This is a genomic window from Janthinobacterium sp. PAMC25594, from assembly GCF_019443505.1.
Taxonomy (GTDB): Bacteria; Pseudomonadota; Gammaproteobacteria; order Burkholderiales; family Burkholderiaceae_D; genus Janthinobacterium.
This window is the reverse complement of record NZ_CP080377.1, coordinates 5,958,139-6,188,824: the sequence shown is the minus strand read 5'-3', so window position 1 is coordinate 6,188,824 and position 230,686 is coordinate 5,958,139. Positions and strand designations below refer to the sequence as shown.

Below are 230,686 nucleotides of genomic sequence, written 5' to 3'. Positions count from 1 at the left end.
CTTGTCCGTGCCGCTCGACGACTGGTTCACGCCCTGCGAAAAGGCCGTGACGACCTTGCGCGTGGCGGCAAACGCCTGGTAAAACGCCAGCAGGGCGTGCGGGTCGACCTTGCAGATGCGCGCCACCTGCAGCGGGTCGCCGCAATCCATATGCGCGGCCGCCAGCGCCGCATCCAGTCCCGAGCTGTGGCGCGTGACGAACGCATCGTCGATCACGCCTTCCTGCGCCAGGTAGCACAGCAAGCCGTTGAACAGCCACACGTCGGTGCCCGGTTTCACGGGCAAATGCAGATCGGCCAGCTCGCAGGTGGCCGTGCGGCGCGGGTCGATCACCACCAGTTTCATCTCCGGCCGGCTTTCGCGGATGCGGGCGATGCGCTGGAACAGGATCGGATGGCACCAGGCCGTGTTCGACCCCACCAGCACCACCATGTCGGCCAGCTCCAGGTCTTCATAGCAGCCCGGCACGATGTCTTCACCGAACGCGCGCTTGTGTCCCGCCACGGCCGACGACATGCACAGGCGCGAATTGGTGTCGATATTCGCGCTGCCCACATAGCCTTTCATGAACTTGTTGGCCACGTAATAATCTTCCGTCAGCAACTGGCCCGACACGTACAGGGCGACGGCGTCGGGCCCGTGTTCATCGATGATGGCGCGCAAGCCGCCGGCCACCCGGTCCAGCGCTGCATCCCAGGAAGCTGGCTGCAAGACGCCGTCGACGCGCACTTGCGGCTGCAGCAAACGGTTCTCCAGGTCCAGCGTGTCGCCCAGGGCCGAGCCTTTCACGCACAGGCGCCCCAGGTTGGCGGGGTGGCTGGCGTCTCCGGCGATGCGGATGGCGCCATCGGGCAGGCGTGTCGCTTCCACGCCGCAGCCGACGCCGCAGTACGGGCAAGTGGTTTTTACGGGCGTGCGGATTGTCATGAGATGTCCTGTCAGGCGGCCTGGCCGCACAGGGCCTGGCCAAACAATAAATGGGAGCGCAGCGCGCTGATGTCGCGGCGCTGCTGGATCAGGTCGAAATACCAGGGACCGTCCTGCACCTCGCCATACAGTACGGCGCCCACCAGGCGGCTGCCCTGCACCACCAGGCGCTTGTAGACACCGCGGCGCGGATCGCGCAGCACCAGGTCTTCGCTGCCCTCGCCGCCGAGGATGTCGCCGGCCGAGTACAGGTCGATGCCCGTCACTTTCAGTTTGGTGGCGCTGGCCTGCTGCACATAGCGCCGGTGGCCGGCGCCGGCCAGGTGGGCGCCGCACACGCGCGCCTGCTCCCAGATGGGCGCCACCAGGCCGAAGGTGGCGCGCCGGTGCTGCACGCATTCGCCCACGGCATACACGCGCGGGTCATAGCTTTGCAGGCAATCGTCGACGACGATGGCCCGTTCACAGTGCAGGCCGGCCGCTTGCGCCAGCGCGATGTTCGGGCGCACGCCGGCCGTCATCACCACCAGGTCGGCCGGGATCGACGTACCATCGGAAAAGCGCACGCCCTGCACCCGGTCGGTGCCGAGGATTTCCGCCGTTTGCGCCTGCATCAAAAACCGCAGGCCGCGCGCTTCCAGCGCCGTTTTCAGCAGCATCGATGCGGGTGCGTCCAGCTGCTGGTTCATCAGGGCGCCGCTCATGTGCACCACCGTCACATCCATGCCCTGGCGCTGCAGGCCGTTGGCCGCTTCCAGCCCGAGCAAGCCGCCGCCGATGACGACCGCGTGGCGGTGCGTGCGCGCCGCCTGCAGCATGGTGTCGACGTCGGCGATATCGCGAAAACCGATCACGCCGGGCAGCGCGTGGCCCGGCACGGGCACGATGAACGGCGTCGAACCCGTTGCCAGCAGCAAGCGGTCATAGCGCACCTCGATGCCGGACCGCGCCACCACCTTTCGCGCCTGGCGGTCGATGCGCACCACGGGGTCGCCCGCGTGCAAGGTGATGCCGTTTTGCGCATACCAGTGGCGCGTGTGCAGCATGATGTCGTCCACCGTCTTTTCGCCGGCCAGCACGGGCGACAGCAAAATGCGGTTGTAATTGCCGTGCGGTTCGGCGCCGAAGACGGTGATGTCGTACAGGTCGGGCGCCAGTTTCAGCAACTCCTCGACCGTGCGCATGCCGGCCATGCCATTGCCGACCACGACTAAAGACGGCCGTGCGGCGGTGTTCATATGGCCACCCAGACCAGGCCGTCAAGCACGCGTGTCGGCCAGGCGGCGACCGAATGCTCGGGCGCCTCGATGCACTCGCCGCTGGCCAGGTCGAAATGCTGCTTGTAAATCGGCGACGCCACCACGACGCGCTCGCCGATGCTGCCCACCAGGCCCCGCGACAGCACGGAAGCACCCGCGTTCGGGTCGACATTGTCGATGGCGTACACGCGCGGCGCGGCATCGCCGACGCGGAACACGGCCACGTGGCGCCCCTGCAGCAGCGCGCACACGCCCGTGTCGGGCACGATGTCGGTCAAGGGGCAGATGGCGACCCAGTTGTCGGCGCTGGTGCCGGACAGTTCATTCATCGCATTCATGGCTCAAGCCTCCACGGCAAGGATGGGGATCACGCTGCTGCGGCGTTCAATCGGCGTGGCGGGCCGGATCTGGCCCCGCTCTTCCACGAACACCACGTTTTCATCGTTCTTCTCGCTGTTGACGAAGTGGCGGAAGCGCTGGCGCACGGCGGGGTTGGAGACGGCTTCCTTCCACTCGCAGGCATAGGTGTCGACCACGTGCTGCATGTCCGCTTCCAGCTCGGCGCCCAGGCCCAGGCTGTCGTCGATGATGACGCGCTTGAGGTAATCGAGGCCCCCTTCCAGGTTGTCGCGCCACACGCTGGTGCGCTGCAGGCGGTCGGCCGTGCGCACATAAAACATCAGGAAGCGGTCGACGTAGCGCACCAGGGTGGCTTCATCAAGGTCCGATGCGATCAGTTCCGCATGGCGCGGCTTCATGCCGCCATTGCCGCACACGTACAAATTCCAGCCCTTTTCCGTGGCGATCAGGCCGATGTCCTTGCCCTGCGCCTCGGCGCATTCGCGCGTGCAGCCGGAGACGCCGAACTTGATCTTGTGCGGCGTGCGCAAGCCCTTGTAGCGGTTTTCCAGTTGAATGGCGAAACCCACGCTGTCAGCCACGCCGTAGCGGCACCAGGTGGAGCCGACGCACGATTTGACCGTGCGCAGCGACTTGCCGTAGGCGTGGCCCGACTCGAAGCCGGCCGCGATCAGCTCTTCCCAGATGGCGGGCAACTGCTCGACGCGGGCGCCGAACAGGTCGACCCGCTGGCCGCCCGTGATCTTCGTATATAGCCCGTATTTTTTCGCCACCGTACCGACGGCGATCAAACCGTCGGCCGTCACTTCGCCGCCCGGCATGCGCGGCACCACCGAGTACGTGCCATCCTTCTGGATATTGCCGAGAAAATAATCGTTACTGTCCTGCAGGCTGGCGTGCACGGGCGACAGCACGAAATCGTTCCAGCACGAGGCGAGGATATTCGCCGCCACGGGCTTGCACACATCACAGCCCAGGCCCTGGCCATGCGCCGCCAGCAGTTCTGCGAAGCTGCGGATTTTACCGACACGTACCAGATGGTGCAGCTCCTGGCGCGAGTACGCAAAGTGCTCGCACACGTGGTTGTTCACCATCAGGCCCTGCTTCTGCATTTCCGCCTTCATGATCTGCGTCACCAGCGACACGCAGCCGCCGCAGGCGGTGCCCGCCTTGGTGCAGCTTTTGAGCGCGCCTATCGTCGTCGCGCCCTCGGCCACGGCGGCGCACAGCGCGCCTTTCGAGACGTCGTTGCACGAGCAGATTTGCGCCGACTCGGGCAAGGCATCGACGCCCAGGCCCACCTTTTGCTGGCCGTCCGCCTGCGGCAGGATCAGGAACTCGGGGGATGCCGGCAGCTCGATTTTATTGAGCATCATCTGCAAGAGCGTGCCGTATTCGCTGGCGTCGCCCACCATCACGCCGCCCAGCAGGTATTTGCCGCAATCGGAGACGACGATCTTCTTGTAGATCTGCTTGCGCTCGTCCATGAACTGATAGGAGCGGCTGCCCGGCGCATTGCCGTGCGGGTCGCCCAGGCTGGCCACATCCACGCCCATCAGTTTGAGCTTGGTGCTCATGTCGGCGCCCTTGAACGAGGCTTCGCCCTCTTCCTGCAACAGGTGGCGGGCCGCGATGCGCGCCATCTCGTAGCCGGGTGCCACCAGGCCGAACACCAGGCCACCCCACAGCGCGCATTCGCCGATGGCATAAATGTCGGGGTCGGAGGTGAGGCAGCGGTCGTCGATGGCGATGCCGCCGCGCGGCCCCACGTCCAGGCCGCAGGCGCGCGCCAGTTCGTCACGGGGGCGGATGCCGGCCGAGAAGACGATCATGTCCGCTTCCAGGTGGCTGCCGTCAGCGAACTGCATGCGGTGCGTGGCCGCTACACCGTCGACGATGGCCAGGGTGTTCTTTTGCGTGTGCACGGTCACGCCCAGTTCCTCGATCTTGCGGCGCAGGACGCGCGCGCCGCCCTCATCGACCTGCACCGCCATCAGGCGCGGCGCGAATTCCACCACGTGGGTGTCGAGCTGCAAATCGCGCAAGGCCTTCGCGCATTCGAGGCCCAGCAGCCCGCCGCCGATCACCACGCCCGTGGTGGACTTGGCGCCCCAGGCCAGCATGGCTTCCAGGTCTTCGATGGTGCGGTAGACGAAGCAGCCATCGCGCTCTTTGCCCGGCAGCGGCGGCACGAACGGCGTCGAGCCGGTGGCGAACACCAGTTTGTCATAGGCCAGCACTTCGCCCGTGCTGGCCGTGACGGTTTTCGCCCCGCGGTCGATGGACACGGCCCGCGCATTCAGTTTCAGGACGACGTTGCCCTTGTCGAAGAAGCCGGGCGCCACCAGGGAGAGATCCTCGGCCGATTTGCCGTTGAAAAATTCGGACAGGTGCACGCGATCGTAGGCGGGGCGCGGTTCTTCGCACAAGACTGTGACGTGCAGGTGCGGCGCGTTTTCCAGGGACAGGCGTTCGAGGAATTTGTGCCCGACCATGCCATGGCCGAGGACGACGATCTTCAAGGGATGGTTCATTCTGCTCTCCTCAGGCCGCGGCCATGTTCGGTTCGGCCGCCAGCCCCGTAAAACGGGCGGCGATGGCGCACAGGGCCGAGATCACCACCAGCGCGCTCAAGATGATCAGGGTCTGGCGGATGTCGCCCGTACCCTTCATCAGGAAGCCGGCCGCCACGGCGCCCACGTTGCCACCCGCGCCGATGATGCCGGCCACGCCACCGAGCGCACGGCTGTCGATGAAAGGCACCAGCGCGTAGGTGGCGCCGCACGCCATGTGGGTGAACAGGCCGAAGACTAGCATGGCGATGACGGCCCAGGTGACGCTGTCGACCTTGGCAAACCACAGCAAGCCCACGCCCTCGCCGATCATCAGCATGAACAGCAGGGTCACGCGGCTGTTCAGGTTGCCGCGCAGGGCCAGTTTGTCGGACAGCCAGCCACCGAGGGCGCGGGCAAACAGGGCCAGCAAGCCGAAGCTGCCGGCGGCCAGGCCAGCCGATTTCAAGGACAGACCGAAATGGTCGACGTAATACACGGCGGCGATGTTGTGGATGAAGATTTCGATGCCGAAGCAGGCGCCGTAGGTGACGAACAGCAGCCACACGCGGTAGTTGGAGCTGGCGGCCTTGAAGCTGTCCCAGCCACCCTTTTTTCCCTCGATAGCAATGCCAGCCTTGCGCAAGTCCGAATAATTTCCTTTCCGGGCAATCCTGCGTATAGCGCCAGTACAGCACGGCCATCACCAGCATCAGCACGCCCGGCACCAGCAGGGCGATGCGCCAGCCCAGCGATTCGGACACGCCCAGCATCAGCACGGCACCGAGCAGCAGCGGCATCAGCGCCTGCGCCGCGCCGCCGCCCGCATTGCCCCAGCCGGCGGCAGCGGCATTCGCCGTGCCCACCACGCGGGGCGCGAACATCACGGAGGTGTGATATTGCGTGATGACAAAGCTGGCACCGACGGCGCCTATGCCCAGGCGGAAGAACAGAAAGCTTTCATAGCTTTGCGAAGCGGCCACGCCCAGCACGGGAATGGCGTCCAGCAGCAGCAAGCCCGTGTAGGTCTTGCGCGGGCCGTAGCGGTCGCACAAGGGCCCCACGATCAGGCGCACGAGGATGGTGATGGCGACGGCGGCGATATTGATATTCGCCACTTGCGCCAGGGAAAGGCCAAACTCGCCCTTGATGACAGGCATCAGCGGCGCGCAGGCGAACCAGGCGAAGAAACATACGAAAAATGCCATCCACGTCAGGTGGAATGCGCGCATGGGCGGCGTGGCGAGGGAGAAGAGCGCGATGCTTGTTGCTTTTTGGCTGGCCATGATGGTTTCCCGAAGTATCCCGAAAATAACAAAAATGCAAACAAAAACGGCGCCCGCCCCCGCCGATGAAAAAAATCAGCCAGAGCGGACGCCGTTGTCCAGGTGGTCCGTCGTTGGACCGTTGTGCGTTTATTCAGGGGATCGCCGTTGATCCGTATCTCTTGTGTAGCAAGCGCCGTGCCAAGCCCGGCAAGGGCAAGCGCCCCTATCCGCACGGACTTTGCGCCAGATCATGGCCAATGGCGGTGCAGGCACGCCTCTTCTTGGTGCGTCGCGGAACTCGAACATGGCAAGGATTGTCTAACTGCCATCAAATTAGGAAAGCGGAGGCCGGCATGCTCGGGCAACTGCGGCAAGTGCCGCCACGCGTGGCGCGGACGCTGGCCTGCGCCTGCGTGGGGGCGCTGTTGATCGGCTGGAGCAATAGTGCTGCAGCGCAAGATGGTTCGCCAGAGCCTCGCGAGCACAGCGAACTGGACGCGACCGTGGTCGCGCCTTTCCACGCGGCGCGCGGCGAGCGGGTCACGCAGGCGCGCAGCTCGCAGTCACGTACATTTATTGTGCGCCTCAGTTATCCGGACGCAGGGCGCCCCCATGCCGTGCGCTGGACACTGACCTTGTCCGGTCCCGGCCCGCAAGGGGCCATGCTGCGGCGCTGGTCGGGCACGGAACAGGTGGGTGCCGGCGGCCGTAACATCACCTTGCCCTGGGATGGCCGCGCCGACGCCGATGCGCGCGAACGGCGCATGCTGGCGCCGGACGGCTTGTACCAGCTGCGCCTGCTGGCCGTGGCGGACCAGGGCACGCCCCGCGAAGCCGCCGTGGAACAAGTGTGGCCCATCGCCGTCAACCGGGCCGGCGCCGCGCTGCCGCAGGTGCCCGCGTTCCATGCAGGCTTGCTCCGCCTGGATGGCGCACCCGACTACCGCATCGTCTACGCCAACCTGCACAGCCAGACGCGCCACAGCGACGGCGGCGCGGCGCTGGACGCCTGCCATGGCGCGCAGGAGCCGCAAACGGCGCCCTTCGGCCCCATCGATGCCTATAAGTATGCGCAAGATCACGGCCTGGACGCCCTGCTGACGTCCGAGCACAACCATATGTATGACGGTTCGGATGGCACCAACACCGCCGCCGTGCCGGCAGAAGCGAAGGCCCTGTACCAGACGGGGCTGGCCGAAGCGGCCGCCTATACGGCTGCCCACCCGGGCTTCCTGGTCCTGTACGGCATGGAGTGGGGCGTCATCAACAAGGGCGGCCACCTGAACATCTTCAATAGCGAGCAGTTGCTGGGCTGGGAAAGGAATGCCCGGGGCGAATTGCTGGCCGACGTGGAAACGCCGAAAAGCGACTACGCCGCCCTGTATGCGCTGATGCGCGAACGGGGCTGGATCGGCCAGTTCAACCATCCTGCTTATGCGGGCCAGTTTCTCGTCAACGGCCAGCCGATGGGCTACACACACGATGGCGACGCGGCCATGGTGCTGTGCGAAGTGATGAACACGTCCGCCTTTTCCACCAACGACAAGGAAACGGAAACGCGGCGCAGCAATTACGAGGCGGCCTGCAACCGGGCCCTGACGGCCGGCTACCACGTGGCCTTCAGCAGCAACCAGGATAACCACTGCGCCAACTGGGGCGCCAGCTACGGCAACCGCACGGCTGTGCTGGTGATCGCCGATGCGAATACGCCGCTATCGCGCGAGCAACTGTTCGACGCGCTGCGCGTGCGCCGCGTGTTTGCCACCATGGACAAGCACGCGCAGCTGCTGTTTACGGCGAATGGCAAGCTGATGGGCGAGCGCTTCGACAACCACGGGTCTTTGCACCTGGCCACCCATTTCAGCAACAGCGCCGGGCGGCAAGCGGCCGCCATCGCCATCTTCCACGGCGTGCCGGGCGGCAACGGCTCCGTCACCCCCATATCGGACCAGGCCGAGACCACCCTCACGCCCGCGCCCGGCCCCCACTTCTATTACGCGCGCCTGACGCAGGACGACGGCAATATCGTCTGGTCGGCGCCCGTGTGGGTCAATCAGCTGCCGTGAACGCCGCGGATCAGGGTACGGCAACGGCACGGACGGGTACACCAGGTGCCGCAGATTCTACGGCCCCGCTCTTTTCCAGCAAACAATATTGGAAAAGTAACTATTTTTTGAAGTAGCCGTCCATAGACACTGGTTCCTCACAGCAATCCATGGCACCATGGCTGCGCCGTTTTGCTTGCAACGCGGCCTCCATCGGACCAACCAGGAACCTTACATGTCGTCATATCGCACTCTCGCCGGCAGCATGCTGCTCGGCCTGGCCGCAGCGGGCATCGCCCACGCGCAAGCCCCCGCCCCTGCCGCCGCCAACACCGATCCCCATTTGTGGCTGGAAGAAGTCCTCGGCGACAAGCCGCTGGCCTGGGTCAAGCAGCACAATGCCGTCACCACCAAAGAGCTGGAAGCCCAGCCTGGCTTCCCGGCCCTGCAGGCGCGCCTGAAAACCATCCTCAATTCGAAGGAACGCATTCCCTACGTCAGCAAGGAAGGCGAGTTTTACTACAATTTCTGGCGCGACGCCCAGCACGTGCGCGGCATCTGGCGCCGCACCACGCTGGCGCAGTACCAGCTGGCCGAACCCGCGTGGGAAACCGTGATCGACCTCGACCAGCTGGCCGCCGGCGAGCATGAAAACTGGGTCTGGGGCGGCGCCTCGTGCCTGTATCCGAAGGGCGAACGCTGCCTCATTTCCCTGTCGCGCGGCGGCGGCGACGCCAAGGTGGTGCGCGAATACGACGTGGCCAAGCGCGCCTTTGTCGAAGGCGGCTTCACCCTGCCCGAAGCGAAGGGCAGCGCCAGCTGGATCGACGCCGATACCCTGTTCGTCTCCACCGATTTCGGCCCCGGCACGATGACCAGCTCGGGCTACCCGCGCATCATCAAAGAGTGGCAGCGCGGCACGCCGCTGGCGCAGGCGCACACGCTGTATGAAGCCAAGGCCGACGACTTGAGCGCCGGCGCCTACAAGGACTTCACGCCCGGCCACGAACACCAGTTCATCGAGCGGCAAATCGATTTCTACAGCGGCGAAATGTTCCTGCGTGACGGCGCCGACTTGAAGAAAGTGCCGAAGCCGGACGACGCCACGGCCTTCACCGTGCGCGATCAATTGATCATCACCCTGCGCTCGGACTGGAAAGTCAACGGCAAGACCTACCTGCAAGGCTCATTGCTGGCGACCGACTTCAAGACCTTCATGGAAGGCAAGCAGGAGCTGGAAGTGCTGTACGCGCCCACGGCCACGTCGTCGCTGGACAATGTCACGCCGACCAGGTCAGCCATCCTCGTCACCACCCTGGACAAGGTCAAGAACCGCCTGACGGAACTGCGCCACGTGAACGGCAAGTGGCAGCGCCGGGCCGTCGATGCGCCGAAACTGGGTACCCTCGCCGTCAGCGCGCTCGATCCGGTCGACTCGGACCAATACTTCCTGACGGTGACGGACTTCCTCAACCCGACCACCCTGTACCTGGCCACGGCGCAAAGTGACAAGCGCACGAAAATCAAGTCGCTGCCCGCCTACTACGACGCGACGCCGTACAAGGTGGAGCAATTCGAATCGACGTCGAAGGATGGCACGAAAGTGCCGTATTTCGCCATCATGAACAAGAAGACGAAGTTCGACGGCAGCAACCCCACCGTGCTGTATGGCTATGGCGGCTTTGAAGTGTCGCTGAAACCAAGCTACAGCGGCACCACGGGCGTGGCGTGGCTGGAAAAGGGCGGCGTGTATGTGCTGGCGAATATCCGCGGCGGCGGCGAATTCGGCCCCCGCTGGCACCAGGCGGCATTGAAGGAAAACCGCCAGCGCGCGTATGACGATTTCATCTCCGTGGCGCAGGATTTGATCAAGCGCAAAGTCACCAGTCCGCGCCACCTGGGCATCATGGGCGGCAGCAATGGCGGCCTGCTGACGGGCGCCGTGCTGGTGCAGCGTCCCGACCTGTTCAATGCCGTCGTCAGCCAGGTGCCGCTGCTCGACATGCGCCGCTATAACAAGCTGCTGGCGGGCGCTTCGTGGATGGGAGAGTACGGCGACCCGGACGTGGCGGAACAATGGGCTTACATCAGCAAGTACTCGCCGTACCAGAACGTCTTCAAGGACAAGAAATATCCACGCGTGCTGTTTACCACTTCGACGCGCGACGACCGGGTCCACCCCGGCCATGCGCGCAAGATGGTGGCGAAGATGGAAGAGCAAGGCCACGACGTGCTGTACTGGGAAAATACGGAAGGCGGCCATGCGGGCGCCGCCAACAACGACCAGCAGGCGCTGATGTGGGCGCTGACCTACACCTTCCTGCACGAGCAGCTGAAGTAATGTGGTGGTGTCGGATTACGCGCTCACGCGCTAATCCGACCTACCCGGCTACCGGGCTGTCGGTCGGCGTAGGTCAGTGGTGTCGGATTACGCGTTCCGCTAATCCGACCTACCGGGCTGTCGTTCGGCGTAGGTCAGCGTAGGTCGGCTTAGCCCAACGGGCGTAAGCCGACAACATAGTTGAAGCGGCCCGCACGCATGGTCTACTTCGCCTGCGCGCTGGGCCGCTCGGCGATGCGGTCGCGGTAAGCCTGCAGGTTCTGTAAGCCTTCCGCGCCTGGACGGTATTTCATCAGGCCGCGCGCAAATTCCAGCGCGCAGAAGGCCGTGATGTCGGCAATCGTAAACCGCTCGCCGGCGATGTAGGGCTGGCCGGCCAGCACCTGGTCCAGCCATTGCGCCGTCTCGCGCAGCTTGCTCGCCTGCGCCGTGGCGAAGTCGGGAAACTGCGGGTTTTCCAGCGCCACCAGGGCCGGATGGCCATGGCGCACCCAGTTGGCGGCGGCGCTGAACAGGTGCAGTTCCACGCGGCGGTCGGCCATTTCAATGAAGGCGCGCTCCTCGAAGCCTTCGCCCATCAGGTTCGGCTGCGGCTGCAAGCCTTCCAGGTAGGTGCAAATGGCGCGCGTCTCGGTCAGCACGCGTCCGTCGTCCAGTTCCAGCACGGGCACGCGGCCCAGCGGGTTTTTCGCCAGGAAGGCGGGATCGCGGTGCTGGCCCGCCATCAGGTCGAGCGCCACTTCCTCGATGCCGGTGATGCCTTTCTCGGCGATGAACATGGTGACGCGGCGCGGATTGGGCGTGCGGGGGCTGATAGTCAGTTTCATGTGCGTGGGTCTCGTCTCGTTATGGTGGCGGCCAATCCGCTGCGGGACTGGCCTGTGGCAGTACGGTCAGGCGTCCATCATACCAGCGCACCGGCATGGTTCGGCGCCCCCGGCGCGTTGACTTTGCCCCCGTTTCGCCTTAGATTGCTGTACGGGAACGCTGGCCACCAGTTCCAGCGATGTCCCCCAACCGTCATCAACGCCCGCAGCCTATCCGGCTGGCGGGCGTTTTATCCATGCACCAAGGGCATACCATGCATCGCACACCGACTTCCCGCTTCCGGCGCAGCCAACTGGCCGCCGCCGTCCTGGCATTGGCTTCCATCACCGCAGCCCATGCGGGCAACGCCGCTCCCGCCGCCCGATACGTCTCGGCCAGCCATGCGCCCGGCACCACCACGCAGTTGCCGCGCGGCGTCACGCCCTTGCACTATATCGTGTCGATCACGCCGGACGCCGCCGCTTCCACCTTCAAGGGCGAAGCCGCCATCAAGGTGGCCGTCGACACGCCGACGGCCAGCATCACCTTCAATGCCTTGAACCTGGCATTTGCCGCCGCCGCCATCGAAGGCAAGGGCGGCAGCAAGCAGGTGACGCGCAAGATCGAGTTCGATGCGGACAAGCAGACGGCCACCGTGCATTTTGCCGAACCCGTGGCCAAGGGCGAGTACCTGTTGCGCATCGATTACACCGGCAAGATCGGCACGCAGGCCACGGGCCTGTTCTCGCTCGACTACGACACGCCGCAAGGCCGCCAGCGCGCGCTGTACACGCAGTTCGAAAATTCCGATGCGCGCAGCATGCTGCCATCGTGGGATGAGCCGGACTACAAGGCCACCTTCGATCTCAGTGTGGTCGTGCCGAGCAGCCAGATGGCCGTCAGCAACATGCCGATTGCCCGCAGCGAGGAGATGGGCTATGGCAAGAAGCACGTGTACTTCGCCACCACGCCGCGCATGTCGACGTATCTGCTGTTCTTCGGCCTGGGCGACTTCGAGCGGGCGACAAAGATGGTCGACGGCACGGAAGTGGGCGTCATCACGAAAAAGGGCGCGCTGGCGCAAAGCCGCTTCGCGCTCGACGAGTCAAGCGCCCTGCTGCGCGAGTACAACGATTACTTCGGCGTGCGCTACCCGCTGCCCAAGCTCGACAACATCGCCGCGCCGGGCCGCAGCCAGTTCTTCGGCGCCATGGAAAACTGGGGCGCCGTCTTCACCTTCGAATACGGCCTGCTGCTCGACCCGGCCATCTCGACCCAGTCGGACAAGGAAAACATCTACACCACGCTGTCGCATGAAATGGCGCACCAGTGGTTCGGCGACCTGGTCACCATGCGCTGGTGGGACGACCTGTGGCTCAACGAAGGTTTTGCGTCGTGGATGGAAAGCCGCACCACGGAGCGTCTGCACCCGGAGTGGAACACGGCCCTGTCCAACGTGGGCGGGCGCGAATCGGCCATGAGCCAGGACGCGCTGAGCACCACGCATCCGGTGGTGCAGCGCATCGCCACCGTGGAGCAAGCCAGCCAGGCCTTTGACGGCATCACCTACCAGAAGGGCGAAGCGGTGATCCGCATGCTCGAAGCGTATGTGGGCGCCGACACCTGGCGCACGGCCGTGCGCAGCTACATGCGCAAGCATGCGTATGGCAATACGGTGTCGGACGACCTGTGGCGCGAAGTCGATGCGGCCGCCGGCAAGCCCGTCAGCGCCATCGCCCATGATTTCACGCTACAGCCGGGCGTGCCGATGATCACGGTGGGCGATGCCGTGTGCAGGAAGGGCAATACGCGCGTGACCCTGACGCAGACGGAATTTTCCAAGGACCAGCCGGACAAAAAGCCGCTGTCGTGGAAAGTGCCGGTGATCGCCTCGACGGTCGGCAGCGGCAAGCTGGCCCGCGTGCTGGTCAGGAACGGCAAGGCGACATTGAACGTGCCCGGCTGCGGCGCCCTGCTGGTGAATGCGGGCCAGAGCGGCTACTACCGCACCCTGTACGCGCCGGCCGGCACGCGCGCGCTGGCGCGCAGCTTCGCGCGTCTGGCGCCGATCGACCAGCTGGGCTTGCTGGCGGACAGCCAGTCGCTGGGCATGGCGGGCTTGCAAGACCCGGCCGGTTTCCTGGAACTGATCAAAGCCACGCCGCTGTCGGCCGACCCGCAGGTGCTGGGCAAGGTAGCCGCCTCGCTCAATAGCCTGTACGAACAATACGCCGGCGACCCCGCGCGCCAGCAGGCCTTCGGCCGCTACGCCATGGCGCGCCTGGCGCCGATGATGGCGCAGACGGGCTGGGAAGCGCGCGCGGGCGAAGCATCGAGCGTGGCGACCCTGCGCGGCCAGCTGATCGCCATCCTCGGCGACATGGGTGAGCCGGGTGTGCTGGCCGAGGCGCGCCGCCGCCATGCGGCCAGCGAGCAAGACCCTGCCGCCATGCCAGCGCCGCTGCGCCGCACCATCCTGGGCGTGGTGGCGCAGCATGCGGACGCCGCCACCTGGGAGCAGCTGCACGCCAGGGCGCAGCAGGAAAAGACGCCGCTGGTGAAGAACCAGCTGTACGACCTGCTGGCATCGAGCGACGATCCCGCCCTGGCGCGGCGCGCATTGGCGCTGGCGCTGACGGAGGAACCGGGCGTGACCAACAGCCCGGCCATGATCTCGCGCGTGTCGCGCACGCATCCCGAACTGGCCTTCGACTTCGCGCTGGCGCACCTGGAGCAAGTCAATGCGCGCATCGACGCCAGTTCGCGCAGCCGCTACTTCCCGCGCCTGGCCGCCGGCTCGGCGCAGCCGCAGATGATCGCCAAGCTGGAAGCGTATGCGCAGGCCAACCTGCCGGCCGGCGCGCGCGGCGATGCCGACAGTTCCGTGGCCGGCATCAGGTACCGCATCAAGGTGCGCGCCGAGCGGCTGCCGGCCGTCGATGCGTGGCTGGCGAAACAGGCGGGCTGATTGGATTTCCCGGCGCCGCGGCGCCGGGAGGTGATGAACACCGATAAAAACGCAGGCAAAAAAAACCGGCTTCGCACAGTGCGGTAGCCGGTTGAAACGCTGTTTCAGAGCGCAGGGATAAACTGGGAAAAACAGGAAAGCGGAAATCGTGCCGGTCATTGAGGTGTCCGGCAACCTTGCGCTCGGGGTTTCCGTGCGCCATGTATCCACTATGCCAGTCCTTCATTGAGTCAGGCTTAGGACTTCATTAAATCCCCGCCCGATCCCTGCATTTCCCCTGCCCCACCCTGCGATCATTGCTGTAAAACAAGTTCACGTGTCTGGTGCCGATGGTTGAGCTCACCGGCTAAGCTGTTGAGTCATGCCTGCATCCTATCGCTCCCGGAACGTAGTGATGTGCGCAATGCATGCTGTGTGCCAACAAAAGCATCATAGCAGCGCCATATGACCGCCTTATGACGTAGCTCTAACATTGCACGCGCGCCGCCGCGCCGATCGCGTACTATTCCCCCATCGCCCCTGCCCTCTTCTCTGCCCATGCCCAGCCAGAACCATCGCCTGTCGTCCGCCGCCCGCACCACGTTTCTGCTCGCCTGCGCCGTGCTGGCGGCCTGCACGCCCTTGCCGCCCGCTCCCGCCCAGGCACCTGCGCCGGCTGTCCCTGCCGCCATATCCGCCATGTCCGCGCCCGCGTGGCAACAGCCAGGCATGCGCGTGCTGCATATCGTCCCGCAGGAATCGCTGCTGACCATCACCGTGCGGCGCGGCGGCGCGCTGGCCCGCCTGGGACATGACCACGTGATCGCCAGCCGCACCGTGCAGGGCGTGGTGGCACCCGCGCCGGGACGCGCGCAATTCCAGTTCCGGCTCGACGAGATGAGTGTGGATGAAGAGGGCTTGCGCCAGGCGGCCGGGCTGACGACGGCGCCGTCGGCCGACGCCATCGCTGGCACGCGCCACAACATGCTGGTGCGCGTGCTGGACGCCGAGCGTTATCCGTGGGTCAGCATCGAGGCGCGCCGCACCGGCGACCAGCAGGTGTTTGATGCCGACATCACCGTGCATGGCGTGATGCGCACAGTGCGGCTGCCCGTGCGCATCGAGCAAGCGGCCGATGGACGACGCCTGCAGGCCAGCGGCAGCCTGCTATTAAAACAGAGCGACTTCGGCATCGTGCCGTTCGCCATCCTGGGCGGCGCCATGGCCGTGCAGGACCAGATGGAACTGGCGTTTCGCATTACCGCCCGGCAAGAACTCAGCGCGCCAGGATCAGGCGCAAGCCCAGGCCGATGAAGATGGTGCCGGCCACGCGATCCAGCCACAGCCCGGCGCGCGGGCGGCGGTTGAGCCACAGGCCGACGGCGCCGGAAAAATAGCCGAGCAGGCCGAACAGCACGCAAGCCTGCGCCGTAAAGACCAGGCCCAGCTGCGCCGTCTGCCAGCTGGCATTGCCCTGGCCCGCGACGATAAACTGCGGCAAGAACGACAGAAAAAACAGCACGACTTTCGGATTGATACTGTTGGCAAACAGTCCTTTGCCGAACAGGCGCAGCAAGGACTCGTCGGGCAAGGCGGCCGCGCCATCGACTCTGGCGCCGCCACGGCTGCGCAAGGCGCCGATGCCCAGCCACACCAGGTACAGGCCGCCAGCCACTTTCAGCGCCGTAAATGCCGTGGGCGAGGCGGCCAGCAGGGCCGACACGCCGATGGTCGCCAGCACCGTGTGCGTGAGGCAGCCAAGGGCGCAGCCCAGGCCGAACACCATGCCCTGGCGGCGCCCGCGCGACATGCCCACGCCCAGCACCATCAGGTTGTCGGGGCCGGGACTGGCGGTGATCAAGACGGCGGCGGCCAGGAAGGCCAGGAACTGGTCGGGACTGAGCATGAATATCTCGCGGGCAAAAGGCGTCATGATACCGGAGCGGGCGCCATGCCGGCAGGACATGAATACCCGTGTGCCACCGAGAGTCGATTAAAATGGGTACTCTACAGCAAACGGCGTTGCCGCCAATTCCCGCGCGACCATCACCCAATCCATCGATGCCAGCCCACCCGCCACCATCCCGCCACCACGCTTCCAGCTCCCGCGTCAGCGCCTGGCTATGCGGCTGGCCGCTTGTGTTCGGCCTGCTGTTCGGTCTGCTGGGCCTGGCGGGCGCGGCGCAGGCGGCCCCCTTGTCCCTGAGTCATCAAGGCATTCCGCACCTGGGCAACGGCGGGCAACTGTTTTTCGCCGGAAATGACACCGCGCCTGCCGATGCGGCCGCCCTGCCCGCCTGGCTGGCGCGCCAGCACCCGGCCGAACGGGTCGACCTGTTCGGCGGCGCCTACTGGCTGCATGCGCAGGTGCGCAACGACAGCAACGTGGCGGCCTGGGTCATCGACCCGAACGACACCCTGATCGACCTGGTCGACCTGCACGTGTATGGCCCCGCACCGCACGCGGCGCCGCGGACCTTGCTGACGGGCTACCAGCGCCCGCATGAGTATTTGCTGCACTACGGCAGGAACGTACAGCTGGCGCCGGGCGCCACGTATGACATCCTGATCCACTTTTCCAGTCCTTATTATGCGCGCGCGCCCCAGTTCGGCGTGAGGACGCAACAGGACTACCGCAAGCTGGTGGCCAAGGAAAACTTCCTGATGGTGGGGTCCATCGGCGCCCTGCTGGCGCTGGGCCTGTTCAATTTCTTCATCTTTTCCATCACCCTGGACAAAGCCTCGGCGTATTACGCGCTGTACGTGCTGACGTATGGCCTGGCCTGGGCCATGACTTTCCACGTCTTTGCCGACCTGTTCGACTGGCACCAGCTGCAGCTGCATTACGTGCCGTTCTTCCTGCTGCCCGTCTTCAGCACCCTGTTCTACATGCATTTCCTGTGCCTGCGCGACTACTCGCCCCTGCTGTACCACCTCAGCAAGGTCAACCTGGTGCTGCCCCTGCTGCTCTTGCCCAGCTGCTTCTTCGCCCTGTCGTATGCGCACACCCTGGCCACCATCGCCATCAGCATCTGGATGCTGCTGGCGCTCATCTGCGGCATCGTCGTCTGGTGCCGCGGCTACCAGCCGGCGCGCTTCTTCGTGCTGGCCTTCGTCGCCCTGATCCTGCCCGGCGTCCTGATCCTGCCGGCCAACCTGGGCCTGATGCCGGCCATGGTGGCCAACGCCCAGCTGGTGACCCTGCTCGGCGGCACCTTAGACGGCTTGCTGCTGGCCTTTGCCCTGGCCGACCAGATCCGCCTGCTGCGCAACAACCTGGAACAGCGCGTGCAGGAGCGCACCCTGGCGCTGACCCTCAGCAACGACGCCCTGCTGAAGGCCAAGGAGCACGCGGAAGTGGTCAGCCGCCACCGCATCGATTTTCTGTCCGCCATGAGCCACGACATCCGCACGCCGCTGGCCGGCGTGATCGGCATGCTGAAGTTCGCCCTGCGCGACCAGTCCGTCAAAGGCCGCACGCAGGAATACCTGCGCATCGGCCTGCACAATGGCGTCTCGCTGCTGACCATTCTCAACGACATCCTCGACTTTTCCAAGATCGACGCGGGCAAGCTGACCCTGGAAACCGTGGACTTCGACCTGCTGGCGCTGATCGGCGACGCGGCCGGCATCGTGCAGGGCCAGGCCGACGCCAAGAGCCTGCTGCTGCGCCGCGAACTGGCGCTGGACCTGCCGCGCTACGTGCGCGCCGATCCCACGCGCCTGCGGCAAATCCTCATCAACCTGCTGGGGAACGCGCTGAAATTCACGGCCAATGGCGAAGTGCTGCTGGAAGTGCGGCGCGCCCGCACGCCGCCGCGCCGCGATGGCCGCAGCGAGATCGAATTCATCATCAGCGACACGGGTCCCGGCATCGACGCGGACACCTTGCCGCGCCTGTTCCAGAAATTCGAGCAAGCCGACCATTCCACCACGCGCCGCTACGGCGGCACGGGACTGGGCCTGGCCATCTGCAAGGAACTGGTCGAACTGATGCAAGGCAGCATCGGCGTGGAAAGCCGGGTCGGCATCGGCTCGCGCTTCCATTTCACCTTGCCGCTGCATGACGGCAGCGCGCCGGCGGCCGACGCGCGCCGGCCCACGCGCCAGGCGCGCCATGCCTGCCGCCTGCGCATCCTGTGCGCCGAAGACGTGCGCACCAACCAGATCATCATCGGCACCCTGCTCGAAGGCATGGGCCATGAGGTGACCATCGTGGAAAATGGCGAACAGGCGCTGCGCGCGCTGGGCACGGGCGCCTACGACTGCGTGCTGATGGATGGCCGCATGCCGCTGATGGATGGCGAACAGGCCGCGCGCCTGATCCGCGACGGCGGCAACGCGCAATTCCCCATTCCCGACGCGCACATCCCCATCCTCGCGCTGACGGCCAACGCCAGCGAACATGACCGGCAACGCTACCTGGCCTGCGGCATGGACGACTTCCTCAGCAAGCCCGTCGACGAAGCGCTGCTGTTCCAGAAAATCGACGCCATCATCGACCTGCTGCTGGCGCGCGGCCACGCCCTGCCGCCGGCCGTGCCCTCGGGGGACGACACCCTGGCGCGCCAGTTCGGCCTGGACGACGCCAGCACCACGGAAACGCCGGCGCCGGCCGATCCCATGACGGCGCCCGTGCACATCCTGCCGCTGGCAGGCCTGTCGCCGCAGCACTTGCAGCGCATCGCGCAAGCGTTCCTGATGGAAGCGCCGCGGCGCCTGGACCTGGCCAGCCACGCCGTGCGCGATGGCAACGCCAGCGCGGCCGCGGCCGCCTTCCACGCCTTGAAAGGCAGCGCCGGCTACCTGAGCCGCCCCACCCTGCACGGCCTGTGCCACCAGATGGAAGCCCTGGCATCGAACGGCCAGCTCGATAACGTGGAGCAATTCCTGCCTCAGCTGCAGGCGGCGCTGGACGTGGCGCGGCGCGACCTGGAAACTCAGCCGGGAGCCTGAGGCAGCCAGCCATGCGATCGCAGCCACGCCAGCAGCAGTTGCGGCCAGGCGGCCGGCTCGCTGCCCGGCTTGCCCAGGCCCCAGCCATGGCCGCCGCTCTGGAACTGGTGCAGCTCCACGGGCACGCCCGCACGGCGCAGGGCGGCGGCCATCCATAGACTGTTCTCGGGCGGTGAAATCGGGTCGTCCAGCGCCTGCGCGATGAACATGGGCGGCGTGCGCGCATCAACGTGCAGTTCCACCGACAGCGCGTCGCGCGCCGCCTGCGTGGGGTGACTTCCCAGCAGCTGCTGCTTCGCATGCGTCGTGTCGAATGGCCGCTGCATGGTCAGCACGGGGTACAGCAGCACGGCAAAGTCGGGCCGCGCCGATACGCCATCGATCGCATCGACGGGCGCATGCAGGGCCGCATCGGGCTGCACGGCCGTCATGCCGGCCAGGTGCGCGCCAGCGGAAAAGCCCAGCATGCCGATGCGCGCCGGGTCGATGCGCCACTCGGCGGCGCGCGCGCGGATCACGCGCATGGCCCGCTGGCCATCCTGGAATGGCGCGGCCACCCCGCCGCCCTCCTGCGGCAGGCGGTACACGAGTTCAAACGCCGTGACGCCCTGCGCCTGCAGCCAGCTGGCGGCCGGGCCGCTTTCTTTGCCCGCCTCGATATGCGCATAACCGCCGCCGCTGACCAGCACGATGGCCGTGCCATTCGGCTGCGCCGGGCGATGCACGATCAGGTAAGGCTGCTCCACCTGCGTGATGGAACCCCTGGCGCTGGCGCGCTGCGGGCCCGGCGCCGCGCCGCCGGGCGGCGCGCCGGGCCATAGCAGCAGCGCGCCGGCCGGCGCGGCAACCGCGTGCGGGTGGACCAGGACAAGACACAACAGCATCAGGCGTCGCATGGCTAGAAGTCCTTTTCGCCCTGGATCACGGCCGGATAGCCCGTCATGGCGCGCGAGGTCTGCATGCCGGCCATCACGGCCGCTTCCACGCAGCCCGCGTTGAGGCCCGTCCTGATCCAGTCGCCCGTGAGGAACAGGTTACTGAAGCCCGATTGGTCGGTGGCCAGCCGGTACTGCGTGCTGCCCACCACCGACATCACGTAGCGCTCGGACGGGTCGACGTTGGCGCGCCAGTACTGGCTGTCGAAGCGCGCCGGCCCCGTGCCGGCTTTCGCATCGACCAGCCATTGCCACGGAAACGCGCCAGGCGCGCCCGCCTCTGGCCACAGCGCGCCGATCTCGCGCTCCAGCTGGCGCAGCGCGCCCTCTTTCGCCCTGGCCGCGCAGCGGGCGGGGAAGTCGATGTCCGTGACGGGCGGGTAGCTGTCGACGGGGAAGGCGCTGCAAAAGTACGAGACGTTTTTCGGTTCCAGCCCCGCCGGCCAGTCTTCGTGCGCCAGCAATTGATCCATCGGCGCCCACGTGTCGTACGGCTCCGTGAAGGCCGACAGCACGGGCTGCTGGCCTTTCGGTTGCGTGATCCAGCCCATCTGCGCCAGGTTTTTGTTCAGCCACACCTGATAGGCCTGCGTGGCCACGGTTTTTACCTTGTCGGCCGCCAGCTGCAGGGCCGGGCTTTGCGCCAGCAGTTGCGGGCACAGGGCGGGCAGCGAGCCGATGGAAATGCCGAACACCACCTTGTCGAAATCGACGGCCTTCTTCAATACCGTGGCGGGCAGCTGCCGGCCGAACGCTTGCTGATACTGCTGCGGCCAGTCGCTCCAGTACGATTCCAGGTTGACTTCCTGCGCCTGCAGCAGCGCCGCCTGGGCCGGTTCGATCTGCGCGTAATCGGGCGCGCTGGGCCAGCAAGCCAGGCCTTTCACATCCACCAGCGGCGCGTAGCCGGCGGCAGGGTCCTTCAATTGCACCTGCTGCGTGATGCGGATGCTGTCGATGTCGCCCGCGCCCGGCACCAGCTCTTCCACGCGCTGGAAGAACTTGAATTCCACGCCGCGCTTGGCGAGCACCTGGTACAGCGGCGTAAAGATCGTGTCGCCCATGCCGGCCTGCATCTTAAACATGATGCCGCCCTTGTAGGCCAGGCCGATGCGCGCCATCGCCCGCAACAGGGTGCCCGCCTCGATGTTCGGTTTCGCGAAATCGCCGCCCTCGTAGGCGAACACCAGGTCGTAAAAACCCCGCACGGGCGCCGAATTGACGCTGAACTGCTCGTCGCCGCCATGTTTTTTCAGCCAGGCGCGGAAATCGATGTCGTTGATGACGTCAAAGCCGTGCTTGAACACCCCATCCTCGAACATGCCCTTCATGACCGTGATGCCCAGGTCGAGGCAGGTGAACAGGCGGCGCAGTTCGTCGTCGCCGTCGATCAGCGCGCGGTAGCGCAGGCGCAGCCAGGCGCGGATGCCGTTCAGGGTGCTGGCCAGCAGCTGGTGGCGCGCCTGGTCGTGGCGCGAGGAGTCCGGCGCCAGGTCGGCCACCAGCGCCGCCAGCGCGCCCACGGACAGGCCCACGTCCAGCCCCAGCTCATCGGCCTGCCCCACCACTTCGTCGGCCAGGCGGCGCAGCCAGCCCGGCCACACGCCTTCGCCCTCGCCGTCACCTGGCCGCGCGCTGGCGCGCACGATGCGCGCGTCGGCGTCCGCCACCTGCCGGATCTGGCGCAGCCACTGCTCGATCCAGCCCACCATGGCGATGGCCATCTGCCACAGGGTGATGTCTTCGCCGCCCTCGCCCGGCTCGCCCGGCAAGGTGGGAAAGACGATCGACCAGTTGCGCCGCTGGCCCTTGACGTCTTCCGACAGGGCCACGTAATCGTGCTGCTTGAACGCGTCGCGCCAGGTGGCCAGCGGCGATCCGGGCGGGCGTTCCAGGCTCGCATACGCTTCCTTGATCATCTTGAAGGCGTTGGCGTAAAAGCCGAACCAGATGTGCAGGCCGTGTTCCTCGATGCGCTGGCCCACTTGCGCATTACGCCCGCTGGCGCCCTTGCCGCCCAAGCGCCAGCCCAGCTGGTAGAGAGTGATGGCGTGCCGGTTTTGCCAGCCCGGCTGGCTCGTCAAGTAAAAGGCCGCCGTCATGGCCGCCACGCCGCCGCCGAGGATGGCGATCTTTTCCGGCGCGATCCGCGAATTGTCGACCAGTTCCTCGCCCGGCATGGCCGTGAAGTCGAAGTTCACATGGAACGGCAGGATGGCCGCTTGCGGTCCCAGCTGCAAGCCCAGGGTCTGGTCCAGCGGGAAGCTGTCGAAGGCGTGCAAGGTACATTCATACTCATAGCCGAGCAGGCGCGCACTGTGCAGGCGGTTGATTTCGGCCGGCGCAGCCACCAGGGCCTGGTACACGGCTTTCACGCCCGCGCTGTCGGGGAATTGCTTGAGGAATATCTGGTCGATGCGGGGGGTGCGCAACAGCGACAGGATGTCGGCCCAGCCGGCCTGGTCCATGTCGAAGAAATCGGGAATGGAGAGGAATATCTGGAAGGCCTGCTCGATAAGTTCCAGGAAACTGTTGACGGGTTTGTGCTGCCCCGTCCGCACGGTGGCGTTGACTTCCAGCAACGGGTGCAGCGCCAGTTTCGTTTCCGGCGAAAAATGCTGGAAACCCTTGGCGGCGACGGCGCAGCGCAGCGGCTCGCTGCCGGCGGCGGGAATGGCGTAGTCGCACAGATATTTCGGATAGCCGAACAGTTCGCGCCCGTTGATCAGGGCCATGGCGTCATCGACGAAAATATGGCACGGGTACCAATAGATATGCGCGAGCTTGCCCGCCGCATCCATTTCGCCCACCATGATCCAGGTGACGATGTCGACTTCCGTGATCCAGCCCTTAGCCTGGTCGACGGGATTGGCCGAGTCCGCATGGTTGACGCGCGTAAACGTCAGCATCACATACGGCGACAGCGCTTTCAGGGTCATCTTGCTGCCCGCCACCTGGTTCAGGGTGGTATTCACGGTCGCTTGCAGTTTCGCCAGGTCGCCCCTGACGAAATAGCCATACATTTCCGACTGTTTCAGGCGCAGCGGCGAGTGCATCATCACCGAACCGCCCTGATAGATATACGAAGGTCTTGCCGAAGGTTGCGCCGTCATTGCCCTGCCCCTGTGAAATTTCAGACAAACAAGATTGCTACAGTGTATTGAGAAAGAACAATGAATGATATGAAATAAATGAAAGGATTTGCCAAGATGCATAGGCTCAGCAGCCCGCCACACGCGCGCCGCGCCGGGGCAAGCCTGGGCCATCGGGTGTACGATGAGCCATCTTGCATATCCGAGCACAGGCAATGATTACCACCGACTATGTTTCCACTTATTCCGGCAACCGTTTTTATCCCTTGCGCCCGCATATCGACAAGGTAGTCATTGAAGACATTGCCCATGGCCTCGCTTATCAGTGCCGCTTCAATGGACAGACGCAAGTGTTTTACTCGGTCGCCCAGCACAGCCTGATCGTCGCCGAACTGGTGCCGCCCCATTTGCGCCTGGCCGCCCTGCTGCACGACGCGGCGGAAGCCTACCTGGGCGACATGGTGAAGCCCTTGAAAGTACTGCTGCCGGAATTTGCCGTGCTGGAAGACAAGGTCAGCGCCATCATCGCCGCCACGTATGGCCTGGATTTTTCCGATTACGCGCCCATCAAGCGGGCCGACCTGATCGCGCTGGCCACGGAAAAGCGCGACCTGATGCCGCATTCGGCCGAGCGCTGGGCCTACCTTGACGGCATCGCCCCCTTGCCCGGTATAATCGAAGCCATGGGTCCGGCCGAAGCCAAGCAGCGCTTCCTGCATGCGTTTGCCCAGCTGAGCGGGCTGGGGCTGGCGGCGTGAATGCTTCCGCCCTGCGCACGAACGGGCGCTAAGCCCCGGTTTTTACACGGCTTTTTCAGATATCCACAGCAACTGTGGATAAAGTTGTTGATAAGCCCCTCTTGACAAGCCGCAACACCAGTACAGATGCGGCTTTCAACAATTTGCTGATTTCACAGGCAATTTTTAACCCCAATGAAATCAATGACTTAGAATCATGATTTTGTGCCAGAGCAAAGTTACTCAGACACCATGAAAATATATTTTGCTGTGCATAAGCAATCTTGCTCCAGGCCGTCTTGCCTGAACCGCATTGTTTTGACAAACCCCGCAGACTGGCATAGTGTGGAGTGAGTGAGCACGATCAACGGTGGATAAATGCATGAATATGGATAGCGACAGTGCCGCCAAGGGAGCGGACGAACCCGACTGGCTGGTCGAGGAGCCACTCGGGCGGGCAGACGCGGCGGCAGAGTCCGCCAACGCGGCGCCATGGCGCGTGCTGATTGTCGATGACGATGTCGATGTGCACGTGGTGACCAAGTTCGCCCTCAGCCAGGCCAGTTTCCAGGGCCGCAGGCTGAGCTTTCTGCACGCGTATTCGGGCGCCGAGGCGCTCGCCTTGCTGCGCAACACACAAGATATCGCCGTGGTGCTGCTCGATGTCATCATGGAAACTCAGGATGCCGGGCTGCAAGTGGCGCGCCAGGTGCGCGAAGACTTGCACAACAGTGCCGTGCGCATCATCCTGCGCACGGGCCAGCCTGGCCAGGCACTGGAACACCGCATCATCATCGACTACGACATCAATGATTTCTGGTGCAAGACCGACCTGACCACGCGCAAGCTGTTTACCACCGTGATCGCCTCGCTGCGCACCTACGCCACCTTGCGCGAAGCGCAGCAACAAGTCGCCGACCTCGCCGCCGCCCTGGCCCACTGCGGCGACGCGCCAGCGCCACCGGCCGGTGGCAAGCCCTGAGCATCGGCCGCTACTTTCAGTCATAAAAACAAAAGCACTGGATAGGCATACAGGCTTGCAACATGCCCCATTCTGGCCCATCTTGCTGGCCGATCGCATGCGCTGACCGGCGCCTATTTCCTAAGTAGCGGATTGTTAAGCGCTTTTTCAGATATCCACACGGACTGTGGATATCTTTGTGGATAAGCGCCTATTGACAGGCTTCAAAGCCACAGCCCGTGCGGCTTTCAATAAACTGCTCAATCAAACAGCAAAAATAAAACCCATTAAAATCAATTACTTAGAAATTCACACATATTCACAAGAAAATTATTTCGCCAATTTCGTTAACCCATCATTTGTGCATAACTGAGCCGTAATGATCAATCCGACAACACCGGACTGGCGCTGCCGGCAACACAATTGCTGTGCGGATACTCAATGCACGGTCTGGCGGCGCTGCTCCGGATGCAGCAGCACGCGTTCGATCAGTTCCGGGGCGACATTGTATGACTTCAGGTATTCCAGCGCACACAAGGTACTGAAGGCGGCCTGCACGGCGATGCCCAGGTTGACGATGTCGCACATCTTTTGATCGACCCGGGCATGCGGCAGCATGGTTTTGACGGGCATATGCAGCGTTTCTGTGGAATGAGGCATGATGAACAACTCCTGCGAAGGGGAACGGAGGGGTGCAGACGGCGTAGCGGTACGAACCGCACCAGCGCTGACAGGAACAGTGGTCGTGTTGCCGATAAAGTATTGCCGATAAACTCTCGAAGTCAATGGCAGGGAAACATGAGCCACGGTTTTTTTCTTGCAGGCACAACTGGAGCCGAAAGCGATGGACAAGCGCAATCGGCCACGGCGATAATCAGCCATGCCCTCATCCCCCCTTTCCACCCTGCCGCCCGCCCCGTCCCGCCCGCAACCGGCCTCGCTGGCCGACCTGTTCTTCTCGTTCACCTGGCTGGCCTTGCAGGGGTTCGGCGGCGTGCTGGCCGTGATCCAGCGTGAAATGGTCGAACGCAAACGCTGGCTGACGCAGGAAGAATTCCTGGAAGACTGGGCCGTGGCGCAAATCATGCCAGGACCGAATGTCGTCAACCTGTCGCTGATGGTGGGCGGGCGCTATTTCGGCTTGCGGGGCGCGCTGGCGGCGCTGGCCGGCATGCTGGCCGTGCCCCTCGTCATCGTGCTGCTGCTGGGCGTGCTGTACACGCGCTTTGGCGACAACCCGCAGATGGCGGGCGCCTTGCGCGGCATGGCCGCCGTCTCGGCCGGCATGATCGCCGCCACAGGCGTGAAACTGGCGACCGCGCTGGTCAAACATCCGCTGCCCCTGTGGCTGACCTTGTCCATCACCGTGCTGGGCGTGCTGATGGTGGCCGTGCTGCGCTGGCCCCTGCTGTACATCCTGCTGGGACTGGGCGGCATCGGCTGCCTGCTCACGTATCGAAAGCTGTCCGCATGAATCCGCCCCTGCAACTGGTGTTGAGCGCGGGCGACTGGCTGAACCTGTTCGGCCACTACCTGATGCTGTCGCTGATGTCGATCGGCGGCGCCATCTCCACCACCTCCGAAATGCACCGCTTCCTCGTCGAGCAGCACGGCTGGCTGACGCAGGCGCAATTCAATGAGTCGATCGCCATCGCCCAGGCCGCGCCCGGCCCGAACGTGCTGTTCGTCGCCCTGATGGACTGGAACGTGGGCATGAACGCGGGCAGCTACACGGCCGCCTACCTCGGCGTGTTCATCACGATGGTGGGCATCATGCTGCCCAGCACCACCCTCACCTATGTGGCGGCCCAGTGGGGCTACCGCAACCGCGACCTGCGCCCCGTGCGCGCCTTCAAGCAAGGCATGGCGCCCATCGTCGTCGCCCTGCTGATTTCCACGGGCATGATACTGGGCGGCGCCAACCATGACCTCCGCACGGACTGGCCCCTGTGGAGCCTGTCCATCGTGGCCGGCCTGATCATCTGGCGCACGAAGATCCATTTATTGTGGCTGCTGGCGGCCGGCGCCGTGCTGGGCTGGCTGCAGTTGGTGTAAGCTACACGGCCAGGTGCCGCTTCACCTCCTCGCCATCCATCTGTTCCGCCGTGCCGCTGGCCACCACGCTGCCGCGCGACAGCACGATGAAGTCGTCGGCCAGTGCGCGGGCGAAATCGAAATACTGTTCGCACAGCACGATGGCCATGTCGCCCCGCTGTTTCAATAAGGCAATGACCCTGCCGATATCCTTGATGACGGAGGGCTGGATACCCTCGGTCGGCTCGTCGAAGATGATCAGTTGCGGCTCGGCCAGCAGCGCGCGGGCGATGGCCAGCTGCTGCTGTTGCCCGCCAGACAGATCGCCGCCGCGCCGCTGCAGCATCTCCTTGAGTACGGGAAACAGCTCATACACGTGGGGATCGATGCGCGAGGCTTGCCTGCCCCGCTTCACCGCCATGCCCATCAGCAAGTTTTCCTCGACCGTCAGGCGCGCAAAGATATCGCGTCCCTGCGGCACATAGGCGATACCCAGCTTTGCCCGCGCATGCGGCGCCAGTTTCGTGATGTCGCGCCCCTGGAACACCACCTTGCCCTGCGCCACGGGCAGCACGCCCATCAGGCATTTCAACAAGGTCGTCTTGCCCACGCCATTGCGACCCAGCAAGGCCAGGCATTCGCCCTTGCGCGCCGACAGATTGATGCCACGCAAGGTATGCGAGGAGCCATAGTATTGATTTAACTGTTGCACTTCGAGCATGGTTACCTTCCCAGATAGACTTCGATGACTCTCTCGTCGGCTTGCACTTCGTCCATGCGGCCCTGCGCCAGCACGGCCCCTTCGTGCAGCACGGTGACGATGCCTTGCTGGGCAATTTCCGTGACGAAACCCATGTCGTACTCAACCACCATGATCGAATGCTTGCCGCGCAATTCATTGAGCAACTCCGCCGTGCGCGCCGTTTCCGCGTCCGACATGCCGGCCACCGGTTCGTCCAGCAGGATCAGCTGCGGCTCCTGCATCAAGAGCATGCCGATTTCCAGCCACTGCTTTTGCCCATGCGACAGCAAGCCCGCCAGCCGCGCCTCGTGGCCGTTCAGGCGTATCAAGCGCAATATCGCTTCGATCCTGCCTGCCTGCTCGGACGTCAAACGGGCAAACAGGGTGGGCGCCACGCGCTTGTCCATCTTCATCGCCAGTTCCAGGTTATCGAACACCGTGTGCTGTTCGAACACGGTGGGGCGCTGGAACTTGCGGCCGATGCCCGCATGGGCGATTTGCGCCTCCGTCATGGTGGCCAGATTCATGGTCTGGCCGAACCAGGCCGTGCCGGACGTGGGCCGCGTCTTGCCCGTGATGACATCCATCATCGTCGTCTTGCCCGCCCCGTTAGGGCCGATGATGCAGCGCAACTCGCCCACGGAAATATCGAGGCTCAGCTTGTTGATGGCCTTGAAGCCATCGAACGACACGCTGATGTCTTCCAGGTACAAAATGGCGCCGTGCGTCGTATCGACGCCCTCGCCTTTCACGCGCGAATACGTGGGACCAGCTTCGGCGCCGGCCATGCCGGGCAACATGCGGATACTCATGCGGCCTCCTCTGCCACGGCGGGCTTGCGTCTGAGCTTGCTCAACACGCCCAGCATGCCTTGCTGCATGAACAGGGTGACGACGATGAACAGCAGGCCCAGCGCGAACAGCCACAGCTCTGGCAAGGCGGCCGTGAACCAGCTTTTCAAGCCGTTCACGGTGAAGGCGCCCAGAATCGGGCCGAGCAAGGTGCCCCGCCCGCCCACGGCCACCCACACGACCATTTCGATGGAGTTGGCCGGCGACATCTCGGACGGGTTGATGATGCCCACCTGCGGCACGTACAGGGCGCCAGCGATGCCGCACAGCACGGCTGATAAAGTCCACACGAACAGCTTGAACCACAGCGGGTTGTAGCCAAGAAACATCAAGCGCGCCTCGCTGTCGCGCACGCCCTGCAGTACGCGGCCCAGTTTCGAGCGGACAATGGCGCGCGCACCGATCAAGGCGGCCAGCAGGAAGGTGAGCGTCAGCAGGAACAGCACGGCCCGGGTGGCGGGTGCCGTGATGCTGTGGCCCAATATCGTCTTGAAATCCGTGAAACCGTTGTTGCCGCCAAAGCCGGTGTCATTACGGAAGAACAAGAGCATGAACGCATACGTCATCGCTTGCGTGATGATGGAAAAATACACGCCCTTGATGCGCGAACGAAACGCAAAGTAACCGAAGACAAAAGCCAGCACGCCTGGCACCAGCACGACGAGGGCCATGCAATACCAGAAGTGTTCCGTGAAGGCCCAGTACCACGGGTAAGTCTTCCAGTCGAGAAACACCATGAAGTCGGGCAAGCTGCTGTGGTACTGGCCCTGGTCGCCGATGGCGCGCATCAGATACATGCCGTGCGCATACGCGCCCAGCGCAAAGAATACGCCGTGGCCCAGCGACAGGATGCCCGTGTAGCCCCAGACGAGGTCCAGCGCCAGCGCGGCCAGCGCATAGCACATGAACTTGCCCACCAGCGCCACTGTGTAGGCGGACACGTGCAGCGCATGCCCTTCGGCAAACGCCAGGTTAAAAATCGGCAACAGCGCTGCCAGCACCGTGCAGGCGGCAATCGCCAGCCAGACGGGCCGCGTGAACAGGCCCTGCTTGATCGGATAGGAGGTAGTCATTCGACGCTGCGTCCCTTCATGGCAAACAGGCCCTGCGGCCGGCGCTGGATGAAAATGATGATGAATACCAGAATGGCGATCTTCGCCAGCACGGCGCCCGCCACCGGTTCGAGGAATTTGTTGACTTCACCCAGGCCCAGCGCGGCGATCACGGTGCCGGCCAGCTGGCCCACGCCGCCGAGCACCACCACCATGAAGGAGTCGACGATGTAGCTTTGGCCCAGGTCCGGCCCCACATTGCCCAGCTGCGACAGGGCCACGCCGCCCAGTCCCGCGATGCCGGAACCGAGGCCGAAGGTCAGCATGTCGACCTTGCCCGTGGCCACGCCCACGCAATCGGCCATGCGGCGGTTTTGCGTGACGGCCCGCACGAACAGGCCCAGCCGTGTCTTGTTCAGGATCAACCACACGGCCGCCACGACGACGATGGCAAAGCCGATGATGGCCAGCCGGTTGTACGGCAGCACGAGGCCGCCCAGCACGCTGACGCCGCCCGACATCCAGGCCGGGTTCGCCACTTCCACATTTTGCGCGCCGAAGATCGTGCGCACCGTTTGCATCAGGATCAGGCTGATGCCCCAGGTGGCCAGCAGGGTTTCCAGCGGCCGCCCGTACAGCCAGCGAATCACCGTGCGCTCCAGCATCACGCCCACCAGGCCGGCAACAAAAAAGGCGGCCGGCAGCGCTGCCAGCAGATACGCCTCCTGCATGCCGGGCAAGTAGCTGCGGAAAAACAGCTGGCACAGATAGGTCGTGTAAGCGCCTATCATCAGCAATTCGCCATGCGCCATGTTGATGATGCCCATCAAGCCAAACGTGATGGCCAGGCCCAGCGCCGCCAGCAGCAGCACGCTGCCCAAAGATATGCCGTAGAACACATTGCCGGCCAATTCCATGCGCGCCACTCTGCCCTTGATCTGGCGCATGGTTTCGATGGCGGCCAGCTGCACGGATTCGTCCGGCTCGCCTTCCTTTTCCAGCATGGCTTGCAGCACGGGCAGCAGACGCGCATCGCTGCTGCCGGCCAGCGCCTGCACGGCGGCCTTGCGCGTGGCGGCGTCCGGCGCATGCAGGTTGGCGCTGGCGATCAGCACCTGCAAGATCTGTTTGATGTCAGCATCGCTTTCCCGCGCCAGCGCGGTGCGGATCAGGGGAAGCTGCGCAGGATCGACGGCCTTCTGCAAGGCTTGCGCGGCGGCCAGCCGTTCGGCGCGCTGCGGTGCCAGCAGCTGCAAGCCCGACAAGGCGCCCGCCACGGCCGCGCGCAAGCGGTTGTTGACCATCACGCCGTCGATGCCGTCCGGCACGGCACCCAGCTGCCCCGTGGCCGGATCGTAGGCTTGGTCGCCATCGACGACATACACCTTGCCATCGGGCGCGGCATACAAGGCGTCGTCCCGCAAGGCGTGCAGCACACGGGCGGCCTCGGGCGTGGCCAGGGCGGCGATCTGCGCCACGGCGGCGACCCTGGCGTCGGGATCGTCGCCGGCCAGCGGCTTGAGCAGGTCGGGAGGGATGGCGGCCTGCGCCAGCGAGGATAGCAACAGGCAGGAGAGGACCAGCAGTTTGAGGAGGAGCTGCATGTGCATGGATTCCATGTAGTAAAGCCGATGTCTTGATAGGTATCCTTCCCCAAAAGACAAGGACAGGGGTCAGACCCGCCGGGTCTGACCCCAGCTCTTTGCCTGGGGTTGCGGCGACGAATCGACGCGCAAGCTTTTTACAGCTTCTGCTTGCCCTCATTGCCCTTGATATACGGGCTCCACGGCTGGGCGCGGATCAGTTCCTTGGTTTTCCACACAACATTGAATTGCCCATCGGCCTTGATCTCGCCGATCATCACGGGCTTGTGCAGGTGGTGATTCGTCGCATCCATGGTCAGGGTGAAGCCCGATGGCGCCTTGACGCTCTGGCCCGCCATGGCGGCGATCACCTTGTCCGTGTCCGTCGATTTCGCCTTTTCCACGGCTTGCGCCCACATGTGGATGCCCACATAGGTCGCTTCCATGGGGTCGTTCGTCACGACGGAACCCGCGTTCGGCAACTTTTGCGCCACCGCATACGCCTTCCACTGCTTGATGAAGGCCGTGTTGACGGGGTTCTTGACGGACTCGAAATAATTCCACGCCGCCAGGTGCCCCAGCAGCGGCTTGGTATCGATGCCGCGCAGCTCTTCCTCGCCCACGGAAAACGCGACGACGGGCACGTCCGTGGCTTTCAAGCCCGCATTGCCCAGCTCCTTGTAGAACGGCACGTTCGAATCGCCATTGATGGTGGAAATGACGGCCGTCTTGCCGCCCGTGGAAAACTTTTTGATGTTGGCGACGATGGTTTGATAGTCGGCATGGCCGAACGGCGTGTAGACCTCGCTGATATCGCTATCCTTGACGCCTTTACTTTTCAGGAAGGCGCGCAAGATCTTGTTGGTGGTGCGCGGATACACATAGTCCGTGCCCAGCAGCACGAAGCGCTTGGCGCCGCCGCCATCTGTGCTCATCAGGTATTCCACCGCCGGGATCACCTGCTGGTTCGGTGCGGCGCCCGTATAAAACACATTCTTTTCCAGCTCCTCGCCTTCGTACTGCACCGGGTAAAACAGCAGGCTGTTGAGTTCCTTGAACACGGGCAACACCGACTTGCGCGACACCGACGTCCAGCAGCCAAATACCACGGCGACTTTATCCTGCGCCACCAGTTGTCTCGCTTTTTCCGCGAACAGCGGCCAGTTCGACGCGGGGTCGACTACGACGGCTTCCAGCTTCTTGCCCAGCACGCCACCCTTGGCATTGATCTCGGCGATCGTCATCAGCGCCACATCCTTGAGCGACGTTTCGGAGATGGCCATGGTGCCCGACAAGGAGTGCAAAATGCCCACCTTGATGGTATCGGCGGCCAGGGCCGCCTGCATGGTGGTGGACATGGCCAGGGCCAGTGCGCCGGCGGCGGCCGCTTTCAGGATGATGCGTCGTGACATGGGGACTCCTGTGATGTATTCATGGGGGACGGACTGGGCATACGATGTTGTTAAAGCAGAATGCATGCCAGCCGCGCCACGTAGCGGCGTCGCGGGAACAAGGACGGTAAGGGCGCTGCGGCGCCCACCGTTTTGGTGCGCCGGCGCCACTTCCTGGGGAGTGCGGGGCTGCGCCCATGCAGAAGAGAAGCGATGCAGCGATAACGGGAAGGAATTATTTAAAAATTAATTGAGCTTTCTTGATAAGCCCACTAAGATGGGAGCCTCTTCTGTCGCATTGCTTGGCGGCATAAGTAAACATGAAATCAGCGTGTAGCTTGCTACTTTTCTTTTACTTTTAACTCACTTAGATAGTTAAATCATGAAAAATATGATCGCGGGCGTGTGCGCCCTGTTGCTGTTGAGCGCGTGCGCCGCACCTGCTGCGCCGGCGAGCGCCACCAGCACGAACCAGGTCAAGATGGACGATGAGGGCAATACGGGCAGCAATATCAAGAAGCGTCCGAAAAAAACGGCCGACGTCGTGTCTGCCATCACGGCAAACCGCAGCGTCTAATCAAGCTACGGCAAGCGTGTGACGCCGTTCCAGGGCCTGCAGCGCGCAGGCCCTGTTCACATTTGCGGTGCGCGCCTAGTGTTTGATGCCGCGCAAACGGCGCCAGCCCTTGCGTCCCAGCGGAAACAGCAGCACGAACGCGAGCAGCCATGGCAGGATATACGCCATGGCCGTGATGGCGTTGGCCACGCCTTCCGACAGGTTTTCCGTGAAATTGCCCAGCGCCCGCTTGACGGGGCGCCAGAACGACTGCCTGCCTTCGGCGCTGATGGCCACGTTCAGCAAGTCCGTGTCGATGCGCTGCATCAACAGCGCATTGGCCGCCGTCGCCTGCTCCAGTTCCACTTGCACGGTGGCCAGTTCCTTGGTCACCTTGATCAAGGCATCGACGTTCGCGCCCGAGCGTTTTTCCAGATCCTGCAACTGCGCCTGGTACTGCTTGAGCATTTCCAGGCGTTTCTTGCTGTCGAGCACGGGACGCCCCAGGTCTTCCACCTTGGTGCCCTGGCTGCTGACGTCGCCTCCGGCCGCGACCAGCGCCACGAGCTTCTTGATGCCGGCCGGCTTGGCGCGCATGCTGATGCGCGCGTGCACGTAACGGCCGCCGTCGATGCTGGAATCGAGCAGCAGGCAGCCATTTTCCGTGTCGGCCTTGCAGGCGGCGACGACTTTTTCATACAGGGGCCGCACTTGCGCCTCGTGCGTATCGACGCTGACATTGTGTTCATAGGCAAGGAACTCGCTGCCTTTTTCCTTGCCATCGAGACGCGCGGCGCTGGACTGGCCCGCGCTCTCGCCCTTGCCGCCGCAACCGGCCAGCAGCAACAGGCCGATCAGGCTGATATACACTTTTTTCATGATTTCTTTCTTTGAATTATTTTTGAACCGGCAACATCTCAACATCGGGCAAATGCGCGGCCACGTCCTGCACCGTGGCATATTGCGTCAGCGCGGCCACCACCTGCGGCAGCGGCTCCGCCCAGATTTCCGGCAAATCGCGCTCGTCGGGCGCCAGCACGGGAAAGGCCAGCTGTTCCTGCGGCGGCGTGAAGGCAGCCACGACGCCAGGCTTGTTGCCGCGCGCATCGATGCGGTACCAGCCAAACGCTTGCAGATACACGGCGTTCAAGCCGTGCAGGCAGAACGGCGGCCCCACTTCGCCCACGGCCAGGCGCTGGTAGCACAGGCCGGCAGGAATGCCGTTGGCGCGCAGCAGCGCGGCCAGCAGATGGCTCTTTGCATAACAGTATCCGGTGCCATGCTGCAAGACATCGGAAGCGCGGCAGGTGACAGGATTGCGCTGGTAATCCCAGCTGTGGGCGATCTCGTCGCGCACGAAGGCAAAGCAGCGGGCCGCGATGGCGGCGTCGCCCACCGCGCCGGCAGCCAGTGCGGCGGCTTTGGCACGCACGGCCGGATGCTCGCTGTCGATATACGTGCTGCTGGCCAGATATATGGAAAAGTCGGTGGACATGGCATCAAGGGCATGCGAAAAGATAATGCGCGATTCTAGTCGACGCCGGCCGAAATCGAGCGTTTCCTTGCGCAGAAACAAAGAAAATCCATGCGTCAGGCTGGCTGCGCCGGGGCCGGCGGCTTTGGCGGCGGCCCGGTAGCTGGTATCATGCGGGCAAACGCAGCCGGCCCTGTCGGCCCGGCACATGCACTACCCTGCGAAGCGGCCCCGCCACCCGGCGCGCCGCCGACGCCACCCTACAGATCAGAGAAACGAGTTCCTATGAGCACACCATCGTCCCACCCATCGTTCTGGCGCCGAGTCCCGCTGGCTTTCGGCGCCTTCTTCAGCACCCTGTCGGACGCCGCCTATGCGGCCCGCGTGGAAAAGCTGTCCTTGCCCGAGGCTGCACCCGTCGCCCCCGTGGCGCCAGCCCCCGTGCCGGTGCCGGCAGCCGCTCCTGTCATATTAAAAGAAGCGACGCCGGACGCCGCGCTGCAACTGCTGGCGCTGCTGCAGCGCGAAGCGCGATTGATCGATTTTACCCAGGAAAACCTGGGCAGCCATGCCGATGCCGACATCGGCGCGGCCGCCCGCGTCGTGCATGAAGGCTGCGCCAAGGTCATGCGCGAATACTTCACCATCGAAGCCGTGCGCCAGGAAGCCGAGGGCAGCCGCATCGTCCTGCAAGAAGGTTTTGACAGCGCCCAGGTACGCCTGACGGGCAACGTCGTCGGTTCGGCGCCATTCACGGGCACCCTGAGCCATCGCGGCTGGCGCGCTTCGAGCGTGCGCCTGCCGAAACTGAGCGGGCAGCACGACGCCGCCATCCTGGCCCCGGCCGAGGTGGAACTGTGAACGATACAACGAACAACAGCCCGCGCTACGCCATCGGCATCGACCTGGGCACCACCCACAGCGCCCTGTCGTATGTGAACCTGGTCGAGAGCGACGGCGAGCAATCCAGCCACGGCGTGCTGAAAGTGCCACAGCTGTCGGCGCCGGGCACCGTCGAAGATCTTGCACTGCTGCCGTCCTTCGTCTACCTGCCGCACGCCGATGAAGTGGCGGCGGGCGACCTGGCCCTGCCCTGGGTCACCGAGGAAGCGGAAGCACCGTTCGTCGTCGGCGAAATGGCCCGCAGCCGCGGCGCCACCACGCCGATTCGTCTGGTATCGAGCGCAAAAAGCTGGCTGTGCCACCCGGGCGTGGACCGCCGCGCGGCGATTTTGCCGAACGACGCGCCGGCCGAAGTGCCGCGCATCTCGCCGATCACGGCCGCCACGCGCTACCTGACGCACTTGCGCCAGGCCTGGGACAACGCCCACCCGCAAGCGCCGTTCGCCGAGCAGGAAATCACGGTGACGATTCCCGCCTCGTTCGACCCGGCCGCGCGCGAGCTGACGATGGAAGCGGCGCAGGCGGCCGGCTACACTTCATTGACCCTGCTGGAAGAGCCGCAGGCGGCCCTGTACAGCTGGATCCAGACCAGCGAAGGACGCTGGCGCAAGGAAGTCAAGCCGGGCGACATCATGTTAGTCGTCGACGTGGGCGGCGGCACCAGCGACTTTTCGCTGATCGCCGTGCTGGAACGCGACGGCGTGCTGGAACCGCACCGCGTGGCAGTCGGCGAGCACATCCTGCTCGGCGGCGACAATATGGACCTGGCGCTGGCCCACCTGGTGGCGCGCAAGCTGGCCGCCAACGGCACCCAGCTGGACGCCTGGCAAATGCGCGCGCTCACTTACGGCTGCCGCAGCGCCAAGGAAAGCCTGCTGGCCGACAGCGGCCTCGATGTGGTACCGATCGTCGTGCCGAGCCGCGGCTCGAAACTGATCGGCGGCTCCATCCGCACGGAACTGACGCGCGCGGAAGTGTCCACCTTCATTCTCGACGGTTTCTTCCCGCAGGTGGAAGCGTCGAGCCGCCCTGCCGTGCGCACGCGCGCCGGCCTGACGCAACTGGGCTTGCCGTATGCGCAGGACGCGGCCATCACGCGCCACCTGGCGGCGTTTTTGGGCCGGCAAGTGGCGGCGACCAGCGAACTGGAAGGTTTTGCGGGCCGCCAGGCCGAAGGCGCCAGCTTTTTGCACCCGACGGCCGTACTGTTCAACGGCGGCGTCTTCAAGTCCGACCTGCTGGTGCAGCGCATCATGGCGACCGTCAACGACTGGCTGTACCTGGAAGGCGCGGAACCGGCGCGCATGCTGGCCGGGGCCGACCTGGACCTGGCCGTGGCGCGCGGCGCGGCCTACTACAGCTACGTGCGGCGCGGCCATGGCGTGCGCATCCGCGGCGGCACGGCCAGTTCCTTTTATGTCGCCATCGAATCGGCCATGCCCGCCATCCCCGGCATGGAACCGCCGATCCAGGCCCTGTGCGTGGCGCCGTTCGGCATGGAAGAAGGCAGCGAACTGGAACTGCCGGGCCAACAATTCGGCCTCGTGGTGGGCGAACCCGTGCACTTCCGCTTCTTCGCCTCGTCCACGCGCCGCAACGACCAGATCGGCGATTTGCTCGACTTCTGGGGACCCGATGAATTGCAGGAGCTGAGCGAAATCCAGGCGACCCTGTCCGCCGAAGGCCGCTCGGCCGGCGACGTCGTGCAAGTCAAATTGCACGCGCGCGTGACGGAAGCGGGCACGCTGGAACTGCTGGCCGTTTCCCCTGACGGCGCCGAGCGCTGGAAGGTGGAATTCGACGTGCGCGGCACGCCGCAATAAGCGCCATGGGCAGCGCTGTGGGCAAGCCGGCCTTCCTGGTCGGCATCGACCTGGGCACCACCAACACGGTGGTGGCGTATGCGGCGGCTGGCGATGCGCAGGCAGGAATAAACCTGTTCGCCATCGAGCAGCTGGTCGCTCCCGGCGAAGTGGGCGCACGCCCCCTGCTGCCCTCCTTGCGCTACCACCCCGCCGCCGGCGAGCTGGCGGCGGGCGACTTGCTGCTGCCGTGGCCGCAGCAGGACGTTGAGCATGCCGTGCTGGGCACCCTGGCGCGCCAGCTCGGCGCGCAAGTGCCAGGCCGGCTCGTTTCCAGCGCGAAGAGCTGGCTGTCGCACGCGAACGTGGACCGCCAGGCGCCGATTTTGCCGTGGGGCGCCGATGCCGACGTGGCCAAGGTGTCGCCCGTGGCGGCCAGCGCCAGCTACCTCGCCTACGTGCGCGCCGCGTGGAATCACCGCTTCCCGCAGGCTCCGCTCGAAGAGCAGGAACTGGTGCTGACCATCCCCGCCTCGTTCGACGAGGGTGCGCGCGCACTCACGCTGGAGGCGGCGCGCCTGGCGGGCTTGCCCACCTTGCGCCTGGTGGAAGAGCCGCAGGCGGCCTTTTATGATTACCTGCACCGGCGGCGCGCCACCTTGCGCGCAGACCTGGCCGACACGCGCCGCATTTTAGTGTGCGACGTGGGCGGCGGCACCACCGATTTCAGCCTGATCGACGTCGCCTTCGACGACGATGGCGCACCGCAGCTCACGCGCAGCAGCGTGGGCAATCACCTGATCCTCGGCGGCGACAATATGGACCTGGCGCTGGCCCACCTGGTGGAAACGCGCATGGCCGCAGGCGTCGTGGGCGGCATGAAGCTGTCCGCCGCGCGCTTGTCGCAGCTGATGGAGCGCTGCCGCGCCGCCAAGGAATTGCTGCTCTCCAGCGACGCGCCCGAGAGCGTCACCGTGACTTTACTGGGCGCGGGATCTCGCCTGATAGGCGCCAGCCGTTCCGCCGACGTCACGCGCGAGGAAGTGGCGGCCTTGGTGGTCGACGGCTTCTTCCCGAAAGTTGAGCAAAACGATACTGCGAAAAAGGGCCGCGCCGGCATCGTCGAATTCGGCCTGCCGTATGCGCAGGACGCGGCCATCACGCGCCACCTGGCCAGTTTCCTGCAGCAGCACCACGGCGAGCTGCCAGATACGCTGCTGCTGAATGGCGGCGTGTTCCGCGCCGATGCGCTGGCACGCCGCCTGGCCGCCACCCTGGAACACTGGAGGGGTCAGCCCCTCACCATCCTGCATAACGACAATCCCGACGTGGCCGTGGCCCGTGGCGCCGTCGCCTACGCGCTGGCGCGGCGTGGCCAGGCGCCGCGCATCGGCGGCGGCTCGCCGCGCAGCTATTTTCTCGTGCTGGGCGAGGCGGGCAAGGACAACCGCGCCATCTGCATCCTGCCCCGTGGCAGCGCCAGCGGCGAAGAAATCCGCCTGACGCAGCGCCTGTTCGCGCTGCGCCTGGGCCGACCCGTGCGCTTCCACCTGGCCACTTCCCTCTTTGAGGCGGGAGCGCCGCCCAGGCTGGGCGAGATCGTCGACCTGGACGCGGGCGAGTATCTGCGCCTGCCGCCGCTGGCCAGCGTGCTGCATGATAAACAGGATGCCGGCGACAAACGCGAAATCACCGTGCAGCTGGCGACAGTCATGACGGAAGTCGGCACGCTGGAAGTACACTGCGTGGCCGAAGCCGATGCCGGCCAGCGCTGGCTGCTGGAATTCCAGTTACGGGGCGAAGAAGAAATGCACGCCGAAACGTCCACCGTCTCACCGCGCGTGAAGGAAGCGGTCGAAAAAATCGAGCGCATCTTCGGCGGCAAGGCGCAAAAGGTCGAAACCAAGGAAGTACGCCAGCTGCGCCAGCACCTGGAACGGGGACTGGGCGGGCGCGAAAGCTGGGAGACGCCGCTGCTGCGCCAGCTGTTCGACGCCTTGCTACAACGCGCGCGTGGCCGGCGCCGCTCCGCCGAACATGAACGTGTCTGGCTGAACCTGGCCGGCTACTGTTTGCGGCCCGGCTATGGCGATGCGCTCGATCCGTGGCGCATCGAACAGCTGTGGGCACTGTTCGACACGGGCATCCAGCATCACAAGGACAACCAGGTGTGCGCCGAATGGTGGACCCTGTGGCGCCGCGTGGCCGGCGGCTTGAGCACGCAGCAGCAACTGCGCCTGCTCGACGACTTCGCCTTCAACCTGCAAGCCGATGCGGTCCAGCGCGGCGGCCGCCCCGTCACCCTGGTGAACGGCAGCGACGACGACATGCTGCGCCTGGGCGCCTCGCTCGAGCGCATCCCCGGCGCCTACAAGGCGGAAGTGGGCGCCTGGCTGATCAAGCGTCTGCAGAAGGCGGATAGCGAAGCGGCGGACACGAACACCCTGTGGGCGCTGGCCAGGGTCGGCGCGCGCCAGCCCTTCCACGGCAGCGCGCACGAAGTGGTCGACAGCGCCACCGTGGCCGAATGGCTCACGATGCTGCTGGCGCTGGACTGGAAAAAAGTTGAACCGGCGGCGTTTGCCGCCGCGCACCTGGCGCGCATGACGGGCGACCGCTCGCGCGACATCGCCGACGACTTGCGCGCCACTGTGCTCGCCCGCCTGAAAGCCGTGGGCGCCCCGCCCCTGTGGCAAACGATGGTCAGCGAAGTGACGCAACTGGACGAAGCTGTTACCCGCCGCATGCTGGGCGAGGCGCTGCCGCCGGGGTTGAAGCTGATCGGCTGAAACCATGGGTCACGCAGGTCGGATTAGCGTAGCGTAATCCGCCAGGCATCGCCAACAATGTTGTCGGATGACGGCCTGTGGCCTGATCCGACCTACCCTTCGCTGCGCGCGCCGCAATACCGCGGCAAACTATCGGCCAGCCATACCCAGGCCATTGCGGCACGCCGCCTTGCGCTAGATCACGGCAATGATCAACAGCACCACCGCCAGCGGCGCCTGCACCAGCACGATGCCGGGATGCGTGCGGCGCAGCTGGGCCCAGACGGACAGGCCCGGCACTTCTTCGTGCGGATGGTGGGCTTCGTCGCGCAGCGACATCGCGTGCAGGAACATGCCGGCGATCAGGGGGCCGGGATTGACCCACCAGCCCTGCTCGAGCAAGCCGCGCGCCAGGTAGATGGCCAGCGCGCCGATGACGAAGGGCGAAGCCCACACCAGCACCAGCATCAGGCGGATGCCATAGAATTCAAACAAAGTACCCACGCGGTGCAAGCGGCTGAAATCGTGGTCTTCCATGCGCTTGTCGATGGCCAGTTCGGCGCGGCCATACAGCGTCCACAAGCCGCCGAACAGGCAGCCCAGCAGCACGCCGATGACGATATCGGCCACGAACACCGCATATTTGTTGACGTCGGCCGTGCCGATGCCCAGCGAGGTGTGGGCGGCCGCGTGCAGGTGCAGGCCCGCCTGTTCGCCTTCTGCCGTCGTATAGCGGTCGCGCACGTCATAGGTGCTGCCGATATACACGACGTTCTTGCGTGGCGCATTCGCCGCCACGCCGGCCTGGCCATCGATCAGTTGGACGCGCGTGCGCGTGGGGTTCACAAATTGCGGCGCCACGGCGGCCGGGTGAAACGGCGCCGTGACGGCGTTCTGCTCGGCCGCATCCTTCGCGTCGCCGTGGATGACGGGTTCGAACGCCCAGCGCGCCAGCTCCTTTTCGCTGCCCGTGCGCCGCGCCAGCTGGCACACGCGTCCGGCCAGCGCCAGCCCTTGCTTTTGCTCGGACAAGGCGGCCGGCATCGGTTGCTGCTGCTCCTGCTCGTCGGCGCCATGCGCCAGCTCGAAGGCCACGGCCGCCAGTACGGGGCTTTTCAGTTCGATGCGCGTGACGGCGCCCATGCGCTCGCGGATCCGCGGGCTGGCGAAGTGGATGCCGGCCGCGCAACGCGCGCGTATCCACGACAGGTTCGCGTTTTGGTCCGATTGTTCGGGCAGGATCAGCACCAGTTGCCGGCCATCGGCGGCCAGCCGGTCGAGCAGGCGGTCCAGCGGCCGCTCGCCCGCCTTGTGCTGCTCATACACGGCCGGCGCCAGGTCCAGGTCGATGGCCAGCACCTTGCTGCCGCGCGCGGCCGCGCTGGCGAGCAATTGTTCCAGGCGCGTGCGCTCCAGCGGTTCGCGTTCGTCGAAGACCTGTTCGAACGCGGGCTGGTCGATTTCGATGATGCCGGGCCGGTAGGCGGCGCCCGGGTCCTTGCCCCGCTCCAGCAGCTGCCCCTGCGCCGCGCTGGCGCGCAGCATGGCCGCATCGAGCCATTCGAGCACGTGAAAACCTTCCAGCACCAGCATCAGCGCGGCGATCAGGCTGGCGCCGATCACGTGGTGCAGCAGATGCGTGCCCGTCAGCTTGAAGGCCGAGCCCAGCTGAGCGACCGGCCATAGCAGGCGCCGCCAGAGCGGCGGGCGCGGTTGATCTGGCTGGCTGGTTTTCACGGTGCTACTCCTTGCGTGCGGCGCTAAATTATCACTCATACAACAAGTAATGACGAAAGGACAGTATATTGCAGTTGCGTCCGTTCCGCCGCACGGCTGGCACAGGCCAGCCTGGCAGCTTACTTCGGCTTGGCCAGCAGCAGCTTGCCCAGCGCTTCGAAGGCCGGCGTGGTGGTCGGATCGTTCGCCGCATTGGCCGCCGTCGGCGTGGAAGCGAAGCGCACGATCACCATTTCCGCCTTCGGATCGACATAGATGCGCTGGCCGTACACGCCGCGCGCCATGTAGGCGCCATGATCGTTATGCGTGACCCACCACATGTCGCGGTAGCTCCAGCCCTTGAGCAAATCGTAGCCGCCCTTGGCGAACAGCTGCTTGTCGCCGCCGCGGCGGATATCGTCGACGGCCGCCTTGGGCAGTATCTGCTGGCCGTTGTAGCGGCCATCGTTGCGCAGCATTTCGCCGAAGCGGGCCAGGTCGCGCAAGCCCGCATTCAGGCCGCCGCCGGCAAACGGCGTACCCGTCGAATCGACCGTCATGTAGGCATCCTGTTCGGCGCCCAGCTTTTGCCAGATATGCTCGGACAGGTAGTCGTTGACGTTCTGCCCCGTGACACGCGCGATGATCCAGCCCAGCACGTCGGAGTTGACGGTGCGGTAGCCGAACGCCTCGCCATGCCGGCCCTCGTGCCGCACCGTTTGCAGGTACTCGAAATAGCTGCGCGGCCCCGTGTAATCCTTCGGCTTGGGCAGCGGGCTGCCGGCCGCCGCGTGCTGCCACACTTCCGCTTTCGGGTCGGCGTAATCTTCGCTGAATTTCAGGCCCGTGGTCATGTCGAGCACCTGGCGCACGGTGGCGTCGCCAAACGCCGACTTGGCCAGTTCCGGCACATACTCGGCCACTTTCTTGTCAGGATCGAGCTTGCCTTCGGCCACCAGGGCCGCGCCGATAGTGCCCATGACCGACTTCGTCACCGACATGGCGCCATGCTGGCCGCCTTCCTTCAGCACGCCAAGGTAACGCTCATACACGATGCGGCCCCGGTGCAGCACCACGATGCCGTCCGTGTAGTTGGCGCCCAGCGACTGCTCCCAGGTCATCGTTTCCGTCGCGCCCAGTGGCGTGAAACGCAGGCTGTCGATATCCTTGCGCAGCGCGCGTTTCAATGGCACGGGCGCTTTCAAGCCGCGCGCCACGTCCACCGTCGGCATCAGCTGGCGGAAGTGCGACACGCTCCAGCGCAGCTGCGGGAAATTGAAATAGCTGCCGTCGTCGAAGCGGATGATTTTATCGGCCGGCGGCGGCGCGCCCACCATCCATTGCAGGCTAGCCGGATCGCTGGCGGCCGCTGACAGCGGCGCCGTCGTCTCTGCCGCGTGGGCACCGGCGGCCAGCGCCAGGCAGGCGGCGGCCAGGGCCAGGCGTTTCATGCTGGGAAAATCGTTCATGCGATGCTCTCCTTGATAAACAGAATACAGAATACTTAATAGACCCACACGACGTTCGCCAGCCAGCCCGTCCACGTTTTGGCCTGCCCATTCACCAGCTGGTTGACGCCCGACTGCGCGAACGAGGCGCTGAAACCCAGGGTCAGATAGGTATTCGGGTTCACCACGCGCACATACTTGACGAAGACATCGTTGGCCAGCATCGGGCGCAGCACGCCGGCGATCACCACGGGCGCGTCGCCCGGCACGTCGAGGCGCGTGGCCTGGCCGAACTGCAGCGGGCTGCCCATCTGGTTGGCTCGCACCTGGGCCAGGTAGGCGGTCACGGTGTCTTTCGGCGTCGGGTGCAGCTCGATGGTGGCCTGCAGCGCATTCACGTTAGCATTCACGAAAACCCAGGTGGCCTTGCTGCCTGAAGCCCAGGCGCCCGGCGTGCCTTCGAAGAACAGCGGGTCGAAGCGCTCGTTGCGCGCCGTGTGCGGATCGTCGCCGGAAAAACTCTGGTAGCCAAGGGTGAACTTCGGGGTCCAGGCCACGTCGGGCAGCGAAAAGCCCCCTTCCGTGCGCCAGCCCCAGCCCCGCATCGGCTCGCGCGTATTCCACTCGCGCGCCGCGTCGACGCCGAACCAGCCTTTCGACAGCACGGTGGGCAGCACGGGGACGCGCGCGTAGCCATACACGAACTGCAGATCCTTGCGGCCATCGGTCACGGCCAGCGGCGCGCCGATGCCGTCTGGCGCCGCCTGCGGATACGCGGCATGCGAACGCGGTACCTTGCCATACGCGATGCCGGCCTTGCGGTCGTTCGCGGGCGCGTAGCTGACATCCACGCCGACGACGCGCGTGCCGCTATCGTTGTCGGGGTTTTCATTCGGGTCGAGGTAAAACGCCTGGGCGCTGAACGCGTCCTGGCTTATCTTGGCCACCACGGAATTCTGGAACGCCTTGCGCGGCCCCAGTTTCAGCGCGCCCCGGTCAAAGCCGTTCGAGCCGCCATTGGCGATCAGCATGCCGGTGCCCAGCGTGAAATTCTGCGCGCCGGCCGACAGGTCGAGCATGGCGCGCGTGCCGCCGAGCGGCATGCGGATGCCGGCGACGAATTCCTCGATCGAGATGCGGCCCGTGTCGCCCGCGCCGAATGGATCGTGGCGCAAGGTGCCCGAGCCGACGGCGGACGCGCGCGCATACAGCTGCGTGCCATCGCCCAGGTTGCGCTTGAAACCGAGCGCCGGCTTGACATAGAACTCGTACCAGTAGGGTTTGAAATCGAAATCGGGATTGCGCGCCGGCGTATTCGACAGCTTCCAGAACAGATTGCTCTCGCCCGCCACCTGCACGCCCGCTTCCAAGGAACGCGTCATGTGCCAGTCGGCGACGATGGCCGGTTCGACGGCGGCGCGCCGGGCCACTTCTTTTTCCATGCTGCTCTGGCCATCGGGATCGAGCTGGCCGGCGGCGCCGCAGGCGGCGCTCCAGCCCAGCAGGGCCAGGACGAGTGCGTGGCGCACCGGGAACATCGCTTGCGTTGCCATAGATATCCCTTGCGCTAACTGACTGTCAATTTGAGCGGATGTTATCAGAGATGCTCTTTTTTATTGTTGTAAAGCATCCTATTGTGCGGGACCAGGGGCTGAGACGATCGTCTCAGGCGCGCGCCATGCTGCAGCGCAGGATGCGCCATCCCCGCCGTCATGCTACAAACAGACAACCATACAAAATATCGAGACACCGGAGAGCGCCATGCCCTACGTCCGCCAGACCAGCCATATCGACCGCGTGCGCGACCTGATCGCCGGCCGTATCGTCAATCCGGGGGCCGATACGGCCAGGCTGGCGTCGTCGTACCGGCGCTCGCTGGACGACTACCGGCTCGACCCCGCCTCCACCACGGGGCCGCGCATCCTGACGGGCGCCGAACTGCGCGCCATCCAGCAGTCCGAGGAAAATTTTCTGCGCTCCACGGGCCAGTGCCTGCCGCGCCTGCACGCCATGGTGCGCGAAGCGGGCTACTGCGTCATCCTCGCCAATGCGCGCGGCGTGACGATCGATTACGTGGTCGACACGCACCAGCGCAAGAATTTCAAGAAGGCGGGCCTGTACCCGGGTTCTTGCTGGTCGGAGGAAGAGGAAGGCACCTGCGGCATCGCCTCCGTGCTGCTCGACCAGGAAGCCATCACCGTGCACAAGAGCGACCATTTCCGCGCCGCCTTCACGGGCCTGACGTGCAGCGCCGCACCGATTTTTTCACCGCACGGCGACTTGATCGGCGTGCTCGATGCGTCGGCATTGAACTCGCCCGACGCGCGCGACAGCCAGCGCCTGGTGAAACAACTGGTGCGCCAGGGCGCCACCCTGATCGAGGACGGCTTTTTTCTCAAGTCCTACAGCCATTGCTGCATCCTGCTGGCGCACCGCAACCGCCACTTCGTGGAAGTGCAGCCGGAGATGCTGCTCGCCATCGATGAACATGGCGACATCGTCGCCGCCAACGGCTGCGCGCGCGACATCATCGGAGGTCTCGACACCCTGCCGCGCCCCGTCACCGAGGTGCTGGAAGTGCGCGCCGAGCGGCTGTTCGATGCGCGCGCGGGACACAGTCTGCTGTCGCTGCGCCTGGCCGGCGGCGGCACCTGGCTGCACGCCCGCGTGCGCGCGCCGCTGCGCCAGGCCAGCGCGCGCCTGCGCGCCACACGCGAGGCGCCGGCGGCCGAAGAAAGCGTGGAATATACGCCGCCGGAGCTGGCCGAGCGCACGCGCATCGTCCACGCCATGAACGCCGCCAAATGGCGCCCGCTGCAGGCGGCCGCCATGCTGGGCGTCTCGCGCGCCACCCTGTACCGGCGCCTCAAGCAGCTGCACATCGTGCCGCCGCACCGCCAGTAAGGCATCCGGCAAGCTGAGATTTCCGTCTCATATTCCGCCATGCTGCGCTGCGAGATGCGGGGCCGGAACGCCAGTGTTACAACATCGTCAGCGGCAACACAGCCGCATCCCATCATAAAGTCAGCAGACTTGGAGGAGACACGATGCAAACCGAAATCAACCCGCACGACCAGGCCGTGGCCGGCATCCTGGAGCAGCTAGAAGGCTGTCTTCGCGCCAGCGACGGCACGGGCGCCGCGCAGCTGTTCGAACAGGACGGCTACTGGCGCGACCTCGTGCTGTTTACCTGGAACCTGAAAACCCTGGAAGGCCGCAGGCAGATCGCCGCCATGCTGGCCGCCCAACTGGGCGCCGTGCAGCCCGTTTCCATCCGCATCGCCGACGGCGAACATGCGGTGGAAGCGGACGGCGTGCTGCAAAGCTGGATCACGGTGGAAACGAAGGTGGCGCGCGGCGTGGGCTTCATCCGCATCCGCGACGGCAAGATCTGGACCCTGCTCACCACCATGAGCGAATTGAAGGGTTTTGAGGAAGCCAAGGGCGGCCGGCGGCCCATGGGCGCGGAACACGGCGCGCGCACGGACCGCAGCAGCTGGCTGGAACACCGCGAACAGGAAGCGGCCGAACTGGGCTACGCGCGCCAGCCCTATTGCGTCATCATCGGCGGCGGCCAGGGCGGCATCGCGCTGGGCGCGCGGCTGCGCCAGCTCAACGTCCCCACCATCATCATCGAGAAAAACGCCCGTCCCGGCGACAGCTGGCGCAAGCGCTACAAGTCCTTGTGCCTGCACGACCCGGTTTGGTACGACCACATGCCGTATATTCCTTTCCCGGACAACTGGCCCGTCTTCACACCGAAGGACAAGGTCGGCGACTGGCTGGAAATGTACACCAAGGTGATGGAGCTCAATTACTGGGGTTCGACGTCATGCGAGTCGGCCAGCTTCGACGAGGCCGCTGGCGAGTGGACGGTGCAGGTGCTGCGCGACGGCCAGCCCGTCACCCTGAAGCCGAAGCAGCTGGTGCTGGCCACGGGCATGTCGGGCAAGGCGAACCTGCCGAAGTTCAAGGGCATGGACGTGTTCCAGGGCGAGCAGCAGCACTCGTCGCAGCATCCGGGGCCGGACGCGTATGCGGGCAAGAAGGTGGTGGTCATCGGCGCGAACAATTCCGCGCACGACATCTGCGCCGCCCTGTGGGAAGCAGGCGTGGACGTGACCATGGTGCAGCGCTCGTCGACGCACATCGTCAAGTCCGATTCCTTGATGGACCTGGCCTTGGGCGACCTGTATTCGGAACGGGCGCTGGCGGCCGGCATGACCACAAACAAGGCCGACCTGACGTTCGCCTCGATCCCGTATAAAATCCTGGCCGACTTCCAGAGGCCCGTCTTCAAGACCATCCGCGAGCGCGATGCGGATTTTTACCAGCGCCTGGAAGAACGGGGCTTCATGCTCGATTTCGGCGACGACGATTCGGGCCTGTTCATGAAATACCTGCGCCGCGGCTCCGGCTACTACATCGACGTGGGCGCCTCCGAGCTGGTCGCCGACGGCAAGATCAAGCTGAAAAGCGGGGTCGGCGTGCAGGAGCTGAAAAGCCATTCCATCGTACTGTCCGACGGCACGGAGCTGCCGGCCGACCTGGTGGTGTACGCCACCGGCTACGGCTCCATGAATGGCTGGGCGGCGGACCTGATCTCGCCCGAGGTGGCGAATAAAGTGGGCAAGGTGTGGGGCCTCGGTTCCGCCACGACGAAGGACCCGGGCCCGTGGGAGGGAGAGCAGCGCAATATGTGGAAACCCACGCAGCAGCAAGCCTTGTGGTTCCACGGCGGTAACCTGCACCAGTCGCGCCACTATTCGCAGTACCTGTCGCTGCAGCTGAAGGCGCGCATGGAAGGGTTGAACACGCCCGTGTATGGGCAGCAGGAGGTGCATCACCTGGCGTAAAGGTGATGCACCCCGCGTAGGTCGGATGAGCGGCATGCCGCGTAATCCGACACATTGTTGGCGGCTCATGTCGGATTACGCGCGGCTTTGCCGCACTAATCCGACCTACCGCCACCCCAAAAAAAATGGCGGCGGACCGAAGTCCGCCGCCATTTTGCATCCTGCAGCCAACAATATTATTGTTTGATGGCTTCGATCGCAAACGTCAACGTCACATCATCGCTGACGGCTGGCGCATATTTGCCGGCGTTGAATTCCGAACGCTTGATCTTGGCCGTGGCGTTGGCGCCGCAAGCGTCTTTCTTCAGCATCGGGTGCGGTGCGCAGGCGAACGAGGTGACGGTCAGGGTGACTGGCTTGGTCACGCCTTTCAGGGTCAGGTTGCCATCCACGGACGCCAGCTTGTCGCCGTCGAAATTGAACCTGGTCGATTTGTAGGTGGCGACCGGGTATTTGGCCGTGTCGAGGAAGTCTTCGCCCTGGATGTGCGAGTTGAACAGGGTCGAACCCGTGTCGACGGACTTGGTGTCGATCAGCACTTCGACGGCGCCCGTCTTCGCGGCGCGGTCCAGCGTGACCTTGCCGGTGGTGTTATTGAAACGGCTTTGCTGCGTCGAGAAACCCATGTGGGTGTACTCGAAACGGGGGAAAGTGTGGCTGCCATCGATGACATAGACTTCAGGCGCGGCAACGGCGGACAGCGAGAAGCCGGCGGCGGCGATAAAAGCGAGCAGTTTTTTCATTGTAGGTTCCTGATAGAAAGTGGAGGATGTCAAAACCGCAAGCAGCTGCAGGCGAACGACGCATGCGGCTGATTGTCTGGCTTCAGTTACAACAGATTATGCATGGCATGAAGATCGATGTAAAACGCAAAATATACCTAGTTAGCATCGATAAAATCGATAATAACAACGATGATGTCCACGACAGCGCCTTCTGCTGCCGATTATTGTCTGCATTGCCAAAAATATCCAGCGTTATCCGGCGCCTCAGCACACATCAAATGAGAATGATTCTTGTTATTATTCTACAGGGTGGTTATTATCACGGCCTTGGCGCGCATGCAGCGTCGCCTTGATTCCTCCATAATAGAGCCAAACCCAGAGCAGAAAAACATGACGGCCACCCGCCACACCCGCCACGATATGCGCACCTTGAACGCCCATCATGCCGCCTCCCCGCTCCGCAGCCAGGGCTTGAGCGCCCGCGCCTTCGCCTGATGCGGGAGCCGCACGCCCGGATGCCGCTGCGCGAAGCGCATGGCCGGCGCCTGCGCCGCTGGGCCTGGACCGCCGCAGGCGCCCTGATGGTGCTGCTGGGGATCATCGGCGCCATGCTGCCCGTCATGCCGACGACGATTTTCCTGATCCTCGCCCTGGCCTGCTTCAGCCGCGCCTCGCCGCGCCTCGAGCACTGGCTGCTGCACCATCCCCGCTTCGGCCCGTCGCTGCGCCAATGGCGCGAACACCGTGCCGTCTCGCGGCGCGGCAAGGCCATGGCTTGCCTGGGCATGGCCATCGGCTTTGTCGCCATGTGCCTGGGCCATCCGCCATGGTGGGTCATCGCCATGGTGGGCGCCATGGAAATCGCCGTCCTCGTCTACCTGTTGCGCCGTCCCGAAGGGCCTGCCGCCAGCGGAGCAGAATCTGCCCGCGAAGAGCCATAAGGCAGGCAGCAAACCGCCGTGCCTGCGTCGAAAAAACGCCAAGTCAGCCGAACTTCACACAAAAACACCATGAGGCGTCCGCAGGGCACGTCGAACTTTTCACCAAGATGCGGCTCTGCCACGCCCATCGACGCGATTAAATTCGGTAAGAACGCCGCTTTTCCGCTTTTTCAACTTGAAAACCGGCGCATAGACATTATTTGCATATTCAAAGCAAGATTCTGTCGTAGGAGTAATAACACGATCGGAGGTATACTACGCAACCGACGTAGCAGGCCGGGCGATTTGGCCCCTGCAAGCAAGCCTGTCACGGTCCAATAAAAAAGGAAACACTGCATGACCACACCACACCGTACGCCGGTGATTCGCATCGATGGCGCCAACAAGACCTTCGCGCTGCCCAAGGGCGAACAATTCCACGCGGTCAAATCGGTCACGCTGGAAGTCTATCCCGGTGATATTTTCGGCCTGATCGGCAAGAGCGGCGCCGGCAAATCCACCTTGCTGCGCCTGATTAACCTGCTCGAGCGTCCCGACAGTGGCACCATTACCGTGGCCGGGCGCGAACTGACCCGCCTGGGCAAGAGCGCATTGCGCGACGCGCGCCAGAACATCGGCATGATTTTCCAGCAATTCAACCTGCTGCAAAACGCCAGCGTCTTCGACAATGTCGCCTTCCCCCTGAAAATCCATGGCACCACCAAGGGCGAGCAGATCGCCGCCCGCGTCGAGGAATGCCTGGCGCTCGTCGGCCTGTCCGACAAGCTGCACAGCTATCCGGCGCAACTGTCGGGCGGGCAGAAACAGCGCGTGGCGATTGCCCGCGCCCTGGCCAGCCACCCCGACGTGCTGCTGTGCGACGAGCCGACGTCCGCGCTGGACGCGGAAACGACGCGCGCCCTGCTCGACACCCTGCGCGACATCAATGCGCGCCTCGGCGTGACCATCGTCATCGTCAGCCATGAGCTGTCGGTGCTGGGCGCCATCTGCAACCGCGTCGCCGTCGTGGAAAACGGCGCCATCGCCGAACAATTCGATTTGAGCGACACGGCCACCCCGCGCAAGACGGCGCTGGGACGCGAACTGGCGTATTACGGCACCGAGGCGTTTGAAGCCACCGCATGGAAGGATGCAACACATGTTTGAAGAATCGATCAATAACGTCGTCAACCTGCTGCCGGAAATCTCGGTGGCGCTGGGCCAGACCATGACGATGCTGGGCATCGGATTGAGCGCCGCCATCCTGATCGGCGGCCCGCTGGGCATTGTGCTGTTCCTCGTCTCGGAAGGCCAGTCGCTGGAAAACCGTCCGCTGTCGATGATCCTCGGCTGGCTGGTGAATACCGTGCGCAGCTTCCCGTTCATTATCTTGCTGGTCGCCCTGACGCCGTTTACACGCATCATCGCGGGCACCTCGATCGGCCCGCTGGCGGCTGCCGTGCCGCTGTCGTTCGCCGCCATTCCCTACCTGGCGCGCCTGGTGGAACAGAACCTGCGCGAAGTGCCGCGCGGCGTGATCGAGGCGGCGCATGCCATGGGCGCGTCGGAAATGCAGATCATCTTCCGCGTGCTGCTGGTGGAAGCGCGCTCCGGCCTGGTGCTGGCCCTGACCGTGCTGTCGATCAGCTTCCTGTCGTATTCGGCCGTGGCCGGCGTGGTGGGCGGCGGCGGCATCGGCGACCTGGCCATCCGCTACGGCTACTACCGCTTCGAGACGGACATCATGGTCGTCACCGTGGCCATCCTGATCGTGCTGGTGCAAACCATCCAGTTCGCCGGCACGCGCATCGCCAAGCGCCTCGACAAACGTTAATTCATATTCAGTATTTCAGTACAAGGAAAAGCATGAACCATCTTCGCCGCAATCTGCTCCTGGCCGCCGCCAGCCTGGCCTTCGCCACCGCCGCCCACGCCAAGGATCCGAAAGAACTCGTCATCGGCACCAGCTCCGGCCCGTATTCGGACCAGCTGAAGCTGGGCATCAAGCCCATCCTGGAAAAACAGGGCTACAAGGTCAGGATCGTGGAATTCAACGACTACGTGCAGCCGAACTACGCGCTGGCCGAAGGCTCGCTCGATGCCAACGTGTTCCAGCACATCGTGTATCTGACCAAGTTCGCCACCGATAACAAGCTGCCATTGAGCTCCCTGATCACGGTGCCGACCATGCCGATCGGCCTGTACGGCGGCAAGCAAAAAACCCTGGCGGAAGTCAAAAACGGCGCCACCATCACCATGCCGAACGACCCGACCAACCAGGCGCGCGCGCTGGTGATGCTGGCCAAGATGGGCTGGATCAAGCTGAAACCGAACGTCGATCCGCTGCGCGCTTCCGAGCGCGACGTGCTGGACAACCCGAAGAAGCTCAAACTGGTGCCGCTGGAAGCGGCGCAGCTGCCACGTTCGCTGGCGGACGCCGACTACGCCTTTGTGAACGGTAACTTCGCCCTGGCCGCCGGCATGAAGCTGACGTCGGCCCTTAGCGTGGAAAAGATCTCGGACAGCTACATCAACCTGGTCGCCATCCGCACGGCCGACAAGGCCAAGCCATGGGTCAAGGACCTGGAAGCGGCCTACCGCTCGCGCGCCTTCCTCGACGCGACGAACAAATACCTGGCCGGCTACGAAAAGACGGACTACCAGCTGGCGCTGGAAAAGACGCTGAAAAAATAAACGGCGTGCACCAAACGTAAAAAGGACGGCGAAGCCGTCCTTTTTTATTGTCCGCGCCGCACGGGCGCTGTCATGCCATGCTTAGAAACGGTAGCCCACGCCGACGCCGATCAGGACAGGATCGATCTTGACTTCGCTGGCCTTGGCCGAACCGACGAAGACGTCGCTGCGGATCTGTACTTTTTTGATGTCGAAGTTCAGCGACCAGTTTTTGTCCAGCTTGTAGTCGACGCCAGCTTGCAGCGCGAAGCCCCAGCTGTCATGCTCCAGGCGGCCAGCGCCATTCAGCAGTTTCACGCTCGAAATATTCGTATAGTTCACGCCTGCACCCACGTATGGGCTGAACTGTTTTTCCGGCATGAAGTGGTATTGCAGCGACAAGGTCGGCGGCAAATGCTTGAACGTGCCGATATTTTGGCCACCCAGGGTGACGTCATGCTTTTGCGGATACGTCAGGATCAGCTCGGCAGCGATATTGGGGGTAAAGAAATACGAAATATCGATTTCAGGAATCGTCTTGCTGCTGACGTGGATCGTGTCCGATGCGCCAGCGCCGAAGAGCGGCGTGGATTTATTGGCCGGATCGATATGCACGGCACGCGCACGCACCAGCCATGGGCTTTCCTGCGCCATTGCATTGCCGGCGAATGCGCCGATGGCGGCCAAAACGATTGCTGCTGCAGTTGCGGACTTCTTCATTCTAGTTCCCTCTTTTTGTCGTTAAGTAACGCTGCGAAGTCTAAGAGTGCAGTGCAACAAAAACTTTGATCCACATCAAATAGTGCTAGATGGCATCACTAGAGGGATTTTTTTCTTTGCCCAGGTCAAGAAAATGCGGCATCGCAAAATTAAACCCCCTCGGCAAACAGGCTGGCGAGCCAGTCGGCAAACACGCGCACGCGCGGCGACAATTGCCGCTGATGGGGATACAGCACGGACACGGGCAGCGGGTCGGGACGCCAGTCCCGCAGCACCTCCACCAGCTCGCCGGTGGCCAGCGCCCGCTCCAGGTGATAGCGCGGCGCCTGGATCAGGCCCAGGCCCGCGCGGCAGCAGGCGTGATACGCGTCGGCATTGTTGACGGACACCGTACCCGGCAAGGCCACGCTGTGGCGCTGTCCCGCCACCTTGAAATCGAAGGGCCAGACCTTGCCCGTCTGGGCGGAAAAGAAATTCACGGCGCGGTGGCCATCGAGCTGCGCCAGGTTCTGCGGCGTGCCGTGCGCGGCCAGGTAGGCGGGGCTGGCGCACGTCAGCTGTTCCAGCAACGCCAGCCGGCGCGCCACCATCGACGAGTCGCTCAGCTCACCCACGCGCAGCACGCAGTCGACGCCTTCGCGCACCAGGTCGACGAGGCGGTCGCCCATGCCGATTTCCAGTTCGATCAAGGGATAGCGGGCGCAGAACCGGTCCAGCACGGGCAGGACGAAATGCATGGCCAGGGTCGCGTGCAGGTCGATGCGCAGCTTGCCGGCCGGCTGCTGCATCGCCGAGGAAAACACGGCTTCCGTTTCTTCCAGGTCCGCCAACAGGCGCACGCAGCGCTGGTAATACGCCTCGCCATCGGGCGTGGGCGTCACTTGCCGCGTGGTCCGCTGCAGCAGCCGCACGCGCAGCCGCGCTTCAAGCTGCTTGATCGCATGCGTGACCGTCGCCTTCGGATAGCCGAGGTCATGCGCCGCCTGCGTGAAACTGCGCAGCTCGACGATGCGCGTAAAGATGCGCATCGCATCGAATCGATCCATGCCCCTGCTCCATTGTTATTCCGTGCTGCACAGTGTAGCGATATCGGCCTTGGTTTTGCAATTCCAGCGCAAGATGCGTGCAACGCAATCGGAGCTTGCGCCGATGTCACTGGATACCCAACTGGCTACACCGCATAATATTTCCAGTTCGCACATGCGAATGGTAATGATTATCATTTGCGATATAATGCAGGTTCACGCTTAAGCGCTCGCTCAGGCGATCATAAAAAGGAATGGGAGACATGGATATATTGAGGGAACTGCGTGAATCGGGCTTGAAAGTGACCATCCCCCGCTTGCGGATTCTGCAGCTGTTTCAAGAAGGCGGCATCAAGCATCTGAGTGCGGACGATGTGTACAAACTCTTGCTGGCTGAAAAGATCGACGTGGGCCTGGCCACCATCTACCGCGTGCTGATGCAGTTTGCCGAAGCGGGCATTTTGTTTCGCCGGCATTTCGAATCGGGCCATGCCGTCTTCGAACTGAATGAAGGCCAGCACCACGACCACCTGGTCTGCACGGGTTGCGGCAAGGTCGATGAATTCGTCGATGAAGGCATCGAACTGCGCCAGAATGAAATCGCCACCGAGCGGGGCTTCGTGCTGCACGAGCACGCGCTGTCGCTATACGGTACCTGCGCCGACTGCACGGCGAAGAAAGTCCCGCCGCGCAAAGCCTCCTGAGGCAGCGCGCAAGGTAGCGCCTGGCAAGCCACCTGCGCTACACTGCGTGCGCCGCAGCTCAACCAGGGACAAGCATGTACATCGGAGAAATCGCCCGCCTGGCGGGCACCTCGCCCAAGGCCTTGCGCCACTATGAAACGCTGGGCTTGCTGGGCGACGTGCGCCGCTCCGGCGCCTACCGCGTCTACACGCAGCAAGATCTGGCGCAAGTCAGACTGATACGCCAGGCGCAGGCGCTGGGCTTCCGCCTGGCCGAACTGCTGCCCATCCTGGCCGGCGACGACACGGACTGGGCCGCCCTGTCGCGGCACATCGCCGCCAAGCGCGCACAGATACAGCAGGATATCGCCCGCCTGCGCCGGCTCGACGCGCAATTGGCCGACATCGACGCGGAAATCGGCGACTGCCTGGCGCGCCAGCACCTAAGTAACCCCCAATAAATTATTGTGATTTCTGACTTCCATAACCGGCCCTCTGCGGCGTTGCCCGCTGCTAGCAGTGCTCGCACTGCGTCGCAGCGGGCGCCTTGCATAGCATCCGGTTCTGTTCGTCATAAATTCACAATAATTTCCTGAGGATTACTTAGCGGCCGCTTGACTCTGCCCCCAGGGGCAGGCTTTAGCATGCAAGCTGTTCTTTAATGGAAAGCCTGCAGCATGAGCAACATTACACCCAAACGCATTCTCATCATCCTCGGCCACCCGTCCAGCGACAGTTTTTGCGCCGCCCTGGCCGAGGCCTATGCCGCCACGGCCCGCAGCGCGGGCCACAGCGTGCGCGAACTGCGCCTGGGCCAGCTGGACTTCGACCAGAACCTGCATGAAGGCTACCGCCAGGTGCAGCCGCTGGAGCCGGACTTGCTGGCCGCACAGGAAGCCATCAGCTGGGCCGAACACCTGGTGTTCGCCTACCCGATCTGGTGGGGCGGCGCGCCGGCCCTGCTGAAAGGTTTTGTCGATCGCATCTTCCTGCCCGGCTTTGCCTTCAAGTATCGTCCGGGCAAGGCTTTCCCGGCGCAGCTGCTGAAGGGCCGCACGGCCCAGCTCCTGGTGGCGATGGATACGCCGCCCTGGTATTTCCGCTGGGTCTACCACATGCCCGGCATCCACCAGCTGCGCAAGACGACGCTGGAATTTTGCGGCGTCAAGCCCGTCAAGGTGGCCAGTTTCGGCCCCATGATCGATTCCACCGCAGCGCAGCGCGCGCGTTGGCTGGAACAGGCGCAGGCGCTGGCCCGGCGCCTGTAAGCCCGGCAACGGATTGCCATGCAGCCATCTTGCATACGGTTTTGACAAGCTGGTAATCAAGCCGTCACATTCCAGGGCTACCATGATGATATTGCCTGTTTGTCAGTCGCCTTGCCGTCGCGACAACAAGGGTCCGCTCGTCATGTAAAGGTAGCCGCTGTGGAGTTCAACGCTTCTCGATTGCATCTTCCCCGTTATCGCACCTCCGTGGCGTTTGATCTGTGCATCCCCACGGAATCGGTGCAGGCCGACGCCAGCAATTTCGCCGTGCTGGAACTGTTCACGGAACGGCGAGACATGATGAGCCTGCCCGTCACGGAGCAGCAGAAACCCATCGGCTTAATCAGCCGCAACATCTTCATGTCGCAGATGTCCAAGCCCTTTTATCACGAGGTGTACGGCAAGAAGAGCTGCATCGCCTTCATGGACAAGGAACCGCTGATCGTCGATGGCGCCATGAGCATCGAAGATCTCACCTTCCGCGCCGTGGAAGCGGGCGAAAAGGCGCTGGCCGACGGCTTCATCATCACGGAAGCTGGTGCGCTGGCCGGCGTGGGCTTCGGCTTGCAGCTGATGAACGTGGTGGCCACCATGCAGGCGGAAAAGAATCGGCAAATCATGCACAGCATCGATTACGCCAGCGTGATCCAGCGCGCCCGGCTGCGCACCTCCGATGCGGAATTGCGCGCCACCCTGCCCGACGCGCACCTGGAATGGCAGCCGCGCGACGTCGTCGGCGGCGATTTTTACTTCTTCGAGCGCCACGCGGGCGGCTGGTTCGCCGCCATCGCCGACTGCACCGGGCACGGCGTGCCGGGCGCCTTCATGACCCTGATCGCCTCGTCGGCCCTGAGCCAGGCCTTGCGCGAACTGGGACCGCGCGATCCGGCCGCCCTGATCGACGCCGTCAGCAGCTCCATCAAGACCTTGCTGGGCCAGGACGGCGCCGGCAGCGACAACGCCGGCCACGCCGGTTCGAACGACGGCATGGATTGCGCCTTCCTGTGTTACGACGACGCCAGCGCCAGCCTGCGTTTCGCGGGGGCGAAACTGGCGCTGTACGTGGTGGCGCCGGGCGAAGAGACCGTGCGCGCCATCGACGGCGCGCGCATGGGCGTCGGCTATGTCGACACGCCCGCCGGCTACTGCTGGCACAACGAGACGCTCGCCATTCCCGCCGGCAGCCTGCTGTTCATCACGACCGACGGCTTGCTCGACCAGATCGGCGGCGCGCGCGACATCGCCTACGGCAAGCGGCGCATGCGCGAGCAGCTGCTGGCGCGACGCGACGCGCCCGCCGGCGACGTGGCGGCGGCGCTGCTGCAGGACAGCGCCGCCTGGCAAGGCAAGCAGCCGCGCCGCGACGACCTGACCTTTTTCTGTTTCCGCCTGTAGTTTTGGCGCCATCGAACCACATTATCAACAAGAAACCGGGTCACCGGCTAGCCAGGAGCACGGACGTGCTGTACGAAGAATTCAACGAGTTTTGGGATGTGGCGCGCAAGCGCAACATCATCTTTTTTTACGTGGGCTATTTCTCGCAGCACGTGGTGAGCGCCATTTCCGAAACCATCAAGGCGCGCCTCGACACGGCCGGCGCGGCCGGACCCACGCGGCGGCGCATCTTTTCCTCGTTCATCGAAATGTCGCAGAACATCATGCACTATTCCGCCGACAGCCTGACGCCCGATGCGCAGCTGGACCAGCAGATGCGGCGCGGCTCGTTTTGCATCGGCACGCGCGGCGACAGCTTTTTTCTGCTGTGCGCCAACCCCGTCTCGACGGACAACGTGGCGCAGATCCGCGCCCGCCTGGAGCCGCTGCACACGATGACGATGGAAGAAATCCGCCTCGCCTACAAGAAGGCCCTGCGCGAGGAAGCGCCGTCCGACAGCAAGGGCGCGGGCCTGGGTTTTCTCACCATGGCGCGCGACGCCAGCGAGCCGCTGGAATTCGAATTCGTCCAGGACCCCCAGGAGCCGGGGCACACCATCTTCTGCATCAAAGCCATCATTTGAAAGAGCCGACTCAGGAAAGCATATGCAATTACCGTCACCACTGTTCATCGCCGCGACCCCGAGTTCGCCCGAAATCGACTTCCGTTTCGAGCAGCACACCCTGTCGATCAAGGGCGAGTCCTATCCGGAAAACGCGGCCGCCTTCTATGGCCCGCTGATCGCCACCGTGCGCGCCTACCTGGACGCCTGCCGCGAGAGCGCCATCACCGTCAACGTCTCGCTGGCCTACTTCAACAGCTCCAGCACGAAGATGCTGTTTACCCTGTTCGACACCCTGAACCAGGCCGCCATCGACGGCAACCAGGTACGCCTGAACTGGTATCACGACGAAGACGACGACACCATCCTGGAGTTCGGCCAGGAGCTGCAGCAGGATTTCACGGCGCTCGATTTCCGCGACCACCCCGTGCGAGGCAGCTAGAGCATGCGCGCCGCCATCTCCGAGTCCGGCCTGGAACCCGACCTGTTCACCGTGGAAGCGGCGGCGCTGGCGGCCGCGCGGCGCATGCACGCCGACATTCACGCCAGCGGCGAGGCGCAGCGCCGCGTGCTCGGTGAACTGATCGTTCACTACGAGCGCCTGATGCGCGAGACGCGCCGGCTGATCGGCCGCAGCGACCGCGCCGAGCGCGACATGCATTTGCTGAACCGGCAATTGCAAACCCTGGCCGGCCAGCTCGAATACCGCGCCACGCACGACCCGCTGACGGGCGCCCTGAATCGCGGCGCCGTGATCGAGCATGCCTCGCGCTGCCTGGCGCAGGGCGACATGGCCCTGATCGTGCTCGACATCGACCTGTTCAAGCAGGTCAACGACGATTTCGGCCACCCGGCCGGCGACGGCGTGATCCAGGCCGTGGTCGACTGCCTGAAGGGATTATTGGGACAGGAGACGGCCATCGGCCGGGTTGGCGGTGAAGAGTTTTCCGTGGTCTGGCCCACCTCTTCGCGCGACGAGGCGGCGCAAATCGCGCAGCGCATCTGCGAAAGCGTCGGCCGCCAGCGCCATGCGGCGCCCATCACGCGCGCCATCACCGTCAGCGTGGGCCTGAGCTGGAACCGCGTCGGCACGCCGTTCGAGACGGCCTACAGCCATGCGGACCAGGCCCTGTACCAGGCCAAGCGCGAAGGACGCAACTGCGTGCGCCAGTGGCTGGAGAGCTGAATCAGCGCAGTGAATCAGCGATGATGCTCGCGCGCCATGCTGCCGTCGCGACGCATGGCGGCAGCGGCGCGCTGCATGGCAGCCACCTGCGCCTCGGGCACCTTGAGGTTACAGGCCAGGTAAGTCTGCACGCGGTTGAAGGTCAGCAGCGGTTCCACCTTGCCCTCCCACTCCTTGCCGGCAAACGGCTTGCTGCCCACCGCCATGCCCACTGCCCACAGGTCGATGCGCCCCAGCAGCAGCTTTTGCGGATTGAGCCACTCCTGCGTCACGGGCGCCACGTTCATGCCGTGCTGGCGCAGGTAGTCGTCGCGCGCGTCACCGAGCACCGTGCCGATCACCAGGCCGCGCGCATCGGCCAGGGTACGCAGCGTCAGATGCCGCTCGGCCAGGCCATACAGTATCCACTCCGCTTCGTTGAGGGGACCGATCCAGCGAAATTGTGCTTCGCGCTCTTGCGTGCGGCTGGTGGAAAAGATGCAGGTGTCGGCTTCGCGCAGCGCCTGCGCATACGCGCGCTTCCACGGCAGCAATTCAATACTGTAGGCGATGCCGGCGCGCGCCATGATGTCGCGCACCTTCGTCGTTTCACGTCCCACGACGACATTGCCTTCCATCATGCTCGATGGCGGCAAGTGCTCGCCGACGATGCGCAGACCAGCCGCCACGGCCAGCGCCGGCATCAGCAGCGCCACTGCCAGCAGCCGTGCCATGCTTGCTTGTTTCATGCTTGCTTTCATCTGCTACAGGGGATTTCCGCCGATGTTACCATCGGCCCGCGCCAGCATCGTCGCATATTATCAATTACACCATTTATTTTCTGCAACGTGACAACAGGTCAACGCCGGGACGATCGCCATGCAGGGAGAAAGGGAAGAATCACTGGCGGAAAACAGTAGGAGTCGAACCTACGGGAGAACGTCTGACGCCCTCCACCGGGTTTGAAGCCCGGCCACATCACCGGATGAGTGTGCTTTCCGCGGTGCCTGAGCTAATACTTAGCTGTTGGGCAAGGCTGCCGTATAGGACCATAGCGCCTGCGGGCGCAATAGATGCCCATTGCCAACACGGCGAGTATAACCGACGCGGTCGAAGAACTCCAGAACCTGGATCGCCCGCTTGCGGCCCAGACCGCTTGCGTCGCGGAACACGGCCGCGCTGACGGCGCCGGAACCGGGCGCAAGGCTTGCTTCCTCTTCGGCTTTTTGCGCCAGATCCCGCACCAGCTGCGCCAGCTCGGCCAGCGCCGCCTGGTGATAGAACAGGTCGTGCACGACCTGGCTGATCTGCCCTGCCTTGGCAAGTTTACGCAACAGCCGGCGCGCGTCATCCTCGGCCAGGCCGAAGTCGCGCGCCAGATCGCGCGTCCACGGCGGCTCGAAGCGCCCCTGCTGCAACGCTGCCAGCAAGGGTTCGGCGACCGCCTGCTCCTGCGGCGTCAATTCCACGCTGTGCGTCGGCAGATGCAGGCTGGCGCCGCGCGCCAGCACCTCGCCGCGCGCCAGCAAGCCTTCAACCAGGTGGCTCCACAAGGCGTCTTCCATCTCCGCATCGACGATGCGCTTCAGGCGCCACAGTTCCGGCCCCGCCTCGTCGGGCGCGCGCGCATGGAACACCGCCAGGGCGGCCAGCACGCGCTGTTCCAGCGCCACCTGCGCCGACGGCGCCAGCAGCAGGGCGTCGCCACCGCGCAGGGCGATGCGCCGCGTGTCGGCCGGCAGCGCGATGGCGTTCGCCGGCAGCAGCGACAGGCGCACCAGCAGCGACTCGCGCAAGCCCAGCGGGCTTTGCGCCAGCAAGGCAGCGATATCGCCGTGCGCCACAAAGGCGGCCAGCGCGTCCAGCCAGGCCAGCCTGGCCGGGCTGCGCCGCTTGCGCGCGGGGCCGAACGGATCGAGCACCATGCCGCCACCCACCGTCTGCGTCGCTTGCGCATTGCGCACCACAAAACGGTCGCCGGGCACGCCGTGCATGGGCGTCTCGAACACCAGCTGTACCCTGCCCGTCTGCCCCGGTGACAGGGTCTCGCCATCGAGCATGACGGCGCGCGCCAGCTGGTGCGCCGCGCCCAGGTGCACGTGCAGCGGCGACCAGGCTTTCAATTGCACGCCGGCGTCGGGCAGCAGGGTCAGTTCCACGTCGAGGCGCTCGGAACACTGCGCCAGCTCGGGCGCGACGATCCAGTTGCCCCGCTCGATGCGTTCGCGCTCGATGCCGGCCAGGTTCAGCGCCAGACGCTGGCCCGCCATGCCCGTCTCGGCCGCGCGGTTCTGCGCATGGATGCTGCGCACGCGCGCTTGCGCGCCGCCAGGCGCCAGTTGCAGCATGTCACCAACCTGCGCGCGTCCCGCCAGCGCCGTGCCGGTGACGATGGTGCCCTGTCCCGACAAGGTGAACACGCGGTCCACGCCCAGGCGGAACAGGCGCCGCTCGTCGCGCTGCGGCAGGCTGCGCGCCACCTGCGTCAGGTGCGCCAGCAAGGCGGCCACGCCGGGATCGTTGTCGCGGCTGGCGGCCGTGGGGAAGATCGGGCTGCCCGCCAGCGGCGTACCGGCCAGCAGCGCCTCGATCTCAAGCTCCACCTGCGCCACGCGGGCGCCATCGGCGCGGTCGATCTTGGTCAGCGCCACGGCGCCGCGCGTCACGCCCAGCAGCCGCAAAATGGCCAGGTGCTCGTGCGTCTGCGGCATGATGCCGTCGTCGGCCGCCACCACCAGCAAGGCGAAGTCGATGCCCGTCACGCCGGACGCCATGGTGCGGATGAATTTTTCATGGCCCGGCACGTCGATCACGCCCAGCACCGTGCCGTCGGCCAGCGGCAGGTAGGCATAACCGAGTTCTATCGAAATGCCGCGCGCCTGTTCTTCCTTCAGGCGGTCCGTGTGCACGCCCGTCAGCGCGCGCGTGAGCGTCGTCTTGCCATGGTCGATATGGCCTGCGGTGCCGACGATCATGCGGACAACTCGGCGAGCTGCGCGATGAAGGCCGTCTCGTGCGCCGCTTCCAGGCAGCGCAGGTCCAGCCACAGGGTGTCCTGGCCGATGCGCCCGATCACGGGACACGGCAAGGCGCGCAGGCGCTGCTCCAGCGTTCCCAGGGGATTGCTCAGGCGCGAAGCGGGCGCGCTGCGGACGGCCAGGCCAAAACTGGGCAGCTGGTCGACGGGCAAGGCGCCACTGCCGATCTGGCTTTTCATCGCTTCGGCCGTCACCACGTAAGCGTTGCCCAGCGCGCCTTGCAGCAGCGGCAGCAGGGTTTGCGCCTGCGCGCGCATGGCGGCCGCGGGGCGCGTCAGCAGGCGCAAGGTGGTCAGGCGTTCGGCCAGCAAGTCCGGCGCGCGGTACAGCTGCAGCACCGGGGCCAATGCGGCCAGGGTCAGCTTGCCGACCCGCAGCGCGCGTTTCAGGGGGTTGCGCTTGATCTTCGCGATCAGGTCGGCGCGCCCGACGATGACGCCGCATTGCGGGCCGCCCAGCAGTTTATCGCCGCTGAAGGTGACCAGGTCGGCGCCCGCCGCGATGGTTTCGCGCACCGTCGTTTCATGCGGCAAGCCATACTGCGCCAGGTCGACCAGGGTACCGCTGCCCAGGTCCACCGCCGTCGGCACGCCGTGTTTTGCCGCCAGCGGCGCGAGTTCATCGAGTTCCACGCTTTTCGTGAAACCGGTAATGGCGTAATTGCTGCAATGGACCTTCATCAAGAGGGCCGTGTCTTCATTCACGCCATTCGCGTAATCGGCCAGGTGGGTGCGGTTGGTGCTGCCCACTTCGCGCAGCACAGCGCCCGCGCGCGTCATCACGTCGGGGATGCGGAAGGCGCCGCCGATTTCCACCAGCTCCCCGCGCGAAACGATCACCTCTTTATTCTGCGCCAGGGTATTCAACATCAGCAGCACGGCGGCCGCGTTGTTGTTGACGATGGTGGCCGCTTCGGCCCCCGTCAGTTCGCGCAGCAGTTCCTCGACCAGGTCGTCGCGGTCGCCGCGCTTGCCCGTTTCCAGGTCAAATTCCAGGTTCATCGGCCACTGCAGCGCTTCCACCACCGCTTGCACGGCGGCGTCGGGCAGCAGCGCGCGGCCCAGGTTCGTGTGCAGCACGGTGCCCGTCAGGTTGAACACGGCGCGCAGCCGCGAGCGCGATTGCGATTGCAGGCGTTCGTCCATTTGCGCGACGATGGCGGCGCTCGATGCGCCCTCTTCGCACACGGCCCCCGCCAGCATGGCGGTACGCAGTTCGGCCAGCACGGCGCGCGCGCAGGCCAGGGTCTGCACGCGGCCGTAGTGTGCTATCAGGGCCAGGCAAGCCGCGTCGCCCAGGATGCGGTCCACCGACGGCAGGCGCACGGTTTGCCCCGTCGTCATGCTGGCTGGCCCTCGCCGCTGTCGTTCTTCCCCAGCCACAGCAGCGGATTGCCGCTGGCGCGCTGGTAGCCCGCTTCGCCCACCAGCAGGTCGAGCATCAGGCTGGCCAGGTCGTCGGCCAGCGGCTCGACGTTGTAATCGTGTTCCTGGTTGAAGACTTTGCGATAGGTATGGCAATCGTCGCAGGTTTCCGCGCGCGCCACTTTTTTAGGATCATTCGCCTTGTTGGGCAATTTGTCGTCCTTGGCCGCCACGGGGTCGAACGGCTTTGCGTCGGCCGCGTCCAGGCCCTGGTAGGCGATCTTGCCATTCTGTTCGCAGGTCGAGCACTTCACGCGCACCATATGCCATTCGCTTTCGCAAATGCCGCAGTGCAGATAGCGGTAGCCCTGCGACTGGCCGCCGATGCGGATCACGCTGGCGACGGGATGCGAACCGCAGACGGGGCACAGGGTGCCCGTTTCCAGGTCCGGCACGCGCGCGGCGCGCAGTTCGCTGGCCGACACCGACCATAAAATCTGCAGCGCGGCGGCGACGAACGGCGCGTGCATGGGATTGAGGTTGTCGCCGTTTTCATCGAGCACGGCATCGGCGCAGGCGTCCAGCGCTGGCGCGTCGAGCGCGCGCAGCTGGGCCAGCACCTGGGTCAGGCCGCCCGATAATGCCGGCTGGCTGGCCGCCGTGGCGGCCAATTCATCGAGCAGGCTGGCAAAGATGTCGCGCCAGACGGGCGGACGGGCGCCATTCACGGGCAACACGGGCATGCGGTGCTGCATCGCGCGGCGCAGCGCGTCGGGGTCGGCGGCGGGCACGGCGCCGGGCGCCAGTTTTCCCACCACGGCGGCCTGCGCGTCGGCCAGCGCGGCCATCAGCACCAGGTAACCCTGCATGCCCGCGTCGACGGGGATGCCCTTGATCTTGCCCTGCGCCAGTTCGCGCAAGCGCAAGGCGCGCGCCTTGAACAGGCTGTCAGGCTGCGGCAGCAGCAGGCGCGGAATCGCGTTGTGGTCCAGGCCTTCGATTTCGCCTGGCTGAAGAATGCGTTGTACCAATGGAGTTTTCCCATCAAAAAAAGCAAGGCAGAGCCAGCGGAGTTGGCTGTGCTGTAAAAGTATTTTAATCGATAAAAAGAAAGGGGCCAGTCCTGGGGGACTGGCCCTGGCTGTCGCTGGCAGAGAAAAACGCCGGCGGCGGAGCATGTCGGCTTACGCGAAGCTAAGCCGACCTACCCTTCTGCTTACTTTTCCGTATGACGGATCACCGCTTCAAACCACTTCGGATGGTGCTTGCGCGCCCAGCCGTAGGTGACGGTGCCGCGCACCATGGCGCCGATCGAGCCCTTGACCCAGATCGCCGCGTAGATGTGCACGATGATGGCGCAGATGATGGCAAACGCACAACCGGCATGCAGCAAGGCGGCAAAGCGCACCACGTCGATCGGGAAATAGAACGCGAAATACGCGCGCCAGATCACGATGCCCGACAGCAGCAAGCCGATCATGCTGGCCAGCAGCGCGAAGAACAGGATCTTCTGGCCGGCATTGTATTTGCCGATCTTCGGCAGCTTGTCTTCGCGGTTGTTGAGCACGTCATCCATCTGTTTCAGCCACTGTTTGTCGCCGTCCTCGAACTTGTTGTGGTGCCAGAAGCGCACCACCAGGATCGCGAACGAGACAAACATCACCAGGCCGGCAAACGGATGCAGGATGCGCGTCCATTGCCCGCCGCCAAACAGGTTCGCCAGCCACGCCATCGAAGGATGGAACATGGCCAGGCCGGACAGCGCCAGCATGACGAAGGTGATGGCGGTCACCCAGTGATTCGTGCGCTCGTTCGGGTTGTAGCGTTCGATCAAGGGATTGCCATCCTTGTCGCGCAGCTTGCCATCGTGAAGGTCACTATGCTTCATGCTGTTCCTCCCGGATGCGCCTGGCCTCTTCCAAGGCTTCGTGCTCTTCGTCCTTGTTCACTTCGTTCGGACCGACACGCGTGTAATGGAAGAAGCCTGCCAGTGCCGTGGCAGCCATGCCGGCCACCGCCAGCGGCTTGGACCAGCCCTTCCAGAAGCCCACCATCGGGCTGATGCGCGGGCGTTCCGGCAAGTTCGAATACAGCTTCGGCTTGTCGGCATGGTGCAGCACGTACATCACGTGCGTGCCGCCCACGCCCAGCGGATCGTACAGGCCCGCGTTCTCGAAACCGCGCGACTTCAGGTCGACGATGCGTTCTTCCGCATGCACCTTCATGTCTTCCTTGGTGCCGAAGAGAATGGCGCCCGTCGGGCAGGTTTTCACGCAGGCCGGTTCCTGGCCCACGGCCACGCGGTCCGAGCACAAGGTGCACTTGTAGGCGCGGTCGTCCTTTTTCGAAATGCGGGGCACGTCGAAAGGACAGCCGGCCACGCAGTAGCCGCAGCCGATGCAGTTTTCCTGGTGGAAATCCACGATGCCATTCGTGTACTGCACGATGGCGCCCGGCGCCGGACAGGCTTTCAAACAGCCCGGGTCCTCGCAGTGCATGCAGCCATCCTTGCGGATCAGCCACTCGAGGTTGCCGTCGTTGTCTTCGTGTTCGGCAAAACGCATCACCGTCCACGATTGCGGCGTCAGGTCCGTCGGATTATCATAGGTGCCATGGTTTTCACCGACTTCGTCGCGCAAGTCGTTCCATTCCATGCACGCCGTCTGGCAAGCCTTGCAGCCGATGCATTTCGACACATCGATCAGCTTGGCCACGGTGCCCGTCACCGGGCTGCGCGCTTGCGGCGGTGTCACCGTGGTCGCCGACAGGCGCCGGATATCTAAGGATTGCAGTGCCATTATTGAGCTCCCATCATGCTTTTTCCACCTTCACGAGGAAGGACTTGAATTCCGGCGTTTGCGAATTCGCATCCCCCACGCCCGGTGTCAGGGTATTGATCAGATACCCCGGCTTGGCCACGCCCGTAAAGCCCCAGTGCAGCGGCAGGCCCACGGTATGCACCTGCTTGCCCTCGATCATCAACGCCTTGATGCGCTTGGTAACCACGGCCTTGGCGATGATGTGCCCCCGTTTGGAACTGACGCGCACTTCACCGCCAGCAACGACGCCGATGCTCTTGGCCAGCTCTTCGCCGATTTCAACGAATTGCTGCGGCTGGATGATGGCATTCAGGCGCGCATGCTTGGTCCAGTAATGGAAATGCTCGGTCAGGCGGTAGCTGGTCGCCACATGCGGATATTCCTCATGCGTGCCGAACATTTTCCGGTCATCGGCGAACACGCGCGCGGCCGGATTGCTGGTCGCCTGCGGGTTTTTCGGATGCATGGGGTTGTAGCCCAGCGGATTTTCGAACGGCTCGTAATGCTCGGGGAACGGTCCTTCGGCCATGGCGCCGCGCGCAAAGAAGCGCGCCACGCCTTCGCCCAGCATGATGAACGGACCCATGCCGTTTTCCGGCGGTTCGTCGACCTTGAAGTCGGGAATATCGGCCCCGCTCCAGTTGGTGCCATTCCATTCGATCAACTTGCGCGTCGGATCGAACGGCTTGCCCTTCAAGTCGCATGAAGCGCGGTTGTACAGCACGCGGCGGTTCGCCGGCCACGCCCAGGCCCAGCCCAGGGTCTGGCCGATGCCGGTCGGGTCGCTATTGTCGCGCCGTCCCATCTGGTTGCCCGCCTGCGTCCAGCTGCCGGCGAAGATCCAGCAACCGCTGGTGGTGGTGCCGTCGTCGCGCAATTGCGCAAACGAGGCCAGCTGCTCGCCCTTTTTCACCAGCAGCTTGGTCGCGTCCTTCGGATCGTACAAGTCGGCCAGCGCCTTGCCGTTGAATTCGCGGGCGATTTCTTCCGGCTGCGGGTTCTCCGGCTGCGCATAATTCCACGTCAGGTTGAGTATAGGATCGGGGAACTTGCCGCCCTCTTTCTTGTACATGCTGCGCATGCGCAAGAACAGGCCCGACATGATTTCCAGGTCGCTGCGCGCCTGGCCCGGCGGTTCGGCCGCCTGCCAGTGCCACTGCAGCACGCGCGAAGAGCTCACCAGCGAACCGCGTTCTTCGGCGAAGCAGCTGGTCGGCAAGCGGAACACTTCCGTCATGATCTTGGTGGGATCGACTTCATGGTATTGCCCGTGCGGCTTCCAGAATTCGCCCGTTTCCACGGCCAGCGGGTCCATGATGACGAGGAACTTCAGCTTCGACAGCGCTTCCGTGACCTTCTGCTTGTTCGGCGCGGACGCCAGCACATTGAAGCCCTGGCAGATATAGCCCGTCATCTTGCCTTGGTGCATGTTCTCGATGGCTTGCATCAAGTCATACGGCTTGTCGAGTTTCGGCAGGTAATCGAAGGCGTAATTGTTCTCGGCCGTGGCGAAATCACCCCACCACGTCTTCATGAAGCTGACGTGGAACTTGCGGTAATTGCTCCAGTAGCTGAGCTGGTTCGGCCGCAGCGGCTTGGTGGCGCGCGCAGCGATATACGCATCGAAATCCTGCTCGCCCTCGTTGGGCAGGGTCATGTAACCCGGCAACAGGTTCGACATCAGGCCCAGGTCGGTCAAGCCCTGGATGTTCGAGTGGCCGCGCAAGGCGTTCATGCCGCCGCCCGCGATACCCATGTTACCCAACAGCAACTGCACCATGGCGCCCGTGCGGATGGTTTGCGCGCCCGTCGAGTGGTGCGTCCAGCCCAGCGCGTACAGGATGGTGCCGGCGCGTCCCGGCACGGCGGTCGAAGCCAGGGCTTCCGCCACCTTGTGGAACTTGTCGGGCGACACGCCGCACGTCCGTTCGACCATTTCGGTCGTGTAACGTGAGTAGTGCTTCTTCATCATCTGGTAGACGCAGCGCGGGTGTTCCAGGGTCGGGTCGACCTTGGCATAGCCGTCGTCGCCGATCTCGTAATCCCAGGTGGCCTTGTCGGTGTACTTGCCTTTTTCCTTGTCGAAACCCGAAAACAGGCCATCTTCGAACGCATAGTCTTCGCGCACGATGAAGGGCATGTCCGTGTAGTTGCGCACGTACTCATGCTGGATCTTGTCGTTCGTCAGCAGATAATTGATGATCGCGCCGAGGAAGACGATGTCCGTGCCGGTACGCGTGGCGCAGTAGTAATCCGCCACGGATGCGGTACGGGTAAAACGCGGATCGACAACGATCAGCTTGGCCTTGTTATGCGCCTTCGCTTCCGTGACCCATTTGAATCCGCAAGGATGTGCTTCTGCTGCATTGCCGCCCATGACCAAAATCACATCGGCATTCTTGATATCGACCCAATGATTCGTCATCGCGCCACGGCCAAACGTCGGGGCAAGACCTGCCACCGTCGGTCCGTGTCATACACGCGCCTGATTATCAAAGGTCAGCATTCCCATGCTGCGCACTGTCTTGTGGGTCAGATACCCGACCTCGTTGCTGCCGGCGGACGCGGCCAGCATGCCGGTGGAGAGCCAGCGGTTGACGGTCTTGCCGTCGGCATTCTTTTCGATCAGGTTGGCGTCGCGGTCATCCTTCATCAGGCGCGCGATCTTGTCGAGCGCCACATCCCAGGAGATCGGTTGCCATTCCGTGCCGCCCGGCGCGCGGTATTCGGGCACTTTCAGGCGGTTCGGGCTGTGGATGAAGTCGACCAGGCTGGCGCCTTTCGGGCACAGGGTGCCGCGGTTCACCGGATGATCGGCATCGCCTTCCACGTGGATGATGCTGGAGACGGCATTTTTCGCACCGTCGCCCAGACCATACAGCAGGACGCCACATCCTACCGAACAGTAAGGACAGGTATTGCGTGTCTCGGTGGTGCGAGACAGCTTGTATTGCCGCACTTCCGCCATCGCCTGGCCCGGTGCGAAACCGAGCAGGGCGAGGCTGGAACCAGCAATGGTCGCGCCAGTTACCCGAAGGAACTGGCGCCTGGACATCTGAACCATATTCAGGCCTCTATGATGTGAGTAAATAAAAAGTCATACGGCGTCGTGGTAGTGTCATATCACCAAGATATAAGCACCATGCCTATGCCGTATGACAGTATTTTACCCCTCAAACCTCATCAAGGCTCAGTCCGCCGGAGAAAATTGCACATAGTCAACATTATTTGAGCGGTACTGAATAGTTCCTCTAAACAATCCCAGCCTGCCCGACGTAGCTCCCGCCATGAAAAACCTGCTCGCAAGCGGGTTTTTCATGGGCGAGACCGAACTTGCAAGCTAATTTACAGGCTGTAGCGCAAGGTCAGCGCCACGTTGCGCGGCGCACCCGGCAAGCTCAGGTTCGGGCTGGAACCGTGGCCCGACACGATGTAGCGCGTGTCGCCGATATTGTTGACGTTCAACTGCACTTCATAGCGGCCCGTGCGGTATGCGGCCATGGCGTCGGCCGTCACGTAGCCGGGCAAGACCACCGTGTTGCCCGGATTGGCGAAACGGCTGCCGACGGCATTCGCGCCGCCGCCCACCGTGAAGCCGTGGCCCAGGTCTTTCGTCAGCCACAGATTGGCCGTGTTGCGCGCGGTCAGGGTGGCGCGCTTGCCTTTGACCGGCACTTCTCTGGCAATGATGCCGCCCGGCACATTGACGCTCTTGTCGACGGCGATGGAGTCGGTGATGGTGGCGTCCAGCCAAGCATAGCCGGCCATCATTTTCCAGCCGTCATGCAAGTCCGCGTTGAAGGTCAGTTCCAGGCCGTCCGTGCGCTGCGTGCCGACGGGCACGATGCGGTTCGTGATGGGGTCGCTGGTCTTGATGTTGTCGCGCTCCAGGCGGAACAGCGACACGGTGGCATTCGCGCGGCCGCCCCACAGCTCGTACTTGGCGCCCACTTCCGTGTTGCGCGTGGTTTCCGGCGCCAGGTCGGCGTTATTCGCGGCCAGGGCGAAATTCTCGCCACTGGGCTGGAACGAGCGGCTCCACGACGCGTAGTACGACTGCGTCGCGCCCGGTTGCCAGACGAGGCCGGCGCGGGGGCTGTAGGCCGCATCCGTGCGTGACAGGTCCGCCGTCGTCACACCAAGCGCATTGGCCAGGCGCGACTGCTGTTTATACCGGTCGTAGCGCAGGCCGGCCAGCGCCTTCCACTCGTCGCTGAACGCAATGGCATCCTGCACGTAGGCGGCGGCCGTGTCGTAGGTACCGAAGGTATCGCTGCGCGCGCCCAGTTTGCTGCGATCGACGACGGGCAGGACAGGATTGAAGATCGACACATTCGTCGCCACCACGGTCGAAGCCCAGCTGTTGGCATCCTTGTTTTGCTTGCCGAACTCGGCGCCGTACAGCACTTCGTGGCGCAGGCTGCCCGTGACCAGTTTTTGCGTCAGTTCCGTCTGGTTGAACCAGCCGCTCTCGTCGCGGTTCAGCTTGGCGTGACCGAGGTTCATCGTGCCTTTGACTTCGTTGACGTTGCCGGAAATATTCGTGTTGTTGCGGTCCAGGTGGTAATCGTAATAGCGGAAGGCATTGCGCAACGACAAGGACTCGCTGAACTTGTGCGTCAGGGTGGCGGCCGTGGAGACCACGCGCGACTGGCTGAAGTCCGCATCGCGGGCGTTGGCGGCGCCATAATAGGTGCCCGCATCGACGGCGACGGGACGGCCATGCCAGGACGGGATGCCGAAGTCCGTCAGGCGGCGGTCTTCCAGATAGTCGCCCTGCAGCAGCAGTTTCGTCGCGCTCGACAGGCGGATGGCCACGGAAGGCGCGATCGCCGTGCGGTTGATGAATTGCTGGTCGCGGTAGCTGTCGGACACTTCGCGCGCGCCCGTGACGCGCCAGTCCACCGTCTCGCCCACTCTGCCCACGTCGACTTCGCCGCGGCGCCCTTTTGTATTCGTCAGGCTCAGGGCCACGTCCGTGATATCGATGCCGGGCTTTTTGGTGATGCGGTTCACCAGGCCGCCCGAGGAGCCGCGGCCGTACAGCACGGCGGCCGGCCCCTTGATCACTTCCAGTCGCTCCACATTCGACAGGTCGCGGAAATACAGGGCGTCATCGCGGAAGCCGTCGACGAACTGGTCGCCGATGGCCGTGAAGCCGCGGATGAACACCTGGTCGCGCTGGCCATCGCCGGTGGACAAGCCCACGCCGGGGATGTTCTTCATGATGTCCTGGATCGACATGGCGTTCTGGTCGCGGATGACGGCGGCCGGCACCACGTTGATCGTCTGCGGCACGTCGCGCAGGGCCATTTCCGTCTTGGTACCGCTGGCGGACGTGGCGGCGACATAGCCATTGTTGTCCTTCGACGCCGTCACGGTGACGGCGGGCAAGCTTTCCTGTGCCCAGGCCGCCAATGGCGTGGCGCCAAAGGTCAAGGCGCCCAGTACGGCGATGGTGATCGGTTTACATCCTGGCTTGCGCTGTTGCTGCATACAATTCCCTGGTCGATTATTTAATACGAATGATTATCATTAGTATTTTATCAGCCGGCGCGGCGAAAAGTAAGGCGAAATGTAAGTGATAGTACTTATGAATCAGGTACTTGATGTAAAAAAGCAACAATGAGTTAATATCAATAAGTAATTAAAATTGCCGTAAAAAACTATTTCCGTGCGTCAATGCTATACTTGCGGTTGCTGGTTAGCGGCATCCCAGGCCGCCACACCCCTTGCTTTACCTCCAACGCCGTGCACAGCGCGGCGCGCCGCAATGCAATCACGCGGCACCCGAAGACCCCGATCCCCTGCGCCTTGCGGCGCCTGTCCGCCCCTGCTGGCGGCGGCGATCATGACTATTAAATTGTTAGGAATTACATGAAAAACCTGAACATCGGCAGCCGCCTTGGCGTCGGCTTTGCTGTCGTATTGCTGTTGCTTGCCGCCTTGACCATCACCGCCCTGGTGCGCATGCAAACGGCCAGCGACCTGACCTACCGCCTCATCAATACCAGCATCAAGAACCAGCGCATGGTGGCCGAATGGTCGAAGATCATTGAATTGAACAGCGTGCGCGGCGTGGCCTCGTTTGAAATCACCGATCCTGTCGTGCGCGCCAAGATCGAGGCAGACTTGAAAGTCGATGCGGACCGCTCCAGCAAGCTGCAGGACGACATCATCGCCTCGCTGCTCAACCCTGCCGTGATCGAGCAGTTCAAGGTCGTGCGCAAGGTGCGCACCGATTATGTGACGACGCGCGCACGCGCCTTCAAGATGAAGGCCGACGGCGACGTGGCGGGTGCCAAGGAAGTGTTCGAGAAGGAAGTCGCGCCGATCACCGTGGCTTACCTGGCCGAAGTAAAACGCTTTGCCGGCATGCAGATCAAGGCGGCCGACGGCGTCGGCAACAGCATCATCGAGGCCTACAGCAGCACCCGCATCTTCCTGATCACCATGGGCGTGCTGGCCGTGCTGATGGGCATCGGTTTCGCCTGGTGGATCACGCGTTCGATCACCGGCCCCATCCGCGCCGCCGTGAAAGTCGCGGAAACCGTGGCAGCGGGCGACCTGAGCAGTGTCATCACGGTGCAGGGCCGCGATGAAACGGGCCAGCTGATGCATGCACTGAAAACCATGAACGACAGCCTGGTCGGCATCGTCGGCCAGGTACGCAGCGGCACCGACACCATCGCCACGGCGTCCGCGGAAATTGCCGCCGGCAACCAGGACCTGTCGTCGCGCACGGAACAGCAAGCCAGCTCGCTGGAAGAAACGGCCTCGTCGATGGAAGAATTGACCTCGACCGTGAAACAGAATGCCGACAACGCGCGCCAGGCCAGTAAACTGGCCGGCGACGCGGCCGGCATCGCCAGCCGCGGCGGCGCCGTGGTGGCCGAAGTGGTCGCCACCATGGGCGAGATCAATACCTCGTCGAAGAAGATCGTCGACATCATTTCCGTCATCGACGGCATCGCCTTCCAGACCAATATCCTGGCCCTGAACGCGGCCGTGGAAGCGGCCCGCGCCGGCGAACAGGGTCGCGGCTTCGCCGTCGTGGCAACCGAGGTGCGCAACCTGGCGCAGCGCTCGGCGGCGGCGGCGAAAGAAATCAAGGGCTTGATCGACGACTCCGTGCAAAAGGTCGACGTGGGCACGGACCTGGTCGACAAGGCCGGCAAGACGATGGAAGAAATCGTGCAAAGCATCGGCTTCGTCACCTCCATCATGAGCGAGATCAGCAACGCCAGCGAAGAGCAGAGCGCCGGCATCGAGCAAGTCAACCAGGCCATTTCCGAGATGGACCAGGTAACCCAGCAAAATGCGGCGCTGGTGGAAGAAGCCTCGGCCGCAGCCGAAGCGATGCAGGAACAGGCGAGCGAACTGGCGCAGGTGGTCAGCGTGTTCCGCCTGGACGCCAACGCGGCGGCGACCGACCGTTTCAGCATGAAAGCGGCGCAGCGCAGCGCGCCGGCCGCGCCAGCAACCCCGGCCGCGCCTGCCCGCAAGGCCTCGGCCCCTGCCCTGCGCCTGCCCGTGACGCGCAAGAGCGGCAAGGCGCCGGCGCCGGCCGAAGGCGAGTGGGAAGAGTTTTAAGTCCGCATCAACCGCAAGAACAGCTATTGCCGGCGTATCTCGGCAATAGCCGCCTCCAGCACCTCGTCGCGCCCGGCCCGTATGCCGGCAAGCGTGGGCCTGACCTCGATATCGGGGATGATGCCCACGCGCTGCGTGGGGCGCCGGTCCGGATAAAACACGCCGGTGCCGCTGATCAGGGTGCTCAAGCCGCCCGGCAGCGCAAACCGCGAGCTATTGCCATCGGCGCCGGCCGTGGTGCTGCCGACCACCTTCGCGCGCGGCGCCACGCGCAAGGCCATGGCCGTGTACTCAGCCCGGCTCTGGCTGACTTCATCGACCAGCAGCATGACCTTGCCCGCATAGTGCGGCGCTTGCGGACGCAAGACCTCGGCCCCGGTCCAGTGGAAGGCGCCGGGGTTGCCAAGGTCGCCCTTGGTAAAGCGGGCAAACTCCGTGGGCCGCTCGACCAGGTAGGCCCCCAGGTCAAAGACGACAAACTCGCGCGGGTAGTTGCGTATATCGATAATCAGGCCGCGGCTGCCCGCCGCCGCTGCCATATGCGCCGCCACGTCGGCCCGCTTGAGGTTCGACAGCTTGAGGTAGGCGATATCGTCGCCCAGGCGCTGGAACGTTTCCCCTTCCCTGTCATGCGTATCCGCACCCGCTTGCCGCCTGGCTGGCACGCGCTGCACCGTCAACTCCACGTCCCCCTGCTCGCGGCGTAGCTGCAGCCGGGTTTCACCGCAAGCGCCAGTCGTCAGCTTGCCCGCCATGTCGCGCAGCCGCGCCGCTTCATTCGATGCCGCATAGTAGGGCCGCCAGGCGGCGACCAGTTGCGCCACCGGCACGCCATCGACGCTGGCGATGACGTCGCCGACCTGCAATCGCGTCGCCGCCCCGGCTTCGGCTTCCCGGTAGCCGACCACCACGGCGCCGTTGTCGATGAAGCGCAGCTTGACTGGCAAGTGGCACTCGCCCACGGGCGGACGCACGTGCAGCGAACTCCACAGATTGCTGTGGGTATCGTGCAGGCGCGCGATCACGGCCATCATTTCCAGCTGATAGCTGGCGCGGTCCCTGGCCAGCGCGATACGCGGCAGCGACTGGCGCAGGACGTCATCCCAGTTTTCGCCTGTCATATCGCGGTAGGGCGACCAGTATTCGATGATATTCCAGAAGCGAAACAAGGCCAGCAACTGAAAGCCGGCATCGGGCAGCGCTATATTCTCGTAGGCGATCTCATGCTCAAAGACGGGATTGCCCAGCTGCTCGTGCAAGCGCAGATAAAACTGGCTGGCCGACGCCGGCCGGCGCAGATAAATGTGCCGCAGATCGGCACGCAGGCCGGCGCCGAGCAAGCTCGCATCGTCCAGCCATTGCAGTGCGGGACGCAGATGCAGCTCGCCCTGCGCCGGGACGGCACAAGGGTCGCAGTCGGCAAGTGTCCCAAGACCGGCGATCCATTCCCGCAGCACGGCGTCGCCCGCCGCCCTGTCGGGCGCGGCCAGCATGCGGGGCATGACACGCAAGAGTTCGTAGTCCCACTGCCGCCCGCCTGCGGTGATCAAGGGGTGATGGTATTTCAGGAACCCCCATACCTTGCCGAGCACGGCGAGATTGTCGACTTGCGCTGGCGTCACGGCATCGAGCGCGATGCGCGAGCCGGCATCGAATGCGTGATCGGTATCAAACGCGGCGTGGCCGCCGTCCTGCGCAAAAGCCAGGGGTGCCGCACCAACGAACAGAATGGCAATGGCTGGCATGCACCAGCGCGCCAGCCGCAAACAGGGTATCCATTTCATCGAGCATCCTTCTCGACAGCAAATCAGCTCAGGCGGGCTTGCGCATCCGCGACCAGGGTAGCCAGCTCGCGCGGCACCGCCTGCGCCAGGAAATCGAGCGCCAATTGTTCCGGATCGATGGCGGCGTCCGGCGACAAGCCATGCTCGAAGCCGCCCACCATGATGCGACAGAAATGCGGTGATTCCACCCGCGTTTCCACATACCAGCAGCCCGCATGGCCTTGCACGAAGTATTCGCCGATAAAGTAGCCGAGCATGGTTTTCACCCATTGCCAGCTCTCGTCGCGGATGACGATGGTGCGCATGGCCGCATCGATGTACGGCAGGTATTCGGCCGCGTTCGTCAACACTTCGTGCGCCGGCTGGATGCCCAGGCGCTCGACAAAGTTCACCAGCGAGGCGCCCAGCGCGTCATAGTAGGCATCGAAACCCGCCTGGCTTTGTTGCAGCAATTGTTCTTGTTCGTTCGACAGCATTCACACTCCACAGACATTCAGCAATCCCCTATTTTACGCCACGCTCACATCCACTCCGGCCCGCTGCAGCAAGGCCTCATTGCGGGCGGACAACTGCGTCACCTGCAGGTACTTGCCCGCCTTGTCGTAGCGCTCATACAGCGCCTCGATGGCGGCGATGGCCGAGTGATCGGCCATGTGCAGATGCCGGCAATCGAGAGTCACGCGCGCCGGGTCGTCCGCCGGCTGGAACAGCTCCTGGAAGTGCGTGGCCGAGGCGAAAAACAGGGTGCCGTGCGGCAAGTAGACGCGCATGCCAGGACTGCTGTCATCGATGTCGGCACGCATGTCGCGTGCATGTTGCCAGGCAAAATTCAAGGCGGCGATGACGATGCCGCACAGCACGGCCATCGCCAGGTCCGTGAACACCGTGATGACCGTCACGGCGACGATCACCAGCGCATCCTGCAACGGTACCTTGCCCAGCACGCGCAAGGAACCCCAGGCAAACGTCTGCTGCGCCACCACGAACATCACGCCCACCAGCGCGGCCAGCGGGATGCGCTCGATCAGCGGCGAGAGGAACAGGATGAACAATAAAATCATCACGCCGGCCGTCACGCCCGACAGGCGCGAGCGCCCGCCCGAGCTCAGGTTGATCATGGTCTGCCCGATCATGGCGCAGCCGCCCATGCCGCCAAACAGTCCCGACACGACATTCGAGGCACCGAGGGCGATGCATTCGCGGTTCGGCTGGCCCCGCGTTTCCGTTATCTCATCGGTGAGATTGAAAGTGAGCAAGGTTTCCAGCAAGCCCACCATGGCCATCAGCGCCGCATACGGGAAAATGATGTGCAGGGTCGCCATGTCCAGCGGCACGCTGGGCCAATGCAGGGCCGGCAAGCCGCCGGCGATATGCGCGAGGTCGCCCAGGGTGCGCGTGGGCAGGTGCAAAAAATGGCTGAGCAGGCCCACGCCCAGGATGGCCACCAGCGCGGGTGGCACGGCCTTTGTGATGCGCGGCAGCACGTAGACGATGGCCATGGTCAGCGCCACCAGCGCGCCCATCACGAGCAAGGGCGTGCCTTGCAGCCAGGTTTCGCCGTGCGGCGTGGCCTGGCGAAAGTGTTCCAGCTGCGCCATGGCGATGACGATGGCCAGGCCATTCACAAAGCCCAGCATCACCGGGTAGGGCACCATGCGGATCAATTTCCCAAGGCGCAAGATGCCGAACAGCGCCATGATGATGCCGCTGAGCACCACGGTGGCCAGCAGGTATTGCACGCCATGTTGCGCTACCAGCGCCACGATGACGACGGCCATGGAACCTGCGGCGCCCGAAATCATGCCGGGGCGCCCGCCAAAGATGGCCGTCAATGCGCAAATGATGAAGGCGCCATACAGGCCCATCAGGGGATTCAACTGCGCCACCAGGGCGAAGGCGATGCATTCGGGCACCAGGGCGAATGAGGTGGTCAGGCCAGCCAGGACGTTTTTTTGTAGATTCGAGAACCACTCTTCCCGAAATGTTGCGTTGATCATTGATTCAAATCCAGGGTCGGAACGGGGAAATACCGGCCTGATGGAAAATAATCGGGCGCAGCCATGCCAGCGGGCGTCACAGAAAAGCTGCGCTGAGCTTGAACGGAACAGAAAAGTCGTCAGTGACTACATCGGTATGGCGGAAAGGGGGAAGTTTCATCAAGGCGCCAGGCGGCGCGGCTGAGCTTGCTGGCATTATACAAGATGCACAGCGGGCAAAAAAATAGCCCACTCGAAAGTGGGCTATTTTTTTTCATCTGGAGGCGAGGACGGGAATCGAACCCGTCTAAACGGCTTTGCAGGCCGCTGCATAACCTCTTTGCTACCTCGCCAGAGGAACTGCTTGGATGCGCCTTGCGGCCCACCTTGAAAACTGGAGCGGGAGAAGAGTCTCGAACTCTCGACCTCAACCTTGGCAAGGTTGCGCTCTACCAACTGAGCTACTCCCGCATTGGAGCTTGTTTACCGCTTAATCACGCCGCATGACTGCTTTGCGGCGGATAAAAAAAGGAAGCCAGCTTAGCTTCCCCTTAGAATTCTGGAGCGGGAGAAGAGGCTCGAACTCTCGACCTCAACCTTGGCAAGGTTGCGCTCTACCAACTGAGCTACTCCCGCATGGAGCTTTCATTTACTGTTATTACGCCAATTACTATACTGCTTCGAGCTTTTACTGGAGCGGGAGAAGAGGCTCGAACTCTCGACCTCAACCTTGGCAAGGTTGCGCTCTACCAACTGAGCTACTCCCGCTTTGCAACATCATTCTACTTCTTTTTACTGCGCCATTACTACCTTCGAGCACTGCTGAACCAGCATACACTGGAGCGGGAGAAGAGGCTCGAACTCTCGACCTCAACCTTGGCAAGGTTGCGCTCTACCAACTGAGCTACTCCCGCAGTGGACCACATTGTATCAGAAGCTCTATCACATCGCCAGTACTACTTTTTGCTGCATCTGCTGTTTTTACCTATGACACGATCCAGAAAACTGGAGCGGGAGAAGAGGCTCGAACTCTCGACCTCAACCTTGGCAAGGTTGCGCTCTACCAACTGAGCTACTCCCGCGTCATCAACAACAGGCCAGCATTGTAAAGGATTTACAGGGGCTGTCAACGGGCAATATCTGGTCTTTTGCAAAATATTTGGGGTCGGACCCTTTGGGTCTGACCCCAGCTCTTGCGTTTGGGCTAAACAATTCAATGCAAGTTGCCGGCCTTTTCCTTGATCAGCGGCCATGCCAGGCGCAAATAATAGAACATCGACCATACCGTCAGCACGCAGGCGATCCACAACAGGCGCTCGCCCCACACGTGCGTGTCGACCGCGCCGAAGATCACTTCGTGGTACAGCAACAAGGGAATGGCCGTCATTTGCGCGGCCGTCTTGATCTTGCCGATCGAGCTGACGGCCACCGATTTCGATGCGCCGATCTGCGCCATCCATTCGCGCAAAGCGGAAATGGTGATTTCGCGGCCGATGATGATGAAGGCCAGCACGGCATTGACACGGTCCAGCTGCACCAGCACCAGCAAGGCGCCCGCCACCATCAGCTTGTCGGCGACCGGGTCGAGGAAGGCGCCAAAGGCCGAGGTCTGGTTCCAGCGTCGCGCGAGAAAACCATCGAACCAGTCGGTCACGGCGGCAACAATGAAAACCAGGGTGGCAACCAGGTTCTGGTCGCCATGCAGCAGCATCGACGGCGGCAGGTAAAACACGCCGACGACGAGCGGGATCAGGGCCACGCGCAGCCAGGTCAAAAGAATGGGAATATTAAAAGGCATAAGGAAGCAATCGGCCGACGGGTAAATTGAACATGAAGAAAGCGTGAAGAAGCGCCACTAGTCTACATGGCCCCACGGTATTAGCCTAGTCCGGTTGCCGCGGCACCGGACCAGGCCTGTCTTGATTAATGCAGCTGCTTGTAAATTTCTTCCGCGAGCTGCGTGGAAATCCCCTCCACCGACATCAGATCCTCGACGCTGGCATCGACCACGCCGCGCAAGCCGCCAAAGCGCGACAGCAGTTTCTGGCGGCGCTTGGCGCCGATGCCTTCGATCTCTTCCAGGCGCGAGGTCTGGCGCGTCTTGGCCCGCTTGGCGCGCATGCCGGTAATGGCGAAGCGGTGCGCCTCGTCGCGGATTTGCGCGATCAGCATCAGCGCCGCCGATTCCTTGCCCAGTTCCTGCGCCGCGCGGCCATCGACGAACAGCAGGGTTTCCAGGCCCACCTTGCGCCCTTCTCCCTTGGCCACGCCGACAATCAAGCTGATATCGAGTCCCAGCTCGGCAAACACCTGACGCGCCATTTCGATCTGTCCCTTGCCGCCATCGATCAGCACCACGTCGGGCATCACGCCGTCGCCATTGGCCACCTTTTCGTAGCGGCGCATCAGGACCTGGCGCATGGCCGCGTAATCGTCGCCGGGCGTGATGTCGTTGATGTTGTAGCGCCGGTATTCGCCATTCTGCATGGCGTGATGGTGGAACACCACGCACGATGCCTGCGTCGCTTCGCCCTGCGTGTGGCTGATGTCGAAACACTCGACGCGCAGGCTGTCGAGGTCTTCCGTTTCCAGGCGCAGCGCCTCGGCCAGCGCGCGCGTGCGCGACTGCTGCGAGCCCTGCTCCGACAACAAGCGCGCCAGCGAAATCTCGGCGCCCTTTTGCGCCATCTCCAGCCACTGGCGGCGCTGTCCCTGCGGCTGGAAGATCAGGTTGATGCGGTGGCCGCACTGCTCCATCAGCGCCACCATCAGGGCCGGCTGGTCGAATTCGATATTCAGGATCAGGGTGCCGGGGATGAATTTTTCCGTGTAATGCTGGGCCAGGAAGGCGGCCAGCACTTCCACCTCGATCGGCTCTTCGGCAATCGCCGCCGCATCGCTGAGCTGGCTGGGGAAGTAGGCGCGGTCGCCCAGGTGGCGCCCGCCGCGCACCATCGCCAGGTTGACGCAGGCGCGTCCGCCCTGCACCAGCACGGCGAGGATATCGACGTCGGCGTCGCCCGTCGTTTCCATGCTTTGCTGGTGCAGCACGCGCGACAGCGAGGCGATCTGGTTGCGCACCACCACGGCCTGCTCGAATTTCAGCTCGGCGGCAAACGCGTGCATCTTCTTTTCCAGGTCCGCCATCACTTCGCTCTGGCGCCCGCGCAGGAAGCGCGCCGCGTTTTCCACGTCGTTTTTATAGTCTTCCTTGCTGATCAGATCCACGCACGGCGCGCTGCAGCGGCCGATCTGGTGCAGCAGGCAGGGACGCGTACGGTTGGCGTAGACGCTGTCCTCGCAGGTGCGGATGAGAAACACCTTTTGCAGGATCTGCATCGATTCCTTGACGGCCCAGGAACTGGGGAACGGCCCGAAATACTGATTTTTCTTGTCCACCGCGCCCCGGTAATACACCATGCGCGGCGCATCCCCGTTCGTGATTTTCAGATACGGATACGATTTATCATCGCGGAACAGGATGTTGTAGCGCGGCTGCAGCGCCTTGATCAGATTGTTTTCCAGGATCAGGGCTTCCGCTTCGCTGTGCGTGACGGTGGTTTCCAGGCGCGCGATGCGCTCGACCATCATGGCGATGCGGGGGCTGGCCAGGTTCTTCTGGAAGTAGCTGGACACGCGCTTTTTCAGGTCACGCGCCTTGCCAACGTACAACACCTTGTCGGCGGCGTCGAAATAGCGGTACACGCCGGGCAAATTCGGCAGCTTGGCGACGGTGGCCAGCACCTGCGCGCGGGGATCGGGTGGCGTTTCCGCCAAGTTCGGTTCTGGGCTTGCTTCGGTCATTGCTGGCTCATTCTTGCGCTGCTTGCTCCACGATCACGAACGCGACCGCATACTCTTCTTCATCGCTGATCGTCACTTGCGCGCTCAGCCGGTTTTTCTCCATGAAGTCCGCCAGCACGCCGCTGCAGACGATCATCGGCTTGCCGCTGGGGTGATTCAGCATCTGCGCGGCGGGCCACGTCATCGGCATGCGCAGGCCCAGGCCGATGGCCTTGGAAAACGCCTCCTTGGCCGCGAAGCGGGTGGCCAGGAAACGCACGCCGCGCACGGCGTTTTTCGCGCTGCGGGCGCGGAATTTCTCCATCTCCTGCGGCCCCAGTATTTTCTGCGCGAAACGCTCGCCATGGCGCGCCAATGCCGCCTCGATGCGGGGAATCTTACAGATGTCGGTGCCGATGCCGTAGATCATGGGCTTGTCCTATGCCTTGTTGCCCAGGCGCGCAGCCACCATGATGGCCTTCATTTCGCGCACGGCGTTTTCCCAGCCGACAAACACGGCATGCGCGACGATGGCGTGGCCGATGTTCAGTTCGGTAATGTCAGGAATGGCGGCAATCGCCTGCACGTTGGTGTAATGCAAGCCGTGGCCCGCATTGACCTTCAAGCCACGCCCCACGCCGAACAGCACGCCCGCCTTGATGCGTTCCAGCTCGGCCAATTGCTCGGCGCCCGCCGTATCGGCGTAGCGGCCCGTGTGCAGCTCGATCACGGGCGCACCGAGTTCGGCGGCGGCGGCGATCTGCTGCTCGTCGGCATCGATGAACAGGCTCACGCGGATGCCCTCGCCCTGCAATTGCTTGACGGCAGCCTGCACTTCCTTGAAGTAGCGCACCACGTCCAGCCCACCTTCGGTGGTCACTTCCGTGCGTTTTTCCGGCACCAGGCACACATCTGCCGGGCGGATGCGGCAGGCGAAATCGATCATTTCCTGCGTCACGGCCGCTTCCAGGTTCATGCGCGTGAGCAACTGCGGCGCGATGGCGATCACGTCCGCATCCTTGATGTGGCGGCGGTCTTCGCGCAAATGCAGGGTGATGGCGTCGGCGCCCGCCTGTTCGGCCAGCAGGGCCGCGCGGATCGGGTCCGGGTAGGCCGTGCCGCGCGCATTGCGCAAGGTGGCCACGTGGTCGATATTGACGCCCAGGTCGATGACGGGGCCGGAAGGCTGCAAAAAGCTCATAGTGATGGTATCCGTAAAGTGCTGTCGCGCAACAATCCAGCGCTACAGCTGCATTAAATCGATCAGTATCTGGCGCGTGTTCAAGGTGGCGCCACCCAGTTGATGGGCCAGCAAAAAGCGCATCAGCAGCTTGCTTTGCGCCTGCGTGGCCACGTCAACATAATCTTCGCGCTCCATGTCGAGCAGGGTCTTGCCCGTGATCTTCGGCCAGGCATCGCTGGCGCGTGCCGGGCGCGGCCCCCGTTCCGGGTCGACCACGTACACCTGCCCCGCCTCGACGGCCTGGCGCGTGCCCGTGCAGCGCGTCAGGTCGGCCGCCACGCCCGTTTCCTTGAGCAAGGCGCGCTCGAACTTGCGCAGCACGATGGGCGGCGGCTCATTGTGCGCCAGTTGATTCAAGGTAGCAACGTAGTGGTCGAACAGGACGGGATGCGGGTCGTCGCGCGCCAGCAGTTTGACCAGCAATTCGTTCAGATAGAAGCCGCACAGCAAGGCGGTCTTTTCCAGCGGCAACATGCCGCCCACCCATTCGGCACCGGTGAGAATGCGCAGCTCGGATTTGCCCGTCCAGCCCGCCTGCAGCGGCTGGAACGTCTGCAGCACGCCGCGCAACTGCGAATGGGGCCGCTTGGCGCCCTTGGCGACGAGCGCGATGCGGCCGTACTCGCGCGTAAACACGTCGACGATGAGGCTGGTTTCTTTATGCGGGTAGCTGTGCAGCACGAAGGCTGGCTGGCCCGTGATGCGGCCGTCGCGCGCGGGCGGACGGCTGCGCCGGGGAGGCGGTGCGGAAGGTGCGGCCGGCGGCGCGGGGACGGCGAGTGAAGCTGGCGCGAAGTCAGGCTGCGCTGGCGTGGTGGTGCTCATGCGTGTAGCGTCGCCCCCGGGTTGCGGATTACTCGTAGCCGTAGGCGCGCAAGCCCGCCTCGTTATCGGCCCAGCCCGACTTGACCTTGATCCAGATTTCCAGGTACACGGGGCCGCCGAACAGCTTTTCCATGTCCAGGCGGGCCTGGGTGGAGACTTCCTTCAGGCGCGCGCCCTTGTTGCCGATGACCATGGATTTATGCGTATCGCGCTCGACCAGGATGGCGGCGAACACGCGGCGCAGATCGCCTTCCTGCTCGAATTTCTCGATCAGCACGGTGCTCGTGTACGGCAGTTCGTCACCCACGAAGCGGAACAGTTTTTCGCGCACGATTTCCGAGGCGAGGAATTTTTCGCTGCGGTCCGTGATGTCGTCCGGGCCAAAGATGGGCTGGTTCTCCGGCAAGAAGCGCTTGATCTCGTTCTGCAAGCCTTCCAGCTGGAAATGCAGCTTGGCGGACACGGGCACGATGGCGGCGAAGTCGCGCATGGCGGCGATCTTTTGCGCGAACGGCAACAATACAGCCTTGTCCTTGACGCGGTCGGATTTGTTGATGACGAGGATGCATGGCACTTCCTTCGGCAGCAGGTCCATCACTTGCTGGTCGGCCGGGCCGAAGGTGCCCGCCTCGATCACGTACAAAATCACGTCCGAGGAAATCAGCGTGTTCGTGACGGTCTTGTTCAGCGTCTTGTTCAGCGCGTTCGAGTGGCGCGTCTGGAAACCGGGCGTGTCGACGTAGATGAACTGCGCGTCCGGCACCGTCTGGATGCCCGTGATGCGGTGGCGCGTGGTTTGCGCCTTGCGCGAAGTGATGCTGACCTTCGCGCCGATCAGCACGTTCATCAGGGTCGATTTGCCCACGTTGGGGCGGCCCACGATGGCGATATAGCCACAGCGGAAGTTGTCGGGCATTTTGGTGGCTATCATGCTAGTGTCGATTCTGTTTAGTGTGAGCGGCGATCGCCGGGGCTGCAGGAGCTTGCGCGTCGTCGCTCTGGATGGTGGCAATGCCGGCCAGTTTGAGCTGGGCGGCGCGCGGTTTCGGCTTGCGGCTGGCGGCAGGCGACTTCAACAGCGCCTGCTCGGCCACGTCCAGCGCCAGTTTGGCGGCGGCTTGCTCACCGGCGCGGCGGCTTCCGCCACGGCCGTAGACCTGGATATTCAATTTCGGCACCAGGCATTCGATCTCGAATTCCTGGCTGTGGGCGGCGCCATGGGTGGCCACCACGTTGTACTGTGGCAGCGAAATTTTCTTGCTTTGCAAAAACTCCTGCAGCAGGGTCTTGGCATCCTTGCCCAGGGTTTGCGGATCGACCGAGTCGAGGATGGGAATGTAGAAGGCGCGGATCACCGTGCTGGCCGCATCGAAGCCCGTATCGAGAAAAATCGCGCCCAGCAAGGCTTCCAGCGTATCGGCGAGGATCGAGGGACGGCGGAAACCGCCCGATTTGAGCTCGCCTTCACCGAGGCGCAGGAATTGCGACAATTCCAGCTTTTGCGCGATTTCATACAGCGACTGCTGCTTCACCAAATTCGCGCGCAAGCGCGACAGGTCGCCCTCGTCGATGGTCTTGAAGCGTTCGTACAGGATGGAAGCGACCACGCAGTTGAGAATGGAGTCGCCGAGGAATTCCAGCCGCTCATTATGCAAACTGCTGTGGCTACGATGCGTCAAGGCTTGCTGCAACAGGCCAGCATCCTGGAACGTATAGCCTAAACGGGTTTGCAATAGCTGAAGATTCATTGTTGTTTCTGTATCATCTGAGTAATTCGGCTGGCCGCCGCGCGGGGAATCGGCGCGGCGGCCATAGGGGCGGCCTAGTGGATGCCGCCCACGCGTTTCGGGTTGCTGAAGTTCATCCACACCAGGAAAGCCTTGCCGACGATGTTCTCGTTCGGCACGAAGCCCCAGTAGCGGCTGTCCGCGCTATTGTCGCGGTTATCGCCCATCATGAAGTAGTTGCCTTGTGGCACCACACACGTAAAACCATCTTCGTTGTAGTTGCACGCATCCTTGTGCGGGAAATCCTTCACTTCGCGCAAGTTCAACGTGGGAGCAGGCTCGTCGTTGAGGATGCGGTGGCTCACGCCCGTCAGATTTTCTTCCAGCTGCTTGTGGTAGACCGTGCTTTCATCGTCGAGGTAGTCGTCCAGCGGGGTGTACTGCACTTCCTTGCCGTTGACCGTCAAGCGCTTGTTTTCATAGGTGATTTTATCACCGGGTACGCCGATCACGCGCTTGATGTAGTCTTGCGACATATCTTTCGGATACTTGAACACCATCACGTCGCCGCGTTGCGGATCATTGACTTCAATGATGCGCTTGTTGACGATCGGCAAACGGATGCCATAGGTGAACTTGTTGACCAGGATCAAATCACCGACCAGCAAGGTCGGCACCATCGAGCTCGACGGGATCTTGAACGGCTCGTACAGGAACGAACGCAGGCAGAACACGAGGGCGATGACGGGGAAGAAGCTGCCCGAATACTCGACCCAGGTCGGCTGGCGCAACAGCGCCGCCTCGATGGTCGCGCGGCTGCCGCCCGCATCGGACTTGATGCCCTCGGCGGCCAGCTTGGACTGGCGCGCATCGAACTCCGCCAGGGCGCGGTCGGCCGCCTTGCGGCGCTGCTTGGACAGATAAAACACATCCAGGCACCAGACCAGGCCCGTCAACACCATCAGCACGAACAGGATTAAAGCAAAATTTCCTAAAATCACTTGCAGGTTCATTGATTAACCATCCACTTGTAAAATTGCCAGGAATGCCTCTTGCGGGATCTCCACGGAACCCACTTGCTTCATGCGTTTCTTACCCGCTTTTTGTTTTTCCAGCAATTTTTTCTTGCGGCTGATGTCGCCGCCATAGCACTTGGCCAAGACGTTCTTGCGCAAGGCTTTCACGTTCTCGCGCGAAATGATGTTGGCGCCGATGGTCGCTTGAATCGCCACGTCGAACATCTGGCGCGGAATCAGTTCGCGCATCTTGGCAGCCACCTGGCGGCCACGGTACTGGCTGTTCGAACGGTGGACGATGATGGCCAGCGCATCGACTTTTTCGCTGTTGATCAGCATGTCGACCTTGACCACGTCGGCGGCGCGGTATTCCTTGAACTCGTAATCCATCGAGGCATAGCCGCGCGATGTCGATTTCAGGCGGTCGAAGAAGTCCAGCACGATCTCGGCCATCGGCATTTCGTAGACCAGCTTGACCTGGCGGCCGTGGTAGCTCATGTCCATCTGGATGCCGCGCTTGCCGATACACAGGGTAATCACGGAGCCCACGTATTCTTGCGGCATGTACAGATTGACGGTGACGATAGGCTCGCGCACTTCCTCGATGCGCGACGGATCGGGCATCTTCGATGGATTGTCGACGTTGATCAAGGTGCCGTCACGCTGGATCACTTCATACACCACGGTGGGCGCCGTGGTGATCAGGTCCATGTCGAACTCGCGCTCGAGGCGTTCCTGCACGATTTCCATGTGCAGCAAGCCCAGGAAGCCGCAGCGGAAGCCGAAGCCCAGCGCCTGCGACACTTCCGGCTCGTACATCAGGGCCGCGTCATTCAGTTTCAGCTTTTCCAGCGAGTCGCGCAGCGCGTCGTACTGGTTCGCTTCCACAGGGAACAGGCCGGCGAACACTTGCGGCTGCACTTCCTTGAAGCCCGGCAATGGCGCGGCGGCAGGACGGCTGACCAGGGTGACGGTATCGCCCACTTTCGCCGCTTTCAATTCCTTGATGCCGGCGATGATGAAGCCCACCTGGCCAGCGGAGAGTTGCGGCAAGGATTGCGAACGGGGCGAGAACACGCCGATGTCTTCCACCAGCTGCACCGAATCGGTGGCCATCAAGCGGATCTTGTCTTTCGGTTTCAGGGTGCCGTTGACCACGCGCACCAGCATCACCACGCCCACATAGGCGTCATACCAGGAATCGACGATCAGCGCCTGCAGCGGCGCATCGGGGTCGCCCTTCGGTGGCGGCACCTTGACGATCAGTTGCTCGAGCACGTCCAGCACGCCGAAGCCCGTCTTGGCCGAGCAATGCACGGCGTCGGCCGCGTCGATGCCGATCACGTCTTCGATCTCGGCAATGGCGTTCGGTGGATCCGCGTTCGGCAAGTCGATCTTGTTCAGGACGGGCACCACTTCCACGCCCAGGTCCAGCGCCGTGTAGCAGTTGGCGACCGTTTGCGCTTCCACGCCTTGCGACGCGTCCACCACCAGCAGTGCGCCTTCGCACGCCGACAGCGAGCGCGACACTTCATAGCTGAAGTCGACGTGGCCCGGCGTATCGATCAGGTTCAGGTTGTAGATCTGGCCATTGCGCGCCTTGTAGTGCAGGGCCGCCGTTTGCGCCTTGATGGTAATGCCGCGCTCGCGCTCCAGATCCATCGAATCGAGCACCTGCGCCTCCATCTCGCGGTCGGACAAGCCGCCGCACAATTGAATGATGCGGTCAGCCAGGGTCGATTTACCGTGGTCAATATGGGCGATGATGGAGAAGTTGCGTATGTTATTCATTAACTAATATATGTGCGAGTGACAACACTGCTTTAACAGGAATCAAGGGGATCATGTCCGGGCCAAAGAGGGCCAAAACCAGGCGCCCCGCTCATGATGAAAAAAGCGCTCCGAGCAGGACATCTGCATGCCCAGGCGAGCGCTTTTGAAGCGACAGAAGCTGCTGCCTCGGACAGTAGCTTTTTCGACCTCCCCATTTTACCGGATTTCAGAGCGGAAAGCCCGTCTTTCAGAGGCCGGCAGCGGGCAAGCCGACATTTTCAGCTGTTTCCGGCAGCGGAATGCTGCAATGCAGTGTCAATATTGGCATTAAAGCTACACCAGGCAGCGCAGCACGGCGGCCTCGTCCAGAAAATAATGGCATAGCTCGGGTTGGGCCAGGTCGCCGAACAGCACCGGCACCAGCTCATCGAAGCGGGCCAGCAAGCTCGCATCGGGCGCCGCATCGATATCGATCACGTCCACCGTAAACGGTTTGTCAGGCGGCTGCAACAGGAGCAGGGCGTCGAGCATGTCCTGGCAAAGGTGACAATAACTGCGGGAATAGAGAGTGAAATGCATGGCGGGCAGGATACCGCATCCCGGCTGTGGCCGGAATGCGGGATGATCACATAGTTACTTCGCCGATGGACGCAGCGAAACGAATTGCGCCACGTCGCCACGACGCACCAGCACGGCCGACGACTTCTTCGGATCGAGCTTGGCCACCAGGGCATTGAACTGCTTGGCATCTTTCACGGCAACGTTGTTCAATTGCAAGATCACGTCGCCAGGCTGCAGGCCGGCCAGGGCCGCCACGCCATCCGCGTCGTCGACCAGCACACCCGCGTCGATCTTCAGTTCCTGCTTCTTCGCGGCCGGCACGTCGCTGACCTTCAGTCCCAGTGCATTGACGGCTTGCGCTTCCGGCTCCCTGGCACCCTTCTTGGCCGTTTTCTCGGCTTCCAGCTCGACGACGGTGACGGGAATATCCTGCTGCGCGCCCTTGCGCCAGACGGTGACAGTGGCCTTGCCGTTGACGGCGGCGGAGCCTACCAGGCGCGGCAGGTCGGATGAACGCTCGATGGGCGCGCCATTGAATTTCAGGATGATGTCGCCCGGCTTGATGCCCGCCTTGTCGGCAGGGCCGCCCTCTTCCACCATCGACACTTGCGCGCCCTTGGCGTTGGGCAAGCCCAGCGATTGCGCCACATCCTTGCTCACTTCGCCGATCTGCACGCCGATACGGCCGCGCACCACTTTACCCGTCTTTTTCAGCTGCTCGCCCACGCGCATGGCTTCATCGATGGGCACGGCAAACGAAATGCCATTGTAGGCGCCGGACAAGGTGGCGATCTGCGAATTGATGCCGATCACTTCGCCGCGCATATTGATCAGGGGACCGCCCGAATTGCCGGGGTTGACGGCCACGTCGCTCTGGATCAGGGGCAGGTAGTCGCCCGTGTCGCGGGATTTGGCGGAAATGATGCCGGCCGTTACCGTGTTTTCCAGGTTGAATGGCGAGCCGATGGCGATCACCCACTCGCCCACGCGGATCTTGTTCGAGTCGCCGATGGTCAGGCGCGGCAGATTGGCGCCCTCGATTTTCAGCAGGGCCACGTCGGTGCGCGCATCGGCGCCGATGACCTTGGCCTTGAATTCGCGCTTGTCCGTCAGGGTCACATAGACTTCATCGGCGCCGTCGACCACGTGGGCATTGCTCAGCACGTAGCCATCAGCCGAAATAATGAAGCCGGAACCGACACCGCGCTGCACTTCCTGCTCCTGCGGCACGGCGCGACGGCCGCCGCGCGGCGCCTGCTGGCGCGGCGTCGGCATGGCGCCGCCAAAGAAGCGGCGCAGGAATTCCTGCATTTCCTGCTCATCCTGGCCGCCCGCGCCGGGCGCCGTCATCTTCAGGCGCTCGGTGGTGCGGATATTCACCACGGCCGGGCCAACGGCGTCGACCAGGTCCGAGAAATCAGGCAGTTTCACGGCCGGCACGGCGGCCTGCGCCTGTGGCACCAGGCCCAGCATGGTCGGGGCAAAAAAAACGCCAGCCGTACCGAACAATAAAGCGGAAAGCGTCTTCACTGAAAACGACTTGCTGGCGGCACATATGTTTTTTTTCATGGAAAGGATCTTTTCGAGTATATAAACGGATCAAAACGCGGATCAGGCGATTACCTGCGTGCATGATTGGCCGTCATGACGGCACCCCGGGGGCAAATACACCTGGTAGCGCGCATGGCAGCAACAATATATCGCAAAAGCAAGATATTGCCTGCACACAGTGTCAATCGTACCGAAGTCCGGTGTCAAGAGGGCCAGGAGCAGCTTAAGAGCCTATCCCAGTAGATGAATACATCCCCTGCTGGCGCCCCTCAGAAGCGGGGACTGCGTTGATCGTCGTCGCGTGGCTCGCCACGCGTCCTCCTCACGCCTTGTCCGCGCTCCTGATGAACTGCCAGCAGAAGACGCTCACTACTGGGATAGGCTCTAAGTATCACCCCTTTAAAGGTGCGTCGCCACAGATGAAATAAAACCTGCACTCTTTGTAGCAAACATCATCTAACTGGGACAGGAGGAAACTGCCATGATGATGAATGCTGTGGTATCGCACTGCGCAAAAATCAGCCCGCTGACTGTAATGGCAAGGCTGGCGCTGCAACGTGCCCTCGATCCTGCTTGGGTCGATGCACTGTTCGAGCGTGAACGTGGCGCCCAATACCAGAGGGAGCTACTGTTCTCGACGACAGTCGAACTGATGTCCGTGGTCGCAGTTGGGCTGCGGCCATCGCTTCACGCTGCAGCGCAGGCTTACCCTGATTTGCCTGTTTCGGTGCAAGCTTTATATGACAAGGTCAAGCATACCGAGCCGAACCTGGTACGGGCTCTGGTCACCGGCAGCGTCGAGCGCCTTGGAGATGTGATCACGCCATTTTTGCAGGGGAATGCACCGCTGGTTCCGGGTTACCGCACCCGAATCGTGGACGGTAACCATTTGCCTGCAAGCGAAAAGCGGTTGAAGCCTTTACGCGCCTTTCGCGGCGCCGCAATGCCTGGCCAGTCCCTTGTGGTGTATGACCCTGATTCGGGCCTGGTCGTCGATATGGAGCCTTGCGAAGATGCACACTCGCAGGAACGCGCCGTAATGCCGCCGTTACTAGAGCGTTCGCATCCGGGCGACCTGTGGATTGCTGATCGCAACTTCAGCACGCGCATGATCCTGTCCGAATGGGATCGCCGTGGGTGTGCCTTCATCGTGCGTGAGCACGGTCGTACGCCCAATCCGGCACCGCTCGACGAGCTGACATATCGAGGGAGAATCGCGACCGGCGCCGTCTTTGAACAGTGCGTTGCCATCCCTGGAGCTACAGGACAGAAGGTAGCATCACGTCGCATTGAACTGCAACTTTACAAGCCCACTAACGATGGCGAAATGATTCTCCGATTACTGACGAATCTACCAAAAGAGCATTTCAGCGCACGCGCCATTGCTCGCCTATACAGCAAGCGCTGGCGGATCGAGACAATGTTCCAGCGGCTCGAATCGGTCTTGCACAGTGAAGTCAAGACTCTCGGACACCCGCGCGCAGCCTTGTTCGCGTTCGGTATCGCGATCCTGGCCTATAACGTGCTGACTGTCTTGCAGCGCGCGGTAAGCACCGCGCACGACTTGGTTGCCAGCGGCATTGAGCTATCGCCGTTTTATGTGGCCGTGGAGGTACGGGCGCACTATGCCGGCATGGTGATGGCTGTGCCAACCAAAGCATGGCGGCGCTACGACGCCATGTGTGCATCAGAGCTGAGCAAATTACTGCTTCAGATTGCCGCTTACGCCAAACCAAAAACGCTGCGCAAACACCCTCGCGGCCCGAAAAAAACAGTAAAAAAAGGCTACGTGGCCGGCGCTGTTGCGCGACGCCACGTATCAACGGCACGGGTATTAAAAGACGGTGCTGTCAATGTACACCTTTAAAGGGGTGGCTCTAAGTATCAAGACCCGCCTGGCATAAGATGCCGCGGATGCCGCGCGCTAGCGTTGCGCCAGCGGCCCCGCCTCCAGCGGCTCGGCGGCGCCCGGCGGCACGATGGGCAGCAATGGCTCCGCCTGGACAACCGGCTCGTCAGGCGCCGGCTCGGCGGCCAGCCGGCTGGCCAGGCACGCGTCGAATTGGGCACTCAGGGCATGGCCGCACTGCTCCGAGCGCAGCACGTCGCCGATCAGGCGATAGGCATCCCAGGCTTGCCGCCCCTCATCCGTGTCGAGGGCGGCAAAAGCCAGTTCGAGTTCGCTCGCCGCCAGCTCGCCATCGGCCAGGGCGGAAATCGTCTCGTGCAATCGTGTATGCGTATCCATGATGGGTCCTGCCATTTCAAGAGGATAGTTGCGGAAACCGGACGCAGCCATGCCAACCTCATACTCCGCAGATTACCAGCGCTTGTCAATCGGCATATCCAACAACGGTTTCAATTTCTCTGCGATCACTTCGCGCGCGCGGAAAATGCGGCTGCGCACGGTGCCGATGGGGCACGCCATGATCTCCGAAATCTCTTCATAGCTGAGGCCCTCGATCTCGCGCAGCACGATGGCCGTGCGCAGCTCGATGGGCAGCACCTCCATGGCCGCGTTGACTGTGGCTGCAATCTGCTTGCTGGCCAGCACCGATTCGGGCGTATTGTTGTCACGCAATTTATTGCCGTCATCGAAGGACTCCGCGTGCTCGGCGTCGGCATCGCTGGACGTGGCGGCGCGCCGCCCCTGCGTGACGAGATAATTCTTGGCCGTATTGATGCCGATGCGATACAACCAGGTATAAAAGGCGGCATCGCCGCGAAAATGGCGCAGCGCCCGATAGGCCTTGATAAAGGTTTCCTGCACCACATCTTCGGCCTCCGCCGGGTCATGCACAAGTCGCGACACCAGGCGCATCAAGCGGCGCTGATATTTCGATACCAGCACATCGAATGCCCGTTTGTCGCCAGCCTGCACCCGCTCGACCAGCAACTGATCATACTCGCGCTCTGTCCTCACGCCCGATGTCCCCGTTCGCATGCAGCGTGGGCGCCTGTATGGATATAGAGTTGGCCCGCTGCAAGAAGTTCAGTGTTCGCCCCATTTTTATTCTTCCCCACTGCGCGCCGCGATGGCCCGGCACGCCACGGCCAGCGGGCGGAAGGCGGTGCAAGCGCTGCCACGCTGCGCCAGCACCTGCGTGCGTCGCCCCGCGGCATCGGCCAGGCACAGCACCAGCAGCGATGGCCACAGGGTCGAGCCCGGCAACAGGCGCAGCACCGGCGGCACCAACGGCGCCGCGCCGGACGGCGCCCCGCCATGCTCCAGATATACCGCCAGCCGCAACTGGCCGACCGGCGAAATATCAAGCACCTGCGGCTTTCTGCGCTGGCGCAGCAAAGCCAGCAAAAACACGCCGCCAGCCGCACTCGATAGTGCACCGGGCCAGCCCAGCGCATAGCCGCCCACCAGCTGACCGGGGCCGGAACCAGAGCCAGACAGGGCCGCAACGTGCCACGCGCCGCTCAGGGGCCAGGCGGCCAGCACCGCGCACAGTCCCAGCACCGCTTGCAGCAGGCGCAAACAGACAGGCGTGCGAATGACAGCCGCTACCGCGATCGACATATTGCCAACTCAAAGGGAAAAACATCAGGCGCGCCGGCACCATGCCGGGCAAATTCAGGCACCAACGAACGTTGGCACCGAATCAGCGCTCACTACGGTTTGACCGTAGTGAGCGCTTGAAAGTTCCTGCTTATTTCGCTTTACCGAAAATCAGCGTGCCATTCGTTCCGCCGAAGCCGAACGAATTCTTCACTGCGTAATCGATCTTCATGTCCCGCGCCGTGTTGGCACAGAAATCGAGATCGCAAGCGGGATCCTGGTTGAAGATGTTGATGGTCGGTGGCGACACCTGATGGTGCAATGCCAGGACCGTAAACACCGCTTCCAGACCGCCCGCGCCGCCCAGCAAATGGCCCGTCATCGACTTCGTCGAGTTGACGACCATATGCTTGGCATGCTCGCCGAAGGTGCGTTTGATGCCCATCACTTCCGCCACGTCGCCTTGCGGGGTCGACGTGCCGTGCGCGTTCAGGTACTGAATCTGATCCGGGTTCAAACCTGCGTTGTTGAGGGCCGCGATCACCGATCTGCTGCCGCCGCTACCATCTTCCAGCGGCGAGGTCATGTGATAAGCATCTGCACTCATCCCGAAACCATGCACTTCGGCATAGATCTTGGCACCACGGGCCACCGCGTGCTCGTACTCTTCCAGCACCATGACGCCAGCACCCTCGCCCAGCACGAAGCCGTCGCGGTCGGTATCCCACGGACGCGATGCCGTTGCCGGATCGTCGTTGCGGGTCGACAAGGCACGTGCCGAGGCGAAACCGCCCAGGCCCAGCGGCGACACGGTCGATTCAGCACCACCGGCAATCATGACGTCGGCATCGCCGTACTCGATCATGCGCGCGGCAGCGCCGATGCTGTGCAAACCGGTGGTACACGCCGTCACGATCGCCAGGTTCGGACCCTTCAGACCATATTTGATCGAAAGATTGCCAGAAATCATGTTAATGATCGAGGCAGGCACGAAAAATGGCGAGATACGGCGCGGACCGCGCTTTTCGTACTCGGATTTGGTTTCCTCGATCAGCGGCAAGCCACCGATACCGGAACCGATGATCACGCCGATGCGCTCGGCGTTTTCCTCGGTCACTTCCAGACCGGAGTCCTGCATCGCCTGGATGCCTGCAGCCATGCCGTAATGGATAAAGGTATCCATGTGGCGGGCTTCCTTACCGGAGATGTACTCTTCGATATTGAAACCTTTGACTTCACCGGCAAAATGCGTGGTGAAGGGCAATGCATCAAACTTGGTAATCGTGGCAATGCCGGATTTACCTTCGGTAATTGCGCTCCACGCCTCGGCAATAGTATTGCCGACAGGTGAAACACAGCCCAGGCCGGTTACAACAACACGACGGTTTTTAGAACGGCTCAAGCGATTCTCCTGAAGTCGGTCAAACAGGCTTAGGCCTTGACGTGTGCGGTGGCGTAGTCGATCGCCTGTTGCACGGTGGTGATTTTTTCAGCTTGTTCGTCAGGGATTTCCATTTCGAATTCGTCTTCCAGGGCCATGACCAGTTCCACGGTGTCCAGGGAATCGGCGCCGAGATCGTCGACGAAAGAGGATTCGATTTTGATGTCTGCTTCTGCAACGCCCAGTTGCTCAGCGACGATTTTCTTAACGCGTTGTTCGATATCCGACATGTTATGGCTCCAAAGTGTGTGTTACGGAAAGTGCGCGCATTTTATCAGGTTTGCGCGTCCGAATACTAATTTCGGTGTCTGCTGCTAATTCGACCGAAGCTGCTGCTAAAAGATGCGATTATAGACAAAAACGGCCGTTGAATCATGCCACAAACGCCCGCCCTGTCTACCTTTCACATCAATTCATGTACATTCCGCCGTTCACGTGCAGGGTCGTGCCGGTGATATACGCCGCTTGCGGCGAGGCCAAAAAGGCCACCGCCGCTGCCACGTCTTCCGGCTTGCCCAGGCGGGACAGGGGAATTTGCGTCAACAGGGCCGCGTGCTGCTCTTCGCTCAGGGCCTTGGTCATGTCGGTATCGATGAAGCCCGGCGCGATGCAGTTCACGGTAATGTTGCGGCTGCCGATTTCGCGCGCCAGGGCACGGCTCATGCCTTCCACGCCGGCCTTGGCCGCCGCGTAATTCATTTGCCCCGGATTGCCCGACGACGCCACCACCGACGTGATATTGATGATACGCCCAGCCTTGGCTTTCATCATGCCGCGCAGTACGGCGCGCGACAGGCGGCCGACGGCCGACAGGTTGGTGGAAATCACGCTGTCCCACTCGTCATCCTTCATGCGCATGGCCAGCTGGTCTTGCGTGATGCCCGCATTGTTGACGAGGATAGACAGGCTGCCGTAGGTTTTCTGCACTTCGTCGACGACTTGCGCGCAGCGCGCCGCATCGGTCACGTTCAGGACCAGGCCCTTGCCCGCCACGCCTTCGGCGGCCAGGTAATCGGTGATCGCTTGCGCGCCGCTTTCCGAGGTGGCGGTGCCAACCACGGTGGCGCCCTGCTTGCCCAGTTCGGTGGCGATGGCGCGGCCGATGCCGCGCGAGGCGCCCGTGACCAGCACGACTTGATTTGCTAAATTCATGAGTATCCTTAAAGATGGCTGACGGCAGCCACAGCTGCACTGCCGTTTGCTGTTTATTTGAGCTGCGTCAAAATACGTTCCAGCGAGGCCTGGTCGACGATGGCGTCGCCCACCAGCACGGGATCGATGCGCTTGGCCAGGCCCATCAGGACCTTGCCCGGACCGCATTCGATCACTTGCGTGATGCCCTCAAGAGCCACTTTCCGCATGGTTTCCACCCAGCGCACGGGGCTCGCCGCCTGGCGCACCAGCGCATCCTTGATGCCGGCGACATCGTTGACGATGGCTACGTCGACGTTGTTGATCAGGGCGATCTGCGGTGCGGCGAACGTCAGGCCGGCCATGTACTCGCGCAAACGGTCCGAAGCCGGCTTCAGCAGCGACGAGTGGAATGGCGCGGAGACGGGCAGCTTCATGGCGCGCTTGGCGCCCTTGGCCTTGGCCAGTTCGCAGGCGCGCTCGACCGCAGCCGTATGGCCGGCGATGACCACTTGCGCCGGCGCATTGAAATTGACGGGCTCGACCACCATGGCCGGGTTTTCCGCCGTCGCTTCCGCACAGGCGGCGCGCACGTCGTCATCCGACAGGCCCAGCACGACAGCCATCGTGCCCTGCCCCACGGGCACGGCTTCCTGCATCGCTTGCGCGCGGAAGCGCACGAGTGGCACGGCATCCTTGAACGAGATGACGCCGGCGGCGACCAGCGCCGAGTATTCACCGAGGCTATGGCCGGCCACGACGTTCGGCACGGGGCCACCCGCCGCCAGCCAGGCGCGATAAAAGGCCACGGCCGCCGTCAGCATCACCGGTTGCGTGTTGGTGGTGAGATCCAGCTCTTCCTTCGGACCTTCGGCGATCAGCTTGCCCAGGTCGAATTGCAGGGCGTCCGACGCTTCGGCCACGGTTTGCGCCACCACGGGGTTGCCGGCGAAGCCGTCGAGCATCGCAATCGCTTGCGAGCCTTGGCCTGGAAAAACAAAAGCAAATTGTGTCATGTCGACTCCGTTTTTTTTACTATTTAGAGAATCAGAGACCCAAAGGCAACTGCTGGGGTACGACCCGACGGGTCGGACCCCGAAGTCAGCCTTCGGCTATCACATCCTTGCCAGCACGGCGCCCCAGGTAAAGCCGCCGCCCACGCCTTCCATCATGACGTTGTCGCCCTTTTTTACTCGGCCGTCGCGCACGGCGATGTCGAGCGCCAGCGGGATCGAGGCGGCAGAGGTGTTGCCATGCTGGTCGACGGTGACGACCATCTTGTTGAGCGGCAAGCCAAGTTTCTTGGCCGTGCTGTTCATGATGCGGATGTTCGCCTGGTGCGGGATCAGCCAGTCGATCTGGTCCGCCGTCATGTTGGCGTGCGCCAATGCTTCATGCGCGACCTTTTCCAGCACGGACACGGCCAGCTTGAACACGGCCGGACCGTCCATGTACAGGAAGGCACTGCCGGCCAGCGCGCCGCCAGCCACGCTGCCCGGCACGCTGAGGATATTCGAGTGGCGCCCGTCCGCGTGCAGCTTGGTGGCCAGGATGCCCGGCTCGGTGGAAGCCGTCATGACGATGGCGCCGGCGCCGTCGCCGAACAGCACGCAGGTGCCGCGGTCGTCGAAATTGAGGATGCGCGAAAACACTTCGGCGCCGATCACCAGCACGTTTTTATGCATGCCCGACTGAATAAAACTATCGGCGGTGGCGACTGCGTAGACAAAACCGCTGCAGACGGCTTGCACGTCGACGGCGGCGCAGTGATTCGTGATGCCCAGCTTGCTCTGCACGATGCAGGCGGTGCTGGGGAAGCTGCCGAAGAAATCGGGGGTCGAGCTGGCGACGATGATCAGGTCCAGGTCGTTGCCGCTCAGGCCCGCCATCTCCAGGGCCTTCTTGGCCGCTTCCACGCCCAGGTCCGAGGAGTTTTGCGACGGTGCCGCGTAATGGCGCGCCGAGATGCCGCTGCGCGAGACGATCCATTCATCCGACGTCTCGATGCCCTTGGCGGCGAGCTGTTCGGTCAAGTCCTGGTTGGTGACGCGCTTCTCCGGCAAGTAGCTGCCGGTGCCGATAATTTTGCTGTAAATTTTGCTAAAAACAGTCATGCAAGTACCCGTCCACTAAATGGTAGAGCTTGTTGAAGTAGGTTCGTCCGGTACTGGCGTGCGCGGCATCAGCTCGGCGATCAGGCTGGCCAGCTGTGCTTGCACGTCATTTTTTGCCGCATCAAAGGCGCGGCGCAAGGCCCATTCAAACGAATAGGCATCGGCGCTGCCATGGCTCTTGAAGACGAGGCCACGCAAGCCCAGCAGGCTGGCGCCGTTGTAACGCGATGGATTCAAACGGTTGCCGATGGCTTTCAGGGCCCCGCGGGCAATCAGCGCGCCCAGCATGGTGATCGGGTTGCGCTTGAATTCGGTAGTGAGCACGTCCTTCATGAGGCGCGCCAGGCCTTCGATGGCTTTCAGGGTGACATTGCCGACAAAACCGTCGCAGACGACGATATCGGTGGTGCCCTTGAAGATATCGTTGCCTTCCACGTTGCCGTAGAAGTTCAGCGCGCCACGTTCGTGGTCGGCCTGCAGCAGCTTCGAAGTGAGCTTCACCACTTCATTGCCCTTGATATCTTCCGTGCCCACGTTCAGCAAGCCGATCGTCGGGCGTGCGATGCCTTCCATGGCGGAAACCAGCACGGAACCCATGATGGCGAACTGGTGCAAGTGATGCGGTTCGCAATCGACATTCGCGCCCAGGTCCAGCATGTAGGTGGGGCCGTTCTTTTGATTCGGCAAGATGCTGCAGATGGCCGGGCGGTCGACGCCGGACATGGTTTTCAAGACATAGCGCGACACGGCCATCAGGGCTGCCGTATTACCGGCGGAAACGGAGGCTTGCGCCGCGCCGCTCTTGACCTGTTCGATGGCCACGCGCATGGAGGAATCCTTCTTGCGGCGCAGGGCCACTTCCAGGGGATCGTCCATGGTAACTTGTTCGGAGGCATGCAATACCGACAGGCGCGGATGCGTGTCGGCTTTATGTTTTTTCAGTTCGGCACGAATCACGTCTTCCAATCCAACAAGGATCAGTTCGGCTTCAGGCTCATGTTTTACGAAGGAAATTGCTGCGGGGATAGTGACTGAGGGACCATGATCTCCGCCCATGCAGTCGATAGAAATTTTGATTGTCATTTGTGTTGATTCAATACCGCTGCGGGCGTGCGGCAAGATGTGAATCGGACTGGAGCATATGCAGGGCGCAGCATGTCATGCACCGCCTGAGCAAGCTTGATTCAAAATGACGGGTGCGCAAGATGAATTGCAGCCGATAAAAAAGAAGAAGCGGCGCCACGCCGAATAACCACGCAACACCGCTTTCATCTTACCCAACAAAAACGTCGATTACTCGTCGTTTTTGGTCTTCAACACTTTACGGCCACGATAGAAGCCGTTAGGGCTGATATGGTGACGCAGGTGTGTTTCGCCGGTAACTGGCTCGACGCTCAATTGCGGCGCGACCAGGAAGTCGTGCGAACGGTGCATGCCGCGCTTGGAAGGGGTTTTCTTGTTCTGTTGAACTGCCATGATGACTCCTAATACATAAGTTCTAAAATTTTAGCACAATCGATTGGCAAATACATGCGAATCGAGTATCCCAGCGGCAAAGACTACCCGAAAATAGCCCGGGCCGACATCGTTTATTACAATTACATTTCACTACACTTGCCATACTCGATTACCACACGCGTTTGACACGTCTTTTACGTACTACAAAATACAAAAAATTATTCTGGCTTCAAGTCTTTCAGTACCGCGAACGGCGACTTCTTTTCAGTCTTGAGAGCATCGAGCTGCGCCGTATCGGGGCAGACGTCGTGTTTGGGTACCTGCGGCAGGGCCAGCAAGGCTTCATCTTCGATCAGGGCCGCGGCATCCATGCTGCGGCTGCCGACGATCACGTCGATCGTTTCATCGTTGATGATTTCTTCGATCTCGTCCGCCTGCTCGTCATCCTTGCCCAGCATCAGAGTGGTCGTCGAATCAATTACGTAAGCATACGGAGTCAGGCAGCGCTGGCAAACCAGCTGAACGGTGCCGTTGACCGACAAGGTCAGTTGTGGGTAGCCCAGCTTGCTGGTGCCGCCGACGACCTTCCAGGCGATATCGCCGGAAGCATCTGCACAATCCTTGGTCAACCGGGTCATTTCAGCGACAGGAGTTACACCCTCGCGGCTCCCGCTGATACGACAAAAATCAAAGGCGTCGATCACAAAAGCATTCATTGGTAGAAAATTTCCCCGGAAAACCTGCGATAATAACAGGGTTTTGAGCACCGAGTCAAAGGCTAAGCATCTTTTTTGACGCAATCATTGCCATAAACATGACAACTTCATCAACACCGTCATGCCGCATGGAGCCTCAGTTAGGGGTTCTGTGCCCTGGAATTTATGTGAAATTCCACTGACACCGACCAGCGCGGCCATGCCGGCCGCCATCCACTACCGAATGATACCAACTTCCGCCCCCTTGCGCTTGATTCTTGCATCGAGTTCGACCTACCGCAAGGAATTGCTGCAACGCCTGCGCCTGCCGTTCGAGGTCGCCGTGCCCGATCTCGACGAAAGCCCCCTGCCCGGCGAAAGCCCCAGCGCCACGGCCCTGCGCCTGGCCCAGGCCAAGGCGCAGGCCGTGCTCGACCGCTACCCTGGCAGCCTCGTCATCGGCTCCGACCAGGTCGCCACTCTGGATGGCGCGCAGATCGGCAAGCCGGGCAACCATGACTACGCCCTGCTGCAGCTGCAAACCATGCGCGGGCGCGAGACCGTGTTCCATACGGCCCTGTGTCTGCTCGACGGCCGCCAGAATCCGCCCGTGGCGCAGGTGGAAGATATCCAGACCCTCGTCACCGTGCGCGATTTGCCCGATGCCGAGCTGGACGCCTACCTGCGCATCGAGCAACCATATGATTGCGCCGGCAGCGCCAAGAACGAGGGCCTGGGCATCGCCCTGCTCGAACGCATCGACAGCGTTGACCCCACCGCCCTCACCGGCTTGCCGCTGATCGCCCTCACCAGCATGCTGCGCAAGGCGGGCGTCACGTTTTTTACCATTTAATTTACCGACAAGAAGAATATGACCGGCACCCTGTACCTGATCCCCAACCACCTCGGCCTGTCCGAAGGCGCCATCGACCCGTTGTCCCGCATCATTCCAGAGCAGGTGCGCCAGATCACCTCGCAACTCGATTATTTCGTCGCGGAAAACGCCAAGACGGCGCGCGCCTTTTTGAAATTGATCGGCAACCAGCATCCGCTGGCCAGGCCGCTGCAAGAAATCACGATTTCCGAACTCAACGTGAATACCCCGGCGCAAGCGCTGGCCGGCTTGCTGGCACCGCTGCTGGCGGGCCGCGATGCGGGCCTCGTCTCGGAAGCGGGCGTGCCGGCCGTGGCCGATCCCGGCGCCGACCTGGTGCGCCTGGCACATCAGCACGGCATCAAAGTGCGCCCGCTGGTGGGCCCGTCGTCGATCCTGCTGGCCGTGATGGCCAGCGGCTTGAACGGCCAGAGCTTCGCCTTCAACGGCTACCTGCCCACCGATGCGGCCTTGCGCGCCAAGCGCATCAAGGAACTGGAAGTGCGTTCGCGCACGGAAAAGCAGACCCAGCTGTTTATCGAAACACCGTACCGCAACGCCGCCATGCTTGAAGCGCTGGTGGCGCAATGCGCGCCGTCGACCCTGATCTGCGTCGCCACCGACCTGAGCCTGGACACGGAAAGCGTGCAGACGTGGAATGGCGCGCAGTGGAAGAAACAATTGGCCGCCGGCAAGGCGCCTGATTTCCACAAGAAACCGACCGTGTTCTTGCTGCTGGGACAGTAAACGACAAACGCCACGGGCAATTACCCGTGGCGTTTGCATTACCCCACTACAACAGACACTACACGCGACGGGTACCGGTGTTTTTCTGTCCGCCCTTGCCCGTTTCCAACACAAACTTGGCGCCATCGTCGCGGCCCAGCACTTTGACCAGATACGGCATGACTTCGCGCAACATCGGCTCCAGGGTGTACGGCGGGTTCAGGATGAACATGCCACTACTGTGCAAACCGAAGCCGTCCGGCGACGGCGTGTTGACCGTCAAGGTCACGTGCAGCCAGTCCGAGCTGGGCAGTTGCTTGAGCTTGTCGGCGAACTGGCGCGATTCCATGCGCTGCAGCACCGGGTACCAGACGGCGTAGATGCCCGACGGGAAGCGCACGAGGGCGTCGGCCAGGGTGTCCTTGACCTTGCGGTAATCCATCTTGTCTTCATATGGCGGGTCGATCAACACCAGCGCGCGGCGCGATGGCGGCGGCAGCAGGGCTTTCAGGCTCTGGAAGCCATCCGCCTTGGTGATGAGCACGCGCTTGCCGCGCACGGTAGGACGCTCGCCTTGGGCCAGCGCATGCGCCTCGACCTTGCGGAAGTTGTCAGCCAGAATTTTTGCATCGGCCGGATGCAGCTCGAACAGGCGCAGACGGTCTTGCTCGCGGCTCACCTTGTCGGCGCAGTACGGCGAACCCGGGTAGTAGCGCATCTTGCCACTCGGATTCATTTCCTTGATCAGCTTCATGTACTCGGCCAGCGAGGCCGGCAAGTCCGTGCGGTCCCACAGGGGCGCGATGCCCGTTTCGTATTCCGCGTTTTTCGCGGCATAACCACCGTCGAGCGCATACACGCCCGCGCCGGAGTGGGTATCGATATAACTATAGGCGGTATCTTTTTGATTCAGATATTGCAACAACTGAATCTGCACATAATGCTTCAACACATCGGCGTGATTACCCGCGTGAAAGGCGTGGCGGTAACTCAACATAAGCTGGCTAATTCCATAATAAAAATAAACAAAGGCGGGAGCGCTGACACCGGGCAGGGCATGAAAACAGACTGGAGGGGGTCAGGCTGCGGGGCCAGGAAACAGCATGGACCAGCGTAATCAGCGCGCAATTATCAGCATTATCCACCAGAAAGGGCGATTGCATCAAAAAACACCGATAAACAAGCCCATGCATTCTCAGGACTGGCGTGGCCGGGCGCGGTAGAATACGCGCATCGGGCGCCCCGCGCCCATCCGCCCTACTATACATACGACCATGCACAGCCTGACCCTCACGACCGATAACCGCGCCGACGTCGCGGCAGCCCTGGCCGGCCCGCGCTGGACGGTGGCCTGCCTGTGCGCGCTGTGGTGCGGCACCTGCGGCAGCTACCGCGCCACGTTCGAGGAACTGGCCGCGCGCCACCCGGACACCGTCTTCGTCTGGATCGACATCGAAGACCAGGCCGACGTGGTGGGCGACCTCGACATCGACAACTTCCCCACGCTGCTGATCCAGCGCGAAGACCATGTCGCCTTTTTCGGCACGGTGCTGCCCGACGGCGGCCTGGCGCACCGCATGGTGCAGGCGCAGCAGGCGCTCAGCGGGGACGAACTGGCGGCGCTGGCCGGCAGCACGCAGGAGCGGCGCGACTGGCAGCGCGATTGCAATCTGCGCAACCTGCTGGCCGCCACCCTGGCGCAGTAAACATCAAGCCAGCCGCAGCGGCAGGCTGCGCAGCCGCTTTCCCGTCAAACTGAATACGGCGTTGGCCACGGCCGGCGCGATCGGCGGCGTACCCGGTTCGCCCACGCCTTCGGGATGTTCCGCGCTGGCGATGATGATGGTTTCCACCTCGGGCGTCTGGCCCATGCGCAACACGGGATAGTCGTGGAAATTGCTCTGCTCGACTTTGCCATCCTTGAAGGTGATCTCGCCGCCCAGCGCCGCCGACAGGCCGAACAACACGGCCGACTCCATCTGCTGGGCGATGATGTTCGGATTGACGGCGATGCCGCAATCGATGGCGCACACCACGCGCTGCACGCGAATCTCGCCGTTTTCCACGGATACCTGCGCCACCTGCGCCACGATGCTGCCGAACGACTGGTGCAAGGCCACGCCGTGCGCATGGCCGGGCGGCGCACTGCCCGCCCTGGCGACTGCCGCATCGAGCACGGCCAGGTGGCGCGGATGTTTCAATAACATGGCGCGGCGGAAAGCGATGCCGTCCTGACCGGCCGCATGCGCCAGCTCATCGATAAAACTTTCCTTGAAGAACGCATTGTGCGAATGCCCCACGGAGCGCCAATAACCGATGGGAACGGCACTGTCGGCGATCACGTGGGCGATGCGCTGGTTGGCGATTTCATACGGCATGTCGAATTCGCCTTCGGCCGTGGTCTTGTCCGGCCCCGCGCCGGGCAAGCCGAAGTTGCGCTGCAAAAACTGGTGCGTGATGGAACCACTGACGGATTTGTTGTCCCAGGAAGCGATGCGGCCGTGCTCGTCCAGGCGTGCCGCAAAGCGGGCCAGCGCGGCGGGACGGTACATATCGTGCTGCGTGTCCTGCTCGCGCGTCCACACCAGCTGCACCGGGGCGCCCGCGCACTGCATGGCGATGGCCACGGCTTGCGCCACCATGTCCACCTCCAGGCGGCGGCCGAAACCGCCACCGAGCAGCAGCACCTCGATGCTGACATCGTTCGCGTCGACGCCGGCCACCTTCGCCGCCACGTCGACGGCGATGCCGGGCGCCTGCGTCGAGACCCACAGCATCACCTTGCCATTTTTCACCTGCGCGGTGCAGTTGACGGGCTCCATGGCGGCGTGCGCGAGGAACGGCGCGCGATACTCGGCCTTGACGCTGCGCAAATCCTGCACGGCCTTGCCCTCGACCACGCCGATGGAATAATAGGTAAAACCCGCGTCGCCATCGAGCAGGCGGGAAAATTCGGCAACGACGCTCTCGCTGGACAGGCCCGCCTGCGGCCCCGCCGTCCACTGCACGGCCAGCGCGGCGGCCGCCGTCTTCGCGCGCCAGTACGTGTCGGCCACCACGGCCACGCAAGATACACCGCGCTTGCCAAGGCTCGGCGTCAGATCCGCCACCTTTTTCACGCCGGGCATGGCCAGGATGGGCGCCGCGTCGAACGCGGCGACGGCATCGCCGAGGCGCGGCGGCAACTGCAGGGCCGCGTACAGCATGCCGGGCGGGCGCGCATCGATGCCGAAGCGCGCGCTGCCATTCACTTTGGACGGCGTGTCGCGGCGCGGCGCGGGCTGGCCGATCAATTTAAAATCCTTGGGCAGTTTCAGCACAGGCGTGCCCGGATCGATGGCGGCGGCGCGCTGCGCCAGGCTGGCGTAGCTGGCGCGCCGGCCATCCGGGTGCAGCACTTCACCATCCTGCGTGCGGCATTGCGCGGCCGGCACCTGCCACTGCGCGGCGGCGGCGGCCACCAGCATGGCGCGCGCGGACGCCCCCGCTTCGCGCATGGGCCCCCAGCCATCCTTCACGCTGGATGAGCCGCCCGTGACGATCACGCCCAGTTCGCGCGCCGCCTTGGCCACCGTCCACTGCGCCAGCGCCTTCAGGCGGCCCTGGTCGTCCGGGTGGAACGGCAGGCTATCCTTGAGCATGGCCACATTGCCGAAGATTTTATCCATGGGCGCCTGGATCAATCTGACGCTGGCCAGGGGGACGTCGAGTTCCTCGGCCACCAGCATCGGCAAGGCCGTATGCACGCCCTGCCCCATCTCGCTGCGCGGCATGGCCAGGGTCACCGTACCGTCCGTGCCGATGGCCAGCCAGCCGTTCAGCGCCACGGCGCCATCCTGCAGCGGCAGCGGCGCGCCGCCATGCAGGCGCTGGCGCGGCGGCAGCACGCCCCAGCCCAGCACCAGGGCGCCCACGCCGGCCACGCCGAGGCCCAGGCCGCCGAGCAGGAAACGGCGACGCGAGGTGTTTTTTTCTCCGGCCATGGGATACCCTTTAATTAGTTAATGGTGGTTGCAGCGGGTCGAGCCAGCGCTCCAGCATATCCTGTGCCAGCACCGGGCGGCTATAAAAATAACCTTGCGCCAGCGTGCAGCCATGGCGCAGCAGGAAAGCGGCCTGCTCTTCCGTCTCCACGCCCTCGGCGATCACCGACAAGTGCATGCTCTTGCCCAGCTGGATGATGGCAATGGCAATCGCTTCATCATTGACGTCCGTCGAGATATCCTTGATGAAGGAGCGGTCGATCTTCAGGGTCTGCACGGGCAACTGCTTCAAATAGGCCAGCGAAGAATACCCGGTGCCGAAGTCGTCGATGGCCAGTCCCACGCCGATGGCGTGCAGATCGTTGATGAAACCGAGCGCGTCGCCCGTGTTCATGATCACCGATTCCGTCACTTCCAGCTGCAGGCGCTGCGGCTCCAGGCCCGTTTCCTTCAATATATCGGCCACCATGCCGGCGATGCTGCCCCGCTCGAACTGTTTCACCGACAGGTTGACGGCCATCTTCGGCACGCGCAAGCCCTGCGCCTGCCAGCGCATCATCTGGCGGCACGCTTCGTCGAGCACCCATTTGCCCAGCTGGTTGATGAAGCCGCTGTCCTCGGCCAGCGGAATGAAGCGCACCGGCGGCACCAGCCCCAGTTCCGGGTGATTCCAGCGCACCAGCGCCTCCACGCCGACCAGGCGGCCCGTGTCGATTTCCACCTGCGGCTGGTAATTCAGGAACATCTCGTTCTTTTCCAGCGAGCGGCGCAGGAAGGTTTCCAGGCGCAGGCGCTCGACGCCCTCGCCCGTCATCGACGGCGCATAGAAGCGGTAGCCGTTGCGCCCGCGCGCCTTGGCCTGGTACATGGCCACGTCGGCATTGCGGATCAGCATGTTCAAGTCCAGCGCGTCATCCGGATACAGGCTGATGCCCACGCTGCACGTGACGAACAATTCATGGTCGGCCACCGTGAACGGCTGCTCGAACATGGTCATCAGCTTTTCCGCCACCTGCGTGGCGCCGTACTCGCCATCGACGCGCTCGAGCAGCACGATGAATTCGTCGCCGCCCAGGCGCGCCAGGGTGTCGCCTTCGCGCAGGCGGGCCGCCAGCTGGCCGGCCACCTTTTGCAGCAACTCGTCGCCCACATGGTGGCCCAGCGTGTCGTTGACGTTCTTGAAGCGGTCCAGGTCGATGAACAGCACGGCCAGCTGCTCCTGGTCGCGCGCGGCGCGCAGCAGCGCGTGCTGCAGGCGGTCGTGGAACAGCAGGCGGTTCGGCAGTGCCGTCAGCGGGTCGTGGTGCGCCATGTGGTCGAGCTTTTCCTGCGACTCCTTGATCAGGGTGATGTCGCTGAACACGCCCACGTAATGGGTGGTGACGGCGCGCGTGTCGCGCACGGCGCTGATGGTCAGCCACTCGAGGTAGACTTCACCGTTCTTGCGCTGGTGCCAGACTTCGCCGCGCCAGAAGCCGCTGGCGATCAGCTCGTCCCACAGGGCCTGGTAGAACGCCGCGTCGTGGCGCGCCGAGCGGTTCAGCGACGAATGCCGGCCCAGCGCCTCCGCTTCGCTGTAGCCGGTGATCTGCGTGAAGGCGGGATTGACGGTGACGATGATTCCGTTCGCGTCGACCACCATCACGCCATCGGCGATATGTTCGAACACGGTGGCCGACAGGCGCAGCTTTTCCTCGGCTTCCTTGCGCGAGGTGATGTCGGCATAGACCCAGATGCTGCCGTCGTTGGGGTGCAGCGGATCGAGCGCGCAACCGCTGACCAGGGCCCAGAACTGGCTGCCGTCCTGGCGCAGGTAGTGGCGCTCCTCGCTGAAGTCGCCGCCGGCCGCCAGGGCCGGATACTGGCGCTCTCCCGCCTCCTCGAAATCGTAGGCGCTGGTAAACACGATGGCGGTGGAATTGCCCGTCATTTCGCTATGCCCGTAGCCGAACAGCTCCTCGCAGCGGCGGTTGACGGAAATGATGCGGCGGTGGCGCACGAACATCACGCCGAACATCACATTGTCGAGGATGGCGCTTTGCTCCGTCAGCAGCGCCTCGATGCGCATCTCGTGGTGCTTGCGCTGGCTGATGTCGGCAATGATGCCGTCAACCCAGACGACGCCCTGTTCACCCGCCTGCGGCTGGCCATTCTCGGCCACCCAGCGCTCGATGCCGAAGGCGTCGATGATGCGGTACTCCAGCGCATACGGTCGCACCTCAAGCACCGCCTGGCGCACGGCGCGGCGGTGCTCGCGGCGGTCTTCCGGGCAGATCAGGTCGGCCCAGGCGTGCGTGCTGCCGCGCATGAACTGGCGCGCCGAATAGCCGGCGATGTCTTCGATGGCATCGCTGACGAAATCGATGGGGCCGTCGGGCCGGTAGCGGAAGACGGCGCCCGGCACTTGCGTGACGATGGTGCGGAAACGCTCTTCGCGCTGGCCCACATCCTCGAACAGCTGGCGAATGGCCGCGCGCATTTGCTCGAGCTGGGCCGTCAGGCGACCCAGCTCGTCATTGCTGTGCGAGGCCAGCGGCGTATCAAAATCGCCGTGCGACAGGCGGTCGGAAAAGCGCGTCAGGCGGCGCAGGGGTTTCAGCAGGCGGCGGTTCAGGAACAGCACGATCAGCGCCATCGACACGGCCAGCTGTGCGCCCAGCACGAAAATATAGGCCATCTGCTTTTCGCGCAGCTCCTGCTGGCTGCGCGCATCGTCCATCTCAACGACGACGTGGCCGATGCGCTCGCCGCGCACGAGGATGTCGCGCTCGGCGCGGTACAGATTGCCCACGGGCCGCTGCGGCGCCTGCAGGCGGATGAATTCCGTGTCGCCCTGTCCCAGCACCTTCACCAGCAGCACGGAACGGTCGCGCATCACCGATTCGACCAGAGAATGGGCCGATTCCGCATTCATGTTCCACAGCGATTCCTGCATGCCCAGCGCCAGGATGTCGGCATTGCGCTGCAAGGCTTCGTTCAGGCTGGTGCGCGCCGACTGGCGTTCATGCACGCCGACCAGCAGATAGCTGCCGAAGATGGCCGGCACGACCAGGCCGCCAAACACCACCAGCAGCAAGGCGCCATAGATCGACGAGCCGTACAGTACACGCAGGCTGGCGCGCAAGCGCTGATAGGGCGAATTAAACATGCGGCAACAGGACAACAGGGATCAGGCAGGCGGTCATGGAACTTTACAGGGGAATACGGGTGATAAGGCGGGAAGAAACTTTTTCAGGAGCAATTATGCATGGAAAAAGCGGGGGAAGTCACCAATAAACACGCGCCAACGACGACCCCATGCCATATACACAGGGCTGAAAAACCACACGCGGGCCGGTACGCCGGGCCAGCGCCAGCAGAAAAACGCGCAGCTTGCTATCATCGCGCCACTTTACCTCGAGGAACCATCATGACCTTCTCCATCTACTCCGCTTCCATCCCCGTCTTCAAACAGATCCTGGGCAGCCTGGCCGCCATCCTGGACAAGGCGGAAACGCACGCGCAAGACAAGAAAATCGACCCGAACGCCCTGCTGCAATTCCGTTTGTTCCCGGACATGCTGCCCTTCGTGCGCCAGATCCAGATCGCCACCGACTTCGCCAAGGGCTGCGGCGCGCGCCTGGCCGGCGTGGCCGTGCCACCGTATGAAGACAGCGAACAAAGCTTTGCGGAACTGAAAGCGCGCATCGTGAAAACCATCGCCTTCCTGGAAAGCCTGCCGCAAGCGGACATCGACGGCAGCGAAACGCGCGCCATCACCACCGGCAGCGGCGAAAAGACCAAGCACTTCACGGGCCAGACCTACCTGTTCCACTACGCGCTGCCGCACTTCTTCTTCCACGCGACGACGGCGTACGACATCCTGCGCCACAATGGTATTGAAGTCGGTAAAAAAGATTTTATCGGCAGCTATTAATCGTTAGCCCTTAAAGTACTGGGGTCGGACCTTGAAGGTCCGACCCCGGCAGTTGCATTGGCTTATTTAAGTATTCCGGCGCGGATACCCTTGCGAAAGAATCCGCACCCACACCACTTCCTTCTCTTCATCCGTCATCGACACCCAGTGGGCCACTTCCACCACGCTGCGGCCGCAGCCGCGGCAGATTTCGTCGAAGGTGGTCGAGCAGACGGCCACGCAGGGCGTATCGGGACGCGGCGGCAATTCCTTGTCAGCCATCAGGATACCTTCGGCAAGCCGAGCTTTTCCCAGCCTTCGACGCCCAGCGCTTCCAAGGTGGCGATATTCTTGTCAAAGATGTCCGACGCTTCCGGGAGCGCCTCGACGGCGCGCGCTATGCTGTCTTCGCGCAGCAGGTGCAATGTCGGATAGGGCGAGCGGTTGGTGTAGTTGCTGATGTCGTCCTCGAACGTCTCGGCAAACTGGTAATTCGGGTGGAAACTGGCCACTTGCAGTTCGCCGGCCAGGTGCATGTCTTCCACGGCCGCGTCGGCCACATCGAGAAACTCGTTGTAGTCGAGGAAATCGTTCAGCGTGTACGGATGAATCAGCAAGGTCGTGTCGATCTGCTCGGGGTCCGTGTCGGCCAGGGTTTGCAGCTCGTCCATCAGCATTGCCAGCAGATCTTCCGGATTGCTCGATTCGCACACCACGTAACGGATCTGATTCTTGACGTGCACGGCCTTGGCGAACGGGCACAGGTTCAGGCCGATCACGGCCTTTTCCAACCAGGCAACGGTATTGGCGATGATGACGGCGTTGTCGTCGTCGTGGCGCGGCGGGGTGTTCATATGCATGACTCTCTATCAATAGGGCGGCCGGCAGCCCAATGGCCGGCCAAAGCCAAATTGTACGCACTCTTTGCGCAGTCTCATACTGGACGACTGCCAGGCTTGCGCCATCGTCCTCGCCATGTATGCTATAACAGCGGCCGAATCACGCATCGGGCAAATTAAATTTGCAATAATGACAGCATTTGCGAATGGAAACTCAGCCGCTTCCCGCTTATTGCCGCTTATTTCCTGTCATCATGCTGACATAATTCTTGACTCCGGCATGTGGATATACGTACACTCGCAGCTTGATCATGGGTCTGTCCGATGTTTCTCCGACGACAACAATGGAACACTATGCACGAAAACTCCTTTAAATCTACCGTCCTGGCGGCGTTGGCCCTGGCGCTCGCGCCCGCCCTCAGCCAGGCGTACGAAGCCGGTGTTGAGAGCGATAACGCGCCAGTCGCCGCCGCCACCGCACCGGCCCTGATCCCGATGACCGCCCAGGTCACAGCAAAACTCCCCACCCTCGATAACCGCCTGCAAAAGACCGACCGTCTGCTGAAAAACCTCAGCGACAATTCCGATCCGCTGCGCGAAGCCGACGTCTGGGGCCGCATCCGCAGCGGCTATGCGATTCCCGACATCAACAACCAACTGGTGGCCAACCACGTCAACTGGTACGCCACCCGCCCCGACTACATCGCCCGCACCACGGCGCGCGCCTCGCGCTACATCTTCCACGTGGTGCAGGAGCTGGAAAAGCGCGGCATGCCGACGGAACTGGCCTTGCTGCCGTTCATCGAGTCCGCCTTCAACCCGCAGGCATTCTCCAGCGCCAATGCGGCCGGCATGTGGCAATTCGTGCCTGCCACGGGACGCGATTTCAACCTCAAGCAAAACATGTTCAAGGACGAACGCCGCGGCGTGCTGGCCTCGACCGACGCGGCCCTGACGTATCTGCAGCGCCTGTATGACATGTTTGGCGACTGGCAACTGGCGCTGGCCGCCTACAACTGGGGCGAAGGCTCGGTGCAGCGCGCCATCAAGAAAAACCAGGCGCTGGGCAAACCGACGGACTTCGAAAGCCTGGCCGACCTGATGCCGGCCGAAACGCGCAATTACGTACCCAAGCTGCAAGCGGTGAAAAACATCATCGCCAATCCGGCCCAGTTCGGCCTGACCCTGCCCGTGGTCGACAACCAGCCGTATTTCACGGCCATCGACAAGACCAGCGACATCGACATCACCGTCGCCGCCCAGCTGGCCGAACTGTCGATGGATGAATTCAAGGCCTTGAATCCGCAATTTAACCGCCCCGTCATCATCGGCGGCGAAAAGACCAAGATTCTGCTGCCGCAGGAAAACGCCGCCAAGTTCACCACCAACCTGGCGCAATGGGGCCATGCCTTGTCGAGCTGGACCACGCACAAGATCACCAATGCGCGCGAGCGCATCGAAACCCTGGCGTCGAAATTCGGCACCACGGCCGACGTGCTGCGCCAGGCCAACAACATTCCCCAGCGCACCAGCCTGCGCGCCGGCTCCACCATCCTCGTGCCGAAGACTTCGGCCACGATGAACATGGACATCACGCAAGAAATCGCCGACAGCGCCACCATGCTGCTGGAAGCGGACCGTCCGGAACGGGCCGCCAAGGCACTGCGCCGCGCCGCCAAGGGCGGCAAGGTGCAAGCCGCGCCAATTTCCCTGGTGAAACCACGCATCCAGCGCGGCGGCGGCAACAGTCGCGCCAAGGCCCGTCACTGATCATCTGATCTGTATAGAGCCACCTCGCCGGCCGCCACAGCATTGCTGTCGCGGCCGGTTGCACATCCGCCCACCCACCCAGACAGGAGTCGTCATGGCTTTCTTGCAAGGCAAAAAAATCCTCATCACGGGCCTGCTGTCGAACCGCTCGATCGCCTACGGCATTGCCAAGGCTTGCCACCGCGAAGGCGCGACCCTCGCCTTCACGTATGTAGGCGAGCGCTTCAAGGAACGCATCACGGAATTTGCGGCCGAATTCGGCAGCGAACTGGTATTCGACTGCGACGTTTCCAGCGATGAACAGATCAGCGCCGTCTTCAGCGACCTGGCGCAGCATTGGGAACACCTCGATGGCCTGGTGCACGCCATCGGTTTCGCGCCGCGCGAGGCGATCGCCGGCGACTTCCTCGACGGCCTGTCGCGCGACAGCTTCCGCATCGCGCACGATATTTCCGCCTATAGTTTTCCTGCCATGGCCAAGGCCGCCCTGCCCCTGCTGCATCCGGGCGCCTCGGTGCTGACCCTGACTTACCTGGGCGCCGTGCGCGCCGTGCCCTACTACAACACCATGGGCCTGGCCAAGGCGTCGCTGGAAGCGTCCGTGCGCTACCTGGCCGAATCGCTGGGCCCGCGCGGCATCCGCGCCAACGGCATCTCCGCCGGCCCCATCAAGACCCTGGCCGCCTCCGGCATCAAGGATTTCAGCAAACTGCTGGGTTTTGTGGCCGAGCACGCCCCGCTGCGCCGCAACGTCACCATCGAAGAGGTCGGCAACACGGCCGCCTTCCTGCTGTCCGACCTCGCGTCCGGCATCACGGGCGAGATTACCTACGTCGATGGCGGCTTTTCGCAAGTGATGGCCGTCAATCCCGAAGTAGAGTAAGGCGGTGATGGCCGATATTCTGCGGTTGTCACTTGACAACCGTGAATTATCGACCTACATTGGAGGCATCGCATGGCGCGCTCCTCGCATCCGAAGAAGGAAATCGAAGCGGCGCTGCGCCACGCGGAAAGCCAGGGCTGGCGCGTGGAAACGGGCGGCAGCCATGCCTGGGGCAAGATATATTGTCCCTACAATGACGGCGGCTGCCGCTGCGGCGAATTCTGCATCGCCTGCATCTGGAGCACGCCGAAAAATCCCGGCAACCACGCGCGGGCGATCCGGCGAGTGGTCGACAATTGCGCTTTCAATAAACTGATGCACGACTGCATGCAACGCAAACCCAGGGGGTAACAATTATGGATTACATCTTTACTCTCAAGTACCGCTTGCCCGACCACGAAACCAATCTCGACGCGCTGGCCGAGCGTCTGGGCAGTGGCGGCTGCGACGACGCCCTGGCCGGCATCGGGCAAGCGGGACGCCTGGCGCTGGAATTCACGCGCGAAGCCAGCAATGCCAACGCAGCGCTGCTCAACGCCCTGGCCGACGTCAAGGCCATCGTGCCCGATGCCGTGCTGGTCGAGGCCGCGCCCGACTTCGTGGGTTTGACGGATGTGGCGCAGGTACTGGGCCTGTCCCGGCAAAACCTGCACAAGCTGATGAACAAGCACCGCCACAGCTTCCCCGTGCCCGTGCATGAGGGCAGCGCCACCATCTGGCACCTGGCCGACGTGCTGGCGTGGCTGCATGCCAAGGGAACGTATCGGCTGGAACGCAGCATGGTCGAACTGGCGCAGGTCACCCGGCAAATCAATCTGGCCAGGGAAACGCAACAGGCGCCGCCGCTGCCCGCCGACATCGCGGCCATGCTCAATTAAGAGTCACCCCTTTAAAGGTGCGTCGCCACAGATGAAATAAAACCTGCACTCTTTGTAGCAAACATCATCTAACTGGGGCAGGAGGAAACTGCCATGATGATGAATGCTGTGGTATCGCACTGCGCAAAAATCAGCCCGCTGACTGTAATGGCAAGGCTGGTGCTGCAACGTGCCCTCGATCCTGCTTGGGTCGATGCACTGTTCGAGCGTGAACGTGGCGCCCAATACCAGAGGGAGCTACTGTTCTCGACGACAGTCGAACTGATGTCCGTGGTCGCAGTTGGGCTGCGGCCATCGCTTCACGCTGCAGCGCAGGCTTACCCTGATTTGCCTGTTTCGGTGCAAGCTTTATATGACAAGGTCAAGCATACCGAGCCGAACCTGGTACGGGCTCTGGTCACCGGCAGCGTCGAGCGCCTTGGAGATGTGATCACGCCATTTTTGCAGGGGAATGCACCGCTGGTTCCGGGTTACCGCACCCGAATCGTGGACGGTAACCATTTGCCTGCAAGCGAAAAGCGGTTGAAGCCTTTACGCGCCTTTCGCGGCGCCGCAATGCCTGGCCAGTCCCTTGTGGTGTATGACCCTGATTCGGGCCTGGTCGTCGATATGGAGCCTTGCGAAGATGCACACTCGCAGGAACGCGCCGTAATGCCGCCGTTACTAGAGCGTTCGCATCCGGGCGACCTGTGGATTGCTGATCGCAACTTCAGCACGCGCATGATCCTGTCCGAATGGGATCGCCGTGGGTGTGCCTTCATCGTGCGTGAGCACGGTCGTACGCCCAATCCGGCACCGCTCGACGAGCTGACATATCGAGGGAGAATCGCGACCGGCGCCGTCTTTGAACAGTGCGTTGCCATCCCTGGAGCTACAGGACAGAAGGTAGCATCACGTCGCATTGAACTGCAACTTTACAAGCCCACTGACGATGGCGAAATGATTCTCCGATTACTGACGAATCTACCAAAAGAGCATTTCAGTGCACGCGCCATTGCTCGCCTATACAGCAAGCGCTGGCGGATCGAGACAATGTTCCAGCGGCTCGAATCGGTCTTGCACAGTGAAGTCAAGACTCTCGGACACCCGCGCGCAGCCTTGTTCGCGTTCGGTATCGCGATCCTGGCCTATAACGTGCTGACTGTCTTGCAGCGCGCGGTAAGCACCGCGCACGACTTGGTTGCCAGCGGCATTGAGCTATCGCCGTTTTATGTGGCCGTGGAGGTACGGGCGCACTATGCCGGCATGGTGATGGCTGTGCCAACCAAAGCATGGCGGCGCTACGACGCCATGTGTGCATCAGAGCTGAGCAAATTACTGCTTCAGATTGCCGCTTACGCCAAACCAAAAACGCTGCGCAAACACCCTCGCGGCCCGAAAAAAACAGTAAAAAAAGGCTACGTGGCCGGCGCTGTTGCGCGACGCCACGTATCAACGGCACGGGTATTAAAAGACGGTGCTGTCAATGTACACCTTTAAAGGGGTGCAATTAAGAGTCTATCCCAATAGATGAATACATCCCCTGCTGGCGCCCCTCAGAAGCGGGGACTGCGTTGATCGTCGTCGCGTGGCTCGCCACGCGTCCTCCTCACGCCTTGTCCGCGCTCCTGATGAACTGCCAGCAGAAGACGCTCCCTACTGGGATAGGCTCTAAATCAACGAAAACTACGTATTCTTACTGATTTCACATAGGAAACATGTTCAAAACGTGGTAGGACTTTCCTTTCCCCCCATTTAGGCCGTGCAAAACGACGGCAAATACGGTATAGTGTCGTTGTGCGCTGCAATATGTTCCCTTGAAGCGATGGCAACACCGCAGTCATGCACTACAAACTTAGCAGCTTCGCAAGCCTTAGCGCATCCACAGGATGCCGCTTATAAAGCCCTCCCGCCTTGTGTGTCGCACCTGACACCGTCCCGGCGCAAAGCTTTTGTGCCGAAATTTCTTTCTAGTTGAGTCATTTCGTTTTGGTTGGCGTTGCTATTTTGCGTTCTGCTTTTTGCAAGAACGCTGATTTTTACGAAAGAAAAGAATGACATTTGAATCCTTAGGCCTGCATCCGTCCATCATCGCCGCTCTGACCGAATCGGGCTACACCGCGCCAACCGCGGTACAGTCGCAAGCGATTCCAGCCGCGATCGAAGGCCGTGACCTGCTGGTCTCGTCGCAGACCGGTTCGGGCAAGACCGCAGCTTTCATGCTGCCGTCGCTGCACAAACTGGCCAGCGCCGAACAAAGCGCCGCCAGCAAGACGCCGAACCAGGAAATGCAAGCATCGCGCGCCCGCGGCGAGCGTCCACGCTTCAAGGCTGCCCAGCCAAAAATGCTGGTGCTGACGCCAACGCGCGAACTGGCCCTGCAAGTGACCACCAACACCGACAAGTACAGCACCGGCATCCGCCGCATCAAGGCTGTGTCGATCCTGGGTGGCATGCCTTACCCTAAACAGATGCAATTGCTGGCCAAGAATCCTGAGATTCTGGTCGCCACTCCTGGCCGTCTGATCGACCACATGGACTCGGGCAAGATCGACTTCTCGCAACTGGAAATCCTGGTGCTGGACGAAGCCGACCGCATGCTGGACATGGGTTTCATCGACGACATCGAAAAAATCGTGGACGCGACGCCAGAAGGCCGTCAAACCATGCTGTTCTCGGCAACGCTGGACGGCGTGGTTGGCAACATGGCCCGCCGCATCACGAAAAACCCGCTGGTCATCCAGATCGCCGGTTCGTCGAACAAGCATGAAAACATCACCCAGCGCGTCCACTTCGTCGACGATCTGTCGCACAAGAATCGCCTGCTGGACCACCTGCTGCGCGACGAAACCTTGGACCAGGCTGTTGTGTTTACCGCCACCAAGCGTGACGCCGACACCATCGCCGACCGTCTGAACATCGCCGGTTTCTCCGCTGCCGCCTTGCACGGCGACATGCATCAGGGCGCGCGTAACCGCACCCTGGACGGCATGCGTCGCGGCCAGGTCAAAGTACTGGTCGCCACCGACGTTGCCGCCCGCGGTATCGACGTACCGACGATCACCCACGTGTTCAACTACGATCTGCCGAAGTTCCCGGAAGACTACGTCCACCGCATCGGTCGTACCGGCCGCGCTGGCCGCAATGGCCTGGCCATCTCGCTGGTGAACCACGCTGAAGGCATGAACGTCAAGCGCATCGAACGCTTCACCAAGCAATTGATCCCGGTCAATGTCATCGAAGGTTTCGAGCCTAAGAAAACGGCGTCGGCACCACGTTCGAGCGCCCGTCCAGGCGGCTGGAAACCAGGCGACAACCGTGGCGGCGCGAAGCCAGCGCAACGCACGTTCAGCAAGCCAGGCGCACCACGCAAAGACGGCGCACCTAGCACCGGCGGCGGCTACAAGGGTTCCAACCCGCGCAGCACCGACGGCGCACGCCGCAGCTACGGCGACCGTTAATCACGGCGCCATGCCGCCAGCAGGCGGCAGGCAATAAAAAAACGGCCACCAGATCGCTCTGGTGGCCGTTTTTTCATGTCCGCTGCATTTATTTCTTCGACACCTTCTGGCGCGACAGCTTGCGCAGCTTGGCTTGCTCGAAGCGCACCTGCTGCTCCGGCGTTTCCAGTACCAGCGGCGGCACGGCCACGGGCTTGCGGTTGGCGTCCACGGCCACCATCGTGAAATAGCAGCTGTTGGCGTGGCGCACCAGGCGCTGCTGGATGTTTTCCGTCACCACGCGGATGCCCACCTCCATCGAGGTCGTGCCCGTGTAATTGATCGAGGCCAGGAAGGTCACCAGCTCACCCACGTGGATAGGCTGCAAGAACATCACCTGGTCCACCGACAAGGTGACCACATAGCTGCCCGAATAGCGGCTGGCGCAGGCGTAGGCGACGCTGTCGAGGTATTTCAGGATGGTGCCGCCGTGCACATTGCCGGAAAAGTTGGCCATATCGGGCGTCATCAGGACCGTCATCGTCAGTTCATGGGCCGACCAGTTCATCGCGCTGTCCAAAGTGTTCTCCAAGGGGGAATAAAAGTGAGGGGGATGTAAAAACCGGCCCCAGGGGCCGGTGTAGAGACCTTAAAGGCCCAGGGTGTCGATGTCGACCAGCGAGTCGCGGCCCTTGTCGGAAATGTCGTGGCCCTCGCCTTCCGCGCGCGCCACGATGTGGGCTTTCTTGCCCAGGAAATAGGCCACGTCCGATTCCAGCTTGGTCAGCGGATCGGCGGCGACGGCGCGCAGCCCCATGATGCAGCGGCGCAGGAACAGCAACTGTTGTGCTTTCTCGGTGATGGACAAACGGCCATCGCGTGCATAGCTGAGCAGCTTCAGGCCGGACAGGCGCTTGGCATTGCGGGCAACGCAAGCACTGGGGCGCTCGGTCTTGATGCCGCGTGCAACTTGCTCCAGCGCGTCATATTCATCGGTTGTTAATTTCTCGTTCTTCATTACTTTTCCATAAAAGGCCAGGTGTTCGGCCCCCATGGTACGCGCCCCGCTGCGCATCGGCAACAGGCAACGTGATTCAGTCGCCGCCCACCCTGCGGATGGCGTACCGAAAATGCGCGTGAAGCGCGCTTATTTGTAGCTGCGCAGCAGCAGCCACGCCAGGCCGCAACCAGCCACGGCGCCCGCCAGCGCCAGCGCTGCGAGGTTTTTGCTGGTGATCACAGGGCGCCGGCCCAGGTAGATTTTGTTATGCAAGGAATTGCCCATGATGGCCTCCTGTACAAGAATTTTTATGATGTCTCATTATAAGAACAGAATCGTGACGGCCACATGACACACAGCAGTTAGCGCTTGATTTGTATCCACTCGGCAACGTTTATTGGCATTTTTGTTGTTTAATTGGCGTGGCAATCCGGCCGCCCGCGCAATCCATTTCCGACCAGAAATAAACAGCGCGCGGCAGTGGCCTCGCCGCTCAGGTCCACTCAGGTGCGCGACGACTTGCTCAGCCCATCTTGACGGGCGGCTGCGGCGGCGTCGGTTCCTCGACGGGCACGGGATCCGTGTGCGGCGGCTTTTCTGGCGGCGGCATCAGCGGATCGCCTTCGGGCGGCGGCGGAATATCCGGTTCAGGCGTGCTGTGCGCACGCAGCGGGGCATGACGGGATGGTAGTTGCATGGTGACCTCCTTTGCCCCACTGTAGCCGATGACAGGAAAGACTGGCGCCCGCGAGCCGCGCCATAGGCCGGGTAAAACGTCGATTTTTTTTACACACGCGCGAAAAATGGCACCCCTGTTTTTATAAGCTGTTGAATTCAAATGCAAATATTAGATGGTACGAATTCTGCTTCAAGGGCGTATGAGGTTATCTGAGGCAGCCGCCACAGTGACCTGGTCCGATCACCCCTCACGCTGAAGGAAATGCCATGAAAACGCTGTCCTCATTCCTGCGTCTCGCTCTCTCCGCGGCCACCATCGGCGCCGCGCTGATCAGTGCTCCCGCATTCGCTGGTCCTTTATTTACCGTCAACGAAGGTTCCGTCCCCGGTACCGCAGCCAATCTGGTTGTGGCCGACCGCATCAGCTTTGAATATCACGCGCGCGTCGAACAAACCATCGTTGGCGGTTTGGGCGGTGGCAACGATCCCTTCGTTGAAACAGGCTTTCTGACCAAGGCCGCTTTCGGCAGCCCCACTGGCGGCAGCGTGCCATCGCAACTGAACGCCCTCAATGGCTATGGCATGTATGGCCTGTTCACCATCACCGGCCAATCCGATACGCTGGCTGGCGGGATCCACGCCAACTTTCAAACCCTGAGCATGACCTTGTACATCGACCCCAACCAGGACACGTCACTGTCGGTCAGTAACGTGGCAGGCTCGCCGGTGAATGTTGGAGCCTCCGGGGATGACTATGCGATCGTGACCTACACGCTCGATCTGGGCGAAGCACACATTTTCGCCGGCCTGGCCCAAGGCGACTTCAAGGCCTTGCTTAACGCCACGCTGACGCCGCAAGGACAGTTGTTCTTCGTCAATCCTAACCCATTCTTCCCGCTGGAGTCCCTCAGCGGGAATACGAACAGCTTCATCGGCGGCAGCTTGACCAACAGTTTTGTCGCGATGGCCGACGGTGGCGGCCTGGAATTATTCCAGGCCGCTGTACCTGAACTAGGCACCATCGCCCTGCTCGGTATCGGCCTGTTTGGCCTGGGCATGACTGCGCGCCGCCAGCAAGGCGGGCAACGCCAGGCTTGACATGCGATCATCGCGCCTGAAAGCCGCTGAGGTCCTCAGCGGCTTTTTTCGCTGTGGCAAGCGGCAAACCCATGCCGTTCATGCAAGCGTCCTCCCGTTGACCGGCGCCACCAGCAAGTCGTGCAGCGGCCGGCGCAAGGAGCGCGCCTGGGCCGCCGGGCCGGCGCCGATGCGACCAAGGAACACGGCCCGATCAAACGCCACCGCACCCAGCACGGCCTGGCATTGCAGCGCCAGTTCCTGCGCCAGTTCCAGCATGCCGTCGGTGCGCGAAAAAGCCCGCCGTTCGCGCACATAACGGGCGAAGATCAGCGGCGTCAGTTCCGGCTGTAATTGCAGGCCCAGCTGCGTGGCCGTCAGCCAGAAGCGCTGCATGGCCCTGCCCGCCGCCACGTAATCGTCGATGTGACGCGGCGGCGCCTCGGCCAGCAGCACGAAATGCGCGGCGCAATACAGGCCCGGCAGCAAGTCCATCTGCAGACGCGGGGCAATGGTGCCTCCCAGCCAGGTATTGAAAAAATCCACGCGGCGCCAGCTGTGCATGACCCAGCGCATCAGCCGCGCCGTCATCGGGTCCACGCCCAGCGCCTGTTCCGGGATGCGGTCGCTGCTGAAGCGCGCCCCCCACTCGATGACGTCGCGGTGTACCTTGTGCGCTTCGGGCATGGTCAGGCGCAGCTTCGCATTGTCGAACATCAGGCGCGCGCAGGCCAGGCGCATGCGCCAGCCTTCAAACCACTGCACGCTGTAGCCGGGCGGCAAGCTGGCCGCCAAGGCCGCCTTTTCGCTGGCGCGCAGGCGGCGCGTGCTGAGCCGTCGCCGCTGCACGCTGCGCTGCGGCAGGAAGGCCGCCAGCGGGTCGGGCAGCATGCCGGGGCTGTCGACAAAGCGCACGTCAAACGTGGGCAAGGTGTCGGGCAAGCCGCCGCGCCGGCGCGCTTCCATGCGCAAGCCATGGCTGCTGGCCGCCAGCGCCATACTTTCAAGCAAGGCGCCCAGCGACAGCTGGCTGGGATGGCCGTCAAGGTCGTACACGCAGTGGCTGCGCGTATCGAAGCCATGCACGACGACATGGCGCGGGTCCACGACTTCAAAGCGCCACGGCTGCGTGTTGTCGCCGCTGGGTGCCCAGCGCGCCTGGTCGAGAATGTTTTCCAGTACGGGATCGATCATCAGCGGTGCCTGTGCCATTTATGCCCCCTGCGCCGCGCGGCGCCGCTTGATGATGGCCATCGTCAGGCGTTGCAGCGGATGACGGTTGCCGCCGGGACGCCAGGTACGCACGAGCTTGTTGCGGTAGGCGTCGAAATGCATGCCGTGCGGCGCCGCCATCACCTTGCCGCGTTTTAACAGGATCTTCAAGGCTTCCGTGGCGGCCGCGCCCGCGCACAACTGGCAACCCATGATGGTCGACGGTCCACGCCGCTCCTTCAGGTTGATGGCCGACGGGTCGACCAGGTAGGGGCCGTGCAAGCCGGCCGGCGCCAGCCCGACGAGAAAGCGCAGGGCTTTTTCTTCCTCGGGCAAGTCGCCCCAGCCAAAATACTCTTCGAACGTCATGCCGCCCGGCATGAAGCTGAGCACGGCCGTGCCCATGCCCAGCGGCGCGGCCGTGATGGCGGGGATACCCAGGCGCGCGCAGGTGGCGAAGGTGGCCTGGCGCGCGGGGAAGGCAAAGAAATCCAGGCCGTCCACATACAGGTCGACACCGGCAAAAAACTCCGCCAGGTTGCTGTCGTGTATGCCGTCAGGAAATTGTTTAATCTCCAGTTCTGGATTGATGTCCGTCGCCATCTGCGCCAGCACGGCCACCTTGGGCTGGCCCAGGGTGGACATCATGGCGCCGGCCTGGCGATTGAAGTTGGCGATATCGAAAGTGTCGAAATCGGCGATGTGAAAAGCGCCGATACCCAGCCGCGCCAGGGTCAGCAAATGCACGCCGCCCACGCCGCCCATGCCGGCAATGGCCACGCGCTTGCCGCGCAAACTGTCCTGCTCCGCCTGCGTGACCCAGCCCAGGTTGCGGGCAAATGCCGCGTGATACGAAAAACCGTCTGTCATGCTCACCTCTTCTGTGCGTCCCTTGCGGACGAAAAAGTTTGGACAGGTGAGCCGGGGATAAGTTCCCCGCACGACAGAAAAAACCGCTTAGCGCGTCAGGCGCCGCGTCGCAGGCACGCTGCGCTGTCGCGCTGCCGCTGCCGGCGCCACCGCACCGACCTTGAACACGCTGACGATCTGCGCCAGCCCGGCCGCCTGCTCGTTCATGGCCTGCGCCGCCGCCGACGCCTGCTCGACCAGGGCCGAGTTTTGCTGCGTCATGTTATCCATCTCGACGATGGCCTGATTGATCTGCTCGATGCCGGCGCTCTGCTCCGCGCTGGCCGAGGAAATCTCGGCCACGATATCGGTCACATGCTGCACGCTGGAAACGACCTTTTCCATCGTCTCGCCCGCCAGCGCCACGAGTTTTTCACCGGCGCCGACTTGCTCGGCGGAACTGTCGATCAATTGCTTGATTTCCTTGGCGGCCGCAGCCGAACGCTGCGCCAGATTGCGCACCTCGCTGGCCACGACGGCAAAGCCACGCCCCTGCTCGCCCGCGCGCGCCGCTTCCACGGCCGCGTTCAGGGCCAGGATATTCGTCTGGAAGGCGATGCCGTCGATGACGGCGATGATGTCGCCGATCTTTTTCGACGAGGCATTGATGGCGCCCATGGTCTCGACCACCTGCCCCACCACGCCGCCCGCCTGGGTCGCCACTTGCGAGGCGGAAATGGCCAGCTGGTTGGCCTGGCGCGCATTGTCCGCATTCTGCCGCACGGTCGAGGTCATCTCTTCCATGGTCGATGCCGTTTCTTCCAGCGATCCCGCCTGCTGTTCCGTGCGCGCCGACAGGTCGTGGTTGCCGGAAGCGATCTCGCCCGACGCCGTGGAAATGGATTCCGCATCGTTGCGCACCTGGCTCACCAGGTGCGCCAGGTTGTCGCGCATGGCCTTGATCGCCATCAACAGGCTGTCCGTGTCGCCGGGGCGCGTGTCGATGTGCGTGGTGAGGTCGCCCTTGGCGATCTGCGCCACGATGGCGGCTGCATAGTCGGGTTCGCCACCGAGCTGGGCCAGGATACGGCGCAGCATCAGGGCCGCCAGGCCACCCACCACCAGCATCAGCGCGCCGCCGATGGCCAGCAGCACACCGGCCTGGGCCCAGAATTTGTGGTTGATGTCATCGATGTAGGTGCCCGTGCCGATCAGCCAGTCCCACGGCGCAAATTTCACCACCGCATACATCTTCGCCACCGGGTCGGGCACGCCGGGACGCGTGCCGTCCGCCTGCACCAGGCCGATGCGGCTGTTGGCCAGCGCGGCCCGGTAGCGGTCGCCCGCCTGCTGCATGTTCTTTTGCGGCGTACCGATGCGCGCGGGATTCGGATGCACGTACAGCAAGTCGGTACTGAAGTCGCGCACAAAGTAATACATCTCGTCCTTGACGAAACTGCCGATGGCCAGCTTGGCCTGCTGCTGGGCCTGTTCACGCGTGAGCTTGCCCGACTGTTCCAGCGCATACGCCTTTTCCACCGAGGCATTGGCCAATTCCACCAGCACCGTCAATTGCTCGACCCTTTCGGCCATCATGGTCTGGCGCAAGGAATACAGGGAGAATGAAGCGATGAGGACGATGCCGAGCAAGGTGCTGAAACACAATAGAAGAATGCGCGAACGGAGTGTCATGGGAGCCTGGGTAGAAAATAAAGCATGGAATTATAAACAATTTCCTGATGGAAATCTTTTTGCAAACGCAAAGCGGGCGGCGCTACCAGGCTGATGCCCGGCAGGCACCGCCCGCTTCGTTACTGCTCGCTTGTTACTGACGCATCACGCCAGCGCTTCCTTGGCCGCCTCTTCCGGCGTCAAGCCGTCGTAGAACTGGTCGGTAAACCACTCGACCTGCTCTTCGATGTGGTCTTGCGCCTGTGCCACGGTGGCGCCGCCGGCCACGAGGAAGCCTTCAACCTCGATACACCAGTTGATCAATTCCAGGGTTTCCGGATCGAGTTCTTCTTTCTTAGCCATCGTATGTCCTTGCTTGTCAAATTGCGATCACATCACCAAGCAGCAGTTTAACAGCTTCGCCGCCCTGCCGCCCCTGCGGTTCAACAATGAAGATTACTTGACTGCAACGTTTTTACGTTCCGGATACAGCACCACCTGCACGTAATTGTGCATGTCCAGGTAGCGCTGCGCCGCCTGTTTGACGGCTTGCGGCGTGATGGCGCGCACGCGCTGCTCGTAGCGCAGGATCTGCGCGGGATCGCGCCCCTGCGTCACCGAACCCATCAGTTGGTTCATCCAGTAATTATTTTCCCGCAAGGATTTTTGCTGGCGTGTGATCCAGTTCAGCTTGACCTTTCCCAGGTCGGCCACGGACGGTCCCTCGGCCTTCATCTTGTTGATTTCGGCAAACGCGGCGGCGATCACCTTGTCCACGTTTTCCGGCCCCGTCGGCAAGTTCAGCGCCACCGAATAATGGCCATACGGATGCTGGCCCATGGAAGTTTCGAAGCCGCCGCCATAGATCATGCTCATCTTTTCGCGCAGCACTTCGATGACTTTCAGGTTCAACACCTCGCCCAGCGCCTGCAAGGTCAGCTTTTGCTCGTCCGAATACGCCGCGTCGCCATTGAAGGTGATGGAAATCGTGCTTTTGGGCTCGCTGCCCATGTAGATATCCTTCTTGACGATCCCTGCCACCGGGCGCATGCCCACGTCGCGGTAGGCGTGCGGCACCTCCGCCACGGGCAAGGTGCCCAGGTAGCTGGCGATCAGGGGCTTGATCTTGTCGAGCTCAAAGCTGCCCGCAAAGATGAAGGTCATGTCGCGCGCGCTGGAAAAGCGCTGGCGGAAGATGTCCAGCGAGCGGTCCAGGCCCACCTTGTCGAAATCGGCCGCGCGCGGCACACCATCGACACGCGGGTTGTCGCCAAACATGGCGTGCTGGATGGCATCGTAAAACACGGCTTCCGGCTGCGCCATGCTGTTTTTCGCCAGGTCCTGCTGCTTGCCGATGAAGGATTGGTACAGGCCCGCATCCTTGCGCACGTCATGGAAATACAGGCTCACCAGTTGCAGCATGGTTTCCACGTCGGCGCTGCTGGCCGAGCCGCCAAAGCCTTCGCTCAGTTCGCCCAGCGAGGCGCCCACATTGACCGTCTTGCCGGCCAACACTTTTTGCAAGTCCAGCGGCGCCAGGTCTTTCAGACCCATGCTGCCGACCACGGCGCTGGCATAGCGGGCGCTGTAGATATCGGCGTCGCCAAACAGCGACTGGCCGCCGAAGCGGGTCGAGCCCATCAGCACCTGGTCATTCTTGAAATCCGTCGGTTTGAGCAGCACGCGCACGCCATTGCCCAGGGTTAGCTCCGTCACGCCGATGGCGCTGTTGAGCTTTTCAGCGACGATGCTGCCGCCGGCCGGCGGGCCATCCATCAGCGTGCTGGCCAGCACTTTTTCCGTGCGCGGCTCGACCTTTTGCCGTTCCGCTTGCGCCACGGCGTCGAGCAATTGCTGCTGCGTCGGTACAGCCGAGGCGGTATCGCCCGCTGTCGGCTCGGCGCCCATGAAGACGACGAGTTTCTTTTGCTGGTCGGGAATCACCTTGGCCACCGTCTCATTGATTTCCTGCAAGGTCACCTGCGGCAAGAGTTCCTGCGCGTACAGCAATTCATTGGCGATGCCGGGAATGGCTTCCTGCTCCAGGAAGTGGCGCGAATACTCGGCCACGAAACCGGAGGAATCGGACTTGTCGCGTTCGCTGTGCGCGCGCTCGTAATTGCGCAGCATGTTCTTGCGCGCGCGGTCCAGCTCATCCTGGCTGAAACCGAAGCGGCGCGCCCGCTCATCTTCCTGCACCAGCGCGTCGACGGCCGGCTGCACGCCGCCCTTGCCCAGCAAGGCATACGCGCTGAACGATTCGTAGCCACGCACCAGCTTGCCCATGCTGCTGCCGCCCTGGATGAACGGGGGATTCGCCTGCTGCGTCAATTCCTGCATGCGCGCGCTGAGCATCTGGCCATACAGGTTTTCGATCATCTGGCGGCGGTAATCGGCAATCGTGACGGGCTCCTGCGCGGCGCGGATCGGATAGCGGATGAAGACGCTGTCGTCGGGCGCTTCCTTGTCCGTGATCACCAGCGCTTCCGTCTGCGAGCGCTGCGGCACTTCCGCATACAGGCGCGGGCGTGGTTGCGCGGGGTTTTTCAGCTTGCCGAAATGCTGCTGGATCAGTTTTTCAGCCTGTTTCGGCTCCACGTCACCGACCACCATCACGGCCATCAGGTCGGGCCGGTACCAATCCTTGTAGAAACGCTTGATGGCTTCCGGCTTGAACGTTTTCAAGACGGATTCCTTGCCGATCGGCATGCGCTGCGCATAGCGCGAACCGTTCAGCAGCTTCGGATACAGCACCTTGTTCATGCGGTCGCTGGCGCCCTTGCCCAGGCGCGCCTCTTCCAGCACGATGCCGCGCTCGCTGTTGATGTCGGCCGGATTGAATTTCAAGCCATGCGCCCAGTCTTCCAGCACAAGAAATCCCTTTTCCAGGTTTTCCTTCTTGTTCGTCGGAATCGGCAGCACGTACACGGTTTCATCAAAGCTCGTGTAGGCGTTCAGGTCGGCACCGAACTTCACGCCGATCGATTGCAAATAGGAAATGAGTTCATTGCGCTTGAAATGCGTGGAGCCATTGAAGGCCATGTGTTCCGTGAAATGCGCCAGGCCTTGCTGGTCGTCATCTTCCAGGATGGAGCCGGCTTTCACCACCAGGCGCAATTCCACTTTCTGCGCGGGACGGGCATTTTTCTTGATGTAGTAGGTCAAGCCATTCGGCAATTTTCCTACAGTAACTTCTGGTGCCAGCGGCAGGGGATCGCTCAAACGGATTTCCGCCTGGGCCATGCAGGCGCAGGCCAGCAAGACGGCGCCCGAGATCAGGCGTAATTTACTCAGCTTCATGTATTCTCGACGGTAAGATTCAGTAGACATACCTTACACTGAAATCGTCTTTCTGCCATTAAAAACAGCTTAGGAAAAACGGCTTTGCCCAGGCAACTTTGCCGAATGACAAACTCAACAGTGACCTGCCCCTTTTTTTCATCTGTGCTAAAGTATTGCCGCCGGTCATGTGGATCGGCACAACAATACGTCTTCGGGGCGGGGTGCGATTCCCCACCGGCGGTAAGACCGGCAACGGTCAAGCCCGCGAGCGCTTGTCAGGTTTCGCCTGATGAGGTCAGCAGATCTGGTGTGACTCCAGAGCCGACGGTATAGTCCGGATGAAAGAAGATGTGCAGTAAACGCGATTGTCCCATCGACCTGTCGATGCGGCTGTCTGCGTCTATTCGCTTGCCCTGCAGCGTTTTTCGCCTATGCGAGGAGCGTTTCACCATGTTAGTCAACAGCTATACCCTGCTTTCCAACGACCTGGAAGGTCGCATCCAATCCGCCCTGGCCGCCATGCGCGCCGGCATTCCCGTCATCCTGCTCGACGATTTCGACCGCGAAAACGAAGCCGACCTGATCCTGTCGGCCGAGAAACTCACGCACGAAACCATGGCTTTGCTGATCCGCGAATGCAGCGGCATCGTCTGCCTGTGCCTGCCCACGGACGTCGTCAGCGCGCTGGAATTGCCCCCCATGTCGCCCGACAACGGCAGCCGCTACGGCACGCCGTTCACCGTCTCCATCGAGGCGCGCGACGGCGTCACGACGGGCGTGTCGGCCGCCGACCGCGTGACCACCATCCGCGCCGCCATCGCCAAGGATGCCAAGCCGGCCGACCTGGTGCGCCCCGGCCACGTCTTCCCCCTGCGCGCCGCGCCCGGTGGCGTGCTGGAACGCCGTGGCCACACGGAAGGCTCCGTCGACCTGTCGCGCATGGCGGGCCTGAACCCGGCCGCCGTGCTGTGCGAGCTGATGAACCCGGATGGCAGCATGATGCGCGGCGACGATATTGAGCGCTTCGCCGAATTGCACGGCATGCCGATCCTGACCATCGAGGAACTGGTGGAATGGCGCAGCACGCGCGAACAGTAAAGCATCAGGCGGCCACGGCCTTCGGCAGATGCACGTGCCGGTACACGAGGCCCGCCGCCAGGCCATACGCGGCGGCAATCGTCGCGTAGGCCAGCGGCAAGCGCAGCGACCAGTCGGGCAGCATGTGCAGGATGCTGCCGATCAGGGCCACACCCACCAGCGCGCCGATTTGCCGGTTCGCATTCAGGGCCGCCGCCGCGCTGTTCGCATGCCGCTTGCCGGCCACCCGCATCACGGTGGCCGTCATGGCGGGAATGGCGATGCCGATGGCCACGTTCATGACGGCCGTGCCCAGCGCCAGCCAGCCATACGGCGTGCCCGGACGCAAGCCCATCAGCAGCAAGGCCATCACGGCGCCCACCAGTAAGCCCGCCAGCATGGGCAGGCCCGTGCCATGACGCGCCGCGATACCGCCTGCCATGAAATTCCCCACCGTATAGGCCGCCATCATGGGCAGCAAGCGCAAGCCCGACTGCAGGGCATCGGCGCCGCCCGACTGCTGCAGGAACAGACTCAATAAGAACAGCTGGCCGAATACGCAGAAATTGATCAAAAAACCCACGCCATTGGCCGCGCCAAAGCTGCTGCTGTGAAACAGTTCACGCGGCAACAGCGGATGGCTGCCGCTGCGCTCGCGCCGCAGCAGTTGCCCGGCCGACAGCACCGTCAAGGCGCCCGCCGCCAGCACGCCCGGCGACAGCCAGCCCAGCATGGGGCCTTCGATCAAGGTAAAACTGAGGCCCGCCAGCGCCGCCACACCGAGTGCATGGCTGAACAGCGATAAATCGCGCGGCTGGCGCGCCGGCGCGGCCAGCAGCAGCTGCGCCATGACGATGGCCAGCACGCCCAGCGGCACGTTGACCCAGAACACGCTGCGCCAGCCGAACTGGTGCACGAGGATGCCGCCGATCAACGGGCCGGACGCGCCGGCCACGCCCACCAGCGCCGACCAGGCGCCCAGCATGCGCGTGCGTTCGCGCTCGTCGTCGAAGCTGTGCGTCAGCAGGCTGAGCGAACTGGGCATGAACAGGGCCGCGCCCGCGCCCTGCAACAGGCGCGCGGCCGTCAAAAAATGCCCGTCGGGCGCCGCGCCGCACAACACCGAGCCGAGGATGAAGATACCGAGGCCGCCCTGGTACACGGCTTTCGGCCCGTAGCGGTCGGCCAGCGCGCCGCCGGCCAGCAGCAGCGCGGCAAACGTCAAGGTGTAGCCGTCGACCACCCACACCAGGCCCGTCAGCGGGATACGCAAGTCCAGGGCGATATCGGACAGCGCCACGTTGACGGCCGTGACGTCGAGCATGGCCATGACGAAGCCGAAGGCCAAGGTGAGCAGGATCAAGCCGCTGGCGCGGCCCTGGGGAGTGACAGACATGATATTTCCTTGCAGGGACAGCGGGGCAGCCATTATGCGAGCGTTGCCTGATGCGGTAAACAGGCATAAAATCGGCACCTTGATGCAAAAATGCATCACCAAAGAGGACTGCAACATGGACTGGGACAACGCGCGCATCTTTCTGGCCATCGGCCGGGCCGGCACCCTGCGCGGCGCGGCGGCCCTGCTGCGCATCGACCAGGCCACCTGCGGGCGCCGCCTGGCCGCGCTGGAAAGCTCGCTGGGCGCCACCCTGTTCCTGCGCACGCCGTCGGGCTATGTGCCCACGCCGGCCGGCGAACTGGCGCTGACGGCCGCCGAAGCGATGGAACGGGCGGCCGACAAGCTGCAGCGCGAGATGCAGGGCGTCGACAAGCGCCTGTCCGGCCTGGTGCGCGTGGCCACCACCGACACCATGGCCAGCCATTTCGTCATCCGCGCCATGCAGCGGCTGCACGCGGCCCACCCCGACATCCGCATCGTGCTCAACGTGGCGCCCGCGCTGGCCAGCCTGACGCGGCGCGAAGCGGACCTGGCCGTGCGCGGCGTGCGCCCCACCGACCCGGACCTCATTTCCCGCCACCTGGTCAGGCGCAGCCTGGGCCTGTACGCCTCAAAAAGCTACCTGGCCGAACGGGGCGAACCCGTGCGCGGCACGGCGCTGGACGGGCACGACATCGTCATCTACCACCAGTCCGTGACGCCCCGTCACGGGGAAAAAATCGCGGGAGAATCCGTCGCCAACGCCCGCGTCGCCATGGAAGTCAATTCAGCGGCGATGCTGCAGGAAGCCACGCGCGCGGGCCTGGGCGTGGCCGAGCTGGCTACTCATTTAGGCGATATCGACCCGCAGCTCGTGCGCATCTGGCCCGAGCGGGCGGAAGCGTACGACGTATGGCTGGTCATGCATGCGGACCTGAACCGCTCGGCCCGCGTGCGCGCGGCGGCCGACGCGATTATCCACAGCGTCGCCAGCGTGGCCGGCCAATAGCGAGGCGGCCAGGCACGGCCGCACGGCAGGACAATCGCTTGTATCGAACGCATCCAATGTTAAGATGCCATGATGACCCTATCCGTCTCCCTCATCATCAGCCTGCGCCGCCTGCACCGGGCCACCATGGCCTGGCTGGTCAGCTGGTGGCGCATGCTGCATTTCGCCACCCTCGTGTTTTCGCTGGCCCTGTCGCCGTCGAGCTATAACCGCGACAACCGCCCCATCCTCGCGCACCGCCTGGTGACGAACACGGCGCCCAATCTCGTGTGGTTCAGCGTGGCCTGCGCGCTGGTCAGCCTGGTACTGATACGCATCGTCGTCGTCAGCGCGCAAAGCTACGGCCTGTCGCGCTATGCGCTGGAAATGGTGGTGCGCGTGCTGGTGCTGGAACTGATACCGCTGACGGCCGCCCTGTTCGTCGCGCTGCGCCTGACCCTGCCCGACGGCATTGCGTTCGCGCAAATGCGCTCGTCCGGCATGCTCGACACCATGCAGCGCCAGGGCGTCGACCTGCTGCGCCGTGAATACTTTCCACGCGTCATGTCTGGCATCTTCGCCGTGTGGATGCTGGCCATCGTCAGCTGCGTCACCTCGCTGATCCTCGCGTATGTCACCATCTACGGTTTCACCCCGTGGGCGCTGCAAGGCTACACGCGCGTGGTGGGGCAGATCTTCAATCCGGCCGTGGCCCTGATTCTGATGCTCAAGGTCATCTTCTTCAGCTTTGCCGTGGCCCTGATCCCGCTGGCCTCCTCGTACTACCCGGAAGAGCCGCACGGCCGGCGCAACCGCCTGTGGGCCGCGCACGGCCTGTCCGAAATGCTGCGCCTGTTTTCCGTCATCCTGCTGATCGAAGTGGCTTCGCTGATGGGCAATTACTACTGATGCCCCGCCGCCACCGCCAGCGATCCCCGAACCACCCATACGAGAGCCAGAATCCATGAGCCAGAGCCAGCCCCCCAATCCCGACCAGGTCGACGTCACGGCGCCAGCCGGTCTCACGCAAGATGCCGTGCTGCCCGCCCCGCCGCCCGTGCGCCATGCCGAACTGAAGGCGGCCATCCTGCTCGTCTTCATGTTCGTGCTGGTGGTCGGTTCCGTCGTCTACCTGATGTATGCGCGCGGCGCATTCGAAGCCACGCAAACGCTGGTGCTGACGGCCGACGATTCGGACGGCGTGGGCGTGGGCGCCGACCTGACCTTTTCCGGCTTTCCCATCGGCCGCGTGCAACGGATCGAACTGGCGCCGGACGGCCGCGCGCGCGTCATCATCGACGTGCCGCGCAAAGACGCGCACTGGCTGCGCAGCAGCTCCATCTTCACGCTGGAGCGGGGCATCGTGGGTGGCGCCAAGCTGCGCGCCTACAGCGGCATCCTGACGGACCCGCCGCTGCCCGACGACGCCACGCGCGACCTGCTGGTGGGCGACATGGCGGCGGAAATCCCCCGCCTGCTGGCTGCCGCGAAAGACTTGCTGAACAACCTGGGCAGTCTGACGGGCACCGATTCTCCGCTCGACGGCACCCTGCGCAATGTGCAGGCCGTGACGGGCAAATTGAGCGGCCCGGGCGGCGCCATGGGCTTGCTGACGGGCGACGACAAGCAGTCGCGCCTGCTGGTCGAGCGGGCCAACGCCCTGCTCGTCACGGCGGACCAGCTGGCGCGCCGCACGGATGGCCTGGTCGCCAATGCCGACACGCGCGTGTTTGGCGACAAGGGCGTGATGACGGATGCGCAGGCCACCATCGTGCAGCTGAACGCGCTGCTGGCCGACACGCGCGCCAGCCTGAAAAAAGTCGACGCCGTGCTGGTCGAGGCGCAAGCCGTGGGCGCCAACGCCAGGGCGGCGACAGCCGACCTGGGCCCGCTGCGCGCGGACGTGGAAAGCAATCTGCGCAAGGTCGAGCAGCTGGTCAATGACATCAACCGCAAATGGCCGTTCAAGCGCAATCCGGAGATCAAACTGCCATGAGAAATATCCATATCGTCCTGTCCGCCCTGGCCATGGCAGCACTTGCCGCGTGTTCCAGCGGCCCGCCCGTGCCCGACTGGAAAATGAATGCGCAAAGTTCCGTCGAGCGCTTCCAGGCCGCTTACCTGAGCGGCAACGCCCTGGTCGAGCAGACGGAATTCCGCCGTGCCCGCAACCAGGTGGCCGGCACGGGCAAGCTCGATCTCGTGGCGCGCATCGAACTGCTGCGCTGCGCCGCGCGCGTGGCCAGCCTGGCCTTCGAGGACTGTGCCGGCTTCGACGCCCTGCAAGCGGACGCGAATGACGCCGACCGCGCGTATGCGGCTTATCTGGCCGGCAAGGCGAAGGCGGCCGACATCGCCCTGCTGCCCGAGACGCAGCGGGCGGCCGCCGGCGCCGGCTCCGACACGGCCGCCGCCAGCGCCGTGGCGGCCATTGATGACCCGCTATCGCAGCTGGTGGCGGCCGGCGTGCTGCTGCGCTCGGGCCGCGCCACGCCGGCACTGCTCGACACGGCCGTCGCCACCGCCTCGGACCAGGGCTGGCGCCGCCCGCTGCTGGCGTGGCTGGGCGTGCAGCGCCTGCGCGCCGAACAGGCGGGCGACACGCAAGCGGCGCAGCGCATCGCGCGGCGCATGGCGATCGTCGAGCAGCCACTGGCCCCCTGAACGTGCCGATGGCGGCCCAAGGCAGGCAGAATCAGGCATAATCAAGCCAGGATGACAGCAATGCCGTGCAGGCAGCGAGGTGTGACGATGCAGTTCGAGGATTTCGACTTTTCCACCCCCGAGGCCGGCAAGCACGGCGAGGGGCCGTCTGGCGATGGCGCACCGGCCGCCACGGCAGTACGCCTGCAATACCTGCTCGACAATACACCGTCCATCATCTATTGCACCGTGCCCAGCGGCGACTTCAAGATGACCTTTGTCAGCAACAATGCCTTGAACGTGCTGGGCTACCAGCCCGAAGAGATGGTGGCCGACCCCAACTTCTGGTTCGACCACATCCACCCCGACGATGCGCCCGGCATTTTTTCCAGCCTGGCGCAGATCTTCGTCGAAGGCGCGCGCGCCTATGAATACCGTTTCCGCGTGCGCGACGGCAGCTATCTGTGGATGCACGACAGCCTGCGCCTGGTGCGCGATGAGCATGGCGTGCCGTTCGAGGTGATCGGCTCGCTGACGGACATCACGGAACGCAAGCGCATGGAAGCGATGCTGCAGGCGCGCGGCGAAGAACAGCAACTACTGATCAGCAAGTTGCAGGAAGCGCACGACCAGCTGCTGCAATCGGAAAAAATGGCCTCCATCGGTCAGCTGGCGGCCGGCATCGCGCATGAAATCAACAACCCGATCGGCTTCGTCAATTCCAACATGAGTTCGCTGCAAGGCTATGTCGGCACCCTGTTCGGCGTGATCGGGCAATATGAAACGGCGATGCGCGAGACGCCCGACGGCCCGGCCCTGGCCGCCCGCGTGGCCGAGGTGCGCGCGCAGGCCGACCTGGCCTTCCTGCAGGACGACATGGTGGACCTGGTGCGCGAATCGATGGATGGCTTGAAGCGCGTGCGCGACATCGTGCAGGCGCTGAAGGATTTTTCCCATGTGGGCGAGACGGACTGGCAAGTGGCCAGCCTGCATGCGGGCCTGGACAGCACCCTCAATATCGTCGCCAACGAATTGAAATACAAGGCGCGCATCGAGAAACAGTATGGCGAACTGCCGCCGATACTGTGCCTGGCCTCGCAGCTGAACCAGGTGTTCATGAACCTGCTCGTCAACGCGGGCCAGGCCATCAGCAGCGACGGCGTGATCAGCATCCGCACGGGCCACGCGGGCGACTGGGTGTGGGTGGAGATCGGCGACACGGGCGCCGGCATCCCACCCGAGCACCTGAACCGCATCTTCGAACCGTTCTTCACCACCAAGGCCGTGGGCAGCGGCACGGGCCTGGGGCTGTCGCTGTCGTACGGCATCGTCAACAAGCACGGCGGACGCATCGAGGTGGCCTCGGAAGTGGGCCACGGCACGCGCTTTACCGTGCACCTGCCGCTGCAGCCGCCCACCACCGCGAACGCCTAGGCTTCCTTCACGGGCGCGTACACGCGGATGCTCAGGCGCCCGCCATTCTTGCCTTCAAAATCGAGCAACTGGGCGATCACGCGGGCCGTCAGCACGTGTTCGGCCGCCAGCAGCATCAGGCCGTCGCGGCTGATCAGGTCGCGCGACAGCGTCATGCCCGGCTCCAGCTGGCCCGACAGCACGGTCAGGTCGCGCGCCGGCGGCTCCGTCTCCTCCATGATGCCGCGGAAAGCGGCCACCACGGCCGGGTCATAGCGCTTGCCGACGCTGTCGTAGATCAGGGTGCGGGCTTCGTCGGCGCGCAAGCTGCGCTGCACCATGGCGCCGATCTGCAAGCCGTCGTAGTCGGACGCCAGCGCCAGGATGCGCGCGCCCATGGGAATGGCCAGGCCCACCAGGCCATCGGGAAAGCCGCCGCCGTCGAAGCGCTCCAGCTGCGAGCGCAGCATGACGGAGACGGCGCGCAGCTCGTCGAGCGCCATCAATAATTGTTCGGCGCGCAGCGGATGCTTGCGGAACGCGGCCAGCTGCTCGCCCGTCCAGGCGCTGGCCGGCAGTTCCAGCACGTCGTCACTCAAGCTGAGCTTGCCGACATCCTTGAGCAGGGCCGCGATGAACACGTCGCGCGCCTCCTGCCCTTCCAGGCCCAGCGCCTGCGCCAGCTTGCGCGACAGCTCGGCCACCCGCCGCGCATGGCCGGCCAGCTTGCCGCCGCGCATCTCGATCAGGTTGGAAAACACCTTGATGGTCGTCACGAACGTGGCCTTCAGGCGTTCGTTGGCCGCCTGCACCTCGTCGTGCGACTGTTTCAGCTGCTGCGTGCGCGTGGCCACTTTCGCTTCCAGGCTGGCGTTGAGCGCCTGCAGCTGCACGTTCTGGCTGGCCGTCAGCGCTTCCAGGCGCAGTTTTTCCTGCTCCAGCGCGCGCCGTTCCAGCGCGTGGCGCACCACCAGCACGATATCGTTCTCGTCCCACGGCTTGGTCACGTAGCGGTAGATCTCGCCCTGGTTGATGGCGTCGAGGATGGACTGGATATCGGCATAGCCCGTCAGCAGCAGCCGTATGGTGCCGGGCCAGCGCTGGCGCACCTGGGCCAGGAATTGCGCGCCATCCATGTGCGGCATGCGCATGTCGGAGATGACCAGGTCCACCGTCTCGCTCTCGAGCAGGGCCAGGCCCGCCGCGCCGCCGTCGGCCGTCAGCACGCGGTAGCCGTGCGGGCGGAACAGCCGCCGCAGCGACGAGAGGATATTCGGTTCGTCGTCGACGCACAGGATGGTCGGCGGCGCGGCCGCGGTGCTGGCGCTGGTACTGGTACTCATGCTCATGCTGTCCTGTTCGGTCATGGTGCCACGGCCTGCGCCTGGCGCACGGGCAAGGTGATGCGGAAAGTGGTGCCGCGGCCGATGATGCTGCGCACGTCGATGCGGCCGTGATGTTTTTGCACCGTCGTGTAGGCCAGCGACAGGCCCAGCCCCGTGCCCTTGCCGACGGCCTTGGTGGTAAAGAACGGGTCGAAGATGCGCGACAGGTGTTCGGGCGCGATGCCGCCGCCCGTGTCCTCGACCTCGATCCACACTTCCGCCGCGTTGTCGCTGCCCGTGCGCAGGGTGATGCGTCCGTGCACCTCGCCCATGGCGTGGGCCGCGTTGACGACCAGGTTCATGATCACCTGGTTCAGTTCGGAAGGCTGGCATTCGATATCGGGAATGTCGCCATATTCGCGCACCACGTCGGCCTTGTACTTGACCTCGTTATTCACGATATTGAGCGTGGTATCGATGCCCTGGCGCAGGTCGGCCCAGACCCACTCCTGGTGCGCATCCGTGCGCGAAAAATCCTTCAGATCCTGCACGATGCGGCGCACGCGCGAAATGCCTTCCTTCGACTCGCCCATCAGCATCGGTATGTCGGTGCGCAGGAAGTCCAGGTCGATCTGTTCGCGCAGCGCGCGCAGGCGCGCCGCCACCACGGCGTCGGCGACGGCCGGCTCGGCTTCCTCGTAGGCGTCGAGCATGCTGAACAGGTCATCCAGGTAGCCTTCCAAGGTGCCGACATTCGAAAACACATAGCCGATGGGATTGTTGATCTCGTGCGCCACGCCGGCGGCCAGCTGGCCGATCGAGGCCAGCTTTTCCGACTGCAGCAGCTTTTGCTGGGCCAGCGACAGCTTGCTGTTCAATTCCGTCAGGGCCAGGTTACGTTCGCGCAATTCGAGATCGGCGATCTGGCGCTGGCGGATATCGTCGGCCAGGCGCTCGTTCATTTCGGCCAGCTGGGCCGTGCGCTTGGCCACCAGGTGTTCCAGGTTGTCATGCGCCTTGCGCAGCGCCAGTTCGGCCAGGCGCCGCTCGCTCACGTCGCGCAGCGTTTCGATGGCGCCCACCAGACGTCCCTGGCGGTCGCGCAGGGGCGCCGCCGTGAAATGCAGCCAGTGGCCGTCAGGGCCGATATCGGCAAAGAAATCCTCGGCCTCGAAGGCGCCGGGGATGACTGGTGAACGCTTCAGCTTGCCAAGGTAAAGGTCATTTTCACCGAGCGCGATATCGTCGGCCACCAGCAGGTCGGCCAGGCAGGCGCGCGGCTGCGGATAAAACGCCTTCCAGTAGTCGCGCGTGCCGACCATCTCGGCGGCCGTAAAGCCCAGCAACTGTTCACAGGCGCTGTTCCAGTGCGTCACCACATGGTCCGTGTCGATGGCGAAGGTGGCCACGGGATGGCCATCGAAAAATGCCGAGAGCGCGATGGTGTCGCCCTGGCGGCGTTCCGGCGTGGCGGGCAGCGCCTGCCCTGCGTCTGTTTCCATGGCCTCTTTCTTGTTCATGCCAGCATGATCCGCGACATTTCATCGAAGGTGTGTTCCGTTTGCCCCAGCAGCGCCAGCCACGCTTGCTCGTCCAGCGCGACGCTGCGCCAGCCCGTGGGCGACAGGGCCGGCACCAGCGCATCGTCGACGCCGGCCAGGTCGAGCGCCAGGGCGACGGCGTTGGCCAGGTGCACGGCCAGCGGCAAGCCGCCCGCTTCCAGCCGGTCGATGGCGTGGTGGTCGGCCACCGCCTGCTGTATCGCCTCGGGGAACTTCCAGTAGGCGGCCAGGGCGCTGCCCACTTGCGCGTGATCGATGCCGATGACGGCCAGTTCCGCCTCGACCATCTGGCAGTCATGCGCCTGGCGGTAGCTGCGCACGAGCGCGTGCTCGGCCGGGAAGCGCGTCACCAGCACCAGGGTGCCCAGGTCGTGCAGCAGGCCGGCCGTGAACGCCGTCTCGGGATTGACGCGCAGGTGCGGCGCCAGCAGGCGCGCGGCGATGGCCGTGGCCAGCGAGTGGCGCCAGAACGCCTTGAAATCGAAACCGCCGCTGACGGGCGCGAAGCTGCCCGTCAGGGCGCAGGCCGTGACGACGGTGCGGATGCTGTGAAAGCCCAGCACGGAAACGGCTTGCGGAATGCTGGTGACCTTCGATTGCATGCCGTAGAACGAGGAGTTGGCGATGCGCAAGGTCTTTGCCGCCAGGGCCTGGTCCAGCTCGATCTTTTGCGCCAATACATGCACGTCCGTATCGTCCTGGTCCATGCTCGACAGCAGCTCCAGCACCACCACCGGCAGCGAAGGCAGTTCCTGTATCTGGCGGATGATATGTTCAAAACTGAGCCGTGTCATGCCGCGCCCCCTTGCCGGTAGCGCTGCAGCAGCGCCAGCAGTTCCGCCCCGGCGGAATCGGGCGGCGTGGCGCGGAACAGCACGGCCAGCCGTTCCAGGCGGCGCAAGCGTTCCTGCTCGGCATGCGCCTGCGCGGCGGGGTCCGGCGCCTCGTCCATGACGACATGGCAGCGCTCCACATTGCGCCTGCGCAAGGCCGTCAGGCTGGCCGCCGTCAGGGTGGCGCCTTGGGCCAGCAGCACGGCGCCGCTGGCGTCGCTCAAGGCCTGCGCCAGCACCATGCCTTCCTGCGCCTGCTCCATGGAAATCTCGCGTCCGCTTTCACTCACGCTTGCATTCATGTATCCGCTCCATGACGACTCAGGGTGACCAGGCTGCCGCGCGAGCGCGAATGCAAGCCCATGGGATGGACTGCCACGACATACGGCTGGCCGTCGATGGCGGCCAGGCGGGGCGTGTCCTGCCCATCGAACAGTTGCGGCAAGACCAGCGCCGCCTCGTTGCCCAGCAGGGCCGCGCCCCGCTCGAACAGATTGGCCGCCGCCGCGTTGATGAAGGCGATCATGCCTTCGTCGTCGAGCCCGATCACGGGCAGCGGCAGAAATTGCAGTACTTCGCGCGCGATGCCCAGGCTGACTTCATCGCGGCTGATCTGGTGCTGCTGCTGGTGCACCAGCGCCTGCATGGCGGCATTCGCCGCCGCCAGCGCCTGGTTGGCGTCGCGCAGCTGCGCATTCAGGCGCACATTGTCGTCGTCGATGCCCTTCAGACGAAAGGCTTCGGCGATATGCTCGCGCAGCTGATGGTCTTCCCAGGGCTTGGTGAGGAACTTGAAGATGGCGCCCTCGTTGACGGCATCCGTGACGGCCTGCAGCTCGGTATAGCCCGACAACATGATGCGGATGGTTTGCGGACACAGCAGCTTGGCCTTGCGCAGGAAGTCGGCGCCCAGCATGCCGGGCATGCGCTGGTCCGACACAATCACGTCGACCGCATGGCTGGCCAGCACGTCCAGTCCTTCCTGGCCGCTGTTGGCCGTGAGGATATGGTAGCCATCGCGCCGCAGCAGGCGCTTGAGGGAGGCGAGGATATTCGGCTCGTCATCGACCAGCAGCAAGGTGCGCCGCTGCGCCGCAGGCTGCTGTACGGCGTCCGCCGCCAGCACCGCAGTACCCGGCATACCATGCTCGTCGTGCAAATCCATCGGACCATCCTCTCATCGCCACGGCGATATGGACGCTTGCCTGGAGCGGGAATCTGCCGCACGGCATCATCTTGCGCGGCAATCAGCTTGCGCTGAAATTATACGACTAAATATTCCGTTATAACACTTATCCGGCACTTATCCGCGCCGTGCCGGGCAAGGCGTGTCACGGTAAAACACAAAGCCGCCCAGGCCGATGGCTTGCGTATCGGCCTTCACGGCGTACACCAGCGTGTTCGTGGCCGCCTCGACTCTCAGCAGATTCTTGTGCAGCACCGTTTGCGCGTGCGACAGGGCCAACGATGGCGTCGGCGCCAGCTGCAAACGCAGTTCGGACGTGGCCGCATCATACGCCCAGCGGCCCGGGTTGAAGAAGGCGAAGCCGCCGTCGAAACGCAGGCTGCCATCCTTGAACTGGGTCAGGCAAATGCCGGGAAATTCGCTGGGCGGGTTGTACCAGGTGGCGGCCACGGCGGCATCGGCCGGCGTCTTGCCCGGCATCGGCATGCCGCTCGTGCCATTGTTCCCGCCCATGCCGGCGCAACCGGCCAGCGCCAGCGCGCCAGCCACAGCGACCGCGCGTGTGATGAATGTCATGTGCATCCCCATCCCCTTGCTTTATAGAAACACAATCTTAGTCCGGGAAACCTGGCCGTTCAAACGGCCAGCGCACATAAGGCGGATTTATTTGTCCCCGGCCGCCTTCGCAGCCATGGCAGCAGCTTCGCGCAATTTATCCTTTTTGCTTTTGCGCGCGCCCTTCACGCCGCCGTTCAGCGTATCCGTGACGGGATGCACGGGCGCGGGCAGTTCCGTCGGCTCGAAACCGGCCACCACTTCGCGCACGATGCGCAAGTCGTTGCGGTTTTCGATCAGGCGGAAATGCGCTTCCGTATCGGCCGTGACGAAACTGATGGCCGTACCGCTTTCGCCGGCGCGGCCCGTGCGCCCGATGCGGTGCGTGTAGTCGACGGCCGAGCGGGGCAAGTCGTAGTTGACGACGGCCGGCAAGCCGGCGATGTCGATGCCGCGCGCGGCCACGTCGGTGGCCACCAGCACCTGCAGGCGCCCCGCCTTGAAGTCGGCCAGCAACTGGCTGCGCGTGCCCTGGCTGAACTCGCCGTGGAAGGCGCCCACGTGCAGGCCCGCGCGCTGCAGCTTGTCGGCCACATGTTCGGCCGCATACTTGGTGGCGACGAACACCAGCACCCGGTCCCACTGCTGCTGCAGGATCAGGTAGCGCAGCAGCTGCGTGCGGCGCGGCACGTCGACCGTGATGGCGCGCTGCACGATGTCGGGCTTGTCCTGCGGTTCGGACGCCACTTCGATGCGCACGGGTTCCTGGAGCAGGCTGTCGGCCAGCGCCTGCACGCTGTCGGGGAAGGTGGCAGAGAAAAACAGGTTTTGCCGCTTGCCCGGCAGCAGCGCCAGGATGGCGTTGATTTCTTCGCTAAAACCCATGTCGAGCAAACGGTCCGCTTCATCGAGCACGCACAGCGACACGCCGCCCAGTTTCACGGCGTTTTGCCGCACCAGGTCCAGCAAGCGGCCCGGCGTGGCGACGACGATATCGGCGCCGCCGCGCAAGTCCATCATCTGCGGATTGATCGAGACGCCGCCGAACAGCACGGAAATCTTCAGTTTGATCGGTAACGGCTTGGCCAGCGCGTGCACCGTCTGCCCCACCTGCGCCGCCAGCTCGCGCGTGGGCACGAGGATCAGCGCGCGCACCTGGCGCGGACCGGAAGCGGGCGCCATCAGCGCCTGCAGCAGCGGCAGCGCGTAGGCGGCCGTCTTGCCGGAGCCCGTCTGCGCCGCGCCCAGCACGTCGCTGCCGCGCAGGATGGCGGGAATGGCGGCCGCCTGGATGGCCGTCGGCGCGGCATAGCCGGCCTTGTCGACGGCGCGGACCAGGGCGGGAATCAGACCCAGTGAGGAAAATGGCATAGCGGGCCTTCTTTATTCGTAAAGTGAGACCGGCCGCGAAAGGCGGCCGGTCGGGATATGCGACAGTATAAAGCAGGCGGCTACTGCTTGGGCATTTGCAGCGCCGGAAAGCCCGCTTCATCGTAGCCCGGCATGCCGCGCCGGATCGCGTGCGAAAAGTCCGCGTCGTCGTTAGCCGCCCGCGCGCGCGCCGTGACATGGCCGCCCTCGCGCAGCTGCTGGAAGCTCTGGCCGGGCACCAGGCCCTTGACGTCGAACAGATAGCGGTCCAGGTAGCCCGAGGCCATCAGCCGGTAGTCGAACGGCAGGCCCGGCACGATACGGCGCACCATCTCGAAGACGATGGTGGTGCAGTTGGCCGTCAGCGTGTTGTAGAACTGCGGCTGGGCCTTCAGCGCCTGCGCCTCGTCCAGATAGGCGAGGAACAACGAGCGCATGGCCGCTTTCGGCATCATCACGCGGTACAGATACATGTCCTCGCCCCGCGCATTCGTGCGCACGCGCAGGATGTCGCGCTCGTCGGCGGCGATCAGGCTCATTTCGAAATGCTTGAAAAAGCCGCCGATGGTGGAAAAGCTCTCGCCCTTTTCCTTGCGGATCTCGATGGAAAACGTCAAAAATCGCCCGTCGGCAAAGCCGAACGAGATCAGGGTGTGCGCGATGTACGGCCCCGTCCAGTACGACAGCGCCGTGTCCACCGTGCGCAGCTCGTCGAGGTCGTAGCTGCGCCGCTCCCACTTGACCGTGTAATCGTCGTCGCTGCGCCAGTCGAAATTGCGCACATTGTCCAGCGTGACGAGATTGCCCGCCACCTTGCCCGTGACATTGCGCGCCACGTCGTCGGCCCACACGCGCTGCTGCTTCGGCGTGATCAGGCTCCACCACAGGAGCAGCAGGACAAAACCGGCCGCATACGGCAGCAGCACGCGCACATCGCCGCGCGTCCACCACAGCACCACGCTGGCCACGCCCAGCGCGCCCCACAGCAGCGCGCCGATGGCTTGCGCCGCCGTGCCGCCGGACAACTGGTACCACAGCGCCAGCGCGCCCCACAGTGCGGTCAACAGGAGAATCAGGGAAACGGCCATTTTGCCGAGGGTGGCCAGCACGGAGCGGGCACGCAGTGATAAGAAAGTCATGCCCCGATTATAAGGGCAAGCGCTGGAACAGGTGCGTCCTGGCAAGTACTGGTGTAACAGGCTGTGGCAGAAAAAGCATTGCTTGCCTGTCAATTTATTTCATGAGAGCATGTTGTCCAAATAAATTGTATAGGCAAGGCGCCCTGTTACCACAGCGATGCTTTGGCCATTCCAGGAGATAGCTTGCAGCCCCTTTCCCTCTACGCCCTCGCCGGCAGCCTCAACTCCCTTTTCATCGTCGTCAGCTTGTACGGCCTGTGGTCGCAGCTGCAAAAGATCTGGCGGCGCAAGCGCGATGCCGGCATCGGTGCCGGCCAGACGACGAACATCCTGTCGCTCAACCAGTTCAGCGTCAGCTTCCTCGCGTATTGCGCGTTCTTTGTGTACGGCTATTCGATCACGCCGTTCAACCATTACATCGTCTGGCCCCGCTTGCTCGCGTCCTTGATCGCGCTGGCCATCCTGTATGAAATCGACCGAGACCGCCGCAGCCTGGCATCGCGCAATGCGCTGCTGGCCTGCGCTCTGCTGCTGTGCGCGGGTGTGGCGGGGCTGGCCTTTGGCCCCACCTTCAGCGATGAAAAGCGCGTGATCTCGCAAAGCCTGATCGTCACCGTCACCGTGCTGCTGGCGCAGGGCTATGCGCACCAGATCCGCTTGATCTGGCGCTCGGGCAAGACGGGCGCCGTGTCGCTGAAGATGAGCCAGTTCATCCTGGCGATGGATGTCAGCACCATCTTCTTTGCCTGTGTCATGGGGCTGAAAACAGGCTGGCCATTGCTGCTGCTAGCCAGCGTCAGCGCCACGACCAAGCTTGCCATCATGTGGCTGTTCCGCTGGGAGAAGATCAGTTCCGCCGCGCAGATCAAACGCCAGGCGCCGGCCTGAGGCTAGAATGGCGGCATCGCCACCATGTTGAAAGCGCCGCCATGCATGCTCCCATTCCCATCCTGCGCAGCTTTTCCGAAGCCAAGGCGCGCGAGTTTTACCTCGGTTTCCTCGGCTTTACCCTGGACTGGGAACATCGCTTCGAGTCCACGGCGCCGCTGTACCTGCAGGTGACGCGGGGCGAACTCGTGCTGCACCTGTCCGAGCACCACGGCGACGCCACGCCGGGGTCGGCGCTGCTGATCCCCGTCGATGACATCGCCGCCCTGCACGCGGAGCTGCAGGCCAAGGATTACCCGTATGCGCGACCCGGCATCCGCGACGAGGACTGGGGCCGCATCCTGGAAGTGGCGGACCCGTTCGGCAACCGGCTGCGCTTCTGGCAGCGCAGCGAGTAAAGTCATTGCCCGCTCAGCGCACGCATTTCCGCATACAGGTTCGCCTTGCCCTCGAAGCCGATGCCGACCAGGTCCGGCATCGTGATGTGGCCGTTTTCCACGCGCACGCCATCGGGGAAACCGCCGAACGGCTGGAATAAATCAGGATACGATTCATTGCCGCCCAGGCCCAGGCCCGCCGCGATATTCAAGGACATCTGATGACCGCCGTGCGGGATGCAGCGGCTGCGCGACCAGCCGTGCTGGTGCAGCATGTCCAAGGTGCGCAGGTATTCCACCAGGCCGTAGCTGAGGGCGCAGTCGAACTGCAGCCAGTCGCGGTCGGCGCGCATGCCGCCGTAGCGGATCAGGTTGCGCGCATCCTGCATGGAAAACAGGTTCTCGCCCGTCGCCATGGGCTTGTCGTAATAGCTGCGCAAGGTCGCTTGCAGCTCGAAGTCGAGCGGATCGCCCGCCTCTTCATACCAGAACAGATCGTACTGGCGCAGCGCCTTGGCGTAGGCGATCGAGGTATCGAGATCGAAGCGGCCGTTGGCGTCCACGCACAGCTTCTGCCCATCCTGCAGCACCTCCATGATGGCGTCGATGCGGCGCAAGTCTTCATCGAGCGAGGCGCCGCCGATCTTTTTCTTGACCACCGTGTAGCCGCGGTCGACATAGCTGCGCATCTCGTCCTGCAGGGCGGACAGGCTCTGGCCCGGGTAGTAATAGCCGCCCGCCGCATACACGAAGACTTTTTTGTCGGGCACGCCCGTGCCGTGGCGCTCGGCCAGCAGCTGGAACAGCGGTTTGTTCTCGATCTTCGCCACGGCATCCCAGATGGCCATGTCGATGGTGCCGATGGCCACCGAGCGTTCGCCGTGGCCGCCCGGCTTTTCATTGGTGTACATGCAATCCCACACCTTGTGCGGATCGAGATTGGCGCCGTCGTCCGTGACGAGCGAAGCGGGATCTGCGTCGAGGATGCGGGGGATGAAGCGCTCGCGCATCAGCATGCCCTGGCCGTAGCGGCCGTTCGAATTGAAGCCGTAGCCGACGACGGGCTTGCCGTCGCGCATCACGTCCGTGACGACGGCCACCAGGCTCAAGGTCATCTTCGTGAAATCGATGTAGGCGTTGCGGATGGGGGAAGAGATGGGGATGGTCTTTTCGCGGATCTCGACGATTTTCATGCGGCTCTCCTGTGGGTGAAAACAATGACGCCAGCTTACCCGCGATACAAAGCCATATAATCGATAATAATTTAAAGCATTATTCACTTGAAGTGAAAGATGAACCATGAAAACGGACGCCACAACGGAAATGGCCTTCTTTGTGCTGCTGGCCAAGCTGGGCAGCCTGTCGGCCACGGCGCGCGAGCTGGGCATCACGCCGCCCGCCGTCAGCAAGCGATTGGTGCTGATGGAGCAGCGCCTGGGCGTGCGTTTGCTCAACCGCAGCACGCGGCGCATCAGCCTGACGGGCGACGGCGAAAGCTATCTGCGACAGGCGCGGCAGATCCTCGACGATATCCGCGCCATGGAGGAGTCGCTGGCCAGCGGCGGCGCGGAGCCGCGCGGACTGCTGCGCGTGAATGCCACCTTGGGTTTCGGGCGCACGGTGATCGCGCCCCTGCTGTCGCAATTCGCGCTGCGCCACCCGCAGCTGGAAGTGCAGCTGCAGCTGACGGACAGCCCCATCAACCTGGTCGAGCAGGCGTACGACCTGGGCATCCGCTTCGGCGATTTGCCCGACACGCGCCTGTCGGCGCGGCGCATCATGTCGAACCGGCGCTTCCTGTGCGCCTCGCCCGCCTACCTGCAGGCGCACGGCACGCCGCGCACACCCGACGACCTGGCGCAGCACCGCTGCATCGTGCACCGGCAGAACGACGACGCCTACGGCATCTGGCGTTTGAGCCGTGGCCGCGCCAGCCACACGGTGAAGGTGCGCGGCACGGTGGCCAGCAACGATGGCGACGTGGTGCTGGGCTGGGCGCTGGACGGGCACGGCATCCTGTTGCGTTCGGAATGGGACCTGGCGCGCTACCTCGACAGCGGCCGCCTGCGCGTGGTGCTGGCCGACTATACGCTGGCGCCGGCCGACCTGTACGCCTACTACCCGAGCCGCCACCAGCTACCCGCCAAAGTGCGCGCTTTTATCAATTTTCTCATCCAGCAATTGCAGCCGGAAGCGGCCACGGCGGCCGAATCAGGTTAAACTACAATATTGCGATATGGCAATATTATGAAGGAGTAAGTTTTGCTAGTCATACTCGGATTTCTCGTCGTGCTGTTTTCCGTCTTCGGCGGCTTCGCCATGCAGGGCGGCCACCTGGCGGCCCTGTTCCAGCCGCTGGAACTGCTGATGATCGGCGGCGCCGCGCTGGGCACCTTCTTTGTCGGCAATGACGCCAAGGCCATCCGCGCCACGTTCGCCGCCCTGCCCACCCTGTTCCACGGTTCGCAGTACACGAAGGCGCGCTATATGGAACTGATGGGGCTGATGTATGAAATCCTCAGCAAGATCCGCAAGGAAGGCTTGATGTCGGTCGAGGACGATATCGACGACCCGTACCGCAGCGCCATCTTCGTGAAATACCCGTACACGCTCGGTGACGAGCACATCCTGGAATTCATCACCGATTATTTGCGGCTGATGGTGTCGGGCAATATGGACGCTTACCAGATCGAAAACCTGATGGATAACGAGATCGAGACGCACCACGAAGATGCGGAAATGCCGATCCAGACGATTTCGCAGCTGGCCGACGCCATGCCCGCCTTCGGCATCGTGGCCGCCGTGATGGGCGTGGTGCATACCATGGCCTCCGTCGGCTTGCCGCCGGCCGAGCTGGGCGTGCTGATCGCGCAGGCGCTGGTGGGCACCTTCATCGGCATCCTGCTGGCCTACGGCTTCATCGCGCCGCTGGCCAGCCTGCTGCGCCGCAAGCACCATGAAACGGCAAAGATGTACCAGTGCGTAAAAGTGACCTTGCTGGCCAGCCTGAACGGCTATGCGCCGGCGCTGGCCGTGGAATTCGGCCGCAAGGTCATTTCCGCCACGGAACGCCCCTCGTTCAGCGAACTGGAAAACCACGTGCGCCAGGTGCGCACGAAGAACTGATACGGCCTGTTTCACTTGCCCGGCGCGTCAGGCTTCCGGCGACGGCAGCGGATACGCCAGCGCGCTTCTGGCGGCTTGCTGTCATGGGCGCGATGACCTTGTAAGCAACAGCCCGCGTAACAGCAATTCCAAGGCAGCAACTCCCTCGATCAAGCGCGCCGTGCCTTCGTCACCGTCTGCGATCCAGAACGCCGCTTCTGCCAGACTGCCGTAAATCAGCGAAGCCAGTGCCCTTGGGCTGGCGTCTGCCACGATGCCTTGATGAATCAGCTCCTGGATAATGCCCTGCATCGACTCGACGCAATGGCGCTGCGAGTCCGGTGAGGCACCACCGAGGACCGCCCTGGCATCGCGTAAAACGATGCGCTGAATTTCCGGCTCCAGGGCCATCTCCAGATAGGCACGGCAGCGACTGCGAAAACCGTCCCACAGATCGTCGGCGCGTTCGGAGATGGTTTGCAGGCGCTCATCCATTTCCGCGTCGATCTGTTCTACCACCGCGAGCAGCAAGCCCTTCTTGTCGCCAAAGTGGTGATACAGCGCACCACGCGTCAGCCCTGCCTGCGCGGTGAGGTCATCCATTGATGTGTCGGCATAACCGCGCTCGCTGAACACTTTGCGGGCCGTGGTCAGCAACGATGCACGGGTTTCTTCCATTTCGGCACGGGTGCGGCGAACCATTGCTTCTTCCTTACATACGTAGCGTATGATTGTTTACATACAGTGCGTATGAATATATAATTTATTCATACGTGCTGTATGTATTATCACTGCGACGTGTCGCCATTGCAAGCAGGGCATGCGCTTGCATCACAGCGACCCGACGCCGCCGGATGCCGGCACACGCCATTTATCGATTGATCATGAAGGATATGAACCATGAGTACATCTCCCAACGCTGCAACAGAAACCGCTGTCCGTCACCCGTGGCTGGCGGTCACCGCCATAGGCATGGCCACCTTCTCGGTCGTGACGACGGAAATGCTGCCGGTCGGCCTGTTGACGCCGATTGGTGACACCCTGGACAGCTCCACCGGAACCGCCGGCCTGATGATCTCGCTGCCAGCATTACTGGCGGCCTTGTTCGCTCCGCTGCTGGTGATCGCATCGGGAAGCCTGGACCGGCGCAAAATTCTCTGTGGTTTGCTGAGTCTGTTAGTGATCGCGAACATTGCCTCGGCATTGGCACAAAACATGGCGTGGATGCTGGCTGCACGTGTTCTTGTCGGTTTTTGCATGGGCGGAATCTGGGCCATTGCCGGTGGCCTGGCGTCCCGCCTTGTTCCCGCGCCCTCAATCGGCCTGGCAACGTCGATTATCTTCGGCGGAGTAGCGATCGCTTCCGTGCTGGGCGTGCCGCTTGGCGCACAAATCGGCGACTTTGCAGGATGGCGCTGGGCCTTTGGCGCCATGGCGCTGTTCAGCGGCCTGGTACTGGCGCTGCATCTGGCTGTCATTCCTGCCCTGCCCGCTGCCGGTTCGGCGACCTTGCGCCAATTCGGCAAGCAGTTGCGCAACCGGCAATTGCAAGCGGGGCTGCTTCTGACCCTGTTGCTGGTGACGAGCCATTTCGCGGCCTTCACCTTTGTGCGTCCGTTGCTGCTGTCAGTGTCGGGGTTTGATGCGCAATGGCTGGGCGCACTGCTGTTTTGCTATGGCTTCGCGGGCATCATTGGCAACTTCCTGGCCGGTGTCGTCGCGGTGCGGCGCACGGCGCCAACCATCATCGCCATCTCGGGCGGCCTGCTGCTCACGCCGCTGCTGTTCCTGGCGGTCGGCGACTCCAGCATCGGCGGCGGCGTGGTGTTGCTGGTTTGGGGACTGGCCTACGGCGGTGTATCGGTCGGCCTGATGACCTTGATGATGAAGGCGGCGCCTCGGGCCGTGGAGATCGTCGCCGCGCTGTATGTAAGTGTATTCAATGTTGCCATTGCGCTCGGGGCATGGACCGGTGGACAGGCCGTCGACAGGCTGGGCCTCTGCGCCAACCTCTGGCTCGCCGCAGGATTCGCCGCTGCTGCCTTGCTGCTGTCGTTGAGGATCCGCTTTGACGGCGAGGAGGCTCTCGGTCATCACGCGTTCAACGATGAACAGATTTGGTAGCCTTGCCCTGTTCCCAATGAGTGGCCCCCTAACCTCTTGGTTGTTTTCTACAGATAAGGTTCTTCGTCTGCTCAGGTGTGTAATGCTCAACGACTTGAACCGTGTCGGATAATTGAAGAAGAGGGTAGTGTTCCCGCATCCCCTCGAGCATGACCATTGGCGGCCACATGGCCTCCATGCCGCAGAACGCGGCGGCCTTGTTTAAAGGCATATACGTGCAGCGGGTGACCCATACGACAGTCGTTTGGCCAGGCTTTCCTTCGCACTCATAACGCAAATAGCCAGGTTCTATGTGCAATTCGCCGAAGCGGATCGTTGACCTCTTGTTTCCATTTAGCAAGTCTGGGAAAAGTCGGGAGACCACCATCAAAGTTTGCATGTTTGACTCCTTGATAAGCAGATAAAACGGCACCTGGGCACAGTGGCAGATCTGAAAAAAGCACGCGATAGCCGTATTTTCATCAGTATTGCGGAGTTGGATCGGTGGGTCGAGAGCTCTCCGCAGGAAGCGAAGATGTAATCAACGAGGACGAAGGCGCGCTGCAATTGGGTGTTCAGCACGCAGTTGTAGGAGGTCCCATAGATTGCCATACAGGTCCTCGAACACCGCCACCATGCCATACTCGGCATCCTTGGGCTCCCGAATGAACGTGATGTCATGAGCACGCAAACGCTCATAGTCGCGCCAGAAGTCATCAGTGTTAAGGAACAGAAATACGCGTCCACCAGTTTGATTTCCAACATACGGCTCTTGTTCAGGCTTAGATGCTTTTGCCAACAACAGTGTGGTACCGACCCCGCCTGGTGGGGCTACCACAACCCATCGTTTATCCTGCTCCACCTGATAGATATCTTCGAGTAGCTCGAAACCAAGTTTATTGACGTAAAAATTGATTGCTTCGTCATAGTCGCGTACGACTAGCGTTATATGTACGATAGTTTGCGGCATGCGGTCTCCAAATTTAGGTTGAGAAAGTCCCGTAGCTTACCACTTGCATTTAGCACGGTTTCCGGATGGCGCCTCCATCTGCAATTGGCCGGTTGCCGTCCTTGCCAGGTCCCGCCCAATTACCGACATTCCTCTCGTTGCAGGCACTATGAGTCTTAGATGCCCATAACAGCCTCGAAGAGATGACGAACCCACTCGCTAAACGCGAGGCGTTTGGACTCGCGTTGCCTCAGCCGATGCATCAATAACCACGTTGCATACAAGGCGATCATTACGGCGCACGCTGCGCTGATGGTAACTGTGATGATCTGTATAGCTGGAAGCATCAGCAGCTGTCCTCATTCTCGCAACGCTCGCTTGTGGCCGCTTGCCGTAGTTGGCAGATTCCCCCCCATAGCGGACTTTGCAATATCAAAATGATCGCCTGAACATTATTCAAGCTTTGAGTCTCGGTCACAAGCGTATTTAGGGTGCTGCGCTGGAGTGAGGAAAGTATCGATGGCGGATACAATTTTGGCCTTCAATTGTTCACTGCCAGCATCTTGCATATCCTTGTGGCGCGAGCCTTTGATGTGGACCACGCATGTACCGTAGTGACCGCGCTCTTCCTCATTCGGCAGTACACCGCGGTCGGCAGTGGTGTCACTGGCACGAATTGTCAGGACGTGGATACCAGCTGAGCGGGGCAACGCGACCCGACGGCTGTCGAGGCTGATAAAGCTGGATACGCGGCTCGGGTTGTCAGCGGCAAACTGAGCCGAACTGTCGCCACCAAGGGAGTGCCCGACGAGAAGCAAGTGTCGCCAATCGAACTGAGGATAGCGTACTGCGGTCCCGTCGATCACGGTGGAGATCGACCGTGAAGCTACGCGGGCCATCGACGAGTTACTGCGTAGCCTCGCAGTAGGTGTGCTCCTGGCCGAGAACGGACGGTCGGAATGACTCAGCGTACGAAGTTATTGCCTTCATGACAAGCAAGAGGTGTTATTCAGTTCGCCAAGTCCTCCCCGCCATTTACTGGCCCGGCACCGTTTCATCCGGGCAGCTGACCTCGTCCTCTGGCGTATATAAAGTCATCGGCACGCGCTGGCCATCGACTTCCAGCTCGCGCACCTTCGGCGGTACCAGCTGGAACTCGCCTGCCTGCAACTTCTCGCGCAGGGGCTTGCAGCGCAGGGCATCCACGGGGATTTGCCCGCGCGCGGTCCAGCTGCCGTCTTCCTTTTCCGCCAGCAAGACCGACGAGGCGCGCGGGTCATTGCTGATCAGCAGCACGTCCTCTTTACCATCGCCATCGAAATCGAGCAGGTAGGCATCGCACTGCGGCCCTGCCCGCTTCAAACAGGCGGGCAGGCGCCAGGCCGGGCTCACTTGCGTCCAGTCCTGGCGCAGGAAACTGTCCGGCAGCTTCGCCGTGGCCGGGCGCAGGGTCAGGTTGATCGACACGTCGCTCAGCGCGCCCGTCTCGTCGAGGCGGTTCTGGCGCTTGAGCATGGCCTCGGCGCGGGCCCGCACGATGGCCGCATCCGGGCCGGTCGTGCGTTTGCTCAATTCCTGCAAGGCCGCCTGGCCATAGCGGGCGCCCTGGAAGCGCAGGTATTCGAAATCGAACTTGTCCACGCTTACTTTACCGCTGTCCAGGCGCGCCATCTGGCTGGCCACGGAAATGCGCGCCGGGTCCGCCAGCGGCGAGAACAGGGCGAACAGCACCAGCAGGGTGACAAAGGCGGTGGCCACGTTGACGTTGGCGATCAGGTGCAGCCAGTCGCCATACTTGCTGGCCGCCCAGGCATAGCCGGCGGCGTAGCAGGTGGCAACCAGCAGGCAGGCGGCAGCGATCAGGCGGTCGGCCGTCCAGCCATGCGACATCACGCGTAAGGTCAGCGCATAGATGGCGATGCCCACCACCCATGGCAGCAGCAGACAGGCCAGGCGCGTGCCCAGGCGGATGCCGCGCGCCACGCCATGGCCCACTTCGCCATTCTGGAAGGCGGCATTGATCAGCACCACCAGCACGCCGGCCATGCCCAGCAGCACGGAGGCCGCATGGCGCGTGGCCCACAGGCGCTCGAAGCCGATGAATGGCAGGGTCAGCAGGAAGCCGGAAACGAGCACGGCGGCGATCGGCATCAGCCACGACAGCAACACCAGCAGCAGGGTGCGGATGCCGCGCACGATGGACGGGCGCACGTCCGTGATATGGATGGCGAACGAAAACGCGAAGCAGATGACGGGAATCACGAACCAGGCCTGGCCCAGCAGCTTTTTCAGGAAACTGAGCTTGATCAGCAGGAACAGTTGCCCGCCCAGCCACAGCACCAGCCACAGGCCCAGCACGAACAGCAGCGAGAACAGCAACTGGATGCCCAGCTTCCAGGCGATTTCAAAATACGTGGGGTAGCGGGCGATGCGCCGGCCATCCTGGGCGCTGGCCAGCACCAGCGCATGGGCGATATACAAGCCCACCACGCAAAAACCGAACAGCTGGGCCGAAATCACCCGCAGCGGCGCACCGGGCTTGTAGTTACCCCAGATCACGTGTTCGGCGCCGCGCGCCACGTCATGCCAGGCCAGCACGGCCAGCACGACGGCCGCACCGGCCATCCACAGGGCGATGCGCTTCACCGACATATGGCCCAGGCTGGAGACCAGCAGGATCGGCAGCAGCAAGCTGATCAGCATCAACGGCCCCAGCAGGTAGGCTTCCGTGGCGGGCCACACCTTGTCTTGCGCCGTGCTGTACAGCCAGTACAGCAGCAAGCCTTGCAGCAGGCCCGTCATCAGGCGCGTCACCGCGATGCGCGGCGCCACCACCGGATCGAGCAACGCCATGTTTTTTCCTGCGGCATCCTGCTGCATAGTCATTCCTTTAATAGTCGTTTATTGCTGTAAAGCACGGCCATTATTGCATTTCGTTATATTCATCTCAACAGCGATTCGTGCGCGCGCCCTTCCCGCCCGCCTCCGGCGCCGCGCAGAGGCAGGCTTTGCGCCAGGCCCCAGGCCAGTTCCGGCACGATGAACAGCCACAGCACGGGCTGGCCCGTGACCAGCAGCGCCCATGCCATCCACAGGGAAAACAGGTAGCGCGCCGCCGCGTCATAGCGGCCGAAGCGCGGCTGCGGGTCGAGCAGGCGCGGCACCGACCAGACCATGACCACGCTGCCCAGCAAGCTGCTGATGAACAGATGAAACGGTTCGAAGAGGGGCAACGGCACGCCGCCACGGCGCAATTGCTGCGCGCGGCGCTGGCGCGCAAGCTGCTTGACATCGATGCGCGCATCGCGGGATTGACGCAGTTGCGCGGAGAACTGGCGCGGCGGCTGGAGCCGCAAGCGGCGGCGTGTCCGTTACGGGGAGAGGCCGATGCAGCTCAACTAAACCTGGCGTAAAAAAACCGCCTGTGCATGGCAGCAGGCGGTTTGATCTCGGACAAAGCCAGGCTTACTTGGCGGCCTTGCGGCGGCGCAGGAAACCCATCAGGCCCAGGCCAGCGAGCAGCATGGCGTAGGTTTCCGGTTCCGGCACGGCGGTCATCACGGACACGTTGTCGATCACGGCGCCCGAGTAGTTGTCGAGCGGCGTGCCGGCCTTGGCGGCGCTGGCAAACGACAGGGTCGCCAGGCCGGTGGTGGCAGCCGTGAAACTCAGGGTATTGCTGTACAAGGTGTTCGAGGCGGCAGCCGTCGAGTAGAAATCGCCTGCCACGCCACCGAAACTGACCGCCACGCCCTGACCTGCGGGGCCGCCGGAATTGCGCGCCATGTCAAAGCTCAGCTTATACGTCTGGCCGGCAACGACATTGAAACTTTGCGAGAGGAAACCCGGACCAGGCGTGCCCAGCATATCGATGCTGTAGCCATTGATGGCATTGTAGGCATTGCGGATCAGGTCGACAGAACTGGCGCCAACGGTCCAGCCCGTAATGGCCGACGAACCGCTGTTGACGACTTTAAAACCGCTGTCGATGGTGTAGCCGGAAGCGACCGTTTCAAAATTGCCATTCGTGATCAGGTTGACGGGGCTGGCGCTGGCGGAGCCTGCAGCAAACAGGGCGACAACTGCTGCGATGGTGGCGATTTTCATGAGCTGGTTTCCTTGCTTTGTTGATATTAAAGTTACCTTAAGTGAAATCATATCTCAGCCATGATGAAAATCAAAGAACTTTGCAAAAATATATTTAACGTGGATAATATGCAACACCTCCAGATCCCCCCCTCTGAGGTGGAGCGTCAATCGAGTTCCTGCCGCGCCACCAGGATGCCGTCCGCATCGGCGTAGATCCAGTCGCCCGGATGCACGGCCACGCCGCTGATCTGCACGCGCACGTCGCGCCGGCCCGTACCCGCTTTATTGCTCTTGCGCGGATGCGTGGCCAGTGCACGCACGCCGATCTGGCAGACATTGATTTCCTCGCTGTCACGGATGCATCCATCGACGACGATGCCGGCCCAGCCGTTGCTTTCGGCCAGCACGCCCAGCTGGCCGCCCACCAGCGCGCGGCGCAGGCTGCCGCCGCCATCGATCACCAGCACATGGCCCTGGCCCGGCGTTTCCAGGGTGCTGCGCACAAGGGCATTGTCTTCGAACACTTGCAAGGTGGTGGCCGGGCCGCGGAAGCGCACGCGCTGGCCGAAAGCGCGGTACACGGGCGGCAGCACGGCCAGGGTGCCATCGTCCAGCATGGCTGCATGGTCGTCGCACAGATCGGTGGTGGCAAAGCTCATGGGAACTCCTTGAATGGCAGATGGCAACGATTCTATGCCTTTTGCAGCGCCGCGGCGCGTGTTTTGCCGCCCACGCCCACGGCCGTGGCAATCGCCAGCGCCTGGAATACGCCGATGAAGACGAACAGCAAGGCCGGATGGTCGCCATCCATCAGCGCGCCAAAGAACAGGGGCCCGACGGCCAGGCCGCTGTCGAGGCCCGAATACACGACGCCATACACGCGCCCCGTGGCATTCTTCGGTGCCGCCGCGCGTATCATCAGGTCGCGCGACGGTCCCGCCACGCCCGACGTCAGGCCGATGGCGCCCATCAGCACCACCGCGCCCCAGGCCGGCACGACGGCCATGGCCAGCAGCACGGCCAGCAGCGCGGCGGCGGAAAAGGCGATCGCCACGTTGCGGTCCGGCTGCTTGCTGCGCGCGCCCACCACGCCGCCGGCCAGCATGCCCACGGCCGAGGCCAGCATGTAGGCCGTGTAGGCGCTGGTGGCCAGCGCCAGGCTCATGCCGTACAGCTTGACCAGGGCCACGCTGGCAAAGCTCTGGATGCCGCCCAGGGCGATGGCGGTAATGAAGAAGAAGGCAAAACACATCCACACGGCCGGCAAACGCAAAAAGTCCAGCGTGCCTTCGCCGCCGCCCGCCTGACCCGGCGCGGCCTTTTTCAACGGCTCGGGACGGATGGCGTGGCGGTTCAGGAACAGGATCAGCAGCACGCCGAACGGCAGCACGGCCGCGCACTGCAGCGCGATTCTCCAGTCATACTGGGTGGCAACATAGGTCATGAACAGCGGTGCCAGGGCCCAGCCGATGTTGCCGCTGATGCCATGCACGGAAAAGCCGTAGGCCACGCGGGCCGCCGAGACGCGCTGGTTGAGGATCGTATAGTCGGCCGGATGGAACACGCTGTTGCCCATGCCGGCCAGCATGGCGCCCAGCATCAGCGCCGCATAGCTGTGCGCGGTGGACAGGGCCAGCGCCGACACGCCCAGCAGGAAAATGCCGGAAAACAGCACGGCGCGGGCGCCGAAGCGGTCGACGACAAAGCCGGCCAGCGCCTGCCCCACGCCCGAGATGATGAAAAACACCGTCATCAGCAAGCCCAGTTCCGCATACGACAGGCCGAAGGCGGGTTTCAGCCAGACGAACAGGGCCGCGAGGATCAGGTGGTAGAAGTGCGAAATGCCATGCGCCAGGCCCACCAGGGCGATGACGCGCGCGTCGCTGCGCAAGGTTGGCGGTGACTGCGGCGGCAAGTCTGTTGCCGAGTTAGTTGTTATCATGTCATACCCTGTCTTATACTGGTGAAGCTCAAGTGTATGCAAAATACCATCGTCTGTTTTCCGACAGAACGACATAATTTATCGAATTAAGGCCAAGCTGATGGGTGTACCTATCCTCCACCATACCCGCATGTGTCCGCCAAGGGAGGCGCCCAGTGCGACCATCCCCGTGACCATGGTCGCGCGCGACCTGCAACCCGATGAATTTTTATTACCGCACAGCCACCCCTGGGGCCAGGTCACCATGGCGCTCGAAGGCGTGCTGCGCATTACCGCCAACAACAGCAGCTGGGTGCTGCCGCCCATGCGCGCCATCTGGATCGCGCCGAACGTGGAGCATGCCGTCACGATACTGGAAAAAACCCGCTTGCGCCCCCTGTGCATCCATGCCGCGCGCGCGCCGTTCGCGGGCAGCGACTGCAAGGTGCTGGAAGTGTCTAACCTGCTGCGCCAGCTGATCATGGCGCTGGAGCAGCTGGACCCGGGCCAGGAACCGGCGCGCGAGGCGCTGCTGGCCGAACTGATCCTCGACGAGCTGAAACGCTCGGACACGCGTCCCATCCGTGTGCCCTTGCCCAGCGACAAGCGCCTGAAGACCCTGTGCGACAGCCTGATCGACAAGCCCGGCTTGAACCAGACGCTGGAACACTGGGCGCAGCAGGTCGGCGCCTCGGAGCGTACGCTGGCGCGGCTGTTCGAACGGGAATTGGGCATGAGTTTTGGCCAGTGGCGCCAGCAGGTGCGCCTGGCGCACGCGGCGCCCCTGATCGCGCGCGGCGTGCCGCTGTCGCAGGTGGCCGAAGAACTGGGCTACGCCAGCCAGTCGGCCTTTTCCGCCATGTTCAAGAAGACCTTCGGCAGTTCGCCATCGGCCTTCTTTGCGCAGGGCGAGCGCTCTTAAGCCATGAAGTCGAAAAGCGAATTTTTACCGGTATAACCCGGCAAGGCCGAGTTCGTGCCCATCTGTTCCTGGGCCGAATACGCCTTCACCAGCGCCTGCGCCTGCGCCGTCAATGCCTTGGCCAGCACGGCTTTCTTGTTGGTCAGCGTCGTGATGTCCTTGCCCACCGATTGCACTTCCTTGCGGATGATGCTCGTTTCGCCCGTCAGTTCACCGATCTTGCTGGAAAACTGGTCCGCCACGCCCTTGCCGTTATTCGTAAACAGCTTGCTGACGGCGTCCGGATCGGCGGCGATGGCGGCCTTGAGTTTTTTATCGTCGAGTACCAGTTCGCCGCTCTTGCCCAGGGTCACGCCGGCGCTGCCCAGGATGGAAGCGGGCACGCCCGTGCTGGCCGTGCGCAGCACTTGCTCCATCTGCGAACGCACCTGGCCCAGGGCCGTATCGGACTTCAAATCGCCCTGCTGCAGGCTCTGCAGCTTGCTGTTGAGTTCATTGTAGGCCGTGACGAAGCTGGCCACGTTGCTGGCGATCTGGCTGCTGTCCTTGGCGATGACGAGGTCCGTCGTGCCTGTTTTCTTCAATTCGATGGTGGCGCCCTCGACGGCAGTCGTCAGGGTATTCGTGGCGCTCTTGATATCCTTGCCGTCGACGGTGAGCAGCGCATCCTGCGCGGCGGCCGTCTGCTGCAGGCCCTTGCCGGCACCGGGCGCGTAGCTGAGCAGGTTGCTGACGGCCGCGTCGCCGGACACGCTGATGCGCATGCTGCTGTCGGCGCCGCTCTTGCCGTTCAGCGCCAGCGAATAGCCATCGGGACCCTTCACCACGCTGGCGTCGATGCCCTGCTGCTTCAGTGCGGCGGCGATGCCGTCGAGGCTATTGTTGCTGCTGTCAATCGTCAGCGAAATGACCTTGCCGCTGCCGGGCGTAAATTGCTTGCCGTCCGTGCTGCCCACTTCGATCTTCACCAGCGCCGGCGCCCCCGTGCCGATGGCCGCGCTCGACGATTTCTGCACGCCACTCTGCAGTGTCTGCCCCTGCGCCAGCTGCTTGATGTTCATTTCGTGGCTGCCGCTGACAGCCTTGTCGGTGGTGGTGGCGCTGACGACGTCCTTGGTGCTCGACGTGGCCGAAGTGGCCAGGCCGCTGCCGGCCATGTTCTTGGCCACGGTCTGGAATTTCGCCAGCGCCGATTGCAACTGGCCCAGGCCCGAGAATTTGGCCTGGTCGCGCGCCAGGTTGGCGTTGAGCTTGACGACGCCCGTGTTCTGCGACTGCATCTGGCGCTCCACCTTCGCATATACATCGGCCGAGATATTGCCCTGCGTCGTCTGTTGCGTGTTGTTGGTGTAAGCCCTGCTGTTGATGGTCGAATTAAACATGGTAGGCATTCCCGTCGGGTGTAAGGTCATGGCACACGGTTCAGGTCATGACCGCGCGCTGCGCTGGAAACGGACATCAAGCGCGCATGGCGCGGCAAGGTTCCTCTTCTGGTTGATAATTATGCAGTATTACCGGAATATCAAAACAGCGAACAGAACAAGTTTTTCCTGACTGCAAACCCATATGCACCATTTTAGCGCATTTCACCGGCAGCACTCCCCGGGCATGCCTCAGCGCATGAATTTCGAAATGGCGCTGCTGACAGCCATGTCCAGCTGCGGGAAAGTGAGTCCCACCTTGAAACCTGCACTGCTGAAAATGCAGTGCGAGACGGACACGCGCGCCTCGATGATGTGTGCCGAGCCATCGTAAAACAATTCGAACAACACCTTGCCCTGCTTGCCTGTCGGCACCGGCTCCGCGATGACGGCCGCCATGCCGCCCGGCCCCACATCGAGGGTGCGCGCCGCCACGGGCCCCGCGCCATCCATTACCAACATTGCCTTGGCACGCAATATCTTGCGTGCGCCCTGCCTTTGCTCAACTGACACTGTATTCCGCTTCTCTAAAACTATGCATTGTCGATGCGAACTCGCTGCGCGAATTCATCGGACAAATATTATAGTTCTAAACGGAAATTCTGTTTGACTTGTCTTAAGCTTGGCATTTAAACCATACCAACTCTTACTCCAGATCGCGCAATTTGTTGAACGCTTCGTCGATGCGCTCGACGCCGATGACCTTGAGACCCTTGATCGCTTGCTTGGGCAGGTTGGACTTGGGCACCACGGCCAGGGTAAAGCCCAGCTTGGCCGCTTCGCGCAAGCGTTCCTGGCCCCGTGGCGCAGGGCGGATTTCGCCGGCCAGGCCCACTTCGCCAAACACCACGAGTCCCCGCGGCAAGGGTTTGTTGCGCATCGACGAGTTAATCGCCAGCAACACGGCCAGGTCGGCCGCCGGTTCCGTAATTTTGACGCCGCCGACGGCATTGATGAACACGTCCTGGTCGAAGGCGGCGATGCCCGCATGGCGGTGCGCCACGGCCAGCAGCATGGCCAGGCGGTTCTGCTCCAGGCCCACCGACAGGCGGCGCGCATTCGGCAAGTGGCTGGTATCGACCAGGGCCTGGATTTCCACCAGCAGCGGGCGCGTGCCTTCCTGCGTCACCATCACGCAGGAACCGGGCACCTGGTTGTCGTGCTGCGACAGGAACAGGGCGGACGGGTTCGACACGCCCTTCAAGCCCTTTTCCGTCATGGCAAACACGCCCAGCTCATTGACGGCGCCGAAACGGTTCTTGATGGCGCGCACCAGGCGGAAGCTGGAATGGGCGTCGCCCTCGAAATACAGCACCGTGTCGACGATGTGTTCGAGCACGCGGGGGCCGGCCAGCGCGCCCTCTTTCGTCACGTGGCCCACCAGGATGATGGTCACGCCCGTCTGCTTGGCCGCGCGCGTCAGTTGCGCCGCGCATTCGCGCACTTGCGCCACGGAACCGGGCGCCGAGCTGAGCGCGTCCGAATACACGGTCTGGATCGAATCAATCACCACCACTTCCGGCTTCAGGTCGGCCAGGGTGCCGAGGATTTTTTCCAGCTGGATCTCGGCCTGCAATTTGAGTTCCTTGGCGTCGATGACGAGGCGCTTGGCGCGCAGGGCGATCTGTGCGCCGGACTCTTCGCCGCTGACATACAGCACGCGCTTGTGGTGCGACATGTTGGCCAGCGCCTGCAGCAGCAGGGTCGACTTGCCGATGCCGGGGTCGCCGCCGATCAGCACCACGCCGCCGGCCACCATGCCGCCGCCCAGCACGCGGTCGAATTCCTCGATGCCCGTGCCGAAGCGGGGCACGTCGATGGCGTCGATATCGTCGAGCGACAGCACGGGCGCCGTCTGCGCCAGCGACATGTGCTGCGGATTCGAATAGCGGTTGTTGCCGCCCGTTTCGGGCAGGGTTTCCACCATGGTGTTCCACTGGTTGCACGAGGTGCATTGCCCCATCCATTTATTACTGATGGCGCCGCAATCGCTGCAGGTGTAGATGGTCTTGACTTTTGCCATGGTGTACTTTGCTCAGGTAAAATGAAACAGCTGGTTATATATACAGTATATACAAACCGCGCTTGCGCGTCACCCTACGCTTCGTTCACCGGTACGCGCGGCGCCAGTGCGCACATCAGCTCGTAGCCGATGGTGCCGGCGGCCAGCGCCACCTCGTCGATCGGCATGCCCTGGCCCCACAAGGTGACCGAACTACCCACTTTTGCGCCCGGCACGTGCGTCAGGTCGACCATCAGCATGTCCATCGAGACCCGGCCGATGAGCCCCGTGCGCACGCCGTCGACCAGCACGGGCGTGCCTTCGGGCGCGTGGCGCGGATAGCCATCCGCATAGCCGCAGGCCACCACGCCCACCTTGATATTGCCGGCCGCTTCGTAGCGGCTGCCGTAGCCCACCACGTCGCCGGCGGCGATATCCTGGATACCGATGATGCTGCTGCGCAAGGTCATGGTGGGCAGCAAGCCGAAGTCCTGCGCCGAGGTGCCGCCGGGAGCGCCGCTGGGCGTGCCGCCGTACAGCATGATGCCGGGGCGCACCCAGTCGCTGTCCAGATGGTGCATCAGCACGCCGGCCGAATTGCACAGGCTGCGCGGCAAGCTTGTCCCGGTGCTGGCCGTAATGCTGGCTACCCCGGCTTCGAAACGCAGCATCTGCTGGGCCAAAGGCAAGCGCGTGGGACCCACCTCGTCCGCATTGGCGAAATGCGTCATCAGGGTGATCGTGCCGATATGCGGCATGGCGCGCAGGCGCGCATACGCACCCGCCACGGCATCTGGCGTAAAGCCCAGGCGATTCATGCCCGTATTCATCTTCAGATGCACATCGATGGCGTGCGGCAAGCGCGCCGCTGCCAGCATGGCGATCTGTTCTTCGCAATGCACGCTGCCATTCAAGCCATATTGCGCCATGACCGGCAAATCGCTGGCGTCGAAAAAGCCTTCCAGCAGCAAGATGGGCTTGGCCCAGCCCAGTTCGCGCAAGCGCACGGCGTAATCGACCTCGACCAGCGCCAGGCCATCGGCGTCGGCAAAGCCCCGCATGGCCCGTTCCAGGCCGTGACCATAGGCATTCGCCTTGACGACGGCCCACACCTTGGCGCCGCGGGCACCGGCTCGGGCGCGCGCCAGATTGTGTTGCATGGCATCGAGATGGATGGTGGCGATGAGGGGCCTGGGCATATGCGTCGTTCACGGCGGGTGGGAAAGCCGTATTTTACCGGATGCACAGTAAGCGGACACTGCAGATGCCCACGATCGTGTGCAGAGGACATCATTTACAAAATGCTCACATGTGATGTATTTTTCTACGGCAGAAAAATTAAGCTTCACTTAGGCAAGACTATGCAAGGCAGCCCCTGCCAAACTTGGGGTTTGCCGTTTTTTCGTGGTATAAAGCAAGCCAGATATGATTTCAGGCAATCCAGAATGAATCGTGGTTTTTATACCATCATGGCGGCGCAGTTCTTTTCTTCGCTGGCAGATAACGCCCTCTTTTTTGTCGCCGTCGATTTATTGGTGTCCATGAAATCCCCGGCGTGGATCACGCCGCTGCTCAAATTGTCGTTCGTGCTGTTTTACGTACTGTTGGCCGCTTTTGTCGGCGCTTTCGCGGATGCATTGCCGAAAGGCAAGGTCATGTTCATCGCCAACCTGGTCAAGATCTTCGGCTGCGCCCTCGTCTTCTTCCAGGTGCACCCCTTGCTTGCCTATGCCGTCGTCGGCTTTGGCGCGGCCGTGTATTCGCCCGCCAAGTACGGCATCCTGACGGAACTGCTGCCACCGGAAAAGCTCGTGGCGGCGAATGGCTGGATCGAAGGCTTGACCGTCACCTCCATCATCCTCGGCACCGTCATGGGCGGCGCGCTCGTCAGCGGCCACGTGTCCGACATGCTGCTGTCGATCGACATCCCCATGATCGATACGGGCATCACCAGCAAGACGGAAGCGGCCTTGTGCGTGGTAGTCGGCATCTACGTGATGGCGACCCTGGCCAACCTGAAGATTCCCGACACGGGCTGCGTGTATGCGCACCAGGAACGCAATCCTATCAAACTGATCACCGATTTTGCCAATTGCTATTCCATCCTGTGGAAAGACAAACTGGGTCAGATCACCCTGGCCGTGACGACCCTGTTCTGGGGCGCTGGCGCCACCTTGCAACTGATCGTGCTGGAATGGGCCAAGCAGTCGCTGAACATGCCGTTCGACAAGGCGACCAGCCTGGTGGGCGTGGTCGCCATCGGCGTGGCCGCCGGCGCCGTGCTGTCGGCACGCTTCATTCCGCTACGCAAATCGCTGACCGTCATTCCGCTGGGCATCGCCATGGGCGTGATCGTCATGATGATGACGCAAGTGCACTCCGTGTGGATCGCCTACCCGCTGCTGATACTGATCGGCGCCCTGTCCGGCTTCTTCGTCGTGCCAATGAATGCCCTGCTGCAACACCGCGGCCACGTCCTGATGAGCGCCGGCCATTCCATCGCCGTGCAGAACTTCAATGAGAACCTGTCGATTCTCACCATGCTGGCCGTATATTCGATCATGATCCGCCTGCACCTGCCGCTCAATATCATCATCACGCTGTTCGGCCTGTTCGTCGCCGGCACCATGTACATGATCATGCGCCGGCACAAGCTGAACCAGGCTGAGCATGACAATCTTTCCTTGATCGGTGAGCATAAGCATTAACGGTGGTGTCGGATTACGCGCTACGCGCCTCGGCGGCCCCGCTCATCCGACCTATCCGACCTACGCAGGTAGCGTACCAGCCAGCCGCCGCGCGGCAGCCTGCTCCGTCCAGTCATGGGGCACGACAAACCCGCGCGTGCGCTCCACTTCCCAGCCTTCGACAGTATCCACCGTGGCCACCATCACCGGTTGCGCCAGATCAGACAACTGCGCGCGCAAGGCATCGACGTCCAGCACTGCCGCGTCGCGGCCCTTGAACGGCGCCAGCCATTGCAATCGCGGCAGCACGACATAGCGCTGCGCCGACAATTGTGTTGGCGTGCACCAGAAGCCGTGTCCATGTTCCTGGGAAATACCGTCCACGGCGGGCGTGGCGCCTGCCGCATAAAACAGCCAACCCTTGACCAGCGCCTGCGCCGCCCGCACGGGATGCGCCAGCAAGCTTTGCGCGGCCGGGTGGCGGGACAAGGCCAGTTGCTTGTCGAGAATCTTGCGCATCTTCAACCCCAAGGTGTCGGCCAGGTTCGGGCCGATCAAGTGGTTGAAGACACCGGGATCGGGCGCGCCTTCGAGCAGGTAGAACTTGGTGGCGAACTCCCAGTGCAGTAAGTCGTTACCGTCACGCAGCAAATAATCGAACTCGCCCACCGTGTCGTTGCGGTTCACCTGCACTTGCAAGCCATGCGCTTGCAATACCCCATGCTGCTCAAAATAAAAGGCCAGCAGCTTTTCAGCGTACAGGCCCAGGCGGGAATAGAATTTCGGCCCCAGCGCCGCATCGAGCGGCGACGGATCATCCTGCAGCGCCCCCAGCCAGGCCGCCAAGGCAGGCGTGACGGCAGGCAGGCTGGCGATGCGCCCGCCCCAGTGGGCGCTGGCGGGGTCCAGCAAGTCGGGCGAGTCGAGCAGCCAGGCCAGCGCCCGCACGCGGGGGTGCGTCAGATGGCCCCAGCGCTGCTCGAAGCGGACCTGGAAGGTAGCGACGGCCGTATCAACCACCGTGCGTGCTTTTCGCCAGGCACAAATCGACCCAAGCGCGCGCCTTGGCCTTGCCCGTCCCGTCCTGCAGCAGTTGCTCTGGATGGAAGGTGGCGACGACGGAGGCATTGCCCAGTTGGCGCACCGTGCCCCGTACGGGTTTTTCACCGGGATTGATGCCGGCGGCGGCCATCGAACCGAGGGTGACGATGGTGCGCGGCTGCAGCAGCGCAAGTTCGCGCTCGAAATACGGGCGGCAGGCGGCGGACTCGGCCTCGGTGGGCAAGCGCTCCTGGCCCGTCTCGTCGAGCGGACGGCATTTCAGCAAGTGGGTAATATACACATCGCGGCCCGCATCGACGGCGATGGCTTTCAACATATTGTCGAGCAATTTGCCCTGCTCGCCCGGCAAGGCGCGCCCTTCCCGTTCTTCCAGGCGCGACGGGCTGCTGGCCAGCATCAGCCAATCGCCCTGGCGGTCGCCACGACCCATGACGACGCCCTTGCGCGTCTTGCACAAGTCGCAGCGCGCGCATTTCGCCACGGCGGCCGTCAAGCCATCCCAGTCGAGGGCGGCGATATCGGCGTCGCTGAGCTGCTTCACTGGCGCGGGCGCGGGCGCATCGTCGAACCAGGCCGTGTCGTCGGGGGCGGCGGCGGGCACGGCAGCTTCCACGGCTTCCACGACTTGCACCTCGGCCAGCACTTCGACCACAGGTGCAGCCATCTCGACCACGGGCGCCGCCACGGCGACGTCCACCTCCACGGCAGCCTCGACGCTAATATCAACGACCTCGGGCGCGGCGCCCTGGCGCAAACGCCACAGGGGGCCGACGCCCATTTCATCGAGGAAAACGGCGCTGCGGCTCATAAGGTATAACGCATCACGATGGCGTCCTCACGTTGCGAGTTACTGGCCGGATAGTATCCCTTGCGCCGGCCGATCTGTTCAAATCCATAGCGCTGGTAAATATCGAGCGCGCGCACGTTCGACGGGCGCACTTCCAGCAGCATCGATTCCATGCCCAGCTGGCGCGCGCAGGCGCAGGACTGCTGCAGCAGGAAGCGGCCCAGTCCCTGGCCCTGGATGGCGCCCTCGACGGCCACATTCAGCAAGTGCGCCTCATCGACCACCAGCATCAATAAAAAGTAGCCGAGCAGGGTGCCGTCCACGTCGCGCAGCACCCAGGCCGGGTAGCCGCTCTTGAGCGAATCGACGAAGTTGCCGTGCGTCCAGGGATGCGGATACACGCGCTGTTCCAGCGCCAGCACCTCCATCAGGTCCGCCTCACGCATCGGCTGATAGTCGAGGCGCAGCAAGTCCCAGCCGGCAGCATTGTCCTGGCCCGCCACACTCATTGCGCGGACTCCGCAGCGGCCTTGGCCAGTTGCATGTCGTGCCGTTCCGCGCTCGTGTAGGCGATCTTGTTGCGCAAATACAAAGGCTGCGCCTCGGCCGCCGTCACGAACTGACCGGCGGCAAAGGCGATGCGTGCCAGCTGCGCCACTTGCACGGCGTGCGGCATGATGGCCGCATCGGCCGTGGCGGCGCACGGCAACGCGGCCAGCGCTTCGGCGTACGCACTAAAACCGTTGCCGCAGCCGGCCACATCGCCTTGCGGCGCCACGCCGGCCGGTGCGTTCAGGGCCGGCGGCAGGACGGCCTGCAAGCCGTTTTGATAGTCATATTGCGCCCAGTACACTTCGCCCATGCGGGCGTCGAGCACGGTCACGATGTGTTGCGCGCCATGCTGCTGGTGGCACGCGAGCGCCATGGCGTCGAGCGTGACGACGGGCACGACGGGCAGATTGGCGCCATAGGCCAGGCCTTGCGCGATGCCGCAGGCCGTGCGCACGCCGGTAAACGAGCCGGGGCCGGAGCCGTAGGCGATGGCATCGACGTCGGCCAGGGTCACGCCCGCTTCGGCCAGTAATTCCTGCACCATCGGCAAGATCGACTGGGAATGGGTGCGCACGCCCGACGAGGCGCGGGACAGGACGACATCGCCGCGCAACAAGGCGCAGGAGGCGAGTTCGGACGACGTTTCAATAGCAAGCAGGGTGGGAAGTAAGATAGGCATGACGTATTTTACCTTGCCGCGCCATGGCGCGGCACTCCCCGCTGCGGCATGGCGTGGCAAGCCAGACAGCGATCAGGCCGGTGCGGCTTGAGACGGCTTGCACAGCGGCCCCGCGAGGACGGCTATAATGAAAGACGCAGCCTATTATTTGACCGGCATCAAGTCTGCCGCGCCAAGCAATCGTTCAGCCATGACTAAGCAACACTACCAAGCTACATCGCTCAGCAACATCGTCTTTCCACTCTTGCCCTGGTCCGTTCCGTGAATCCACTTCTTGCTAAACTGCAACCATATCCCTTCGAAAAGCTGCGCCAGCTGTTTGCCGGCGTGACGGTCAATCCCGAGTACGCGCCCATCAGCCTGGGCATGGGCGAACCCAAGCATCCGACACCGCCGTTCATCGAGCAGGCATTGACCGACAACATCCACGGGCTGGCCAGCTATCCGACCACCATCGGTTCGGAAGCCTTGCGCAGCGCGATTGCCAGCTGGCTGGAGCGCCGCTACGACATCCCCAAGCTCAATCCTGCCACGCAAATCCTGCCCGTGAACGGTTCGCGCGAAGCGCTGTTTGCGCTGGCGCAAACGGTAATCGATCCGTCGGCCGGTTCGCTCGTGATCAGCCCGAATCCGTTTTACCAGATCTATGAAGGCGCAGCCTACCTGGCCGGCGCCGAACCGTATTTCGTCAATTCCGACCCCACGCGCAATTTCGGCTGCGACTATGACAGCGTGCCCGACCATATTTGGGAAAAGGTCAGGCTGCTGTTCCTGTGTTCACCCGGCAACCCGACGGGCGCCGTGCTGACCCTGACGGACTGGGAACACCTGTTCGCCCTGTCCGAACGCTACGACTTCGTCATCGCCGCCGACGAGTGCTATTCCGAGATTTACCACGGCGACACGCCCCCGCTGGGCGCGCTGCAGGCGGCGCACATGCTGGGCCTGTCCACGATCGAGCGTCCGTATGCGCGCCTGGTGGTATTTTCCAGCCTGTCGAAGCGCTCGAACGTGCCCGGCATGCGCTCGGGCTTCGTCGCCGGCGACGCGGAAGTACTGAAAAAATTCCTGCTCTACCGAACCTACCACGGCGGCGCCATGAGCCCCGCCGTGCAGGCGGCCTCCGTCGCGGCCTGGAACGACGAAACCCATGTCGAGGAAAATCGCGCCAAGTACCGCGCCAAGTTCGACGCCATCACGCCGCTGCTGCAAACGGTGATGGACGTGCAATTGCCGGACGCCGGCTTCTACCTGTGGGCCGACGTCAGCCGCACGGGACTGTCCGACACCGAATTCGCGCAACGCCTGTACGCCGAATATAATGTGACGGTATTGCCTGGCAGCTACCTGGCGCGCGACGCGCACGGCATCAATCCGGGCCGCAACCGCATCCGCATGGCCCTGGTGGCCGAAACGGCCGAAGGGCTGGAAGCCGCATTGCGCATAGTAAAATTCTGCCAGCAGCTTTCCGCATCCGCATCAACCAACTAAATGAACAAGACATCATCATGAGCCAACAACTGCAAACCATCATCGACCAGGCCTGGGAAAACCGCGCCGAGATCAATCCGCGCAACGGCACGGCCGAACTGCGCGACGCCGTCTCCCACGTCATCAATGGCCTGGACAACGGCAGCATCCGCGTGGCGGAAAAAACCTCGGGCGACTGGGTCGTCAACCAGTGGGTCAAGAAAGCCGTGCTGCTGTCGTTCCGCCTGGAAGACAACGTCGTCCTGCCATCGGATGGCACGATGCAGTTCTACGACAAGGTGCCGACCAAGTTCGCCAACTACACGGCCGAAGACTTCGCCAAGGGCGGTTTCCGCGTGGTGCCGCCAGCCGTCGCCCGCCGCGGCAGCTTCATCGCCAAGAACGTCGTACTGATGCCGTCCTACGTCAACATCGGCGCCTACGTCGATGAAGGCGCCATGGTCGACACCTGGGCCACCGTCGGCTCCTGCGCGCAGATCGGCAAGAACGTCCACCTGTCCGGCGGCGTCGGCATCGGCGGCGTGCTGGAGCCAATGCAAGCGAACCCGACCATCATCGAAGACAACTGCTTCATCGGCGCCCGCTCGGAAATCGTCGAAGGCGTGATCGTCGAAGAAAACTCGGTCATCTCGATGGGCGTCTACATCGGCCAGTCGACCAAGATCTACGACCGCGCCACGGGCGAAGTAACCTACGGCCGCGTGCCAGCCGGCTCCGTCGTGGTCTCGGGCAACCTGCCATCGGAAGACGGCAAGTACTCGCTGTACTGCGCCGTGATCGTCAAGCGCGTGGATGCAAAAACCCGCGCGAAAACAGGTATCAACGAACTCCTGCGCGGCATTTAATCACTGCGCTGCGAAGTATCAGTAAGACCTGAATGTCCCGCCCCGGCGGGACATTTTTATTTCCAACTAGCAACCTCAAACGTCCCGCCCCCGCTTCTCATCCTGTCCTATACTGGATGGCATGAATACTCCTCCCGTATTGATCGTCGGCGCCGGTCCTACCGGCCTCATGCTTGCCTTGCGCCTGACGCGCCATGGCGTCGATTGCCGCATCATCGACAGGAACAGCGGCCCCGGGCAGGCATCGCGGGCCATGGCCGTGCATGCCCGCACCCTGGAGTTTTACCAGCAACTGGGCTTTGCCGACGAACTGGTGCACCTGGGCATCAAGATCAATGCCATGCACATCCACGAGGGCGGCGAGGAGCTGGTAAAACTGGCGCTGGGCGAGATCGGCGAAGGCCTGAGCCCCTACCCTTTCGTGCTGAGCCTGCCACAGGACGAGCATGAACGCTTTCTGATCAGCAAGCTGGCGGCGGCCGGCGTGCACGTGGAATGGAATGTCGCGCTGGACCTGTGGACGCAGGACGATAGCGAAGTGCAAGCCATCCTGCTCAACAAAGGCGAACGCCAATATTGCACGTTTGACTACATCTGCGGCTGCGACGGCGCCCGCAGCAAGGTGCGCGAGATCGCCGGCTTTGAGTTTTCCGGCGGCACCTACGACCACCTGTACTACGTGGCTGACGCGCAAGTGGCTGGCAGCAATACGGATCTGCACGCCCACCTGGGCGCGAACGCATTTGCGCTGATGTTGCCCGTGCGCACCAGCGGCATGCAGCGCCTGATCGGCATCCTGCCCGACCGCCCCGATGGCGCGCCGGCACCCGTCTTCGACGACGTGCGCGGCGACGTGGAAACCCTGCTGGGCATCCAGGTCGAGCACGTGAACTGGTTTTCCACCTATAAAGTACACCACCGGGTGGCGGCGCAGTTTCGCGCGCGCCGCTGCTTCATCCTCGGCGACGCGGCCCATTTGCACAGCCCCGTGGGCGGCCAGGGCATGAACACGGGTCTGGGCGACGCCGTCAACCTGGCCTGGAAACTGGCGCAAAAGCTGCACGGCCAAAGCAACGACGCCCTGCTCGACACCTATGAAAGCGAGCGCATCGTGTTTGCCCGCAAGCTCGTCGCCACCACCGACCGCGCCTTCCAGGCCATCGTCGCGCAGGGAATCGCCGGGCAATTCCTGCGGCGCTGGCTGGTGCCGCACGCGCTGCCGTTCCTGTCCGGCTTCGAACGGGCGCGCCGTTTGCTCTTCAAGACGGTGTCGCAAATCGAGATCAGCTATGAAGACAGCGCCCTGTCCGCCGGCCATGCGGAGTACCTGCGCGGCGGCGACCGCCTGCCGTGGTTCTCCGACGGCACACAAGACAATTTCACGGCCCTGCGCAGCATGGATTGGCAATTGCACATCTATGGCGAGCCGGCGCCCGAACTGCTGGACGAGGCGCGCGTGCTGAAACTGCCCGTGCATTGCTATACCTACAACGTGGCCGCCAAGCTGGCCGGCCTGGGCCGCGACGCGGCCTACCTCGTGCGCCCCGACGGCCACATCGCGCTGGCCCTGCACCTGCAGGAAAGCGGCGGTCTGCGCGCGCTGGCCTTGCGCCTGGGTCTGCATTTCGGCCAGGCAGAATCGGGCAAGACGGCGCCCCGGCCTGTGTAGGGGAAATCACTGGGGCGTGTTGCACTACCGTGTTGCACTGCCGCATCGACTGCGCATCGACTGTATAATGGCGGCTACCATCGCATTTTTCCCTGGCGCAAGCGCCGCGATCAAGCGAACCGCATTCATTCCCCCTTGGCCCTACCCATGACGACCATTACACTCTACGGTATCCCCAATTGCGATACCGTCAAAAAGGCCCGCACCTGGCTGGCTGCGCAGCAACTCGATTTCACCTTCCACGACTTCAAAAAGCAGGGCCTGGAACGCGCCACCGTCGAGGCATGGCTGCGGCAATTGCCGTGGGATGTGCTGGTCAACAGGAAAGGCACGACCTGGCGCGCCCTGTCCGATGAGCGCAAGGCATCGATCACCGACGCGGCCAGCGCCCTGGAACTGATGCTGGAAAACCCGTCCATCATCAAGCGTCCCGTGCTGGACAAGGATGGCAAGTTCAGCGTGGCGTTTTCAGATGTACAGTACGCAGCCATTTTCGGGCTGTAATTTTTACTTAGACAGAAGCACCCGCTCTACACCATGACCACCTCCAAAACCCTCGCCCTGACCGAAAAACTGATCGCCCTGTCCTCGGTCACGCCCGATGACAAGGGCTGCCAGCAGCACCTGATCGACATCCTCACGCCGCTGGGCTTCGTCTGCGAGACGATCCAGTCGAACGACGTCACAAATCTGTGGGCACGCCGTGGCACGACGTCCCCCGTGTTCGTCTTTGCCGGCCATACGGACGTGGTGCCGACCGGCCCCATCGAGCAATGGCGCTCGCTGCCGTTCATCCCCACGCAGCGCGACGGCAAGCTGTACGGCCGTGGCGCGGCCGACATGAAGACGTCGATCGCCGCCATGGTGGTGGCCTGCGAGGAATTCATCGCCGCCACGCCCGACCACACGGGCTCGATCGCCTTTCTGATCACCAGCGACGAGGAAGGCCCGGCCACGGACGGCACCGTCATCGTCTGCGAGCAACTGAAGGCACGGGGCGAGCAGATCGACTATTGCCTGGTGGGCGAGCCGACGTCGAGCGCGCAGCTGGGCGACATGATCAAGAACGGGCGCCGCGGTTCGCTGTCGGGCCGGCTGACGATCAAGGGCGTGCAAGGCCATATCGCCTACCCGCACCTGGCGAAAAACCCGATCCACGAAGCGGCGCAGGCGCTGGCCGACCTGGTCGAAGAGAAATGGGATGCGGGCAACGAGTATTACCTGCCCACATCGTGGCAAATGTCCAACATCAACGCGGGCACGGGCGCCAACAACGTGATTCCGGGCGACATGGTGATCGACTTTAACTTCCGCTTTTCCACGGCCAGCACGGCGGAAAGCCTGCAGGAACGAGTCCACGCCATCCTCGACAGGCATGACTTGCAATACGATATGCAGTGGACCCTGAGTGGCCTGCCCTTCCTCACGCCGCGCGGCACCTTGAGCGATGCGCTGTCGTCCGCGATTCACGCGGAAACGGGCATTGTGACGCAGTTGTCGACCACGGGCGGCACCTCGGATGGCCGGTTTATCGCGCAAATCTGCCCCCAAGTGATAGAATTCGGGCCGCCCAATGCCAGTATTCACAAGATCGACGAGCACATCGAACTGCGCCACATCGATCCCCTGAAGAATATTTACCGGCGCACGCTGGAGCATTTGCTGCCCGTCTGAACCAGAATACCGAGGCCCGTCACGGCGGGCCAGAACACCGTCTTTTCGAGAATGCCATGACCCCGAACCCGTTTTCCACGCCACGCGACCTGCTGCGCTACGCCGTTACCCGTTTTAATACCGCCAAGCTGTTTTTCGGCCACGGCAGCGCCGAAGCGTTCGACGAAGCGGCCTATCTGATCCTGCACACCTTGAAGTTGCCGCTCGACAAGCTCGAACCGTTTCTCGACGCCAAGCTGCTGCCGTCGGAAATCGCCAACGTGATGACGGTCATCGACCGCCGCAGCATCGACCGCGTGCCGGCCGCCTACATCACCAAGGAAGGCTGGCTGGGCACCTACAACTTTTATGTCGACGAGCGCGTGATCGTGCCCCGCTCCTTCATCGCCGAACTGATCCCTGAATACTTTTCGCCATGGGTGGCGGAACCGGAAGCCGTGGAAAACATCCTGGAACTGTGCACCGGTTCGGGCTGCCTGGCTATCATGATGGCCGACGCCTTCCCGAACGCAGCAGTGGACGCGGTGGACATTTCCGCCGACGCGCTAGCCGTGGCCAAGCGCAACGTCGACACGTACAAGCTGCAGGATCGCGTGACCCTGATCGAATCGGACCTGTACACCAACGTGCCGGCCAAGAAATATGATTTGATCATCAGCAACCCGCCGTACGTGAATTCCGCGTCGATGGGCACGCTGCCCCAGGAATACCTGGCCGAACCGCAAATCGCCCTCGACGGCGGCAGCGACGGCATGGACCTGGTGCGCAAGATCATCGCCGGCGCGGCCGAACGCCTGACGGACGATGGCATCCTGATGATTGAAATCGGCAACGAACGCGCCTACGCGGAAGCGGCCTTCGGCGAGCTGGGCCTGACCTGGCTGACGACCAGCGCCGGCGACGACATGGTGTTCCTGCTGACGGCCGAGCAGCTCAAATTGGTTTAATCGACTTGGTAGGTCGGATTAGCGTAGCGTAATCCGACATGCCTGTGCGGCACCCGTCGGATTACGCCCTTCGGGCTAATCCGACCTACACGATGTTTTTACGGCGAGGGTTAAACCCCAGCCTCTACAAAGAAAAAAATGATACGTTTCCTACAAGTAAGCCTGATGCGCGGCATCAAACCGTTGCTCGAACAAGTCGATGTCACCCTCAATCCGGGCGACAAGATCGGCCTGATCGGCGCCAATGGCGCGGGCAAATCGAGCCTGTTCGCCATGATGCGTGGCGAATTGCACCCTGACCAGGGCGAGATCGATTTCCCCGCCAAATGGCGCGTGGCTTACGTGGCGCAGGAAACGCCGCCGCTGGACCGTGCCGCGCTCGACTACGCGATCGATGGCGACATCACCCTGCGCAAACTGGAAGCGGAGCTGGCGCATCTCGAGTCGCAACCGGAAAGCACGGAAAACGGCATCGCCATCGGCAACATGTACAGCGCGCTGGCCGATGCCGACGCCTATACCGTGCAATCGCGCGGCGAACAGTTGCTGCTGGGCCTGGGCTTCACGCTGGACCAGATGCAGCAACCGGTCGCCAGCTTCTCCGGCGGCTGGCGCATGCGCTTGAACCTGGCGCAAGCGCTGATGTGCCCGTCCGACCTGCTGCTGCTCGATGAACCGACCAACCACTTGGATCTGGACGCCATCATCTGGCTGGAAGACTGGCTCAAGCGCTATGCCGGCACCTTATTAATCATTTCCCATGATCGCGACTTCCTCGATGAAGTGGTCAACGTGGTCGTGCATATCGACGAACGCAAGCTGAAACGCTATTCGGGCAACTATTCGAGCTTCGAGCGCCAGCGCGCGGCGCAGATGATCCTGGCCGCCGGCGCGCTGGAAAAGCAGCAGCGCAAGCGTGCCCATCTGGAATCGTTCGTGAACCGCTTCAAGGCGCAAGCCTCGAAGGCGCGCCAGGCGCAAAGCCGCATGAAGGCGCTGGCGAAGATGGAAGAGTTGGCGCCATTGCGCGCCGCCGCCGAATTCTCGTTCGAATTCCGCGAGCCATTGAGCGCGCCGAATCCGCTGATGGTGATGGAAGACGTCGACGCGGGCTACAAGATCGAAAACGAAGCGACGGGCGAAATCACGCATAAAACCATCGTCAACGGCATCAAGTTTTCGCTGCAGATCGGCCAGCGTATCGGCTTGCTGGGCCAGAACGGCGCCGGCAAATCGACCCTGATCAAGACCATCGCCGGCGAACTGATGCCGCTGACGGGCGACGCCACCATGGGCAAGGGCCTCAACATCGGCTACTTCGCCCAGCACCAGGTGGAAATGCTGCGCCACGACGAATCGCCGCTGTGGCATCTGTCGAAGATCGCCCCTACCGTGCGCGAGCAGGAACTGCGCAACTTCCTGGGTGGCTTCAACTTCCCCGGCAACATGGTCACCGCCTCGATCGCCCCATTCTCGGGCGGCGAAAAAGCCCGTTTGGCGCTGGCCCTGATCGTCTGGCAGCGTCCGAACCTGCTGCTGCTCGATGAACCGACCAACCACTTGGATCTGGAAACGCGCGAAGCACTGACGGAAGCGCTGGCGCAGTTCGAAGGCACCTTGGTCGTCGTTTCCCATGATCGCCATTTGCTGCGCGCCACCACCGACGAATTCATCATCGTGGCCGACGGCAAGCTGCAACCGTTCGACGGCGACCTGGACGACTACAAGGATTGGCTGTTCAAGACCAAGCTGGGTAAAGGTACCGATGTGCTGCCGGCCGCCGGCAAGGCCAACAAGACGGACTTCCCTGTCGTCTCACCGGTAGCGGTAGCGGCCGCCGCTCCTGCCGCGCCCGTGCGCGACAAGCGCCAGGAAGCGGAAGACCGCCAGAAGGCCGCCGCCTTGCGCAAGCCGATCGAAAACAAGATCAAGCGCCAGGAAGAGCAGATCGCCAAGCGCAACGCGCAAAAGGCGGAAACGGAAGCCAAGCTGGGCGAGCCGACCATCTACGACGCCGCCAACAAGGCCAAGCTGAAGCAGTTGCTGGCCGACCAGACCTTCTTCACCAAGGACCTGGCGCAGCTGGAAGCGGAATGGCTCGATCTGCAGGATCAGTTAGAGAAACTCGGCTAACGCACAACACAAAGACGACCTCCGGGTCGTCTTTTTTTTCAGGCTGCCTGCATGGGGCCGGGGCTGCGGATGGCCATCAGGCGGTCGATGTCGACGAGGATCAATCTGCGTCCCGCCACCGTGCCCAGGCCCAGCAGATAATCGGCTTCCGCCGCGCCCAGGCCGGGCACGGCGGCGATGTCGCTGGCGGCCAGGCTGACGATATCGGTGACGCCATCGACCACCATGCCCATCACGCCATTGCTCAGCTGCAAGATGATCACGTCGGTGGACGGGTCGGGCGTACCCTGGGCGCTACCGAACGCGGCGCGCATGTCGACGATGGGGATGATCACGCCGCGCGAGACGGCCACGCTGCGCAGCACCTCCCCTTCCGAGAAGGGTAACCATGTCTTTGTTACACCTGAGTTCTGCTAAAAAACAAACACTTAGGCGCGGGATTGTGGGAGAATTTCTAAAAAACTGGTAATACAAACAAAGAGCGTCAGGAAACGCATGGACATCCTAGTGCCACGCCCTTGGGCATGTGGGTAAGCGGTGCGCAGGTGTGGGCAACACCCTCATGTTATCCAGCGATATGCACGACTTCCCCACAAAGAGGCGACCCATAGGTCGTTGCGCGAAGTATCCTTGAATTTCTACACATGAAATTGTTCTTCACCGATCAGACATTTTGCGTAGGAGGAGGATCATCCCCGGACATTCCGTTCCTTGTCGACGACTATTGCGAACTGGTCAATATCGCAAACGACTACTTGCTCTACGTTGCCGCCGAAAGGGGAGCAACCAGAAGCCCAAAGACATGGCGCAACCATGGTGAAGCCATGTATGACTATTTTTCTTGGCTGGAGGCAAATTCCAGGCAATGGAACGAAGACACCAGAAGCGCAGTAACTGGTCAGCGTATAAGCCCATTGGCATCATATCGAAACTGGTCTATGGCGCTTGTCTCCGAAGGGGCAGGTCTTCGCAAACTTAAATATTCCACAATTAATCAGCGACTGACATGCCTTATCGGATTCTACCGATGGGCGAAGAAACGAGGGCTGATTGAAGATGTGCCGTGGGACTCCGAACTACATAAAGCTCCCGAAGGGCACACCGATTTCTTACGCCATACCCATGGCGCAAGATACGTGGAAAAAGACGATGTTCGTCTCAAGGTCTTCAAAGAACCCCCGAAATTGCTGTCGCTCGATCAAAGCAGAATTTTGCTTTCCAGATGCAGGACGCCGACCCTTCGTTTGATGACGATCTTGATGCTCCAGTCAGGGTTGCGGAACGAAGAGTGCCGTACTTTTCCGCGAAAATATGTAATTGATCCTACTGGGCTGAATTACAGAAAGAGAATTCGCATCGATCTTAGTCCAAGCGACATGGATCTCAAGAACAGCAGACCTCGAACGGTTTTCGTAACCTGGCAATTGATGCGCGAACTATTTGACTATTTAAACTTCGGAGAAGGTGCAAGGCGGGCGAATCTGCGGTGGCAAAAGGCAAAGACAACACAGCATTCGGTTTTCCTAAACAAATTCGGCAACGACTTTAGCGAAAAAGCGTTGAATAATGCGTATCGACAATTGAACACGGGGCGACTGGCCCTCACATTCAAAGTCACGCCTCACATGCTTCGGCACACCTTCGCAACATTGGAACTGTATCATCAGAGTACGCGTATGCCGACCGCCCAAGCGCTCGCGTGGGTCCGTGATCGACTTGGCCATAATTCACTTCAGACGACGAGCGTCTATCTCCATTGTATTGAACTAATGGACGACAATGAGTTGAATGATTATCAAGTACAACTTGATACCATGATTTCAAGGAGTGCCGACACATGAGAACCAAAAAAACTTACGCTGAAGCACTATCATCACCGAATGTTGTTCAACTGCATTCCGTCGAAGGTAGATCATGGATGATTCAGGCGCGCGGAGCAGTGATCGACTTCCGGCGCTGGAAGTACGTGGACCAGCCACAAGTAGATCTAGAAGGTAACCCAATTGGCGTGGTTGTCCACGCGGATCGAAATGATCTTGTCGAGCTCGTCAAAGAGGCTGTCTGGGATTTAAAACAAGACGGCGCCACCGATTCTACAATCCTGAATTTTTGTCGATCCGGCATACGACATTGGTTTATTTTTTTAGATGAACTTCTGCTCAAACAAAAGCCAATCGTCACACCTCGCCAAATCACTACTACCCATATCAACCACTACATAGATTGGTTGAGGCGGAGACCATCCCGACTCTCAGGTACTCAGATCCGGTACACATCAGTAAAGGCAATTTATTCCGCCACCAAGTCAGTTCTCATGCAACTTGTACGGATGGGGAGAGTTGCGCCTGATATCTTTCCGCTGAACCCATTTCCTAACGTAAAACGAGCCTACCATGGACAGCAGGCTTTGAGCAAGGCAGAAATGGAGCAGGTTGTTGGATGCCTCGGAGCTGATCTGCTCGATATCCGGTCAGGCAGCTTTGAGGGAAATCCGGAGGATAGATTGATTATTTATTTCATGCTAATTGCTATCCGATCTGGCCGGAATACCACTCCACTACTGGAAATGACATTAGATAGCCTACACCCGCATCCACTACGGGATGACATGATGATTCTTGAACTTTATAAACGGAGAGGATTTAAGAAGCATACGATGGCCTTTAGATTTGGAGAGCTCAACGGAGTTTCAACATCCGTCCCATCCAATGTCACACTCCTTATAAATGAAGTCATCGCCTTCACTTCAATATTCAGGGAATCCGCTGCTCCAGACATCAGGTCTCGATTATGGCTATTGCCGAGCAAAGGTAAAACCGATGTTACTCTACTCAATAACGCAACCCTCGCGATAAGCATCCATCGATTCGTCAATCGCCACACCCTGGTCGCGGATCTATCACGTCCGGATGGCACCAGCATGCCAATCGTACTAAATGTTAGTCGTTTTCGGAAGACATTTGGACAGAGAATGTGGGACCTGTCGGGCGGGAATTTACTTAGAACCGCCGACTTACTTGGAAACCTTCCCCGCATAACAGATTCACACTATCTAGCAGTGACTCCAGAGATGGAACGGAATCATAAATTTCTCGGGCTGGTACTTCATGCCACTCTCGACGGTACGGTTGAAAGTACCGATTTTACTGAAACGTTCGCGAAACAAATGAAGGTACCGATCGAACGAGCGGTCCAAATACTGCACGGCGACGCCAATACTGGCGTCGGCCGCTGTACCGACCATATGCATGGTCGTTTTTCACCCCGCAACGGCCGAGACGTCTGCACGCGGTTCCTACATTGCTTCAGATGCCCGAATCAGGTCGTCATGGAGTCTGACCTACACAGGCTCTTTAGCTTCTACTGGTTGCTACTCAAGGAACGTAGAATACTCGGCCGTACGAGGTGGAAGAACGTGTATAGCTGGGTCATCCGTGAAATCGATAATAGTATTGTTCCCAACTTCCCCCACTCAACCGTGGCGCGAGAAAAGGAGCGTGCACGCACATCCCCGCATCCGATGTGGCGTGACCGGAGCATGTTAGGAATGGCAGTAGACCAATGAGCCATGTTCAACCAATCCGACCTCTTGGGGCGCTTATACACCTCCTTAATGCGGGCGATCGCCAATTTCTGAGCATCGCTGGTTTCCAATTTGAGGATGGTCATTACGTTTCAATTTCTTCGTACGGCGATAGTACGTGGAATTTCACCAGCTATTTGCAAAGATCAAATGCTTCGAAAAATGCTGCTCTAATTGATTTCGATTACACATTGCCGGACGGTACCTCTCTGCTTCATCCTCACCACGTGTCATTGCTAGAGTCCGTCAAAGCATATCTGTATGTCAGATGGGTGCAAAGAGGACAAGCTTCTAAAATATTCATATCTGCTGCAACTCTGGTCGGCGAATGGTCAACTATCAAACCATTATTGTCATGGATGACGGAAAATGGCATAACCTGCTTTAAAAATATGTCACCAGTGCAATGTATGCGCTATGTACTTCACATAAAAGATAAGGTCGCTAGAGAAGGATTATCCACCAGAACAGGCGCCAAGTCTCTCGACATCGTCTACAAATTTTTTGAATTCAGAGATTTTCTCGAAGATGCTCTTCCAGAACACCCTTGGCCCGAACAAAGCTCCCTTCTTTTAATGGGTATGAGCCGCCGTCAAGGGTATCGTGACGCAACTACCGAGATCATTCCTCGACGTTTGTATATTAAACTGGGAAAATCTTCATTAGATTTCATCGAACAACGTGCCGAAGAAATACTTGTGATCTTTGATGAATTCATGTCACTACGAAACAAAGCGGGTCAAAGCGCCCGTCATTATCTCGACCTCCGATTCAACCATAAATTGAAGAATCAGAAGCCGGCGGACTATGATCAAACTCAAAAAGAAATCAGCGATCGCGTTAGGACGCTATTTGAACCATTTCGAAAAAAGCACAAACTCGGTTCCATTAAGCAATATTTTTCTGAGTTGACTCTACTACGATCATGCTGCTATGTCGTCTGTGCGCAGTTCAGCGGGATGCGCGATTCAGAGCTGTGCTCACTGAAAACTGGATCCTTTTACCGATCTCTCGGATTTGACAACGAAGAGTATTGCTGGCTATCTGGCACAACATTCAAACTCGAAGCTGATCCGAAGCCAGCACGATGGATGGTGCCTGAGATAGTGGAAAACGCAGTCAAAATTGCGGCCCGTCTCGCGGCACCCCTAAACGATCTATTGGAAATCGAACTTCACCACCTGAAAGGGCTTCCACGAGACGATGCTACACCTGACGCCAACCGTGCCAGAGCCATTCGGATTATTGAATTATCGAAGTTGCGCAACAACCTGTTCGCTGACTGGCTCGGACCAGCAATGGGCCCAAGGAGCCTTGACAATGGGACCTCAAACAGCTCTATGAAAGCGTTAGTACAACATTTTGAATTGGTCGTTGAGCAAGAGGATCTTGATGAAATCAGAGATCGTAAAAGAATACGCCCTGGCGAACTATGGCCACTTGCCACACACCAGTTCAGGCGATCCTTCGCCATTTTTGTCGCTCGCAATATGCTTGGTGACGTACGGTATCTACGGCACCATTTTAAGCATTGGTCGATTGATATGACCCTCTATTATGCAAGTGACCCTCTGTTTGATGATTCTCTACTTGAGTCCACCCTCACCGCCAGGGATCAGCTCCAAGCCACGGTATTTTCTAACTGGCTGAGTGGTGACCAGCCGCTGGCCGGGGGCCGCGGCCCTCATATCATCCAGTTTCGCCAGCGTGGTAGTGTGAAAACGGCCAAAGACCCAATCGCCTTGGCAAAATCAGTTGGCGACGGAGTTTTCATTCGCGGAACCGGCCACAGTTGGTGCCTGGCCACCGCGTCAGGATGTGGCGGTGAGGGGTTATACGATGCAATTCGATGCGTCAGATGCAGCGAAAGTGTGATTGACCAAAGCCACATTGGAATTTGGAGTGAAATTCGCAAACAGCAAATCGAGGCACTGGACTGGCCTGACATGGGTGTTCCTGCAAAGGAGCGAGCGAAGGCACATATTCGCGAAGCAGAAGATGTTCTGGAAAATTTGGGACAGACTATCGCACCCCACCAATTTGAGAGATCAATCGATGGCGACTAAGAATACCGAACGCGAGATCAAGCTTTCAATTGCTCGAATCCGCCATGGGAAACAGAAACGAATCGAACCAAATAGAAAACTGAGCATTGCTGCCGTCGCTGATGAAGCCGGCATCAGCAACGCAACGATTCACAATCGCTACCCTAAACTCGCTGATGAAATTCGAAAACTTCAAAAAGAAGGCATCAAGGCAGATGTAGAAAAGAAACAGACAGAGCTTGGTGAGATGCGTCGGAAAATCAGCGAAGTTCGTAAACAATTCAATGAAAGTGAGAAAGCGTTGCGCAAAATAGCAATTATCAACCTGCGCATGGCTCAAGAGATCAACATATTGAAGGCGGCACTACATGAACAGAACGCCAACAATAAAGTAACGGTGATCGGCAAAGGCAGTGTGCGGAAAAAGACTTGATTCGGTGGTAATCCCCCCAGCGAACAAGCGTGGGAATGAGTAGAATTTTCTAAATATGATTTTTTGAAAGTTCTGCATGAAGCCTTCCCGTTACACCGACAGCCAGATCATCGCCATCCTCAAGCAGGCTGAGGCTGGCTCCCAATCCACCCAAGTTAAGCAACAGGCTGCCATCAAGCAGCCTTGTAGGCCATGTGTTTATGGGGCTTGTAGGCGTTGGTTTGCCGTGACCTTGATTGTCCTGGGCGATGTAAAAACGTTCGCTTGGCGATCAGAGCCAGCGCGTCGGCAAGCAAGTGGGCTGCTGCCAGCCCAAGCAGCAACGATGGCAAGAGCGGCTTGAGCACCGAATGGACATAGGCGCGGTTGATGCGTCTGTCCGTCGGCAATGTATCTTGCTGGCCGGCAGCACAGCTCGCCAACGCCTGCAGGTTATCGCATAGTACCTTGGCGGCCAGATCCTGCATCAGGGCCTGCTGTGACAGTCCCGTCACGTGCTCCAGATGGAGGCGGTGTTTGAGGCGCTTGAAGGCTTCCTCAATGCGCCAGCGTTGGTGGTAGAGGTCTCCGAACAATGCGGCAGGGAATTGTTCAACGTCCAGTAAATTGGTCATCAGAACACGCACCTTGCCGGTCGAGGCAACGTGGCGTATCAGGCGCACGGTCTGCGGCGCAATGGGACATTCATAGTCAAGCGCATCGCGTCGATCCGGCGCCCGCAGCGTGACGATCTGCTCCTGCAGCCCCGACTTCAGAAACTGATTGACGCACGGAAAGCCGCCACCGCGCGCCTGCTCGACACGCATGCAGAAGGCAATGCGGCGCTGGTTCAATACGGCAGGCATCCAATAGCATGGGTAGCCTCGGTCGAGCAACAGCAGATCATCCTTGCCAAGCCGGTCGAGCTGTTCGAACAGCATCTGGCGTTCACCGACGTCGGTGCTGTATAGCGAGGCCGAGAGCATCAATTCGGCACCGGGCAGAAACAAGCCAAACACCAGCTGATCGGCCACGGCGGCACGTTTGACATGGCTGGCGCGCAAGCCAAAGCGAACGGTCGAGGCGTCAGCGGCGACCAGCCTGAAACCGTGCCAGCGCGGCAGGTAGCCATGCTGCTGTGCTTGAGCAATGAGCCAGTCGTTAAGCTCTGGCATGGCCGTGGTAGCAAGTTTTGAGCGTGCCTGAGCGAAAGCCTGTGCGCTCACCTGGTGCGTCAGTTGCGCCTGCTGTTGCAGATGGCCAAAGAATTCATCAAGTTCGGTTTGCACGCTCTTGCGCATGCCGGTAAGCATGAGCGCCACCAAGGACGGTAGCGGCAGTTTGCGGCGCCGTTGAAACGCTGTCGGATGATCAGGATGGCGGGCGGCAAGACGGAACTGCTCGGATTGAAGATGATCGGAGAAATCGGACAGCAAGGAAGCGAGCGACATGAAAGGCCAATGAAGATCAAAAGACCTTCATTGGCCGCCGCCTTGCCGCTGTCGAAAAAAGAGAGGTCAGCAAGGCGGCGGCCGCGCAAAGCCAGTGCCACGTCAAGCACTATTTCATTGATTTGCCAGCAATTGCGCGGGCTTGCTCCTTAACTTGGGTGGATTGGGCTGGCTCCCCCATCCCAGAACTGTGCCGCGAACACGGCATGAGTACGGCCACGTTCTACAAGTGGCGAGCCAAGTTTGGGGGCATGGATGCCTCGCTTATGGCCCGTATGAAGGAATTGGAGGAAGAGAACAAGCGCCTGAAGAAGATGTACGCCGAAGAGCGCCTCAAAGCTGAGATCGTCGCCGAGGCCCTCGCAAAAAAGTGGTAGCGCCATCTCAGCGTCGTGAGATGGCGCGCTGGGTAGTCGACCAAGGGCGCGCAGCGATCAGCCTTGCTTGCCTGGCGTTTGACATCAGCCAGACCTGCTTCCGTTACCAGGCCAAGCTCAACGCCAAGAACGAGGTAATCGCAGACTGGCTGGTCCGTCTGACCACCAATCAGCGCAACTGGGGCTTCGGCCTGTGCTTCCTATATCTGCGCAATGTGAAGGGCTTTCAATGGAACCACAAGCGCGTCTACAGGATCTACCGGATACTCGAATTGAACCTGCGCGTCAAGCCGCGCAAGCGTCTTGTGCGCGAACGGCCATTGCCTCTAGCTGTTCCCACGGCGATAAATCAGGTCTGGTCGATGGACTTCATGCACGACCAATTGAGCGATGGTCGCAGCATCCGCCTGTTCAACGTGATCGATGATTTTAATCGCGAAGGCTTGGTGATCGACATGGATTTTTCGCTGCCGTCCGAGCGCGTTGTTCGATCGCTCGACCAGGTCATCGAATGGCGCGGCTAGCCCCGGATGATTCGCTGCGACAATGGGCCGGAATACATCAGCGCAGTCACGCTGGCTTGGGCCAAGAAGCGCGGCATTCACATCGAATTTATTCAGCCAGGACAGCCGCAACAGAACGCCTACGTTGAACGCTACAACCGGACGGTGCGCTATGATTGGCTGGCGCACCCCCTGTTTGATTCGCTCGAAGAGATCCAAGATTTTGCCACCAGCTGGCTATGGACTTACAATCACGACCGACCCAACACGGGCATCGGCGGTATTACCCCGAAACAGAAACTCGCACTTGCCGCATCGCCTCTACTCAAAGCCCACGTTAAAAATGGGGGGATTACCCCTCGACCTCGATCTGCTTCGGCATATCGAGACTGGAACTCATTGCCTGGTGGATGACCAGAAGCCGGTTCGCATCTCCCAGAAAGATTCCGCCGTTTGATCAACAATGCGACAGAACCCTGGACCACTCCCCGCAGCAGTCAACGCATACCGAAGGTCTGCAAGACCTGGCCAGACAACCATCACAATTGTGTAAAAATGACCGCGATTGAATCAAATTCTATTGTCTAGTTTGAAGAAATCGCACGCCGCCCTCCAAAACTTCATCACGCCCAGATCGGATTCCATTTATTGTGGGCTTTATAATAATGCTTGGTTGGACCCCGACACGCTGTAGCTGCCGCCCATCCGCATGACGTACTTCAAAACCTGAGAAAGAAACTGTTACGCTCCCGGGAAGCACAATGTGTCGGATATCCCCATTTGTGCCAGCGCTACGACTTCCTACAAATGTCACAGGATTTGCTGCCTCAAACATCAAAGCAGATTGTTCAGCTTGACTAATAGTCCCCTCATCAATAAGCACAACAACTTTTCCCTGATAGATAGACTTATCAGTACGTTTAATACTTTGAGTATAGCCAATTTTTAATTTTTCTACGCCAGAATAGGCAGTAATAAAATTTTGCAAGATATTTGGTCCTCCGTATGTGTCACGCACATTCAATCGCGGAGCAATTTCCCAAGCGGTACCAAGTGGATATCCTCGCAAATCGAAGATAACACCATCTGATTTCTCGATATTAGAAAACATAGAATCAACATCTCTTTTTTCTAATTTTGCCAAATCAACGTATGCGACTGTCTCCGAAAGAAACCGCACGGTGGAAGGGGAGGACTTCACGGAATTGGACGTATCCTTCACCTCCCGTCTACTTAAATCAATCTGGCGCTTTTCCACACCCCTTTTTATCGTAATTTTCAGGTTATCATTCACAGATCCTTTAAGCATTTTTCCTAATGCATCAAAGATTCGGCGCTCATTCGTCGAACCGGACACCAATGGCAAAATACGTTTTAGCTGGCTCTCAACTTTTATTCCATTGACCTCCAGTATCTCATCGCCGATCTGAAATAAGGATTTCTCCTCGGATGAGGCATTATCTAATCCAGTCACGATTGCAGAATTTTCAATAAATCTTAACTGCACCCCCAAATCGCCTTGACCCCAATATTTATTTAAGGCTTTACTCCATACGCGCACATGGCTGTCACCAATTTTTGCAGTCATCTTTTGGAGAGCAATTCCATAATCAAGCTCGCTATTGACCATCTCCATTTCATTCAAACACTGAATCAGCGCCTCGTCCCAAGATATTCCGAGACTTTCCCTTGTCGGACTGTACTGGTCTATATCTGCCCAGAGCTTTATCGCCGCTAACTGTCGTATCTCGATTGATGGATAGGGAGCAGCAAGATATTTAGATCTTTCCGTGCCGATTGGAAATAACTGGCCGCCACGAGATTTATATGGAGATGGAATTTTTCCAAAATAACGTAACGCAATTTTAACTGAAACACTCGATTTACCAGCATCTCTATTTTTTTTCAATATAATGTCTGGCTTGAAGGATATGACCCCCTCCCTATCCACTAATCGTCCTGAAGAATACTCCACACGAACGGGACCGATATAGGATGTAGCTACTGGGTCGGCTCTTGGAAAATTCTTATCAAATTCTGCTATAACAACAGCTTTGCCGCGCTTTTGCATAGCGATAAGAGCTTTTGGTATAATTCCGACGTCATTAACTATAAATACGACATTTTTTTTCCTGGCAAAAGCGCTTGGAAAAATACGGCGAGTGTCTAATGTAATTGCACCGCCGTAAAGACCAGACTGTACGTTGTCAACCATAGGTCGTTCCCCACTACTGAATCGATATTGCTCTGCTGGAATATCTATTTCCTTTGAAATTAAATCTTCAATTAATTTTATCAATAAATTATCAACCGAAAATTCATTATATGAAGACGGTCTAATATCAACTATTAGATTGTTAGATTTTCTCAAATTTAATAATGCTTCTTCAAATTCCGACTCGCTTAACGGGTGTCCGATATGCAAATTAATTAATGCAGTAGTCGGGTTAATCCACTCAATCAATTTAAATTTTTCTCTTCGTTGCACAAGATCACTTTCGTCTGGTAGGTCAGAACCAACCCGAACCCCAGGATCCGAAAGAGGTTTCATTAGCGATCGAATCCCCGACTCCAACGAAGTTAAATTATCAGCGGCAGCTATTTTCGGTATTGCATCTATCAAGGAAACATCCCAGATTCTCCTATCCTCTGCCAGATTAGGATGGCCATAATTTATGTCGCGCCATAATCTAGCCACATCAAGTAAATCTGACTTGGCAGAAATAGCAGGCGGACAGCAAAAAAAAAATGAAAAAATAAATAAAATAAATCTACTATCTATTAATTTAATAACACGATAATTTTCCAGAGAATAACCCATATTCATTATTAATTAACCTTCTGAACAATATCACGATGCAACAAATCATCAATTGCAATCCTAACCTCCTGTTTTGAATATTTTTCATTACTCAAGCAGAAATTATCAAAAGAGATTGAACCTTCTGAATCTGCCAGCATTTCAATTATGCTTTTAACCAACGGTTCCTGCTTCACAAACACCCCATTCACAGTCGCAGCTGACTTTATGAGATTTCCACGAAATTTTGAATTCAAACTATATATTCCATTATTGACCTCGGACAAAGAATTCTTTCTAAAATTCCGGGATATATCAAAATCAGATGAGAATCGTTCATTTCTAACGGCACTCTCTTGGAAGTTTCGTATATTGGATGCATCCAACATAAGAGAAACTAAATCACCCACTACATTTTTCATACTATCAGCACTAAAATCGTCTAATCGGATAGATGTTCGACAAGACAGTAAATCTGGGAGAGAATTTTTCGAAATCCAGTTTATATAATCAATAATTTTAGGTGGATGGGTACCAATTGCAACATGAAAAGTCTCTTCATCAAGAGGAACAGCCGTATGCCACCACCCCCTAGGAATATATAAAATGTCCCCAGCCTCAAGAATCTCATCAATTACTGGCTCACTAGGACAATCACCTTTGCAATTCAAACTTGTTTGGCCGGGCAACGGAAGTGGAAAAGTGGGCTCATAGACTAACCAACGCTTTCGTCCCAACAGTTGTACTGCAAACACATCGTGCGTATCCCAATGATTACCAAATGTTTCCTTATCTCCGAAAGAGATATATCCGTTTGCAACGGCTTCAGCACCAGAAAATCGGGATACCTGATTACATAGCGATCGGATTTCAAGGGAAGATATCTCCATCCGATTATATATAATCGATGCACCGGCACCCAGTAATTGAGCTAAATTAATTTTTATTAACTTGTTTTTAACAGATCCCAACTCTGAACAAACCTCCATGTACGCAGAATCTTCAACAAATCCATTTTTGTGCACTCTAAGATTTGCCCCGATACTCTCGGCAATATATAGACATTTATCTACCTCATCCCATCCAATAGACTTAGAAATGTATCCACCACGTTTTATAAACGGCTTTTTTTCATAAAAATCACTGAAGAAAATATCTTTTGTCATTCCAAAATTTAACATATCATTCCTATTATAATTTATTTAAACAAATCTGTTAGATTTTTATCTTTCCATTTTCCATTACTAATACTCTGTCTGCAGATGCGATTGTCTCAGGCCTGTGAGCTATAATTATTTTCGTCATCTTTAATTTAGATATCGCTAAATTCACTTTTTTCTCACAGGCGACGTCTAAATGACTAGTAGCTTCATCAAGCAAAAGTATTTTTGGTCTTTTATACAAGGCTCGAGCCAATAACACACGCTGTTTCTGACCACCAGAAAGAACCGTTCCCATATCTCCCACAAGTGAATTGAAGCCCATAGGCATCGCTTTGATATCTTCCAAAACCGCAGCAATACTTGCGCATTCTTCAATCCAATTTGAGTCAGCATCGGGATCAAAAAAACTGATATTATCTTGGATCGAGCCGGCGAAAAGTACATCATCTTGCAGAACAGTGCCAACGATTTCCCTGAACGAATTCACTCCCACCTTCTTTATATCTTGGTCGCCGATATAAATATTTCCTCTACTATTTGTTGATGTTCCTATCAACACATTAATCAATGTCGATTTTCCACATCCGGACGGACCTACAATCGCGACAGACTCACCCGACGCTACATCAAAATCGACCCCATTCAATATCCACGGTTCCTGTTCACCATACCTAAATTTGAGACCTCTCACAGAGAGGGATGGGACCAGCTCAATACCTTGCCAGGAAACTACGTCAACTTCAGAATTCTCAGGTTCAGTGAGCACAATATCGCCTAGCCGCTCGCCATAAACCTGCAACATTTTGAACTCCAACGCCTTGTCAATAAGAGAACTTGCACGACCTAAAAATTGGTTTTTATATGCCATGAAAGCAATTAAAATGCCGATCGTAAACGAGCCTTCCATTACGTATACCGCGCCTAATGCAACGACTAATAAATTCTCAACTCCAAATGCAACCGAATTCACTACCCGAAAATATAGATTTAGTTTTTGAAGCCGTAAGCCGGCATTAATTTCGTTTGTTACGAGCGTAAGCCAAGCAGCGCGTCTACCTTCATTTTTTAAAAATAGTTTAATCGCTTTTACTCCACGAACGGTCTCCAAGAAATGCGTGTGCTGCTTCGCTGAACAAATTATCTGTTTTTCATTGGCTATGCGGGTAGGATAAAACCAAATCCATCGAATAATTCCATACAAAATTGCAGTTGATATGGATACTAAAGCCATTTTAGGGCTATAGTAAAACATCAAAAATAGTGTTAACGTCGCCATTACTCCATCGAGGAGAGCCTCTAAAAATGAAGTGGTTAAAGTTCTTTGTATTTGATCTATGGATTCGAACCTAGAAACAACATCACCCAAGGTTCTTTTTTCAAAATAATTGATCGGTAGTTTCAGCAAATGTGAAAAAATATTTGATCGCCAGTGCAAATTTATAGAGGTGGACATAAATATTATCAACCATGAACGCATGGTATTAATAGATACTTGCATTATAAGTAATATTAAAAATGAAAATGTCAAAACTTGCAGAAGAGATTTATCATGACTCAGGACTACGTCATCTATAACCCATGTCATAAAGAATGGACTTATTAGCGAAAAAGCTTCAATTGCAAATGCTAGCAGTAGAATTTGAAATAGTGACTTTCCTAAACCATGCACTGATCCAATAAGATCCCTCAAACGCACGCGAGCAACCGGATTTTTCTTCTCAAACTCAGGATTGGGCCATAACTCCAATGCGATTCCCGTAAATGAAAGGCCAACTTCGGCCCGACCTATTATTCGCTCACCGAATGCTGGATCTAATATCGTTATTCGATCTTTCGATACATTTGTCAGAACTACAAAATGATTAAAGTTCCAATGTAAAATACATGGCAGGCGTAACTCTGGAAGATCTTCTATTTCTAACCGAACTGGACGTGTTCCTAATTTAAGTTTCTCGGCCACATGAATCACCTGTGCTAGCGACGCTCCTTTCAAGGAAAACGTATATTTTCCTCTCATAGTGGATAAATCTAAATGATTTTGATAGTGACCTGAGATCATTGCCAAACATGCCAATCCACATTCAGCAGCTTCGATTTGCAAAATAAGCGGAGTTTTAGAGGATTTCCCCAGGGAAATTTTTTCAAAAATTGACATCGTTTTAATTAACCTGAATTTACATTAATATTGCTAACTCTACTTTAGTTACTACGAATGGCATTCAGCTCAGCAAATGGTACAAACATCCATTGATACAACTTACGAGTCTCTGCTAGAATATCCGCTTGCAATGTCATACCTGGTGGTAAAGGGACATTGTGTCCATCGACCAAAATGCTTTGTTTTTCCAACTCAACTATTATTTCATAATTTGAAATTAATGCTTGAGAATTCTCACGCTGGATTTCCTTTAACTCAGACGTCACTGATGGCGCTCTGGAAACAGAAATCACTTTTCCAATAGCTTGCCCAAATCGCTGGAATGGATACGCTTCATAGCGCAAACGTACAATCATTCCGGATTTAATAAAGCCAATCGCACTACTTGGTGCATACAGCCGTGCCTCCAGCTTGGAATTCTTAGGAACGATACTTGCCATCAGTGAATTTCCATTCGTAGTCTGACCCACGTTTGCAATAATCGCCGTAGCGATACCAGCTACCGGAGCAGTCACTATTTGCATCCTTCGCACTTCGCTTTCACCTAATTCCTGAATATTCAAAGATAACTGTCGACTTAAGACAGAAGCCTCGGCAATATTATTTTCTTTTGCAACTACTAACTCATCATTCTTCTCTTCTATATTGCGCAACAGGATCATACGTTCCCGTTCCAGAGCGCTGATCCTATTTTTCTGATCCAAATATTCCCCTTGTTTTTGTCTCCATTGTTCTTTTGAAAAATATCCTGTCTCAAAAAGTTGTCGAAATCTTGATAGAGCAGCGTTTTCTAATTCAATTCTCTCGGCTTGGACTTGAATCTGTTCTTCGACTTTCTGTAGCTCTAACCGGATATTCGAAATAGTTCTGCCGATCCTACGATCATAATCGCGCAAAACTAGGCTCTTAGAATTAATTTCATTTTCCAGAAATTTTTGTCTATTCATTAGCTCATGACTAATCGCCATTTGTGATTCAACCTGAGCTTCATTTCTTCTTTCTCCAGATATAAGGTACATCGGTTGTCCCTTTTCCAGTAACTCTCCTTCTTTAAATCTCTTTTCGGCAACTATACCAGATTGGATAGCGAAAATTTGAACCAGACCTTCGACAGGCATTAGCTTTCCTGGAACTGTTGTTCGACGAGTATACGTTCCAAAAAATAAAAGAAAGAATAGTGCTGTTAATATTATTAACGTCAAAATGCTAACAATCCGTGACGATGGCGGCTGAATAACGATAATTTCACCCAGCCACTTAGGCTTGCGTGCCTCAACAGCCTCTTTACGAAACAATTCGTTCAAGATTGCACCCGCAATGAAAATGACGATTTAGCCTTTCCAATCGCAGCTCTATATATTCGCTCTAAAATATCGTAAACCAGCACCTCATGTGCACGGGGATTATTTTCAATAAGCCGGATACATATCATATGTAAATGACTATGAATAATACTTTGGAACTCCTGCTTCGAGAATGAGAATCCAAATTTTTCTTTGGCGTCCTCAACAACTAGTCTGCGCCGCACCCTTGTTGACTCTGATAATGCGTCTAATTTCTTGTCTACCCCGAAGTGAAAAATACCGTCCTCGATAGTCGAAATAGTTTCTCGATAGTTTTCTCTGAAGTCTTTACCCATCAATTCTCGTTGCCATCTTGTGATTCTAAATTCGGAACGATAAGATTCAGCTTTATTTTTTACAATTGCATACGCTGCCTCAGGATTACAACCAAGATCGTTTAAAAAAGATGTGCATGACCAAGCAGCTGCAACAAGACGATTGCGAAAAATATCTGACTTTGAAATAATATTTATAGCAATATCACTATCTAAACTAAATAATTTTTCACTAAAAGAAATTAATTTAGCTCCGCCATAACGAGCGATCTCTCGTTCGTACAGTGAAAAACAATAGCTTTCTATCATATTTTGATCGTTCAGCTGATCTAGCTTAACAATAATCGCTTCGACTATCTTGGAAATTGAACCTACCGTATTTGTAAATATTCTTAATCTAATATGTGGCTTAGGATCTGCATAACGAATAAAGAACCAGTCGTCTGCTAATTTATGTTGTCGACAGCTACTGATAATTTCGGCACATTCTTCGCTCAGGAACTTATCTATGCTGCTTTCTTTCATGTAAATTTTTACATAAACTACCTCACTCATCGGCGCGTGTACTAAATCTCTCGCTTTTTCTGCGTCCGCTTGAACACGGTTTTTAGCTGCCATATTATCGACGGCAGTGACATCCTTCAGGAGGGTCTGTGTTTTTATCGGAAGCAACACTTCATGACGAACCAAATTTGATTCATCCTGCACAACAACTTCTCTTAAAATTAGTTTTCTGAATTTTTTATAGCTTTTATAAATCTGCTCGAAATCGATCTCATCTTTATAATTTAGAATAAGCGTATTATCAAACTCTTTCAATTCTACGCTATTTGCTATCTTTATTTCTTCTAAATATGAACGAAATTTCTTCTTATTTTCATCCTCGGTTGACGTTTTCTTTATCTTGATATCATTTGGCCCAACTAACCATCTCGCTGGTGCAAGTATTATATTTTCATATTCGATTCTCGGCAAATAAGAGTACTGGGAAAAAAAATTACTCCAACCAAAATATACGACATATTTTGAGTATGACTCTAAACTACGGAGAAATGAATACGCCGCAATATTTCCCGAGTGATCCTGGCTGTGTGCAGAGGTCATATGTGGTATGACTCTTTTATCAATTTTTTTCGACCAAAGTTGCATCTCCCCATTGTTGAATTTTATCAACAGATCTGAAAGCGCTATTTCGAAATTGATGTCCTGAATGTCTCCCTCTATTAAATTTATTCGATAAGGATAAATGAGCGGTCGGTTCAGAACATTTCCGATGGTTCCAGATGGCATATAACATATTTCAGCGTGAATAGGCGCATCGGAACTTGTATCGTCTTTGAATTTTGAATTTCTTAATGAACTCTCTAAATCGGCGTTGCCGTAGCAAAATCTGCCGCCCCATGTTCCGACATCCGAATTAGAAATTCCTTGTAACCATGTTTTAGTGTCAATCAGATCACCTCCCGTTTTCGGTAATACGGTCATAATGGTGAATATGTTTTCACAAAAATTGCTTCCACGTTTTGGCCATTTAAGAACGTCTTCCTTTGTGATATTGATCACTGCATTATTAGAAGATGATTGTGCTGCCAGCAATCTCTCGACGAGAAATTGGTCAAACTGACGCAGACCATAATTTCTTGAGTAGTTCTGCGCATTTTCGCTACTATTAATGCCAAATTTTCCAATTGAATCAGGAACAAATACGTTCCCCAATTTACTGATAAAGTCGGAGTCATCGAGCATCTCGGAAATAGGAACTGCGCTACTGCCGTATTTTTCTTTGAACGTCTGTTCAATTGAGTTTAATGAAAGATCTTTTTCTGCAAACCGAATCATCAATTCTTCAAGATCAGCCGTCAATTTTTTGCAATAATCTTCACTAAGGGAAAACTCAGGTTTAGTACGAAAACAATCAATTCGAAGCAATGGTGTATTTTTTTTTACCGGAAATATCCCTGATAATTTTTTATTAATATTTTTATAAATATTAATAGCCTCTAGTCCGCCACAAGAGATAGTGGCAATCTCTTGATCTATCTCCATTAATTTTTCTCCAATTTCCCGACATTCTGAAATTTTCAATAAGTGTTCAGAAAACGGGATTGTCGGATTGGGAGAAAAAAGATCAATTGACAGTGCGGGTAATAGCAGCTGCGATGCAATCAAATCTTTAATTAGTGCATCTATCACTTGGCTCGAATAACTATTGTAATTTTTTGATATTTCAATTGCTATTTCTTTCGCATAAAATTTTTCATTTGTGCAATAAATAATAATGCTCTCTATTATCGGATGATAATCGATCTCTGCCGATGAATAATTTCTGCCACTGCCAGACGCGTCCATCCATTCCGTAAATTTTATATTATTTCCCTGATACCATATTGAGCGGTTTGCGCTATATTTGAATTTTTCACCGAACTTCAATAAAATATAGTTTCGAAGTTCTTGTAGGTAGGCCACATCAATTCGTACTTTTTTCGTCCCAGTTGAGTCTCCAGAAAACGTCGAGTATATTCTTTTCTCTTCTGTATTTTTGACAGTACCGTGTGACACTGATGAAAATAATCCAAATGGAGTTGATCGGAAGCACATCCTGTTAAGATAGCGTTCAAATGCTAGCAGCAACTTCCGGCCCGATTCGGTTTTTGTTTCCCAAGTCGACTCACTCAATCGGTGGTATAAGTTTTGGCTTGCAATAAATATCGCTTCAGCCACGACACCATGCGCGAATTGTTTTTTCGCCGACTGTGCGCGTGCGTCCCATTGGTCGAGCGGTGTCGAAATTTCAAGTGAATGCGCATGATCTTTGTACTCTTTCCATGTATTTTCTGGCAAGAATGGTGAGCGCAATATAAAAAATTTGTCGTTTGAAAACTTGGCGGATTTTGTCATCGGAATTGGTGGTTATTTTATATATTGTGTATTTTTGTATTAATTAAAATCCTAAGCACAAGCAGGTATCCCAATGTTGCCGCTCTTGACTTGAGTTGTCATAGAGACTTATTAGAACGCCCGTCATTCCCTCTAATAAACCATATGAGGCCAAACTATCATTAACACTATCTTTTTCGGTATCATGTGCAATCCATTCTGCTACGAAAGTATAATCTTCTATAGAAAAATATTGCTTAAGCTTTTTCAATATATGCAGTACTCCTGATCGTCCATGACACAGAGAATTGTCACTGATAAGGAAAGTTGAAGTGGGTTGTGATATTCTTTGCTCCACCAATTCTTTTCCAAAATTTATCCACGACTGATTGGAAGTGGCCGATCCGGCAGATGCGATAGCAAAACCTACTCCCAGATCACCGTAACACCACCCTAGTCTACTTCCAGCCCATTCGTGTTGAGGATCGAAGTAGGGGTATTTGGAGCCATTTTTCTGTTCGGCTTGATATCCAATCAAGGCGACGACTGCTTCTTGCAAAACATTCTGTGTAATTTCTGTCGCTAGAGTGTGCTTTACAGCGCCGGCCATCAATAAAACTACACCAGGAAGCCCATGAGCTAACCCTAAATCTATCCGTGTAATACCGGGAGTGAAAGCCAACGATGATCGAGGCATGTTTGAACGCCAGATACGTCCATTTCCCACATGTTCGGAGGAAGTAATTAGAGATCTTTCTACAGAACTGTAAATTCGTCGAGCTGCAATTATGTCCGTACGCATCAATGCATATGCGCCGATGCCTACTGTTCCACTAATTAGATCAAAATTTAGATCGTTTTTCCTGCTGTCTAAGTAATTTATTAAATGTTCGTCCATTTCCGAAACAAATGTTTGAACTTCTGGGGACACTAATTCCGGGCAGATCGATCTTGTAAACTCGATTGAATACAGAATCCCCGTAAGACCTATCCAGAGACCGATCTCCAATGGTTCGAATTGAATGGAATGAATTAGAATATTAATTACTTTAACAATATTTTCACGTCGCTCCTTAGAGGGAGCTTGAGAATAAAGTTGTGACTCAAGTAAGAGAGCTCCAGCAACACCGTCAGCTAAACACACATTTTTTGGTCTTGACAGTAGTTCGATAAAGCACTTTTTTTCTAACAGGTAATGGTCGATCTTCATTTACTTCAATTTTTCCAAAATATATTTTTGCTTACTCATCTGCATTATTAAAAATACTGCCGGATTGGAATTTTACCGATCCGGCAGTACCATCCAGTCTGTTATGAACCGGTGTTAGGGCAACATTTACGATCGTTCGTAGGCGGACAGATTTCCGATGCTAACGGGCATTTCGAAGTTGGACAATTAGTTGTATACGGAGGAGCAGGCTTGGTCTTGGTGGCTGCATTCTGATCACCATTGTCAATCGGTTGCGCAGGTTCCTCGTCACCGTCTTCGCTCGCCCCGCCGATCATTGTCAGCTCACTCATTGACAATGTACGGAGCGTCCGTTTGTTCAATTCAATTTTTTCCATTTTTCATTCCCATATCACATTTTTCAAAAAGTCAATACCGATTTTCTATTTTAAATCGATACTTGACCCCATTTTCCGCTTTAAATTAACGGAATGCGGATGGTATACATTTTTCTTAAAAATGTAAATAAAATAATATGGTTAATTGGTCTCTATTAACAGAGTCTTCAAATGAATTTTGGCATAGCTATGGGAATGACTAAGAATTTTTGGCGGTTGTGCCTACTCAGTCAGATGACGAAAATCAGTAATTCTTACTGCATCTCAATTTTTTGATTTACTGTTGAAAATTTATCGAAATTTCGTCACTGGATACATACTATAACAACAATTATAAATTTTGTATATCACTTTGCTTACTTTCAGGAAAATACTTCAGCCTTTGTGTAGTGCAGATTTTTCTAGGCTACCCTTATCATCAGAAGCAAAGTTTGTTAATAGACAATCTTTTCAAATATATAATTACTGATTTTTTGCATTTTGTTATTTTTATGATATTGTAGCGTCCGGTGTTAGTAATTTTTGGAACAGATAGCTTTCAAGTTCTGGCCACAAAAAATTTCACATGATGACTTTTTATTATTTAATTTGAAGTTTTTGAAAAAAACAAAATTTTATAAGGCTAAAATGTACAAAATTGAGTTAAATAAGCGCACACTCCGTACGTTGTCGATGAGTGAACTGACCATGGTTGGTGGTGCGAGCGAGGATGGTGACGAGGATCCGGTCGAACCGCCAGTTAAAGATCCAAAAAAGACTCAAGCGAGCGAATGCGTCTGTGCAAGTGAGCAGTGCCCAAGCCCATCAATGGCGGGATGTATTGTCACGGATTCAAGAAAATGTTGTCCCAATACGGGTGACTGATAATTTTCGTCAATTTCTAAGTTGATCTAATGACTAATATGGCGCTTGCTAAGTAAATTTCGCCTCTGCTAGCGCCAGTCATTGTTGGTCACAGATCCACTGCTCCAAAAACAGCTAGCGTGACGCTACAGTCGATACATCAAGTTTATTGACGCGTGCTCTTTACACACAGATTTTGTTCAATCAGAGAACCATCTCGCTCAAAAATATCTCTGTTTTAACGGGACCGATTTCCCGACTAGGGACATAGTCGCGGGGTAACGAAGCCCGCAATTTAGCACCAGCAACATCTGAAATGCGCAATCGAGCGCGCAGCGTGTGTGATTGTCGAGCAGGGCCGTATAGTGGATCCCGAATCTGAGACGATGGTTTAAGCTGTGGTCCGTGAAAGGATGGCAGCAAATGAGTGAAGGTAAAAAACGCCGGGTACACACGGCCGAGTTCAAGGCCAAGGTCGGTCTGGAGGCCGTTCGCGGCGTCAAGACGGTGACGGAGATCGCGCAAGAGTTCGACGTGCATCCGGTGCTGGTGGGGCAGTGGAAAAAGGAAATCCTGGAGAACGCCGACGCGCTGTTCGACACCAAGCGCGGCCCCAAGCCGATCGATGAAAGCAGCCCCGAGGACAAGCTGTACGGCGAGATCGGTCGGCTGAAGATGGAAGTGGACTGGCTTAAAAAAAAGCTGGGGCCGTGAGCCAGGAGGCGCGCTTGGGCTGGATCGAAGCCGGGCACGAGAAGCTGCCGCTGACGCGTCAATGCGAGCTGGCAAGCGTGCCACGCGCGACCGTGTACCGCCGGATCGATGCGGCATCCCGGCAGGCATGCGAGGACGAGAGCGACCTGAAGCTGAGCGCGCTGATTGACGAGCAATACACGAGCCGGCCTTTTTATGGCAGCAGGCGCATGGTCGTGTTCCTGCGCGCGGCGGGCCATGTGGTCAACCGCAAGCGCGTGCAGCGCCTGATGCGCGGCATGGGGTTGGCGGGCATGGCGCCGGGGCCGAACACGAGCTGTGCGCATCCCCGGCACAAGGTCTATCCGTACCTGTTGCGCGGCGTGCCGGTGACGCGCCCTAACCAGGTGTGGTCGACCGATATCACCTACATCCGGTTGGCGCGGGGCTTCGCGTATCTGGTGGCCATTATTGACTGGTATAGCCGCAAGGTGCTGTCCTGGCGCCTCAGCAACAGAATGGACGCGTCGTTCTGCGTGGACTGCCTGGAGGACGCCTTGCGCCACCATGGCAAGCCGGAGGTGTTCAACAGCGATCAGGGTTCGCAGTTCACCAGCACGGCCATTACCGACGTGCTCAAACGCGAAGGCGTGACCATCAGCATGGACGGGCGCGGTCGGGCGCTGGACAACATCTTCGTCGAGCGGCTGTGGCGCAACGTGAAGTACGAGGATGTGTACCTGAAGGGGTACGCCAACATGGCGGAATTGATGGTGGGCCTGGCGCAGTACTTCGCGTTCTATAACGCCGAGCGACCTCACCAGTCGCTGGGCTACCAGACGCCCGACCAAGTCTACCGCGACGGGATCGGCGGCGGTGCCCTGATCGTCGACAGGTTTGGTGACGACAAGAAGAAGTCACAGGAAAAGAGCAATACGGGTCAGCGCCGAGCAGCTGAAGCAGCGGAAACAGATACAGCTTAAATTAGTCGGCAAAGTGTCTTGACTGATGGATCCACTTTAGCACGCTGTTTTGCCCAGCTATTCCGGGCTTGAAAGAGTACGCATTTAGCGTGGATCAACTGAACGACGCGCAGCTAATCGCGCATTGAATGCTCTTTGATGAGCCGGCCTGCCCTTTTGACTGAACCTAGTTTATTGGCCCGGACGTCCGCTTTGGAAGAACGCTTCGCTAACAGCGGTAAATCTCATTCCATGGACAGAGCTTGTCGTCTGCTTGCGAAATCGATCGTCTGCCGTCGCTGCACTGCTGTCATTGGGGCGAAAAACCTGAACGGCGCTTACGGGGGAGGAAGCTGCCGTTCGCACCTGCGGATGTGGCAGGTATCGAAATACGCAACGACGTGCTGCCGTGGCCCCACTATCCCTCCGACCATCGAAAAAACAATTCGTCTTTCTGTTCGAGACTGTCATTCAAGAATATAATAAAATTGTGTATCAAAGAGATGCTCAGAAAAGCTGCGGTTCAAGGATTTACGCCCTGCCCACGAACTGGGCGGGGCCGGTAAGCGCTTGAATTCAAGGCCCCACTAATAAAGTTTCTTTTTCCACGTAGTACCGAGAAAAAATCACCGACCAGGAAAAATGGGAATATCGAATCTACACCCTGTGATGGACTTTGGCATGCGTCAGTCAGAGGCAATTGCATGTCTTCGCGAGAAAGGATACAAACAAGCCACGCTTGTTTTACTTTTCGCTGCTATAGACCAATTAGCCTGGGTAGCAGGTGACAAGGAAACGGTCGGCAACGAAGGCTTCAAAGCCTGGGTACAGCAATACATGGTCGAAAAAAATCCAGAACTCCTTTCCGGCGCGACCGCCGCGGATCTTTGGGGTGCCCGATGCGGGGTATTGCACACTGGCGTAGCGGAATCGAATGACTTCCGAAAAGGCTATGCGCGTCGAATTTTATATGCTTCCAATTATGGCCAAGTCGGTTCGAATGATCCGACTGTTCTGACTTTATCCCTGGAATGGTTAGGAAGCGCATTTGCTGCAGCAATAGTCTGGTTCTTGAGCGACCTCGAAGCTGATCCTGAAAAAGATACCCGCGCGCGGGAAAAACTTTCTCGTATGCTCGTTGACCAACAACCGTAAGCACATAGGAAAATAGTACGCTAAGGCCTGCGCCACGGCTAAGTAAGGGAATGATACCCTTGCCCGTTGCAGAAACCTGTTGCAGCTCACGACGCTATTGATACAGCTTTGTGCAACGATCTATGGCCCCGCTTGGCACAGTTAAGAGTCCTTGCCACATTAAAAAACTCGCGCAGCAATAGCACCCAGATGCACTTTGCCAATGTCCACTAAATCCCTCGCTGCACGAAGCGATTGTAGGCCGAATAACGACATAATTTGATCTAAACTTGCGCCTTGTTTGGTCAGACGAATAGCGCAAGTTCTGCGTCCGCTTTCTGCACTAGCTCCAGCGATTCCGGCCTGCGCATGCATTTTACGAAAAAGCTGACTCAAAGAATCGCATGAATAGCTGATAGCGCCGGTCTTTGTTATGCGTTTTGTGAGTTTATATATTCCTCCTTCGTCAGTCAGGAAAATAGGGGAGTCGGGATCCAGTCGGCGATATGCCGACTTGCTCGTAGTGAGCATGTGGCTATGTTCAATTCTATAAGCAAGATATGCGTCGATAGCCACTACCAATTTTGAATTTGTCCAGTACAGGGGGCGTTCGTTAGCGTTAAACGCGATGTCGGACGTGATCGCAGACTCTTCCATGATCCGGCCATCAATCCTCAAGTATGCTTTAACTGGAATTTTCGCAACCTCTTGCAGAGTCATGCCGGTTCCGTATATAACGTGGAGCATCGCGACGTTACGAAGCGGTTGCCCATAGCTGACCGCCGCAATATTAAACATCTGTTGTAGATCATGATCCTGTACGTACGGTGTTTTCGCCATACATTCCTTTAGCAAAGGTTTCACGCTTTCGTAATCCCTGACATTAGGAAAAGCCTGTTCTCGATCTCAGCTACGTGGTTGCGCCTTCTTCAAGTAATTTTTCACCAAAGGACGAGACCATAATCTATTAGCCTTCCGCTAAAATTTGCTGGCTGGGGTGGCGGAAGTTCTGGCGGGGGCTGCTCCGCGTCTAAAAACATCACCCTCGCAAAAAAAACACATTGGTCGTTATTCTGCTTTCCATCCACCACGTTACAGTTGAGAACACCAAGCCATTTAAACTTTTCAACTTCGGTCCAGTAGCGAGGCATTACTCCATACTTGGAGTGGTTTTCGCTCCTACGACAAATATGATTTCTGGCATTCTGGAGAGGGCCTCATGTCGGGAAAACAGCTCTGCATTAACTCCCTGGGTCGGTACGCTCCACTTCAATCGCAGCTATCCAAAGTTAGCTGCTACCTTTGAAGCTTCACTCTCACCTAGAACCCGTATAGAAACTCCCGTTCAAGGAGTTCTATGCCCAATAATAATCAGCGTGCCGCATCAAATTCCATAAATGCAGATTAGCACGGATTGCGTGCCTTTCAACTAACTTTCCCACTTTGTAACCGTTGGGCTTCCTGCAGTTGATCACCGGCCGGCCCCAACCCGGGTGCCGCCGGCGCGCCGCGCGCGGCCGTCGCAATGGCCAGTTCCAGGTCGACGGCGGGCGCCACCGGCTGCCCGGCGCCTGGCCGGTGCCAACTTGTTCCTTCAACTGCTCACCGGCCGGCTCCTCGCCCGCGCCGCCAGTGCGCCGCGTGAGATCGCCGCAATGGCGCACGCTTGGTTGCACCGATAAGAAAAGCGCCCACCGTCCCGGCTCATCCTTGCAAGCAAACGAGCAACCAGGTGTAAGGCAACGAACTGCTGCAGTTTGGGTTTGTGCTTAAAGCAACAATCTCGTACACTGACCAATGCTGATTTTTTTGAATAACCCGGCAATTTTGAGGCATCCAAATGAAAGAAAACGATGTGGATTGGGATAAATTATATTCCGATATTACCTTTAAAGAGCTTAGATTAAGTGCTCCTGAATTCATAAAACGTAGATTGCCAACCTGCTACAGTAGAGATAGGACTTTTATATTTATATCTTCTTAAGATAAGGAGGTTGGAACTCAGGATGAAGATACTTTGCGAAAATTTCTTAGAGATACAAAAGAATCCTATTCTCAAAGTCTTAAGCGAAGTCCGATTGATGTAAAAACCGCCTACCTCGCACAAGTGGACTTCGTTGCGCTTTGTGATATTTTATATGCTCTCACTGCCGACGAGGACCTTTGCGACCCAGAGTTTGCCTTGAACAATTAAGTGGTGCAACCAAGACGGCTGACGTGAAAAAAGCACCCTTAGATGCTTTTCATGTTCGTATCAACTGAGTCGTGATCACTTGATCAGGAAATCGTTCTTATCTTTGCCGGCGAGCCAACGCGGGGCACGTCCTCGGCCAGACCAGGTGTCGCCTGTTGCGTCGTCACGATACTTTGCTACGACGGGCTTATGAGCCTTCAATGCCTTTACGGGCTTAGACCGGCCATCTCTAAGATCATCTACAGTCAAACCATACTCCTTCATGATCGAAGCAATTTGTTCTTTTGCACCTGCGATTTCTTTTCCACGTGAAATTTCCGCGAGTTGTTGAAGTTCGGCGATTTTTGCCATGTATTCCTGATAAGTAGACATGAGTTCCTTCGTTCGGTTAATGATTGATTGCACTTTACTAAATTTTAGCAGAATTACCAAATACATTTATCTGAATGAGGCTGACTTAGGTATGATACTCGAAATGCAAAATTCCGCAAGACATGACTTGCAATGAAGATATGAGGGAAGCGAGCTTGATAAATTTCAAGAAAGTTAAGAACAAATGATGAGAGAAATTTCTGAACCTATTTCGTTAGAAATCATTGAGAACATAAAATCTAAATAACGTAGCTCTCAAGTTGCCTTGCAATTTATCCTTGAAGAGCTCGATGCGGCTCGTTGGGGAAATGCGAAATTTAGAGACATGCTTAGGAGCCTCTATTTTGAAGAGACTGAGTTTGCCGGTGCTATGAATCACACGTGGATTGACGTTAGCGGCGGTTCTGGACCTAAGCAACTCATGTTTAAACACCTTGTTAGGCTGAATCAGGATTTTGGAGCAGACAAGGCCGATCTTGCAAGATTCGACATTCTGAAATTCGTAGCCCGTCATTTCAATCTGGGAAGATTCTACATTAATCCTGAATTTAGAATAGAAAAAAAACCGCTAAACCTCTTCGGGGCTTTGAAGTGTGATGTGAATATGATTCATCCGCACTTCAAGACTTTGATGAGTGAAGAGTACGAGGAAGAACGGCAAATCATATCTCGGTGGGCCAGCGGATTTGAAGATAGAGACAATAAACTTGACAAGGAGTTTCAGACAACTTTCAACTCATCTTTTTGGGAAATATATCTTTTTCAATGCTTCAAAGATTTGGAGATGGAAGTTGACTTTTCCAAGCCGGCCCCTGACTTCTCAGTAAAAACCAAGACTGGTAAAGTACTCAATATTGAAGCGGTTACTGCAAACCACGCTAATGATTCACCGCCTGAGTGGGAACCTCAAAAGATAAAGAATGATACGGATTTCTTGAATTTCGCGTGCGTCAGAATTCTTAATGCCGTTGATGGAAAGCATAAAAAATTTATGTCATCTTACTCCAAGCTCAACCATGTCGAAGGCGCCCCCTTTATAGTCGCCGTTGCGCCGTTTGAACAGCCTATGTTCTCCACCAAAAATAACGAAGCTATTATTAGAGTTCTGTATGGCAAGGGAATATATAAAAACAACACTTGGGAGGAAATAGATATTCCTACCGTTATAAAAAAAGAGAATGTATCGCTGCCGCTCGGCATATTCACAAGTGATAAATATAAGCATATCAGCGCCGTAATTTTCTCCACAATAGCCACAATTGGGAAAGCTATTTCTCAAACCAATACACCTCGTTCAATCAGGTGTTGTCGGTATCATGAACAAATTGGGGCATTGTATGAACTAACGGAAAATTCCATGTATTTCGAAACGCATGTTGATGGTTTGCAGATTTATCACAACCCTTTCGCTATCCATAAGCTTCCTCCTGAGGCATTCAATAAGTATGAAATAACACACCATTACTACGATATAGAATCAGGCGAAATGGATAATCAGCAAAAAACATTTACGATAGTATCCAGATCTTTGTGGCCCTCTGGTTTGATAAGCAAAGTCGGGGCACAATAGTCAGCGGCGGGATCCGCAGTCCGCGCGGTCGGCGCGCCGCAGTGTCCAGCACCACGTCGACGGCGTGCGCATGCTGCTGGCCAGCGCCTGGCCGGCGCCAGGTTGTTCCTGCAGCTGATCATCGGCGTGGTCTCCACGCAAGAATAGGGAAAGCAGGCACTCTGGTGCTAAATGTCTGCCGGCTCGCCAGCAAATTCACCTTCTTAACTACCCACCTAATTACCCCCCAATTTCGGCGTGGTTACACCTACCTAACACGGCATTTTCGACGAATCTGAACAGGTTCTCATAGGAGATAGATCGCATTTAAATGATGATCCCAATCTCATCTTCTGTGACAATAATCTCATCTTCTATGACAATTTACGGTAACACTATTTTTTGATACCGTAATTTTTCATAGTTGAAATCGCTTGTAACATCTATTTGAGGTTACATTTTCCTCGGAAAAGCGGTCGAGTTCCTTCAGCGGGCGCAATTCCCGCACGCAGCGGTAATCGAGGCCGTATTCCAGGCCGCCCAACCGGAAGCTCAAGTACTGCGTCAGGTATTGCGCGGTTGCGGCATCAGGCGTCGTCGTGGGCTGCATGGTGTTCCTTTCATCCGGTAAGCGCTGCCAGGATGCGCAGTGGCGCAACGTTGGCCCCATGCTAACCAGCATCACCGCAGGCGGCGTTGAGAAACATCAACTTTCCCGGAAGGCATGCGTACCCTCACTGCCCAGGCTTGCGCCGGCGCAGCCAACTTCCCTTACAATACCCACATCGTTTCCCCACAGGCAGGCCATGCAACACCTCGTCAATCCCGCTGAAGTTGAATTTTCCGCCATCCGCGCCCAAGGGCCGGGCGGGCAGAATGTCAACAAGGTGTCCAGCGCCATCCATTTGCGCTTCCCCATCGCCGCCTCGTCGCTGCCGGAAGCGTACAAGGAGCGCCTGCTGGCCCTGCGCGACAGCCGCATCAGCAAGGATGGCGTGCTGGTGCTCAAGGCGCAGCAGTCGCGCAGCCAGGAACAGAACAAGGAAGAAGCCTTGCGGCGCTTGCAGGAAATCATCGACAGCGTCACCTTTTTGCCCGCCGTGCGCCGCGCCACCAAGCCCACGCGCAGCTCGCAGCGGCGCCGCCTCGACAGCAAGAGCACGCACAGCGTGCTCAAGCAATCACGTGGCAAGGTGATCGACTGATCAGGGTGGCGGCTGGTAGGTCCACTCCAGGCTGCCTGTGCTGTCCGCAAACACGCTCTGCGTGGCCGGCGTGGCGCTGCGCAACAGCGCCTTGATCTCCTTCGGCGGCCGGTCGTAGACCTTGGCCGGGCCGGGCGGCACGACCATGGCGCGCACGGCCGTTTCACCGTCGACCAGCCCCAGGCTGCAGCGCGACTGGCCGGCCGTCGCTTGCCGCTGCTGGCGCACTTGCGCCACCAGGGCCAGCATCTGCGCGTGCAGGATTTCCGACTGTTTCACTTCCACGCGCAGGCGCGCCACTTCCTTCAATACGGGGGCGATGCGCGCCGCCAGCTTGTCGTACTGCAACTGCTGCGCCGGCTGCAGCTGCAGCTCGCCGCGCCGCAGCTGGCCCGCCAGGGCCAGGTAGTTGCGCACTTCCGGCAATTGCGCGATGGCATCGATTTCCTGCTGGCGCTTGTGCTGCAGCTGCTGGTAGTGCGCGGCCTTCGCCAGGCTTTCCGCGATCTGTTGCTCCAGCGCGCTCAAATCGGGCGCCAGCGGGAACAGCAGCATCTCCACCTGCTTGCGGGGACCGGCGCTGCCGATGCGGATGGTGCGTGCCGCCACGGCGCAGCCTTCGGCCAGCTCGATGACGACCTCGTCGGCGATGATCTCGCAATTGCTGGCGCTGTCGATCACCACGCGCGTGCCGGCGATGACGCAGCTTTCCGCGCGCTTCACGCGGACTTCGCCGCTCAGCGCCTGCAACACGGAACCGGAAGCGACGCCCTCGACGCGCACGTCGCCGTGCTCGTTGAAGGCCGTGCCGCCCACCAGATTGCGCTGCAGCCATATCAGCCCGCCATGCGAGTGCAGATGGCCGTACACGTCGCCATGGATGGTGATGTCGCTGCCGTCGAGCTGGCGCTGCTCCTGCACATCGCCATATTCCTCGTACGCGGCGCGCAACTTCAAATTGCCCGTGGTACGGCTGCTGACGCCTTCGCGGCTGACGATCTTGTTTTCGATGGAGAGCTTGCCGTGCGCATCGACATTCACATAGCCATTCTGGGTGGCGACCACGTAATCGCCATCGCTGAAGCGTTCGACGGCCATGCCCACCCCTGCCACCGCCGCCGGGTCCAGCTCCAGCGGCGCGGGCGGCGGCAGCAGCGTGCCGTCCAGGTCGTAGCCGGGCAAGCCGGGTGCACCGGGCAGCAGCCGCAACAGGCGCGCGTGTTTTTTCACTTGCGGAAAACGGTTCTTGAAACTGAGCAAATCCAGGCGGCCATCGGAGCGTTCGCGCGGCGCATCGTCGCGGTGGATGCCTTGCGACACTTCCATCAGCCGGGCGTCGCGCCCCGGCTGCGGCGGCAGCGCCCGCGCCACCGTGATGCGCTCGGCCTTGCCGCTGCCGAGAATGGCGCGCACGGCCGCGCCATCGATGCCATAGCGCACGCCCTTGCACCACAGGTCGGCTACCAGCTCGTCAAACTCGCGGCGTGCCGGCACCTGGCCATCCGAGTCGGCAGAGAGCGCTTCAAAGTAAAATTCGGCGCTGTCGCCGCGGATCTTGACCTGTTTATACAGCGCGCGGCGCTGGGGCGGGAATGGCGCCACACGGGCGGCAATGCGCAGCAAGGCGTCGCTCTTGGGCGCGGCGCGGGGCGCGGGGGCATGGAACAGGGTCAGCAGGAACAAAGCGTAGTCGAGACCGGCCAGCAGCTGCCCCGACTGGAACAACTGGTCGACGGCGGCGCGCAACTGCGCGGGCGCCAGCGACAGGTCCAAAAACACGCCCTCGTCGCGCTGGACGATGCCGTGCGGCAGGCAGCCTGCGGGGGCCGCCTCAGGAACGGGTGTGTCGTCGTCGCTCACGCCTTGCCTCCCCCGGCAACACATTCAGAGAATTGTTTCAGTGCACTAGAACAATATCACGGGGCGTGGCGATGTGCCCGACTCGGCAAAAATGTGCTTGCCAGATGCCAACAGGGCCATGTCTTGCGAGATGGCCCTGTCGGATGGGGTGCGCGATGCCTAAGTAACTAGCGGCGCGGCGGATTCGAGTAAATATCCTGCCCCACTTCATTGATCTGGCGGCGCAGGTCGCGCCGCTCGTCGGGCGTCATGCGGCCCGTGCGGCGCGAGGCGTCGGCGCCTTCGCTGGCGCGACGCTGCTCTTCGGCACGCGTGTCGAAGCTGCGTGCGTCACGCTGTTCGCGCAGTCGCGTATCATTGCTATTGCTATTGCTGCGCTGTACCTGTTCATAGCGCTGGGCCTGCACTTGCGGCTGGTCGTCACGGCGTGGCGGCGGCTGGTTCTGTGCCAGCGCCAGGCTGGCGGCAAACACGGAGCAAACGGCGAATGCGGACAGCACAGTCGTACGTGCGGCAATAGCTGCGCTGGGAGCGGTGTGAATTTTTTTAGTAAAGATATTCATTGAGTTCCTCTTCCGCGATGCCGTATAAACTTAAAGCTGATTTCCACTGTGGCCCCAGTGTATGATGCTTTACACGGTGCAGTAAGAGTAATTGGGTAAAGTTTGTAACACTTTGTAATGGGTCGCCATCCCCCCTTGCCGACGCCGCGCGAGGCGTTACTATAGCAACTAATATAAGATAACACGACACCTTAAATGACCACAACCTCCACTTCCGGCAGCAACACGACTACGCAATCGATCCACGGCCACCAGGCAAAAATCATGGTGGTTGATGACGATGTGCGCCTGCGCGACCTGCTGCGCCGCTACCTGACCGAACAGGGTTTCAATGTCTTCACGGCAGAGAGCGCGACGGCCATGAACAAGCTGTGGCTGCGCGAACGCTACGACTTGCTGGTGCTCGATTTGATGCTGCCCGGCGAAGACGGCCTGTCGATCTGCCGCCGCCTGCGCGGCGCGGGCGACCAGACGCCGATCATCATGCTGACGGCCAAGGGCGAGGACGTGGACCGCATCGTGGGCCTGGAAATGGGTGCCGACGACTACCTGCCAAAACCGTTCAACCCGCGCGAACTGGTGGCCCGCATCGGCGCCGTGCTGCGCCGCAAGGGTCCCGATGAAATCCCGGGCGCACCGTCGGAAACACCGCAAACCTTCGAATTCGGCGACTTCGTGCTGGACCTGGGCACGCGCACCTTGAAAAAGAATGGCGAAACGGTGCCGCTGACAACAGGCGAGTTTTCCGTACTCAAAGTGTTTGCCCGCCATGCGCGCCAGCCGCTGTCGCGCGAAAAACTGATGGAACTGGCGCGCGGCCGCGAATACGAAGTGTTCGACCGCAGCCTGGACGTGCAAATCTCGCGCCTGCGCAAACTGATCGAACCAGACCCGTCGAGCCCGCTGTTCATCCAGACCGTGTGGGGCCTCGGTTACGTCTTCATCCCGGACGGACAGCCGCGCTGATCGCAGGCGAGGCATGATGAAGCTTGTTCCCGATATCAGCCTGGCGCGGCTGAAAAGCGGCCTGTTCTGGCGCACCTTTTTGCTGCTCGGCACCTTGACCACGGTCAGCATGATCACCTGGATCGGCATGATTTCCGTCATCCAGCGCGAGCCGCAGGCGCAGCAGATTTCCGCCCAGATCATTTCCGTCGTTACCATCACGCATGCGGCCCTCACGCACTCGGCGCCCGAGCTGCGGCGCGAGCTGCTGTTCGACCTCGTCAGCAATGAAGGCATCCGCATCTTCTCGCTGGAAGAGGACGACCGCATCGAGCCGCCGCCCGACAATTACCTGATGCCCGAGATCGAGGCGCAGGTGAAAGCCAAGCTGGGCAAGGACACGCGCTTTTCCGCGCGCGTCAACGGCGTGGCCGGTTTCTGGGTCAGCTTCAAGATCGATGACGACGAGTACTGGCTGATGCTGGACCGCGAGCGCCTGCGCGGCCTGACGGGCTTCCAGTGGCTGGGCTGGGCCAGCCTGGTGTCCCTGCTGTCGCTGCTGGGCGCGGCCATCATTTCCAGCCTGATCAATTTACCGCTGTCGCGCCTGACGGCGGCCGCGCGCGACATCGCCAAGGGCAAGCAGCCGGCGCCGCTGCCGGAAAAAGGCCCGATCGAAATCATCGAGGCGAACCGCAGCTTCAACCAGATGGTCGACGATTTGAAACAGGTGGAATCGGACCGCGCCGTGATTTTGGCCGGCATTTCGCACGACTTGCGCACGCCGCTGGCGCGCATGCAGTTGGAAGTGGAAATGGCCAACCTGTCGGACGAGGCACGCGAAGGCATCCAGTCCGACATCGGGCAGATGGACGCCATCATCGGCCAGTTCCTCGACTATGCCAAGCCGACGGAAACGTCGAGCTTTACGGACGTGGACTTGAGCGGCTTGCTGCTCGACATGACGCGCGAAGCGATGCGCCTGCCGGACGTGAAAATCAATGCCAGCATCGCCGAAAGCGCGCATGCGATGGGCAACCCCACCGACTTGCGCCGCGTGCTGAACAACCTGATCGAGAATGCGCGCCGCTATGGCAAGACGCCGGGCAGCGACGTGACGGAAATCGATATCGCCTGCCATCTGCGCACCAGCCACGGCGCGAAAAAGGTGATTATCGAGGTGCAAGACCACGGCACAGGCGTGCCGACGGAAAAGATCGAGCAACTGATGAAACCGTTCACCCGCCTCGACACGGCGCGCGGGCAAGCCAACGGTGCCGGCCTGGGCCTGGCCATCGTCGACCGCGTGCTGCTGCGCCACGGCGCCGAATTGCAGGTGCGCAACCGCGAAGGCGGCGGCCTGGCGTTTCAGATCAGCTTGCCGGCAGCATAAGCGGCGTTGATCGGCGTAGGTCGGCGTAGGTCGGCTTAGCGCAAAGCGCGTAAGCCGACACCACCAGCGGCCTTGGCCAACAATGTTGTCGGATTACGGCCTTACGGCCTAATCCGACCTACGCTGCCCAACAACGGTCAGGCTGGCGCCTGCTCCTGCGCCAGCAATTTATTCATCAACAATTCCGTCGCCCCGTAGCCATACAGGGAATCGCTTTCCATGCCCGGCGTATCGAAGGGGATCGATTCCTCACGGTTCAGCTTGGCAGGGTCGGCATCCGCATAGCTGGCGCGCCAGGCGCGTTGCAGAGACTCATTGCGGCGGATAAAGGCCGGCATGGGCCAGGCATCGCGCTCCCAGTGGGGGCTGTCGCCCAGCAGGGGCCAGCGCTCGTTGAGCAGGGCCATGTCGCCCGTGCGCAGGCGGCGCACGGCCTGTTCCGGCCGCAAGCCTTCCAGTTCTTCCAGCGCAGGCAGGCTGTCGCGCTTCGGCCCGAACATATACGCCAGCATGATGCGCCCGGCAGGGGCGCGGCGCGCCACCACGCCGACGGCATAGCCGCCGCCCGGCAGGGGCACGGCAAACCAGCTGCCTTCTCGGTATGGTAATGATCTCATCGTTGCAAACTCCCCCAAAATCGTGTTCGGGGCACAGTCTACGCGAAACGATACGAATGTGGCGCATGGTACGCCACAGCAACAAACCAATAGTTACACAATTTTCTCGTCATAGTGATACTGAGCAACAATCGGCCCCGCCTTGAACAGCGCTTCCTTCATGGCCGTATCCAGGCGCGCGTCGCGGCGGCGCATCCATTCGAGCAGCATGGCCGCTTCCTTGCGGCTGGTGTCGCCCGCATGCGCGAGCACGCGGCGCAGTTCCGGGTCCGTGCACGCCTCGAAACGCTGGCTGTTCAAGTCCAGCGCGTGCAGCGCGGCGATGGTGGCGCCGATGGCGCGGTGCATGTCGAGTGCCGTGGCCGGCAAACCCGATTCTTCCAGTGGGACGGTGGTCATGCGCATTCCTTTTCGCGTGGTGGTGACATCGGCTGCATTCTCCACCGCGCGGGCGAAAAGCTCAAGCGTCCACGACACGATTTCACCCGTTCGGCCATAATCATGGCTCAGCAACAGCCTAAACCTCGGCAGCGGGAGCCCCATGTTCAATTTCGACTTTTACAATCCGACGCAAATCCTCTTCGGCCAGGGCCAGATCGCCGCCATCGCCGGCCTGATCCCGCCGCAGGCGCGGGTCCTGATGACCTACGGCGGCGGCAGCATCAAGCGCAACGGCGTCTACGATGAAGTCAGGGCGGCGCTGGCCGGCCACACGGTGCTCGAATTTGCCGGCATCGAACCCAATCCCAGCTATGAAACCCTGATGCAGGCCGTGGCCCTCGTGAAAAGCGAGCGCATCGATTTCCTGCTGGCCGTCGGCGGCGGTTCCGTGGTCGATGGCACCAAGTTCATCGCCGCCGCCGCCCTGCATGAGGGCGAGGCGTGGGACATCCTGGCGAAAGGTGGCAAGATCGTCGAGGCCGCCCTGCCCTTCGGCACGGTGCTCACTTTGCCGGCCACGGGTTCCGAAATGAATGGTTCAGCCGTGATCACGCGCAAGGCCACGCAGGAAAAGCGCTCGTTCATGAGCCGCAAGGTATACCCGAAATTTTCCGTGCTGGACCCGTCGAAAACGTTCACCTTGCCGCTGCGCCAAGTGGGCAATGGCGTCGTCGATGCGTTTGCGCATGTGATGGAGCAATACCTGACCTACCCTGTGAACGCGTCCGTGCAGGACCGCTTCGCCGAAGGCATTTTATTGACCCTGATCGAGGAAGGCCCGAAAGCCCTGTCGCACCCGGACGACTACGACGTGCGCGCCAACGTGATGTGGAGCGCCACCCTGGCCTTGAACGGCCTGATCGGCGTGGGCGTGCCGCAAGACTGGTCCACGCACGCCATCGGCCACGAATTGACGGCCCTGTATGAACTTGATCACGCGCAAACCCTGGCCATCATCCTGCCCAGCATGTTGCGCGTGCGCAAGCAGGCCAAGCGCGCCAAGCTGCTGCAATACGCGGCCCGCGTCTGGGGCCTCGATGGCGGCGACGAGGATGGCCGCATCGAGGCGGCCATCGCGCGCACGGAATTTTTCTTCCGCCACATGGGCGTCAAGACGCGCCTGGCCGACTATGGCCTGAACCATGCCAGCGTGGACGCCGTCGTCGCCGCCCTGGAAGCGCACGGCATGACGGCGCTGGGCGAACAGCGCGAGGTGACGCCCACCGTCAGCCGCAAGGTGCTGGAACTCAGTTTGTAGATTCGCGCCACACTGTTGTAAAACGGTCAGCCAGCGGGACAGTTGGCCGTGCTTCATGCTAAGCTGTCATTTCGCTAGGGGTCCTGGAGCAGTCATCCGGGTGAGAGATACCCTTCGTACCTGATCTGGATAATGCCAGCGAAGGAAAGCGCAAAGTACCTCCCTCCTTTGATAGCTCCTGCGTTGGCGCCAGCCGAACAAGCAGCCTGCCGTGCTCTTTCCCAAGAGGCGGCTTGAACCACGAGCATTCTATGTCCACACCGAATTTATCTGTTTCCGTTTTGACCCTGGCCATCCTGCACGCGTTTGCCGCGCCCGCCCTGGCCGCGCATGACGGCGCCGAAGCGCAGGCCGACACGCCAAGCATGGCCGAAGTCGTCGTCACGGCCAGCAAGGCGCCGGCCGCCAAGCGCGCCTCCGTGGGCGGCTTTAGCGACGCGCCGCTGCTGCAGACACCCGCGTCCGTCACCGTCATTTCGCAAAAAGACATGCAGGACTTGCAGATCCGCAATCTCAGCGATGCCGTCAAGCTCGACGCCAGCATCAACGACGCCTACAACGCCGTCGGCTATGCGGAGCAATTTTCCATCCGTGGCTTCAAGCTCGACAACAATTCCAGCTACCGCAAGGATGGCGTGGCCATTCCTGGCGACACGCAAATTCCGCTGGAAAACAAGGAACGCATCGAAGTGCTGAAGGGCCTGGCCGGCTTGCAAGCGGGCGTGGCCGCGCCGGGCGGCGTGATCGACTTCATCGTCAAGCGCCCGACCAACACGCCATTGCGCACCGTCACCGTGGAAGCGCGCGAACGGGGCACCCTGTATGGCGCCATCGACCTGGGCGGCCGCCTGGAAGACACGCGCTTCGGCTACCGCATCAACGTGGCGGCCGAGCGCCTGCGTTCCTACATCAAGGGTGCGGATGGCAACCGCAAGTTCATTTCCGGCGCCTTCGACTGGCAGATTTCGCCGCAAGCGCTGCTGCAGCTCGATGCCGACTACCAGGACAAGGCGCAGGCGACGGCGCCCGGCTTCCAGTTGCTGAATAACACCACCTTACCGACCGGCATCAGCGCCGACGCCATGCTCAACCTGCAGCCGTGGACGCGCCCCGTGGAAACGGTCACCAGCAACATCGGCCTGCGCTTCCAGTACGCCTTCAACGACGACTGGCACGCCACCCTGTCGGCCAACCAGCACTCGTTCAAGCGCGACGACTACACGGCCTTCCCGTATGGCTGCAGCGGACAGGACCTGTACCCTGGCTTCTGCGGCAATGGCGACTACGACGTGTATGACTACCGTAGCCTGGGCGAGACGAAAAAGCCGCTGAGCGCGCAAGCCATGATCCAGGGCAAGTTCGCCACCGGTGCCCTGCGCCATGACTTCACGGCCGGCGTCTCGACCTTCCGCCGCAAGGACCGCGCCGGCCTGTACGTGTACGACTGGGTGGGCGTGAGCAACATCTATCAGCCGCAGATCGTCGGCACGTCGCCCGGCGTCACGGGCCCCGTGCGCCTGGTGCGCAAGGATACGGAAAACTCCGTCTTCGTGCAGGACATCGTCAGCCTGGCCCAAAACTGGAAGCTGCATGGCGGCTTGCGTCATATCGACGTCGACGGCTACCAGTATGTGTTGAAGGCCGACAAGGAAATCCGCGCCAAGCACGACTTCCTGCTGCCCAACGTCTCGCTCGTCTACACCCCGCTCGACAATGTGTCCGTGTATGCGGCCTATTCGCAAGGCATGGAACATGGCGGCACGGCCGACCGTAAGGCGATGAATGCCAACGAAGAGCTGACACCGAGCCGCTCGAAGCAGATCGAATTGGGCGTGAAGATGGATGTGACGCCGGACTTCATGCTGGCAGCCAGCCTGTTCCAGATCCGCAAGGGCCTGGAATTTCAGAATGCCGCCGGCTACTTCGTGCGTGAAGGCCAGGCGCAGCACCGTGGCCTGGAATTGTCCGCGCAAGGCAAGGCGACCCGCGACCTGAACCTGGGCGTCTCGCTGACGGCCCTGAACAGCCAGCAATCGAACACGGGCAGTGCCGACCTCGACGGCAAGCGCGTGCCGAACGTGCCCGCCTTCAAGGCGGCTGTGCATGCGGACTACGCCGTGCAGCAAGTGGCGGGCTTGAGCGTGAATGGCAGCTGGGAATATGCGGGCAAGAAAGCGTTTGAGTACAACAACACGACCTTCGTGCCGTCGTACCACGTGTTCAACCTGGGCGCCGCTTACGCCACGCGCATTGCCGGCACGCGCGCCGTGCTGCGCGCCGCCGTCAACAACGTGGCCGACAAGTTCTACTGGCGCGACGTGACGCCTGAGTCCGACGGTTACCTGTACCCGGGCGCCAGCCGCACGTTCAAGGTGTCGGCCCAGTTCGACTTTTAATTGAGGGAAATGGCAGGCGCCGCGGCAAGCGCCTGCCGCAGCAAAGGCGCCGCCTGTTCCAGGCGCGCCTCCAGGCTGTCGCGCAGCACGTGGTAGGCGATGCCGCGCGCGTCGAGCTCGTCGAGCAGGTAGCGGTAGATCAACTGGCGCACGGCTTCCGACTCGCGCTGCAAGCCGTCGGCTACCCACGGGCTGTCGGGCGCCGTCACCAACGTCACGTCGTACTGCGTGGCATCGGCCAGCGCCGCCAGCTGCACGTCGGCGCCATCAAAATAATGGCGGCTGTAGACCACCGTCATCAAGGGCGTGGTGTCGCAAAACAGGAATTGACGCGCTTGCGCGGCGGCTGCCGCTTCGCGTTCGACTTGCGTACGCGCAATACCATATTGGTCGGCCGCGACGGGCACCCTGCCCTGCGTTGCCACGAATTCGCGCAAGTATTCCGGCACCCAGACGGTGCCGTAGCACTCGGCCAGTGCGGCCGCCAGGGTCGACTTGCCCGACGATTCCGCGCCCAGGATCGCCACGCGCACGCAAGGCACCCTCACTTGAGGACCATCGCGTCGGGCGCGGCCGGCGCCGACTTTTTCCACGCCAGCAAGCCGATAATGGCCATCACGACGAAGAAGCCATACAGCACGGCCGTCAGGGTCAGGCCCTTGTGCAGGTACAGCCAGACATACAGCACATCGACGACGATCCAGGCAATCCAGTTTTCCAGTTTCTTGCGCGACAACAGGAATTGCCCCACCAGGCTACCTGCCGTGAGGAAACCATCCGCATGGGGCACGTCCGTATCCGTCGTCGTCAGCAGCCAGGCAATCAGCAGGAAGCCGATCAGCCAGCCCGCGGCGCAAGCCAGCCAGCCGCGTCCATTCAGACGCGTGACGGGCAGCGTCTTGCCGCCGCTGGCCGGATGCAGCCACTGGTACCAGCCCCAGAACGAGACGCTGATGAACAGCAGTTGCAAGGCCATGTCGCCATACAGGCGCGACTCGAAAAACACGAAACCGTAGGCGGCCGAGGAAATGATGGCGAATAGCCACGCCCAGTGATTCTGGCGGATATTCAGCGCAACGGTTGTCAGTGCCAGGACAAAGGAAATCAGTTCAAGCGGCGTGGTGGCAAAACCCAGCAGGAGAAGCGTATCGTTCATGGGAATCGTGATGAGGCTGGTGGCGCAGTATGCAATACCGGCCATGAATAAGCAAGATTGCCCGCGCCGTCACGCCCCTCCCCCCTCAGGCAAAGCCCCCTTGACGGCGCGCGCCAGCGAACGCCGCACGATCAGCTTGTGGAAAGGCCGGATCAGCAGGATGTAGGCGCGCCCCACCCAGTTGTGGCAATGCACGACGCTGGCCACGGTGACGCTGCCGAACTGTTCCTGCCCCGCGTCGCGCTGGCGCAGCACCGAGATGCGAAAATCAAGGTGGCTGTCATCCTCGCCCACGATGATTTCGTCGTCACTGACGGCAAAGATGCGAAAGATGCCGATGCGCTTGCCTGGCCTGGCTTCCATCTGCCTGGCCGTCTTGATGCCGAAGCACGCCACGATGGCGTCGCGCAGCACCATCAGCTTGCGCGCCCAGCCCGGCTGGCTGCCCAGCAGCTGGCGCGCCAGGCTTTCCATGTCCAGTTCGCGGGCGCGCGCAGTCGGCAGGTCGACGGCATACGCATCGGCCAGGTTGCTGCCCGGGTACAACGGGGCGATGCTGGCGCCGGGCGGCAAGGCCACGGCGCGGACGGCGATGTTCATCTCTTGCATGTGCTCTCCATGTGTTCAGTGATAACATGACCATCATACACGACAATGTGAACAGCGATAACATAGAATGACAACAACGAGCACCTATCATCACGGCAACTTGCGCGACACCCTGGTCGCCACCGCCATCGCGCAACTGGCGCAGCAGCACGACGCCGCCCTGTCGCTGCGCGAACTGGCGCGCACGGTGGGCGTATCGATCGCCGCCGTGTACCGCCACTTCCCCAGCAAGGAAGCCTTGCTGGCCGACGTGGCGGCGGCCGGCTTCGCCAGCCTGATCGCCAAATGGGAGGCAGAACTGCCGCCGCCGGGCAGCCTGCCCGCCGAGCAGCGTTTTCAGCTGCTCGGCCAGCAATACATCGAATTCGCCCTGGCCGCGCCCGCCCACTACCGGCTGATGTTCGAGCACCAGGACGTGCGCCAGTTCCCCGCCCTGCAGGAAGCGGCGCAAGCGTGCTTCCAGTATGTGCTGCAGACGGCCGGCGCGGCCGTGCGCGAAGCGGGTCTCGATGCGCGCTGGGACAAGGCCGCCGCCAGCGCCGGCTGGTCGCTGGGCCACGGCTACGTGATGCTGTTGCTGAGCGGTCGCCTGGCCATGGCGGACGGCGGCGACGCGCTGTCGCCGGCCATGGTGCCGCGCTTTTTTCAGTTGCCGGTGGAGGCGCTGCGGCAGGCGGCCTTGCCAGGAGGGACAACCGCAATACAGTCGAATTGACTCAGTTATCGGCAGGCAGAAGTCAGGGCCTGGCAAGCCCTGATATGGCGCTCACGCCAGAAAGCCCTGGCGCACCTGCTCGAGCAGGCGCTCCTCTTCATCCGTATCGGCATCGACTTGCGTGACCACGGTCCAGAACGGCGCGCACGTCTTGATCTGCTCGAAGGCATGGCGCGTTTCCAGCCGCACCATGGTTTTCCTGAGACTGTGCAGATAGCCTTCCTCGATGGCGCAGAGCAGTTCGTCATCTGCCGCGTCGATCAGCTCGCGCAGCGCGCCTTCGATCCTTGCGTAGCCCTCCTCCCACAGTTGGCCAATTTCCGGTACATCGTCTTCCATGCACTCGTTCGACCAGTCCGGAGGATAGTAATCGCGCTCCCTGTTACCGGGATCGGTGTCAAAGCTCAGCGAAAGCGATGGAAACGATACAGCATTGAAGGCAAAGGCTGAAAATACCTGATCCTTGAAAGCGGATGCGCCCAGCAGCGCCAGCGAGGCGCTGGCCAGCCTGAACCAGGTTGCCTCGACGTCGTAATCTGTTTCAAACGCGTGCCAATCCGGCGGCAAATCGGGAGTCTGGGGCATGGGGGGCCTGTCGAAAAAAATAGCGGTGGATCGTGCGAGGAATTATACGTGGCGCTTCTGAAACAGCAGTCGGCGGCCCCGTGTACGGTGCGGGTGACGCGGAGACCACAAACCGGCGAGTCAATACGACCCTTCGTCGCCAACGCCGCGAAAAAAAACCGCACCCGCCTAGGGAGCCGGGGCCAGGTCGGATATGCAGATAGACACTATTTCTTACGTGATGCTGCTGATCAGTGGCCGCCCGGCCATGGCGGACGGCGGCGATGATTTGTCGCCGTCCTGTACATATTCGTTATGCGAAATATCGTGAGCGTTAAGCGTTAGCCGGGGCCTGCAATGGACACATCCATCAAATGCCACGTCACGTCGTCGTCTGGCAAGTCGAGCAGCCAGTCGCGGCGCGGTCGCGGGAACGACGCGCCCTGGGTCAGCCACGCCTGGCGCCAGTACTGGTTGACGATGGCCTGCAGCGGATGGTCGGCCGCCACCCACGGTTGCCAGACCCCGCTGACCGGACAGGCTTGCCCGCAAGCGCAGCTCAACCATAGCTCGGGCCGCGCCACCTCGCGCAGCAAGCCGCGCGCCGCACGCGGTTCCACGGCGCCATGGTTGTGCCGTATCGTCAGGCACTGTTCCCATGTCACGGGGCCGTAACGGCTCTTGCCAGCGGCATCGAGCATGCTGAAATGGCGGAACTCTTCGCCTTTACGCAGCAGCCGGGCCGGTTCCGTCAAGCCCTGCCCACCGGCTGGTTGCCAGTATGCGGAAAACGGCGCAGCCGGCGCGTCGCTGTGCAAGCCGGTGGGATGCAGTGCATAGTCGGCGGCCAGGAAATATGGCTCTTTTGAAAGCGACGCGGCGCTTGGCTGCGGGGTGGCTGGCGGCGGACGGACGCCCATGGCGGCGTCAAGCAGGCTTTTTCGTTGACCATCCCAAGGCGGCAGATCAGCCGGTGGCAATGGCAAGATTTTATCGAGGTTGGGGAAGCGGCGATTGGGGTTGAAGCCGAGGGCGCTACTAAGCATACGATATCGCTCTCCTCGAGCCTTGTCCACATATGGCGCCAGCATATCGGCAAGATCAAAAGGTGAACCGAATTCAATTGCCAATGCATTTGCACAATCCTCACAACCAAACTTAACACCTTCATGCAACACCTTTAATGCACGACTTTTTGTTTCAGCGTTACGCGAGCCATTTATTTTCCCATTGGCAGCCCGTGGAGATACATACAAATAATGCAAATCAAATGCTGCGGGACCATATCCTTGCCCAAATGCACATTCCAGCATTTTTGTCGCTACCGGAATATTGGACCAATAGCCCGCCCCTTCACTGGCGGGTCCAACATTTAATTTATCCGCCAAAAATGTCATCGCCTGAGGATTTCCCATGACAGCAGCCTTTTGCCAGAATACATAGGCGCGAGTGATGTCGCCGTCAACGCCAGTGCTATTAGCATAAAACGTCCCCATCCGGTCATAAGCTGCCGGTATCCCGAGCCGCATCGCCTTTTCCACCAGTTGCACCGCTTCTTCCTCTCCATGCAAGGGATCGCGCCCTTCCACATACAAGCTGGCCAGATTGAGCATCGCCTTCCAGTGCAACCGCTCTGCCGCTTGACGCGTCAGATCAACGATTTTTTTGTAATCGCGGTCTTCCACGAAAATTTCAGGATCTTCCATGGCGCGCGCTTCGAGGAACCAGTCCTCGGCTTGCGCATCGATGGGCGGCACCTTGCTTGCCTCGATTTCGCAAATGAAGTCAGGAGCATGCGGATTGAAGAGCGGCAGGCTTTGGTTGCGCGGCAAGACTTTGTCGTCTGGCATTTTGCAGGCAAGCAGGCAGCACAAGACAATCAGCGACGCGAAGCGTCCTCTTGTGCCAGCCATGCTGGAGTGATTGCTATCCATTGCCTTATCCAAGATCAGGCAGGGACGCATCCATCAAATGCCACGTCACCTCGTCGTCAGGCAAATCGAGCAGCCAGTCGCGGCGCGGTCGCGGGAACGGCGCGCCCTGGGTAAGCCACGCCTGGCGCCAGTACTGGTTGACGATGGCCTGCAGCGGATGGTCGGCCGCTACCCACGGCTGCCAGACGCCGCTGACCGGACAGGCTTGCCCGCAAGCACAGCTCAACCATGGCTCGGGCCGCGCCACCTCGTGCAGCAAGCCGTGCACCGCGCGCGGTTCCACGGCGCCATGGTTGTGCCGTATCGTCAGGCACTGCTCCCATGTCACCGGGCCATAACGGGTCTTGCCAGCGGCATCGAGCACGCTGAAATGGCGGAACTCTTCGCCTTTGCGCAGCAGCCGGGCCGGTTCCGTCAAGCCCTGCCCACCGGCCGGTTGCCAGTATGCGGAAAACGGCGCAGTCGGCGCGTCGCTGTGCAAGCCCGTGGGACGCAGCGCATAGTGGGCGGCCAGGAAATACGGTTTTTGTAACAGCGAGGCGGCGCTTGGCTGCGGGATGGCTGGCGGCGGGCGCACACCCTTGGCGGCATGCAGCAAGGTATCCCTGTCGCCATTCCAAGGCGGCAGATCGGCGGGCGGTAGCGGCAAGACCTTGTCCAGATTAGGAAAGCGCGCATTGGGATTGAATCCCAGTTCACGATTAAGTACCGCATAACGTTCGCCGCGAGCTTTATCCACATATGGCGCCAGCATATCAGCAAGATCAAAAGGAGAACCAAATTCAATTGCCAATGCGCTCGCACATTCTGCGCAGCCAAACTTGACTCCCTCATGCAATACATTTAGAGCACGCTGTTTGGTTGTGGGAGTTCGATCGCCAATCTCATCACCATTCGCAGCTCTTGGTATTGCATACAAATAGTGCAAGTTAAACGCAGCAGGCCCGTATCCCTGAGAAAGCGCACATGCCATCATTTTTATCGCTACAGGAATATTGGCCCAATATCCAGGGATAGCACCGTCTGTTCCCGCTCTTAATTTCTCTCCTAAAAATGCCATCGCCTGAGGATTCCCCATGACGGCAGCCTTTTGCCAGAAAGCATAGGCGCGAGTGCTGTCGCCGTTGACACCCGTGCCATTCGCGTAATACGTCCCCATCCGGTCATAAGCTGCCGGTATGCCCAGCCGCATCGCCTTTTCCACCAGTTGCACCGCGTCTTCCTCACCATGCAAGGGATCGCGTCCTTCCACATACAGGCTGGCCAGATTGAGCATCGCCTTCCAGTGCAGCCTCTCTGCCGCTTGACGCGTCAGATCGACGATTTTTTTGTAATCGCGGTCTTCCACGGCAATTTCGGGATCTTCCATGGCGCGCGCTTCGAGAAACCAGTCTTCCGCTTGCGCATCGATGGGCGGCACCTTGTTCGATTCGATTTCACAAATAAAATCAGGGACATGTGGATTGAAGAGGGGCAGGCTTTGGTTGCGTGGCAAGACTTCTTCTTTGTCGTTTGGCATTTTGCAGGCGAATAAAGGGATACACAAGAAAACCACCAATACGGAACATGGCAGGCGAATGAATATATTTTGATACTTTTTCATGCTCACCCCAGACGTATGGTAGAACTTCGGCTATCTTCTAATGGCAACAAAAAACCAATCATTTTCTTTAATTTTGCTCCTCCTTGTTTTGCCAGCTTTTTCGTCCGATTGGCCTTCATTAAGTTTCCCCACTTTTCAAAAGCATCCACAATCTCCGCCTTCGTCCCCTCCCCGCCATCGACCAGTCCCCCGCTATGCATGCGCCACACCCGCTTGCGCAAATCGTGGGCCACGCGGCGGTCGATGGTGGCGATATTGATTTCGCTGTCGACGGCCATGCTGCGCTGGTTCAGGTTGGCGCTGCCCAAGGTCATGAACACGTCGTCGACCAGCATCAATTTGGAATGGATGTAGATTTCGCGGTAGCGCCATCGGTCGTTGTCAAACGCGCTGACATTGAGCATGGCCACCGATACCTTCAGCCCGAATTCGCTCTCGAGCGTCATCACGCCGGGTTTGTTGATGCCATTGGAATGCTGCACCACGTCGGGCAACTTGACTTCCGCCTCGGTGGAAATGCCGAATCCTGCCCTGACACGCCGGGTTTTCGGTCGCTTGTTGTAGTCGTCGATCATGGTGTTTTGGCCCGTCATGCCAGCGTGCTGCCCCAGTGCCGCCAGCGTATCGTGGGTGCGCGGCACCATCTGCGCGCGTTCCGGCACGGGGATGACGATGAACACGTGCATGACCGGCATATCACGCATGGTCTTGCCCGCTTTCAGGCTTCCGGCCTTCCAGGCGGCGACCACCTTCTTGCGCTCGGCCAGCAAGTGCCGGGCCCATTCTTCATACTGGAAATACTGGTTTTCCACATACAGGTAGCCGGCCGCCAGGCTGGCCTGGGTCACCGCGCGAAAATAGGTTTCCTTGATCGTCTTGTCTTGTTCCTCGGGCTGGGTCAGGACGATCTGCACGGTGGAGTCGTCCGGCCCGGCCTCGCGCAACAGCTGGGCCGGCGGGTTTTTACATGACGAATACCAACTCACGCATTCCCCGGCGGCCTGATGCGTGCGGTCGTCGATCGCGCGGTCCCATGCCTTCACGAAATTGTTGTACAGCGCGATCAATGCCTTGCCGCCGTCGATGCGGCAGGCATAATCCTGGTACGGTTTCAGCGTGGAGAACCCGCCGTCCGCGGCCATTCCCTGCAAACACTCGCGCCGCTCGTTGGCACCGCCCTGTTCGCGGCGCGTGTCGTCGAGCAGATGGGCGGTCGTGTCCCAATAATCGGTCACCGAGTTCAGGCCCATTACATAGCCGACGGCCTTGGATCCCTTTTCGTGGGAGAAATCGATCAGGATCGTCTTCTGGTGATGCGTGCCCAAGTAGCTCATGCCAGGCTTTTCAATTTCCCCCATCGTCAAGCCGTGCGGCTGGCTGGTTTCGGTCGCGATACTCTTGCCTATCGCATGGCTGTTGCCGTGCCGCAGGTGAATCGTCAGGCGCCCCAACAAGCCATGGAACGCGGCCGCATACCAGCTGTAGCAATATTCTTCACGCGCCAGCATAGGGATATCCTCGGGCGGTACCCTATCACCCCTGTAACCGCCGCTGAACATCTCTTTCCTGGCGACCGCATCCTGCAACATCGCCAGGCTGCCTTTTGCGCTGATGTTCTCAAAGCGCTGTCCACCGGTTTTCCACGGCGAGGTGCCGTGCGAATGGCCCGGCATATTGTGCACCATCGGCGAACCGATCCGGTCATGCCAGATCAGCAGGCGCACCCTGACGTGACGCCTCGTGGTGGCGTCGATCAGCAAGTCGCCAAACGTGTCGCCACGCGGCCAGGTGGCGCTGTTGCCGCGCACCAGTTCCATGCCCGGGTCGAAGCCCCAGCAGCACAGGTCGATGGAATCTTTAGCCCTGGCGATCTCGGCGGCGATGTCGGCGAACCCCTCCTGTCCGCAAATGAACAGCGTCAGCTTGTTGTTGTGCGTGATCGGGTGGCTGGCCTTGCCCTTCAGGTTGCGGTTTTCCAGCAGCCACTGGAGCGAACTGGTCGCAGTGCGTCCGACTTCGTCGATATGGGTGGTTTCGATGCGGCCGCTCGATTCCGGCATGGTGCTCTCCCGTCAGTGTCGTGAATCATTGAACCCCGCGGCCATCGGCGGTGTCGTCAAACGCGCGCAAACCGCGGTTCGACAGCTTATGTTCGCCGTCCGGCGCCGCGTTCGGGTCGAAGCGTGCGCTCGCCTGCAATGAAAACTCTTCGCCATTGCCAAGGACGACACGGTAGCGCGGCGTGCCGTCCTGGTGCGCGATCAGGATGCGGCCGAATTCGTCGGTCAGGCCTTGCTCGACTTCGGCCTCCCCGTTGTACAGCGTGTAAGGCACATTGGCGTACTGGCCGCCATCCGCATGGGCCTGTATCGTATGCTGCAATTGCCCCGCTACCGGCGCGATGGGCGGTTCCAGCTCTGGTTGCGGCCGGTTCTTCGGCGCCAGCGTTTCCAGGTTTCCATGGAACAGCGTCGGCGACGCGGTAAAAAACTGGACCTTGTCGCTAATTTCAAGCATGCAATCGGCGCCATGCAGGCGCACGCCTTTGCGGCCGCGAATATTCACCCAGTCGGCCTGGCTGATCAATTCCAGCACCTTGTTGGCGACGATATCGACCGCATCGGTTTGCGCCGCGATCTGCACCGGGCCAGCTGCGGCGATCAGTTTCATGCCAGCCTTGTGGACGAACAGGCGCAGCGCCGCGCCGATGCTGGCGAACAGGCCGCCGCCGGCCGCCAGCGACAGGTCGCGCCCGGTCGTCAGCGCAGTGTGCTCGGCGCTGGCGATATGAGTCGATTGCGCGGTCGTCGTTTCGATACCGGCCGGACTGGCCAGCACCAGATGCGGCTTCGATAGTTCGGGAAATGCGTTTTCGCCACTGCCGGCACCGCCCTTGATCGCGGCATGCTGGGCATTGAGCACATCGGCGGCGGCACCCTGCTGAGCGGCGCTTTCTTGCGCACCGTAATGCTGCGCCAGGGCGGCAAGCGCCTTGTGCCGCTCAGCAGCCTCGGCCAACCGGCGCAAGGTTTCATCCATGCTCTTGATATGCGAGGCGGCACCAGGGCGCGCCTCGGTGGTCAGCAACATGCCGCGGCCGGCGCGCGCCACGCCCCAGGCGTCTGACGCCAGTTCCCAGCCCTCGCCACGCGCATCCTTGCGCCCGCTGGCGTCTTCGATGCGGCTGATGCAGCCGAGCGACAATTGGCTGTGCTGATGATCGCTTTTCAGTTGCGTCTGGATGCGCTGGTGCGTATCGTCGAGCACCAACTGGTTGCCGCGCACGCCGTAGCCGCCGCCAGGCATCAGCTCGGCGCTGCGCCAGCCGCCCAGTACGCGTTGCCCCGGCAAATTCCACGGCGGCGCATGGTTGCCGTTGTACACCGCGCCGACGATGACGGGACGGTCGATATTGCCGTCGAGAAACTGGATCAGCACTTCCTGGCCGATGCGCGGCAACGCGATCTGGCCGAAGGCCTGGCCCGCCCATGGCGTCATGACCCGGATCCATGGCGAACTGCCCGCGTCGAACTTGCCCAGCCGGTCCCAGTGGAATTGCACCTTCACCCGGCCCAGTGCGTCGGTATGGATGGTTTCGCCTGCCGGCCCGGTGACGATCGCCGTCTGCACGCCGGGCAAGGCACAAGGCATGCTGTTGAACTGCCGCCCCGGATACCAGCGGATGCTCTTGCGGATGCAGCTAAAACGGTTTTCATACTGCGACTTCGCGCCCGTGCCTGCCTGGTAATTATTGCTGGCGATATGATCGACCGACAGGATCAGGTATTCGCGCGAGCCGATGTCCGGGCGCGCCGCCTCACCTCTGGCCGGTATGGCTTGCTTGCCGCTGAAGTGTCCGCCCAGCGTGAAACTGCGCCCGGCCTGGGCGCCGCGGTGATTGCCGCCAGCTTCGAAGTATTGCGCCTGGCAGTTCCGCGCCTCCAGGCGGCGTTGCGCCAGCGCTTCGCCGTCGCCCATGCCGGCATAGCCATAGCCGGTGTTTTGATACAGTTCATGGGCAAACACGTCGCCCTGCTGGTGCAGCGCATAGCCGCTGGCGCGGCTGGCATACGGATGCTTGTAGTTGAAGCTGGCCAGCGTGAGCGAGCCTGACGCGATCTTCCGTATTGGCTGCCAATCGCGTATGCCGTCGTGCTCCAGCGAGCCCGTGTCGCTGCGAAACACCATCTCGTCGGCTTCGCTGGCATCGCCATCGCCTGGATCGATGCTGTCGCTCAGCCAGGTATTGTCGCCCAAACAGAGCGTATGGCCATCGGCGCGATGTTCATACCAGTAATGGATACCCTGGTCTTCCCAGCGCCGGTGCAGATGGTTGTAATCAGTTTCATTATGCTGGTTGGCGCAGCTTAATATCGCTTTTTCCTCATGCAGCCGGTTTTGCCAGTCGCGCTGCAAATAATGATCGAAGGTCGTTTCGCTGATGTCGATGACCGTGCGTTCGTGGAACGAGACGTTGTCCATGCGCAGCCTGGAAAACGCCAGCCAGGGTTGCAGCACCATCTGGTAGAACGCGAAACCGCCATCGCTGCGCAACAGGCGAAATTCGCCGACATAACCATTAAAATGGCGCAAGCTGCCGTCATCGCGCACCATCGAAATCGTGACCATGCGTCCCATCATCGCTGTCAGGGGAACGTGGAGATTGTCGGACAGCAGTTCGACGTCGAAGCGGAAGTCGCGTGACATTTCCTCGTGTGCCCGCAAGCTGTTGACCAGCAGCGCGGTATCGGGCGGACCGTCCTCGCGCGGAAAATCCATGCGCAGCAAACGGCTGTCCTGGGTTCGCCAGCCCGCTCCGAAAAGACGCGCCAGATCGGCTGCCAGCTCGCCATCATCCATATTGCCTCCTTCGGATAGTTTCCCTGGTCCATGCTAACCATGGCGGACGCTGGCATATTGATGGAACGCAAACCAGTTGCCCATACGTAAAAAGCCGCATCGGCCCTGGGGCGGATGCGGCTTTGCGCTGGGGCAAGCTGAAGTTGAAGCTTACTTCTTGGCAGCTTTCGGATACTTGATCGTCATTTCCTTGAGCAAGTTATCCGCATGGTCCACTTCCTGCATCACCCACAGCATGTAGCGGATGTCGAGGTGGATGGCGCGCGTGATGGCCGTGTCGAAGTACCAGTCCTTGGTGATCGATTCATACGTGGAATCGAAGTTCAGGCCGATCAGCTCGCCGCGCTTGTTCATCACGGCCGAGCCGGAATTGCCGCCCGTGGTGTCCGCGCTGGTCAAAAAGTTGACGGGTACCGTGCCCAGCACCGGATCGCGGAACTGGCCGTAGCGTTTTTCCTTGACGGCGTCGAGCAGCGCTTGCGGCGCTTCGAACGGGGCCTTGCCCGTGACTTTCTCGACGATGCCTTCCACGGTCGTGAACGGTCCCTTGGTGATGCCATCGCGCGGCGAGTATGGCGAGACCGTGCCATACGTGACGCGCAGGGTCGAGTTGGCGTCAGGATACACCGGCTTGCCTTGTGTTTTCTTCCAGGCGATCACGGCTTGCATGTATTGCGGAATCACGCGTTCCAGGTTGCCGTCGATTTCCTTGCGGCGCTCTTCCAGCGCCGCTTCCACCGGCTGCAACTTGACGGCCAGCTGCATGAAGGCGTCGTCGGACCGGGCCACGGCAGCCTGGTCCTTTTCCAGCCAGGCCAGGCGCTTGGCCGTGTCAGCCAGTTGCGTCTGCTGGTACAGGGCCGCCACGGCCGCTGGCGCCGGCAGCAGCGCGTCCAGGCCTTGCGGATGGCTCTTCGCCGCCAGTTGCGCGTAACGCTTCAGACCCGCTTCAAACCGCGCCTGGTCGACCTTGTTGACATACGACTGTTCCAGGCGGGCCAGACGGGCCTTGATGAAGGCCAGGTCGCGCTGCTGGAAGCCCGATTCGCGCTCGGCGTCCGCTTTCTGGCGCTCCAGCGACAAACGGTAGACGGTGCGCGCGCTTTTCAGCAGATCGCTGTTGGTGGCGACCGTCCAGGCGAACTCTTCTTCGCTGAGGGCCATGTCGCTGGCGATCGCCGCGTCCAGTTCGGCCAGCAGGGTAGCCGACACATTCGGCTGCTTGGCGTACCAGGCGCGGAATTCGGCATCCTGCACGTCCTTGATGGCGGCAATGTCCTTGCGCGCGAAACCGTCGAGCAAGCCCTGGGTTTTCTTCAGCACGTTGTTGATGCTTTTCACCACGCTCGCATAGCGCACCGCGGAGGCCGCGTCGCCCTGCGTCGCATCGGCCATCACGGCCAGGTCGGCTTGCAGTTCGGACACTTTCAGGGGGAAGGCCGTATCGCGCGCGAAGCGGATTTCCGCCGGCAGCTTGTAGCGGCTGGTGCGGCCGGGGTAGCCCGCCAGCAAGATGCCGTCGCCGGCTTTCAAGCCTTCGGCCGAGACCACCAGGAAGTCCTTCGATTTATACGGCACGTTGTCGGGCGACGGGTCGGCCGGACGGCCGTCCTTGCCCACGTAGGCGCGCAGGAACGAATAATCGCCCGTGTGGCGCGGCCATTCGTAGTTGTCGATGTCGCCGCCGAAGTTGCCGATCTTGTCCGATGGCGCGTACACCAGGCGCACGTCGCGTATCATCATCTGGCGGATGCGGTAGTACTCGAGGCCGCGGTGGAAGGCGGGCACGGAGCAGCGGTACATCTTGTCCGTTTCGCATTCGGCGATCAAGTCCTTGACGCGCTTTTCCACCGCTTCGTGGCGCGCGCGGCCGCTCATGTCGGCCGTCAAGCCTTTCAGTACGCGCTCGCTGACGTTCTCCACCTTGTCGGTCACATACACGAGGCTGTTCGGACCGCCCGGAAGCTCTGCGGCGCGCGTCTTGGCCAGAAAGCCGTTGGTGATGTAATTGTGTTCCGGCGTGGAATTGCGCTGCACGGCGCCATACGCGCAATGGTGGTTCGTCACCACCAGGCCCGCGTCGGAGACGAAAGCGGCCGAGCAGCCGCCCAGCGAGACGATGGCGCTCATCGGGTGCTTGCTCAGGTCGGCCAGTTTTTCCGCAGGAATTTCGATGCCGACCCGTTTCAGTTCGGCTTTCAGCTGTGGCAGCTGGTGTGGTTGCCACTGCCCTTCGTCGGCGTGTGCGCCGGCGAACGCCCCCAACAAGGCGACTGGTAAAACGATTGTCTTGAACAAGATATGCTCCTCCATAAAAAGCAGGCGAAAGTATAGCCTGTCCAAGGGGGCCGGGTCGGCAAAAAATTAACCCATTGCAATTTCCGTATCAGGCGGCCGGCCGCCCCGCTCCCGGCAAGGGAATCTGCAGGGACAAACGGCAACCGGCGCCCGAGGCCGGCATGCCCACCTCGAAGTGGCCGCCCAGCGCCGTCACGCGTTCGGCGATGCCGATCAGGCCAAAGCACTGCTTCTTGCGCTGCTGCTGCGGCGTGATGCCGATGCCGTTGTCGCTGATGACCACATACACGGCGCAGGCATCCGAACTGAGCTCGATCTCGACCTGGCTGGCCTGCGCATGGCGCATGACGTTGCTGAGCGCTTCCTGCACGATGCGGAACAGCACGATCTCGACCTGGCTGCCGATGGCGGCAAACAGGGCCTCGTCGCGTATCAGCAGGCGGCAAACGACGCCGCTGCGCTTGCGGAAGTCTCCCACCTGCCATTCGATGGCGGCCTGCAAGCCCAGGTCCAGCGCCATCGGGCGCAGCTCGTTCATAATGCCGCGCACGCTCTTGATAGTGGTGTCGACATTGCTGAGCACGGCGCCAACGCGCCGGTGCAGGCGCGGATGGGAACCTTCCGTGCGCGCGCTGAGCATGGAAATATCGATGCGCAGCGCCAGCAGGTTTTGCCCCAGTTCATCGTGGATATCGCGCGAAATGCGCTTGCGCTCGTCTTCCTTGGCCGTTTCCAGGTGCAGCGCCAGCTGGCGCAACTGCGCATGCGACTGGCGCAACGCGCCATCCATCAGCTTGCGCTCGGTAATGTCCGTGTGCGCCACCACCACGCGCAGCGGCCCTTCACCGAGGAAACGGCTGATCCTGGCCTGCGACCAGCGGGGGCCTGAGCGCGTGGTAAATTCATACTCGAGCGCAAACGTGTCGGCCGTGCCGGCAATCACGGCGCGGATGCCGGCGGACAGCTCGCGTCCGGCGCTGCGCTGCCAGCGCGGGTCCGTCTCGCAGAATTCCAGGTACTGCAGCGGCCGTGGCGTGTGCCCGACGAAGGCCAGGCACGCCTGGTTGGCATGCACGAGGCTGCCCGCCTGGTCCAGCACCAGCACCCGGTCCGTCAGCGAATCGATGGTGGCGTGAAAGAAGCGCTCGGCATCGCGCAAGGCTTCCTGTGCCCGCTCGCGCTGCTGCACTTCCAGCTGCAGATGCTGGTTGGCGCGCAGTAATTCGGCCGTGCGGTCGATGACGCGCTGGTCCAGTTCGCGGTGCAGTTCGCGCAAGTCCGCTTCGGCCAGCTTGCGTTCCGTGATATCGGAAAACACGCCGACAAAGTGGCTGATGCTGCCGTCCGGGCTGCGCATGGGCGTGATCGACAGCGATTCGACGAAGCGCTCGCCATTCTTGCGCCGGTTCACCAGTTCGCCATACCAGCTGCCATCCTGGTGCAGGCTGCGCCACATGGCTTCATAAAAATGCGGCAAATGCGTGCCGCCGCCGAGGAAGGACGGATCGCGCCCGATGGCTTCCTCCGCCTGGTAGCCGGTGATGGTGGTGAAGGCGGGATTGACGGAAATGATGCGGTTGCCGCTGTCCGTCACCAGCACGCCTTCGCGGATGCTGTCGAGGATGACGAAAGCGCGCCGCAAGGCCGATTCGCGCGCATGCTCGTCGCCCAAGTCCGTCACCAGCATGCGCGCCGTGGCGCTGGCCGCGTCGAAATTGGCCTCGATGCGCACCATGCCGCCCATGCCGCCCGCTTCGCCTTCGAACAGTTGCGCCTCGAGCACCTGGCGCGCGCCGCTGGCAAAGACGGCATCGAGAAAGCGGCGGAAGCTGCCTTGCGCCTGCGGCGCGACAAATTGCTCGAAGCGCCGCCCCAGCAGCTGGTTCTTGTCACGCTGCAACAAGCCGCAGGCCGCCACATTGACACGCGTGATGACGCCCTCGCGCGCCAGCGAAAAATAGCTGACGGGCGCCTGTTCATACAGCTGCGCATAACGGTCGCGGCTGCTTTCAAACTCATTCTTCAGCTGTTCCAGCTCGGCCAGGGCCGCACTCTGCATTTCCAGCTCGATCTGGCTGACCTGCAATTCATGCAGCTGGCGCATCACCTCTTCATTCGACTGCGGCGGCGCGATGGACTGACGCTGCAGCGCCGCCAATTGCTCGGCCTGCTCTCGCAACCTGGCCGGCCCGCACCCGTCGTCGAATGGTTCGCTCATGAC

The 230,686-nt window shown here is 60.8% G+C and carries 196 protein-coding genes, 7 tRNA genes, 2 pseudogenes and 2 riboswitches (2 of these 207 running past the window's edge); of the genes and pseudogenes, 75 read left to right on the top strand and 130 right to left on the bottom strand.

The window, feature by feature from the left end; translation table 11 throughout:
• The 5 genes and pseudogenes from KY494_RS27730 to KY494_RS27710 form a co-directional block, all read right to left on the bottom strand.
• Positions 1–927 carry the 5' end (the start) of a nitrate reductase gene (locus KY494_RS27730; protein ID WP_219889036.1) on the bottom strand. The gene continues 1,743 nt to the left of window position 1, outside the view, so the window shows 927 of its 2,670 coding nt (coding positions 1–927); it begins with the start codon at positions 925–927; its stop codon lies off the left edge, out of view.
• An 11-nt stretch (positions 928–938) separates the two neighbouring features.
• Positions 939–2,165 (bottom strand): NAD(P)/FAD-dependent oxidoreductase, encoded by a 1,227-nt coding sequence (locus tag KY494_RS27725; RefSeq protein WP_219889034.1) that lies wholly within the window; start codon positions 2,163–2,165, stop codon positions 939–941.
• Complete coding sequence (gene nirD, locus KY494_RS27720; protein WP_258194512.1) at positions 2,162–2,524, bottom strand: nitrite reductase small subunit NirD; 363 nt, start codon at positions 2,522–2,524, stop codon at positions 2,162–2,164. The genes KY494_RS27725 and nirD overlap by 4 nt, the downstream gene beginning before the upstream one ends.
• A gap of 3 nt (positions 2,525–2,527) precedes the next feature.
• Positions 2,528–5,080, bottom strand: coding sequence for a nitrite reductase large subunit NirB (gene nirB / locus KY494_RS27715; protein ID WP_219889033.1), 2,553 nt, complete (start codon positions 5,078–5,080; stop codon positions 2,528–2,530).
• Between the two features lie 10 nt (positions 5,081–5,090).
• A pseudogene (locus tag KY494_RS27710) lies at positions 5,091–6,384 on the bottom strand (MFS transporter).
• A gap of 335 nt (positions 6,385–6,719) precedes the next feature.
• On the opposite strand from KY494_RS27710, the gene KY494_RS27705 reads away from it, so the two are divergent.
• Together KY494_RS27705 and KY494_RS27700 are read left to right on the top strand one after the other, a co-directional pair.
• Positions 6,720–8,432: a CehA/McbA family metallohydrolase gene (locus KY494_RS27705; protein ID WP_219889031.1), complete on the top strand. Its 1,713-nt coding sequence runs from the start codon at positions 6,720–6,722 to the stop codon at positions 8,430–8,432.
• 214 nt (positions 8,433–8,646) lie between these two features.
• Positions 8,647–10,752 carry a prolyl oligopeptidase family protein gene (locus tag KY494_RS27700; RefSeq protein ID WP_258194511.1) on the top strand — a complete coding sequence of 702 codons (2,106 nt, stop codon included), beginning with the start codon at positions 8,647–8,649 and terminating at the stop codon, positions 10,750–10,752.
• Positions 10,753–10,955: 203 nt separating this feature from the next.
• On the opposite strand, the gene KY494_RS27695 is transcribed toward KY494_RS27700, so the two are convergent.
• Entirely contained in the window at positions 10,956–11,579 is a 624-nt protein-coding gene (locus KY494_RS27695) for a glutathione S-transferase family protein (RefSeq protein ID WP_219889030.1), read from the bottom strand.
• A gap of 254 nt (positions 11,580–11,833) precedes the next feature.
• Between KY494_RS27695 and KY494_RS27690 the strand changes: the two genes are divergently transcribed.
• Both KY494_RS27690 and KY494_RS27685 read left to right on the top strand, forming a co-directional pair.
• Positions 11,834–14,527 carry a M1 family metallopeptidase gene (locus KY494_RS27690; RefSeq protein ID WP_219889028.1) on the top strand — a complete coding sequence of 898 codons (2,694 nt, stop codon included), beginning with the start codon at positions 11,834–11,836 and terminating at the stop codon, positions 14,525–14,527.
• 537 nt (positions 14,528–15,064) lie between these two features.
• Positions 15,065–15,820: a YceI family protein gene (locus KY494_RS27685; RefSeq protein ID WP_258194510.1), complete on the top strand. Its 756-nt coding sequence runs from the start codon at positions 15,065–15,067 to the stop codon at positions 15,818–15,820.
• Here KY494_RS27685 and KY494_RS27680 read toward each other — a convergent pair.
• On the bottom strand, positions 15,783–16,412 hold the full coding sequence (locus tag KY494_RS27680) for a LysE family translocator (protein ID WP_219134710.1): 630 nt from the start codon (positions 16,410–16,412) through the stop codon (positions 15,783–15,785). The two genes, KY494_RS27685 and KY494_RS27680, sit on opposite strands and share 38 nt — an antisense overlap.
• 116 nt (positions 16,413–16,528) lie before the next feature.
• On the opposite strand from KY494_RS27680, the gene KY494_RS27675 reads away from it, so the two are divergent.
• On the top strand, positions 16,529–19,462 hold the full coding sequence (locus tag KY494_RS27675) for a hybrid sensor histidine kinase/response regulator (protein WP_258194508.1): 2,934 nt from the start codon (positions 16,529–16,531) through the stop codon (positions 19,460–19,462).
• Here KY494_RS27675 and KY494_RS27670 read toward each other — a convergent pair.
• Together KY494_RS27670 and KY494_RS27665 are read right to left on the bottom strand one after the other, a co-directional pair.
• Positions 19,447–20,358 carry an alpha/beta hydrolase gene (locus KY494_RS27670; RefSeq protein WP_219889026.1) on the bottom strand — a complete coding sequence of 304 codons (912 nt, stop codon included), beginning with the start codon at positions 20,356–20,358 and terminating at the stop codon, positions 19,447–19,449. The genes KY494_RS27675 and KY494_RS27670 overlap by 16 nt on opposite strands.
• 2 nt (positions 20,359–20,360) lie before the next feature.
• On the bottom strand, positions 20,361–23,510 hold the full coding sequence (locus KY494_RS27665; RefSeq protein ID WP_258194507.1) for an FAD/NAD(P)-binding protein: 3,150 nt from the start codon (positions 23,508–23,510) through the stop codon (positions 20,361–20,363).
• A gap of 194 nt (positions 23,511–23,704) precedes the next feature.
• On the opposite strand from KY494_RS27665, the gene KY494_RS27660 reads away from it, so the two are divergent.
• Together KY494_RS27660 and KY494_RS27655 are read left to right on the top strand one after the other, a co-directional pair.
• A complete protein-coding gene (locus tag KY494_RS27660) occupies positions 23,705–24,247 on the top strand; it encodes a phosphohydrolase (protein ID WP_219134566.1) in 543 nt (180 codons plus the stop codon).
• A gap of 361 nt (positions 24,248–24,608) precedes the next feature.
• Positions 24,609–25,208 carry a response regulator gene (locus tag KY494_RS27655; RefSeq protein ID WP_258194506.1) on the top strand — a complete coding sequence of 200 codons (600 nt, stop codon included), beginning with the start codon at positions 24,609–24,611 and terminating at the stop codon, positions 25,206–25,208.
• Positions 25,209–25,625: 417 nt separating this feature from the next.
• Here the strand turns inward: KY494_RS27655 and KY494_RS27650 are convergent, their stop codons facing one another.
• Positions 25,626–25,847, bottom strand: a complete 222-nt coding sequence (locus KY494_RS27650) for a hypothetical protein (RefSeq protein ID WP_219134565.1) — start codon at positions 25,845–25,847, stop codon at positions 25,626–25,628.
• A gap of 220 nt (positions 25,848–26,067) precedes the next feature.
• Here KY494_RS27650 and KY494_RS27645 point away from each other — a divergent pair, with 220 nt between their 5' ends.
• Together KY494_RS27645 and KY494_RS27640 are read left to right on the top strand one after the other, a co-directional pair.
• The gene (locus tag KY494_RS27645; RefSeq protein ID WP_219134564.1) at positions 26,068–26,661 is read left to right on the top strand and encodes a chromate transporter; all 594 of its coding nucleotides are present in this window, start codon (positions 26,068–26,070) and stop codon (positions 26,659–26,661) included.
• Positions 26,658–27,242, top strand: a complete 585-nt coding sequence (locus tag KY494_RS27640) for a chromate transporter (protein ID WP_219889025.1) — start codon at positions 26,658–26,660, stop codon at positions 27,240–27,242. Before KY494_RS27645 ends, KY494_RS27640 begins: the two co-directional genes overlap by 4 nt.
• Position 27,243: 1 nt before the next feature.
• Here the strand turns inward: KY494_RS27640 and urtE are convergent, their stop codons facing one another.
• The 5 genes from urtE to urtA all read right to left on the bottom strand — a co-directional run bounded on the left by urtE (position 27,244) and on the right by urtA (position 32,861).
• Positions 27,244–27,942, bottom strand: a complete 699-nt coding sequence (urtE, locus tag KY494_RS27635) for an urea ABC transporter ATP-binding subunit UrtE (RefSeq protein ID WP_219889023.1) — start codon at positions 27,940–27,942, stop codon at positions 27,244–27,246.
• 2 nt (positions 27,943–27,944) lie between these two features.
• A complete protein-coding gene (urtD, locus tag KY494_RS27630; protein WP_219889021.1) occupies positions 27,945–28,775 on the bottom strand; it encodes an urea ABC transporter ATP-binding protein UrtD in 831 nt (276 codons plus the stop codon).
• Entirely contained in the window at positions 28,772–29,887 is a 1,116-nt protein-coding gene (gene urtC, locus KY494_RS27625) for an urea ABC transporter permease subunit UrtC (RefSeq protein ID WP_219889019.1), read from the bottom strand. Before urtC ends, urtD begins: the two co-directional genes overlap by 4 nt.
• Positions 29,884–31,470, bottom strand: coding sequence for an urea ABC transporter permease subunit UrtB (gene urtB / locus KY494_RS27620; protein WP_219889018.1), 1,587 nt, complete (start codon positions 31,468–31,470; stop codon positions 29,884–29,886). The genes urtC and urtB overlap by 4 nt, the downstream gene beginning before the upstream one ends.
• Before the next feature lie 137 nt (positions 31,471–31,607).
• Positions 31,608–32,861, bottom strand: coding sequence for an urea ABC transporter substrate-binding protein (gene urtA, locus KY494_RS27615; RefSeq protein WP_219889016.1), 1,254 nt, complete (start codon positions 32,859–32,861; stop codon positions 31,608–31,610).
• Positions 32,862–33,222: 361 nt separating this feature from the next.
• On the opposite strand from urtA, the gene KY494_RS27610 reads away from it, so the two are divergent.
• Entirely contained in the window at positions 33,223–33,417 is a 195-nt protein-coding gene (locus KY494_RS27610) for a hypothetical protein (RefSeq protein WP_219889015.1), read from the top strand.
• Between the two features lie 75 nt (positions 33,418–33,492).
• On the opposite strand, the gene KY494_RS27605 is transcribed toward KY494_RS27610, so the two are convergent.
• The gene (locus tag KY494_RS27605; protein WP_219889014.1) at positions 33,493–34,275 is read right to left on the bottom strand and encodes a DUF4349 domain-containing protein; all 783 of its coding nucleotides are present in this window, start codon (positions 34,273–34,275) and stop codon (positions 33,493–33,495) included.
• A 16-nt stretch (positions 34,276–34,291) separates the two neighbouring features.
• Positions 34,292–34,891, bottom strand: a complete 600-nt coding sequence (locus KY494_RS27600; protein ID WP_219134556.1) for a transglutaminase family protein — start codon at positions 34,889–34,891, stop codon at positions 34,292–34,294.
• A 264-nt stretch (positions 34,892–35,155) separates the two neighbouring features.
• Between KY494_RS27600 and KY494_RS27595 the strand changes: the two genes are divergently transcribed.
• From KY494_RS27595 to KY494_RS27585, 3 genes are read left to right on the top strand one after another with little or no spacing between them, the layout of a single operon-like run.
• A complete protein-coding gene (locus KY494_RS27595; protein WP_219134555.1) occupies positions 35,156–35,731 on the top strand; it encodes a DUF2760 domain-containing protein in 576 nt (191 codons plus the stop codon).
• Complete coding sequence (locus tag KY494_RS27590) at positions 35,728–37,596, top strand: Hsp70 family protein (RefSeq protein ID WP_219889013.1); 1,869 nt, start codon at positions 35,728–35,730, stop codon at positions 37,594–37,596. Before KY494_RS27595 ends, KY494_RS27590 begins: the two co-directional genes overlap by 4 nt.
• 5 nt (positions 37,597–37,601) lie before the next feature.
• The gene (locus tag KY494_RS27585; RefSeq protein ID WP_219889011.1) at positions 37,602–40,364 is read left to right on the top strand and encodes an Hsp70 family protein; all 2,763 of its coding nucleotides are present in this window, start codon (positions 37,602–37,604) and stop codon (positions 40,362–40,364) included.
• A gap of 174 nt (positions 40,365–40,538) precedes the next feature.
• On the opposite strand, the gene KY494_RS27580 is transcribed toward KY494_RS27585, so the two are convergent.
• The 3 genes from KY494_RS27580 to KY494_RS27570 form a co-directional block, all read right to left on the bottom strand.
• Complete coding sequence (locus KY494_RS27580; protein ID WP_219889009.1) at positions 40,539–42,080, bottom strand: CHASE2 domain-containing protein; 1,542 nt, start codon at positions 42,078–42,080, stop codon at positions 40,539–40,541.
• Positions 42,081–42,199: 119 nt separating this feature from the next.
• Complete coding sequence (locus KY494_RS27575) at positions 42,200–43,528, bottom strand: serine hydrolase (protein WP_257572110.1); 1,329 nt, start codon at positions 43,526–43,528, stop codon at positions 42,200–42,202.
• A 35-nt stretch (positions 43,529–43,563) separates the two neighbouring features.
• On the bottom strand, positions 43,564–45,060 hold the full coding sequence (locus tag KY494_RS27570) for an alginate export family protein (RefSeq protein ID WP_219889007.1): 1,497 nt from the start codon (positions 45,058–45,060) through the stop codon (positions 43,564–43,566).
• Positions 45,061–45,268: 208 nt separating this feature from the next.
• Between KY494_RS27570 and KY494_RS27565 the strand changes: the two genes are divergently transcribed.
• Both KY494_RS27565 and KY494_RS27560 read left to right on the top strand, forming a co-directional pair.
• Positions 45,269–46,411 (top strand): sigma-54-dependent Fis family transcriptional regulator, encoded by a 1,143-nt coding sequence (locus KY494_RS27565; RefSeq protein WP_219889005.1) that lies wholly within the window; start codon positions 45,269–45,271, stop codon positions 46,409–46,411.
• Positions 46,412–46,554: 143 nt separating this feature from the next.
• A complete protein-coding gene (locus KY494_RS27560; protein ID WP_219888999.1) occupies positions 46,555–48,363 on the top strand; it encodes an NAD(P)/FAD-dependent oxidoreductase in 1,809 nt (602 codons plus the stop codon).
• 176 nt (positions 48,364–48,539) lie between these two features.
• Here the strand turns inward: KY494_RS27560 and KY494_RS27555 are convergent, their stop codons facing one another.
• Entirely contained in the window at positions 48,540–49,106 is a 567-nt protein-coding gene (locus KY494_RS27555) for a YceI family protein (RefSeq protein ID WP_219888997.1), read from the bottom strand.
• 26 nt (positions 49,107–49,132) lie between these two features.
• Between KY494_RS27555 and KY494_RS27550 the strand changes: the two genes are divergently transcribed.
• The 5 genes from KY494_RS27550 to KY494_RS27530 all read left to right on the top strand — a co-directional run bounded on the left by KY494_RS27550 (position 49,133) and on the right by KY494_RS27530 (position 52,702).
• Complete coding sequence (locus KY494_RS27550) at positions 49,133–49,441, top strand: hypothetical protein (protein WP_219888996.1); 309 nt, start codon at positions 49,133–49,135, stop codon at positions 49,439–49,441.
• Positions 49,442–49,582: 141 nt separating this feature from the next.
• Positions 49,583–50,029, top strand: a complete 447-nt coding sequence (locus KY494_RS27545) for a YbaN family protein (protein WP_375143427.1) — start codon at positions 49,583–49,585, stop codon at positions 50,027–50,029.
• Positions 50,030–50,365: 336 nt separating this feature from the next.
• Entirely contained in the window at positions 50,366–51,175 is an 810-nt protein-coding gene (locus KY494_RS27540; protein WP_219134546.1) for a methionine ABC transporter ATP-binding protein, read from the top strand.
• On the top strand, positions 51,168–51,842 hold the full coding sequence (locus KY494_RS27535; protein WP_071076516.1) for a methionine ABC transporter permease: 675 nt from the start codon (positions 51,168–51,170) through the stop codon (positions 51,840–51,842). The genes KY494_RS27540 and KY494_RS27535 overlap by 8 nt, the downstream gene beginning before the upstream one ends.
• Positions 51,843–51,874: 32 nt before the next feature.
• Complete coding sequence (locus KY494_RS27530) at positions 51,875–52,702, top strand: MetQ/NlpA family ABC transporter substrate-binding protein (RefSeq protein WP_219888994.1); 828 nt, start codon at positions 51,875–51,877, stop codon at positions 52,700–52,702.
• Between the two features lie 81 nt (positions 52,703–52,783).
• On the opposite strand, the gene KY494_RS27525 is transcribed toward KY494_RS27530, so the two are convergent.
• Positions 52,784–53,401, bottom strand: a complete 618-nt coding sequence (locus KY494_RS27525) for an OmpW family protein (RefSeq protein ID WP_219134544.1) — start codon at positions 53,399–53,401, stop codon at positions 52,784–52,786.
• 149 nt (positions 53,402–53,550) lie between these two features.
• Entirely contained in the window at positions 53,551–54,447 is an 897-nt protein-coding gene (locus KY494_RS27520; protein ID WP_219888992.1) for a LysR family transcriptional regulator, read from the bottom strand.
• 242 nt (positions 54,448–54,689) lie between these two features.
• Between KY494_RS27520 and fur the strand changes: the two genes are divergently transcribed.
• The 7 genes from fur to KY494_RS27485 all read left to right on the top strand — a co-directional run bounded on the left by fur (position 54,690) and on the right by KY494_RS27485 (position 59,560).
• Positions 54,690–55,130: a ferric iron uptake transcriptional regulator gene (gene fur / locus KY494_RS27515; protein ID WP_219888990.1), complete on the top strand. Its 441-nt coding sequence runs from the start codon at positions 54,690–54,692 to the stop codon at positions 55,128–55,130.
• 74 nt (positions 55,131–55,204) lie between these two features.
• Complete coding sequence (locus KY494_RS27510) at positions 55,205–55,570, top strand: MerR family transcriptional regulator (protein WP_219888989.1); 366 nt, start codon at positions 55,205–55,207, stop codon at positions 55,568–55,570.
• A gap of 216 nt (positions 55,571–55,786) precedes the next feature.
• On the top strand, positions 55,787–56,377 hold the full coding sequence (locus KY494_RS27505; protein WP_219888987.1) for an NAD(P)H-dependent oxidoreductase: 591 nt from the start codon (positions 55,787–55,789) through the stop codon (positions 56,375–56,377).
• A gap of 180 nt (positions 56,378–56,557) precedes the next feature.
• Positions 56,558–57,772, top strand: a complete 1,215-nt coding sequence (locus tag KY494_RS27500; protein WP_219888986.1) for a SpoIIE family protein phosphatase — start codon at positions 56,558–56,560, stop codon at positions 57,770–57,772.
• Between the two features lie 65 nt (positions 57,773–57,837).
• A complete protein-coding gene (locus KY494_RS27495; RefSeq protein ID WP_070222302.1) occupies positions 57,838–58,395 on the top strand; it encodes a SiaB family protein kinase in 558 nt (185 codons plus the stop codon).
• A gap of 22 nt (positions 58,396–58,417) precedes the next feature.
• Positions 58,418–58,816 carry a DUF1987 domain-containing protein gene (locus KY494_RS27490; RefSeq protein ID WP_219134538.1) on the top strand — a complete coding sequence of 133 codons (399 nt, stop codon included), beginning with the start codon at positions 58,418–58,420 and terminating at the stop codon, positions 58,814–58,816.
• 3 nt (positions 58,817–58,819) lie between these two features.
• Entirely contained in the window at positions 58,820–59,560 is a 741-nt protein-coding gene (locus tag KY494_RS27485; RefSeq protein WP_219134537.1) for a GGDEF domain-containing protein, read from the top strand.
• Between the two features lie 14 nt (positions 59,561–59,574).
• On the opposite strand, the gene KY494_RS27480 is transcribed toward KY494_RS27485, so the two are convergent.
• The 9 genes from KY494_RS27480 to KY494_RS27440 all read right to left on the bottom strand — a co-directional run bounded on the left by KY494_RS27480 (position 59,575) and on the right by KY494_RS27440 (position 72,256).
• On the bottom strand, positions 59,575–60,288 hold the full coding sequence (locus tag KY494_RS27480) for an ABC transporter substrate-binding protein (RefSeq protein WP_257572107.1): 714 nt from the start codon (positions 60,286–60,288) through the stop codon (positions 59,575–59,577).
• 155 nt (positions 60,289–60,443) lie between these two features.
• Positions 60,444–60,539 (bottom strand) — tRNA-Sec (locus tag KY494_RS27475).
• 19 nt (positions 60,540–60,558) lie between these two features.
• Positions 60,559–62,514 carry a selenocysteine-specific translation elongation factor gene (gene selB, locus KY494_RS27470; RefSeq protein WP_219888984.1) on the bottom strand — a complete coding sequence of 652 codons (1,956 nt, stop codon included), beginning with the start codon at positions 62,512–62,514 and terminating at the stop codon, positions 60,559–60,561.
• On the bottom strand, positions 62,511–63,920 hold the full coding sequence (gene selA / locus KY494_RS27465) for an L-seryl-tRNA(Sec) selenium transferase (RefSeq protein WP_219888982.1): 1,410 nt from the start codon (positions 63,918–63,920) through the stop codon (positions 62,511–62,513). Before selA ends, selB begins: the two co-directional genes overlap by 4 nt.
• On the bottom strand, positions 63,917–64,972 hold the full coding sequence (gene fdhE, locus KY494_RS27460) for a formate dehydrogenase accessory protein FdhE (RefSeq protein ID WP_219888980.1): 1,056 nt from the start codon (positions 64,970–64,972) through the stop codon (positions 63,917–63,919). The genes selA and fdhE overlap by 4 nt, the downstream gene beginning before the upstream one ends.
• A 185-nt stretch (positions 64,973–65,157) precedes the next feature.
• Positions 65,158–65,829, bottom strand: a complete 672-nt coding sequence (locus KY494_RS27455; RefSeq protein WP_219134533.1) for a formate dehydrogenase subunit gamma — start codon at positions 65,827–65,829, stop codon at positions 65,158–65,160.
• Positions 65,819–66,739 (bottom strand): formate dehydrogenase subunit beta, encoded by a 921-nt coding sequence (gene fdxH, locus KY494_RS27450; RefSeq protein ID WP_219888978.1) that lies wholly within the window; start codon positions 66,737–66,739, stop codon positions 65,819–65,821. The genes KY494_RS27455 and fdxH overlap by 11 nt, the downstream gene beginning before the upstream one ends.
• Before the next feature lie 13 nt (positions 66,740–66,752).
• Complete coding sequence (gene fdnG, locus KY494_RS27445) at positions 66,753–69,824, bottom strand: formate dehydrogenase-N subunit alpha (RefSeq protein WP_219888976.1); 3,072 nt, start codon at positions 69,822–69,824, stop codon at positions 66,753–66,755.
• Positions 69,825–70,105: 281 nt separating this feature from the next.
• Positions 70,106–72,256, bottom strand: coding sequence for a TonB-dependent siderophore receptor (locus tag KY494_RS27440; protein ID WP_219888974.1), 2,151 nt, complete (start codon positions 72,254–72,256; stop codon positions 70,106–70,108).
• Between the two features lie 381 nt (positions 72,257–72,637).
• On the opposite strand from KY494_RS27440, the gene KY494_RS27435 reads away from it, so the two are divergent.
• Positions 72,638–74,353, top strand: coding sequence for a methyl-accepting chemotaxis protein (locus KY494_RS27435; RefSeq protein ID WP_219888972.1), 1,716 nt, complete (start codon positions 72,638–72,640; stop codon positions 74,351–74,353).
• A gap of 23 nt (positions 74,354–74,376) precedes the next feature.
• Here KY494_RS27435 and KY494_RS27430 read toward each other — a convergent pair whose 3' ends face one another.
• The 20 genes from KY494_RS27430 to KY494_RS27335 form a co-directional block, all read right to left on the bottom strand.
• Positions 74,377–76,137, bottom strand: a complete 1,761-nt coding sequence (locus tag KY494_RS27430; protein ID WP_219888970.1) for a S41 family peptidase — start codon at positions 76,135–76,137, stop codon at positions 74,377–74,379.
• A gap of 23 nt (positions 76,138–76,160) precedes the next feature.
• Positions 76,161–76,613, bottom strand: a complete 453-nt coding sequence (locus KY494_RS27425) for a hypothetical protein (protein ID WP_219888968.1) — start codon at positions 76,611–76,613, stop codon at positions 76,161–76,163.
• Positions 76,614–76,646: 33 nt separating this feature from the next.
• Complete coding sequence (locus KY494_RS27420) at positions 76,647–78,134, bottom strand: SulP family inorganic anion transporter (protein ID WP_219888967.1); 1,488 nt, start codon at positions 78,132–78,134, stop codon at positions 76,647–76,649.
• A gap of 258 nt (positions 78,135–78,392) precedes the next feature.
• A tRNA-Cys gene (locus tag KY494_RS27415) sits at positions 78,393–78,466 on the bottom strand.
• A gap of 42 nt (positions 78,467–78,508) precedes the next feature.
• A tRNA-Gly gene (locus tag KY494_RS27410) sits at positions 78,509–78,584 on the bottom strand.
• Positions 78,585–78,673: 89 nt separating this feature from the next.
• Positions 78,674–78,749: transfer RNA gene (locus KY494_RS27405), tRNA-Gly, on the bottom strand.
• 56 nt (positions 78,750–78,805) lie between these two features.
• A tRNA-Gly gene (locus tag KY494_RS27400) sits at positions 78,806–78,881 on the bottom strand.
• A 70-nt stretch (positions 78,882–78,951) separates the two neighbouring features.
• Positions 78,952–79,027 (bottom strand) — tRNA-Gly (locus tag KY494_RS27395).
• Positions 79,028–79,119: 92 nt separating this feature from the next.
• Positions 79,120–79,195, bottom strand: a tRNA-Gly gene (locus tag KY494_RS27390).
• Between the two features lie 131 nt (positions 79,196–79,326).
• The gene (pgsA, locus tag KY494_RS27385; RefSeq protein WP_219134525.1) at positions 79,327–79,911 is read right to left on the bottom strand and encodes a CDP-diacylglycerol--glycerol-3-phosphate 3-phosphatidyltransferase; all 585 of its coding nucleotides are present in this window, start codon (positions 79,909–79,911) and stop codon (positions 79,327–79,329) included.
• A gap of 125 nt (positions 79,912–80,036) precedes the next feature.
• Positions 80,037–81,917 (bottom strand): excinuclease ABC subunit UvrC, encoded by a 1,881-nt coding sequence (gene uvrC, locus KY494_RS27380; protein ID WP_219134524.1) that lies wholly within the window; start codon positions 81,915–81,917, stop codon positions 80,037–80,039.
• A gap of 7 nt (positions 81,918–81,924) precedes the next feature.
• Positions 81,925–82,326, bottom strand: a complete 402-nt coding sequence (gene acpS / locus KY494_RS27375; protein ID WP_099763141.1) for a holo-ACP synthase — start codon at positions 82,324–82,326, stop codon at positions 81,925–81,927.
• Positions 82,327–82,335: 9 nt separating this feature from the next.
• Entirely contained in the window at positions 82,336–83,097 is a 762-nt protein-coding gene (pdxJ, locus tag KY494_RS27370; RefSeq protein ID WP_141170034.1) for a pyridoxine 5'-phosphate synthase, read from the bottom strand.
• A gap of 42 nt (positions 83,098–83,139) precedes the next feature.
• Positions 83,140–83,964 (bottom strand): DNA repair protein RecO, encoded by an 825-nt coding sequence (gene recO, locus KY494_RS27365; RefSeq protein ID WP_219134522.1) that lies wholly within the window; start codon positions 83,962–83,964, stop codon positions 83,140–83,142.
• A gap of 28 nt (positions 83,965–83,992) precedes the next feature.
• A complete protein-coding gene (era, locus tag KY494_RS27360) occupies positions 83,993–84,895 on the bottom strand; it encodes a GTPase Era (RefSeq protein ID WP_116745007.1) in 903 nt (300 codons plus the stop codon).
• A 1-nt stretch (position 84,896) separates the two neighbouring features.
• Positions 84,897–85,712 carry a ribonuclease III gene (gene rnc / locus KY494_RS27355; protein ID WP_086140332.1) on the bottom strand — a complete coding sequence of 272 codons (816 nt, stop codon included), beginning with the start codon at positions 85,710–85,712 and terminating at the stop codon, positions 84,897–84,899.
• A gap of 74 nt (positions 85,713–85,786) precedes the next feature.
• Positions 85,787–86,704 carry a signal peptidase I gene (gene lepB / locus KY494_RS27350; protein ID WP_096236432.1) on the bottom strand — a complete coding sequence of 306 codons (918 nt, stop codon included), beginning with the start codon at positions 86,702–86,704 and terminating at the stop codon, positions 85,787–85,789.
• Between the two features lie 3 nt (positions 86,705–86,707).
• The gene (gene lepA, locus KY494_RS27345; RefSeq protein ID WP_096236434.1) at positions 86,708–88,498 is read right to left on the bottom strand and encodes a translation elongation factor 4; all 1,791 of its coding nucleotides are present in this window, start codon (positions 88,496–88,498) and stop codon (positions 86,708–86,710) included.
• A 315-nt stretch (positions 88,499–88,813) separates the two neighbouring features.
• Positions 88,814–89,059, bottom strand: coding sequence for a glutaredoxin family protein (locus KY494_RS27340; protein ID WP_219888965.1), 246 nt, complete (start codon positions 89,057–89,059; stop codon positions 88,814–88,816).
• A gap of 54 nt (positions 89,060–89,113) precedes the next feature.
• Positions 89,114–90,610 (bottom strand): DegQ family serine endoprotease, encoded by a 1,497-nt coding sequence (locus tag KY494_RS27335; RefSeq protein WP_219888963.1) that lies wholly within the window; start codon positions 90,608–90,610, stop codon positions 89,114–89,116.
• A gap of 517 nt (positions 90,611–91,127) precedes the next feature.
• Here KY494_RS27335 and KY494_RS27330 point away from each other — a divergent pair.
• Positions 91,128–92,459: an IS4 family transposase gene (locus KY494_RS27330; RefSeq protein WP_219891539.1), complete on the top strand. Its 1,332-nt coding sequence runs from the start codon at positions 91,128–91,130 to the stop codon at positions 92,457–92,459.
• A gap of 57 nt (positions 92,460–92,516) precedes the next feature.
• On the opposite strand, the gene KY494_RS27325 is transcribed toward KY494_RS27330, so the two are convergent.
• The 11 genes from KY494_RS27325 to KY494_RS27275 form a co-directional block, all read right to left on the bottom strand.
• Entirely contained in the window at positions 92,517–92,840 is a 324-nt protein-coding gene (locus KY494_RS27325) for a sigma-E factor negative regulatory protein (RefSeq protein ID WP_258194504.1), read from the bottom strand.
• 72 nt (positions 92,841–92,912) lie between these two features.
• Complete coding sequence (rpoE, locus tag KY494_RS27320; protein ID WP_219888961.1) at positions 92,913–93,536, bottom strand: RNA polymerase sigma factor RpoE; 624 nt, start codon at positions 93,534–93,536, stop codon at positions 92,913–92,915.
• Positions 93,537–93,602: 66 nt separating this feature from the next.
• The gene (locus KY494_RS27315; RefSeq protein ID WP_219888959.1) at positions 93,603–94,121 is read right to left on the bottom strand and encodes a hypothetical protein; all 519 of its coding nucleotides are present in this window, start codon (positions 94,119–94,121) and stop codon (positions 93,603–93,605) included.
• Between the two features lie 130 nt (positions 94,122–94,251).
• Entirely contained in the window at positions 94,252–95,502 is a 1,251-nt protein-coding gene (fabF, locus tag KY494_RS27310; protein ID WP_219888957.1) for a beta-ketoacyl-ACP synthase II, read from the bottom strand.
• Between the two features lie 29 nt (positions 95,503–95,531).
• The gene (gene acpP / locus KY494_RS27305) at positions 95,532–95,771 is read right to left on the bottom strand and encodes an acyl carrier protein (protein WP_008449912.1); all 240 of its coding nucleotides are present in this window, start codon (positions 95,769–95,771) and stop codon (positions 95,532–95,534) included.
• Positions 95,772–95,949: 178 nt separating this feature from the next.
• Positions 95,950–96,693, bottom strand: coding sequence for a 3-oxoacyl-ACP reductase FabG (gene fabG, locus KY494_RS27300; RefSeq protein ID WP_219136780.1), 744 nt, complete (start codon positions 96,691–96,693; stop codon positions 95,950–95,952).
• Positions 96,694–96,746: 53 nt separating this feature from the next.
• Complete coding sequence (gene fabD / locus KY494_RS27295; RefSeq protein ID WP_219888955.1) at positions 96,747–97,688, bottom strand: ACP S-malonyltransferase; 942 nt, start codon at positions 97,686–97,688, stop codon at positions 96,747–96,749.
• A 99-nt stretch (positions 97,689–97,787) separates the two neighbouring features.
• The gene (locus tag KY494_RS27290; protein ID WP_308836404.1) at positions 97,788–98,786 is read right to left on the bottom strand and encodes a beta-ketoacyl-ACP synthase III; all 999 of its coding nucleotides are present in this window, start codon (positions 98,784–98,786) and stop codon (positions 97,788–97,790) included.
• 15 nt (positions 98,787–98,801) lie between these two features.
• Positions 98,802–99,869, bottom strand: a complete 1,068-nt coding sequence (gene plsX / locus KY494_RS27285) for a phosphate acyltransferase PlsX (RefSeq protein ID WP_099763130.1) — start codon at positions 99,867–99,869, stop codon at positions 98,802–98,804.
• A gap of 210 nt (positions 99,870–100,079) precedes the next feature.
• On the bottom strand, positions 100,080–100,262 hold the full coding sequence (gene rpmF / locus KY494_RS27280) for a 50S ribosomal protein L32 (protein ID WP_010399517.1): 183 nt from the start codon (positions 100,260–100,262) through the stop codon (positions 100,080–100,082).
• 200 nt (positions 100,263–100,462) lie between these two features.
• Positions 100,463–100,960 (bottom strand): DUF177 domain-containing protein, encoded by a 498-nt coding sequence (locus KY494_RS27275; protein ID WP_219888953.1) that lies wholly within the window; start codon positions 100,958–100,960, stop codon positions 100,463–100,465.
• 223 nt (positions 100,961–101,183) lie between these two features.
• Between KY494_RS27275 and KY494_RS27270 the strand changes: the two genes are divergently transcribed.
• Together KY494_RS27270 and KY494_RS27265 are read left to right on the top strand one after the other, a co-directional pair.
• Positions 101,184–101,792 (top strand): Maf-like protein, encoded by a 609-nt coding sequence (locus KY494_RS27270; protein WP_219888950.1) that lies wholly within the window; start codon positions 101,184–101,186, stop codon positions 101,790–101,792.
• Positions 101,793–101,810: 18 nt separating this feature from the next.
• A complete protein-coding gene (locus KY494_RS27265) occupies positions 101,811–102,560 on the top strand; it encodes an SAM-dependent methyltransferase (protein ID WP_219888948.1) in 750 nt (249 codons plus the stop codon).
• Between the two features lie 58 nt (positions 102,561–102,618).
• Here KY494_RS27265 and KY494_RS27260 read toward each other — a convergent pair whose 3' ends face one another.
• Positions 102,619–103,536, bottom strand: a complete 918-nt coding sequence (locus KY494_RS27260) for a 23S rRNA (adenine(2030)-N(6))-methyltransferase RlmJ (RefSeq protein WP_071076471.1) — start codon at positions 103,534–103,536, stop codon at positions 102,619–102,621.
• Between the two features lie 277 nt (positions 103,537–103,813).
• Between KY494_RS27260 and KY494_RS27255 the strand changes: the two genes are divergently transcribed.
• Positions 103,814–104,245, top strand: coding sequence for a thioredoxin family protein (locus tag KY494_RS27255; RefSeq protein WP_219888946.1), 432 nt, complete (start codon positions 103,814–103,816; stop codon positions 104,243–104,245).
• A 3-nt stretch (positions 104,246–104,248) separates the two neighbouring features.
• Here KY494_RS27255 and KY494_RS27250 read toward each other — a convergent pair whose 3' ends face one another.
• Together KY494_RS27250 and KY494_RS27245 are read right to left on the bottom strand one after the other, a co-directional pair.
• Entirely contained in the window at positions 104,249–106,522 is a 2,274-nt protein-coding gene (locus tag KY494_RS27250; RefSeq protein WP_219888944.1) for a molybdopterin cofactor-binding domain-containing protein, read from the bottom strand.
• Positions 106,523–106,532: 10 nt separating this feature from the next.
• Positions 106,533–109,670 (bottom strand): EAL domain-containing protein, encoded by a 3,138-nt coding sequence (locus tag KY494_RS27245; RefSeq protein WP_219888942.1) that lies wholly within the window; start codon positions 109,668–109,670, stop codon positions 106,533–106,535.
• A gap of 261 nt (positions 109,671–109,931) precedes the next feature.
• Here KY494_RS27245 and KY494_RS27240 point away from each other — a divergent pair, with 261 nt between their 5' ends.
• A complete protein-coding gene (locus tag KY494_RS27240) occupies positions 109,932–110,438 on the top strand; it encodes a DUF1993 family protein (protein WP_034779265.1) in 507 nt (168 codons plus the stop codon).
• A gap of 66 nt (positions 110,439–110,504) precedes the next feature.
• Here the strand turns inward: KY494_RS27240 and KY494_RS27235 are convergent, their stop codons facing one another.
• Both KY494_RS27235 and KY494_RS27230 read right to left on the bottom strand, forming a co-directional pair.
• The gene (locus KY494_RS27235) at positions 110,505–110,699 is read right to left on the bottom strand and encodes a DUF1289 domain-containing protein (protein ID WP_070255368.1); all 195 of its coding nucleotides are present in this window, start codon (positions 110,697–110,699) and stop codon (positions 110,505–110,507) included.
• On the bottom strand, positions 110,699–111,271 hold the full coding sequence (locus KY494_RS27230) for a DUF1415 domain-containing protein (protein ID WP_219891760.1): 573 nt from the start codon (positions 111,269–111,271) through the stop codon (positions 110,699–110,701). Before KY494_RS27230 ends, KY494_RS27235 begins: the two co-directional genes overlap by 1 nt.
• Before the next feature lie 339 nt (positions 111,272–111,610).
• Here KY494_RS27230 and KY494_RS27225 point away from each other — a divergent pair, with 339 nt between their 5' ends.
• The 6 genes from KY494_RS27225 (at position 111,611) to KY494_RS27200 (ending at position 118,227) form a co-directional block, all read left to right on the top strand.
• Positions 111,611–113,026, top strand: a complete 1,416-nt coding sequence (locus KY494_RS27225) for a transglycosylase SLT domain-containing protein (RefSeq protein WP_219136788.1) — start codon at positions 111,611–111,613, stop codon at positions 113,024–113,026.
• Positions 113,027–113,120: 94 nt separating this feature from the next.
• Positions 113,121–113,909, top strand: a complete 789-nt coding sequence (gene fabI, locus KY494_RS27220) for an enoyl-ACP reductase FabI (protein WP_219136789.1) — start codon at positions 113,121–113,123, stop codon at positions 113,907–113,909.
• Between the two features lie 72 nt (positions 113,910–113,981).
• Positions 113,982–114,260, top strand: a complete 279-nt coding sequence (locus tag KY494_RS27215) for a hypothetical protein (protein WP_219888940.1) — start codon at positions 113,982–113,984, stop codon at positions 114,258–114,260.
• 5 nt (positions 114,261–114,265) lie between these two features.
• Complete coding sequence (locus KY494_RS27210) at positions 114,266–114,787, top strand: AlpA family transcriptional regulator (RefSeq protein WP_219888938.1); 522 nt, start codon at positions 114,266–114,268, stop codon at positions 114,785–114,787.
• Positions 114,788–114,934: 147 nt separating this feature from the next.
• Complete coding sequence (locus tag KY494_RS27205) at positions 114,935–116,266, top strand: IS4 family transposase (RefSeq protein ID WP_219891479.1); 1,332 nt, start codon at positions 114,935–114,937, stop codon at positions 116,264–116,266.
• Positions 116,267–116,820: 554 nt separating this feature from the next.
• Positions 116,821–118,227: a DEAD/DEAH box helicase gene (locus tag KY494_RS27200; protein ID WP_071076465.1), complete on the top strand. Its 1,407-nt coding sequence runs from the start codon at positions 116,821–116,823 to the stop codon at positions 118,225–118,227.
• Positions 118,228–118,315: 88 nt separating this feature from the next.
• On the opposite strand, the gene KY494_RS27195 is transcribed toward KY494_RS27200, so the two are convergent.
• From KY494_RS27195 to KY494_RS27180, 4 genes are all read right to left on the bottom strand, one after another.
• On the bottom strand, positions 118,316–118,774 hold the full coding sequence (locus KY494_RS27195) for an acyl-CoA thioesterase (protein ID WP_096238581.1): 459 nt from the start codon (positions 118,772–118,774) through the stop codon (positions 118,316–118,318).
• Positions 118,775–118,855: 81 nt separating this feature from the next.
• Positions 118,856–119,224: a hypothetical protein gene (locus KY494_RS27190; protein ID WP_219888936.1), complete on the bottom strand. Its 369-nt coding sequence runs from the start codon at positions 119,222–119,224 to the stop codon at positions 118,856–118,858.
• Positions 119,225–119,353: 129 nt separating this feature from the next.
• Complete coding sequence (locus KY494_RS27185; RefSeq protein ID WP_170840448.1) at positions 119,354–119,491, bottom strand: hypothetical protein; 138 nt, start codon at positions 119,489–119,491, stop codon at positions 119,354–119,356.
• Positions 119,492–119,729: 238 nt separating this feature from the next.
• Positions 119,730–119,903 (bottom strand): hypothetical protein, encoded by a 174-nt coding sequence (locus tag KY494_RS27180; protein ID WP_219888934.1) that lies wholly within the window; start codon positions 119,901–119,903, stop codon positions 119,730–119,732.
• A gap of 248 nt (positions 119,904–120,151) precedes the next feature.
• Between KY494_RS27180 and pepA the strand changes: the two genes are divergently transcribed.
• Positions 120,152–120,982: a flocculation-associated PEP-CTERM protein PepA gene (gene pepA / locus KY494_RS27175; RefSeq protein ID WP_219888932.1), complete on the top strand. Its 831-nt coding sequence runs from the start codon at positions 120,152–120,154 to the stop codon at positions 120,980–120,982.
• Positions 120,983–121,060: 78 nt separating this feature from the next.
• Here the strand turns inward: pepA and KY494_RS27170 are convergent, their stop codons facing one another.
• From KY494_RS27170 to KY494_RS27150, 5 genes are all read right to left on the bottom strand, one after another.
• Positions 121,061–122,173, bottom strand: coding sequence for a nitroreductase family protein (locus KY494_RS27170; protein ID WP_219136794.1), 1,113 nt, complete (start codon positions 122,171–122,173; stop codon positions 121,061–121,063).
• Positions 122,174–123,043 (bottom strand): ThiF family adenylyltransferase, encoded by an 870-nt coding sequence (locus tag KY494_RS27165; RefSeq protein ID WP_219888930.1) that lies wholly within the window; start codon positions 123,041–123,043, stop codon positions 122,174–122,176.
• Positions 123,044–123,130: 87 nt separating this feature from the next.
• Complete coding sequence (locus KY494_RS27160) at positions 123,131–124,714, bottom strand: methyl-accepting chemotaxis protein (RefSeq protein WP_219888927.1); 1,584 nt, start codon at positions 124,712–124,714, stop codon at positions 123,131–123,133.
• Positions 124,715–124,858: 144 nt separating this feature from the next.
• Complete coding sequence (locus tag KY494_RS27155; RefSeq protein ID WP_010399555.1) at positions 124,859–125,056, bottom strand: hypothetical protein; 198 nt, start codon at positions 125,054–125,056, stop codon at positions 124,859–124,861.
• A gap of 93 nt (positions 125,057–125,149) precedes the next feature.
• Positions 125,150–127,993 carry a pitrilysin family protein gene (locus KY494_RS27150; RefSeq protein ID WP_219888925.1) on the bottom strand — a complete coding sequence of 948 codons (2,844 nt, stop codon included), beginning with the start codon at positions 127,991–127,993 and terminating at the stop codon, positions 125,150–125,152.
• Between the two features lie 185 nt (positions 127,994–128,178).
• Positions 128,179–128,329, top strand: a riboswitch (FMN riboswitch).
• A gap of 96 nt (positions 128,330–128,425) precedes the next feature.
• On the opposite strand from KY494_RS27150, the gene ribB reads away from it, so the two are divergent.
• Positions 128,426–129,073: a 3,4-dihydroxy-2-butanone-4-phosphate synthase gene (gene ribB / locus KY494_RS27145; protein WP_219888923.1), complete on the top strand. Its 648-nt coding sequence runs from the start codon at positions 128,426–128,428 to the stop codon at positions 129,071–129,073.
• 4 nt (positions 129,074–129,077) lie between these two features.
• Here the strand turns inward: ribB and KY494_RS27140 are convergent, their stop codons facing one another.
• Positions 129,078–130,448, bottom strand: coding sequence for an MFS transporter (locus tag KY494_RS27140; RefSeq protein WP_219888921.1), 1,371 nt, complete (start codon positions 130,446–130,448; stop codon positions 129,078–129,080).
• Between the two features lie 115 nt (positions 130,449–130,563).
• Between KY494_RS27140 and KY494_RS27135 the strand changes: the two genes are divergently transcribed.
• The 5 genes from KY494_RS27135 to KY494_RS27115 all read left to right on the top strand — a co-directional run bounded on the left by KY494_RS27135 (position 130,564) and on the right by KY494_RS27115 (position 135,495).
• Positions 130,564–131,439 (top strand): LysR family transcriptional regulator, encoded by an 876-nt coding sequence (locus tag KY494_RS27135; RefSeq protein ID WP_219888919.1) that lies wholly within the window; start codon positions 130,564–130,566, stop codon positions 131,437–131,439.
• Positions 131,440–131,511: 72 nt separating this feature from the next.
• A complete protein-coding gene (locus tag KY494_RS27130) occupies positions 131,512–132,327 on the top strand; it encodes an ABC transporter permease (protein ID WP_100876629.1) in 816 nt (271 codons plus the stop codon).
• Positions 132,328–132,382: 55 nt separating this feature from the next.
• Positions 132,383–133,414 carry an MlaD family protein gene (locus tag KY494_RS27125; RefSeq protein ID WP_258194503.1) on the top strand — a complete coding sequence of 344 codons (1,032 nt, stop codon included), beginning with the start codon at positions 132,383–132,385 and terminating at the stop codon, positions 133,412–133,414.
• A complete protein-coding gene (locus tag KY494_RS27120; RefSeq protein ID WP_219888917.1) occupies positions 133,411–134,082 on the top strand; it encodes a hypothetical protein in 672 nt (223 codons plus the stop codon). Before KY494_RS27125 ends, KY494_RS27120 begins: the two co-directional genes overlap by 4 nt.
• Positions 134,083–134,169: 87 nt before the next feature.
• Positions 134,170–135,495 carry an ATP-binding protein gene (locus KY494_RS27115; RefSeq protein ID WP_219891758.1) on the top strand — a complete coding sequence of 442 codons (1,326 nt, stop codon included), beginning with the start codon at positions 134,170–134,172 and terminating at the stop codon, positions 135,493–135,495.
• On the opposite strand, the gene KY494_RS27110 is transcribed toward KY494_RS27115, so the two are convergent.
• From KY494_RS27110 to KY494_RS27075, 8 genes are all read right to left on the bottom strand, one after another.
• Positions 135,492–136,817, bottom strand: coding sequence for an HD domain-containing phosphohydrolase (locus KY494_RS27110; RefSeq protein WP_219888915.1), 1,326 nt, complete (start codon positions 136,815–136,817; stop codon positions 135,492–135,494). The genes KY494_RS27115 and KY494_RS27110 overlap by 4 nt on opposite strands.
• 20 nt (positions 136,818–136,837) lie before the next feature.
• A complete protein-coding gene (locus KY494_RS27105) occupies positions 136,838–138,301 on the bottom strand; it encodes an ATP-binding protein (protein ID WP_219888913.1) in 1,464 nt (487 codons plus the stop codon).
• 14 nt (positions 138,302–138,315) lie between these two features.
• Positions 138,316–139,155, bottom strand: coding sequence for an HDOD domain-containing protein (locus KY494_RS27100; protein ID WP_219136803.1), 840 nt, complete (start codon positions 139,153–139,155; stop codon positions 138,316–138,318).
• Positions 139,152–139,496: a hypothetical protein gene (locus tag KY494_RS27095; protein ID WP_219888911.1), complete on the bottom strand. Its 345-nt coding sequence runs from the start codon at positions 139,494–139,496 to the stop codon at positions 139,152–139,154. The genes KY494_RS27100 and KY494_RS27095 overlap by 4 nt, the downstream gene beginning before the upstream one ends.
• Positions 139,493–140,335, bottom strand: a complete 843-nt coding sequence (locus KY494_RS27090; protein ID WP_258194501.1) for a response regulator — start codon at positions 140,333–140,335, stop codon at positions 139,493–139,495. Before KY494_RS27090 ends, KY494_RS27095 begins: the two co-directional genes overlap by 4 nt.
• 162 nt (positions 140,336–140,497) lie before the next feature.
• Positions 140,498–140,956: a hypothetical protein gene (locus tag KY494_RS27085; RefSeq protein WP_219888907.1), complete on the bottom strand. Its 459-nt coding sequence runs from the start codon at positions 140,954–140,956 to the stop codon at positions 140,498–140,500.
• Positions 140,957–141,043: 87 nt separating this feature from the next.
• Positions 141,044–142,306, bottom strand: coding sequence for a DEAD/DEAH box helicase (locus tag KY494_RS27080; protein WP_219888905.1), 1,263 nt, complete (start codon positions 142,304–142,306; stop codon positions 141,044–141,046).
• A gap of 80 nt (positions 142,307–142,386) precedes the next feature.
• Positions 142,387–143,445: a DUF4105 domain-containing protein gene (locus KY494_RS27075; RefSeq protein WP_219888903.1), complete on the bottom strand. Its 1,059-nt coding sequence runs from the start codon at positions 143,443–143,445 to the stop codon at positions 142,387–142,389.
• A gap of 183 nt (positions 143,446–143,628) precedes the next feature.
• Here KY494_RS27075 and KY494_RS27070 point away from each other — a divergent pair, with 183 nt between their 5' ends.
• Both KY494_RS27070 and KY494_RS27065 read left to right on the top strand, forming a co-directional pair.
• Positions 143,629–144,333 (top strand): hypothetical protein, encoded by a 705-nt coding sequence (locus KY494_RS27070; RefSeq protein ID WP_219888901.1) that lies wholly within the window; start codon positions 143,629–143,631, stop codon positions 144,331–144,333.
• A 41-nt stretch (positions 144,334–144,374) separates the two neighbouring features.
• Complete coding sequence (locus KY494_RS27065; protein ID WP_219136810.1) at positions 144,375–144,731, top strand: glyoxalase superfamily protein; 357 nt, start codon at positions 144,375–144,377, stop codon at positions 144,729–144,731.
• A gap of 2 nt (positions 144,732–144,733) precedes the next feature.
• On the opposite strand, the gene KY494_RS27060 is transcribed toward KY494_RS27065, so the two are convergent.
• Positions 144,734–145,903, bottom strand: a complete 1,170-nt coding sequence (locus KY494_RS27060; protein WP_219888900.1) for a mandelate racemase/muconate lactonizing enzyme family protein — start codon at positions 145,901–145,903, stop codon at positions 144,734–144,736.
• A gap of 106 nt (positions 145,904–146,009) precedes the next feature.
• Here KY494_RS27060 and KY494_RS27055 point away from each other — a divergent pair, with 106 nt between their 5' ends.
• A complete protein-coding gene (locus KY494_RS27055; RefSeq protein ID WP_070288687.1) occupies positions 146,010–146,930 on the top strand; it encodes a LysR family transcriptional regulator in 921 nt (306 codons plus the stop codon).
• Positions 146,931–146,972: 42 nt separating this feature from the next.
• Positions 146,973–147,836: a flagellar motor stator protein MotA gene (gene motA, locus KY494_RS27050; protein WP_071076441.1), complete on the top strand. Its 864-nt coding sequence runs from the start codon at positions 146,973–146,975 to the stop codon at positions 147,834–147,836.
• Positions 147,837–147,917: 81 nt separating this feature from the next.
• Here the strand turns inward: motA and KY494_RS27045 are convergent, their stop codons facing one another.
• Positions 147,918–148,517, bottom strand: a complete 600-nt coding sequence (locus KY494_RS27045) for a TetR/AcrR family transcriptional regulator (RefSeq protein WP_219888899.1) — start codon at positions 148,515–148,517, stop codon at positions 147,918–147,920.
• Positions 148,518–148,715: 198 nt separating this feature from the next.
• Here KY494_RS27045 and KY494_RS27040 point away from each other — a divergent pair, with 198 nt between their 5' ends.
• Positions 148,716–149,939, top strand: coding sequence for an MFS transporter (locus KY494_RS27040; protein ID WP_219888897.1), 1,224 nt, complete (start codon positions 148,716–148,718; stop codon positions 149,937–149,939).
• Between the two features lie 28 nt (positions 149,940–149,967).
• On the opposite strand, the gene KY494_RS27035 is transcribed toward KY494_RS27040, so the two are convergent.
• The 8 genes from KY494_RS27035 to KY494_RS27000 form a co-directional block, all read right to left on the bottom strand.
• On the bottom strand, positions 149,968–150,318 hold the full coding sequence (locus KY494_RS27035) for a hypothetical protein (protein WP_219888896.1): 351 nt from the start codon (positions 150,316–150,318) through the stop codon (positions 149,968–149,970).
• 141 nt (positions 150,319–150,459) lie between these two features.
• A complete protein-coding gene (locus KY494_RS27030; protein ID WP_219888894.1) occupies positions 150,460–150,888 on the bottom strand; it encodes a VOC family protein in 429 nt (142 codons plus the stop codon).
• A gap of 431 nt (positions 150,889–151,319) precedes the next feature.
• Positions 151,320–151,733, bottom strand: a complete 414-nt coding sequence (locus KY494_RS27025) for an alpha/beta fold hydrolase (RefSeq protein ID WP_219888893.1) — start codon at positions 151,731–151,733, stop codon at positions 151,320–151,322.
• A 169-nt stretch (positions 151,734–151,902) separates the two neighbouring features.
• Positions 151,903–153,720, bottom strand: a complete 1,818-nt coding sequence (locus tag KY494_RS27020; protein ID WP_219888891.1) for a DUF4153 domain-containing protein — start codon at positions 153,718–153,720, stop codon at positions 151,903–151,905.
• A gap of 89 nt (positions 153,721–153,809) precedes the next feature.
• A complete protein-coding gene (locus KY494_RS27015; RefSeq protein ID WP_219888889.1) occupies positions 153,810–154,223 on the bottom strand; it encodes a hypothetical protein in 414 nt (137 codons plus the stop codon).
• 109 nt (positions 154,224–154,332) lie between these two features.
• On the bottom strand, positions 154,333–154,974 hold the full coding sequence (locus KY494_RS27010) for a choice-of-anchor C family PEP-CTERM protein (protein WP_257572353.1): 642 nt from the start codon (positions 154,972–154,974) through the stop codon (positions 154,333–154,335).
• Positions 154,975–155,120: 146 nt separating this feature from the next.
• Positions 155,121–155,615 carry a ribonuclease E activity regulator RraA gene (gene rraA / locus KY494_RS27005; RefSeq protein WP_219136820.1) on the bottom strand — a complete coding sequence of 165 codons (495 nt, stop codon included), beginning with the start codon at positions 155,613–155,615 and terminating at the stop codon, positions 155,121–155,123.
• A gap of 32 nt (positions 155,616–155,647) precedes the next feature.
• Positions 155,648–156,898 carry an MFS transporter gene (locus KY494_RS27000; protein ID WP_219136821.1) on the bottom strand — a complete coding sequence of 417 codons (1,251 nt, stop codon included), beginning with the start codon at positions 156,896–156,898 and terminating at the stop codon, positions 155,648–155,650.
• 100 nt (positions 156,899–156,998) lie between these two features.
• Between KY494_RS27000 and KY494_RS26995 the strand changes: the two genes are divergently transcribed.
• Positions 156,999–157,799, top strand: a complete 801-nt coding sequence (locus KY494_RS26995) for a helix-turn-helix domain-containing protein (RefSeq protein WP_219136822.1) — start codon at positions 156,999–157,001, stop codon at positions 157,797–157,799.
• Here the strand turns inward: KY494_RS26995 and fliD are convergent.
• From fliD to alr, 4 genes are all read right to left on the bottom strand, one after another.
• Positions 157,796–159,181, bottom strand: a complete 1,386-nt coding sequence (gene fliD / locus KY494_RS26990; RefSeq protein WP_219888886.1) for a flagellar filament capping protein FliD — start codon at positions 159,179–159,181, stop codon at positions 157,796–157,798. The genes KY494_RS26995 and fliD overlap by 4 nt on opposite strands.
• Positions 159,182–159,412: 231 nt before the next feature.
• Positions 159,413–159,682 carry a PilZ domain-containing protein gene (locus tag KY494_RS26985; RefSeq protein ID WP_141170088.1) on the bottom strand — a complete coding sequence of 90 codons (270 nt, stop codon included), beginning with the start codon at positions 159,680–159,682 and terminating at the stop codon, positions 159,413–159,415.
• 184 nt (positions 159,683–159,866) lie between these two features.
• A complete protein-coding gene (radA, locus tag KY494_RS26980) occupies positions 159,867–161,243 on the bottom strand; it encodes a DNA repair protein RadA (RefSeq protein WP_219888884.1) in 1,377 nt (458 codons plus the stop codon).
• Positions 161,244–161,317: 74 nt separating this feature from the next.
• Positions 161,318–162,421, bottom strand: a complete 1,104-nt coding sequence (gene alr, locus KY494_RS26975; RefSeq protein WP_219888883.1) for an alanine racemase — start codon at positions 162,419–162,421, stop codon at positions 161,318–161,320.
• Positions 162,422–162,667: 246 nt separating this feature from the next.
• Here alr and lplT point away from each other — a divergent pair, with 246 nt between their 5' ends.
• Positions 162,668–163,930 carry a lysophospholipid transporter LplT gene (gene lplT / locus KY494_RS26970; RefSeq protein WP_219133506.1) on the top strand — a complete coding sequence of 421 codons (1,263 nt, stop codon included), beginning with the start codon at positions 162,668–162,670 and terminating at the stop codon, positions 163,928–163,930.
• Between the two features lie 60 nt (positions 163,931–163,990).
• On the opposite strand, the gene KY494_RS26965 is transcribed toward lplT, so the two are convergent.
• The 4 genes from KY494_RS26965 to tsaB are packed head-to-tail and all read right to left on the bottom strand — an operon-like array spanning position 163,991 to position 166,989.
• Positions 163,991–164,929, bottom strand: a complete 939-nt coding sequence (locus KY494_RS26965) for a DUF1853 family protein (RefSeq protein WP_258194497.1) — start codon at positions 164,927–164,929, stop codon at positions 163,991–163,993.
• Positions 164,922–165,779: a uracil-DNA glycosylase family protein gene (locus KY494_RS26960; RefSeq protein ID WP_219888880.1), complete on the bottom strand. Its 858-nt coding sequence runs from the start codon at positions 165,777–165,779 to the stop codon at positions 164,922–164,924. The genes KY494_RS26965 and KY494_RS26960 overlap by 8 nt, the downstream gene beginning before the upstream one ends.
• Entirely contained in the window at positions 165,776–166,267 is a 492-nt protein-coding gene (rimI, locus tag KY494_RS26955) for a ribosomal protein S18-alanine N-acetyltransferase (protein ID WP_219133511.1), read from the bottom strand. The genes KY494_RS26960 and rimI overlap by 4 nt, the downstream gene beginning before the upstream one ends.
• Positions 166,264–166,989 carry a tRNA (adenosine(37)-N6)-threonylcarbamoyltransferase complex dimerization subunit type 1 TsaB gene (gene tsaB, locus KY494_RS26950; protein ID WP_219888879.1) on the bottom strand — a complete coding sequence of 242 codons (726 nt, stop codon included), beginning with the start codon at positions 166,987–166,989 and terminating at the stop codon, positions 166,264–166,266. The genes rimI and tsaB overlap by 4 nt, the downstream gene beginning before the upstream one ends.
• Positions 166,990–167,250: 261 nt before the next feature.
• Here tsaB and dapC point away from each other — a divergent pair, with 261 nt between their 5' ends.
• The 7 genes from dapC (at position 167,251) to KY494_RS26915 (ending at position 175,748) form a co-directional block, all read left to right on the top strand.
• A complete protein-coding gene (gene dapC, locus KY494_RS26945) occupies positions 167,251–168,480 on the top strand; it encodes a succinyldiaminopimelate transaminase (RefSeq protein WP_219888877.1) in 1,230 nt (409 codons plus the stop codon).
• A 17-nt stretch (positions 168,481–168,497) separates the two neighbouring features.
• Positions 168,498–169,325 carry a 2,3,4,5-tetrahydropyridine-2,6-dicarboxylate N-succinyltransferase gene (dapD, locus tag KY494_RS26940; protein WP_070223998.1) on the top strand — a complete coding sequence of 276 codons (828 nt, stop codon included), beginning with the start codon at positions 168,498–168,500 and terminating at the stop codon, positions 169,323–169,325.
• Between the two features lie 121 nt (positions 169,326–169,446).
• Complete coding sequence (locus KY494_RS26935; RefSeq protein WP_219888875.1) at positions 169,447–170,994, top strand: FAD-dependent monooxygenase; 1,548 nt, start codon at positions 169,447–169,449, stop codon at positions 170,992–170,994.
• Between the two features lie 147 nt (positions 170,995–171,141).
• Positions 171,142–171,498, top strand: coding sequence for an ArsC family reductase (locus KY494_RS26930; protein WP_219888873.1), 357 nt, complete (start codon positions 171,142–171,144; stop codon positions 171,496–171,498).
• Between the two features lie 33 nt (positions 171,499–171,531).
• Positions 171,532–172,668 (top strand): succinyl-diaminopimelate desuccinylase, encoded by a 1,137-nt coding sequence (gene dapE, locus KY494_RS26925; protein ID WP_219888871.1) that lies wholly within the window; start codon positions 171,532–171,534, stop codon positions 172,666–172,668.
• Between the two features lie 56 nt (positions 172,669–172,724).
• Positions 172,725–173,615, top strand: coding sequence for a 50S ribosomal protein L3 N(5)-glutamine methyltransferase (gene prmB / locus KY494_RS26920; protein WP_219888869.1), 891 nt, complete (start codon positions 172,725–172,727; stop codon positions 173,613–173,615).
• 138 nt (positions 173,616–173,753) lie between these two features.
• Positions 173,754–175,748 (top strand): ATP-binding cassette domain-containing protein, encoded by a 1,995-nt coding sequence (locus KY494_RS26915; protein ID WP_099763078.1) that lies wholly within the window; start codon positions 173,754–173,756, stop codon positions 175,746–175,748.
• A gap of 38 nt (positions 175,749–175,786) precedes the next feature.
• On the opposite strand, the gene KY494_RS26910 is transcribed toward KY494_RS26915, so the two are convergent.
• Positions 175,787–176,113 carry a chemotaxis protein CheW gene (locus tag KY494_RS26910; RefSeq protein WP_219888867.1) on the bottom strand — a complete coding sequence of 109 codons (327 nt, stop codon included), beginning with the start codon at positions 176,111–176,113 and terminating at the stop codon, positions 175,787–175,789.
• Between the two features lie 279 nt (positions 176,114–176,392).
• Between KY494_RS26910 and KY494_RS26905 the strand changes: the two genes are divergently transcribed.
• From KY494_RS26905 to KY494_RS26890, 4 genes are read left to right on the top strand one after another with little or no spacing between them, the layout of a single operon-like run.
• A complete protein-coding gene (locus tag KY494_RS26905; RefSeq protein WP_219888866.1) occupies positions 176,393–177,589 on the top strand; it encodes a tyrosine-type recombinase/integrase in 1,197 nt (398 codons plus the stop codon).
• Entirely contained in the window at positions 177,586–179,313 is a 1,728-nt protein-coding gene (locus KY494_RS26900) for an integrase (protein ID WP_219888865.1), read from the top strand. The genes KY494_RS26905 and KY494_RS26900 overlap by 4 nt, the downstream gene beginning before the upstream one ends.
• On the top strand, positions 179,310–181,397 hold the full coding sequence (locus tag KY494_RS26895) for an integrase (RefSeq protein WP_219888863.1): 2,088 nt from the start codon (positions 179,310–179,312) through the stop codon (positions 181,395–181,397). The genes KY494_RS26900 and KY494_RS26895 overlap by 4 nt, the downstream gene beginning before the upstream one ends.
• Positions 181,387–181,809 carry a TetR family transcriptional regulator gene (locus tag KY494_RS26890; protein WP_219888861.1) on the top strand — a complete coding sequence of 141 codons (423 nt, stop codon included), beginning with the start codon at positions 181,387–181,389 and terminating at the stop codon, positions 181,807–181,809. Before KY494_RS26895 ends, KY494_RS26890 begins: the two co-directional genes overlap by 11 nt.
• Positions 181,810–181,982: 173 nt before the next feature.
• Here KY494_RS26890 and KY494_RS26885 read toward each other — a convergent pair whose 3' ends face one another.
• Complete coding sequence (locus tag KY494_RS26885) at positions 181,983–183,239, bottom strand: IS4 family transposase (RefSeq protein WP_219888860.1); 1,257 nt, start codon at positions 183,237–183,239, stop codon at positions 181,983–181,985.
• A gap of 116 nt (positions 183,240–183,355) precedes the next feature.
• Between KY494_RS26885 and KY494_RS26880 the strand changes: the two are divergent.
• Positions 183,356–184,434, top strand: a pseudogene (locus tag KY494_RS26880) (IS3 family transposase); the annotation flags it as partial.
• A 262-nt stretch (positions 184,435–184,696) separates the two neighbouring features.
• Here the strand turns inward: KY494_RS26880 and KY494_RS26875 are convergent.
• The 6 genes from KY494_RS26875 to KY494_RS26850 are packed head-to-tail and all read right to left on the bottom strand — an operon-like array spanning position 184,697 to position 195,945.
• Positions 184,697–186,946 carry a S41 family peptidase gene (locus KY494_RS26875; protein WP_219888859.1) on the bottom strand — a complete coding sequence of 750 codons (2,250 nt, stop codon included), beginning with the start codon at positions 186,944–186,946 and terminating at the stop codon, positions 184,697–184,699.
• Between the two features lie 2 nt (positions 186,947–186,948).
• Positions 186,949–188,100 (bottom strand): cupin domain-containing protein, encoded by a 1,152-nt coding sequence (locus KY494_RS26870; RefSeq protein WP_219888857.1) that lies wholly within the window; start codon positions 188,098–188,100, stop codon positions 186,949–186,951.
• 34 nt (positions 188,101–188,134) lie between these two features.
• Entirely contained in the window at positions 188,135–190,237 is a 2,103-nt protein-coding gene (locus KY494_RS26865) for a peptidase domain-containing ABC transporter (protein WP_219888855.1), read from the bottom strand.
• Positions 190,238–190,281: 44 nt separating this feature from the next.
• On the bottom strand, positions 190,282–191,544 hold the full coding sequence (locus tag KY494_RS26860; protein ID WP_219888853.1) for an HlyD family secretion protein: 1,263 nt from the start codon (positions 191,542–191,544) through the stop codon (positions 190,282–190,284).
• Entirely contained in the window at positions 191,541–194,756 is a 3,216-nt protein-coding gene (locus KY494_RS26855) for a lantibiotic dehydratase (RefSeq protein WP_219888851.1), read from the bottom strand. The genes KY494_RS26860 and KY494_RS26855 overlap by 4 nt, the downstream gene beginning before the upstream one ends.
• Before the next feature lie 43 nt (positions 194,757–194,799).
• Positions 194,800–195,945: a lanthionine synthetase LanC family protein gene (locus KY494_RS26850; protein WP_219888849.1), complete on the bottom strand. Its 1,146-nt coding sequence runs from the start codon at positions 195,943–195,945 to the stop codon at positions 194,800–194,802.
• 878 nt (positions 195,946–196,823) lie between these two features.
• Here KY494_RS26850 and KY494_RS26845 point away from each other — a divergent pair.
• From KY494_RS26845 to KY494_RS26835, 3 genes are all read left to right on the top strand, one after another.
• Positions 196,824–197,165 carry a hypothetical protein gene (locus tag KY494_RS26845; protein ID WP_219888847.1) on the top strand — a complete coding sequence of 114 codons (342 nt, stop codon included), beginning with the start codon at positions 196,824–196,826 and terminating at the stop codon, positions 197,163–197,165.
• 402 nt (positions 197,166–197,567) lie between these two features.
• A protein-coding gene (locus KY494_RS26840; protein ID WP_258194493.1) for an IS3 family transposase occupies positions 197,568–198,820 on the top strand; the annotation gives its coding sequence in 2 pieces (ribosomal slippage) (positions 197,568–197,847 and positions 197,847–198,820; 1,254 coding nt in all).
• Positions 198,821–199,480: 660 nt separating this feature from the next.
• Entirely contained in the window at positions 199,481–199,954 is a 474-nt protein-coding gene (locus tag KY494_RS26835; RefSeq protein ID WP_219888845.1) for a hypothetical protein, read from the top strand.
• Positions 199,955–200,113: 159 nt separating this feature from the next.
• Here KY494_RS26835 and KY494_RS26830 read toward each other — a convergent pair whose 3' ends face one another.
• Both KY494_RS26830 and KY494_RS26825 read right to left on the bottom strand, forming a co-directional pair.
• Complete coding sequence (locus KY494_RS26830) at positions 200,114–200,773, bottom strand: site-specific integrase (protein WP_219888843.1); 660 nt, start codon at positions 200,771–200,773, stop codon at positions 200,114–200,116.
• 1,429 nt (positions 200,774–202,202) lie between these two features.
• Positions 202,203–202,499, bottom strand: a complete 297-nt coding sequence (locus KY494_RS26825) for an H-NS family nucleoid-associated regulatory protein (protein WP_219888841.1) — start codon at positions 202,497–202,499, stop codon at positions 202,203–202,205.
• Between the two features lie 265 nt (positions 202,500–202,764).
• On the opposite strand from KY494_RS26825, the gene KY494_RS26820 reads away from it, so the two are divergent.
• On the top strand, positions 202,765–204,069 hold the full coding sequence (locus KY494_RS26820) for a hypothetical protein (RefSeq protein WP_219888840.1): 1,305 nt from the start codon (positions 202,765–202,767) through the stop codon (positions 204,067–204,069).
• Between the two features lie 397 nt (positions 204,070–204,466).
• Here KY494_RS26820 and KY494_RS26815 read toward each other — a convergent pair whose 3' ends face one another.
• On the bottom strand, positions 204,467–204,658 hold the full coding sequence (locus KY494_RS26815; RefSeq protein ID WP_258194490.1) for a chemotaxis protein CheW: 192 nt from the start codon (positions 204,656–204,658) through the stop codon (positions 204,467–204,469).
• A gap of 196 nt (positions 204,659–204,854) precedes the next feature.
• On the opposite strand from KY494_RS26815, the gene arfB reads away from it, so the two are divergent.
• Positions 204,855–205,253 carry an alternative ribosome rescue aminoacyl-tRNA hydrolase ArfB gene (gene arfB, locus KY494_RS26810; RefSeq protein WP_034779396.1) on the top strand — a complete coding sequence of 133 codons (399 nt, stop codon included), beginning with the start codon at positions 204,855–204,857 and terminating at the stop codon, positions 205,251–205,253.
• Here arfB and KY494_RS26805 read toward each other — a convergent pair whose 3' ends face one another.
• The gene (locus tag KY494_RS26805) at positions 205,254–207,113 is read right to left on the bottom strand and encodes a FapA family protein (protein ID WP_258194489.1); all 1,860 of its coding nucleotides are present in this window, start codon (positions 207,111–207,113) and stop codon (positions 205,254–205,256) included.
• A 167-nt stretch (positions 207,114–207,280) separates the two neighbouring features.
• On the bottom strand, positions 207,281–207,676 hold the full coding sequence (locus tag KY494_RS26800; protein ID WP_219888836.1) for a hypothetical protein: 396 nt from the start codon (positions 207,674–207,676) through the stop codon (positions 207,281–207,283).
• A 264-nt stretch (positions 207,677–207,940) separates the two neighbouring features.
• On the opposite strand from KY494_RS26800, the gene ompR reads away from it, so the two are divergent.
• Positions 207,941–208,642 (top strand): two-component system response regulator OmpR, encoded by a 702-nt coding sequence (ompR, locus tag KY494_RS26795; protein ID WP_223278807.1) that lies wholly within the window; start codon positions 207,941–207,943, stop codon positions 208,640–208,642.
• 13 nt (positions 208,643–208,655) lie between these two features.
• Positions 208,656–210,014, top strand: coding sequence for a sensor histidine kinase (locus tag KY494_RS26790; RefSeq protein ID WP_219888834.1), 1,359 nt, complete (start codon positions 208,656–208,658; stop codon positions 210,012–210,014).
• Between the two features lie 137 nt (positions 210,015–210,151).
• Here the strand turns inward: KY494_RS26790 and KY494_RS26785 are convergent, their stop codons facing one another.
• Together KY494_RS26785 and KY494_RS26780 are read right to left on the bottom strand one after the other, a co-directional pair.
• Positions 210,152–210,631: an Imm26 family immunity protein gene (locus KY494_RS26785; RefSeq protein WP_219888833.1), complete on the bottom strand. Its 480-nt coding sequence runs from the start codon at positions 210,629–210,631 to the stop codon at positions 210,152–210,154.
• 93 nt (positions 210,632–210,724) lie between these two features.
• Positions 210,725–211,030: a hypothetical protein gene (locus KY494_RS26780; RefSeq protein ID WP_243136503.1), complete on the bottom strand. Its 306-nt coding sequence runs from the start codon at positions 211,028–211,030 to the stop codon at positions 210,725–210,727.
• Between the two features lie 142 nt (positions 211,031–211,172).
• On the opposite strand from KY494_RS26780, the gene KY494_RS26775 reads away from it, so the two are divergent.
• Positions 211,173–212,330 (top strand): iron-containing alcohol dehydrogenase, encoded by a 1,158-nt coding sequence (locus KY494_RS26775; RefSeq protein WP_219888832.1) that lies wholly within the window; start codon positions 211,173–211,175, stop codon positions 212,328–212,330.
• A 66-nt stretch (positions 212,331–212,396) separates the two neighbouring features.
• Positions 212,397–212,494, top strand: a riboswitch (TPP riboswitch).
• 87 nt (positions 212,495–212,581) lie between these two features.
• Positions 212,582–214,726 carry a TonB-dependent siderophore receptor gene (locus KY494_RS26770; RefSeq protein WP_219888830.1) on the top strand — a complete coding sequence of 715 codons (2,145 nt, stop codon included), beginning with the start codon at positions 212,582–212,584 and terminating at the stop codon, positions 214,724–214,726.
• On the opposite strand, the gene KY494_RS26765 is transcribed toward KY494_RS26770, so the two are convergent.
• The 3 genes from KY494_RS26765 to KY494_RS26755 all read right to left on the bottom strand — a co-directional run bounded on the left by KY494_RS26765 (position 214,723) and on the right by KY494_RS26755 (position 216,491).
• Positions 214,723–215,253 (bottom strand): AAA family ATPase, encoded by a 531-nt coding sequence (locus KY494_RS26765; protein WP_219891757.1) that lies wholly within the window; start codon positions 215,251–215,253, stop codon positions 214,723–214,725. The genes KY494_RS26770 and KY494_RS26765 overlap by 4 nt on opposite strands.
• Positions 215,254–215,270: 17 nt before the next feature.
• On the bottom strand, positions 215,271–215,882 hold the full coding sequence (gene pnuC, locus KY494_RS26760) for a nicotinamide riboside transporter PnuC (protein ID WP_219133530.1): 612 nt from the start codon (positions 215,880–215,882) through the stop codon (positions 215,271–215,273).
• Positions 215,883–215,951: 69 nt separating this feature from the next.
• Positions 215,952–216,491, bottom strand: coding sequence for a DUF2867 domain-containing protein (locus KY494_RS26755; protein WP_258194488.1), 540 nt, complete (start codon positions 216,489–216,491; stop codon positions 215,952–215,954).
• 67 nt (positions 216,492–216,558) lie between these two features.
• On the opposite strand from KY494_RS26755, the gene KY494_RS26750 reads away from it, so the two are divergent.
• Positions 216,559–217,206 (top strand): TetR/AcrR family transcriptional regulator, encoded by a 648-nt coding sequence (locus tag KY494_RS26750; RefSeq protein WP_219133534.1) that lies wholly within the window; start codon positions 216,559–216,561, stop codon positions 217,204–217,206.
• Between the two features lie 51 nt (positions 217,207–217,257).
• Here the strand turns inward: KY494_RS26750 and KY494_RS26745 are convergent, their stop codons facing one another.
• The 8 genes from KY494_RS26745 to KY494_RS26710 all read right to left on the bottom strand — a co-directional run.
• Positions 217,258–217,791 carry a hypothetical protein gene (locus KY494_RS26745; RefSeq protein WP_219888828.1) on the bottom strand — a complete coding sequence of 178 codons (534 nt, stop codon included), beginning with the start codon at positions 217,789–217,791 and terminating at the stop codon, positions 217,258–217,260.
• Positions 217,792–218,111: 320 nt separating this feature from the next.
• Entirely contained in the window at positions 218,112–219,704 is a 1,593-nt protein-coding gene (locus KY494_RS26740; protein ID WP_219888826.1) for a tetratricopeptide repeat protein, read from the bottom strand.
• 4 nt (positions 219,705–219,708) lie between these two features.
• Positions 219,709–221,307 carry a tetratricopeptide repeat protein gene (locus tag KY494_RS26735; protein WP_219888825.1) on the bottom strand — a complete coding sequence of 533 codons (1,599 nt, stop codon included), beginning with the start codon at positions 221,305–221,307 and terminating at the stop codon, positions 219,709–219,711.
• 2 nt (positions 221,308–221,309) lie between these two features.
• Positions 221,310–223,367 carry a phosphatidylserine/phosphatidylglycerophosphate/cardiolipin synthase family protein gene (locus KY494_RS26730; RefSeq protein ID WP_219888823.1) on the bottom strand — a complete coding sequence of 686 codons (2,058 nt, stop codon included), beginning with the start codon at positions 223,365–223,367 and terminating at the stop codon, positions 221,310–221,312.
• A 25-nt stretch (positions 223,368–223,392) separates the two neighbouring features.
• Complete coding sequence (locus KY494_RS26725) at positions 223,393–226,167, bottom strand: type VI secretion system Vgr family protein (protein ID WP_219888822.1); 2,775 nt, start codon at positions 226,165–226,167, stop codon at positions 223,393–223,395.
• Between the two features lie 150 nt (positions 226,168–226,317).
• A complete protein-coding gene (locus KY494_RS26720) occupies positions 226,318–228,465 on the bottom strand; it encodes a S46 family peptidase (protein WP_375143421.1) in 2,148 nt (715 codons plus the stop codon).
• A gap of 88 nt (positions 228,466–228,553) precedes the next feature.
• A complete protein-coding gene (locus tag KY494_RS26715) occupies positions 228,554–230,683 on the bottom strand; it encodes a PAS domain S-box protein (protein ID WP_258194486.1) in 2,130 nt (709 codons plus the stop codon).
• Positions 230,680–230,686 carry the final stretch of a chemotaxis protein CheB gene (locus KY494_RS26710; RefSeq protein ID WP_219888819.1) on the bottom strand. Its footprint extends 2,588 nt past the window's final position, so 7 of the gene's 2,595 nt are visible here — the last part of the coding sequence; its start codon lies beyond the right edge, outside the window — the gene reads right to left on this strand; its stop codon occupies positions 230,680–230,682. Before KY494_RS26710 ends, KY494_RS26715 begins: the two co-directional genes overlap by 4 nt.

Coding starts and splice junctions, on each gene's coding strand:
- KY494_RS26870 (WP_219888857.1), bottom strand. CDS start 188,100: ATGTTAAATTTTGGAATGACAAAAGATATTTTCTTCAGTGATTTTTAT.
- pnuC (WP_219133530.1), bottom strand. CDS start 215,882: ATGAACGATACGCTTCTCCTGCTGGGTTTTGCCACCACGCCGCTTGAA.
- recO (WP_219134522.1), bottom strand. CDS start 83,964: ATGAGCACCACCACGCCAGCGCAGCCTGACTTCGCGCCAGCTTCACTC.
- urtB (WP_219889018.1), bottom strand. CDS start 31,470: ATGCAGCTCCTCCTCAAACTGCTGGTCCTCTCCTGCCTGTTGCTATCC.
- KY494_RS26875 (WP_219888859.1), bottom strand. CDS start 186,946: ATGAATATGGGTTATTCTCTGGAAAATTATCGTGTTATTAAATTAATA.
- radA (WP_219888884.1), bottom strand. CDS start 161,243: ATGGCAAAAGTCAAGACCATCTACACCTGCAGCGATTGCGGCGCCATC.
- KY494_RS27245 (WP_219888942.1), bottom strand. CDS start 109,670: ATGTTTAATTCGCCCTATCAGCGCTTGCGCGCCAGCCTGCGTGTACTG.
- fur (WP_219888990.1), top strand. CDS start 54,690: ATGGATATATTGAGGGAACTGCGTGAATCGGGCTTGAAAGTGACCATC.
- KY494_RS27000 (WP_219136821.1), bottom strand. CDS start 156,898: ATGATAACAACTAACTCGGCAACAGACTTGCCGCCGCAGTCACCGCCA.
- KY494_RS26790 (WP_219888834.1), top strand. CDS start 208,656: ATGATGAAGCTTGTTCCCGATATCAGCCTGGCGCGGCTGAAAAGCGGC.
- KY494_RS27080 (WP_219888905.1), bottom strand. CDS start 142,306: ATGCCATTTTCCTCACTGGGTCTGATTCCCGCCCTGGTCCGCGCCGTC.
- fabD (WP_219888955.1), bottom strand. CDS start 97,688: ATGACACAATTTGCTTTTGTTTTTCCAGGCCAAGGCTCGCAAGCGATT.
- fliD (WP_219888886.1), bottom strand. CDS start 159,181: ATGTTTAATTCGACCATCAACAGCAGGGCTTACACCAACAACACGCAA.
- KY494_RS27420 (WP_219888967.1), bottom strand. CDS start 78,134: ATGATCAACGCAACATTTCGGGAAGAGTGGTTCTCGAATCTACAAAAA.
- lepB (WP_096236432.1), bottom strand. CDS start 86,704: ATGAACCTGCAAGTGATTTTAGGAAATTTTGCTTTAATCCTGTTCGTG.
- KY494_RS27140 (WP_219888921.1), bottom strand. CDS start 130,448: ATGTCTGTCACTCCCCAGGGCCGCGCCAGCGGCTTGATCCTGCTCACC.
- KY494_RS27240 (WP_034779265.1), top strand. CDS start 109,932: ATGACCTTCTCCATCTACTCCGCTTCCATCCCCGTCTTCAAACAGATC.
- KY494_RS27060 (WP_219888900.1), bottom strand. CDS start 145,903: ATGAAAATCGTCGAGATCCGCGAAAAGACCATCCCCATCTCTTCCCCC.
- KY494_RS26895 (WP_219888863.1), top strand. CDS start 179,310: ATGAGCCATGTTCAACCAATCCGACCTCTTGGGGCGCTTATACACCTC.
- KY494_RS27550 (WP_219888996.1), top strand. CDS start 49,133: ATGTCAAAACCGCAAGCAGCTGCAGGCGAACGACGCATGCGGCTGATT.
- KY494_RS27705 (WP_219889031.1), top strand. CDS start 6,720: ATGCTCGGGCAACTGCGGCAAGTGCCGCCACGCGTGGCGCGGACGCTG.
- KY494_RS27685 (WP_258194510.1), top strand. CDS start 15,065: ATGCCCAGCCAGAACCATCGCCTGTCGTCCGCCGCCCGCACCACGTTT.
- KY494_RS27085 (WP_219888907.1), bottom strand. CDS start 140,956: ATGACATTCATCACACGCGCGGTCGCTGTGGCTGGCGCGCTGGCGCTG.
- KY494_RS26830 (WP_219888843.1), bottom strand. CDS start 200,773: ATGGCGAAAACACCGTACGTACAGGATCATGATCTACAACAGATGTTT.
- fabI (WP_219136789.1), top strand. CDS start 113,121: ATGGCTTTCTTGCAAGGCAAAAAAATCCTCATCACGGGCCTGCTGTCG.
- KY494_RS27530 (WP_219888994.1), top strand. CDS start 51,875: ATGAACCATCTTCGCCGCAATCTGCTCCTGGCCGCCGCCAGCCTGGCC.
- KY494_RS27490 (WP_219134538.1), top strand. CDS start 58,418: ATGCAATTACCGTCACCACTGTTCATCGCCGCGACCCCGAGTTCGCCC.
- KY494_RS27130 (WP_100876629.1), top strand. CDS start 131,512: ATGACCCTATCCGTCTCCCTCATCATCAGCCTGCGCCGCCTGCACCGG.
- KY494_RS27110 (WP_219888915.1), bottom strand. CDS start 136,817: ATGAGTACCAGTACCAGCGCCAGCACCGCGGCCGCGCCGCCGACCATC.
- KY494_RS27570 (WP_219889007.1), bottom strand. CDS start 45,060: ATGGCAACGCAAGCGATGTTCCCGGTGCGCCACGCACTCGTCCTGGCC.
- pgsA (WP_219134525.1), bottom strand. CDS start 79,911: ATGCCTTTTAATATTCCCATTCTTTTGACCTGGCTGCGCGTGGCCCTG.
- KY494_RS27075 (WP_219888903.1), bottom strand. CDS start 143,445: ATGACTTTCTTATCACTGCGTGCCCGCTCCGTGCTGGCCACCCTCGGC.
- KY494_RS27190 (WP_219888936.1), bottom strand. CDS start 119,224: ATGAAGAACGAGAAATTAACAACCGATGAATATGACGCGCTGGAGCAA.
- era (WP_116745007.1), bottom strand. CDS start 84,895: ATGATAGCCACCAAAATGCCCGACAACTTCCGCTGTGGCTATATCGCC.
- rpmF (WP_010399517.1), bottom strand. CDS start 100,262: ATGGCAGTTCAACAGAACAAGAAAACCCCTTCCAAGCGCGGCATGCAC.
- KY494_RS27525 (WP_219134544.1), bottom strand. CDS start 53,401: ATGAAGAAGTCCGCAACTGCAGCAGCAATCGTTTTGGCCGCCATCGGC.
- KY494_RS26985 (WP_141170088.1), bottom strand. CDS start 159,682: ATGTTGGTAATGGATGGCGCGGGGCCCGTGGCGGCGCGCACCCTCGAT.
- KY494_RS27135 (WP_219888919.1), top strand. CDS start 130,564: ATGGACTGGGACAACGCGCGCATCTTTCTGGCCATCGGCCGGGCCGGC.
- KY494_RS26780 (WP_243136503.1), bottom strand. CDS start 211,030: ATGACCACCGTCCCACTGGAAGAATCGGGTTTGCCGGCCACGGCACTC.
- KY494_RS27045 (WP_219888899.1), bottom strand. CDS start 148,517: ATGGTTCGCCGCACCCGTGCCGAAATGGAAGAAACCCGTGCATCGTTG.
- KY494_RS26725 (WP_219888822.1), bottom strand. CDS start 226,167: ATGGATGATGGCGAGCTGGCAGCCGATCTGGCGCGTCTTTTCGGAGCG.
- KY494_RS27265 (WP_219888948.1), top strand. CDS start 101,811: ATGACCGGCACCCTGTACCTGATCCCCAACCACCTCGGCCTGTCCGAA.
- KY494_RS27480 (WP_257572107.1), bottom strand. CDS start 60,288: ATGAAACAAGCAAGCATGGCACGGCTGCTGGCAGTGGCGCTGCTGATG.
- KY494_RS27535 (WP_071076516.1), top strand. CDS start 51,168: ATGTTTGAAGAATCGATCAATAACGTCGTCAACCTGCTGCCGGAAATC.
- KY494_RS27225 (WP_219136788.1), top strand. CDS start 111,611: ATGCACGAAAACTCCTTTAAATCTACCGTCCTGGCGGCGTTGGCCCTG.
- KY494_RS26740 (WP_219888826.1), bottom strand. CDS start 219,704: ATGGATAGCAATCACTCCAGCATGGCTGGCACAAGAGGACGCTTCGCG.
- KY494_RS26715 (WP_258194486.1), bottom strand. CDS start 230,683: ATGAGCGAACCATTCGACGACGGGTGCGGGCCGGCCAGGTTGCGAGAG.
- KY494_RS27235 (WP_070255368.1), bottom strand. CDS start 110,699: ATGGCTGACAAGGAATTGCCGCCGCGTCCCGATACGCCCTGCGTGGCC.
- KY494_RS26730 (WP_219888823.1), bottom strand. CDS start 223,367: ATGCCGGAATCGAGCGGCCGCATCGAAACCACCCATATCGACGAAGTC.
- KY494_RS26905 (WP_219888866.1), top strand. CDS start 176,393: ATGAAATTGTTCTTCACCGATCAGACATTTTGCGTAGGAGGAGGATCA.
- KY494_RS27315 (WP_219888959.1), bottom strand. CDS start 94,121: ATGTCGATCGCGGTAGCGGCTGTCATTCGCACGCCTGTCTGTTTGCGC.
- KY494_RS27095 (WP_219888911.1), bottom strand. CDS start 139,496: ATGAATGCAAGCGTGAGTGAAAGCGGACGCGAGATTTCCATGGAGCAG.
- KY494_RS27660 (WP_219134566.1), top strand. CDS start 23,705: ATGATTACCACCGACTATGTTTCCACTTATTCCGGCAACCGTTTTTAT.
- KY494_RS27035 (WP_219888896.1), bottom strand. CDS start 150,318: ATGCAAACTTTGATGGTGGTCTCCCGACTTTTCCCAGACTTGCTAAAT.
- KY494_RS27275 (WP_219888953.1), bottom strand. CDS start 100,960: ATGAATGCTTTTGTGATCGACGCCTTTGATTTTTGTCGTATCAGCGGG.
- KY494_RS27555 (WP_219888997.1), bottom strand. CDS start 49,106: ATGAAAAAACTGCTCGCTTTTATCGCCGCCGCCGGCTTCTCGCTGTCC.
- KY494_RS27680 (WP_219134710.1), bottom strand. CDS start 16,412: ATGCTCAGTCCCGACCAGTTCCTGGCCTTCCTGGCCGCCGCCGTCTTG.
- KY494_RS27510 (WP_219888989.1), top strand. CDS start 55,205: ATGTACATCGGAGAAATCGCCCGCCTGGCGGGCACCTCGCCCAAGGCC.
- KY494_RS26900 (WP_219888865.1), top strand. CDS start 177,586: ATGAGAACCAAAAAAACTTACGCTGAAGCACTATCATCACCGAATGTT.
- KY494_RS27695 (WP_219889030.1), bottom strand. CDS start 11,579: ATGAAACTGACTATCAGCCCCCGCACGCCCAATCCGCGCCGCGTCACC.
- KY494_RS26770 (WP_219888830.1), top strand. CDS start 212,582: ATGTCCACACCGAATTTATCTGTTTCCGTTTTGACCCTGGCCATCCTG.
- ompR (WP_223278807.1), top strand. CDS start 207,941: ATGGTGGTTGATGACGATGTGCGCCTGCGCGACCTGCTGCGCCGCTAC.
- KY494_RS27340 (WP_219888965.1), bottom strand. CDS start 89,059: ATGCATTTCACTCTCTATTCCCGCAGTTATTGTCACCTTTGCCAGGAC.
- KY494_RS27665 (WP_258194507.1), bottom strand. CDS start 23,510: ATGACGGCGCAACCTTCGGCAAGACCTTCGTATATCTATCAGGGCGGT.
- uvrC (WP_219134524.1), bottom strand. CDS start 81,917: ATGACCGAAGCAAGCCCAGAACCGAACTTGGCGGAAACGCCACCCGAT.
- KY494_RS26750 (WP_219133534.1), top strand. CDS start 216,559: ATGACAACAACGAGCACCTATCATCACGGCAACTTGCGCGACACCCTG.
- KY494_RS27505 (WP_219888987.1), top strand. CDS start 55,787: ATGAGCAACATTACACCCAAACGCATTCTCATCATCCTCGGCCACCCG.
- KY494_RS27645 (WP_219134564.1), top strand. CDS start 26,068: ATGCCCTCATCCCCCCTTTCCACCCTGCCGCCCGCCCCGTCCCGCCCG.
- KY494_RS26935 (WP_219888875.1), top strand. CDS start 169,447: ATGAATACTCCTCCCGTATTGATCGTCGGCGCCGGTCCTACCGGCCTC.
- KY494_RS26735 (WP_219888825.1), bottom strand. CDS start 221,307: ATGAAAAAGTATCAAAATATATTCATTCGCCTGCCATGTTCCGTATTG.
- urtE (WP_219889023.1), bottom strand. CDS start 27,942: ATGCTCGAAGTGCAACAGTTAAATCAATACTATGGCTCCTCGCATACC.
- KY494_RS27065 (WP_219136810.1), top strand. CDS start 144,375: ATGCATGCTCCCATTCCCATCCTGCGCAGCTTTTCCGAAGCCAAGGCG.
- KY494_RS27560 (WP_219888999.1), top strand. CDS start 46,555: ATGCAAACCGAAATCAACCCGCACGACCAGGCCGTGGCCGGCATCCTG.
- KY494_RS27600 (WP_219134556.1), bottom strand. CDS start 34,891: ATGTCCACCGACTTTTCCATATATCTGGCCAGCAGCACGTATATCGAC.
- KY494_RS27520 (WP_219888992.1), bottom strand. CDS start 54,447: ATGGATCGATTCGATGCGATGCGCATCTTTACGCGCATCGTCGAGCTG.
- KY494_RS27545 (WP_375143427.1), top strand. CDS start 49,583: ATGCGGGAGCCGCACGCCCGGATGCCGCTGCGCGAAGCGCATGGCCGG.
- KY494_RS27650 (WP_219134565.1), bottom strand. CDS start 25,847: ATGCCTCATTCCACAGAAACGCTGCATATGCCCGTCAAAACCATGCTG.
- urtA (WP_219889016.1), bottom strand. CDS start 32,861: ATGTCACGACGCATCATCCTGAAAGCGGCCGCCGCCGGCGCACTGGCC.
- KY494_RS27585 (WP_219889011.1), top strand. CDS start 37,602: ATGGGCAGCGCTGTGGGCAAGCCGGCCTTCCTGGTCGGCATCGACCTG.
- KY494_RS27335 (WP_219888963.1), bottom strand. CDS start 90,610: ATGAAAAAAAACATATGTGCCGCCAGCAAGTCGTTTTCAGTGAAGACG.
- KY494_RS26785 (WP_219888833.1), bottom strand. CDS start 210,631: ATGAGATCATTACCATACCGAGAAGGCAGCTGGTTTGCCGTGCCCCTG.
- KY494_RS27195 (WP_096238581.1), bottom strand. CDS start 118,774: ATGAACTGGTCGGCCCATGAACTGACGATGACGGTCCTGATGACGCCC.
- KY494_RS27640 (WP_219889025.1), top strand. CDS start 26,658: ATGAATCCGCCCCTGCAACTGGTGTTGAGCGCGGGCGACTGGCTGAAC.
- ribB (WP_219888923.1), top strand. CDS start 128,426: ATGTTAGTCAACAGCTATACCCTGCTTTCCAACGACCTGGAAGGTCGC.
- KY494_RS27010 (WP_257572353.1), bottom strand. CDS start 154,974: ATGAAAATCGCCACCATCGCAGCAGTTGTCGCCCTGTTTGCTGCAGGC.
- KY494_RS27250 (WP_219888944.1), bottom strand. CDS start 106,522: ATGGCCGGAGAAAAAAACACCTCGCGTCGCCGTTTCCTGCTCGGCGGC.
- rimI (WP_219133511.1), bottom strand. CDS start 166,267: ATGAGTGTGGCGGGCCAGGACAATGCTGCCGGCTGGGACTTGCTGCGC.
- KY494_RS26755 (WP_258194488.1), bottom strand. CDS start 216,491: ATGCAAGAGATGAACATCGCCGTCCGCGCCGTGGCCTTGCCGCCCGGC.
- KY494_RS26815 (WP_258194490.1), bottom strand. CDS start 204,658: ATGCAGCCCACGACGACGCCTGATGCCGCAACCGCGCAATACCTGACG.
- KY494_RS27260 (WP_071076471.1), bottom strand. CDS start 103,536: ATGTTGAGTTACCGCCACGCCTTTCACGCGGGTAATCACGCCGATGTG.
- KY494_RS27325 (WP_258194504.1), bottom strand. CDS start 92,840: ATGGATACGCATACACGATTGCACGAGACGATTTCCGCCCTGGCCGAT.
- fabG (WP_219136780.1), bottom strand. CDS start 96,693: ATGAATTTAGCAAATCAAGTCGTGCTGGTCACGGGCGCCTCGCGCGGC.
- KY494_RS26915 (WP_099763078.1), top strand. CDS start 173,754: ATGATACGTTTCCTACAAGTAAGCCTGATGCGCGGCATCAAACCGTTG.
- KY494_RS27185 (WP_170840448.1), bottom strand. CDS start 119,491: ATGGGCAATTCCTTGCATAACAAAATCTACCTGGGCCGGCGCCCTGTG.
- KY494_RS27105 (WP_219888913.1), bottom strand. CDS start 138,301: ATGGAAACAGACGCAGGGCAGGCGCTGCCCGCCACGCCGGAACGCCGC.
- KY494_RS26890 (WP_219888861.1), top strand. CDS start 181,387: ATGGCGACTAAGAATACCGAACGCGAGATCAAGCTTTCAATTGCTCGA.
- lplT (WP_219133506.1), top strand. CDS start 162,668: ATGAATCGTGGTTTTTATACCATCATGGCGGCGCAGTTCTTTTCTTCG.
- KY494_RS26865 (WP_219888855.1), bottom strand. CDS start 190,237: ATGTCAATTTTTGAAAAAATTTCCCTGGGGAAATCCTCTAAAACTCCG.
- KY494_RS27330 (WP_219891539.1), top strand. CDS start 91,128: ATGGCAAGGCTGGCGCTGCAACGTGCCCTCGATCCTGCTTGGGTCGAT.
- KY494_RS26835 (WP_219888845.1), top strand. CDS start 199,481: ATGCGTCAGTCAGAGGCAATTGCATGTCTTCGCGAGAAAGGATACAAA.
- KY494_RS27690 (WP_219889028.1), top strand. CDS start 11,834: ATGCATCGCACACCGACTTCCCGCTTCCGGCGCAGCCAACTGGCCGCC.
- pepA (WP_219888932.1), top strand. CDS start 120,152: ATGAAAACGCTGTCCTCATTCCTGCGTCTCGCTCTCTCCGCGGCCACC.
- KY494_RS27655 (WP_258194506.1), top strand. CDS start 24,609: ATGAATATGGATAGCGACAGTGCCGCCAAGGGAGCGGACGAACCCGAC.
- KY494_RS27425 (WP_219888968.1), bottom strand. CDS start 76,613: ATGCTGTCGAACGAACAAGAACAATTGCTGCAACAAAGCCAGGCGGGT.
- lepA (WP_096236434.1), bottom strand. CDS start 88,498: ATGAATAACATACGCAACTTCTCCATCATCGCCCATATTGACCACGGT.
- pdxJ (WP_141170034.1), bottom strand. CDS start 83,097: ATGAGCTTTTTGCAGCCTTCCGGCCCCGTCATCGACCTGGGCGTCAAT.
- KY494_RS27540 (WP_219134546.1), top strand. CDS start 50,366: ATGACCACACCACACCGTACGCCGGTGATTCGCATCGATGGCGCCAAC.
- KY494_RS27180 (WP_219888934.1), bottom strand. CDS start 119,903: ATGCAACTACCATCCCGTCATGCCCCGCTGCGTGCGCACAGCACGCCT.
- KY494_RS26825 (WP_219888841.1), bottom strand. CDS start 202,499: ATGTCTACTTATCAGGAATACATGGCAAAAATCGCCGAACTTCAACAA.
- KY494_RS27170 (WP_219136794.1), bottom strand. CDS start 122,173: ATGGCACAGGCACCGCTGATGATCGATCCCGTACTGGAAAACATTCTC.
- KY494_RS27270 (WP_219888950.1), top strand. CDS start 101,184: ATGATACCAACTTCCGCCCCCTTGCGCTTGATTCTTGCATCGAGTTCG.
- KY494_RS27205 (WP_219891479.1), top strand. CDS start 114,935: ATGGCAAGGCTGGTGCTGCAACGTGCCCTCGATCCTGCTTGGGTCGAT.
- KY494_RS26960 (WP_219888880.1), bottom strand. CDS start 165,779: ATGAGCCGCAGCGCCGTTTTCCTCGATGAAATGGGCGTCGGCCCCCTG.
- selA (WP_219888982.1), bottom strand. CDS start 63,920: ATGACGACGGGGCAAACCGTGCGCCTGCCGTCGGTGGACCGCATCCTG.
- rraA (WP_219136820.1), bottom strand. CDS start 155,615: ATGAGCTTTGCCACCACCGATCTGTGCGACGACCATGCAGCCATGCTG.
- KY494_RS26855 (WP_219888851.1), bottom strand. CDS start 194,756: ATGACAAAATCCGCCAAGTTTTCAAACGACAAATTTTTTATATTGCGC.
- KY494_RS26850 (WP_219888849.1), bottom strand. CDS start 195,945: ATGAAGATCGACCATTACCTGTTAGAAAAAAAGTGCTTTATCGAACTA.
- KY494_RS27290 (WP_308836404.1), bottom strand. CDS start 98,786: ATGACTGTTTTTAGCAAAATTTACAGCAAAATTATCGGCACCGGCAGC.
- urtC (WP_219889019.1), bottom strand. CDS start 29,887: ATGACTACCTCCTATCCGATCAAGCAGGGCCTGTTCACGCGGCCCGTC.
- prmB (WP_219888869.1), top strand. CDS start 172,725: ATGACCCCGAACCCGTTTTCCACGCCACGCGACCTGCTGCGCTACGCC.
- KY494_RS27605 (WP_219889014.1), bottom strand. CDS start 34,275: ATGAAAAAAGTGTATATCAGCCTGATCGGCCTGTTGCTGCTGGCCGGT.
- rpoE (WP_219888961.1), bottom strand. CDS start 93,536: ATGCGAACGGGGACATCGGGCGTGAGGACAGAGCGCGAGTATGATCAG.
- KY494_RS26775 (WP_219888832.1), top strand. CDS start 211,173: ATGTTCAATTTCGACTTTTACAATCCGACGCAAATCCTCTTCGGCCAG.
- KY494_RS26930 (WP_219888873.1), top strand. CDS start 171,142: ATGACGACCATTACACTCTACGGTATCCCCAATTGCGATACCGTCAAA.
- KY494_RS27100 (WP_219136803.1), bottom strand. CDS start 139,155: ATGACACGGCTCAGTTTTGAACATATCATCCGCCAGATACAGGAACTG.
- KY494_RS27030 (WP_219888894.1), bottom strand. CDS start 150,888: ATGCCGCAAACTATCGTACATATAACGCTAGTCGTACGCGACTATGAC.
- KY494_RS27610 (WP_219889015.1), top strand. CDS start 33,223: ATGAAAAATATGATCGCGGGCGTGTGCGCCCTGTTGCTGTTGAGCGCG.
- nirB (WP_219889033.1), bottom strand. CDS start 5,080: ATGAACCATCCCTTGAAGATCGTCGTCCTCGGCCATGGCATGGTCGGG.
- KY494_RS27155 (WP_010399555.1), bottom strand. CDS start 125,056: ATGGCTAAGAAAGAAGAACTCGATCCGGAAACCCTGGAATTGATCAAC.
- KY494_RS27565 (WP_219889005.1), top strand. CDS start 45,269: ATGCCCTACGTCCGCCAGACCAGCCATATCGACCGCGTGCGCGACCTG.
- KY494_RS27020 (WP_219888891.1), bottom strand. CDS start 153,720: ATGGCGTTGCTCGATCCGGTGGTGGCGCCGCGCATCGCGGTGACGCGC.
- KY494_RS27595 (WP_219134555.1), top strand. CDS start 35,156: ATGAGCACACCATCGTCCCACCCATCGTTCTGGCGCCGAGTCCCGCTG.
- KY494_RS26995 (WP_219136822.1), top strand. CDS start 156,999: ATGGGTGTACCTATCCTCCACCATACCCGCATGTGTCCGCCAAGGGAG.
- KY494_RS27160 (WP_219888927.1), bottom strand. CDS start 124,714: ATGACACTCCGTTCGCGCATTCTTCTATTGTGTTTCAGCACCTTGCTC.
- tsaB (WP_219888879.1), bottom strand. CDS start 166,989: ATGCCTATCTTACTTCCCACCCTGCTTGCTATTGAAACGTCGTCCGAA.
- KY494_RS27200 (WP_071076465.1), top strand. CDS start 116,821: ATGACATTTGAATCCTTAGGCCTGCATCCGTCCATCATCGCCGCTCTG.
- nirD (WP_258194512.1), bottom strand. CDS start 2,524: ATGAATGCGATGAATGAACTGTCCGGCACCAGCGCCGACAACTGGGTC.
- KY494_RS27575 (WP_257572110.1), bottom strand. CDS start 43,528: ATGAACGATTTTCCCAGCATGAAACGCCTGGCCCTGGCCGCCGCCTGC.
- KY494_RS27230 (WP_219891760.1), bottom strand. CDS start 111,271: ATGAACACCCCGCCGCGCCACGACGACGACAACGCCGTCATCATCGCC.
- KY494_RS27165 (WP_219888930.1), bottom strand. CDS start 123,043: ATGACAGACGGTTTTTCGTATCACGCGGCATTTGCCCGCAACCTGGGC.
- KY494_RS27700 (WP_258194511.1), top strand. CDS start 8,647: ATGTCGTCATATCGCACTCTCGCCGGCAGCATGCTGCTCGGCCTGGCC.
- KY494_RS27115 (WP_219891758.1), top strand. CDS start 134,170: ATGCAGTTCGAGGATTTCGACTTTTCCACCCCCGAGGCCGGCAAGCAC.
- dapE (WP_219888871.1), top strand. CDS start 171,532: ATGACCACCTCCAAAACCCTCGCCCTGACCGAAAAACTGATCGCCCTG.
- KY494_RS27455 (WP_219134533.1), bottom strand. CDS start 65,829: ATGAAGCATAGTGACCTTCACGATGGCAAGCTGCGCGACAAGGATGGC.
- plsX (WP_099763130.1), bottom strand. CDS start 99,869: ATGACAATCAAAATTTCTATCGACTGCATGGGCGGAGATCATGGTCCC.
- KY494_RS27125 (WP_258194503.1), top strand. CDS start 132,383: ATGAGCCAGAGCCAGCCCCCCAATCCCGACCAGGTCGACGTCACGGCG.
- KY494_RS27430 (WP_219888970.1), bottom strand. CDS start 76,137: ATGAAATGGATACCCTGTTTGCGGCTGGCGCGCTGGTGCATGCCAGCC.
- KY494_RS27435 (WP_219888972.1), top strand. CDS start 72,638: ATGAAAAACCTGAACATCGGCAGCCGCCTTGGCGTCGGCTTTGCTGTC.
- dapD (WP_070223998.1), top strand. CDS start 168,498: ATGAGCCAACAACTGCAAACCATCATCGACCAGGCCTGGGAAAACCGC.
- KY494_RS27055 (WP_070288687.1), top strand. CDS start 146,010: ATGAAAACGGACGCCACAACGGAAATGGCCTTCTTTGTGCTGCTGGCC.
- KY494_RS27210 (WP_219888938.1), top strand. CDS start 114,266: ATGGATTACATCTTTACTCTCAAGTACCGCTTGCCCGACCACGAAACC.
- KY494_RS27090 (WP_258194501.1), bottom strand. CDS start 140,335: ATGCCGGGTACTGCGGTGCTGGCGGCGGACGCCGTACAGCAGCCTGCG.
- KY494_RS27670 (WP_219889026.1), bottom strand. CDS start 20,358: ATGCGACGCCTGATGCTGTTGTGTCTTGTCCTGGTCCACCCGCACGCG.
- acpP (WP_008449912.1), bottom strand. CDS start 95,771: ATGTCGGATATCGAACAACGCGTTAAGAAAATCGTCGCTGAGCAACTG.
- KY494_RS27120 (WP_219888917.1), top strand. CDS start 133,411: ATGAGAAATATCCATATCGTCCTGTCCGCCCTGGCCATGGCAGCACTT.
- KY494_RS27215 (WP_219888940.1), top strand. CDS start 113,982: ATGGCGCGCTCCTCGCATCCGAAGAAGGAAATCGAAGCGGCGCTGCGC.
- acpS (WP_099763141.1), bottom strand. CDS start 82,326: ATGATCTACGGCATCGGCACCGACATCTGTAAGATTCCCCGCATCGAG.
- KY494_RS26885 (WP_219888860.1), bottom strand. CDS start 183,239: ATGTCGCTCGCTTCCTTGCTGTCCGATTTCTCCGATCATCTTCAATCC.
- rnc (WP_086140332.1), bottom strand. CDS start 85,712: ATGAATCTTCAGCTATTGCAAACCCGTTTAGGCTATACGTTCCAGGAT.
- KY494_RS27150 (WP_219888925.1), bottom strand. CDS start 127,993: ATGAAGCTGAGTAAATTACGCCTGATCTCGGGCGCCGTCTTGCTGGCC.
- KY494_RS27255 (WP_219888946.1), top strand. CDS start 103,814: ATGCACAGCCTGACCCTCACGACCGATAACCGCGCCGACGTCGCGGCA.
- KY494_RS27440 (WP_219888974.1), bottom strand. CDS start 72,256: ATGCAGCAACAGCGCAAGCCAGGATGTAAACCGATCACCATCGCCGTA.
- fdxH (WP_219888978.1), bottom strand. CDS start 66,739: ATGGCACTGCAATCCTTAGATATCCGGCGCCTGTCGGCGACCACGGTG.
- KY494_RS26800 (WP_219888836.1), bottom strand. CDS start 207,676: ATGAATATCTTTACTAAAAAAATTCACACCGCTCCCAGCGCAGCTATT.
- KY494_RS26745 (WP_219888828.1), bottom strand. CDS start 217,791: ATGCCCCAGACTCCCGATTTGCCGCCGGATTGGCACGCGTTTGAAACA.
- KY494_RS27485 (WP_219134537.1), top strand. CDS start 58,820: ATGCGCGCCGCCATCTCCGAGTCCGGCCTGGAACCCGACCTGTTCACC.
- KY494_RS27725 (WP_219889034.1), bottom strand. CDS start 2,165: ATGAACACCGCCGCACGGCCGTCTTTAGTCGTGGTCGGCAATGGCATG.
- KY494_RS27040 (WP_219888897.1), top strand. CDS start 148,716: ATGAGTACATCTCCCAACGCTGCAACAGAAACCGCTGTCCGTCACCCG.
- urtD (WP_219889021.1), bottom strand. CDS start 28,775: ATGAGTATCCGCATGTTGCCCGGCATGGCCGGCGCCGAAGCTGGTCCC.
- selB (WP_219888984.1), bottom strand. CDS start 62,514: ATGATCGTCGGCACCGCAGGCCATATCGACCATGGCAAGACGACGCTC.
- arfB (WP_034779396.1), top strand. CDS start 204,855: ATGCAACACCTCGTCAATCCCGCTGAAGTTGAATTTTCCGCCATCCGC.
- alr (WP_219888883.1), bottom strand. CDS start 162,421: ATGCCCAGGCCCCTCATCGCCACCATCCATCTCGATGCCATGCAACAC.